A 213,384-nucleotide genomic window follows, 5' to 3' on the forward strand; every position below is an offset into this window, starting at 1 on the left:
GCGCGGCCGGGGCCCTTTTCTTTGGCTCCCTGCGGAACGGTTTCGGAGGCAGCAAATCAACACTTAGCGTGGCCCCCTTTGCGGCGCAGCCGCTTTTGGAGTGCGCGCGAGCATCCTTGGCTTCGAACCAGAGGACGTTGCGCTCGGTAGGGCGCGATGGCCTCAGCGCGCCGCGAGCGATGTGGGGATCACCTTCATGCATCGAACCCGGTTGCGGTCCACGTGGATCGCACGCGGCGGCCTGGGCCAGGCCGCACTACCGGGCAGGCCGGGGAGTTCCTGCACCTCAAGTTGTCGGTAAGACACAGGATGCTCACTCGCGCTCCCAAAGCGACTGCGCCGCAACGGTCAGCATCCGGGAGGTGGCACTGACGGAGCGCCTTTTCCTTTTGTGCGATCACCACCCGGGTACACGGTAGGGCATGTCGGACGAGCTGGATGAACTGGTGAGCGGCTACGCCGCGCTGCGGGGAATGTCGTTCGACGAGCGGGCCGGGGGACTGCTGCGCTTGGCCGAGCTCTTGGAAAAAGAGCAAGACTCCCTAGCCAAGCTAATGGCCCGGGAAATGGGCAAGCCGGTAACCCAAGGCAAGGCAGAGGCCGCCAAGTGCGCCACCGCCTGCCGCTATTATGCGCAGCACGCCGAGCGGATGCTGTCCCCCGTGGAGCGCGAGGGTGCCACGATGATCTACCAACCACTCGGCCCGGTCCTGGCGATCATGCCCTGGAACTTCCCCCTCTGGCAGGTCTTTCGCTTCGCCGCGCCAGCACTGATGGCTGGCAACACCATCCTCCTCAAGCATGCCTCGAACGTCTCCGGCTGCGCGCGCGAGATCGTGGCGCTGGTGGCGGAGGCCTTCAACCGGAAGGACCTGATGCAAGCGGTCTTCATCTCCGGCGAGCAGGCAACCGAATGGATCGGCGACCCGCGGGTGCGGGCGGTGACCTTCACCGGTAGCACCGAGGCCGGACGCAAGGTGGCCGCCGCGGCAGGAAAGCACCTCAAGAAGTCGGTCCTGGAGCTCGGCGGCAGCGATCCTTACCTGATCCTGAAGGACGCAGATCTGCCGGAGGCCGCGAAGATCTGCGCCGCCGCACGGATGGTGAACGCCGGCCAAAGCTGCATCGCGGCCAAGCGCTTCCTGGTGGAACATGATGTCTATGAAGAGTTCCTCCCGCTCTTGAAGGCGGAGCTCGAGAAGTTCGCGCCGGGAGATCCGCTGGATGAAAACACGCTGCTGGGCCCGATGGCGCGGGAGGACCTCAGGGATGAGATCCACCACCAAGTGGAGGACAGCATCACGGCGGGAGCGCGCCTATTGCTCGGTGGAAAGATCCCGGAGGAGCCAGAACTACGAGGCAAGCCGTACTACCCGGCGACCCTGCTGGCAGACGTGAGACCGGGAATGCGGGCCTTCGACGAGGAGACCTTCGGGCCGGTGGCGGCGGTCATGCGGGTGAAGGATGAGGCGGAGGCAATCCAATGGGCGAACCAGTCGCCCTTCGGCTTGGGGGGCGCGGTTTTCAGCCGGGACATGGCAAGAGCCCGGCGAGTGGCGGAAGCTCTGGAGACGGGCACTGTGGCGATCAACGGTCAGGTGGTATCCGATCCACGCTTTCCCTTCGGCGGGGTGAAAGACAGCGGCTGGGGCCGGGAGCTCGGCGAAGAAGGCATCCGGGAGTTTGTGAATCTAAAGACGCTGAGGTAGACGGAGAGTGAGGAAGGGGGCATCCTGCGCTAGTGGAGAAAGAGGTAGAACCAGCGACAGGAGAGCGGACTGGAAGGACCCGTTTCGCCTCGGCTTATCTCCGGCGTTCGCTGCTCTTTTGGTTGGGGCTCGTGGGGCTCATCTGCTTGTTCTGGGTCTGGGGATGGTATGCCAGCTTCCATCGTTCTTCAGTCCTGACCTACACTTCGTCCCAACAAATACTCATCTTTAACAACGGGGAAGATCGTTTCGGAATTACCCTGATGAGCTTTAAAGGTCCGATTCCAAGCTCTTCCTCGACGCCTGGTTGGAACCAAGTACGCAGCGAGCAGGGATGGACCGGGATCCCATCACTCTCCCGTTTGCTTCCCATGCCGGGCATCCAGATGGGTTCGACTTTCGATCCTTCCTATACGAGCAGAGGCATCTACCCGGCCCACTGGTTGGCCGTCCTGATCTATTCTCTGGTTTGGGTAAGCCTTCTCTTCTGGCGGCTTCGCCAACGCCGGAAGCGACTCAGCCAAACCCCGGAAACCGAGGTAATTACCTGAAAATCCTTCTTGCCAGACCAGAAAAAGGGGCCAGTGTCCGCGCCCCGCACGAAAAGCGGGTTGTTCGATCCAGGAGACGTGTACGTGTTTTGTCGTGGTTTCCAGGGTCATCCGTCCTTGAACCACAGACAATTATACCATGGAAACACCGCCATTCTCCGAACTTGGATTGCCGTCCGAATTGCTCGCCGCCGTTGAAGCCCTCGGCTTCGAGCGCCCCTCCCCGATCCAGGCAATGGCGATCCCGGTCGCTCTAACAGGACGCGACATCCTCGGCCTTTCCCACACTGGCTCCGGCAAGACCGCGGCCTTCACGCTGCCGCTGCTGGCCAAACTCGATTTCAAGAAGCGCCTGCCGCAGGCCCTGATCCTCTGCCCGACCCGCGAACTCGCGGTGCAGGTCTGCGAGGAAGTCCACCGTCTCGGTGCGAAGCTGGGACAGCTCCGCGCGATCCCCGTCTATGGCGGCGCGCCGATGGACCGCCAGCTCCGCGCGCTGCGCGACGGCGTGCAAGTCGTCGTCGGCACCCCGGGCCGGGTGATGGACCACCTGCGCCGCGGTTCCTTCGATGTCAGCCAGATCAACACCATCGTGCTCGATGAGGCGGACCGCATGCTCGACCTCGGTTTCCGCGAGGAGATGGAAGAGCTGCTGGCCGCACTGCCGCCAGAGCGCCAATCGATGTTCTTCTCCGCGACGATGAGCCGCGGGGTCTCGCACCTGATCGGCCGCTTCGGCAAGGACCCGCAGACGATCCAGATCGACCAGAAGGCCAAGACGGTTTCGACGATCGACCAGAGTTACTACGAAGTCCGCGAGCGCTCGAAGGTGGAAGTGCTCTCTCGCTTGCTGGACATCGAGCAAGCGCGTCTCGCGATCATTTTCTGCAATACCAAGCGCTCGGTGGATGAGTGCACCGAGTCCTTGCTGGCCCGCGGCTACACCGTGGACCGCCTGCACGGTGACATCACCCAGCAGATGCGCGAGCGGGTGCTGAAGCGCTTCCGCGATGGCACGATCGAACTGCTGGTGGCGACCGACGTGGCCGCACGCGGCCTCGACGTCGAGAACATCGACGTGGTCTTCAACTACGACTTGCCGCAGGATCCGGAGGACTACGTCCACCGCATCGGCCGCACCGGTCGTGCCGGACGCAGCGGTCGCGCGACGAGCTTCGTCTTCGGCCGCGAGATCCATCGCCTGGAGATGATCGAGCGCTACACCCGCCAAGTCATCCGCCGCGAGAAGGTGCCTTCTCAAGAGCAGGTCGAAGGCCGCTTGGCCGACATCGCCTTCGAGGAAGTGAAGGAGCGCCTGGAGAAGGGCGAATTCGAATCGCACGAGAGCCAGGCGGACCGCTTGCTGGAGCAAGGCTTCACGCCAACTGACATCGCCAGCGTGCTCTTCACGCTGCTGCGCGAATCCCGCGGCCGCGAGTTCGGCGAGATCGCCGAAGACCGCGAGCCAGTCCGCTCCTCCGCCTCAGGCCCGCGCAATCGTCGCGAGTTCAGCGAGCGCGGCAATGACCGTGGCGGCGATCGCGGCCCACAGCGGGAGTTCCGTGAGCGTGAGCCACGCCGTGAAGGCCCGCATGACAATGCCGAGATGGTGCCGCTCTTCTTCTCGCTGGGGAAATTCCACGGCGTGAAGGTCGGCGAGATCATCGGCATGCTCTACGGCGAAGCTGGCCTGCCCGACGGTGCCGTCGGCCACGTGAAGCTCTTCGCGAAGCACAGCTGCATCGACGTCCGCAAGGACTGCGCCGACCGCCTCATCCAGATTTCCAAGGGCGCGAATCTGCGCGGCCGGAACTTCATCTTGGATTACGACCGCGGCCCGAAGGACAAGTCCTGAGGTATTCAAAAAGGCAGCGAACGCTGCTCCACGCCCGCTTGGGCAAGGACAATCACCTCCCGGCTTATTGTCTGGAGAGGCGGACTTCAAGCTGCTCAAGGCTCAGCCATTCGGCATCGGCTGAATCTACGATCCGCGAGCGTTCCGTCAGCACGCCTTCGTGCCAAGAAGGCGAAGTAATCTCGATTCCGTCGCGGGAGAACGACCTCCACAGCAGATCCATCGCAGCCAAGCGTTCCTCCTTCGACATTCGCGAGATCTCTTCTGCTGCGAGCATGCTTGGACTCTAGCATTCTGGTGGCGCGATTCAAGATTCCGGCGGAGCCGGGTTGATCGACGGGATGAGCTCACGGTAAGGCGGCGACCGCTGCGATCCCTCCGGGATCGAATATTATCGGCCCGGATTTTCCGGGGGTGTCGCTTCGCTCGACCCCCGGCTACTGCCGCTTTGATCCCTTCGGGATCAGAAGAAGCTCGAAAGGCAGTGGGACCAGCGGGCGGAACCTCAGTGCGGAAAGCAGAGCCATCGCTGAGCATTCCGCAGCATGCCTCAAACATGTGTGGGATTTCGACAGGAGCGCCGAAACTTCATGGCGGATCGGGGTTTTCCACGGGCATTCTCCAACGATGAAGGCCCTCCTGATCTCCATGCTCCTGCTCGCCGGTTTACTGGCCGCAGCGGAAAGCCCCGACGCGTCGAAGCCGCGGACCTGGACCTCGAACGATGGACGCGCGATCACCGGCACTTACCTGCGCGGCAACTCACAGGGCGTCGTGGTGAAGCGCGAGGATGGCAAGGAGGTAACCCTGCCGGTCCGCTTCCTAAGCGTGGCGGACCAGGAATTCGTGGAGCAATTGCTGGCGACGGAGAGCAAGTCGAAGGCACCCGAGGAGAAGCCGAAGGGCTCGATGACCTACAAGCTTTCCGCAGGCTCCGAGAAGTGGCCGGAGGACCGGCGCAAGCGCATCACCGAAGCGATGGATGCGGCGGTGGAATTCTACAACAAAACCGGGAACTTCAAGAAGGCCCTGACGGCGAACAACAGCCCGGGCACGCCGACAGCGGATGCAAACTGGGACGGCTGGATCAACTTCGGCGGCAGCATCAACCGCCGTACCGCGCTGCATGAGATCGGCCACACGCTGGGGATCGGCACGCACTCAAACTGGCAGGCAAACATCAAGGACGGCCTCTGGACCGGGAAGCACGCGCTGGAACAGCTCCGCGAGTTCGACGGCAAGGAGGCAGTGCTACACGCCGACAAGATGCACTTCTGGCCCTACGGCCTGAACTTCGACAACGAATCGAGCAAGGAAAACGATGTGCGCCACGTGCTGATGGTGGCGGCAATGCGCAAGGACATGGGGATTGATTAGGCGACCGGCTGATTGAGCCACCGGGAGAATCAGTAGCGGGGCACTTGCCAGATGGCCGCAAGCGGCTTGATTGGCGGTATGCGCGAGACTGTTAGCCGGGCCCGGGGAATCCTTCATGGAGGGACTTCCCTGTTGGCACTGCTGCTCTGCGCGTCCTGCGGCTCGCTGCAATCGAATGCTGGCCGCTCCGCCGAGCGGAAGCCGCAGGCCAACGACTCGGTCACCGGGACGGGGCAGCTCGCGGCGAGCGCCCTCCGATCCACCGCGCTGGCGGGAGTGCGGCAGCCCTTCACGACCCTGCGCACGGGGCTCGCTATGCTGTGGCACCGGCCGCGCGAGATCGTTGCCGGTAACCTGCCGGTGGAGTTGGTGCCGGAAACGCAGTCGGCGGAGGTGCCGGGGACCCCGGAATTCGAAGCGCTGCTCGACCGCAAGGGGATCCCGAAGGGGATGCCGGGCAGCGTGCAGTGGCTGGTGGACGGCAAGAGCTTCTTCCCGGAGCTGGACCGGCAGTTGGCAAAGTCCAAGCAGTCGGTGGACCTGCAGTTTTTCATCTACGACAACGACCAGATCGCGGTGCACTACGCGGACGTCCTGAAGCAGAAGGCGGAGCAGGTGCCGGTGCGGGTGCTTTTCGACGATCTGGGCAGCACGACCGCCCAGAACGCCGCACCGGACACGCCGGGACCACGGGGCTTCACGCCGCCCGCGGACATCGCGAGCTACCTACGCGATGGATCCCGGGTGCGGGTGCGACGGACCCTGAATCCCTGGCTGATCTGCGATCACACCAAGCTGCTCGTGTTCGACCGCAACTCGGCGATCATGGGCGGGATGAACATGGGCCAGGAGTATTACTCCGAGTGGCACGACCTGATGGCGAAGGTGGAGGGCCCGGTGGTAGCCTCGCTGAGCAAGCAATTCAACCGGGCCTGGCGCAAAGCTGGGTTCCTCGGAGATTTCGCGCTGATCGGGAAGCCGGGCTGGCGCAAGGGTCCGGAGACGGTGCCGAACGCGTTCCCGCTGCGGGTGATGCGGACCGATGCAGCGCGCGGCCAAACCCAGATCATGGATGCCACCCTGCTGGCGATCCGCGCGGCGCGGAAGCGGATCTGGATCGAGAACCCCTACTTCGCCCACGACGAAACGGCCACAGCTCTGGCGGCTGCGGCCCGCCGCGGGGTGGACGTACGGGTGATCCTGCCCGCACGAGGTGACTCCACGATCATGGACACCGGCAATCTGGCGACAGCGCGGGACCTGATCCAAGCCGGTGCCAAGGTCTACCGCTACCCGCGGATGACCCACATGAAGGTGATGATCTGCGACGGCTGGGCGCAATTCGGCTCGGCGAACCTCGATGTCCTGAGTATGCGCATCAACCGCGAGCTGAATCTGGCGATGAACGATCCGGCGGCGCTCCGGGCGCTGGAGCAGAAGGTCTTCCAGCCGGATTTCCGGGCTTCCCGGCAGCTCCGGCAGTCGGAAACGGATTCCGCTGTCGCGCCGCTTGCCGAGGCGGTGGCGGATCAGCTTTAAAAGGCGGCGATGCGAGGAGTTCGCCATGATGCCCTGCGGGGCCTGCTGGAAGCACAGGGTCCCCTGCTGGGCCTGATCATCCTGATGTTCAGCCTTTTCATCCTCCAGGAGACGAGGGGGGTGGAGTGGTGGATGCCCTTCGCGACGGTGCCGTCGGCAGTGGTGGAGAGCTGGCAGCACCTCCGTTCCGGACAATTCGAAGCGGCGGACCTGAAGACCTTCAGCACCTTGGTGAGCTACGCCTTCCTGCATGGCGGGGCGGAGCACATCATCTATAACATGCTGGCGATGTGGATCTTCGCCGCCTTGATTGCTGAGCTGATCGGGCACCGCTGGATGTTCGCGATCTTCTTCGTCACCGCGGTGGCAGGGGGAATCTTCCACGTAGCGCTGAATCCCGAGGAGCTGAACCCGATGCTGGGAGCCTCCGGCGCAGTGATGGGTTTCGAGGGCTTTTACCTCGGCATGGCGGTGCGCTGGCAACTGCCGACGCCGCACATCTGGCCGATGTCGCGACCGGTGCCGCCAGCCCAACTCGCGGCGCTGGGGGTGCTGGGGATGTACCTCGATTTCACCTCGATCATGAGCAAATCGGGCTCAAATGTTGCCTACGGTGCCCACCTTGGCGGCTTTGTCGTCGGCCTGATGATGGCCGCCCTCCTGCCCCTCCGACCCCGGGGAGCCACCCTGCGGCGCTTCTAGGGTTCGTTTGAAATGAGTTTGGACCGCGGGGGGAATGTGTGTTAGAGGGGAGATGCAATGAAAATGTCCACCCTTGTCCCACTGGGCGTGATCTTGGCCATAGCAGGGCCCTCATGCAGTTATTACGGTGAGCCTTACCAAGCAGCCGGTTACAGTCCCCGCGATGCCTACTATCGCGGGCATACCGACGGCAGAGGCGACCGCTACAACGGCAAAGCCTACAAGCCACACATCAACGAAGACCGGACGCTGCCAAGCGCCCATCGCAACGATTACATCTGGGGCTACATCGATGGCTTCCGCCACCCTGATAGCTACGGCTACACCGGGAGCAAATAGGCAGACATTTGCCCCGGCAGCAGCTAAGCTGCCTGCATGACCCCCCCGCTCAAAGCTTCGGCTTTGTGGTGCATGAGTGTCGCCTCCGCGGCGGCAGGCCTGTATGCCCCCGGCGTTTCCCCCGGAAATGTCCCGTGGCCAGGGGGTGTCGTGCCTTATGTTTTCGATGCGGGAATTCCCGCGGCAAAACAGGCGATCTACCTGAACGGGCTGCGGGAGTATGAGCTGGCGGCGAATGTCCACTTTGTGCCGCGGGCGGCGGAGACGCAGTACATTGTTTTCAAGTTCGACCCGCAGGGTCCCAACCGGGTCTCGGGCAGCCAGCCGGTGACGGTGGAGGTCAATTCGCTGGCGCGCGGGCAGATCTGCCACGAGATGGGCCACGCCTTCGGGCTGGAACACGAGCACCAACGGCCGGACCGGGACGGCTACGTGGAGGTGCTGTCCGCAAACATTGTAGCGGGGAATGAGGCGCTATTCGCGATCGCCAGCGGGGCGACGATGCATGGCGCTTACGACTTCGAGTCGGTGATGCACTACGGGCGCGATACGCTTTCGACCCAGCCTGGAACCTTGGACACGCTGCGGGCGAAGGCGGGCTACGAAAAGTACCAGACGCGGATGGGCAATGTTGCGCTGAGCCCCGGTGACCGGGCCTTGATGGCCTTCCTTTACGGGCCGCCGGCGGTGGCACCATCGGCGGTAGTAACGACGACGGCCGACGGTGGGCCGGGGAGCCTACGGGCGGCGATGTACTACGCGACGGACCATCCGGGGACGCCGGTGAGTTTCAATATCCCCACAAGCGATCCGAACTACTCCGGGGGAACCTGGACGATCCGGCCGAAAGCATGGCTACCACCGCTGGCGAAGGATGGGATCAAGATCGATGGCAGCACCCAGCCGGGTGCCGCGGCGCTGCCACGGGTGCAGATCGCCGGGACGGATCTCGCGACGGAAGAGGGACAGGCTCCAGGCTTCCTGATTCTGGAGGGCGATTGCGAGATCCAGGCAATGGGGGTTTCCGGATATCCTTGGTGCGGGATCAATCTGTCGCGGCCGGATGCGACGGGGAACCGGATCCTGAACTGCACGAGCAAGCTGAACCTCTTCCAAGGGATCCAGATCTCGGAGGGGGCGCGGGACAATTTGGTCGAGGGGTGTGTGCTTTCCGGGAACAACCAGTACGGGCTGTGGATGTCAGAGGGCCAAGGGAATGAGGTGAGAAACTGCAAGGTGGGCACCACGGCGGACGGGACGGCCGCGCTGGCGAATCAATCCGGCGGGATCATTCTAACAGGCGGTACCCATCACGACACGGTGGAGGGCAACCTGCTGTCCGGAAACAAGGATGCGGGCCTGTGGGTGACGGGTGAAGGCGTGGACCAGCATGTGATCCGCAACAACCGGATCGGCACAAATGCAGCGGGAACGGCGGCGATCCCGAATACCTTTGCCGGGGTCTACGTTCTCGATGGTGCCGCGGACAATTTGTTAGAGTGGAATCTCTTCTCGGGGAATGCTCAGGAGGGATTGCGGCTCGCAGGGGTGGGAACGACGGGGAATACCGTGAGAGGAAATTTCGCGGGCACGACGGCGAGCGGTACAGCGGCACTGGGGAATGGCTTCGCCGGGATCACGCTGTTCCAAGGCGCGTCTAACAACCGGATCGAGGACAACGTGATGTCGGGCAATGGCTCGGTGGGCTTGGCGATCCGCGATGCCGGCACGACAGCGAATCGCGTTTACCGGAACTTCATCGGGACGAATGCCGCAGGGACCGCAACGGTACCGAATGCATTTGCGGGGGTCGATCTCTCTGGCGGGAGCAGCGGGAATTTTTTGGGCGAGGGGCCGGGCAGCGGGAATCTGATTTCCGGGAATGCCGTTTACGGGGCCTTCGTGGCCGATGCAGGACCGGGCGGGAATGCGATCCGTAACAACCGGATCGGGCCGGATGTGTATGGCGTGGCGGCGTTCACGAATCAATTCGATGCCATCGCGATCGGGGCTTCGGCGAATGGCACAACGGTGGGCGGCAGTGAACCGGGAGCGGCGAACCTGATCCGGGGAAATGCCGGGCGTGGGATCGTGCTCTTCGAGACGGGTGCGACCGGGAATAGCTTCCGGCGCAACTCGATCGGGGGAAATGGCTGGGATGGGATCGCGATGTACAACGGGGCGAATCACGGGATTGCCGCGCCGGTGATTTCAGCGGCAGTGCTGGGGATCGGGACCACGGTCACGGGGAGCTTCACGGGTGCTCCGAATGCGAGCTATCGGATCGAGTACTTCGCCTCCGCCGCGGCGGGCACGAATGGTGAGATGTTTCTCGGAGATAAGATGGTGAACACGAATGGCGGCGGAGCGACTGCGATCGACATCGTACTTCCCGCGAGCGTGCAGGCGGGGCGTTTCGTTACCGTGACAGCAACGGCGATATCGAGTGGTGATACATCGGTGTTCTCGAATGCGGCGTTGGTGACGACGAGTGATAGCGACGGCGACGGGATGCCGGATGCGTATGAGGATTCGGTGGTGGGCTTGAACAAGACGAACGCGGCGGATGCGGCGGGGGATTTGGATGGAGATGGGATGAGCAATCTCCAGGAGTTCCGCACCGGGACGGATCCGCGCAATGCGAATAGCAGGCTGCTGCTGATGGCGGAGAAGTCGGCGGGAGGAGCTAGCTTGAAATTTCCGAGCGTGGCCGGGGTGATCTACCGGATCGAGGCAGCGGATGATTTGCCGGGCGTGTGGCAAATGGCCGCGGTGAATCTGTTAGGTAGCGGTGTGATGATGGAGCTGGAGCTCCCTTCTACGAGTCGGGTGCGGTTCTATCGCTTGGTGGCCGGGGAGTGATGCGAATCCAAGAAATCCCACTAGCATTCGGAATGCGGAAGAAACCACGAATGAACACGAATGAACACGAATGAACACGGATCAACACGGATCAACACGGATCAACACGAATGAAGATCCAGTTAAGGTAGTCTCCCCTGTCTTTTATTCGTGCTCATTCTTGGCTCCTTCTGCCTTTGGCGCAAGGTCACTTTGGATTGGATCGGGCTCCAGCGACTGGAGTTCATGGCGAACCTATGGTGACTCGATAGCCGCTGCGATCCCGACGGGATCGAGTATTTCTTCTTTCGGTTGACCGAGGGTGTCGGCTTTGCCTCAACCCCCGGCTACTGATGCTGTGATCCCTTCGGAATCAGGAGAGAGCTGAGTCGCACGGCGGGAGTGCCTTAGTTGCCGGCCTTGGCCGGTGCATCCAGCCACTCCTCGTTGAAGCGGGCGAAGGCGATCATTTCGTAGGGCTTGGCTTGGCCTTTCTCGTAGACCATCGCGACTTTGCCCGGACCGGTGACGGCCATGTCCGAGTAAGCACTAGGACCCTCGTAGATCAGCTTGGGAGCAGCCCAGGTGGTTGCCTCATCCTTTGAAGACCAGATGGAGATCCCCGCGCGGGTATCGCCTTGGGGGCAGGTGAAGAGGATGCGATTCGCCGGGTCGCCTTGATCCGTGGCGCGGAGACGCTGGAGACAGCCCTGCACCACGGGGCAGGTGAAGTTCGGGGCATCGGTAAAGCCGCCATCGAGCCAAGTGCTGCCGCCGTCATTCGAGATCGCAGCGGCACGGGCATGGGGGCCGACATGGTCGCGGGCATTGAAGTAAACGCGGGAGCCTCCTCCGGGCGCGGGGCTCACGAGTTCGACGCAGGTGTTCTCATTCGGCGCGACGGTCTCACTCGTTTGCATTGTTGCGCCGAGCTGCCAAGTGGCACCGTGATCGTCCGAGTAAACAGCCTGCACGCCGAAGGGCCCCTTGTCCTTCCCGGGCGTGCCGATGCGATGGTCACAGGGAATGAGCAAGCGGCCGGCCTGGGCACCGCGCTTGAGCTGGATGCCGTGGACCGGGCCGGTGGCGATCCAGCCCCAGCCCTCACGCTTCACCACAGGGGTGATGTCCTTGCGTGGTGACCATGTCAGCCCGTCATCGGTAGAGACGCTGTGGAAGGCCTCGGTGTTGTTGCGGCAGAAGAGCAGGTGGATATGGCCATTCGATTCATCGAGGACGGGCACCGGGTTGCCGATGGTGACCGGGGCGGTATCGCCCTCTTCCTGGATCACGGCCAGCGGTCCCCAAGTCTGACCACCATCAGTGGAACGGCGGAGGACGATGTCGATATCGCCGTGGTCAGTACCCGAGGATTTGCGGCCCTCGCAGAAGGCCAACAGGGTGCCGGAGGCGCTGCGTAGCAAGGTGGGGATGCGGTAAGTGTGATAGCCGTCGGCTCCCGCGGTGAAGAGCGGTGTTTCCGTGAACTCAGGCGCGGCGCTCACTGGAGAGGCAAGAAGACAAACTCCCAAGGCAAGGCGTGACGACAATGACCGCATCATAAGGACAGGGTGAAGGAGCCGGGGCGGAAGGAAACGGCGATCCCACGGTCGGTTTATCAGACCGGTTTCTCTGGTGCCTTTTTTCTTTTTGCTGCCAATCGGAAGATAGGTGGCTTGAATGCCGGGACCATGAGCCTGACGACCAACCTGGTGACAATTCATCCCTACTTCAAGCTGCAGCCGGACAAGAAGTCCGAGGCGGAAGCCATCGTGAAGGACTTCATCGCGAGGACCGAGACCGAGTCGGCCTGCTTGTTCTACGAGTTCACGGTGAACGGCGACGTCGTCTTCTGCCGCGAGGGTTACGAGGGCGCGGCGGGCGTGCTGGCCCACCTTGAGAACGTCGGCGAACCGCTGGGCAAGATGCTGCAAATCAGCGAGCTGATCCGCCTTGAGTTCCACGGCCCGGCCGCGGAGATCGATTCCCTGCGCGGACCCTTGGGCCACCTCAATCCGGACTTCTACGTCCTGGAGGCCGCTGCGAAGCGTTAACTGCCGCGAAAGGTAGTTAGCAGAAGTTCAACTGAATGGGCTAGGCGGCGGGCTCGCTGCGTGCTTTGCTGAGGGGCTGGCTGTGCTCACTGGCACGCGGCACGAAGCGAATCCGGATCCCCCGCCGGCCCCATGAAGTTCCCCCGCTTTCTGTCCATCGGACTGCTGGTGCTCGCCGCCTCCTCCACGGCACTGGCGGAGCGCAGCAAAGTGCTGATCATCGAAGGTGCCAGCAATCACGACTGGCAGCACCGCAAGGAGATCCTGACGGCGATCATCTCGCGGGACGGCAGTTTTGATGTGACGGTGAATGTCACGCCGGGGGCAGCGAGCGATCCCGGCTGGGCGACATGGGCCCCGGATTTCGCGGCCTACGATGTGGTGCTGTCGGGATACAGCAATGGCGCGGGTGGCGAGCCGCGCTGGCCTGCGGCGGTGGAGAACGCCTTTCAGAATTACGTCAGCAGTGGCGGTGGTTTCGTCGCCTTCCACGAGGCCTGCGACTCCTTCGCCGGCTGGACCGCCTACGGCGAGATGCTGGGGCTGCGCTGGAATCCCGCCAACAGCGGCACTGCCGTCGCGGTGAATGCGAACGAAAGCCTGCAGATGCTGCCGCCGGGGCAGGGCTCCTATACCAGCCACGGCGACCGGGTGAACGTGCTGGTGAAGCGTCTGGGCAATCACCCAATCCACTCCGGGCTACCGCCTTCATGGATGGCTGCCGATCTGGAGGTGTGGCGCTACCCGCGCGGGCCCGCCCAAAACCTAACAGTGCTGTCCTACGCCAAGGATCCCACCACGCAGCTTCAGTTCCCGGTAGAGTGGACCGTCAACTACGGCAGTGGCCGGGTCTATGCCTCAAGCTACGGCCACATCTGGACCGGCGACGCGCAGCCGATCGGGATGCGCTGCGCGGCGTTCCAGGAGAATCTGGTCCGGGCTCTGAAGTGGTGCGCGGGAATCAATCCACCCGTCACTGTGCCCTCGGACTTTCCCAGCAGCACGGCAGTATCGGTCCGCTCACATGTCGAGGGCCTGAGCGGCTTCGGCGGGCCGAAGCCGGTGGCGGCATTTTCCAACGGCGCGCTGCCGACGCTTTCGATCGTGCCGACGGGAATCGCAGTCACCGAGGCCTTCCCGGCGCTGGACTGGGATGCGCCGATCGATGCCAAGCCGTGGCCACAGGCGAGCGGCCAGCTGATGATCGCCGAGATGGATGGCCGCATCTACAAGGTGGCCGACAACGACGCCGCGACGACCAAGCAGCTGGTCCTGGATATCCGCGACCGGGTCTGGCACTACAATTGGGATAACGCCGACAACGGCACCAAGCACGGCGGCGTGCTTTCCACGGTCTTCCACCCGCAGTTCGGTAAGGGGCTGAACAAGGACTTCCTCTACGTCTATTACACGTGCAACACGAACGACGCTCCGAGCGCGAACCCGCCCTTCTACGACCGGCTCGCACGCTTCACCTGGAATGGCACGGCCTTCACGCCGGCCAGCGAGCAGCTCCTGATCCACCAGTATGACACGACCAAGGGCCACGAGGGCGGAGGGATGTGTTTCGGTGCAGACGGCTTCCTCTATCTCGCTTTTGGCGACGAGGGCACCGAGAGCGGGGATTCCACGCCGCACACGCAGAAGATCAACGACCGGCCACGCTCCGGCGTGTGGAGGATGGATGTGGACATGCAGGGCGGCAGCGTGAGCCATGCGATCCGGCGGCAGCCGGCGGGGAGCGGATCCTTCACCCAGAACTACTACATTCCTAATAGCAATCCGTGGCAGGATGCGAGCGGCGGGACCTTGGAGGAGTTTTATGCGATCGGCCTGCGCGAACCCCACCGAATGAGCTTCGACCCGGCGACCGGGAGTTTCTGGATCGGCGACGTGGGCGCGAACAACCGCGAGGAAGTGGACCTCATGGACGGCCCGGGTTTAAACTTCGAGTGGAACTACAAGGAGGGCAGCGCCGATGGCTTCCGGACCCAGCCGAGCCCGCTGATTGGCAGTTCGCGGCCACCGGTGTACGACTACCCGCACTCGATTGGGTCCTGCATCATCGGCGGGCAGGTTTATCGCGGCAGCGCCATGCCACAACTGGCAGGCAAATACCTCTACGGCGACAACGGCACGCAGCTGCTCTATGCGCTGCAATTCGACCCGGTGACGAAACAAACGGTCGGGGTCCAGCAATTCGGCCAAGGCCGGGCGGGCTATCTCTTCAACGGCATAAGCTCCTTCGGCGTGGATTCGCAGGGCGAGCCGCTGCTGCTGCAACTGGCCGGTGCCAACACCGGAACGGCCCAAATCTCGCGGATCAAGCCGGCCGGTCCACCGAGCGGTGGGACTTGGGCTTACCCGCCCCTACTGTCGCAAACCGGCGTCTTCAGCAAGCTTCCCACACTCACCCCGGCGGCGGGCATGATCCCCTTCGACGTGAACATGCCGCTGTGGAGCGCGGGCATGCACAAGAAACGCTGGGTGATGATCCCGAACGACGGAGTGGCGAACACCCCGGCCGAGCAGATCAGTTACAGCGAGACCGGGGCCTGGCAACTGCCGGTGGGTAGCGTATTCGTGAAGCACTTCGCGCGGCCCGATACCGACGCGCCGCTCGAGACACGACTCCTGGTCCATGGCACGGACGGCTGGGGCGGGGTGACCTACAAGTGGCGGGTCGACGGCAGCGAGGCGGATCTGTTAGATCAAGGCGGAGAGGAATCGCTGACGGTGAATGGGCAGAGTTTCACCTACCTCTACCCCTCGCGGCAGCAGTGCAAGCTCTGCCACACCGGGCTGGCCGGGCCAGTGCTGGGCTTCCGCACGCGACAGCTCAACCGCGACTTCAGCTATCCGGGCGGCGGCACTGCGAACCAGATCGAATCGCTGAGCGTGACGGGCTTCCTCCCGCAATTGCTGACGAAGCAGATGCTGACCGGAGTGCTTTCTTCGGTGGAAGTGGACGATCCCGCGGCAAGCGATGAGGCATGGGCGCGATCTTACCTTGATAGCAACTGCTCGCACTGCCACCAGCCCGGCGGCAGCTCGCGGGCTTTCTTCGATGCGCGGCTGACCACTCCCCTCACCTCGCAATCGATCATCTGCGGTCCGGTAATCGACGGACTTGGCGCACCGGCACCGGCAGTGGTGAAGCCGGGGAGCTTTGAAAATTCGGTGATGCTGCTGCGGATGAACACGATCGACGCGTGCTGCTCCATGCCGCCGCTGGCCAAGGGCATCGTTGACAAAGTGGCAGTATCGCACCTCGCGGACTGGATTCTGGGGATGAGCGCGGACTCCTGCACCCGAACCCAGGGCTTCTACGGCGGCGGGGATCTCGGCATTCCCGGTCCCACCCCACCGGCCGCGCAGGGTCCCGACCTGTGGCACGCGAACATCGTGATCAACGAGGCTGCGACCTTCACGAACACGACTGGTGCGGAGCTGACATTGGCGATCGACCGCTTCCACTTCAACGCCGGGCGTACTGGCGATCCGCTGACGCCCTTCATCGTCAAGGTGAACGCCAACAACAATTTCACGGTCGTCGCGATCGGCAGTCCACGGACGAACTACCAGATCGGCAGCAACGACCTGCCTTTCATTGATGGAGCCTCGAAGCTGGTAGTGGCGCCGGGCCAGACGCTCGCGATCGGCTTCATGGACGCGAATCCGAACGGCTCGGGCGGCAGCGCGGCTGGAATCATCGATTGGGAGGACGGCGGTGCCGAGATCTGGCATGGTGGTGGAGCGGCAGATGCGGACGCGGGCTCGCTGACCCTCGGCCAAGCCCCCAACCCCGGCACCCAGCTCCAAACCACCCAGCACCGGAACTACCAATTTGCCATCAGCTATATCATTACGGGCTACGAAGTCGGGAATGGCCTGAAGATCCTAGCCGGGGCGGCACCCGATGGCGCGAACTCAAACCTGGTGATCAACGAGACCGACACCTTCACCAACACCACCGGCCAGGCGATGACGGTCACGGTCGACGAATTCCGCTTCCACGCCGGGCGGGTGACAGATCCCGTGACGCCCTTCCTGGTGAAGGTGAATGCCGACAACAACTTCACAGTGCTGGCAGTGGGCACACCCCGGACGGGCTATTCCCTGGGGAACAATACCTTTCCCTTCTCCAGCGTGCCGACACGGGTGAGCTTGGCAGCAGGGGACAAGATGGCGGCCGGCTTCATCGACTCTCTCCCGGACGGCACCGGTGGCACGGGAAAGGGCGTGGTGAATTTCACCGAGGGTGGGGACGAGATTTACTACAGCTACGACGTCACGAACGTGGGCAGCATCGTCACGGTCGGGAAGGCTCCGGTGCCAAAGGGCTACCAGCACACGGATTTCCACCGGAACTACTTCTTCTCCGTCTCGCTTGGCTTCGGCGGCAAGGAAGACGAGGACAGCGATGGCCTGCCGGACAGCTGGGAGCTGGCCTATGCGCCGACTGTCGGCGTCCTCTCCAGCGCGGCAGACAGCGATGGCGACGGCATGAGCAACGCGGAAGAGCGGGCCGCGGGAACAGACCCCACCGATCCCGGGAGCGTCTTGGTCGGGGTCGAGGTGGTGAAGGACACGGCCAGTGTGATCGCCTCCCTCAAGACGGTCCCCGGGCGCACTTATAAGATCGAGCTCTCGGCAGACCTCCAGACTTGGATCCCCAAGGGCAGCTTCAGGGCAGCGAGCTGGCCAGCGACGGTCACGCGGGTGACGGTGCCTTTGAGCGCCCTGCCGCCGGAGGCCGCAGCGAGCTGCTACGCACGTTTTTCACCAACCCATGACTAGGAGCAAAACGCGCTTTTCCTGAGGGTCGGCGGCTTCGGATTGGGGTTTGGGAAATCCAAAAACCGCGAAGCCAAGATCGCATCAAGGGGAGCGGCTGCGGCCGCTATTTTGCTTGCGAAGATCTGGCGGTTGCATGTGCTGGGAGCATGGCAACCGATCGTCGTGATTTCCTCCTCTCATTGTCTGCCGCTCTCGCCGCTGGCGTCAGTGGTAGTTTCGGCCAGTCCCAGGACCCGTCCACGGGCGCGGCCGTCGTCGGCCAAGGCAAGTATCAGTGGAAGGCCGTGCCGGGCTGGGGCGTGCTCGACAAGGATACCCCGGTGAAGGACTGCCACGCGATGATCCAGGTGAAGGACGGCCGGATCTTCCTGCTGACCAACGAGACGAAGAACAACGTCATCATCTACGACAAAGCCGGCAAACTGCTCGGCAAGTGGGGCACGGAATTCCCCGGCGCCCACGGCTTCACGCTGGCGGAAGAAGACGGCAAGGAGATCTTCTACATCACCGACCACGACCGTCACCAGTTCTTCAAGACCACGCTCGACGGCAAGATCCTGCGGACCTGGGACTACCCGGAGAAGAGCGGCAAGTACGCGAACGCCGGCGAATTCAAGCCGACCCACGTGGCGCTCGCGCCGGATGGCGGCTTCTTCGTGGTGGATGGCTACGGCAAGAGCTGGTGCCACCGCTACGATGCCAAGGGCGAATGGGTGAAGTGCTTCGGCGGCAATGACGGCGGTGGTGCCAACCTCAATTGCGCCCACGGTGCCTGGGTGGATACCCGCGACCCCAAGAAGCTGCTGTGGATCACCTCGCGCAGTGAATCGAAGCTCAAGCGCTACACTCTGGACGGCGAGCTGGTGGACATTCTGGAACTGACCGGCGCGCAGCCGAACTTCATCGTACCTTTCGGCGATCACACGGTGATCCCCTGCCTGCGCGGCAATGCTGCCAAGAACGGCAAGGTGGGCGACAACGGCTTCCTCTGCGTGCTCGATCCGGAGCGCAAGGTGATCTCGAACCTGGCCGCACCCGCCCCGAACTACGCCGGCGAGAAGCTCGACGCGCTGGCGGCGGACACCAAGCTCTTCACCTTCCCGCACGGGATCCTGATCGACGACGACCAGAGCATCTACGTGGCGCAGTGGAACTCCGGCCGGACCTATCCGATCAAGCTGGAGCGCGTGAAGGCCTGAGCCCGAGCCGACTACGGTACTCGGAAGACCAGCAGACCGGATCCGCATCGGCGTTTGACCTACGCTGATGATTCAGGTATGTGTGGTTTCCCATGGAGCCATCGGAAAAAGAGCTGCAGCAGATGCTGGAGGCGCGCGAGCGCGAGCAAGCTGCGTCGTGGCAAGGGCTCCGGAAGCAAGCGACCAAGGCGATTTTAATTGGGATTTTGGCGTTGGGGGCGATCGCGATGGCGATTCCCTCCTCGCGCGAACTCCTGATCGCCTTTGCCCAGGAGCTGCCGAAAGCGCTCTCCGAGGATCCCTTGCAGGCCCCGGTGGCAGCAGGTGGCGGGGGCGGCGGAACCGTGAAGGCAGAGGGTCCGGAATCGAGTGAAGATATGCTGAAACGGGCGACGGCCATCGGCGCGCATGCGACCGGCGGCCAGGCACCTGATGCCAGGGACATTGAGTTCGGGAAAGAGCTGCTGAATTTCATGACCGGCAGAGCGGATGTGCCCCAAGCTCCGCCGGCGCCAGCACCAGCGGCGCCACAACCCGCCGCGGCACCGCAGCAGGCAGCACCGAAAGTGGCGGGGACTCCGGGAGCCAAGCCTTGACGCAGGCGGCGCCGGGAAGTCCGCTGAGCAGGTGACCCGGCCCGAACTGCACGAGATCAACCGGCTGTCGTGGAATGCCGCGACGATTGCGCACAATTCGCACAAGCCGGATCAGGCAGGTTTCCTCAAGAATGGTGGCAGCACGCTTTTCCCCGAGGAGATCGAACTGTTAGGCGAGGTGCAGGGCAAGGAGGCGGTCCACCTGCTGTGCAACTCGGGGCAGGACACGCTCTCGCTGGCCAAGCTCGGCGCGAAGGTGACTGGCGTGGACATCAGCGATGAGGCGATCGCCTTCGCCAAGCAACTCGCAGCGGACTGCGGGATCGCGGCGGAATTCGAGCGCTCGGATGTTTATCCGTGGCTGGAGGCTGCGATTGCAAAAGGTCGGCAGTACGACCTTGTGTTCTGTTCCTACGGCGCGCTGTGCTGGCTCTCGGATCTGCCGCGCTGGATGAGCTTGGTCGCGGGGATTTTGAAACCGGGCGGGCGCTTCGTCTGTGTGGAGTTCCACCAGGTGGCAATGATCTTCGATGAGCACGGGGTGCCGACCTACGACTACTGGATGCCGGAGCCACTGCACTGGGCGGTGGGCATCTCGGACTACGTAGGCGATTCCTGCGGTGGCTTGGTGGCATCCGGCGAGGTAGTGAATCGGGAACCCTTCGTGAATCCGTATCCCTGCTACGAATTCCAGCGCGGCATGGGTGAGATCCTGGGCTCCGTGCTGAAGTCCGGACTGCGACTGCGCGATTATCGCGAGTACCTGCACTCGAATGGTTGGAAGCCCTTCAAGGAGATGCAGGCGCTCCCGGGGCGGCGTTGGACGATGCCGGAGGGCAAGGCGAAGATCCCGCTGATGTACGGGATGGTCGCGGTGAAGGAATAGCACGTCATGGAACTGCTGGTTTATTGTCTGCTCTTCGCGGCCGGCTTCGGTGGCGGTTTCATCGATGCCGTGGCGGGAGGCGGTGGGCTCATCACCGTGCCGGCGCTACTGGCTGCCGGACTACCGGTGCAGGTAGTGCTTGGCACCAACAAGTTGCAGTCGTCCTTCGGCACCAGCATGGCGGTGTGGCGCTATGCCAAGGCGGGACTGATGAAAACGCCGGGGCTTAAGATCGCGGTAGTGCTGGCCTTCCTAGCGAGCGCGGGCGGTGCCTACGTGGTGAGCGTGCTGAAGCAGGATCTGCTCAAGCAACTCATCCCGTGGTTGCTGGCAACAGTGGCGGTCTACACGGCGCTGAACCGGAAGTTCGGAATTCAGGCAGGCGAGCGGAAGATGTCGCCGGTGCTGTTTGCGGTGATTTTCGGAATCGCGCTGGGCTTCTACGATGGCTTCTTCGGGCCGGGGACGGGATCCTTCTGGACCCTGGCGATCGTGGCGCTGTTAGGCTTGGATTTGAAGGGGGCGACCGGCTACACGAAGGCGGCAAATCTGGCGAGCAACGTGGGGGCGCTGTGCATCTTCCTGCAGAAGGGCTCCGTGCACTACGGTGCCGCGGCGGTGATGATCGGCGGACAACTGATCGGCGCGCGGCTTGGCTCGGGAATGGTGATCCGCAAGGGCGCCGGGTTTATCCGGCCGGTGTTCCTGACGGTGGTGTTTGCGATGACGGTGAAGCTGCTGTGGGAGGCGTGGAAGTAGGCGGCCGACTTCAGCCGGACACCGCGCTCGGCTGGCGGACCAGCTCCATGCCTAACAGGCAGACGTCGTCATCGAAGTGATGGCCGTCGGAGTATTGGAGAACGCGGGACAGCACGAGATCGAGCATGCCTTCCAGGCTTTCCTTGCTGCACTCCGCGGCGGTCTCCATCAGGCGCTTTTCCAAGAAGGGTTCGCCCTCGTGATTCTCCGCTTCGAGAATCCCGTCCGTGAACATCAGGAGGCGGGTCACTTCCGTCAGCGATACGGTTCCAGAGGGATACTCCGCCTTCGCTATAAGGCCCAGCCCGGGGCCCTTTTCCTTGCGGGTGGCGGCGAGCTGGCGGACACCACCGGGACCGGTGGCCACGGCACCCGGGTGGCCGGCACAGGCATAGGTGAGCGTGCCTGCGGAGAGATCGACGACGGCGTAAAAGGCGGTGGCGAACATGGTGGCTCCCGCGCGTTCGAGGATCGCGGCGAGGCCGTTGTTCAGGCCAGTGAGGAAAGCCGTGGGATCGCCGGCGCTGCGGCGCTGCTTCTCTAACAAGCCGCGCAGCATCGCGACCACCAACGCGGAGCGGACCCCGTGGCCCATCACATCGCAGATCAGCATGCCCGCCTTGTCGTTCGAGATTCGCAGGACCTCGAAGAAGTCGCCGGCCATGCCGGAGATCGGCAGGTAACGCGCGCCGAAGCTCAGCGCCGATGCTCCATCGCAAACCTCCGGAAAGGTCGAGCCTGCGAGGGCCTGCTGGATTTCGCGGGCGAGCTGGAGCTCTTCCTCGTAGGCTTGGTTGCGGACCTGCAACTCGGCGGCCAAGTCGGTTGCCTCCTGCTTGGCGGTGACCAGTTCGGTGACATCGCTGGAGACGCCGAAGGTGCCGCGAACCTCGCCATTGCTATCGACCCAAGGGAACTTCGAAGTCAGCACCCAAGTATCGTCACCGCCGCGCCAGGTTTCCTTCTCGACCTTCTCATTGACCGCCTCGCGGCTTTCCATGATCTGCTGCTCATCTTCAGCTGCCTGTTGCCAGTGCTCTTGGGCGAAGAAGTCGCGGTCATGCTTGCCGGTGAGTTCCGAGGGGTCCTGCAGACCCATCCAGTCGGCCATCTGACGGTTCGCCAGTACAAAGCGGGACTGGCGGTCCTTGAAGTAAACCTGCAGCGGCACGTGATCGATGAGCATGCGCAGGAGGTGGCGCTCCTCCTCGATCTGCGCCTCCGCCTGCTTGCGCAGCGAGATATCGATCATCGAGCCGGCGATACGCTTGGCATGGCCCTCGCGGCTGCGGACCACGGTGCCGCGAACGCGAAGCCAGCGCCAGTGGTCGCTGCCGGTCTTGACCCGGCAATCGATTGCGAGCAGTTCCGGACCCGCGGGGTGCAGCACATTCTTCAGGGCCAGGGCAAAGCGCTCGCGGTCCTCCGGATGAATGTTCTCATGGGGCTCGAGGAAGAGATTCGGCGCATTCGAAATGCCGCACTCGAGAAACTCCAGAATCCGGCGGGAGTAATAGATATCCGGCTTGCCGATCCACCAGTCCCAGATGCCCTCGTTCGAGGCCCGCAATGCCAACACCAAGCGCTCCGCCTCGTCGGAACCTGATCCGCTCGCTCCGTCCGGGTGACTCATCAACTATCAGGAAAGCACCACCGTTCCACAGCGGCAATCTGTTTTCCGAGCATTCAGGAAGTCCCCTGCCCTACCCATCACGACAGCTTGATTTCCGGGATTCCTGGCTCACATTCCGCCTCGTTTTGAAAACCGCCGCTGCCCTTCTCGCGCTTTTGGCCGCGCCGCTCGCCTTTGCGGCGGGCGCGCCCCCCGCCGTCGCCATCCCGCCCTGCTGCAGCGGCAACAGCCGCTCGACGGCGCTGGAGCAGGACCTCTTCGCGGACCCCTCCCGCTGGACCTTCCCCGATGCGAAAGCCTGGAAGTGGAGCGGCGAGGGCAAGGACCGGGTGCTGCAATTGATCGCCCAGAGCGACCCGGGCACCAAGCCCAAGTACCGCAGCCCCTTCAACCTGGCTTGGTGCGAGGGCAAGGAGTGGAAGGACTTCACCCTCACCGCGGAGCTGCGCCTGACGAAATTCGACGCCGGCAACAACGACCTTTGCATCGCCTTCGGCCGTGCGGCGGAGAACCGCTTCTACTACGCCCACCTCGGCGAAAAGGCCGACGAACCGCACCACCAGATCCACATCGTGGACAACGCGGACCGCAAGCCGATCACGACCTTCCGCACCGGCGGCACGCCGTGGAAGGAAGGGACTTGGCACAAGGTGAAGATCGTCCGCAACACCACGAGCGGTGACATCGGCGTGTGGTTCGACGACATGGACAAGCCGGTGCTCACCGCCCAGGACAAGACCCTAGAGTGGGGAAAGATCGGCCTCGGTTCCTTCGACGACCTCGGCGAGTTCCGCAACGTGAAGATCAAGGGGACCAGCCGCTAGCGAGCCTCAGGGGCGCGGGCGTTCCCTCGCCTTCGGCAGGAGCGGGATGAGCTTCTGGAAGTAGGTCTTGTCCTCGATGTCGGTGTGGACCTTGCCACCGGGGCCGAAGTACTTCCACTCGTGACAGCCGTAGCAGATCTGCAGGACGCGCTGCTTCCCGTTCTTGCTCCACACCAGCGCGTAGTCCGGGTGGAAGCCGGCGCAGGTGGTCTTGATCGCCTGGGCCTCGTGGGAGGCGGAAAGCTTGTAGATATCGAGCACCTTCTCGGCGGTGCCCGGCTTCGCATCGTAGGGCTGAGCGAAGAACTTGAAGCCTTGGAACTCGACCCAGCCGCCGCGCTTCACTTGGCGCTCGTAGGCGCCCTTGTCCGCCACCGGATGGGCGAGGCCACGGTAGATTTTGACGTTGTTGGCGGACTGGTTGATGTCGATCTCGGCACCCCATTGCGAGCGCATCTCGGTCTGGCGCATCGGCTCCCCACCCTTCCAGCAGCTTTGGGTGGAACAGGAGGCGAAAACGAACAGGAGCGGCAGCGCTAGGAGCTTCATTGCGAAAGGAATGCTAGCATGCACACGGCGGGTGTCACGCGGAGGAATCGTCAACCCGAACCCGTTCCCGCGTTTGGATTTGAGCGAGTTCGGCAATCGTCCGGGGGTGAATCGAAGCGAGCCGGAACCAAGTCCCCTCGACCTCCGTCGCGTGCGGCAGCAGGAACATCCTTCCGGAGGTCTGCGCCATGATCATCGCCATCATCAGGGTGTTAGAGAGACCGATCTGCTGGAGCCGGCCGAGCTTCAGGACGTCCTCAAAGTGAACCATCATGGACAGCGCCATGACATAAGCTCCGAATGCAGCCAGCGAGAAGACCAAGGTCCGCAAAAACCGCCGCCGCCCGGCGACCCGGAAGATCCTCAAACGACGACGGTGCTTCTTCCACCCGAAGAGCAGGAAAAACAGAACGCCCATGATGATGCTGGTAGCGATCACGATTCGCCCAAACTCCAGAGCCCCGTAGACCCCGCGCATCGCAATCGCAAACAAAACGCCTAGCGCCACCAGTTCGCTGATGATTACCGCCCGCCAGGCCATTGGCGACATCCACGCCAGCGTGATCCAGCCTCTGACCGTCGGGCCCCCATCGCTGCTGCCAAAGAGGCATATCGGCGGCAACACCGCGCCGTCCTGCACCCAGAGCGAGCCATCCTCAATGCGCCACCTGAGGGAATCGTCCTGCGGAAACTCCGGGGCTTGGACCTGCGGCGCGCGGTAGGGATCGGCAGGATCGGAATCGCTCATCGTTTCCGGAAAGAGAGTGGAGGCTCCATGTCCGGCGGGGTCAGGCGCTGGATTTCCTCCAGCCTGGCAATCACAGCGGGTGCGATGCCCCTCATCTCGTACCAGCCATCAGAGAGTTTGCTCGCCATCCCAAAGCGACTGTCACGAATCGAGCGAAGGAGTATCAACGCTCCGAGCAACAGCACGGCGATGTTGATCGGCCCGCACGCACGGAAAATGACTCCCTTGTGGCTCTCGAGATAGATAACCACAACCATGCCAACGAAGATGCCCGCCATCCACAACCACGTGCGCATGGCTGAAGACCTCGATGCGGAGTGCGAGCGGAAGAACTCCACCCGGGGCTCCTTGCTCGTCGTCGCCAGGATATTCGCGATGGTGACAAGAGCGAAGGGCAAGGGACTGAGGGACAACCATCCCACAAACGCAAGAATTCCAAAAACGAGCCAAACCACGCCTATCCACCATGGTGGCACCCGACGCATGAGCATGGACTGATACGCTCCGGGTTCCGCCTCCAGCGATCCCGCCACACAGACATTGGGAAGGTTCGCGAGATGGCGCACTTCCAGCCGATCATCCATCACCCGCCAGAGGCGACCGCTATCCGGAGAACCCGAAACACGCGGCTCTTCATGACCCGCAGGCGGAGCATAGGGATTTAGCTCGTGGTTCATGAACATGAGCACGCTTCAACTCCTGGTCGCGATTGACTTGGAACTGCCCCGATAGCGCCGAGATGCTTCAATGCGGCAGGATTCACACCTTGCAACTCATGCCATCCATCGCGCGATGCGACAATTCGTAACGCCCTTCTCGCCTTCGAAGCTGAGAAAGCGACCCCCAGTATAAACAGGCCCAGGGAAGCCGAAATGCTTGCCACCGTGGCGGATTCATCACCGATCATCCACTCACTGCATGCGACCGCAGCCAGCGTGCCGACGATCGGCCCGACCACGAAGTTGACGATGTCTTTCCCAACGCCACGATAGGACCGGAACACGCTGATGTTGATCCTAGGTCCACGCCGGCGGCCGGGTAGGTGCAAACTCACCCGCCTTCCCCCGATGCCAGCCTTGCCGCTGACAATACACACATCCGGAAGCACCGCAGCGTCCCTCACCCACAAACTCTGCCCCTCTACCTTCCAACCGTGGCCCGCATCCACGACCACCGGTTTGATCCATCCGCTGGCAGCTGGAGGTGCGTAGGGATCAAGCTCCTCGCTCATCTCCGTCGCCCGCGGTAGCGATCCCGCGGATCCTCCTGGGGCGTTTCCTTGTCGCGGTAGCGCAGGATACCCTGCTCCTTCAGGTTGCGAATGAAGTCACGGGCGTTGTCGGAAACCTCCGCGTCGTTGTTCAGCGTGCCAATCAGGCCATCGCCGTGCTCCGCACGCTCAAAGGCATTTCCCGCTTTGTCGGCAGCTCGCGAGATCGAGGCCACCGCCTTCGGCACATCGCGGAAGGCAGGCTCAAGATCATCGATCCGCTCCCCGGCGCGGGCCAGGGTTGCATCGGCGCTATCGGCCGCCTTCTTGATTGCCTGGATCGCCTCACGGGCATCGCCGAGGGTCGGATTCAGATTCTCGCTGGTCTTGGCCCAGTCGGCAGAGGCCTTGTCGAGATTCGTCAGCAGTCCTTCGACATGCTGGAGATTCTGTTGGGAAAGGAGCGAGGTATTGATCTTGTCCAAGGAGTCAGCCAAGCGGTTGGTCACGCTCCGGATGTCATCCACCGCAGAGTCCACTTTTTTGAAGGTCACCTCCGCTTCCTCCATCAGTCGGCGGGCATCGCGGCTCACGGCCTCCGCATTGTTCTGGATCGCATCGAGGCCGGAAGGACCGCCACCCTGCAGTACGGAGCCCTCCTGGAGAAATCGCCCGGTGCCATTGCCCGGCTCCGGCGGAGTGATGACGATCATCTTGTCACCGAGCAGCGTGGCCGAAGCGATCTGGATCATAGAATTCTCCGGGATCTTGATCGCGTCGTCGATGTTCATGACGACCTGCACCTTCACGTCTGAATTGAGCTCGGGCGTCTCGCCGACCTTGCCGATGCGGGCGCCGCCCATGCGGATTTCCGAGCCTTTGATCAGGCCGGCGGCATCCGCGAAGACAACGGTGAGCTGATAGTTGCCGCGGAAGCGGTCACTGAAGCGCCCGAACTGGACGATCAGGCCGCCCAGCAGCGCGAGGCCGATGAACACGAAGACTCCGACCCAGAGTTCCGTTTTCGCTTTGGATTCGCCCATGCACCGAGCTTCCCCCCTCAACCTGCGGACTGCAAGGGCGATCCGACCCAGGGCTCGCCCGAATCCCCGTCGACAAAGGGCCGCAAAATGGGGTCTTGGGTGTCCTTCAGCTCCTCCGGCGATCCAGTCCAGTGGACTCGCCCCTCCTGCAGGAAAACCACCCGGTCGGCGATGTGGAAGACGCTGCGCATTTCATGGGTGATCACCACATTGGTCATGCCGTGGTGGTGCTGGAGGTCCTTGATGAGATGGTCGATGGAATCCGCGGTGATCGGATCCAAGCCGGCGTGCGGCTCATCGTAGAGCACGCAGGCGGGACGGCCGACGACGGCGCGGGCGAGCGCAACCCGCTTGCGCATGCCCCCGGAAAGCTCGGAGGGCATTTTCTTCTGCTGGCCCGGCAGGCGGACGATTTCCAAGGCCTCGGCGACGCGGTCTTTGATCTCCTTGGCATCCTTCACCCCAATTTCGCGGAGGGGGAAAGCGACGTTTTCCTCGACGCTCATCGAGTCGAAAAGGGCGCCGTTCTGGAACATGATGCCGACCTTGCGGCGGTAGGGCGCGAGCTGGCGCTCATCGAGCAGGGAGATGTCCTCGCCATCGACCTCCACGGTGCCTTTCCACGGGCGGAGGAGTCCGGGCAGATGCTTGAGGAGGACCGACTTTCCGCCGCCCGAGCCGCCGAGCAGGACGAGGGTCTCGCCGCGGATGATATCGAGATCCACGCCGCGCAAGACGTGCTGCGAACCGAACTTTTGCTCGAGACCACGCACACGGATGAAGGGCTCGCCCATGAGGGGAGGCTCTGAAAGGTAGCGAGTGAGATCAAGGGGAATGGAAACGATCCAAACTCCAAGCCTCGACCCCGCCCTCAGCCCCACCCGTCGCCATCCTCGCCACCATCTCTCCTAACAAAATCGTGAACTTGAAACCATGCCCGCTGCATCCGGAGCAGAGCACGATCCGCCGCGAGCCCGGAGCATGATCGAGGATGAAGCGCTCGTCCGGCGTGATGGTGTAGAGGCAGGACTGCGCGGTGATCACCTCGCCCGAGAGATCCGGAAAACGCCGGGCAAGGTGGTCCATCGCGCGCTCCAGGTGCTCCGGCATCAGCGGGCGCTCCGCTTGGTCGGGATCGAAGTCCATGCCCGCATCGTGCGAGGCGAACTTGATCCCTGCCACCCGGCCATCACTGGGGAAGCCGTAGTATTCGCTCGGCTCCTCGATCCACACCGGCAGGCGCTCCGGCTGGAAATTCTCGGGATGTCGAGCGATGCCAGCATAGATCACCTGGCGCAAGGCGGTGCGCAGGGGCAGCCCAAGCGGTGCCAGCAGCTTCCCCAGCCAAGGGCCCGCGGTCACGATCACGACATCGAAGGAATCCGTACCGCCATCGGTGGAGACGAGCACCTCTCCCTCAAGCTCTTGGACATGGCGCACTGCCGTGGCTTCACGCAGCCGCGCTCCCGCCTCACAGGCGAGCCGCGCTTGCGCCAAAACACAGTCGCCCGCCCGCAGGAAGCCTGACTCGCTTTGGAAGACCGCTTCGGCACCGGCACCGATATTCAACGCCGGGAAGCGCGCCGAAGATTCTTCCCGTGAGAGCAGCTCGTAGCCGAGGCCCGCTTCCTCCAAGGCAAGACGAGTCGCCTCCACCTTGGCATCACCCTTCGGCCCGAAGGTCAGCCCACCGCAGCGCACGAAAAGCTCCTGCCCGGCCTCCCGCTCCAGCTCGTTCCACAGCTCGTAGCTGCGGGCCATCATGCGCGTGTGGAAGGCATCCGGATAGCTGCGGCGGATGATCCGGCTGTGCCCGTGCGAGCTACCGCGCGCATGGCCCAGCTCGAATTGCTCATAGCCGACCACCTCATGCCCCTCGCGGGCCAGGAAACGCAGGGCAGCCGAACCGCTGCCCCCGATGCCGATCACCGCGATCCTCATCGCCCGGCATCGGCCAATGCACGGGCTTCGCCGCCCTGGGGCTCATTGGAGCTCCCCATCTTGAAGGGATTGGTCGTGTCCTTCCCACAGGAGGCAAAGAGAAGACAGGAAGCGAGACCGGCGGCGAGCAAGAGCAAGGACTTCATAGCGAGCTTGAAATACCCTCCCATGGGCCCCGGGTCAATGCCGCCACCGGGGCCATAGCCCTTTCATCTTCGCGATCACCTCCGCCACCCGCGACTGCCGCTCACCCCGCACCAGAAACCACGGCACTGGCTGTGCTGCCAGGGCATCCGCAAACCAGCGGTGCATCTCGTGGCGCAGGTGCTCGCCGTCGCGCAGGCCATCCTGCACGAAGGGAATCTCATCGCCTGTTAGAATATACAGATCCGCCCGGCCCCCCGCCGCGAACTCTTCCAGCTCGGGCAGGTGCGTATTCATGTAGCGCCGGTGCCACAGCACCGTGGCAAAGGCATTCGTGTCGCAGATCAGGATGCGGTTTGCCTCTCGCGCGGCTGCGTTCTCGCGACGCGTTTGTTCGCGGGCGATTTCCAAGAATTCCGCGGAGTGCCACGTGCTGTCGCCCCGCGCCTGCTTGAGCGCGCTGTACTCCCGGCCATACTCGGCGACCCATGCGGTGTCTAAGGCTTCCGCCAGGTCCGTCGCCAAGGTCGTCGTGCCGGTGGACTCCGCACCTAGGATCACGACGCGCTTCGCGAACCACTCCTTAAGCGGCGGATCGATGAAGTCCCACATCGCGAATGGGTCGCTGCGCACCGCGGTGCCACTGCACGGAACCGTAAGGCGCGCGTGGTCCACCATCACGTGCCTCGCACCCATCATTCCAGCATAGCGCTCGCCATATTCTTCCGAAGTGAAGACCACATCCGGCGCGCGGCCGAGCCAGAGCAGCGTGTTCTCCGCCCACACCCGCGTGTCGTTCTCATCGTAGCGGTCGTCGATCAGCATGATCTCCGCGGTTGGGACCATCTCCCTCAGCCAGCCCGCACGCAGCTCCGGCGGGATCGGATCGACCGGCTTGCCGCAGACAATCACCACCAAGCGCTCGCAACGCGACAAGGCGGTCTCGATCAGGAAGCGATGCCCGCGGTGCGGCGGCAGGAATTTGCCCACCACCACGCCGAGTCCGAAGCGCTCCGCACTCACGCTGCCCGTAGCTCCTTCCGCCATCGCTTGAGTCCGAGAATGCACAGCACGATGAAGCCTGCGTAGAGCGCCGAGGTCAGCGGTAGCTTCTTCGACAAATAGAGCGGCACGTAGATCAGATCGGCGGCGATCCACAGCCACCAGTTCTCAATCTTCTTCCGGCAGAGCAGATACTGCGCGGCCAGGCAAATCACCGTGCTCAGGGCGTCCCAGAAAGGGGCTGAGCCGTTCACCATGATCAGGATCTCACGCAGCCCCCATGTCCCTGCGACAAGAAAGACGGCGATCAAGATCCACTCCATTCGCGAAGTATCGGAGACCTTCAGCTTCGAGCGGCCCTTGCCACCATACAACCACTCCCACCAGCCCCACACGCCGAAGCCGAAGTACACCCACTGCAGCCCGAAGTCCGCATAGAGGCGCGCTTCCCAGAACAGAAACGCGAAAGCGATGTTGTTCGCCAGCCCGATCGGCCAATTCCAGATATTCTCCTTCGTGACCAGCCAGACGCAGATCGCACCGGTGGCGAAGCCCCAGGCCTCCGTCATATCGATCGGCAACCACTGCAGCCGAGCACAGAACAGCAGTAAGGCGGACAGCAGCGGAACCAGCACCGTATCCGGCGTGATCTTGGCAGGCGGCACCTCGTTGAGCTCCGCGGTGGTTATGTCTGAGTCATCCGCCATCAGCTACTCTTGGATCGTCACACCTTTGGATCGCATCTCTTCCACCGCCTTGTCCACATCGCCCGGTGTCAGATTCACGCCACGACTCGCAGGCAAATGCAGTGTGACCGCAAAACCCTCGGCCAAGGCATCCAGCGCGGTGAACTTCACGCAGTAGTCCGTGGCCAAACCACAGACCGTGACCCGGTTCACGCCCTGCTCGCGCAACCACTCGGCGAGCCCGGTCGACTTGCGATGACCGTTGTCATAGAGGCCGCTGTAGCTGTCGATCGCCGGATCGGTTCCCTTGCGGAAGACCTTCGTGATCCGCTCCGCTTGTAGGCCGGGAGCGAGGTCCGCACCACTTGTGCCTTGCACGCAATGCACCGGCCACAGCACCTGCGGCAGGCCATTGAGGTCGATTACCTCAAAGAGCTGCTTGCCGGGATGGTTCCCCGCAAAGCTGCCGTGATCGGCTGGGTGCCAGTCCTGGGTGGCAACGATGATCGGAAAATCATCCATCAAGCGGTTCGCTACTGGAATCACCAGATCGCCCTCCGGCACCGCCAGCGCACCGCCGGGCAGGAAGTCATTCTGGATATCGACGAGGATAAGAGCGTGGTCGTTCATGCTGCTGCTTCGTGAAGTCGTTTGGCAAAATCCAGGATCATCTCGCGGCCGTGGAGCTTCTCCAGCCAGCCGTCGGGGATGCCGCAGAGGCCGTAATACGCCCCCGCGATCTGACCGTAGATCGCACCGGTGGTATCCGCATCATCTCCCAAGTTCACGGCCATCAAGGCGCCCTCCTTAAAGTTATCGCTGCGGTGAAATGCCCACAAGGCGGCTTCAAGCGATCGCACCACGTAACCGGCGCCACGAATCTCAGGCGGCTCCTTCTCTTTGAAAGATCCACCGGCCACCAAGGCCATCGGGGAGTCCTTGAATTCAAGCCCAGCTTTCAGCGGATGATAAAGCGGCGCGAGCACTTCCTCCTTGCTCGTCCCATTGATCAGCCCCCAGAGGATTCCCCCGAAGTAGCGACAGGCATCGAGGCACGCTGCAGCCTGATGCGTACTGCGCGAACTCTCCACCGAGTAGTGCACCGCATTCTCGGCTGATTTGTAGTAGATCGGTACCGGAGCCAGCCGCATGATCGAGCCATTGCCCGCCGAATAAGTATCCTTGCTGCCACTGTCCGGCTTGCCGCTCTTCAAGAAGGAATACAGGGCTCCGCTAACCGTATTCCCGATATCGAAGCAATTCCCGGTCGCACTCATATGACCTTCCTGCCACCAGCGGACGTATTGATCCGCCTGATCCCGCAGATCGAAGCCGCGACATTCCAACAGACTCTCCGCCAGACAGAGCGCCATCGAAGTATCATCAGTCCACTGGCCGGCCTTCAAATGAAATGGCCCGCCGCCGACCATGTCATTGATCGGCTCGAAGCTTCCCGGACTTCTGAACTCCAACGTCGTGCCCAAGGCATCGCCCACCGCCAATCCGGCAAGACAGCCCAAGGCACGATCCAAAGCGCCTGTATCGCTCGATGTCTTCATGCTTCCTTGGCCAGTTCGCCCTGATAGATCTCCAGATCCTTCGCCGAAAAACAGCAGAAGGTCACTTCCAGCGGATGCTCCTTCACGAAGTCCGGCGCCGTCTTCACTGCAATCGCGGTCGCCTGCTCGATCGAATAGCCATAGATCCCGGTGCTGATCGCCGGAAAGGCGATCGACTTCAGCCCATGTTTTGCCGCCAGCTCCAGCGAGTTGCGGTAGCAGCTCGTCAGCAACTCCGCCTGCTTCCCCGTGCCGCCGTTCCAGACCGGACCCACGGCGTGGATCACATGCTTCGCCGGCAAGCGGTAGCCCTTGGTGATCTTCGCCTCACCGGTCTTGCAGCCGTTCAGCATGCGGCACTCGGCCACGAGCTCCGGACCCGCGGCACGATGTATCGCACCATCGACCCCACCCCCGCCCAACAGGCTGGTATTAGCCGCGTTGACAATGGCATCCACCTCCAGCTTGGTGATGTCTCCTTGGATTGCTTTCATTTGGATAGTCGATTGGTTTAGTTGGCCCGGCCCTTCTTGAGAAACTCCACAACAACGATTTCACCAGCGAAACCACCATCCGCCGCCGCTTCCAGCATCGCCGCCTTTGCCACTTGGGAGTTCAGCCCGCCCGTCCCCGCGCCTATCAGCGGAAAGGCGATCGAATTCATCTGATGTTCAGTAGCCAAATCCAAGGCACTCTTCATACAGCGTTCCACCGTCTTCGCTGAACTCCGCCACGCAAGGTTGATGCCAGCCACATGGATGATGCCCTTGAAGGGCAGCCGCCCCGCCGAAGTCCAGCGCGCCTCTCCCAAAGGGATCGGGCCGAACTTCCCGAGTTCGCGGAATGGCGCATAGCCACCACGCTTCTTGATCGCGCCGGAGACCCCACTGGGCAGCAAGAGCCACCATGGAATCACATTGCGATTCCAAGCGTTCACAATCACATCAACCTCTTGATTCAAGAGATCACCGCTGACCAGGGAGACAGGCATTCTGGAAGTTCGGAAAATGAGTAAGAATCTCGTGCTTCAATAGGGCGGCAGTGCGCGGCGGAACACATGCCCAACCACGATCAGCAAGAAGAAGAAATTCCTCGCGAGCGAGAGCGGCCAAACGGGATAACTCAGCTTGGCACCTCCTGCCGCTTCACGAAGCGAGCGCGCATGGATCGGCCAGTCCCGCAATCCTGCGAGCCAATCGGAAGGCATGCCCTCCTCACCCGAATCGATCCCCGCCAGCGACCCCGCGATGAACGCCACCGTGTCTGTATCGCCGCCAGCCGCAACCACAGATTCCACCGTGGCTCGGAAGTCCCCGCGGTGCCGCAGCCAGGCAAACAAGGCCACCGCTGCCGAGTCCGGAGCGAAGCCGCTCACAAAACCCGCCTTGCGGCCGATCTTATCAGCGAAAGTCTCCACGCTATCGCCAGCACGCAACGCCGCCCAAAGCAAAGGGAAACGAGACTTCATCTCGTCGCTCTCCACCAAGCTCTCCAAGGCAGTCAGGATCTCGTCGGCTCCCTGGACCTCGCGCGCGGCGTAGGCACTTGCCTCCGCAATCATCCGCGCCGCTTCCCACGCCCGCGGATCCGAGTGAGTGATCCGCGTCGAAGCATCCGTGAAGGCCTTCCGCTCTTCCCGATCACCGGCGAACTTCACCCCGATCACCGGCGCGCGCATCAGCGGACCATTGCCCGCCGACCAAACGCCGCTGCGCGATGGGCTCACTCCACACCAGAGCTTCAAGATCGAGCGGGCAGTCGCCAAGCCGATGCCAGCGGGCACCCCGGCGAGCCACCAGCGCAAGCGCTTAGCCAAGGCCCTGGCGAAGGCTGCGGCATCATCCTCGCATTCCGTTAGAGCAAGCATCGTCATCACCGCATGCTCCGTGTCGTCGCTCACCATCCCACAACGCCCACACAGCCGCTGCCTGAGCGGTGCCGGCCATAGCCGCGCAATCCGCTTTGCGGACAAACCCTCTGCGGGAAGTCCCAAGGAATCACCAAGGGCACCGCCGAGCAGGCAGGATGATAGCGCTTCGTTCTTCATAGCGCAGGCTCCGTCTCCCACGGGTCCAACATCACATTTTCCACAGCGTCTCTACGACGCGGCCGGTAGATGGTCTCCGCGGGCACCATCAGCTTGTCGGGGTCCTTGATCAACTCACGCTGCTCGGCCACGAATCCCGAGATATCCTCGATCTTGATGACTTCGCTCTCCGCATAACGCCGCAGCATCTCACTGCGCAGACCAAGCTGCACGGCGCGGCGCGGCAGCGGGCTGCCATCCGGTGCATGGTCCGGATCCCATTGCAATCTCACCTCCGAAGCCGCCAAGGCATCCTTCCATTGGTCCATGTCGCGATACCGGGTCGCATCGAAGGTGGACGGCACCGCCACTGCCAGGATCTCATCCAACAAGCTGCGCGGAATCGTCACAGCCAGGATAATCTCCTGACCTTCCTTCATTCCCCATCCAGAGCGGTACATCATCCACAAGAAGTTCGGCTTGATCCAGCTCATGCGGCTGAAACTGAATTCTCCGCCGAAGCATTGGTTCCGCGCGGCATAGCGGCCGATCGCCGGTCGATAGGCCTGATAGACCACCACCGAATTCTCGTCATGGCTCGCCAGAATATGGCGGCCTTGCGAAGGCCAAGCCGCCTTCATTTCATTGTAAGCTGCCAGCTTCATGGAAAATCAATAAACTCAGGCGGCACCGCATCCGTCAGCCAGACACCATTCTCCGAAACATAGAAAGGATGTCCCGCTGCGGACATCTCCGCCGCACGGATCGTGAGAATCACGGGATTGCCCCGCCGCTCGCCCACCTTCGTGGCTGTTACGAGATCCGGGCTCAGGTGCACGTGATGCCGATTGCCCTTGTGCAGGCCACTCTCGCGGATGGACTCGATGAACTTCGGCACCGTGCCGTGGTAGAGGCTCTCCGGCGGAGCCTGCGGCACAAGCGCCAGATCCACCTTCACCGAGTGTCCTTGGTTCGCGCGGATGCGCTTGCCGTCTTCGCTCAACGCGAAGCGCTGCTTGTCGCTGCTGCGGACGATCTCCACCAAGGTCTCATAACTGAACTTCTTTCCGCGGCGACCTGCCGCTTGGATCAATTGCTCGCAATCGGTCCACCCGTTTTCGTCCAGGGTGATCCCGATCTTTCCCGGCTCATGCCGCAGCACGAGACTTAGGAACTTGCTGATTTCTACTTCTCTTTTCACTTGTTTCTTTTCTAGCGGAACTCGGCCAAGAGCCGTTCCCGCGCTTCATACAATCCCTGCTCAAGACCCGCAGGGTAGGCGTGGGGATTCGCGAGACGCGTGCTCCCCGGGTGCAGCTTGGCCAGCGCTGCCTGGCAGCGGTCACGGATCACATCCAGCGACTCGGCACCGGCCAGCCTTGCACCATTTTTCATCACCGGCTGCAGCACGTCACGGAATGCCGTGCCCGCCGGAATCTCCTTGCGGCGGATCGGATCACCGGGGTCGATGACTGCCGTTCCATCCGCAATACTACGATCCACATCGTAGATCGCATCCGCCACGATCAAGCCGTCCTGTTCATAGCGCCGCACTTGCAGGCGACCCGGAATCGAGCTCTTGGCCGTCTGTTCGCTCAACTTGATCCGCGGCTGCCAGCTTCCATCCTCACGCCGCAGTGCCGCCAGCTTGTAGACACCACCCAGCGCCGGCTGGTCCGCCGCCGTCACCAGGTTCGTGCCCACACCCCAGGTATCGATCTTCGCACCCTGGTGTCGCAGGCTCTCGATGATGTTCTCATCGAGATCATTGCTCGCCACCACCTTTACGTCCGGGAAGCCCGCCGCATCCAGCTTCGCACGCGCCTGCTGGCTCAGCCAGGCGAGGTCGCCCGAGTCGAGACGGATGCCACTCAGCTCGTGTCCGCGCTCGCGCAGCTTGCGTGCCGTCGCGATCGCATGATCCACGCCGCGCAAGGTGTCATAGGTATCCACCAGCAGGGTCGAGTTGTCGGGCATCGCCTCCGCATAGCGGTCGAAGGCTTCTGCTTCATCATCGAAGGACATCACCCACGAGTGCGCATGCGTGCCCAGCACCGGCATCCCGTAGAGCTGTCCCGCCAACACATTCGAGGTGCCCTTGCACCCGCCGATGAAGGCCGCCCGGCTCGCCGAGAGCCCGCCATCCGGACCCTGTGCACGGCGATAGCCGAACTCGATCACCGGCCCGCCAGCCGCCGCGCGGCAGATCCGCGCCGCCTTGGTCGCCACCAGGGTCTGGAAGTTCAGGATATTGAGCAACGCAGTCTCCACCAGTTGCGCGTGCAAGATCGGCCCCTGCACCCGCAGCAGCGGCTCATGCGCGAAGACCAAGTCGCCTTCCGGAATCGCGTCGATATCCAGCTTCAGCCGCAGCTCGCCGAGGTAATCCAGGAAGTCCTTCTTGAAGAGAGGCGTGCCGACTTTGGTCCGCAGGCTCGCGAGATAGTCGAGCTCTCCCTTCCCGAAGCGGAATGCCTCCAGCCATTCCAGCGCTGGCTCCAGCCCCGCGGCGATCGCATAGCCGCCACGGAAGGGCAGCCGCCGGAAGAACAAGTGGAACACGCTCTCCTGCTCCGCCTTGCCGGCCTGCCAATAGGCGGCTGCCATCGTGAGCTGATAGAGATCGGTCTGGAGTGGACTGTGAGGGATCATATTTCGAAAAGGAAACCAGTGCTTGCCAGTGCTTCATACTTCGCGCGGTCGAAACGATGGAGCCGCGCCGGGCGATGCGAACCGCCCGCGTAGTCATCGAGCGGCACCAGAAAATCGAAGGCCAACAACTTCTTGCGAAAGTTCCGTTTATCCAGAGCCCGCCCGAGGATCGCCTCATAAAGCGCCTGCAACTGCGCCAACGTGAAGCGCTCAGGCAGCAGCTCGAAGCCGACCGGCTGGTAGCGGATCTTGCCGCGCAGGCGCTCGAGGCCCGCTGCCAGGATCTCCGCGTGATCGAAGGCCAGCGGCGGCAGCTTGGCGGCATCGAACCACGCCGCATCGCTCGCATCCGTGTCGCCCTTGGCCGGATGCTGGTCGGGCCTGACCAAGGCGAAAAAGGCCACGCTCACCACCCTGCCGCGCGGGTCCCGGCCCGGATCGCCGAAGGTCCGGAGCTGCTCGAGAAAGACCCCCTTCAGGCCGGTCTCTTCCTGCAACTCCCGCCGCGCCGCCGTTTCGAGGTCCTCGTCCATCAGTACGAAGCCCCCCGGCAGCGCCCATGCTCCCAAGAAGGGCTCCAAGCCGCGCTGGATCAGCAGGACCTGCAGGCCCTTCCCGTCGAAGCCGAAGACCACGCAGTCCACGGTCAGCGCCGGGCGGGGATACTCGTAGGTAAAAGCCATCGCTGTCGTCACGAGTAAGAAAGTGTAATTGATACACTAAGTCAAGCAACGTTTCGGACCCAGATCCTTGTCGCGCACCTGAAATCACTGAAAATTCAATTACTTAAGCCGAAATCGGAATTTTCACAAGCAGCCCTCCCGCCCCGATTCGCTTCTGCTCCAGCCTGATCCACCGTTGGACCTGATCCTCCCTTGCAGGATGCCTGCAGGCGGTCTTTGATCTGCGTGATTTCCCGATGACCCGACCGCTCCGCCCTCTCCTTCCCGCTCTGGCGCTGGCCTTGGCCACGCCGATGGCCTCGGGGCAGGGACAGAAGCCAGTCCCCGCGACGAGCGCGGAGACCCTGAATGCCGAGGCTCTCAAGGCGATGGAGGCCAATCAGTGGGAGGAGGCCCTCAAGCTCTTCGACCGCTGCATCGAACTCCACGGTCGCGACGCCCTGAAGAAGTTCGGCCCCTCCTTCGGCGTCACTTGGTATCGCAAGGGCGTCTGCGAACAGCAGCTCAAGCGCTTGGACGCCGCCGCCAAGTCCTTCGAGACCTGCTACCGCGACTTCCCGAACAAGGGCAAGAGCACGGGCAACACCTTCCACAAACGCGCGCTGGTCCGCTGGGCGGAAACCGCCCAAGCCGCCGACCAGCCCGCCGAGGCGATCCGCCTGTTCAAGAAGTACCTCGAGGAACGCGACCGCCAGAAAGACCCCTTCGAGCCGGGCTCCTACTATCTCCAGATCGCCCTCTGCCACCTCAAGCTGGGGGATGTCGCCCTGGGCGCCGAGAACCTGGAAACCGCGATCCGCAACAAGAACGGCTTCGGCTCGCCCGACCAAGGGATCGTGGCCGGCCTGCAAGCCTTGGTCGCCACCGCGATCGCGAAGAAGGACGAAAACACCCTGCTCGCTTTCCTGAAAGGGAACCGCGGCGCGCTGATGATGGAACCGTCCGCCATGGCGGGTTACTCCGCGGAGTTCGTGAAACTGGCGACCGATGCCATAAGCGCGGACATGACCAGCGCCGGGCTTTCGCTCTTCCAGTTGCTTCCCGCCAGCGAGCTGATGGAGGAGGACCTGCGGGCCAAGCTCGCAATGCTCGGCAACCCCGCCGAGCTGGAGACCCCGACCGGCAAACTGGTGAAGACCGAGCTCGAAGCCCGGCTCGCGGCTGTCGAGAAAGCCAGTCGCGAAGGCACTTGCCATGAGGTGCTGCAACTGGAGGCGACCGCCGCCATCCACGAGAAGAGCGGCAACCTCCGTGGTGCCAGCGCCGCCTTCGGCGAATTGGCCGCGCGCTTCCCGAAGGCGACGCGGCGTGCCGATTATCTTTTCCACCAGATCCGCACCGCTGCCGGCAGCGGCGAAGCCAGCGGACTGGCAGAACTGGCCAACAAGTTCTGCGACGAGTTTCCCGAGTCCGCGAAGGTCGGCTCGATCAAGCGGTTGATCCTCGTCTCCCTGTTCGAGAAGGGTGATTTCGACGCCTGCATCAAGGCCGCCTCCGATCTGCTGCCCAAGCTGCAAGAGGGCTCCCAAGAGCACGACGTCTGCCTGCGCCTGCTGGCGGCCAGCTACGAGCAGAAGGGCCAGTTCAATGAGGCCAAGCCGCTGCTGGAACGCCACGTCACGCTCTACCCCGGCAGCGCTTACGCCCAGTCTGCGCAGTACCTTCAGGCGGCCAACCTCGTAAAACTCGAGCAATGGGGCGAGGCTGCGAAACTGTTAGACACCTTCATTTCCAAATATCCGGACGCCGCGGCGAATCCACATCTGGCGGCCGCCCTGTTGGATCGGGCCGAGTGCCATGCAGCGAAGGGTGAGGAAAAAGAGGCATTGGAGCAGCTGGCACGCTTGGAAAAGGATTTCCCGGGCTCCGAAACCCTTGCCAACGCCCAAGGCTTGAAAGGCGACCTGCTGCTGCGCAAGGGTGACAGCGAAGGCGGACAGGCGCAGGCGGAGGACTCCTTGAAGAAGGCTCTGGCCCAAGCCGAGAAGCTCGATCAGCGGGAAGCCGCGGCGGAGATCCTGCTGCGCCTCGTCAATCTATTGGCCAAGGATCCCAAGCGTTCCAAGGAGGCCCAGAGCTACTGCGACCGCTTCTGGAAGGGCTACGAGGATCTCGCTCCCTTGAGCGGTCGGATGGCACTGGCACAGGCTGAGGTCTTCGCTGCCGCCGGCCGCAATGATGAGGCCGCCGAGCGTTTGGCCAAGGAGCTCGGCGGACGTCTGGCCAACCCCACCTCCAGCGAGGCAGAGGCCATCGCCCGTGCCTATGCCAAGCTCTACGCGCGAGCCCACGGCCTCGAAGAACTGAAGCGCCACCTCGCGGAATTCCCCGGGCTCAAGCCGGAGGACAAGCCGGCGCGGGCAATGCTCCGCATCGCCGTGATCGAGGCGGTCGAAGAGCAACTCGATTCCAGCGATGCCGCCGCCAAGACCAAAGCCGACACCTTGATCAAAGCACTCTATCAGGAGCTCAAGGCCGAGTTCGAAACCAAGGATCTCCCGCCCGCCATTCTAGTGCGCACCGGCGACTACCTGCGGACCCGCACCTCCGCGCCGCGCCAAGCGCTGCCCTACTACGAGGAAGCCCTAGCCCGGAAAGATGCCGTAGTCCATTTCCCGGCCCTGTTAGGCAAGGCCGCAGTGCAGGCCGAGGGCAGCAAGGAGGAACGCACCAGCGCAATCCAAGGGCTTCAGGAAGTCTTTGCGGGTAGCAAGGATGCAGGCGAACGCGAGCAAGCGCTCTTCTGGCTGGTGATGACCCGCATGAAGCATGGCGACTTCGCTGCCGCCGGTGAGAGCGCACTCAGCTACCTCGCCCCCGATTCAGGTTTCCAGCATTTCATCCCGGAGGTCCGGCTCGCGCTCGCCCGCTCCTACCAGGAGCGCAATATGGTCAATGAAGCCTTGGCCGCCCATGCCAAGGTCTGGACCGACTTCGGCGCCTTCCCTCGCGTTTCGGTCCCCGCGATGAGGGCATGGATGCAGCTCTCTTGGACGCGTCAGAGCCCGGCCAACGGAGCGGAGCGCCCGCGCAGCGATCGGCAGGCGGCCTATGAGGAGGGACTGGCCTTCCTGGAGCGGACCCGCCCGCTCTTCGACAAGATGGCATCCGTCGATCAGGAAGCCTGGCTGGAGATTGAGAAGATCACCACCGAGTTCGCTGCCACCACCGACGTCAAACCAGTCGCACGACCGCAGCCCCAGGGGAAATGAACCAATGAGCCTGCGCTTCCCCAGTGCCGTCGTTTGCCTTGTCGCCCTGCCCTTCGGCCTCGCGCATGCCGCGGAAGCGCCTACGGCCGCCTTCCTGACTCCCGCAAATGGAAACCCGCGGATGATCTGGATCACCAGCGCCGATGAGCAGGCGATCCACTACAAGGAGAGTCCCCAAGCCACCGCCAGCGCGCAGATCGCCAAGGGCGAGGTGAAGGCCCTCCAGGTTTTCGCCACCCAGGCGATGGCCGATGCCCGGGCGCTCTTCGAGTGCCGGAAGTACGATGCGGCTCGTACCAAATTCCAGACCGTCCGCGAGCAGTTCAAGGACTTGGCCGGAATCGACGGCAATCCCTCCGCCGAGGCCACCTTCATGGAGCTGGAATGCTTGCGCAAATCCGGCGATCTCGAGGGCTTGGCCGCGGCCTTCACGAGTCTCGACCGGCGCGGTATCAACCGTGAAAGCCAGCGCCGCCAACTCGACCTTTACGGGCTCTGGGATGCGGTTCGGCTGAAGGACTGGCCGCGCGTGGAAAGCACGGCCCGCGAGCATTGCAACAATCCCACCTTGCTAGGCTGCCAGCGTGCCCAGGCCGCCTACTGCCTAGGACTGGCGCTCGATGCCCAAGGCAAGACGGGAGCTGCGATTGATGCCTATCAGGCCGCGCTCACCACGGATGGCGGGACTTCCGTGGAGATCGCCCGCGACGCGGCCCTCAAGGCGCTGCGACTCTACCGCAAGGATCCCGAAGTGATCGCTGCAATGAAGGGCGGCAACGAAGGCGCGGGACGGCTTCGCCTGTTAGAGGCAGCCGGTCTGGCGAGCCTCTTCGGGACACTGCCCGGCCTGGAGGAGGCCTTGCCCGGGGATCTCGCGGAGTTCCTGAAGTTCCGCCCCGAAACAGCCGCCAAGGAAAAGCCTTAATCGCGCACGCGGAAGACCAAGGGTTCACCGGCCCTCAAGCTTCGGCGCTTGCACGCGCTCGGGCAGGAAGCAGGTAACCTCGGTCTCCAGGTCCTTGCTGCTCTCGATCCGCAGCACTTGGCTGCCATCGGCGTCACGTGACCAGTCCGTGCGGAAGGCGCGACCGGTCTCCGGCTTGAAGGTCGCCTCCCATTTCGGATCGCCCCACAGCGCCACCACGTCGCGATCGTGGACCAGCCCAAGGAGATCCTTCTCTACCTTCACACCGGACTTTTCGAGTGCTTGGAGCTGCGTCGTGAACTTGGGATCCCGCAGCCCGGCTTCGATGTCATCGCAATCGAACACGACATCCATGGCCTTCGGGAAGCGGCGCATGGTTTCATCCAGCACCTTGTTCTCGTTGAGGAACATCGCATCCGCCAGCGACATCGCTCCGCGGTTCGCCTGCCACATCTCCAGCACGCCCCAGCCGCCACGGCCGAACCAGGTCGGCACCACATAGCCGACGAACTGGCGCACGCCCCCTGCCGAGAGCGCGGAGACCACCATCGAGTTGCTGGTCTTGCGCGCATCACCGATCAGGCAATTCCCCGCTGCCACCCAGACCTTCGGAACCTCCGGCTGGGCCTCGAGCACCGGCGGCTTGGTTTCGCGCAGCCATTCACCGAGCTTGGAGGCATCACCCGTGAACATCGCCCCGCCCAAGAACTTCGCGAAGGGATTGAGCTGGGTCTTCGTGAGCACATGCAGCTTGCCATCATAGCTGGCGATCAGACCGAGCCCGAAGGGCATCTCCAGATTGTACTGCGTCGCGTGCGAGCTGCTGACCAGCAACTGCGGCTTGGTCTCGTTCCATGCCTTCGCGAACAAACCCACCGTACCCTCCGGGGCCGCCTGCTCGTCCCACTGGTGATTTTCCGGCTGGCCGCCCGGCTGCTTTTCAGTCCACTGGCCCTTGGCCCCGTCGCTGAGAGTCACGCCGCTCTTGAGCAGGGAAAGATCGACCCCGGTGGTGGTCAGCCCGCGCTCAATCACCAGCGCTTCCTTGGTGTCGATGATCCGCTTGGCATCGGCGGCGCTGGCCCCAGTGATCAGGCCCCAACGCACATCGCCCCATGGATCCTCATCCACCTGGCGGGCAATCCGGTTCAGGGCGCGGACAAAGGCCGGATCGAAGGTCTCAGGCTTGCCGACGATCGCCAGCCAGCGCGGTTTGTGCTCCTTCAGCAGCGGCAGCAGATCCTCCGGCTTGCCGTTCCAATCCGCCCGCAGGCCACCGTGTTTGATCGCGAGGGCGTCCGCGGCGGCGCTCCACTCCGCGTCGCTGGCGGTGGCGGCAGGCACCGTCACCAGATAATCCGCGGCTTGGGCACTAGCGCCAGCGATCCCGGCGCAAAGGGCGATTCGAAGGAAGGGCTTCATGACACCAGATGCAGCGGCACCCAGGATCATTTTAGTCCTTGAAAAGCATCTGAATCGCCACGCCGACTCAGTCGAGAAACTTGCCCGGATTCAGCAAGCCCTGCGGGTCGAGCGCCTCCTTGAGCGTCTTGTGCACCGCGAAGGAAACGTCGCCAAGCGCCTGACGGATCCACGGCTTCTTGGCCAAGCCGATGCCATGCTCGCCGGTGATCGCACCACCGTGGTCAAGGATCCAAGCGAAGAGCTGGTCGAGCGCGTTCTCCGCCTTCTCGCGGATTGCCGGGTCCTCGAAGTCGGCCACCATCAGGTTCACGTGGATGTTGCCATCCCCGGCATGCCCGAAGCAGGCCACCGGGATGCCAGTGTCCTCCTCCAAGCGGCGGGCGAACTCCACGAGGTCCACCAGCGCCGAGCGCGGCACCACGATGTCTTCGTTAAGCTTGGTCAGGCCCGTATCTCGCAGCGAGTAGGAGAACTCGCGGCGGAGTTGCCAGAGCGCCTCGCATTCCTTGGGCGTGGTGGCCTTTCTCACTTCGCCGGCACCGAGCTCCTGGAGCAGGGATTCCAGCTCCTTGATCTCGCTCTTCACGGCGGAAGGACGCCCATCCACCTCCACCATCAGGTGCGCTTGGCCTTCTGGCAGCGAATCAGGCCCCAAGCGCTTGCGTGCCGCAGCCAAGGTGAAGCTATCGGTGATCTCGAGGGCGGACGGCAGGTGGCCGCGATTGAGGATCTGCTGGACCGCAGTCGCCGCCGCCGGAAAATCCGCGAACACCGCCGCCAGCATCGCGCGGGCGGGAGGCTTCGGGATCAGGCGCAAGGTCACCTCCGTGACCACGCCGAGCATCCCTTCCGAGCCGGTGAAGAGCCCGCAAAGGTCGAAGCCGGTCTTGTTCTTGTGGACCCGGCCACCGCAGCGCAGCACCCGGCCATCCGCCAGCACCACCTCAAGACCAAGCACGTAGTTCTTCGTGACGCCATACTTCAGGCAGCGCGGGCCGCCGGCATTGGTCGCGACGTTTCCGCCGATCGAGCAGTCCTTCAGCGAGGCCGGGTCAGGCGGGTAGTCCCAGCCAACCGCATGGGCCGCCTGCTGCAGATCGCCGGTGATCACGCCCGGCTGCACCACTGCCACGCCATCGGCAGGGTTCAGCTCGATGATTTTCTTCATCCGCGCCACCGAGAGCGCGATCCCACCCCCCACCGGCACGCAACCGCCGACGTAGCCGAAACCGGCACCGCGGGTGGTGACCGGGATGCTCAGCTTGGAGGCAAAGCGCAGGGTCTTGGAAACATCCTGTGTGGACTCCGCGAAGACCACCATGTCCGGCAGGTTCCGGGCGTACCATTTATCCGCCGCGTGCAGTTCCAAGTCGTCGCTGCGGACCGAGACTTTGCCCGGTCCTAGCAGCGCGGTCAGTTCGCCAGCGATCTTCTCGATGGATAGATCGGCCGTCGCCCGCCTTTCGCCGGTAGGCGCATCCAGCTCCGACGCGGCCGAGGCCATAGCCGCAGCGGACACGGGGGTATCGAGGTCACTGAAAACGGCTGCCTCATCAGCGCCGCCGTGTCCCGCGCGCTCGCGGGGGGTGCTGCTGGTGCGGCTGATCCAAGAGGAGGAACGCTTGGGCGGTAAAGACACGCGGGAAATCTTCCACCCGGCCACCGGATGGTCAATTCGCGAGCACTGCCTCAATCACCCAACGAAAAGGGCCGCGCACTCGCGCGGCCCAATAAATTTCGTCATGAAATTCAATCGTCAGGGGTAACCAGCCGCCCGACGGGAATAGGAATGCCACGATCCGGTGATTTTGTCTTGTCCCTAAGTTTTGGGACACGCACTTAATCGATTGATTTTCAATAATTTGACTATCGGGCAGTCCTCAGAAAAAGATCAATAGGGCCGCCGAAGGCCTCGATCGTCGCTCGGAATCTTCTCTTCCGGCAGCCCAAAAGGGCGAACAGCCGCTTCGCCCGAAGCACCTGTTAGGACCTTAGGCCCGGAAAACGAAAAGGGCCGCGCACTCGCGCGGCCAATAAATTTCGTCATGAAATTCAATCGTCAGGGGTAACCAGCCGCCCGACGGGAATAGGAATGCCACGATCCGTCGATTTTGTCTTGTCCCTAAGTTTTGGGACAAGGCCTCAATTCCCTCACCATCAAACACTTGACCCTGAAAAAACCTCAAGAAAGATCCAAAAGCCCCCGTCGGATGGCCTCACTAACGGCTGAGGGGAGGTTCCGGACGTGGAGTTTGTCGAAGCAGCGCTTGATGTATTCCGTGACCGAATGCTGGCTGATCTCCAGCCGATCCGCCACTTCCTGGCGGGTCAGGCCCTTAGCGGAGAGCTGCAAAACCTCGCACTCGCGGGCGGACAGAGTTTCGGCTCCTTGGATCGGGCTCAGCTGCCGGAAGGTCTGTAGGATCATGCCAGCGATCTTCGGATCGAGCGGGGTGCCCCCGGCCAGCACCTCCTCTAGGGTAGCGATCAGCCGCGCCGCGCTTCCGGCTTTCACCAGATAGCCGTGGGCCCCAGCTTCCAGCGCGGCAAAAACCTTCGCTTTGTCGGTGAATGCGGTGAGCACCAGAACCTGAACCAAGGGCAGCAGCTCCCGCACCTTGCGGATCCCGTCCACCCCGCTCATCCCCGGCAGGCCGAGATCCGAGAGCACCAGGTCCGCCACCAAGCCGCCGCGGATTGCTTCGAGCGCATCCTCCATGGTCGAGAATTCGCCCACACAATCGTAGCCGCGCTCAGTCAGAACCATCGAAACGGATTCGCGGAAATCGGCGTGGTCCTCGATCAGGATCAGACGCACCGGTTTCTTGCCGGCGGCGGGAGTGGCTGCAAGTTGATCGGTCACCGCCACATGCTTATTACGCCGGGGAGCATGGCGCAACCGGGACCTTTGATGAGCGAGTTCACACCGGAGTATCCGCAGCCGGCTTCGCGATCTTGCCACGGCGCTTCTGCTGCATCGGAATGTCGAGCTCAAGGGAGGTCCCCCGCCCTGGCCCACTGTCCAAGGCGAACTTCGCGTTCAGGCTTTCCGCCCGCTTGCGCAGGGCCCGCAGGGTGGACGGCCGCTCCAAGCGCTCGGGAGCGATGCCACAGCCATCATCGGTGATCTTCAGGCGGAACTCCTTGGGATCGCATTCCACGTGAATCTCCACATGCTCAGCCCCGGCATGGCGCAGGATGTTGTGGAGGCTCTCGCGCAGGAAAAGAAAGAGATGGCGGTTCGATTCATCCGACATCTCGCACTGCCAAGCGGCCTCGTTCGCGGAGAACTTCCACTCCAGCGGCTCAAGCATGATCGAGCAAGTCTCCCGCAAGTGCTCCACGGTGGCGATGCGGTGGTTCCCTTCCGGCCGCAGCAGCCAGACGATATCGCGCACGGCGCTGACCGTCTCCGCCGCGATCCGCTGGATACGACTGAGTTCCGCAGAGCTACCCTGCCGTCGTTCGGCGAGGTCGGCGAACATCTGGATGCTGCCCAGATTGCTACCCACTTCATCGTGCAAGTCGCCAGCGATGCGATCGCGCGCCTTGGCCAGTTGGCGCTTCTCCCGCAAGCGATAGCGGATCGGGTAGGCCACCAGGATCACCGAGCCAAACGCTCCGAAAATGACGACGGTGGCGAGCCCCGCCTTCCGCCAAGCGGAAATGATCGCCTCCGCCTCCCGCCGCAGAGCGTACTGCCGCTCTTCCAACTCGAGACGGTGCCCTAGGGCGAGCAGCCAAGTCCGCTCTGAAACCAGCTTCCCTTCCGGCCCGAAACCATCTGTCAGGCTTGCCGCGTTCCAGTACTGCGAACCGGAGCCGATGATCGTTCCCATCCCGCCCTCCGCATGGGCCGTCGCACCCAGTGCTACATTCTCCTCGCCCCGCAACAGCTCGATTTCACTCAGCGCGGCAAAAGCCGGGAATTTCTCGTACGCTTTCCACAGTTCGGTAATCCCGATCCTCACCCTCCTGCCCTTCCAATTGCCGAGCGGAAACACCACGGGATTGTGCCCCGGATTGCTGCGGCTGAATTCCTTCACCAGCGGCGCCTCGCCGGGGGACTCCGCCGGCACCGCCACGGTGAAACGCCGTGGAAAACCGAAACCACTGGGCAGATCCGAAGTCGCCCGTTTGGCGGGGAAAAGCCGGATCGCGTCGAACTCGCGGACCTCGCCCATATCCAGCTCCAGCCACACGGCATCCGTGGCGCGGAGCTTGGGATCAGACATCCATCCCACATTCTGGTGCGGTCCGGCAGGCATCTCCGGCAGGCCCAGCGGCGTCTGTCCATCGACCAGATATTCGATGCTCCACTCCCACGGTGCCCCGGGGGTTTTGACCTCAGAGATCCGGACGCTCCCTCCGCGGGCCAGGTTGCGCTCACCTGCAAAAGCAAAAGCCTCTGCCCAAGCATGCAGGTACTGGGACGAGTCGGAATCCGGGCCCAAGCGGGTGGCAGATATCTTCATTCCAGCCGCACGCACCGGCGGATTCACCGGGAAGACGAAGGGGTGGCCTGCACGCACCGGATCGGCCCACAGCCCGCTTGGCTCGGCGATCCGGCCGACAATCGCGCCCTTCTCGTCATACAGATCCACCGTGAAGGAATCCGGCAAGCCGAATTGCGGATCCAGACCGCCGACCCCATAGCGCCGGGCCGGTACCATCACGACCAGATCCACCTCACCCGGCGCGGAAAAGCCCAGCGATATTGAGTAGTCGCCCTCCTTGGGAGGCACCGGCGTGTCATGCTTGCTCGCGAAGCCCCCGGTCCCACCTTCGTCCGCCACCGGCACGGCGGGCAGCTTCGGCAGCTCGGCCGCGATATCTGCCAAATCCTTTTCCACTTGGGACAGCCTGCCCGAGAACTGGTGTGCCAAACGATAGTCCCAGCCTTTCTCCTCCGCCGCCAAGGACGGCAAGGAAAGGAGCGGCAACAAGCCGGACAGCAGCGGCAACAGCGAAAGGCGGAACATCATCGGAGCCAGTGGCTGACAGCTCCCGGTCGCCAAGCCGGAAATTCCCGTACCCGGGTCTCAGCAACAGGCTTTGGCGGGAATCGCATGTGTCCAGCAAACTCCCGCCCGCCATTTCGGGTCAAGCCTTTGGAGGCCGGGATGCGTGGCTCAAGGGATTGCCTGGCAGAGCCCACCCTCCCCCTAGCAACGCCTACGGCGCAGCAGCCCGAAGGCTCCCAAGAGCCCCAACATGAAGCTGGAAGGTTCGGGAAAGGCGATGGCCGTAGCGGGGCGCACCGGGTCAACTCCTACGAACACATCAGCGTAGTCGACGAGATGTCCATCGGGCGGGATGATGTATTGGGTACTTGCAAGGCTGCCGCCCTTGTTGGTCACCGAATCAAACCAAACCAACCAGAAGGATTGGCCAGAGGCCACGCCGCCACTCAAGGCGAAGCTTAGCCCGCTGACGCCGCCGTTTCCGCCGGGGGTCACGAAATCGCCCTCCACCACGAGGCCGCCTTGGCTGCTGTCGCTCGTCAGGTCGTTGGCAAGAATCAGGAAGTCACCGGTCGCGGTCCCCAAATTGGTCAGTTGAACCGAGGTTCCTTGAGTCAGGGTAAGCGGATCATAGCTTCCACGGAGGCCGTTTCCGGTCGTGTCGACGATGATTCCATACTTCATGCCGTTGCTCACCACACCGGCCGTGTTGGCAAGATTCGACGACATGCCGCCAACGAAGGCGGCATTGAAGGTAATCGTCACCGATGCATGGACGGCAGAAAGCGTGGCAACAGCTGCCAAGAGCGAGACGACGATGGGATTTAGTTTCATATCACGAGGAGAATGGCCGCAGCGGACAAAATAACTTCAAAAGCTAACTACCCTTACCCGCAAGCGATGAAAGCTGGCAAGTCCGGCTAGTGAAAAGGAGAACCTTGCCCCAGTAACCGCAGGGCGGCACGAAGGATCAGGCTGCTGACGGAGCAAGCTAACCAGATGGCCAGGCAATTCAGCCCGCCTTCGTGGGACCTGCCAAGAGGCCGAGTCAACGGCGGCGGCGCAATAGGCCGAAGGCTCCCAAAAGCCCCAAGATGAAGCTGGAAGCTTCGGGGATACTGGAAGCTTCGTAAAAGGCGATTGAGGTAGCGGGGCGCACCGGGTCCACTCCTAGGAACACCTGATCGCACTCGACTGTCTGTCCATCCGCCGGGACCACAAACTCGGCGCTCGCAAGGCTGCCACCCTTGTTAGTGACCGAATCAAACCAGACCAACCAGAAAGTTTGGCCGGTGGTAACGCCGCCGCCCAAGGTGAAGTTAACTCCGCTGACTCCACCATTCCCTCCAGGAGTCGTGGAGTCGCCCTCAAAGAGGTTGCCACCTTGGCTGGTGTCGCTCGTCAGGTCGTTGGCAAGAATCAGGAAGTCACCGGTCCCGCTCCCCAAATTGGTCAGTTGAACCGAGGTGCCTTGCGTCAGGGCCAGCGGATCGTAGGTCCCACGGATACCGTTTCCGGTCGTATCGACGATGATTCCATACTTCATGCCGTTGCTTACCACCCCGGCTGTGTTGGCCAGATTCGACGACATGCCATAATCAAAAGGGTCGTTGAAGACGATCGTCACCGTGGCGCGGGCGGCAGAAAGCGTGGCAACTGCCACCAAGAGTGAGACGATGAGTGGATTCGGTTTCATATCACGAGGAGAACGACCGCAGCGAGCAAGGCAGCTTCAAAAACTAACTACCCTTACCCGCAACCGATGAAGGCTAGCAAGTCCGGCGAGTGAAAAGAGAACATCACCCAGTAAATGCAGGGCGGCACGAGGGAGGCGGACCCCGGAGGATCCGGCAGCTGGCGGAGCGAGCCAAGCAGATGGCCGGGACAATTCAGCCCGCCTTCGCGGACCTACCCTGAAGCCCGGTTAACGGCGGCGGCGGCGCAACAGGCCGAAGGCTCCCGGCAATCCAAGCAGGGCGGACGAAGGCTCGGGAACGTATCCATTGGAGGCTTTGCGGATCGGGTCAACACCTTCGAACACTTGGGCATAGGTAACGGTCTGCCCGTCGGCCGGAATCACGAACTGGGGGCTTCCAAGGGCTCCGAACCGACCGGAGGTTTCGTCAAACCAAACTAGGAAAAAAGTATTGCCGCGGGCCATACCATTCGTGAGGGCAAAGGAAATCCCCGATATACCGCCGTTACCGCCAGGAGTGAGGAAGTCCCCCTCTAGCGCTTGGCCGCCTTGGCTACTGTCGCTCGTGAGGTCAAGGGCCAGGACGAGGCGATCATCAGTAGCGAAACCATTGGCTTTCAATGCGACCGATGTGCCTTGGACCAAGGCTACACTGTCGTAACTATCCAAAAAGCTATTACCGGTGGTATCCACCACGATTCCCCACTTCATGCCGTTGCTTACCACTCCCTGCGAGTTGGCGAAATTCGACGACATGCCGCCCGAGAAGGGAGCATTGAAGGCAATCGTCACCGCGCCATGGGCGGCAGAAAGCGTGGCAACAGCTAACAAGAGCGAGACGATAAGTGGGTGTTGTTTCATATCACGAAGAGAATGACAGCAGTGGGATAAGCAACTTCAGAAGCTAACTAACCAGATAGCCGGGCACGCCTTCGCGGGACTATCCTGAGGCAAAGTCAACGGCGGCGGCGCCATAGACCGAAGGCTCCCAGCAATCCCAGCAGGGCTGACGACGGCTCGGGGAACGAGGCTGGACGGATTGGATCCAGACCTTCGAACACTTGGGCGTAAGTAACCGTCTGTCCGTCGGCCGGAATCACGAACTGGGGACTCCCAAGGAATCCGGATCGTTCGAAGGTTCCGTCAAACCAAACGAGGAAAAAGGATTGGCCAGCGGCTAGACCATTGGAGAGGGCAAAGGAGATCCCCGATACACCGCCGTTACCGCCAGGAGTGAGGAAGTCCCCCTCTAGCGCTTGGCCGCCTTGGCTACTGTCGCTCGTGAGGTCAAGGGCCAGGATGAGGCGATCGCCAGTAGCCTCACCACCATTGGTGGTCAGTGAAATGGAGGCGCCTTGAACCAGCGGCACAAAGTCGTATACGGACAAAAACCCATTGGCGTTGGTATCCACCATGATTCCCCACTTCATGCCATTGCTTACCACTCCCAACGAATTGGCGAGGTTCGACGACATACCGCCCGAGAAGGGAGCATTGAAGGCAATCGTCACCGCGCCACGGACGGGAGAAAGCATGGCGGCAGCTACCGAGAGTGAAGCGATAAGTGGGTGTGGTTTCATATCACGTGGGTGGACTCGGAGATAATGGAGGCTTGTATGACCGGAATGGCAACACGGCTCAAAAAGCTAACTAGCATTACCCGCCCCCACGCTCGATAGCAAGTACCCGCGTGTGAAAAAGAAGTTCAAGCCGCCTTCTTGGAGAATAGCACATAGCCTCCGACCGCGGCGATCAGGACTGCGGCACCGACGAGTAGCAGCGTGCTGTTGCTGCCGCCTCCCAGAGCATCAGCGTCATCGCCTGCGGCTGAACCAGGATCGTGGCCCGGAGTCCAGTCCTTGCGGGGTCGACTGGCGGCGGCTTTGCTTTCGGCGAGGCCGGCCTTTACCAATTCGTTCCTGAACTTCCGGATCAGACGCTCCCGGTCATCGTGGGTTCTTGCAGCTTTCATGAGCTCCTCGGGCGACCCGATGCCAACCTCTTCGCCAAGGCGCTCCCGCATGTAGTCGACATAGGGTTTGTAGGTCTCCGGATCTTCCTTGCCTTGCTCATTCGCCTTTTCCTCCCACTGCTGCGCGAGCAAGTCCATCGTGAGGCGGTCCTTGAACTCCGATGCGGGTTCCTCGACGTAGCATCCCATGACCATGACGCTGGCGAGAGGATAGTTCAAACAGGCTTGGATCAGGTCATAATCCTTCGAGGCCATTGCCTCGACTGCCAGCTTCTGGGCGTCTTGGGGAAGTTGTGCCTGCTTGAGCCGCTCTTCGAATTCAGCCACTGCGGCCGGATCGCGCCCCCAAGCGAGGCCACAGCATAGAACCTTGAGCAACAACAGGAATCGGACGAAGGTTTTCAAGCGGGTGGAAGGAGAGGATTGGGCTGCACCGAATCCAATGCCGCCCGGAGGGGCTCTCGTCAGTAATCCGTCGGCGCAGGCGGAAATTTCTCCTGCTCCGAGCCCCTGCGCAACGACTTCCTTGGCTTTACCCCCCAAAAACGGTGGGGACTCACCCGGCTCCCCTACCCGATTTTCCGGGAGCATCCGATGAACCCTCCTACCAACAAAGCATGGTGGGTACAGAAAGAGGCGGGTGAACCAATGGATCACCCGCCTCCTATGGAAAGACTAAACCAAATTCGTGATTAGCGACGGCGGCGGATCAGGCCGAACACGCCCAGTGCACCGAGGAGCAAGGACGAAGGCTCGGGAACGAAGCTGATGTTCGACGCTTGGCGAACCGGGTCCACACCCACGAAAGGCGCATCGTAGGTCACAGTCTGGCCATCGGCCGGAACCAAGAACTGGGCATTGGACAGAGAACCAGCCTTGTTGGTCGACGAGTCGAACCAAACAATCGAGAAGGCTTGACCCACGGCAATGCCGTTAGCAGCCAAAGCGAAGGAAAGACCATCCACGCCACCGTTTCCACCAGGGGTCGCGAAATCAGATTCAAGCGCTTGCCCACCTTGGCTACTATCGCTGGTCAAATTGGCAGCGAAGATAAGACGGTCACCGGTTGCGGTTCCGCCGTTCGTGGTCAGTGACACCGAAGTGCCCTGAACCAAAGCCACTTGGTCATAGGTGGACAGAAGGCCGTTGCCGGTGGTGTCAACGATGATGCCCCACTTGAGGCCGTTCGTACCAGCCACGCCGGCCGTGGTGGTGAAGCCCGACGACAAGCCGCCGGCGAATGGAGCGTTGAAGGCAACCGTCACCGCGGCATTGGCGGCGGTAAACGAGGCCGCAAGGGCCAGGAATGTTACAATGAGTTTATTTAATTTCATACAAGGGGGTGTCTGAGGCTGAGGATTTATTGAGGGAGACAGAGGGAGGGCCTAAGTCAGAGGACCGTGCAGGGGTTTTATCAAATGACAATCTACATTGCGCATCCAAGGGGATTGGCGAGACCCTACCTTGGAAGACGGGGCGGGTTTAACCCCGCCCCTTAAATTCCAATTGAAGTTATCAGTAACTCAGCGGCGGCGGCGAATGAAGCCTAGCGCACCGAGCAAGCCCAACAACATGGAAGAGGGCTCGGGTACGGCGAATTGGATATTCGTCGCACCGCGGACTGGATCAACACCCAAGAAAGGTGAATCGTGACTGACCGTCTGGCCATCTGCCGGGATCACAAATGCAGCGTTTCCAAGGGCGCCGGCTTTCTTGGTGGACTCGTCGATCCAAACAACGAAGTACTTCTGGCCAGCAGCCACACCGTTCGCCAAAGCGAAGATAAGGCCGTCGACGCCGCCGTTACCGCCTGGGGTGGTGAAATCACCTTCCAAGGCCTGACCGCCTTGGCCGCTGTCCGAAGTCAAGGAGGTCGCCAGAATCAGGCGGTCATCTGTAGCCACGTTGCCCACGGTCAAGGTAGTGTTGGTACCTTGGGTGAAGGCAACGGCGTCATACTGGCTGAGGAACGAGTTGCCCGTGGTATCAACGATGATGCCCCACTTGAGCCCGTTGGAGACAACGCCAGCGGTATTGGCAAGGTTGGAAGAAAGCCCCCCAGAGAACGCAGCGTTGAAGGTAATCGTTACCGCAGCATTCGCAGCGGTGAACGAGCCCAACGCCATCAGGGACGCGACAATCAGTTTATTCAGTTTCATGCAGGTAGAAGTCGATCAATCCGATAGTTAACTGGGAGGCGCCTAAGTCGAATAATCAGAGGTTGAGGATGTAGCCCTGTTCGTCGGTCCAGGTCACGTCGCCAGCAGGAGCGGACGGCACGCGGCGGTAAACATAGCCGCTACCACCACCGATCTGGTAACCGGACTGGTCACCGGTAAGGCCGAAGGTGCCGAGCCAACCGGTCGGGGTCTTGGTGATGATGGCGCTCGCGCCCTTGTTCTGACCTGCGGTCGAGTTGTCGAAAATCAGCAACTGGTCACCGGTGGTCGCCGGAACCGAGGCATTGCCGAGCGTCTCACCCACGGGGCTGAAGTAGCTGATGCGATTGTCTTGGCCCGTGCCAGGAGCGGTCAGCTTCGAGATGATCGTCTTGTGATTCCAGGTCGGAACTTCACCGGAAACCACCAGCGAGGCAACCGGGTTGCCAGCGGTACGCATGATGAAGGATTCACCGGGATAGAGGATGGTGCCGTTGGCATTGCCGCTGCCGCCGAAGGTCTGCAGCCAGTTGGCCGGTGCCATCGTGTAGATCTGGCTGGCTGGCACGTTGATGCCAACGCCGAGACCATCGAAAGCCAGCACCTGGGTGCCGGTAGGAGCAGTGCCGACCGGGAACAGGCTGCCGAGCGTCCAAGCCTTGGCGATCACCACTTGGTCGTTGGCGGCCACGTTGGCCAGGTTGCCAGCGATCACGGTCACCGTCGCGGTGTCCGTGGTGTTGGCGGTGATCAGGGCGAACAAACCTTCTTCCGTACCGCTGGTCACGGTCAGGAGATACGGAGTCGCCGGGGTGACCGCAGGAACCCACTGGTTGGTGGTCCAGCCTGGGTTGCCGCCGATGGTGATCGTGCCAGCGCCCTTCGAGGCCACAACACCCGCGAATTCAGTCGGGCGAGCCAGCGGGATGGAGAGCATTACGTCGGTGGTCGCCTTCACGGCTGGATTGCCGGAGGTGGTGTCACCAAGGCTGACATAGCCGACAGGATCAGTGGCTGCGGCATTGGCCGCACCGACAGCAAGCAACGCTGCAAAAAGCGTGGTTGGGATGATTGGTTTCATGACAAGACTGGGTTTAGGTTCGGTTTTCGTTTTCGTCGAGGAAAAAGCACGGCAGGAGGTGACGGCATTGTCACGGCACGCATTTTGCCGGTAAACTTTTTCCCATACATTGGGTATTCACCGCGATTTCCCGGGAGCTCGCAAGGAAATTGTAGCTTCCAACGCAATTTCACTAGGATCAGGCATTTATGCGGAACTAGAAGGCCTTCTCGGAGGTCGGTTTTCGAGAGCCTGCGGACCAACGGCGAGGCTTCCTGAGCCTCACATAAAAATTTCCACCGCAATTTTTAGAATTAGCGAAGTAAGTCACTTCATGGCCAAAAAAAAGAGCAATGCGGCGAAAATAACTAACAGTTGGAGCCGCGAGGTGAATGCCCTTTGATTACCAAGAAGTCACGCTCCGGAAATGATCCATCCGGCCGCTCAGGGTCGCGGCGTCAAGGGTCTCGAGTCGACGCGTCGAAAAAGCCTCACAGGTAAAAGAAGCGAGCACGGAGCCGTGGACCACCGCATCGCGCAGAGTCGCAAAATCGGGCATGGCGGAGCCCTTCGCCGCCAGGTAGCCCGCCAGCGCACCGAGGAAGCTGTCGCCGGCACCGGTCGGGTCGACCAGTTCCTCCAGCGGGTAAGCCAAGGAGCGGAAGAACTGCTCCGGCTGGCCGGCGGAGAAGAGCATCGCGCCATACTCGCCGAGCTTAATCACAACGTGCTTCGGGCCCTTTTCCAGCATGATGCGCCCGGCATGAAGAAGATTTGGTGTGCGCGTAAATTCGCGCGCCTCGCTGTCATTGATGACGAAAAGGTCGATCTGCTTGAGCACGTCGTGCAAACGCTCGTTGGCGATCTCGATCCAGAGGTCCATGGTGTCCGCGATCACGAACCGTTCCTTGGCCTGGCATTGCGCCAGCATCTCGAGCTGGTTGTCCGGCGACATGTTCGCCAGCACCACGTAGGCAGCCGAGCTACCCACGGCAGCCGGCACCTTCACTTGCCAGTTCTCCAGCACGTTCAGACCCACGCGATGGGTCACGCGCTTGTTCATGTTGTTCGAGTACTCGCCGGACCAGGTGAAGGACTCGCTTTCCGAGCGCTCTACGCCATCGAGGGACACGCCGCGCGACTCCAGCATCGCCAAGTGCTGCGGCGGGAAGTCCTGACCCACAATGCCGACGAGATGCACCGGAGCGTGGTAGAAGGACGCCGCCAAAGCCGCATACGCCGCGGAACCGCCGAGCAGATTCGTTTCGTCGGCAAAGGGAGTTTTGACGTTATCGATGGCAATGGTTCCTCCGACGACGATGGGCAGTGGTGCAGGCATGGCGGTAGTGACTTGGTTGGGAATTGGGAGACGAGGAGAACTGGAAATTCAGCGGGAAGCGAGTAAAGCAATCGCTTCGCGCGTCGCGGCTTCCATGTCCGGCGCGCATAGTAGATCGGAAACGATGACTGCGTTGCATGCACCAGCAGCGAGGACCTCGGACAAGTTCGCCCGCTTGATGCCACCGATGCAAAACACCGGAATGCGGGACCCGACTTCCAGCTGCACCGCCGCAATATCGGCCGTTCCGATGCCCGGCCTCCCTTGCTTCGTAGGCGTGGGGAAAAGCGGACCGAAGCCAATGTAGTCGAAGCCTTCTTCGAGCGCTGCGCGCGCTTGCGCCGGCGAGTGGGTGGAGCGTCCGACGAGCATCCCCTCGCCCACGATTTGCCGCACCTCCGCGAGGCTGCCGTCGTCCTGGCCGATGTGGATGCCATCCGCGCCCACCGCCGCGGCGATGTCAGGAAAATCGTTCACCACGAAGGGCACACCAGCCTCACGGCAGAGCGGCACTACTTGCCGCGCGAGGGCCTCGATGGTCTCCGGAGAGTGGCCCTTGGCGCGCAGTTGGAGCAGGCTGGCACCACCAGCCAGTAGCGCCTTGGCGGCGGAGAGCGCGTGCTCTTCCCGGACGTAGCCGAGATCGAGGATAGCGTAGAGTTGGCCGTGGAGATTCATCGCCGATGGGAGGAGGGTGGACTCAGCCCGCCGGAACGGCGCAGCCGTTCCACTACGGAAGCTGGTTCAACCCTTGCGCTCCTCAAGGTAGCGGGCAACCCAGCCGATGTCGTAGTTGCCAGCGGCGAAATCAGGATGCGCGATGATCTCCTGCTGGAAGGGAATCGTGGTCTTGATCCCGCGGATCATGAACTCGCCAAGCGCCCGCTTCATGCGCGCGATGGCGATCTCGCGGTTGGCGCCGGTGACGATCAGCTTGGCGATCATCGAGTCGTAGTTCGGCGGGACCGTGTAGCCGGAGTAGACGTGGGTATCCACGCGCACGCCCTTGCCACCGGGCGCATACCACATCTCGATCTTGCCCGGGCTCGGGCAGAAGTTGTTGAAGGGGTCTTCCGCATTGATGCGGCACTCGATCGAGTGGCCGCGCGGCACCGCATTCAGGACGTGGCCGGAGAGCGGCTCGCCCGCAGCGATGCGGATCTGCTCCTTGATCAGTTCGCAGCCCATCACTTCCTCGGTCACGGGATGCTCCACCTGGATCCGGGTGTTCATCTCCATGAAGTAGAAGTTCTCGCCCTTGTCATCGACGAGGTACTCGATGGTGCCCGCGTTCTCGTAGCCGATGTTCTTGATCAGCGCCACGGAGGCTTCCGCCATGCGGGAGCGCAGCTCGGGGCCGAGCAGCGGCGAGGGGCATTCCTCGACGATCTTCTGGTTGCGGCGCTGCATCGAACAGTCGCGCTCACCCAGCTGGATGAAATTGCCGTGAGTGTCGGCGATGACCTGGAATTCGACGTGGTGCGGGTTGAGAACCAGCTTCTCCAGATAGCAGTCGCCATTGCCGAAGGCGGCCTGAGCCTCGGTCGAGGCGGCGCGGTAAAGCGCGGTGAATTCCTCCGCGCTGAAACAGGGGCGCATGCCGCGGCCGCCACCGCCGGCGGTGGCCTTGATCATCACCGGAAAGCCGATGCGCTTGGCCTCGGCGAGACCTTCCTTCTCGTCCGCCAGTAGCCCGGAGCCCGGGGTGATCGGCACGCCATTGGCGATCGCGGTGGCGCGGGCCGTGGCCTTGTCGCCCATCAGCGAGATCACCTTGGCCGAGGGCCCGATGAACTTGATGTTGCAGCTCTCGCAGATCTCCGCAAAGCGGGCGTTCTCCGAAAGGAAGCCGTAACCGGGGTGGATCGCATCCGCCTCCGTGATCTCCGCCGCGGCGATGATCCGGTCAGGCTTCAGGTAGCTTTCCTTGCTCGCCGCCGGGCCGATACAGACGGCCTCGTCGGCGAGGTGGACGTGCATCGAATCGACGTCGGCCTCGGAATAGACCGCCACGGATTCGATATCGAGTTCCCGGCAGGCGCGGATGATGCGCAGGGCGATTTCACCGCGATTGGCGACAAGGACGCGTTTGAACATGGACGAGTGGTGGCGTTGGCGAGCCCGGTAGCCTTCCCTACAGGGAAAGGCTCACTTGATACGGAAAAGGGTGTCCCCGAACTGAACGGGATTGCCGTCCTCGGCGATGATGGCGGAGATGGTGCCGGATTTCTCGGCCTTGATCTCGTTCATCACCTTCATGGCCTCGATGATGCAGAGGACTTGGCCCTCGCTCACGACATCGCCGACGCTCACGAAGTTGGGAGCATCCGGCGAAGGCTTGCGGTAGAAGGTGCCGACCATCGGCGAGGTGATCGCCTCGCCATCGGCCACCGGGGTGGCGGCAGTTGCAGGAGCACCGGCGGCGGGTGCCGCAGCGGGCTGATAGGCGACTGGTGCCTGCGGCATGGCTGCCATCGCACCCCGCAAAGCGTCGAGATCCGGGCCCTTGCGCAGCTTGAGGTGAAAGCCCTCCTTCGACATGTCGAAGACAGTCAGGCCAGCCTCATTCATGAGTTCGACGATCTTGCGGATTTCCTTGAGGTCCACGGTGTAAGAAAAAGGGTTGTGGTGGCGAAGAGCGGGGAGTGCGCCGGTAGCAGCGCCACGGATGCGTTAGCTAGAGACCCCGGGCAAACGCCGTCAAGCGGGAAGGGCCCGCGAGGCGGGCGGAAGTTAGAAGTTTTGAGAGCCAAAGAAAATCCGAAAAATGCGCGTCCGCAGGGTTTCGCTTGCCATGCACCCTCCCCGGAGGCTTGGAAGCGGCGCGGATGGAAGATACGAGACCAGCACGGGTTCCCGAACAGCTAGAATTCGTACCGCCGGATTATTTCCGGCGCTTGGAGGGTCATGAGATCGTCCGGGAGGGCCGACCACTGGAAATCGATCTCGGCTGCGGCGACGGAAAATTCCTGCTAGAGATGGCCGAGCACTACCCGGAGCGCGACTTCCTGGGCGTCGAGCGCCTCTTGGGACGGGTTCGCAAGGTCTGCAAAAAGGCCGCCAAACGGAAGCTGGAGAACCTCCACGTGCTGCGTCTGGAGAGCCGCTACACCGCGGAATGGCTGCTGCCGCTGGAGTCCGTCTCGCGCCTGCACCTGCTCTGCCCGGACCCCTGGCCGAAATTCCGCCACCATCGGCGGCGTCTGATTCAGCAGGAGTTCCTGCAGGCCGTGTGGGAGGTCCTAGAGCCCGGCGGCGAGTTTCTCTTCAAGACCGACCACCCGGAATATTTCGAATGGGCAGTGGAGAAGGTTGCCACCTTCGGGAAGTTCGAGCGCCTCGATTGGCCGGAGGACGCCTTCTTCTACCCGAAGACCGACTTCCAGCTCCTGTGGGAAAGCCAAGGGAAAACCCTGCAGGGACTGCGACTGCTGAAAGCCAAGTAGGCCCGATGGGACCTATTTCGGGGCCAGCTTGAGCTCCTCCCCATTCAGGAAGCCCCGTAGCACCAGCGCGCCGTCCTTCCCCAGTGCCAGCGTGACCGCCCCGGTCTTGCCTTGGTGGAAGAGGCGGATGCCCTGTGCCTCGCAGTGCTCTGCCCAGCGTTTGGGGATCCGTTCCGCCACCGGAAAGTCCGTGTGGCTGGCGATGATTGCCCGGGGCTTCACCGCTGCCAGAAAATCCTCGCCCAGCGAAGAGTCGGTGCGGTTGCGGCCGGCGACGATGAGGTCCGCCGTGAGGTCGAGGCCGCTGTCCATCAGCTTGCGCTCGGTGCTCCAGCCAGCGTCGCTGGTGAAAAGAATCCTCCAGCCGCGCCAGTGCAAGCGCAGCACCATCACCCGCTCATCTGCCACCGTGTTCATGGCGTCCGGGGCCGGCTCGTGGAGGACCTCGAGCCACGAGTCCCCGGCAATCGGATAGCGCACCCCGACAGCCCCCCAAGGTCGTGGGAATGTGCTTGGCTTCGGTGGTCTTGAGGACTTCACGGAAGACGGAGCTGCGGGCCTTGTTGACCGGGATCAGCACTTGGCGGATCGGGTAGGGCCCGAGCGCCGCATCCACCGCGCCGCCGATGTGGCCGCCGTCCGGGTGGCTGAGCGCGATGCTGTCCGGCAGCACTGCGAGGCGGCGCATGGAGGGGCCCACGATCCTTTGGAAGGCGGCGCGGCTGCCGGTATCGATCAGCACGGTCTGCCCCTGCTCGTGAATCAGCGCAGCCCCGCCGCCGTAGCCGGGATCGTAGATGATCAGGAAGTCATTGCCCGGCCGGTCGAGCGGCAGGCTGAAATTCCCGCCTGGGATCCGGGCGAAGAAGCCAGCCAAGGCGGTGCAGCTATCGGCCACGTAGCCATTCGCCCGGTTGACGGCCTGCGAGGCGGCCGGGAAGGGCGAGCAGACCACCGCCAGGAGGGCCAAGGCCATCAGGACCAGGATCGGCATGCCGATCAACGGGCTGGCGAGAATCGAGATCGGGGCGAGGAAGCCGAAATGCCACAGGGTGAGCGGGACCGAGCCGACGCTGGCGGCGGTGGAGGCAGCCAAGGCAGCGGCGGTCTTCTCGCGGCTGCGCAGCCAAGCCTCGCGGCCCGGCCCATAAAGCTGGCGGGGAAGGTAGGGTTCGCGACGCTCGATCCACGCGAAAGCCGGCGCGGCCAGAGCAGCACCGATCCCGATCGCCCAAACCACCCCGAAGGAAAGCTGCACCCCGGCTTGGAAGATCAGGTGGCCATTGGTCAGCACCGCTGCCAGCAGGGCGAAGCCGAGGGCATTCAGTAGATCCGGCCTCCTCCGGACCAAAAATGCCCCCAAGAGGGCCCCCGCCATGACCACCGAGCGCACCGCCGGCGGCTTCATGCCGGTAACCCATGCGTAGGCCAGCATCCCGACCAGGATGACGACCACTGCCCCGCGGCGCGGCATTCCGAAGAGCTTGAGCACGAACCAGCCAATCAGGCCGACCATGGCGACATGCATGCCGCTGACGGAGAAGGCGTGAAGCGTGCCGCTGTTCCGGTAGGCGCCGATCAGCTCCTGGTCATTGTCCGGATTGTCGCCGAGAACCATCGCGCGGATCACGGCGGCTTGACGGCCCTCCGGGTCCAGCCCGTCGGTCACAGCATGGCGGAAGGCGTTGCGGGCGCGGTTTTCCAGCAGGTGAAAGCCGGAAGGAGCTGCGACCTGACGGGGTATCTCCAAGGCCTCGAAGCAAGCGCAGATCCCCTGCCGGTAGAGCCAGGGGAAGACATCGAAAGTGCCGGGATTCCGGCGCAGGGGCAGGGGCTCGTAGCGGCCCTTCATCTGGAGGACTTCCCCGCACGCCGGCACCCGGCCTTCGGCTTGGAGCCAAATCTGGCCGACATGCCCGCCTTCCATGACCTCCGCCACGGCCGACCAGCCGCGTAGGGAAGAGCGAGGCTCCGAAAGCAGACGGGCGGTGATCTCCGCAGAACGGATCCGTTCGAGCCGCGCGGCATCCGCATCCTGGCGGGATTTCCGCCAGCCGTGCAGGCCACCTGCCGCTACGGCCACCAGCAGTGCGGCCAGAGTGAAGCGGCGCAGGCCGGTATAGGCCAGCAGCGCCAACAAGGCGGCCCCGCAGAGGAGGCCGGGGGTGATTTTGCCATCGCCGGTCAGGACACCAGCCGCCGCGACGAGGGCCACCCACAGCAGGGGGTGGCGCTCCACCGTGCGGCGGAGCCGGTCCCGCATGGCCTCAGGCGAGGCCCCATTCGCGGAGCTTGTGGCGGGCGTTGGCGGAGTGGCGCGACTCCGGGAATTGCTCGATGACCTGATTCATGATGACAGCCGCCGAATTATGGTCGGACAGCTCCGTCTCGTAGATCTCCGCGACGCGGAACATCAGGTATGCTGCGTCGTTTTCCTCCCACTCCTGGCCTTCGATCGCGGTGCGCAGGGTTTGCACGGCGGCCGGGGCGTCTTCCAAGTGGTCGAGCTGGATCTTGGCGATTTCCACCCACGGCAAGCGGTTGAGCGGCTGGGCGATGGCGGCTTGGCGGAAGGCCTCAATGGCACCCTCCCAGTCGCCTTGGGCAACCTTGGCGCGACCATCGTGCATCGGGTCCTTCTCGACTTCCTCGCCGCTGTCGTAAACGGCGTGGGTGAAACGGTGGGCGATGGCGGGCAGGACGTGGATGACGAAGACTATGCCGACCAGACCAGCGGTCATGAAGGCCAACAGAATGCCGCTACCGGTCTTGGCTCCCTCACTGCTCTCCACCTTCGACTGCTGCTTGGCGATGTCTTCATCCATCTCGTCGCCGCTGTTGATCATCTGGGAGAGCTTGGCTTTCTCCGCCTGAATCTCCTTCTCAGCGCCCGCGAATTTCATCCACGCAAACGCGACCGCCAGGATCATCACAACATAAAAGCCCCACTTCATATAGGCGGAACATTCCGCCGGGTTCTGCTGCCGGAAAGCACAAAATCCGTATACTTCGCCGTTATTTTGCGGGGTTCAGGGTCGCGGGATCGCGATGAGAATGAATGGTATGGACAAGATAAAGGCAGCGGAACGGTGGATCTTCAGATCCTCTTCAACCTGCTCGCCTCAATCTCCTCCCGTTCCAGCCTTCCTCAAAGACGCCGCGCGGCGCGGCCTTCGTCGATCAGCTTCCAGAAGTGCTTGGACTTGGCCAGCTCCTCGTCCTCGCCCATCGGGATCTTCGAGCGGAAGGCGAAATCGGAGAAGGTGCCCTTGTGGAGCACCCGGTGGACGATCACGGTGCCGTCCTTGACCTCGAAGTAGAAGCGCCAGTCCTGCGCGCGGAAGCGGTAGAGGGTGCGTCCATCGCGCTCAATGCGACCGAAACGCTCACCGTCGAGGTTCTCGAGGTCCTTTTCGGTGACCTTGAACTCGTCGAGCAGCTCCAGTTGCTCCAAGGTATCGAGCCGGGAGATCTCGGCGGCGCTGATTTCGTTGAAGACGATCTGGAACATGGGACGAGAGCGGAAAGCTCCATTCATACGGTGCCAAGTGTCAAGTTTGGCGGCGGTCCGGCGGAAAAGGAAAAGCAAAGCCCGCATCCGGCGGAGACCGGAGGCGGGCTTGGAGAATCGGATCAGTCGCCGCTTACTTGGCCTTGAGAGCGCCATTCGGAGCGCCGTCCGGCGTGTTGCCGAAGATCTGGTTGTTCTTGAAGCTTTGGATCAGGCCCGTGCCCACGCGCTTCAGGCCGTCGGCCACGCTGAAGCAGACGACGCTGTTGCTGAGGATCGCCTTGCCCTTCGGGTTCACCACCACGCCTTGGTTGCAGGCTTGGATCGTGGTCTTGTCGATGAAGGCGACGCTGCTGGAAGTGGCGGCCGGAGTCAGGGAGATCCCGGCACCGAGGCACTCCTCAATCGCGCAATTGCGCAAGGTCACCTGCACGCCGGTAGCGGCGGCGTTGACCTCTTCGATCCCGGTGGTGAAGCCCTTGATCCGGCAGTTCTCCAAGTACACGGCGCCAGCTTGGAAGATTTTCACGCCAGCCAAGCCGGTCTCAAAGCCGTCGAGCTGGAGGTTGCGGAGGATCACCACATCGGTGGCCGCGGCATTGATGACGATCCCATTCACGGCGGCACCCAGGATGTTGCCCTCCATCCCGCCGCCATCAATGGTGATGGATTTCGTGATGGTCACCGCTCCGAAGCTGCCGGGATCGAGGATATTGATCACCCCCTTGGCGGCGGTCTTGGAGATCACTCCGGCAAAGGTCTTGCAAGGAGCAGTGCGGCTGCCGGGGTTGACATCGTCTCCCACGCCGGAGACCCAGGTGCGACTGGCCTGGGCAGAGGAGATGTGGGTCAGCGAGAACAGGATCAGGGCGGTGAGGGAGGCTAGAATCTTCATGTCCGCGAGAGGATGCTCAGGGACCTAACAAATAACAAGGACAGCTCATGTGGCAGTCCCGTAATCCGGCGATTGCCCACAGCTCCGTAGTGCGATCTCCCAGAGAGATCGCCATTCGACAAGATCGCGTCGCGGAACAGGCCTCCTCCCGACTGGCAGCCAAGGGACTGGAATTTTCAGAGTCACGGGCGAAGCTCGTCCTCCAAGGAAAGGTCGCGGGCTGCGGAGCCCACCCGGAAAATTCACTCCAAGCGAATCACAACATGAAGGCTCTCGTTACTATCTCCCTCGTAGCCACCTGGCTGGTCCTGCCGACCGTGATCCAAGCGCAGCGGGCGGAAGCACCGGACCAGGCACCCGGCAAGGCAGAGGCTCCGGCGTCCCCCGATCCAAATCTCGCCAAGATCCCTGCGGGATACCGGGATTGGCGGCTGATCTCGGTCGCGCGGGAGGAAGGTAAGCAGAATGACATCCGGGCCATCCTTGGCAACGACATCGCGGTCAAAGCCTATCAGGAAGGTACTCTGCCCTTTCCGGATGGTGCAATCATCGCGCGGATCGCCTGGAGCCTGGTCCCTTCGGAGGAGAACAACAAGGTCTTCGGCCAGGCCCAATCCTTCATCGCCGGGGCGCCCAAGAACGGGGTCCAGTTCATGTTCAAGGACTCGAAGAAGTACGCCGCCACCGGTGGCTGGGGCTTCGCCCAATTCAGCGAAGCCACGGGTGAGCCCGCCAGCGAGTCCATGCTCGCGACTTGCTTCCCCTGCCACCAGCCGGTCGCGGCCAGGGATCTTGTTTTCACCCGCTACTCCTTGAGCGGCCTCGCGGGTCAGAAGTGAGCCATCGGCCCTTCCCTACTCCGGCTGCGCCTCGATGCGGAAGAAGGTCTGCTTGCTATCTGGCGGCGGGCTGTAGGTGGCTGTGATGCGCTCGTAGTCCGTGCCGGGAAGGTCCTGGTGCTGGATATTGGTGAGCGCCGCATCGATGTTCGTCCAAGCGCTCAGGTCGCTGGTAGCGGTGACGTGATAGACGCCACCAGCCGGGGCCTTGCGGACCAGGTAGGTCAGGGTGACACTGCCATCCGCGGCGTGGGTGAAGGGCACCGAGAAGCGATCATAGGCCGTCGGGCTGCCGCCGAAGGCGAACTCGGCGAAGTTGCTGTTGCCGTCGTGCTCGGGATCGAGGTCGAGGCCGTGAAGGTGAGTCAAGCCGGGCAGCCAAGTGGCAAGCCATTGCTGGTAGGGCGGCAACTTGCCGGTTTCCTGCACGAGTTCCTGGATCTCGGTGGCGGAGAGAGCGCGGCCGTGAATGCGGAACTGGTCCAGGTCGCCCTGGTAGCTGGTGGCTGCGCCAGCGGGATTACCGCCAAAGCTGAGGACCGAGTTCGCGTTCAGCAGATCGGTACTGCCGGTGCCGGTCGCCTCGAGCACGCCGTTCACATAGAGCTTCATTACCCCGGTGGCACGCACGCGGGTGGCGGCGATGTGAACCCAATTGCCGGTGCTCACCGAGCTGGTGCCGTGGATCACGGCATTCGGCTGGGCGCCGCCAGCGAAGCCGGTCTGGAAGGAAATGCGGTCCACCAGGCCGCCCTGGTTGTTGCTGCCCCGAGTCCCCGCGATCATGAAATCGTTGCTAGGCCCGGGGGCATCCGCCGTGACGATGGCGCGCCCGGAGGGCGGTGCATTGGTGACCTGGAAGGCCTGCGTGGTCCGCATCCAGAAGGAGATCGTGAAGTCACCGGTGGCCACATTCGACATCGAGACCAGCTCGCCGGAGCCATCGAAGGAAAGCGCGCCGCCGAATTTGCCGGTGATCCAATCGGACGGCTCCATGCCGAGCAGGGTGCCGTGACGCTCTGCGGGCGAGCTGTCGATGGCGGTGCTGCCCGTGCCCTCATCGAGCTTCAGCCAGGCGAGCAAGCTGGCATCGGAGACGATCGTGTGGGTCTCACCGGAGGCGAAGTTGCCCAAGCCGCCAGCCGCTTGGGTTTTATTCGCGGGGAGGCTGACAATTACTTCGCCGAAGCGATGCGGGGTCAGCGTGATGGTGTAATCCGCACCACTTCCTGTTAGACCGCTGACGCTGCCATTGAGCACGGAGAAGTCCGCGGCGCTCAGCCCGACAACCGGCTCCGAGAAGTGGACCGTCACATCAAAGGGGCCTCCCGCCCCGGAAGGCGCCGCGAGGTGCACTGCCGGTGCGGATGGCAGGGAGAGAATCCAATCGCCGATCACCTGTGCGGCCTTTTCGTCCACCATGCTCTTCGCGATCGGCGGCATCTTGAGCGTGCCGGCGGTGCCGTGGCGGACCTTGAGGATGGAACGCGCAAGATCACCGGGGACAATCACACGGTCACCGGCATCGAAGTACGGCACCTCTAGTGCCCCGCGGATCAGGCCCTGCTCGGTCAAGGGCGTGGTCAGGCGGGCATCGAAGTAGGCACGCACGCCGCCAGGCCGGTGGCACTGCGAACAATTCGAATCAATGTACGAGCGCACGCGGTCTTCCAGGCTGGCGCTGGTATCGCTGATATTGTGGCTCTTCAGGAACCAAGGTAGCTGCTCCGGATTGTAGGCGGAGTCGAACCAGCCAAGCGCGCCCATGGTTTCGAGCTGATTGGCAGTGCGGCCGGTGCGGTCATAGGTCAGGTCGCCATTGAGCTGCCAGGTCTTCAGTCCGAGAATGTGCCCGGCATTGCCATTGTGGCAGATCCGGCAATCGGTGCGGCTGGGATAATCCCAGGTCTGATTATGCGTGCCGCCACCCGCTTCATGGATGGTGATCGGCTCGCTCAAGCCATCCGGCAAGAGCTCGGCATCGCTGCCATCCGGCCGCCAGCGGTAGGTCACACCGTAAGGCTCGCCGCTCGCGGGCACGACGATGAAGCGGGTCTCAAGCCGGCGGTGGGTGTTGGGATTGCTCTCATCCGTCGCGAGCTCGAAGTGCTTGATGAAGACGGTGCCAGCCGGGAAGGACCAGCTGCCTTCCGGATTAAAGCCGATCTTCTCCTCCGGCGTGTTGTGGGTGCCGTTGTTAGGCAGCGCGATCCAGCGCTTCTTGAGCGCGGAATCCGACCACAGCGGCGCATTCACGCCATAGGGGATGACGCCTTGCGCCGGGGTCAGGGTGGCGAGATTCGAGAAGGCGCCGGTCTGCGACAGCAAGGCCGGAGGCTGGCTCACCACGATGGTCGGCTGCCAAGCTTGGTTCGCGTAAAGGAATTGCGCGGGAGCCAACGCGGTGGGAGCGATGCGAACTTCGTCAAAGCGCGCATCCAGAGCGTAATCGGCCGGGCCGCCACCGTACATGCCGCGGCCGACCGTCCAATAGCTCGAGGGAAGGTTCCCATGGTAGCCAGTCTGCTGGCCGATCTGGGTGTAGCTGCCATTGGCATAAGAATAAACCGTGACCGTGCCAGCGGAGACATTGCCGACGATCGCCAGGTGATACCATTGGCTCACCGGGAAGTTGGCCTTGGTGAGCAGCTTGATCGGCACCGAGTTCCATTGGCCGTCGGCAGGATTGATCGTGCGGATGTCGAGGAAGAGGTCGCCTTCTGCCAAAGCTACGAGCGAATTGCCCGCGCCGTTGCGGCCCCAGCGCATCAGCCGGAAGGGCTGGATCGGCGGGCCGTTCTCGGTATCGATCGAGGTCGTGCCAGAAGTACCGTCGAGGCCGAAGAAGCACTGGTAAGAGCCGTTGGTCAACGAGCCTGAAGCGGGACGGAAGCTGAGCTCCACCGTGAAGTCATCGAGCTTCCCGAACTTGTCCGCCAAGGTCAGGCCGCCGACGGCATTGCCCGGGTAGCCGTCGGCATCACCTGCCCCCACACTGCGCACCGAGGCATTGTTGCCAGCGACTCCGGCAGGGATCAGGCCATTGGTGGTCGAGGAATAGGTGACATTCGCCCCCGAGGTCGACTCATCGTCCGTCACCATCAGGGAGAGACCGTTGTTGATCGAATCGCCGGCCTTGTTGCCTGGATTGTCCGAAACGTAGCCGGAGCTGTTCGATGCCGCTTGGTCCTCGAAGCGGTACCACACGGGATTCGCCGTGGCGGGCGGCTCGACCGCCAGCTTCATGAAGCGGCCGCGGGTACCGGTGCCGTTGATCTTGATGAAGACCGGCTCGCCGGCTTGGTCGCGCCCAATCGTCGAGGTGCCGCTATAGACGCTGCCGCTGGGCATGTCCGTGAGGATCGTGCCGGTGGCGCTGCCATTAGCGTAGTCAAAGGCACGGATGCGGCCGCTGACGTTGTCGACCGTGATGAACTTGCCGACCAGCGAAGGATGGGCGGCACCCCGATAGACGAAGCCGCCGACCACGCAACCGTCCGGCCCGGCGGCGTGCGCGACGCTCCACACCGGCTCCGTGAGCGTGCCGTGGATCACGGCGGGCTGGGCCTGCGGACCGGGCCCCGTGCCCTCGCGGAAAGGCCAGCCGTAGTTGGCACCGGGCGCGAGGATGGAAAGCTCTTCCTGGGTATCCTGACCACTCTCGCCAACCCAAGTGCGCTGGGTCACCGGGTCATAAGAGAAGCGATAGGGCTGGCGGAAACCAATCGCGTAGAACTCCTCCAGATTCGCGCCGCCGGCGTCCACGAAGGGATTGTCGTTAGGGATGGTGTAGTGCGCGGTGAAGCTATTCGGCCAGCCAGCGGGCATGGTGATCTGCGCGGGCTGGCGGCGGATCGCATGGCTGCCCGCCTTCTGGTCCACGTCGATGCGCATGACGCCGGAAAACAGGCGCTCATTGATGCGCTGGCCGACGTTGTATTGGTCGTTCGCGCCGCCCTCATCGCCGATCGCGTAGTAGAGGTAGCCGTCCGGCCCGAACATCATGCAGCCGCTGTCATGGAACTGCTGGCGGTCATACTGCTGCACGAGGATCTGCTCGCTGGCCGGATCCGCGGCCTGGCTGCCATCCGGCACGGTGAAGCGGGACAGGCGCCAGTAGGCATTATTGCCATCGCCGCCGGTGGCGGGTGCCCACTTGTAAGTGATGTAAACGTAGCCGCGGTTCGGCGATCCGGCTTGGCCAAATTCCGGATGGAAGACCAGCCAGTCCATCCCGCTATCGCTGGAGGTGAAGGTATTCGCCCGCCAGTCGAGGAAGGTCTCGGTGGTGTTCGCGCTGGGGCTGTCCTCGAAGAGGAAGATCCTGCCCTCCTTGGCGATGCAGAGCAGCTTGTTCGTGCCCGGATAGGGCGTCAGGTGCGTCGGCAGGTTGATATTGATCCCCTGGTAGGTCTCGTTGACCGTCCACTCGCCGCCGGCAGTGGGTTCCACGGCCGGGAATTTCCCGCCGAGATAGGGGCCGATGGCCTCCGGCGCATCCAAGCCCGGCTGGGCGTGGAGGGTGCTGAGCGAGGCGATTAGTAGGACCGGAGCGCAAGCGGCCCGGAGCAGGCACAGGCCTGCCCGGAGAAAGGGCGGGTTCGACATGGGTTTTGGGCTGAACCGAGGGCGGCGGGACCGATACACAAACTTGTTTGATCCGGCAAACGGGCAGTTTGTAGCGGCTTGTGACGAAATCGCCCGAATTGTCCCAAACGTGAAGGCGGAGTGAAGAATTGGCGAGTTTGCGGGCGGAGATTGAAGCCAGCCCGGTCCCGGCACATGTTAGCTCGCACCCCATGAGCGACGTTTTCAGGAACGAGCAGGATTGGCGGCCCATCACCTTCGAAGGCGTGGTCTTACCACCCAGCCTGATGGGCATCTCGATCCTCGAAGCGGTATTGGATATTGAGGAAGAAGAGTTGGCCGCCTGGCTCTGGCGCCTGCCGATCTGCAAGGGGCTAAGGAAGAGCGCCCCGGCCGAGCGCTGCGCCCGTTGCGCGGAGCAGACGCTCAACCTGATGCTGGAGCACCGGGAGCAAGTGACCGCCGGGATTACGGAGCGCCTTGCGCTGCAGGGCCTGGACCCGGAGGCGACCTATCGGGAATGGGCCGCTGCCTTGGTCCGCATCATGGAACTGAGCAAGAAAGTGAGAGGCCATCGCCACTGCCACTGGTCGGCTCCCGCCCATGCTTCGGATCACTATGCCGGGGCGGAAAGCGCCAAGCTGCTGCTAGGCAGGATCGATCTGCTCATTCGCAAGGTGGATGATTCGCGGGGCAAGAAAGGCCCCTGAGACGGGCCCGTCTCATGTCGGCCGAATGGATGCTGCCGGCTTGCGGCGCGGTGCCCGCTCCGCTTTGATCGGTCACTGCCATGAAGACCTCCCGCAAGCCTTGGCGAACGAAGCTCCGGCCGGAGATGCAGCCGGAACTTGTCACCGATCCGAAAGGCCGTGGCCTGATGCTGCTGCCCACGCCGATGCTAGTGGCGGAGGAGATGGGCAAGGTCTACGCGGGACAGCTCCTCACGGTCTCCGCGCTGCGGGAGCGCATGGCGCGACGCTTCAAGGCGGACCTGAGTTGCCCGCTGATGACCGGCATCTTCTACAACCTCGTCGCCGGTGCGACGGAAGAGTACCTGGCGGAGGGCAAGGCTCCGCTGGCACCCTACTGGCGGGTGATCCCGGACAATGGGATCTTGAGTCCGAAGACACCCTTCGGTCCTGAACGCCAGGCCGAGCATTTGCAGCAGGAAGGACACAAGGTGCAGCCGAAGAAGGAGAAGCTGGAGGTAGTGGGCTTCCGCGGGGCGCTGGTGCCTTGAGCGGGCTGTGCGCGATCTCCCCTGAGGCTCCTTGTCCCTCTAACCGATTCCTGATCTCATCCGCCAAGCAATGTCGCTCGACACCCCCGACCTCGAATCCCTGTGGCAGATGGTGTGCGGGCAGTTTAGCGGCCCGCGGCACTCCGTCCATGGCCCGGACCATTGGCGGAGGGTGGAGCGCAATGGCCTGCTGCTGGCCACACGCACCGGCGCGGACATCGTGGTGGTTTCACTCTTCGCGCTCTTCCACGACAGTCGGCGCGTGAACGAATGCAACGATCCGGGCCATGGCCGCCGCGGCGCGGACTATGCGGCGAGCCTGCGCGGTAAGACATTCGACCTAACAGACGAACGTTTCGATCTTCTCTACGAGGCCTGCGCCGGTCACACCGATATCGACCATCACGATGATCCCACCATCGGCACCTGCTGGGATGCCGACCGGCTTGATCTCGGCCGCGTAGGATTGGTTCCCGATCCTGACTTCATGAGCACCGCCTTCGGAAAGGAGATCGCCTTGCAGGGCTCAGTCGAGAGCTTCTTATCCGCCCAAACCTGAGCACATCCATGACCGAGGAGACCGACGCACCCGAGATCGGGCCAGCAGCCCAGCGCCAGACCTGGATCACGCCGCTATTCGTGATGATCTGCGTGGGCATCCACATCGGCCTGCTGATGCGCGAGGACCGCTATACATGGGAAACGCTGGCGAGATTCGGCCATCTCACCGCGGAGCGGATCTGGGGAGAAGGCGGCTACTGGGCCATTCTGACCACTACCTTCGTCCATCTGGAGATCTGGCACCTCGCCTTCAACATGTACTGGCTGTGGGTGCTCGGCAGCAAGCTCGAGCTCGCGATCGGCTGGTGGCGATTCATGCTCTTCTATCTCGCCGCCGCCTTTATCGCTTCGGCCTTCCAACTCGCTGTTTCGGATACCACCGGGATCGGCGCTTCCGGTGCGGTCTATGCCATCTTTGGCTTCATGTGGATCGCACGGGCCCGCTACCCGGGCTTCGCCGAACTCATGAATGACAAGACGGTGAAGCTCTTCCTCGTATGGCTTGTGGTCTGCATCGTGATGACCCGGCTCAATCTCCTGCCGGTCGCGAATACCGCGCATTTCGCCGGCCTGCTCTTCGGTGCCGCTATCGCAGAGGCCACCGGGAAGCGACACCGCACGCTGGCATCGGTTGGATCGGTCGTGCTGGTGATTCTCGCCATCGTCCCATTGTTCTGGTGCCCGTGGTCAGCCGCTTGGCTGAAAACGGAAGCTTACCGGGAGCACGCCGCACAGCACTACGAGAAGGCGATCGCGTTCTATGATCGCGTCCTCGAAAAGGAGCCGCAGAATTCCTGGGCTTATCAGAACCGTAGCTACGCCCACCAGAGCATTGGCGATATGAAGGGTGCGCGCGAGGACTTGGAAAAGGCGCGCGCGATCGATCCTTCCATCCCGTTGGAATAGCTCACTTCAGCTCCGCCGCGGTCCACGGTGCTTGGCGTGCCTTGCTCGCCTCGCGCAGCGGAGCCACGATCGACTCGTTCACCGGCGCCGCGTCATTCAACCAAGAATGGCGCACGAAGCTCAGAACGTCCGCAATCTCGGCATCGCTGAGACCAAGCACGGGCGGCATGAGCGAATTGACCTGCAGCTTGCCGGGCACCTCGACCGGACCTGTTAGGCCGCTCAGCACGATCTTCACCAGGGTCTCGGGATTGCCGGCGATGCGGGCATTGCCATCGAGCGGCGGGAAGGCGCCATCGACGCCGGTGCCAGCGCTCTGGTGGCACGCGGCACAGGTGCGCGCATAGACGGCTTCACCGCGGGTGAGTTGTTCAGCAGGGGGGGTGTGCTTCTTCTCGATCTTGTGCTCTTGCAATGCCTCCTTCATGGCCTTGCCCAGCGGTGAGTTGTTCTTCTCCAGCGCGGCCAGCACTTGCGGCGCGCGACCCTGCGCAAAAGCTTTGATGGCGGCCGGATAGATTCGCTCCTTCAGCACGGAGGGATCCGGCGGATTCTCCAGCGAAGCCAGCAGGAAGCCGACATAGTGGCGTGCGGCAGCCATGGCGTAGCAACGATCGAGCACCTCCCCTTGACGGAGCTTTTGCTGGTTGCGGTGCCAGTCGCGAAGCTTACGGCCCAGCGCTTCATCCGCGGGCATGCGGGCGGCGAGCAGGAGCCATTCGCGGATGACGAAGGGATCGGCTTCCCATTTCGGATCGAAGTCGCAGGGCGCCTCCGCTGGCCACAGCGCGTACGCGGCACGACGATCCTGAGTGGAGGCGTCGCGAACATCCTTGAGCACATCAAGGCACCCGGGTGCATCCTTCCTGAAGTAGCCGAGACCCGCCAAGGCGTAGAGGGAATGAACATTCCTGCCGTTGCGCGTGAGCTGGGGGATCAGTTCCTTGTGGCCGCCTTCCACAATCAGGCGCTGGGCATGCAAGCGGCGGACCAGCGACTGATCGAACAAGCCGTCGAGCAAGCTTTCAGGCTTCGCGGGATCGAGGGGCTTCAAGGTCGGTTCGACATCCGGTTTAGGCGGGCTCCAGGAGGTATCCAACTTCGGACGCACCCGGTAGATCCGCCCCATCGCCTTCTCGCGCAGCGGGGTGATGTAGGCCGCTCCCGCTCCACGCTCGACCTTGGTCTGCTCGAAGGGCGCGCCGGGACGATTGTGCTGCACGATGATGTTGTACCAATCCGCGATCCACACCGCGCCATCCGGCCCGGTCTCCGCCGCCACCGGGGCCGACCAAGCATCGGAGCTGGCGTAAAGGTTGTCGCCCTCGAAGGACGCGAAGTAGTCCGCATTCTCCGTGCTCAGACGAGCCGCCGAGACCAAGTGTCCCGTGGGCTCGCAGACGAATGCCACCTTGTTCTGCCAATCCGAGCCGAAGCGCTTGGCGGTATAGACGCCGTGCCCCGCCCCCGCCGTGTAGTGGCGGCCCTTCGCGCGGATCTTGCCGTCGCCAAGCAGCTCCACCGGCGGGTCCCAGCCGTCGGAGCCCTGCACGTCCAGTGTTGTCGGATAGATGCGCGTGCCGCGGTCCGCGCGATGCACGTTGCCACCATCTCCAATCACCTGCCAGCTCGGCTGCCGGTTGGCGGTCGAGCCGAGGACATCGAACTGCTCAGTAAAGCCAAGGCCCCAGGTGTTGTTGGTGGTCTTGCCTAGGAACTCGATCTGCGAGCCATCCGGCAGGAAGCGGAACACGCCGGTGTCGAACTTCACTTGCTTGCCACCCACCACACCATCGAAGCCTGCATAACCGACCGTGCCGTAGATCCAGCCATCGAAGCCGTAGCGCAAGTTCGAGACGCCGGCGTGGGTGTCGTGCATCTTGAAGCCTTCGAAGAGCACCTTGCGCTCGTCCGCCTTGTCGTCGCCATCGGTGTCCTTGAGGAAGAGCACCTTTCCGCCCGAGGTCACGATCACGCCGCCATTCGCATGCACCGCGGAAGTCGCCAGCGCGAGATGGTCCGCGAATACGGTGAACTTGTCCGCGCGGCCATCGCCATCAGTGTCCTCGCAGATCTTGAGCCGGTCATTGCCGCGCTCACCGGTGGTCATGCCATTCGGGTAGTCCAGCGTCTCTACCACCCACAGGCGGTCGCGATGGTCCCAGGTGATGGCAATGGGATGCTCGATGTCCGGCTCGGCGGCGAACAGCGAAAGCTCGAAACTCGCGGGCACTTGCGCCCGCTTCATCGACTCCTGCGGCGAAAGCGGCTCCTGGACCTTGGGTACCGGCACCTTCGCCTGATACTGCGGGGGCAGCATCGGCACGCGATACTCGAGCGGGGGCAAGTTCACGATCGAAACATTCTCTCCCGCGGCCCAGCGGATCCCGCGCTCTAACAGATCGTGGAAGCCCTCCTGCTGCCAGCAGCGCTCGTCGTGGCCGTGTGCGGTGTAAAAGACCCGGCCCTTGCCCTGCTTCCGGATCCAAGTCCACGGCTCCTCATCCCGGCGTTCCAGAATGGTGATGTCATTCGCGAGACGGTGATGGTGGTAGGTCTCGTCCCAAGTCTCAAAGGGCTGGTAGCCCTTCATGATCGGATTCTCCGGCTCCACCACCCGGGCGGTGAAGGTCCCCTCGCCATGATTCTCGATCTGTCCGCCGACAAGGTCGACATAGCCGTCGGTCGACTTGAAGCAGGCCGAGCCGCAATGCACCGGCACGAAGCCGCCGCCATTCTCGACAAAGCCTCGCACCGCCGCGAGCTGCTCCGGCGTGATCACCTGGTGATTCGCGAAGACCAGCAGCACATCGTACTTCGCCAGATTCTCCGGCGTCAGCTCGGACATGCGCTTCTCGTAGGTGAGGTTGATCCCCCGGTTGCCGCTGACCTCCTTGAAGATCCGGTACATGTCGAGGGGCCGGTGGTGCCCGTCATCGCCGAAGAACAGGACCTCCACCCGGCGCGGCTCGGGCTTGGCAGGCGGCTGCTGGGCCAGAAGGCCGAAGGCCCCTAGCAGGAGCAGCGGAAGGATCAGGCGGAGGATTCGCATGCGGTTGGCGCACTCATACGCGTTCCACTGGTCAAATCCGAAGGATTTTTGCGGCAGCCGCCCACCTCATACAATCCCGGGGATCTGCCGGAAAAAAGCGGAACAGGGCGTGGCGGACCTACTCGCCACACCCTGCGTGGCATCATGGCCACCCTCAGCTTGGAAAATGTGAAGTCCCGGTTAGTTCCGAAAGGAAACCCGCAACCGTACGAAGCCCTTGGGCTGAGCTTCCGGATCGATCGGCTGGCGCACGATCGCTCGCTCCCAGAGTTCGTTGATCGGGAATACCTCCGGTGTTACGGGTAGCTCTTGGAAGATGGCTCCCAGGCTGGACGAGTGCTCCACATGGTAAAACACCCCGCCGGACTTCCGCCGCAGATACTCCACCCGCAAAAAGTGCTGGCCACCGCTCTGCTCGAGCGAGATGTGCGGCAGACCCGAGTTGCCAGTGCCAGGGGCGAGGACCCGGTAGTCCGCTTGGGATGGATCGAGGTTGAAGGCGAACTTCACCAAGTTGGGCAGGCCATCGGCAAAGTTAACAGCCTCCGAGTCCTGCCGGATACCGATCAAGCCCCCGGCGGTCGCCCATGCCTGATAATCCCCCGGTATGATGACCTCCGCCCGGAACTCAATCCGGACATTCCCCTCGTTGAGATCGTTCGAAAGGATCTGGACAAGTGCGGATGAGGCCCCCGCCGACTGCGGGACAAAGTTGACCTTGAAGGAGGTGCTTTGAGTCGGGCCGAGGCTGCTCTGCATGCCCGTGGTATCAACGCTGTAGCCGGGGCCGCCGGACGCCACGCCCACCGAGTTGACTTCAAGCGTCCGGTAGAGGGTCGGGCGCACCGTGATGGTGCGGCTCACGACGGCATCAAGCGGCACCTGGCCGAGATCGATGACATAGGGCGGCGGAAGCATGGCTGCCGCCGAGCGGCCATTGCCTGCCGCCGCGACATTGGCGGCGGACACTTCCGCAGGAACCCCGCCGCCGGGGAGACCCGGATTGAGCACCGGGCCGCCCGGAGCAAAGCGCCCCCATGAGGCGAGCGGCCCCGCGGAGGTCCGCTGGCCGAGGTTATGATACCACCCGGCGGAGATGCTGCTGAAGGCTCCCGTGACAGTGGGGGCCGGACTCCCATCGCCCGTGCGACCCCAAGTCACCACGCTGCCGTCCGATTTCAGGGCAAGGCTGTGGTAGGGGCCGGCCGCGATGGCCACCACGCCACTGAGATTGGAGGGAACCGAGGTCTGGGATTCGGTGCTCCGGCCCCAGGCCACCACCGTGCCGTCGTTCTTGAGGGCCAGCGCGTGATAGGCGCCGCCGGCAATTGCCTTCACGTTGCTGAGGTTCGTCGGCGGGAAACTCACGAATTCTTCGCTTCCCGCCACTTGGACGGTGCCATTCGCCCTCAGGCCGAGACTGAAGTTCGCCCCGGCGACGACATCCACCATCCCGGTGAAGGAACTTACATTCAGGCCCGCGACATCCCGTCCCCACGCGACCACCTTGCCATCGGACTTGAGCGCCACCGTGTGATCCCAGCCACAGGCAATCTTGGTCACCGTCGCATCCCGCAGAGTCGTGGGGACCGTAAGCTGGCCGAGATCTGCCGCACCCCAACCTACCAGACTGCCATCATTCCGCAGCGCATAGCCATGATCCCGGCCGTAGGCGATCTGCTTGATTCCGGTCAGGTCCGTAGGAGCTTCATTCAGAAAGCCAGTCTCGTTCCACTCCATAAAGGTCGCGGGGCGGGTTGTTGCCATCCCCGGCGAAGACACTTGGATTCCCGGCACGGTGCGGTGGAGCACTTGAACCGTGAAGCTGCGCGTAACCGTCGCTCCACCGCTGTCGGTCCCTTTGACAGTAGCGGTGTAGCTTTCCGGGCCGAGGACAATGCCGCTGGTAAACGGCCTCCCGGCATAGGTCACCTCGGGCACGATCTCCCCATCCTCGAGGTCTCGAATCACCGGCGGGCGGAAATACACCGGAACCGGTGCTCCCCCGAGGGCGAAAACCGTAATGGTCTTTGGCAGGTAGGTGACGACCGGCGGGTCATTTACCGGGGTGACCTGCACCTTCACCGTCGCGGGCGAGCTGTCGCTGCCACCGTCAGTCACCCGATAGGTGAAGCTGGCCTCGCCGGAGAAATCCTTGGCAGGGGTGAAGACAGCCTGTCCTGTCGAGCCGTTGATCGTCACGCTACCCGCGCCTGCAGCAGGGGGCGACTCCAGTACGAAGAACAGCGGATCATTCTCTTCATCGCTTCCCGCCAGTTGGATATTGAGCGGCTTGTCCTCCGGCGTGGTGAGATCCAGGTGCGTGGCGCTCGGCTTGCCCGTGTAGCCATTGGCGGTCAGCACGATGTCCCACTCGGGGCGCTCCGGATCGCTGCTCCTGACCCGTACGGTCGCGCTCTTGCCTGCCGTGGACGTGGAGGCGAAGGACACGGTGAAAATGCCGATTCCCCCGGGGACCAGGCTTGCCGGGAGGGGCTGCGCGTGGAGTGAGAAACCGGAATCAGACCGCAGGAAAGAGATGCCCGTGACTTGGACGGTGGCCGTGCCGTTGTTCCGCAACACGAAAGTGTGGTGACTCTGGGAACCCGGTGCCACGTTTCCGAAATCGTCGAGGGCGGGAGTCTCCACGCTGGCAAAGGTCTCGCTGCCCGAAGCCGTCATCGCCACGACCTTCGGTGCCGGGAAAGACGGAATGTCGCCCCCCAGGACCTGCCGCTTCCCCCAGAAGATTGCGTGGCCCGCCGTAGTGACCGCGACCGAGTGGTAGTCGCCCGCATGGATCTCCCTCACGTCGCTGAGACCCACTGGAACGTTAGTCTGGCCCTGCGAGTTGTCCCCCCATGCCACCACCGTCCCGTCCTCCTTGAGCGCGAGCGAGTGGGCCAAGCCGCCGGCGATTGCCTTCACCCGGACTCCGGTCAGCGACGCCGGCACATTGCACTGGCTTCTGTCGTTGCGCCCCCAGGCCACCACGCTGCCGTCCTGCTTGATGGCCATGCTGTGGTTGCCGCCCGCTGCAACGGCAATCGCGGTCCCGTTCAAGCCCGCCGGCACGTTCTTCTCGCCATAGCGATTGGCACCGAGCCAAGCGACGACATCCCCAGGCCCCTGCAGGGTCAACAAATGATCATACCCACCCTCCAAACCGTGGATGAAGGAGGTGCCAGGATTATAATAGGTATAGGTCGGCGACTCCCAGAACCTCACCCATCCGTTCTCCTGGAGCGCGGCCGGGCCGTAGGAAGTGAAGGCGAGCTCCTTGGCATTGGTAACCGCCTCCGGACTCGGTTCGGCGGAACTGCCGCTAAAGGTGACCACGGTGCCATCCCGCTTCATCGCCACTACGGCGGTGCGGCTGGCGGCCAGTTTCACCACGCCGGTCAGATCTGCCGGGATTGGCCTGACGGCACCGGAAATTCCATCACTCCACCCAACCAAAGGGCTGGTTTTGTCGTAAGGTGCCTGTCCGTTGCGTTCGATCGAGAGATTGGGCCCCGACGTCACAGCTTCCAAGGTCCCGCCTGAGATAAGGAGAAAGCCCCCGAGCAGAAGGGCGAGTTGAAGAGAATAGCTTCGGAGGAGGGTGGGTCTCACGTGATAACCATGTAATTACATGGTAATTTTAGTAAACAACTTTTGTGTGAAAAACGCAGAATCAGTGCGGGAACCTTTGTGCCAGTGGTATTCCGAACACTCCTCTTGGAACCACAACACCTTGAGAATGAATGTCACTTCTGTTAGGAGATCGAGATAGGAAGAGAGGCATCTTGGTGTCATCTTCCCCGCGCTTTGATGTAGGAAGTGGAAGAATTCCGGACCAGCTTCGCAGCTGACGCGCCGTGTTTCCCCTCGACAGGCCGCGGGTGCCGCGCCAGCGTGGCCGCCGTGACGACGAATCTCCGCGGGCTTCTTGAGCTGCGGCCGCTCCTTCTAGGGCTGGCCACCCGCTGAGCATTTCTTTTTCCTACCGTCGTTTCACCGGCTGCCGCAATTTTCCTGCGGCGACCAACCCTTTTAAGGTTTTCCCATTTTTCTTTTGATCCCGTGAACTCTGCTTCGATTACGAAATACCGGCCCTTCCCGCCGGTGCAACTGCCGGACCGCACTTGGCCGGACCAGACCATCACCACCGCACCCATCTGGTGCTCGGTGGACCTCCGCGACGGCAATCAGGCGCTACCGCAGCCGATGTCCGTGGAGGAGAAGCTGGAGTTCTTCGATCTCCTCTGCCGGGTCGGCTTCAAGCAGATCGAGGTGGGTTTCCCTTCCGCCGCGGACACCGAGTTCATCTTCTGCCGCCGCCTGATCGAGGAAAACCGCATCCCCGATGACGTGACGATCCAGGTGCTGGTGCAGACCCGCGAGCACCTGATCCGCCGTAGCTTCGAGGCCATCGACGGCGCGAAGCGGGCGATCGTCCACATCTACAACTCCACCTCGCCGCTACAGCGCCGGGTGACCTTCGGCGATGCAACGCGCGAGCAGATCCGCGACCTCGCGATCGATGGCGCGAAGCTGGTGAAGGAATTGGTTCCGACCATCCCCAATACCGAGGTGATCCTGCAGTACTCGCCGGAGTCCTTCTCGGACACGGAGCTGGATTTCGCGCTGGAGTGCTGCAACGGCGTGATCGGGGTCTGGGAGCCGACGCCAGAGAAGAAGATGATCGTCAACCTGCCGGACACCGTCCAGTGGACCACGCCGAACATCCACGCCGACATGATCGAGTGGATGTGCCGCCACCTGGACCGCCGCGATTCGCTTATCGTCTCGCTGCATACCCACAACGACCGCGGCACCGGCACCGCTGCCACCGAGCTGGGCCTGATGGCCGGCGCGGACCGCGTGGAGGGCACGCTCTTCGGCAACGGCGAGCGCACCGGCAACCTGGACATCGTGAACGTGGCGCTGAACATGAACAGCCACGGCATTCCGACCGGTCTGGACTTCTCCGACCTGACCCGCCTGCGCGAGGTTTACGAACGTGTGACCCGCATGACCGTGGGCGAGCGCCATCCCTACGCCGGCGAGCTGGTCTTCACCGCCTTCTCCGGCTCGCACCAAGACGCGATCAAGAAGGGCCTCGACCGCCGCGACAAGGAGATCCAAGCCGACCCCAACACCCCTTGGGGTGTGCCCTACCTGACCATCGATCCCCAGGATATCGGCCGCTCCTACGAAGCGATCATCCGCATCAACTCGCAGTCCGGTAAGGGCGGCATTGCCTACATCCTCGACCGCGAGCACGGCTTGGACTTGCCCAAGACCATGCACCCGCAAGTCGGCAAGCGTATCTACGATCTGGCGGACGAACTCGGCAAGGAGCTCTCCGCCGACGAGATCCGCGATGCCTTCTACCGGCTCTTCGCCAACGTCGAGCTGCCGCTAGCGGTGAAGGACTACGAACTCATCCACCATACCGCCGAGCGCGGCCAGGTGGCTTGTACGGCGACCATCGTACTTTACGGCGAGGAGCGGAAGATCCACGGCCTCGGCAACGGCCCGATCAACTCCTTCGTCCACGCCATGGAAAGCGCCGGCATGAAGGACTTCAAAGTGACCGACTACCGCTCACACGCCGTGCGCGGCGGCTCTGACGCCAGCGCCGCCGCCTACGTCCAGGTGCAGCACGAAGACGGCCGCATTCTCTGGGGCTGCGGCATCGATCCCTCGATCGAGATGGCCGGCCTCAAGGCCCTGGTCACCGCGTGGAATTTGCTGCGCTGAGGAAGGCAAGAAATTCAGAAAAACCGGTTGCGCGGACCGAAATCCGCGCGACCGGTAATCCAGAGCCGGACGATTCCCCGTCAATTGATTCGCAAAGCCCGAAGCGAGGCAGAGCGAGGACAGGGAAACTCGCCCGGCTCAGTTTTTTTGTCCGGAAGAGGGGAAAGCGATTTTTCTGCATGCTCAGCCTGCGGATACGGCATTGGGCGGGGGTGCCGAGACCTGCCTAAGCTGCCGCCGATGAAAACGATCGAGCCACAGCAACTTCTGGAGCAACTCAACTGGCGCTACGCCACCAAGCAATTCGACGCCGGCCGCAAGATCCCGGCCGACCAATGGGCGGCCATTGAGGAGGCGCTAGTGCTTTCGCCATCCAGCCTTGGCCTGCAAGCCTGGGCCTTCGTGGTGGTGCAGGATCCCGCCGTGCGTGAAGAGCTGAAGGCTGCCTCCTACGGCCAATCCCAGATCACGGACGCCTCGCACTTGGTCGTCTTCACGGCCCGCACCGACGTCACTCCTTCTGACGTCGATCAATACATGGACCGCATCGCCAAGGTCCGCGGCGTCTCTCCGGATAGCCTCGCCGGTTTCCGCGGTATGATCGAAGGCAGCGTACTGCAAGCCCGCGACACCGCTGGCCGCGCCGCTTGGACCTCGCGGCAGGTCTACATCCCGCTCGGAGTACTGCTGACCAGCGCCGCGCTCATGGGTCTGGATGCCTGCCCGATGGAGGGCTTCGACCCCGCCGCCTACGACCGCATCCTCGGTCTAGCTGAGAAGGGCCTGACCGCCGTGGCGGTCGCAACAGTGGGGTATCGCTCCACCGAGGATGGTTATGCCGCCTTGCCGAAGGTGCGCTACGCGAAGCAAGACGTGGTGCTCCACGTCTGAGACAAGCTCGCGGAAAAATCTGAGAAGAAGCCCTTGCGTGCTTCGGGTTCAGTGCGACCAGTCTTATAGAGCCGGACGGTTCCAAGTCATAAAAACTCGCGACGCCTAAGTGAAGGCCTAGCGATGACTTGGATAATCGCCCGGCTCAGTTTTTGTACGCATTCCGACCCGGTAATTTGACCCGCCCTGACGGCAGGCTTACCTGTGAACACGGCGGCAAATGAACGGCTCCGCGGTCTTTTTCCGCTGCAACCACCGCCGGGACAAGCCTCCCGGTTCCGGCCCAAACGGAAAGCGAGGGTAACCCGATGCTTGCGAGAAAACTCAAAGACTACCTCGACCGGAAGCAGGTCAAATACGTCACCATCACCCACTCACGGGCCTACACGGCCGGCGAAGTGGCCCAAGCGGCCCACATCCCCGGCCGCATGCTCGCCAAGACCGTCATCGTCCTCATCGACGGCGAAATGGCCATGGCCGTGCTGCCATCCAATCATCGCGTCCTGATCGGCGACCTGCGCGAAATGGTCCAATCCGACGACGTGCGCTTGGCGTATGAGAACGAATTCGAGGTACTCTTCCCGGATTGCGAACCGGGCGCGGTGCCTCCCTTCGGCAACCTCTACAACATGCCCGTCTACGTGGCTCCGGACATGGCACGGGAAGGCGAGATCGCCTTCAACGCAGGCTCCCACACCGAGATCATCAAGATGACCTGGCACGACTTCGAAGAACTCGTGAAGCCCCGCATCGCGAGCTTCACCACCTGACAAGCAAGCCGCTCACTGCGAGGCCCGCACGTCCTGCAGGATGATCTGCAGGCTGGTCCGGCCGCGGAAGCAATTCCGGTCGATCGTGAAGGCGATGTCCCAAGGCGGATCCGGCAAAGCCAGCTCCCCGCCGCCGAAGAATACGGCGTCCTGCTCGTGATAGCCCTGGCGGAGGTTCAGCCGCAGGTGCTGGTTCTTCATGTGCACCGGCGGGCGGCTGAGATGGACGCTGCGCGCCATGAAGATCGGCTGCGGGTTGCCGTTGCCGAAGGGTTGCAGCAATTCATAGTCCGCGAGGAATTCCAGCGAGAGCTGGTCGAAGGTGATTTCGGCATCCACGCGCAGCTTCGGCTGGCGCTGCTCGGGGATGGTGTTTTGGAGCACAAAAGCAGCAAAATCACTGCGGAAGGCGTCCATGCGGTCCTCTTCGATCGAGAGACCCGCCGCCATGTCGTGGCCGCCGCCGGCGAGGAGATGGCCGCGGCAGGCATTGATCGCCTGCACCAGGGATACGCCCTCGATGCTCCGGCCGCTGCCCTTGCCGACGCCGCCATCATCAATGGCGACGACGAAGGTCGGTTTGTGGAACTGCCGCATGAGGCGAGAGGCGACGATTCCTACCACGCCGGGGTGCCAGGTCCGTGAGCCCAGCACGATCACCGGATCGCGGGCTGGGTCGAAGCTGCGGGCCAGCATCTCCATCGCTTCGCGGCGGATCTGGTTCTCGTGGCCTTGGCGGCGCTTGTTGTATTCGTCGAGCTTCTCGGCGAGACGTCTCGCAAGTCGCTTACAATCAGTCAGCAATGTCGCCAAGGCGTCTTCCGGAACGTCCATCCGGCCAGCGGCATTCAGGCGCGGGCCGATCCGGAAGCCAACGTCCATGGAGGTCGGCTTGCCGTTCATGCCAGAGACCTCTTGGAGGGCTTGGAGGCCCGGATTCAGGGTCAGGGGCAGGCGTTTCAGGCCATGGCGGACCATGATCCGGTTTTCGCCGACCATCGGCACGATGTCGGCGATCGTCGCGACCGCCACCAGTTCAAGCAACTCCTTGAGGTCGAAAGACTCAATCGGCCGCTCCTTGAGCATCGCATGGGCGAGCTTGAAGCAGACGCCAGCGGCGCAGAGGTAGGTGGGGCCGCCGCCGCACTTCGGGTTCACCAGCGCCACCACATCCGGTCGGCCGCGCGGGCTCGGCTCGTGGTGGTCGACCACGATGACATCCACCCCGTCCGCCCGCAGGGCGGCGATCTCATCGATCGAGACGGTGCCGCAATCGACTGCGATCAGCAGGTCAGGCTTGGGGCCCTCCACCATGCAGCGGGCGAGGGCGGCGCAGCTCAGGCCGTAGCCCTCACTGCTGCGGCGCGGGATGAAATGGCGCGGCTCCAGGCCGTAGGCATGCAGGATCCGCCGAACCACAGCAATCGAGGTCACCCCGTCCACGTCATAGTCGCCGTAGATGCAGACTTTCTCGCCGCGGTCGATCGCTCGGAAAACCCGCATCACCGCCTCGCGCATCTCCGGGATCTCGAACGGATCGCTCAGGTCGCGCAGCTTCGGGCGCAGGAAAGTTTCCAGATGCTCGCCGCTGGGCAGGCCGCGCTGGCGGATCAAATGCTCCAAAATCGCCGGAAAGGCGTGTCCGCGGCCATTTCCGTTGGAATGGAAAGGGTCGCCGCGAAGGATCCAATCGGCGGGAGGCGGACGCATCTCGGTGCGAAGAGAGTAGGCTGCGGCAAGCGTGCCACTCAAGCCTGCATCACTTTCAGTCGAACAATGTCGGTAAATCCCTGTTGCACCAATGCTCAAACGCAAGTTTCACATAATGAGGAGCATTCCGAAACGGGCATAATGCGGGGAGCGCGTCCGGCTCGAAGTAGTCCACGCCGTCGGTTTCGTGGGATTGGGCCAGCTCGCCGCCGGTCGGGCGGCAAAGGAAGACCAGCTTGTAGACATGCTCCGGTTGGCGGGGGTGGCCCTGCTTGTCCTTGTCCCAACAGGCGATCAGCTTGAGGACCTCGACCTCGATCCCCGCCTCCTCGTGGACTTCCTTGGCGGCATTCTCGGCCGGACTTTCGTTCAGATCCGCCCAGCCGCCGGGCAGGGACCAAGTGCCGGTCCCGGCCTCGCGGACCAGCAGGATCTTGCCCTCCGGATTGATCACCGCCGCGCGGATATCCACCTTCGGCGTGGCGTAGCCGATTTCCACCGGCCAGCGGAAGTCCTTCGCCTCCGCCGCCAGGATCTCGGTGGCGATCTCGTGGAGGCGGCGGTAGCGCTCGAGGTCGTAGGGGCCGGTGGAGTAGCGCAAGCCGGCCTCGGCCATGGATTTGAGTTCCCGGGAGACGGCGAGCAGGTCGGTCGGCATGGCGGGGGAATGAGGATGCGGGAGGCGGGAATGTCGAATTTGTTCTCGGGGAGGCGGGAATCTGCGGGGCTTGCCGCGGATAAGGAGCGGGGAGGAATGGCGCGCAGTTAAGACCGGTCTACGACTACCGCGAGCGGTATGTGGAGTGCGGTGGCACGACACCGCTTTGAACTCCCGGGTTGGTGATGTTACGGCAACCGGCTCCGGATTGTCCGGGAAAGAGCCTGGCGGTGGGCGCTTCGTTCACACTGCGGGAAAGGGCTACGAATTGAAGAATGCCAGCGCCCCCGCAGCCAAAGCGGTGTCGTGCCACCGCACTCCATAGGACGCTCCCTGGATTCGGCATCTGCTGGAGCGTCCGGCCACGAAAACGGCCTTAACCAAGCGGCATTCGGGCGGGGACCTTGCTGTCCCCGGAGCGGTCCCTGAGAGCTGGTTCGCCGGGACAGTGCCAGCGACAGTAAGGTCGCTGCTCCTCATGGGACCGCTGGGGCTCGACCGGCCTCCCCCGGGAGCCTTAAAAGCCTTGCGGCGCCATGACCTCCACCCTCCCCCGCAGCCGCCCGCTCTACGTCCTGTGGATCGCGCTGACCATCGGGGCCGGGCTGCTCCTGCGCTCGCGCTTCGTCTCCCTGCCGGAGCCGGTGGAGAAATATGGCGGTGATCTGCTCTGGGCGCTGATGGCCTTCTTCGGTTTCGGCCTGCTGTTTCACCGCAGCTCCACCCGGCGGTTCGGGCTGATCTCGCTGGGCTTTGCCTGGGGCATCGAATTCCTGCAGCTCTACCACGCGCCGTGGATTGATGGGATCCGGGCGACGCGGATTGGGCACTTGATCCTGGGTTCTACCTTCAATCCCCCGGACCTGCTGGCCTATGCGGCAGGGATTGCGCTCGGGGTGGCCTTGGAGGGTTTCCGGCGGCGGCCGCCCGTTTGAAGCTGAAATTCCGGGTCTTGGATTTCTCCATTTCCCATTTCCCGGCGGCTGGCCTAGGAGATGGCGCATGCATCCGTTTCTCGATGAGGGTTTTCACGTGCGCTGGTCCACTTTGGTCCCGGAGGCGGTGGAGCCGGATGTCCGCGTTGCCCTCGAAACCGCCAAGGCCAACCTTGAGGCGGTCTGCCAGGTCAAGCCGGAGGAAGCGACTTATGAGAACACCTTCGGTGCCTTCGAGAAGGCCAGCGACTCGCTGAACCTCGGCTGGGGCCGTCTCCAGCACCTCGACTCGGTCTGCGACGAGCGGGCCCAGCGCGCGGCGCTGAACGCGATGCTGCCGGAGGTCTCCGAGCACTACGCCTCGATCCCCCTGAACGAGCGCCTGTGGGCGGTGCTGAAGGATTTTGGCGAATCGCACGCGGTGAGCGGACTGCCGCCGGTGCAGCAGCGTTTCGTGAACGAGACGATGCTCGATTTCGAACAAGCAGGCGCTGACCTGCCGCCGGAACAGAAGCAGAAGGTCGCCGCGATCGAGGCGGAGCTCTCCAAGCTGACCAAGCTGTACTCCGAGCACGTGCTCGACTCGACCAACGCCTGGGACTTGGTCATCAGCGATGAGTCCAAGCTCGCCGGCCTGCCGGACTCCGCGAAGGCGGCGGCGCTGGCGAATGCCAAGGCCAAGGGCGTGGCGACCGATGAGGCACCCGCGTGGCGCTTCACGCTGCAGATGCCCTCGATGTTCCCGGTGATGCAGCACCTCGATGACGAGGGGATCCGCAAGCAAGTCTGGGAGGCCTCCGTGAAGGTCGCTTCCGAAGGCGAGCACGACAACACCGAGCTGGTCTGGCAGATCCTGGAGCTGCGCAAGGAGAAGGCCGCGATCCTCGGCCAAAAGCACTTCGCCGATCTGACGCTGCAGCGCCGCATGGCCCGCGATGGCGAGACCGCGCTGGCCTTCACCGAAGACCTGCACGAGCGCATCAAGAAGGCCTTCCACGCCGAATACCGCAGCCTCTGCGACTACAAGGCGAGCAAGACCGGCGAGGCAATCGATGGCTTGCAGCCGTGGGAGATCGCCTACTGGTCGGAGAAGCGCCGCAAGGAGCAATACGACCTCGATGATGAGCTGCTGCGCCCCTACTTCCCGGTGGACCGGGTGATGACGGGAATGTTCGACCTCTGCTCACAACTCTTCGGCATTTCGATCCAAGAGCGCCCAGCGACCTTCCACGAGCGCGGCGAGCGCCCGGCGGATGCCTCGGAGAACGAAATCGAAGTCTGGCACCCGGAGGTGAAATTCTACGACCTGCGCGACACCAAGAGCAACGAGCACCTCGGCTCCTTCTATGCTGACTGGCACCCGCGCGAGTCGAAGCGCGGCGGCGCCTGGATGAACTGCCTTTTCACCGGTCACCCGGGCGGCAATGGCGTGGAGCGTGAGGCGCACCTCGGCCTGATCACCGGCAACATGACCCCGCCGGTGGATGACAAGCCGGCGCTGCTGACCCACGGCGAGGTGGAGACGATCTTCCATGAATTCGGCCACTTGCTGCACGGTCTGCTGAGCGATGTGCCGGTGCGTTCGCTGGCGGGCACGAATGTCCCATGGGACTTCGTCGAGCTGCCCTCGCAGATCATGGAGAACTTCTGCTGGGACCGCCGCTCGCTGGACTTCTTCGCGCGGCACTACGAGACCGGTGTGCCGATTCCCGACGAGCTCTACGACCGCATGATCGCGGCCAAGAACTACATGAGCGCGACCGGCTTCATGCGCCAGCTGGCCTTCGGCAAGCTGGACCTCGAGCTGCACAGCCACCTCGACCGCTACACCGGCCGCGATCTCGATAGCGTGGACCGCGAGATCCTGGCCGAGTATCGGGTGCCGCTGAAGACCGACTCACCGAGCATGGCGCGCCGCTTCAACCACCTGTTCAGCTCCCCGACCGGCTACGCCGCGGGCTACTACTCCTACAAGTGGGCGGAGGTGTTGGATGCCGATGCTTTCACGCGCTTCCAGGAGAACGGCGTGATCGATCCGGAAACCGGCAATGCTTTCCGCGAGCACATCCTCTCAAAGGGCAACTCCGAGCCGGTGGACGAACTCTACCGCCGCTTCATGGGCCGCGATGCCTCGCTGGATGCGCTGCTGAAACGCTCGGGCCTGGATGGACCGGAGATCCTGATCGCTGGCGAGACCCCGGCTCAAGCCTTGGCCTAAGCGACGCAAACGCGAATCGGGATTGCCTTTTTACTCCGCATTCCCCACTCCGCGTTCCGCACTTCCCCATGTCGCGCACCGGCATTCTCTTCCTCGTCTCCGGCCCCTCGGGTTCGGGGAAGTCCACGCTCTGCCGTCGTCTCGCCTCAGAGAAGGAAGCGGAGTTCTCCGTGTCCTGCACCACCCGCCAACCGCGCTTCGGCGAGACCCATGGGCGGGAGTACTTTTTTCTAACAGAGGAGGAGTTCGCCGCGAAGGTTGCTGCCGGGGATTTCCTGGAGCATGCCTTGGTGCATGGCAATCACTACGGCACGCTGCGCAGCGAAGTACTCAGCCGTCTTGCTGATGGGATTGATGTGGTGATGGACATCGACGTGCAGGGCGCGGCGCAGGTCCGCTCCTGCGATGACGAATCGATCCGCCTCGCGCTGGTGGATCTGTTCGTGATGCCGCCGGATGAGGCGGAGCTTGCCCGGCGTCTGAATGGGCGCGGGACGGACAGTGCTGAGGTGATTGAATTGCGCCTGCGGAATGCGATCGATGAGATGCGGCATTGGCCGGAGTATACTTACCGTTTGCTCTCCGGGGCACCGGAGGATGACTACGCGAGGTTCAAGTCGCTGTTGATTGGGGAGAGGTTAAGGGTGGCGAGGCTGAGGCGCTAGGTTGCCAACGGTGTTTGACGCTCCAAGAACGGCAAAGCCGTTCCCTCTTATAGCCCAAGGTTGGGCCGATTCGTCCTTTGCAGCCTGAAGGGCGAAGAAGGACGAATCGGACCTACCTTGGGAAAGCGCCGCGGCATTCATCAACCTCAACGAGGTTGCCTCGGTGCGCCCTAGTCCCAGAGATACCTTTCGTCGTAGGCTATCCCGTATTTGGTGAGAAACGCTCGATACTCGTCTTGGAAACTCCGCTTGCGATGATGCTCCTCTTGCTTGGCGATGTACTCGCGGACCATTTCCACCTCGCCTTGGCCGACAGAGAATGCCCCATAGCCGCCCTGCCAGGAAAAGTCTTTCAATAACACGTCACGCTGTTTGATCCAAAGGCTGGAGGAACGCTTCAGCTCCCGTACCAGATCTGATACGGACATGATCTTTGGAAGCACCAAGAGCTGATGAACGTGATCAGCCACGCCTCCCACGATAATAGATCTCCCACCATGTTCATTCACCACGCCACCGAGATAGTGGTGCAGTTCCATTCGCAGTTCGGGATTGCTTAGAAACGGTTCGCGGTCCTTCGTCGAATAAATCAGGTGGACGAGAAGGTTCGTCAACGATTGGGGCATTGAGCGGAACTACACCAGAAGACCACACCGAGGCAACCTCTTCGAGGTTGATAGATGCGGTGTCCGGTTCCCAAGGTAGCCGCTCCTACGTCCTTCTTCGCCCCCCGGGCTTCGAAGGACTCGTCGCGGCAACCTTGGGCTATAGGAGGGAACGGCGTTGCCGTTCTTTGAGGCTTCGGTCGCGAGGCGTTCCCTAGCGCCTCAACCCCGCTTCCTTCCGCAACTCCCGTAATTTCGAGCCTGCAAAACCATCGAGTTGCCGTCAGTATCCACACCATGCGCATCCTGGCATCCGCCTTTCTCGCTTCATCCCTCTGCGCCTCCGCTGCCGAACCAATCTGGATCGAGGGCGAGGCCGCGACCGAATCCAAGGTCGCGAAGCACCCGTGGTATCACGGCGAGGTGAAGAAGGACGAGCTCTCCGGCGGGGACTTCATCTCGCACTTCTCCAAGGAGTATCCGGGCACCGCCAGCTATGACTTCGAGGCTGCGGAAGCCGGCGACTACGATTTCTGGGTCCGCGCGAATCCGGTCCAGAGCCAGCTCTCCTATCAGCTCGACGGCGGCGCTTCCCAGGCGATCGACATGTCGAAGCGCCAGACCGGCAACGTGAACATCGCCAGCAACGACAAGCCGGACCTGCGCTTCGTGGCCTGGGCGCAGGTGGGCACGCTGAAGCTGAGCAAGGGCAAGCACCGTGTCTCCTTCCGCTTCGACAGCCCGAACGAGAACCATGGCAGCCTCGATTGCTTCGTGCTCGCGTCGGCTGCCGCGGCCTTCGTGCCGATGGGCATCCTCAAGCCCGCGGAGATCGCGGCGCAGCGCGACAAGCTGGCGAAGGAGAACGAGGGCTGGGTACCGTGGATGCCGCCGAAGGATTCCTTCAAGGATGCGCTGTTAGATCTACGATCGCTGAATGAGAAGTTCGCGGGCGAGAAGGGTGGGATCGGCACCAAGGGCGCTGACTTCGTTTACAAGAGCACGGGCGAGAAGGTCCGCTTCTGGGCGGTCAATGGCCCGCCACCGGAGCTTCAGGGCGAGGACCTGGCCGAGTGCGCGCGGATGCTGGCGAAGCACGGCGTGAACCTGGTCCGCATTCATGGCGCGGTCTTCGATGGCAAGACCGGCACGCTCGACCCCAAGAAGATCGACCACATCCGCGAGGTAGTGGCCGCGATGAAGAAGGAGGGCATCTACTCGCACCTCTCGATCTACTTCCCGCTGTGGATGACACCCGAGGCTGGACCCGGCTGGCGCGAGGGCTACGACGGCAAGTCGCATCCCTTCGCCCTGCTCTACTTCGAGCCGGAGTTCCAAAAGCTCTACCGCTCGTGGATGGAAGCGCTGCTCACCAAGCCCGGCAGCGATGGCAAGAAGCTCGCCGATGAGCCCGCAGTGATGAACGTGGAACTCATCAACGAGGACTCCTTCTTTTTCTGGACCTTCGACGAGAAGAACATCCCCGCGCCGCAGCTCCGGAAGCTGGAGGCGCTCTTCGCGAAGTGGGCTGCCAAAAAATACGGCTCCACGGAGAAGGCGCTGGAAGCATGGAAGCTCCCCCACCCGCACGATGCTTCGGACCGCCTTGGCTTCCGCCCGCTCTACCAGATCTTCACCGACAAGAAGCTCCGCGATCAGGACACCGCGGCCTTCCTGCTAGAGACGCAGTCGCATTTCTACGGTGATACCGCGAAGTTCCTGCATGGGCTCGGCTACAAGGGCATGGTCACCGCCTCGAACTGGACGACGGCCAACAACGACATTCTCGGGCCGCTAGAGAAATACAGCTACATGCCCGGCGACTTCATCGACCGCCACGGCTATTTTTCCTGCCTGCACAAGGGCGAGGCCGCCGAGTGGTCGATCCGCGAGGGGCATACCTACCGCGACCGCAGTGCGCTGCGCTTCGAGCCGGAGGAGGCCAATCGCCGCCTCGATTTCTCGAACCCGGCGGCCGACCCGATGTTCAACAACCGGCCCTCGATGATCTCCGAGACGACCTGGAACCGGCCAAACCGCTATCGTGGCGAGGCCCCGCTCTTTTACGCGGCGTACGGGGCCCTGCAGGGCAGCGATGCGGTGGTTCACTTCGCGCTCGATTCGAAGGATTGGTCGGTGAAGCCCGGCTACTTCATGCAGCCCTGGACCCTGATGTCGCCCACCCAGATGGGGCAATTCCCCGCCGCCGCCGCGATCTTCCGCCTCGGCTTGGTGCGAGAGGGGGAGGTGTTGGCGGATGTCTCGCTGTCGATGGATGACGCTTTCGCCCTGAAAGGCAGCCCTCTTGCCCCGGCGGCGAATCTCGACGCCCTGCGCCAGGCCGATACGCCCGGCAGCAAACGCAGCAGCGGGGGTGGCTCAATCGATCCGCTGATCCACTATGCGGGCCGTACTTCGGTGCGGATCGGTGATGCCTCATCCCCACCGCTCAAGCTCGGGGATATCAACAGCTACATCGACCGCGCCAACAAACAGGTCCGCGCCACCAACGGCGACACCCTGCTCGACTACGGCGCGGGTCTGCTGACCCTGCGCGCGCCTGCTGCCCAGGGTGCCATCGGCAATCTCAGCGAGGCCGGCACCATCACCCTCCCCAATCTCGAAATCCAATCATTCATGGAACTCGGCGAGATCGTTGCCGTGGCCCTGGATGGCAAACCTCTCGCCACCTCCAACAAGATCCTCCTGCAGGTCATGAGCGAGGAGAAGGCCAGCGGCTTTGCCACCACCGAAGCGGCGGGCGGGATCCACAAGATCACCAACATCGGCAGCGATCCCTGGCTGGTGAAGAAGTTCGAAGGCGAAGTGCGACTGAAGCGTCCCGATGCCGCGAAGCTGAAGGTCACGGCCCTGGATGCAAACGGCCAGAGCGTCGCCGCCGCCGGCAATGCGAACCGCATCACCCTACGGCCGGATACTGCCTACTATCTGATCGGCCCTGCGTCCTGAGGGCTCACGATATTCCGCATTGGCCCCGCGCCATCCCGCGCTATTTATCCCCCATGAACATCGTCCTCGGCATCACCGGCTCGATCGCCGCCTACAAGGCGGCCGACATCGCCTCGCAGCTGGTCAAGGCCGGCCACGAGGTCCATGCCGTGATGACCAAGGCCGCCACCGAGTTCATCACCCCGCTCACCTTGCAGGTCCTCACCCGCCAGCCGGTGCTGGTCACGCTGGAGGACGAGAAGCAGAGCTGGAAGCCCGGCCACATCGAGCTGGCTGACAATGCGAATCTCTTCCTCGTCGCCCCGGCCAGCGCCGACGTGATCGGAAATTTCGCCAATGGCCTTGCGCCGGATCCGCTGTCCTCGATCTACCTCGCCCTGCCCCGCAGCACCCGCGTGCTGATCGCGCCGGCGATGAATGGCAAGATGTGGCTGCACCCGGCAGTGCAGCGGAATGTGGCGAAGCTGATAGAAGACGGCTGCCACTTCATCGACCCCGCGACGGGTGACCTCGCCTGCGGCTATCAAGGCGTGGGCCGCATGGCCGCAGTGGAGGATATCCTGACGGCAATCGCTTGATTCCCAATCGGCGGAGAGGAGCCCCCTTGCGCGGCGGGGATTCCGCGATATTTTGGGTGATTGGAGGGCAGCTTTCCCCTCCCCGATACAGGCGTTCCTTGGTCTGGCTGCCCGCCAGGGGACGCCTCATTTATCATACAGGTCCGGGATCTTGCGTAGAACCTTGAGGCTGACGTTTGAAGGACTAGCCAACTGTTCTAATTTTTGGCAGGTTGGCGATGTTTCAAAAACCCCAATCCTTCCCTAATGATCGAAAACGTAATCGTTCTCGGTGCCGGCAGTGCTGGCCTGATTGCAGCCCTTTCCCTGAAGCGCAAGATCCCGCAGTTGCGGGTCCGCGTCGTCCGCAGCCCCGATATTGGCGTCATCGGTGTGGGCGAAGGAACCACCCCGAATTTCCCGCGCCACATCTTCGACTACCTGGGCATTCCCCGGAAGCGCTTCTATGAGCTGGCCGAGCCGACCTGGAAGCTGGGCATCCGCTTCCTGTGGGGTGAGCGCGGGCGCTTCGACTACACCTTCGCGCCGCAGCTCGACTCCCACTGGTCCGACCTGCCGCGCCCGAATGGCTACTACTGCGACGACGACTTCGCGAATGTGGACATCACCTCCGCGCTGATGCGCGAGGGCAAGGTCTTCCAGCGCCAGGCGAATGGCGCGCCGGATGTGCAGCCCTGGCACGCCTTCCACGTGGAGAACAAGCTCTTCGTGGACATGCTCGAGACCATCGCGCGTGAGGCCGGGGTGCAGATCGTGGACGGACGCGTGATCGGTTCCGACCGCGGCGACAAGGGCATTACCGCGATCCATTTGGAAGACGGGCAGCGCCTGGAGGCGGACTTCTTCATCGATGCCAGCGGTTTCCGCAGCGAGCTGCTAGGCAAGGCTTTCAACGAGCCCTTCAACGACTTCGGGAATACCCTCTTCTGTGACCGCGCTGTAATCGGCGGCTGGGATCGCACCAATGAGCCGATCCTGCCCTACACCACCGCCGAGCAGATGGACGCGGGCTGGGCCTGGCAGATCGAGCACGAGCGCCACATCAACCGTGGCTATGTCTTCAGCTCGCAGTTCCTCACCGATGACCAGGCGGCGGAGGAGTTCAAGCGCAAGAACCCGAAGGCCCCGGAAGCGCCGCGGGTGGTGAAATTCCGCAGCGGCGCCTACAAGCGCATGTGGGTGGACAACGTGGTGGCCATCGGCAATGCCGGTGGCTTCGTCGAGCCGCTCGAGGCCACCGCGCTGATGATCGTCTGCTCGCACTGCCAGACTCTGGTGGACTTCTTGCTGCACTCGGAGCTCAGTCCCACCGATTCCTTCCGCGATCTCTACAACGAGCTCACCGACCGGACCTGGGGTGACATCCGGGACTTCCTGGGCCTGCACTACAAGGGCAACACCGCGATGGACACACCCTTCTGGCAGCACTGCCGCGCGGATACAGACCTCTCGGGGATCCAGGGGCTCATCGACTTCTACGAGGAGAACGGTCCCACCGGCTTCTGCCGCTACCGGATCCCAAGCACGCAAAACGACTTCGGCATCGAGGGCTACTTCGTCATGCTCGTCGGCAACCGCTGGCCGTACAAGAAGCGCCACAAGGCTGGCGCCGGTGAGAAGGCCACCTGGGAGAAGCACCGCTCCGGGAACATCGCGATGGCCAAGCGCGGCATCGATGTGCGCGAGGCGCTTTCCTACGTCCGCCACCCCGGCTGGCAGTGGAATGCCGACGTGCCGCAACGGCAGCTGGCGGGGGTCTAACAGCAGCGCCGTTCCGTCTTTCAAGCCCAGGGTTGGCCGCAAGGCCTACCCTGGGTTTTTTTGCATCAACTATGCCCTCCCGCTCAGCACCTCCACGGCCTTGAGGCAAGCCGCTGTCCGCGTCTCCACTTCCAGCTTGGAGAAGATCTCCAGCACGTGCTTCTTCACGGTCGCCTCGCTGATGCCGAGGATGATCGCGATCTCGCCATTGGTCTTGCCTTGCGACAGCCACAGCAGCGTCTCCGCCACTCGCGGAGTCAGGTGAAAATCTTCCTCCAGCTTCTTCGGCGTGCTGAAGTCCGGCTTGAACTCCGGCACCGCCGCTTGCCGCGCGCGCTCCAGCCGGGTCTTGATCGCAGACAGCAGGTCGGTCTTCGCCACCGGCTTGGTGAGATAGTCATCGGCACCCAGATTCATCCCCGAGCGGATGTCCGGCTTCTCGCCCTTCGCGGTCAGGAAGATGAAGGGCGTTGCCTCCGTCGCTGGCAGCGAGCGTACTTCCTTCAGCACGCCATAGCCATCCAGCTCCGGCATCATCACATCGCAGAGGATGATGTCCGGCGTCTGGCTCTTCAGCATCTCGATCCCGACCTGGCCGTTTTCCGCGGTCAGCGTGTTGTATTGCTCGAGGCGCAGGATCGTCGCCAGATTGCGGCGCATCTCGGGCTCGTCTTCAATGATCAGGATCGTCTTCATGTTGGCTTGATTGAAAGTGGGATGGCGACCTCCACCGCGGTGCCCGCGCCGACGTGGCTTTCGACATCGATGGTGCCGCCGTGGAGCTCGACGCTTTGCTTCACGATGACCAAGCCCAGGCCGGTACCCGGGCGCTGCCCGACATTCGAGCCGCGCTGGAAGGCGTCGAACAGCCGCTCCCGGTCCTCCGCCGGGATGCCGATGCCGCGGTCGCGGATGTGGAAGCGCAGTTCCTTCTCGGTGCCGATCGCCTGGAAGACGACGGCCTCGCCTTCCTCCGAGTACTTCACCGCATTGCTCAGCAAGTTGATCAGGATGTGCCGCAGCAGGTGCTCGTCCGCCTGGATCTCATCCGGCAGCCCGGCAGTGAAGAAGCGGATCCGGCAACGCGCGGAGCTGGTGGAATTCACCTCATCCACGATCCGCCGGCACAGCGCCGCCGCATCCAAGCGCCCGGCGCGGAAGACCATGCGCCCGGCATCCAGGCGGCCGAGCAGCAGGACGTCTTCCATCAGTCCCGCCATGCGGCGCGAGTTCTTGATGATGGATTGGAGCTGCTCCTGGCGCTCCGCGGCATCCAGCCGCTCCAGATAGTCCGCGAGGATTTCCGCGGACGACTGGATGATCCCCAGCGGCGTGCGGAACTCGTGGGAGACCATCGAGACGAAGTTGTTCTTGAGCTGGTTCAGCTCGCGTTCGCGCTCCAGCGCCCGCTTCAGCTCCATCTCCGCTCGCTTGCGTTCGGAGATGTCAGTCACCACTGCTTGGATCAGGCCGTTCCGGCCGCCTTCGATGCAGGTGAGGGTCACCTCCATCATCACCTCGTGGCCATCGCGATGGAGTTGCGCCCATTCGAAGCGGGTGGTGCCGTGCTCCATGCATTCTTCCAAGCGCCGCTGGGCCGCCAGTGCCGAGGGCTGGCCGTCCGGCTGGAACTCCGGCGCGAAGTCCTTCGGGTGCATGCCCACGAGTTGTTCCGGCTCCAGGCCAAAGATCCGCGCCGCCGCCGGGTTCACCGCGGAGAAGAGCTGGTTCTCGTGGAGCATCACCCCCTGCGCGGAGGTCTCGAACAAGGCGCGGAACTTGCGCTCTGATTCCTTCAAGGCCAGCTCGGCCCGCGTTCGCTCGGTGGTATCCACCGCGATACCCCACAACTGGTCCTCGCCGTCCGGCGAGCGGATCAGCATTCCGCTCAAGTTGATCGGCACCAGATGACCGTCGCGGTGAATGTATTCCTTCTCGAAGGGGCCAAAGGTCCCGTGCGCCCTCACGATTTCCAGGATCTTGGCCTCCTGCTCCTCGTACTTGCGCGGGGTCACATCCCAATAGGTCAGATCGTAGATTTCCTCGGCCGTGTAGCCGATCATGTCGGCGAAGGATTGGTTCACCTGGAGGAACTTCCCGTCCCAGCTCACGCGCGCCATGCCCAGCGGCGAGAACTCGAAGAGCGCCTTGAACTTCTCCTCGGAATCCCGCAATGCCCGCTCCGCCTTTTTCCGAGCACTGATGTCTTGGGCGATCCCCCAGATCTGCACCTCGCCGGTGGAGGAGATCACCCGCATGCCGTGCAGCAGTACCGGCACGGCGCTACCGTCCTTGCAGATGTATTCCTTGTCGAAGGGGCCGAAGCGCCCGGTGCCCTGCAGCTTGTCGAAGAAGGTCCGCTCGCCGGGGAAGTGCTTCACCCGGTTGATGTCCCAGTAGTTCATCTCCAGCAGCTCGTCGTGCGTGTAGCCGAGCATCTCGGCAAAGGCCGAGTTGGTTTCCTGGAAGTGCCCGTGCTCATCCACCAGCGCGATCCCCAGCGGCGAGAACTCGAAGAGCCGCTTGAACCGCTCCTCGGAAATCCGCAGCTCCGCGGTGCGTTCGGCGATGATCCGCTCCTGCGACTGGGTCATCTCCCGGACTTCCGCTTCCGCATCGATGCGTGCGGTGTCGTCGCGGTGGATGCAGACCACCTCGATCAGCTTGCCGCGTAAATCGAGCACCGGAAACATCGTCGAGCCGATCCAGCGCAGACCGCGGGCCCGTTGCTCCGGGCTGGCCCGCAGCTCGAAGGGCAGCGGCGGGATAGTCACCACCTCGCCTTGGAAAGCCCGCTCGATCAAGGGCAGCACGCCAGCCATGGCAAGCTGCTCATCCTTGCGGATGCTGTGTCCCTTCAGGTCCTCCAAGGTGAGCTGGAAGAGTTCTCCGTAGGCCTTGTTCACCTGTAGCGTGGAGCCGTCCGGCGCGAAGACCTGCATGCTCACCGGGCTCTGCTCGAAGGCCCGCAGCCAGCGGCTGCCGGAGAGCCGCAGCTCGTCCTCGGTGCGCTTGTGCTCCGCGATGTCCCGGGCCGTGGCGAGGATCAGGGTCCGGCCTTCCGCGGGGATGGCAGTCGCCACCACGTCGTGATAGGTCACCGAGCCGCCCGGCGCGAGCACTTGCCACTCGAAGCGCTGGCTACCGGTCTCCACCGTCCGCCGGAGGACCTCCCGCATCATCTCACCGGAGCGGCGGCCGTCCGGCTGGAACTCCGGGGCGTGATCTCCCGCAAAGGCTCCGATCATCGCTTCCGGGCTGGGGTAGCCGACGGAGCGGGCCGCAGCCTCGTTCGCCACCACCACCTCGCCGGTGCTCGCATCCACCAATGCCATCGCGTCGACGCTGCGCGCGAAGGCAGTCCGGAACCACCCCGTGGTGTCCGGCTCGGCCGTCGCAGCGCTGCCTTTCTCGCTTGGCATACCGGTTTATGCAGGATTCCCGCGATTCTGGAAAGAGAGCGTCATTACACCTTTCGTTCCATTTACCTTCCCGCCCCATCGGGCCAGCATTCGCCCAAGTCCCCCCGGACCTATCCCCCCTCGCAAGAAACAGAAACTAAGCGCAGGCCTCCCCTATCAGCCCGTGGTCGACTCCTCCGACTCATCACGGGCTGATCGCTTTTTTGGGGGGGCAGGCAAACTTCCTTTTGACTCGGTTCCCGGCCCGGCGAGCGTGTTAGTGCCATGGGAACCACTCAAAATCTTGTCGCCAACGAGGCCCTCGAAAAACTGCGCGAGCTGGTGGACGAATCTCCCACCTGCATGTTCGCCAGCAACATCGCCCAGGTCCCGCCCCACCTCTGTCCGATGCAGGTTCAGGACGTGGACGTCGAGGGCTGCCTTTGGTTCTTCAGCGGCGCGGACAGCATCCACAACGCCCAGATCCTCGTCGACTCTCGCGTGCAGCTCATCTTCTGCAACAACAGCAAGCACGAGTATCTGGCCGTCTACGGCCGGGCCGAAATCACTACTGACATCCACAAGGTGGACGAGCTCTGGACCAACATGGTCAAAACTTGGTTCCCACAAGGTAAGGATGACCCCAACCTTACCCTGATCTGCGTTTGCCCGGAGAAAGTCCACTACTGGGACGTGAAGGACGGCAAGCTCGTCGCCATGGCGAAGATCCTGCTCGGCGCCGTCACCGGACATCCGAAGGACATCGGGATCGAGGGGGACTTGAATCCCTGATTCCAATTGAAGAAGTTCAACCGCGAAAAGACGCGAAATTTAAAAGGCAGGAACAGCCGGCACTCCGGCTGTTAGATTTCGCGGAGTTTCGCGTTTTTCGCGGTTCAATCAAAACTTCCCCCGAGTGAACGACTCCTCCGGCGGAGCAGTGCCCTCTTCCGAGTGATCCACCTCTAAAACGGGAATCGGGCCTTCGCCTTCATCCGGGAAGCGCATGGTTCCGGAGAGCTTCATCCAAGCTCCTTCCTTCACCTCCGGCACGCCGTCCTTGAAGCGAACGATGATCGGAATCGCTTGGCTGTCCGCCGCGCAGCAGGTGATGAACAATCGGTAAATCCGCCGCTGCTTTGCACCACCCTCGGGGTCCTTCACCATCCGCCCCTCGGTCTCCACCGCCATGCCCTCCACCAAGCCCCGCATCTCCGGGTCGCCATTGCTGAAGAACAGCTCCATCAGGCTGAACTCATGGAAGCCGGCGCTATTCTTGGGATGCTGCTTCTCGATGATCTCGCGGGTCAGCGTCGGAAGCATCGCTTCCAGCGCCGGTGTGCGGCTTTCCGAAGGTGCATCGTAGAGACCCTTGGCGGCCAGGGCTCCGGTGGAGAAGGCATCCTTGGTATTCATCACGCTGAAGCCCAGAGGCAGCAGCAGGATTGCCAGCGCCGCGATGGGATTCAGGTCCAGGCTCTCGTGATCGTGTGAATCCTCCGGCCCATGGTCATGACCGCAGGAGGCCGCTTGGGTCGCAGTGAGAAGGTTGAACAGGCCCACCACAATCAGTCCCAAACCACCACCCAGGACCAGCGGATGGAAGTCCGCTGCGAGGTACTTCACGATCCGGCCGCTGGCATAGAAGTAGACCAGCACGCCGCCCCAGGTGGTGAGGGCGACCGACGAGAGCAGGCGCTGAAACTTGGGATTCATCGATTCGCGAGGTGGAAGATGATGGCCTGCCAGCCGATGGTCAGGGCGCCGATGCCGATGAAGAGGCCGATGGCCAGCCACAGGATGAAGCGGCGCTTGAGCACCGTTTGATAGAGGAAGAGTAGCTTGACGTCGAGCATCGGCCCGAAGACCAGGAAGGCCAGCTTCGCGCCGTAGGTGAACTTGGCCAGGGTCGCCGCGATGAAGGCGTCCGAGGTGCTGCAAAGGCTCAGCACAAAGGCGAGGACCATCAATGCTGCAGGGGCTGCCGTTTGATTGTCGGCCAGAGTGCCCAGCCACTTCGCACCCGGCGCGATGCCGGTGTTGAAGAGCGCGGTGATCGCCACGCCGATCGAGAAGTAAACGCCGACATCGACGAAATCCCGCATCGCCGAACGGAAGGCCGCCACCAGGCGATTGTCCCCGTGATCATGGTCGTGTCCGCAACCGTGGCCATGATCATGGCCGCAGCAGCCGTGTCCGTGCTTGTGATCATGATCATGCTCGCAGTGCTTGTGGGCGGCGGCAGGCTCCTCCTTCTCCAGGCTATCGAGCAGGCGCTGCCGCAGCACATGCCGGAGTGGGATCCGCAGCACGATCAGGCCGACCGCCACTGCAACCAGGAAGCCGAGGCCAAGCCGCGACCCGGCCATCACCCAACTGGTGGAGTAGGCTTGCCCGCCTAGGACCATCGTTCCGCTGAAGGCCTTCCAGGTGCTGAAAGCCGTGATCGGATTCACGATCGGCGCGGCCAGCATGTAGGTCAGCGCGCAGGAGACCGGCAGGCCCTTCTTCACCAGCCGCCGGATCACCGGCACCACCGCGCATTCGCAGACCGGCAGGATGATCCCCAGCAGACCGCAGACGAGGATTGCCGGGAACTTCTTCTTCGGCAGCAGCCGGTCCATGGTCCCGGCCGGCAGATAGATATCGATGAAGCCGCTGATCAGCGTGCCCAACAGGATGAAGGGCGCGCCCTCAAAGAGGATGCTCAGGAAAGCAAAGGCGAAGTCCTGCTTTTGATCGGGCGACACCCCGGGAGGAAAGGTTTCCCCGCCGGGCCTGTCAAACCCGCTCGCCATCCAGCAAGCGCTCGCGCAAGGCGGGGCTCGGCAACGAGCAAACATCGGCTTTGCCGAACCAGCGGTAGCGGTGGGCCGCGATGTAATCGTAAGCCCAATCGCGCAAGCCTCTCGGTATCAAGCGGCCGACCTCCGCGAGCAGAGCCCAGACTCCGCCCAAGGCACGCATGATCCGCAGCGCGCCCTCGGAGCGGTTGTAGGCACCCGTCCCATCCCGAATCACCACCGAGCTGAGTTTGGCGCTACCCGCTTGCTCCTCAATCTCGCGCCCCAGCGGCGTCTGCAAGGGCACGAAGCTCAGCCGCTTGTGCCGGTCGTGCTCGGCCAGGAAGCGGATGCTGCGGCTGCAGAACATGCACTCGCCGTCATAGGCTATCGTGATCGTTTCGCCCTCCGCCATGCGGCTACCCTAGCACACCCAAGTCCCGACGGGAAGCCCGTCACTCCCACCTAATAAATCCAAAGCCCGCCCCGTTCCCCCGATTATGAGGAAAAAATCCCCGCTCCGCCATCGCCGTGCTTCCAGCTCCGAAGTGAACCTCGGCTTCCAGATCGCCCCGATGATCGACGTGGTCTTCGTGATCCTGCTCTTCTTCATGGTCAAGGCCGCCTCCGTCCAAGAAGAGAAGGCCCACGTCACCAAGCTGCCCGGAATCGTCCCTTCCGTAGCTCCCATGCCCGACGAGATCGCGATCGCGGTCGGCGATGACGGTCAGGTTTATCTCAACGAAGATCCATCCGACGCCCCGGATTCCCGGAACCTGCCTCAACTTGCCGCCAATCTGGTCACGCTCAGGCAAGCGGCGGACGCGACCCAGAACAAGGTCCTGGTCACCATCTATGCGGATGAGATGGCCGAATACCAACGCGTGGTCGACGTCCTCGACGCCTTGACCCGGGCCAAGATCAGCGACGTCAGCTTCCAGATCGCTTCTGCCGACTGAAGTTAGGTTTTTGCGTGCCACTTCGCCGTGGCAGGCTTGAATGCGGCGTGTGACGCCCAACCTGCATCATCTCGAGCTCTTCTATCATGTCGCACGCCACGGCGGCATCACCGCGGCCGCGCGCAGCATGCCGTATGGCATCCAGCAGCCGGCAATCAGCGGCCAGATCGCAATCCTCGAGACCCAGCTCGGTGTCCGGCTTTTCCAGCGCCGCCCCTTCAAGCTAACTCCGGCTGGCCACGATCTTTACGATTTCCTCTCCCCCTTCTTCGCCGCGCTGCCGGAGGTCTCCGCCCGGATCGCCGGCAAAGCTTCCCGCCGCCTGCGCCTCGCCGCACCGGCGACCATCATCCGCCGCCACATGCCCGATGTGCTGGCCGCGATGCGCAAGGAGAAGCCCGACCTTGAACTCAGCCTCGTCGATACTGACCAACGCGGTGCCTTCGACCTGTTGGAGCGCGAGGAAGTCGATTTCGCCGTCTGTGAGCTGGAATCCCGGCCACCCGCGGGCATCCGCACGGAGATCCTGATCTCCATGCCGCTGGTCCTGCTGGTGCCCAGCGGCTACAAGGTCGCGCGCTCCGGGATCCATGGGATGGCGGTGGATTTCCCGCTGATCCGCCCCTCCTCCGACACAGCCCTCGCCCGGATCTTCGCCAAGGGCTTGGCCAAGGCGCGTCTCGATTGGGCACCCCGGATCGAGGTCAACTCGCTGGAACTCGTGCACGCCTACGTCGCCGGCGGCTTCGGCGCCGGGCTCAGCGTCAAGGCCCCCGGGATCACCTTCCCCAAAGGTACCCAAGCATGGGAGATTCCCGACTGCCCCGAGCTCATCATCGCCGCCGCCTGGCGCGGCAAGATCGCGCCGCTTGCGGAGAAGGTGCTCGATGGGCTGCGAAAGCGGGCGAAGATGGGGTGAGGGGCATCATGATCCAGGAGCCCCAAAGGGGCGGCAAGGAGACAGCAAGCGCAGCCTTGGGTTCGTGCCCAAGCGGATGGCCCCCTGAAGTGGCGGCGCGGAGATCGAGGATAACAACATCCAGTGGAGTCACCACGCTCCTGGCCCCCAATTCAGGGGGCGTGAATTGCCGACGGCTTGACCCAGGGCTGCGCTAGCGCTTGCCCTGGGCTGTCTCCTTGCCGCCCCTTGGGGGCTTTTGATCGCATGCCGCCTCGCCAGCAGTGGAGATCACTTCCTCACCACCACCCGCGTCGCGCCGAACTTAAGGCCCATGGCTTCAGCCTTGTCGGCGCCTACGACGCAGCCCGCAGTGTCCAAGGCATCGGCGATCGTGCCGCTCGGCGCGATCACACTGACCGCGACGTGCTCGGTCATGCCGAGGCCGGTCTTGGGATCGATGATGTGGGAGTAGCGCTTGCCCTCGATTTCGACGAACTGATGGAGATCGCCGGAGGTCGAAACCGCGCAGTTCGCCAGCTCCACCACTTCCTCCGGCTTCTCCAGATCAAAGGTTTGCAAGCCGACCCGCCATGCCGTCCTGCCCGGTGGCGGATCTCCCATCCGGAGGTCCCCGCCCGCGGCGACGCAGGTCTTCGGGAAGCCGCCCTTCTTCATCGCCTCGAACATCTTGTCGGCAGTGAAGCCCTTGGCGATGGCCCCGAGGTCGAGCTGCATGCCGGGCTTCTTGAGCAGGATCGTGCTGGTCTCGCGGTTCCACTCCGCATCCTGCCAGCCACAGGCGGCGCGCGCTTTTGCGAGCACTTCCGGATCCGGGAGCTTGCGGGTCTTGCGGGTCTCCCGCCAGAGCTTGGTGAGAGGGCCCAGGGTCGGATCAAAGGCACCCTCCGTCTCGCGGGCCTTGGTGAAGGAAGCGTCCAGCAGTTCCGCGAAGAGTGGTGAGACTTTTGTCGGATCGCCCGGCTTGAGCTTCATCAACTCGCTGTCCGCCAGATAGTCGGAGGCTATCTTGTTGATCTCCTCTCCCACTCCGAAAGCTTCCTCCGAAGCTTTCTTTGCGGCTTCCGGGTCCTCCCCGTAGCAGGTGATCTGGAAGAGCGTGCCCATGAGGGGGCGCTCGAAATGGAAGCGCTGTTCCTCGGCTTGAGCAGTAGCCGCGAAGAGGAGAAGCCCCAGAATCAATGTCCCGAATCCCTTCATCATTCAGTCGTAGAGCATTGCGGTGCGGTTGAGCTCACAGTGCATCCGCTGGGCCTCATTGAAGCTCCCCGGATAGCGATGCTCATCCAGCATCACCTCGCGGTAGGCTTTCGCCATCTGGGCTGCGGAAACTTCCGGCGCAAGGTGTCCAACGCCGGTGCCAAGCCCCGGAACTGCCACATGCTCAATGGCGATCTCTTCGCAGTGGGACTTCGCCGCAATCAGGATCGCCTTCATCGCGAGGTAGGCATTCACGCTGGTCGTGATCCGCATCGGCACCCGCATCGTGGGCGCACAGATCAACCACGGCACGCGGACATCCTCGGTCGGGATGACCATTGCTTCACCCACTAGGAGTTCGCGCAGGGGGCGGGCTTGGATCGCCTTTTGGACCCGGGTCTGCAGATCCCAGCCGAAGCGGTCGGACAGCATATGATCGAGACCGCCATCCATGAAGCCGAAGGAATTCGCCGGGCTGACGATCGCATCGCAGGGCAGATGACAGATATCGGAACTGGCGATCGCTACCCCGGGCAGGCCCTCGAAGGCATGCCGCCAAGCGTCGATCAGTCGGTCTTGCCGATCACAGAGCGTGATTTTCACCGGGCCATCCTCAGGGCCGTGCCCGGGCCTTCCAAGCCCGGTTTTGCGCAAAAACCACGCAGAGGCGGCGGGCAGGGATCGGGAATCACGCATTAGTGAGGAAAGCCGTCAGATTCCGGCTTCGCGTCCCGTTGTCCCCGATCTTGGGAATTGCAGAAATTTCCATTGTGAACATCTTGTCACGCTTCGCACCCGGCCCACCCCTGATGCAAAAACCCCTGCGCCTTCTCGGCCTGCCCTTACTGCTGCTCCTGCCTGCCGCCGCCAATCCGGTGATCACGGAGTTCATGGCCAGCAACCAAGCCACCATCGCCGATGAGGATGGTACCTTCGCGGACTGGATCGAGGTCCACAATCCGGACCCCACGCCGGTGTCGCTGGACCAGTGGTGCCTGACCGACAACGCGGCAGTTCCTAACAAGTGGGTCTTCCCGGCCGTCACTCTTGCCCCCGGCGAGTTCAAGATCGTGTGGGCTTCCAGCAAGAACCGGCGGGTGCCCTCCGCGCCCTTGCACACGAATTTCTCGCTCTCGGCCGATGGCGAGTACCTCGCGCTGGTGCGGCCGGATGGCACGGTGGAGCAGAGCTTCGGTCCCGCCTTCCCGGCGCAAAGAGGAGACGAGTCTTACGGCGCTCAATTCAATCGCACGACCTTGCTCGCGCCGGGGGTGCCCTTCCGCTACCAGGCACCGGCAAGCGCGGAGATTCCGGGGGCTGCCTGGAACCAGCCTGGTTTCGCGGACAGCGGCTGGTCACTTGGCAATTCCGGCTTCGGCCACGGGATCACTGTGCCGGGAATCACCGTCCGCCAGGTTTTCAGATCCAGCTTCTTCAACACTCTGGCGGACGCGGACGCGCTGCTCGCCCTGCCAGCCGGTAATCCCGCAATTCTCTCGGACACGACGGTGACCGCGGAGGTGGCGAACTATCTCGGTGAAGGGGGCGACGGCCACTTCGGCGAGAACAGCTCGCCGCCCGGCGGGTCGGGCGATGCCTATGCGATCAAGCTCACCGGCTTCGTCGAGATCCCCACCGCCGGCGTTTATACCTTCGGGACCAACACGGACGACGGGGTGCGCATCCGCATCGATGGCAGCAATCTCGTGGTCGACGACTCGAACCATGGTCCCCTGGACATGATGGGCAGCCGCAGCTTGAGCGCGGGGCCGCACAGCTTCGAGGTGGTGATGTTCCAAGGCAACGGCGGAAGCTGCCTCGAGTTCTTCGCCGCAGCGGGCAGCTACACCGCATTCAATGCCAACTTCCGCCTGGTGGGTGACACTGCGAATGGCGGCTTGGCCGCGACCACACTGCCGCAGGGCGCGGGCGGTCTGATCGGCACGAACACGCAATCGCTGTTCAGCGGCCGGGCGGACGCCTACTTCCGCGGTAGCTTCAACGCGACGGGACCGGGAAGCTTCAGCGCGCTATCGCTGGTCACGCACCACAACGACGGCTTTGTCGCTTGGCTGAACGGCACCCAGGTCGCCAGCCACAATGCGCCCGCCAATCCGGCCTTCGACTCCGTGGCGCTGTCGTCGCGGACGAATGAAGAGAGCCTGCGGCCGGTCGCCTTCAATCTAACATCACAACTGCCCGCACTGATCAATGGCGGCAACCTGCTGGCGATCCAGGGGATAAAGAGCAGCATCGCTGACAGCAGCTTCCTGCTGACACCGGAGCTCTATGCCGGCTCGCTGATCCCTGGCTCCGCTTTCGCCTTCTACCGCGAGGGCAAGCCGACGCCGGGCTGGATCAATGGCACGCCGAGTTCGCTCGGCAAGATCCAGAACCTCAGCTTCAGCGCGGGCCGCGGTTTCTACACCGCGCCGGTGGCGGTGACCCTCAGCAGCGCCACGCCAGGAGTCACGATCCGCTACACCACCGATGGTTCCACGCCTTCCGCCACGACCGGCTTCGTCTACGGCGCCCCGCTCAATATCTCGGCCACGACCACCCTGCGGGCGATCGCGGTGAAGACCGGCTGGGAGAGCACGGAAATCGGCACGCAGACGTACTTGTTCCTCAATGATGTGATCACCCAGCCGGCAGCCCCGGCGGGCTGGCCGACCACCAGCGGTACTTCGCAGGTGCTGAACTACGGCATGGATCCGGATATCGTGAACAACGGGAATCCGGACATCGGCGGCGCGGCTTCCACCAAGGCGGCGCTCGCGGCGCTGCCATCCGTATCGATCGTCACCGACCTGCCGAATCTTTTCAACATCAACGGCTCGCAGGGCATCTACTCGAACCCTAACAGCCGCGGCTTCGCCTGGGAACGTCCGGCCTCGCTGGAATGGATCAGCCCGCCGGATGCCCAGCATCCGAATGGCAAGAGCGAGTTCCAGATCAATGCGGGCCTGCGCCTGCGCGGCGGTTACTCGCGCTCGACCGACAATCCGAAGCATTCCTTCCGCTTCTTCTTCCGCAGCGATTATGGCGACGGGAAGCTGACCTACCCGCTCTTCGGCCACCACGGGGCGCAGGAGTTCGACAAAATCGATTTCCGCACCGCACAGAACTACTCGTGGTCCTTCGGCGGGGATGACCGCAATACCTTCCTGCGCGAGGAGTCGACCCGCCAGACCCAGCTCGACATGGGCCAGCCGGGTTCGCATGTCCGCTACTTCCACCTCTATCTGAACGGCCAGTACTGGGGTCTCTACGATCTCGACGAGCGGACAGAAGCGGCCTTCGCCGAGACCTACATGGGCGGCGACAAGGACAAGTGGGACGTGATGAAGGCCGAGCAGGAGGCCGACTACGTGCTGGGTGCCACCGACGGTACCTTCGACGCCTGGCAAGACCTCTGGAACAAGACCAAGGCCCATCGCGCCTCGCCGACGAATGCCAACTACTTCCGCCTGATGGGCAAGGCCGCCGACGGCGTGACGCCGAACGGCGAGCCGGTGCTGTTAGACACCGACAACCTGATCGACTACCTGATGCTGACCTTCTGGAGCGGCAATCTGGATGGCTGCACCTCCGAGTTCCTGGGCAACAACAAGGCGAACAACTGGTTCGCCAGCCGGCGCCGCGTGGGCAACCCGGGTGAAGGCTTCCGCTTCTTTGCGCACGACTTCGAGCACACGTTCCTGGATGTGAATACGGACCGCACCGGGCCGTACAATTTCCCGAGCGACGAGGCGAACTTCGCGCGCTCCAACCCGCTCTACTTCCATCAGGATCTCACCGCCAACGCCGAGTACCGGATGCGCTGGGCCGACCGGATCCAAAAGCACATGTTCAATGGCGGTGCCCTGGAGCCCGCCTCTTGGTCCAACCGGGTGAACAAGCTCGCGGCGGACGTCGATGCCTCGATCATCGCGGAAAGCGCCCGCTGGGGTGATGCCTCGTCCGCAGCTCCGAAGACCCGGCAGACCTGGATCAATGCTCAGAACTCGCTGCTGGCCTTCCACCAGCCGCGGGCGGCAGTGGTGCTCAACCAGCTCCGCAACGACGGCCTCTATCCCACGCTCGACGCGCCGACGATCGCACCCTTCGGCGGCTATCAGGCCAGCGGTGTGGAAGCAGTGATCGGTGCGCCCGGCGGTGGCACACTTTATTACATGCCGGACGGCAGCGACCCCCGCGCAGTGGGTGGCGCGGTGAGAGGTGGCGCGCAGATCTATACTCCGGCGGTGACGACCCAGAACTTGGTGCCCTGGTCCGCAAGCGGCTGGCGCTATCTGGCCAACGGGCAGGACCAAGGGGTATCATGGCGCACTCCGGCTTTCAACGATGCCGGGTGGGCCACGGGCATTGCGGAGCTGGGCTATGGCGATGGCGATGAGGCGACGGTCATTCCAATCGTCTTCGCCTCCGCGGGACAGAAGGTGGCAACCGGCTACTTCCGCAAGAGCTTCACGGTGGCAGACCTTGCGGGAATCACCTCGCTGTCGCTGAACGTCGAATATGACGATGCCTATGCGGTGTATCTGAATGGCTCCCGGATCGCCGGTGACCTGCCGGTAGATCCCGCTTACAACTACTACTCCGGCAACGCGATCGAGGACCAGACGACCGGGCCGATCACGATCCCCAAGTCCTTCCTGTTAGAAGGGAACAATGTCCTCGCGGTGGAGATTCACCAGGCCAGCGGCGGCAGCAGCGACATGAGCATGAACTGCTCGCTGACGGCGACGCGCTCGGCGACGGTCTCGCCGCTGTTCGTGAGCGGTGGCGGCGAGCGGCCGTTGCGGGTGCGCGCGCTGTCCGGTGCCACCTGGAGCGCGATGACGGAGGCGCAATTCCTGCTCGATACCGATCCGGCATCGCCCGCCAACCTGGCAATCTCCGAGATTCTCTACCATCCGCTGGAGCCGACGAACGCCGAGACTGCCGCGGGCTTCGCCGATGCGGATGACTTCGAGTTCATCGAGTTGGTGAACACCAGCAGCCGCTATGTCGACCTGCAGGGCGTCTACTTTTACGGGGCGGTGAACTTCGAGTTCAGCAATGCCACGACCGGCCGGACCCTTGCGCCCGGAGCGCGAGTGCTGGTGGTGGGCAACAAGGATGCCTTCGCGATGCGCTATGGCAGCGGCAAGCCGGTGGCGGGAGCCTTCACCGGCAAACTCGACAATGCCGGCGAGAACCTGGTGCTCTACACGCCGGGTGAAGCGGTGCTGCGAAGCGTGAACTACGACGACGCACCACCGTGGCCGGTCGAGGCCGATGGCGAGGGCTACTCGCTGGTGCGCCGCCACCCGAACGATCCGGCCAGCGACAGCAATGGAGACGAATGGGCAGCGAGCGGCAGCTTGGGCGGCAGTCCCGGTGAGGCCGACGTGCCCTCCGTCGGCAGCTTCAGTGCTTGGGCGGCGGCGAACTTCACTCCGGAAGAGCAGGCGAACGTGAGCATCTCCGCGGTGGCCGCCGATCCGGATGGCGATGGACGCCCCAACTTCGAGGAATTCGCCTTCGCGACGAATCCGATGGTGAAGGATAAGCCGGCCACGGAGTTCGTGTGGCTCAGCTTCGGGCAGCAGCACCTGCCCGGCTTGAAGCTGCGCTGCCCGCAGGTGGCGCAGGGGATCCACTACGAGCTGCTCGCTTCGGATGATCTCGGTGCCACGTGGACGACGGTTGCCGAGCTTCCGGAGCTGACGGAAGGAATCGGCGGCGGACTGCAGATGGCAACCTACGCGGATCCGGCGGCGAATGGCGCGACGAAGAGGTTCCTGCGGATGCGCGCGACTTGGGGAGAGTAGCCGGGGCGCTGGCAAGCGAGTTCGGGAATTTGACAGACAGATGTCATGCGCTGGTGCACTTGTCAGTGCATCCGCTATGATGAATCGTCCACGTGGAGTCTTAATCGCTTGTCTGAGCCACGGCATGGCGCTGGCGGCGGGGTGGTGGGCTTGGAGTCAGTGGCAGAGGCCGGCCAATACTCATCCCGTGCTGAGTCAGCCCGCATCGAAGGCCGGGTCACCGGGGAAAGGCACGGAGCTTTCGGTCGAGGAGATTCTGGAAAGCTTGAAGGCGCCCGCGGGCAAGACCTTGCTGCAAGCTCAGGAGGAGAGGGAGAGGGAATTCGAGCGGGTGCTGGCGACGATGGAAGTGCCAGCGGATCTGGCCGGGGCGCTCAACAAGGAGATCGCGGAATGGCTCAAAGACGACCAGGACCACCGCAAACCTTCGCCCGTGATCGCCGCGCTGCTCTACCACTGGACGACCCGTGACGTGGCCGCGATGTTGAAGTGGGCGGAGACCGATGCAGCGACCCGGGATGCGATGATCTGGCATTGCAGTCAGGTCTACGCCAAGGCGATCAAGGACAAGGGGCCCGGTGTGCTCGCTGCCGGGCTTGCCGTTCCCTCCGGGGCTTTCTTTGTGGCCCATGAGCTGGCGGTAGGTCTGGGCCTGGGCGAAGATCCCGCGGCGCAGGCGCTGGCGCTGAAGGCGACGCTGCCGGAAGACCAGTGGCTACAGGTCCGCCGGTGGTTTCAGGAGAGATGGGGCTTCCAGCAGAAGGACATGTTGGCCAAAGTCGCCATCGCAGAGCAGCAGCCGGAAATGCTGCTGAACTTCGCGAAGAAGCAAGGCGCGGAGGGCATGAAATGGCTGCGCGGCTTGCTGGCGGATGATTCGCTGGACTCGGGCTTCCGCGAGCAAGTGAGCAACAGCGCGGCATGGAAGGACTATGTGAAGAACGATGCGACAATGCCGCTGGCGGAGCGGATGAAGTTGCTGGGCGGTGACGACGAAGCGAAGGCGGGCGCGCTGTACGAACAGCTCGTCACGAAGGACCTGAGCGCAATCCTGAAGAACGGGCGCGACTGGCGGAATGCCTTCCGGAACGGCGCAGCGAATGCCGACGAGGTGCTGGCGGCGATGGAGAAGGAAATGCCGGAGCTCGCCAAGCAGGCGCCGGTTGCCTTAAGGGACCGGCTTTTCATGGAACTCGTCGAGGAGGATCCGGCGCGGGCGATGGAACTGTTAGACAAAGTGCCCGAAGCGGAGAAGGCGCAGATCGCGATGAAGGCCGCAGTGCAGGCCTTCGGGAACATCGATCCCAATTTGTTCCTGGCGACGCTGGAGAAGATCCCGGCGGATACGCCGGAGCTGTGGGACCAGCGGCTGGAGGCGTGGGCCGGGAAGTCGCAGTCGAATCATATGCGGCTCGAGGAGGATTACGTGACATGGGTTCGAGGATTGCCGCCTGGCTTGGACCGGGAGATGGCGCTGTATTCGCTGGCGAAGGCGGTGCAGGCGAAGGATGGCACGCTGGCGGCGGAGCTGCGCGGCGAACTCACGGATGCGAAGCTGAAACAGCGAATGGAGGAAGGCCGATGAAGACCAGCACACGCATCATCACGCACGCCGCTGCGGTCGCGGTGGGGATCGCCCTCGCGGCGGCCATCGCCACCAAGCCGGCGGAGGCTTCCGGGAGCGCGGAGGCCTCTCTAACAGAACGTGCCACTGCATCCCGCGAATCGCAACCCGGCAGGACCGTGGCGGCACGGAAGCCGAAGGCGGAAGACTACCGGCGGGCATGGCAGGCGGTGGCGGCGAAGGAGCACAACATCCTCGACCGCCGCTCCCTTCAGCTGAGTTTGCTAGCGCGATGGGCCGAGGTCGATCTGCAAGGGGCGCTGGAGGCCGCCATGGCCGAAGCTTGGGACAACGACTACAACCCCGGTTTCGCGGTTTACGGGACGGCCGGCCACGTTTTGATCGACGCTTTTGGCAAGGCCTTCCAAGAACGGCCGCTTGAGGCCTGGGCGCTCATCAGCAGCGGCCGCTTCGGCGCGGGCAGCGCGATCCTCCGCGAGCAGTGGATCACGAGCTTGGCGAAGAGAGATGGCGGCTTGGTGCTCTCGATGCTGGGGGAGATGCCGCCGGGCAAACGGGAATTTGCCATCAACGCGGTGATGAACGAAGCCGAGACGAATCCAGCGAAGATGAAGGAGCTCCTCGCGAAGCTGGTGGCGAACGGCTCCGGTGCGCAAACAGAGGACTGGCTGAAGATCGCTGCGGCGCATCTGCCCGACGGCGGGGATCCGGCGGCCTTGCGCGAAGAATGGGCGGCGCTGCCGGAGGGTGCGCCGCGGACCCTGGCGCTGATGACCTGGGCGGCCAGCCTGAAGCGTGCGGATGCGGCGACGCTGCGCAGCGAGTGGGAGAGGATTCCTGAGGAGCAACGCGGGGAGGCGGCGAAGGCGATCTATCTGCCGATGAACGCGGGTTCGCCGGAGCTGATGACGGCGATGAGTCTGGTCATGCAGGCGGGAGAGTGGGATTTCCTGAAGGACAAGGCGACGGATGACTTCCGCTTTTATGCGATGCGCGCGGATCCGGTGAAGATGGCCGAGTGGGCACTGGATCTACCGGAGAGGCCGGAAACGGTGGAGTTCTTCCATCGCGCGGTGGACCGCTACATCGGCGATGACATGCCGCGGGCCAAGGACTGGCTGGAAGCGATGGAGCCGGGCGACTGGCACCGCGAGCGCGGGCTGGCGGAGTATTCGCAGCAGGCGCTGCGGCGGCACGACGATCCAGAGGGATCGCGCTGGGCCCTGGATCAGATCACGGATCCGGCTTTGAAGAAGATGGCGGAAGGCTGGCGGGGGGATTGGGAGAAGGAGAAGGGGACGCGGTGAGGCGGACGGTTCTCGCAGCTCTTAAAGCCGCGCTCCCAAGAAGAGGAACGGCGTGGGACACGCTTTGCCCAGAAAATGGCGCTCACAGAGCGACACTTCACTCGCCAATGGAATGGCGTTGAGGGCAGGCGGAGTTCGCTGGTCTTCGAGATCAGTCGCCGGGCTTTGCGGGATCGACGGAGACACCTTGCTCGACGGCTTGTTTCTTGGCGCGCTGGGCTAGTGCGAAAAGGGTGACGATGTCTTTTCTCTCCTCCAGCCCGTAGCCTCCCGAGGAGTCGCTGAGTCGCTCGACTTTCACGAGCTTGTCGGGTTCGAAATACTCCACCAGAAGTGAAACCTGGGTGGTCGAGCTCACATCCTTTGCGCCACGGTAGAAGCCTAGCAAGCGATCAAGGCCAGCGATCTCAGTTGCCGAGAGTTTGGTTTCCCCAATGAGCTTCTTCTCCAGAATCTTGGACGGGCTGGCTTTGCTCCAAGTGATCGCAAATTCACGGAACAGATGGGAGCCGTTCGCCTTCGTGACCTCGTAGTAGGACGTCGAATCATGGAAGCAGCCCGTGGAGTGTTCTGAAATTTCGATCCTGTCGCCGTCGTCCATCTGAGAAAATCCAAGATTGCCGGCGAGAGCTGCGGCAGCGGAGAGCAGGTAGGAAAGAAGGAGTGCCATCTTCATCTGTTGCCGGAGGTTCGGGATGAGACGCGGTGGAGTTGGGCCGCTGGAGTGCTCGACGCTTTATCAGATCGGCAGGTCCATCAAATGGGAATCTGGCGGGTTTGGCCCGGATGAAACGAGCGGCAGCGATAAGAGCAGAACGGCTTTGACTGCTGAAGAACGTCGCGCCCGGTGTCCGTGGGTTGTTGGGCGGCGCGGGAGATGGTTGCGAGCCGTAGGGGTGGGCTCGGGGAGGATCTCCAGTGAATGGGAGTCTCCTAGTGCTTCACGGCAACGGGGTTGCACGCAGTCCAAGGCGGGACCGCGAAGGATGGACCCATTCTCCTGCAGACATGCGAAATTTCCGGATATCCTTGGTATAGAAAATAACTACCCGCCTAGGGGATAGACAGGCGGAGAAATTTGGCGTAAATGTCACATTGTTGCCGGTAAAATCATTTTATTACTGATTTCCAGCGCAACAAACCGCGAATTCGCCCTTTAAAACCCCATGACCTTTTGCAAAAGCGTCGCGTCGCTCGCGTACGCCCTCGTGCTGCTGTCGCCGGTACTCGCCGCGCCTGTCACGATCGGCGACTTTTCCTTTGAAGGGAATACCCTGACCGCTGGCCAATTCAGCTACAACAAGGGGCCGGAGTGGCAGGAGACCAACGGGCCGAACAATGGGGCGGGCTTTGAAGAGTACATCGTCGGCTTCGCGGCGGATGGCACGGACCATCTGGGGATGGAACTGAACCATAACGTGTGGCAGGACCTGGCGGTCACCTATCAAGCCAACACGCGCTACACCTTGACCATCGCGGCGGGCCGCCGCTCCGGGAACACCAATGCCGCGAACCAGACCCAGTACTTGCTCGCGGATAGTACGGGCACGGTTTACGCGACAGGGATTTACAATGCCAGTGCACTGCCGCTGCAGAGCTTCGGGGATGCCCCGGCGCTGGTATTCGACACGCCGAACAATCCCGCGGCGGTCGGTAAAACGGTGCGGATTCTTTTGCAGGCCCGCGGGGTCGGGCGCTCGCACTTCGACAACATCCGCCTGGATGCGACCAGCCTGACGCCGGCGGGCACGGCGACGCTGGCCAACCAAGCACCGAGCGCAGTGACGGCGACCACGGCGACGCTGAACGGGCAGGTCACGGTGATCGGCAATTCGGTGCCTTCCATCACGCTGTTCTGGGGGCCGAGCGATGGCGGGCCCTCGGCCGCGGGCTGGGCGAATTCGCTGGCGCTGCCGGGAACCTACAGCGGCAGCTATTCGGGCGGGATCACCGGGCTGACACCGGGCGCGACCTGCTTCTTCACCGCACGGGCCACGAACAGTGCGGGAGATTCCTGGGCCCCGCTGAGCTCCAGCTTCGAGGCCCAGCCGCTGGCTCCGACCGTGGCAAACATCTCGGCCTCGGGCATCGTGCCGAAGGCGGCCACCGTCGGCGCGCAGGTGAACTCCACCGGCGGCGAAGCGCCGACGATCACGATTTATTACGGGACCGCGGATGGCGGGACCAATGCGGGTGCCTGGACTTCCTCGGTCGCCTTGGGCGAGGTGGCGACTTCGGCGACCACCACGCTAGGCAGCCTGACGCCGGGCAGCACTTACTACTTCCGGGCACTGGCGACGAATGGCGGCGGCTCGGCATGGGCTCCATCCACGGCCAGCTTCGCGACACCGGCGGTGGCACTGCCGGGCGTGCAGAACCGGGCGGCGGACGGGATCACCAGCACTACCGGTACCTTGCGCGGCGAGGTGACGCAGACAGGCGGTGATGCACCGGCAGTGACGATCTACTACGGGACTGCGGATGGCGGGACCAATCCGGCGGCATGGGCGTCGTCGACCAGCATGGGCCCGCAGAGCGGGAACTTCAGCGTCTTCGCTGCCGGGCTCAGCCCGCAGACGACCTACTATTTCCGCAGTAAGGCGAGCAATGCGGCCGGCACGGTATGGGCGCCTGACACGGCCTCCTTCAGCACCACGGCCCCGACGGTGGATACGGTGGTGATCAACGAGATCCACTTCAAGCCCGCGGACAAGACGAGCCTGGAGGAATTCATCGAGCTCCACAATCCGGGCGGGGCGGCGGTGAACCTCTCGGGCTGGACGCTTTCCGACGCGGTGACCTTCACCATCCCCGGTGGCACCGTGCTGCCGGCCGGTGGCTATGCGATCGTGGCGGAGAATCCCGCGGTGATCCTTTCGAAGTATGGCAAGACGGCTCTGGGCCCGTGGACCGGCAAGCTCAACTCGACCGGCGAGCAGATCGACCTGCGCGATGGCGGCGGAGTGCTGCGCGACCGCGTGGGCTATGGTGTGGGCTTCCCCTGGCCGACCGGCGCGGATGGCAGCGGTGCCTCCGCGGAGTTGGTCAATCCGGCGCTGGACAACGACCTCGGCGGCTCGTGGCGCTCGTCCGGGACTGCGCTGGCAACGCCGGTGACCTACATCGCTTCGCAAGCGACGGGGTGGAAGTACAAGAAGGGTACCGCCGAGGCCTCCAACCCGGTGGAAGCCTGGCGGGCGACGGCCTACAACGATTCGGCCTGGCTAACGGGGCAAGCGGGGATCGGCTATGGAGACGCCGGGATCAACACCACGCTCTCCGATATGCGGAACGCCTACAACAGCGTGTACTTCCGCAAGAGCTTCACTGTCCCGGCCGATGCGATTCCCAAGCAGCTCAAGCTGCGTGTGCTGTTGGACGACGGCTGTGTGATCTGGATCAATGGCAGCCCGGTCCACAAGATCAATGTGGCGGAGGGCCAACTCGCCTACAACTACCTCGCGCCGCAGAACCACGAGGCGGTGTGGGAGGAAGTGACCCTCAACAACACGGATGCCTATCTCCTCGGCGGGACCAACGTGATCGCGGTGCATGCCTTCAACACGAGTGCCGGCAGCAGCGACTTCAGCATGGACCTGGAGCTGAAGTCCGGTGGCAGCAGCGGCTCCGCGCCGACGCCGGGGGCCGCGAACACGGTGCTCACTCCCTTGACCAGCATTCCGCCGCAGATCCGCCAAGTGGAGCATCTGCCGGTGACACCGGCGGCGGGGCAGGCAGTGACCATCACCGCGCGCATCACCGATCCAGACGGCATGGGTGCCGTTTCGCTGGCCTACCAGACAGTGGATCCGGGGGCCTACATCCGGCTCACGGATGCGGCCTACACGACAAGCTGGACCACGGTGCCGATGTACGACAACGGCAGCAACGGTGACGCGACCGCGAATGACTCGATCTATACCGCAGTGCTGCCCGCCGCGGTCCAGACCAACCGCCGCCTGGTGCGCTACCGGGTCAACTTCGCGGACGCCCAGGGCAACAGCGCGACTGTGCCCTACGCCGACGACGAGCAACCGAACTTCGCCTACTATGTGTACAACGGCCTGCCGGCATGGCAGGGTGCCTTCCGCCCGGGAACGACGCCGCTGCAGACTTTCGAACCCTCGATGCTGGATGACCTGCCGGTGTATACGCTGATCGCGAATGGCACGGACGTGATCAATTCGCAGTACAACGGCGGCTCGGACGCGGTGCGTTTCCGCGCGACCTTTGTCTATAACGGGGTGGTCTACGACCACATCGAATTCAAGAACCGCGGCGAGGCCTCGACCTACGTGTCGGGCAAGAACAAGTGGCGCTTCTTCTTCAACCGGGCGCGCGACTTGCCTGCCGCCAACAATCTGGGCGAGGACTACAAGGAAACCTGGGGTTCCTTCTCGGGCGATGCCTGTGCGAGTCCATGGGCAGCGCTGCACCGCGGCTGCGCGGGAATCGAAGAGGCCTCATCCTACAAGATCTTCCAGCTCGGTGGCCTGCCGTCTCCGAACACGCACTATTATCAATTCCGGGTGGTGCGGGGTGCGACGGAGACACCGCCACCGGCATCGATCATCAACGACCCGATCGGCAATACCTACGGCCAGTACACCGGCGACTTCTGGGGGCTCTATCTCGCGGTCGAGCAGCCTGACGGCTCCTTCCTGGATGAGCGCGGGCTGCCGGATGGAAGCATTTACAAGATCGAGAACAACGCGGGCGACAAGAAGAACCAAGGCATCACCCAACCGGTCGACTCCTCGGACTGGAACACCTTCCGCGATGCGCACGTGAACGCCGACCCGACGGAAGCGTGGTGGCGGGCGAACATGGACATGGAGAGCTACTACACTTTCCACGCGCTGAATCGTCTGACCGGCAACGTGGATGTGCGCGGCGGCTACAACCACTACTTCTACCACCGCTCCTCCGACAACCGCTGGGTGCCGATGCCTTGGGACCTGGACATGATGTTCATCGCCAAGAGTCACCACGTGACCAGCGTGGCGGGCGGCAGCTACCCGGGCGTGATCCACGCTTACAAGTCGATCCTGCAGAACCCGGCGCTGGCGCTGGAGTACCGCAACCGGGCGCGTGAGATCGTGGACCTGCTGGCTTCCGATTCGACGACGAGCGGCGGGCAATTCGGGCAGTTGATCAATGAGTTCGCACAGATCGTGAACCCGACCGGCCAAGCGCTGACTTGGGCGGATGCAGACGCGGCGATGTGGAATCTGCACCCACGGACGCAAGGGACGGATGGCAGCGCCGGCGGACAGACCGAGCACAAGGGGAACTTCTTCAAGACCAGCTTTGCGGACAGCCGGATCGGCGGCGGTTGGACCCGCTGGCTGCGCTCGCCGGCATCCTCCGGAACGATGGAGCACGAGGACCTAGTGGTGTATTTCCGTGATTATGTGGCGAACACCTGGCCGGGCGGGACTTGGGCGGTGAACAATGGCAACCAGCTCGGCTACGGCTACCAGTATGTGGCCAACGATGCCGCGGATCCCTTGATCCCCAGCAAGCCGGTCGCCACGGCCACGGGCGATCCTTCGTTCCCGGTGAACGATTTGGTCTTCACTTCCTCGGCCTTCGCCGATCCGCAGGGTGTGGGCACCTATGCCCGCACCAAGTGGCGGCTCGCGGAGATCTCGGCGCCGGGCGTGCCCGGCTACGTCGCGGGATCCCCGCTAAAGTACGAGATCGATAGTACGATCTGGACCTCGGAGTCGACCTCGTCCCCCGGCGCGGTTACGGTCCCCTTCGGGATCGCGCAGGTGGGCAAGACCTACCGGCTGCGGGTGCGGCACCAGGACAGTAGCGGCCGCTGGAGCAGCTGGTCGGCCCCGGTGCAATTCACCGCGACGGCACCGCCGCCCGGCAAGCTGATGCACTACTGGAACTTCAATGAAGCGAATTACCTGGTGCCGACACAAACGATCGGTGGCGGGCAGCTCAGCAGCACCGTGAGCAATGGCGCGGAGGTGATCCAGCATGGCGCGCAGGACCAAGGCTTCGCAGGCCTGAATGCCCGCAATGGCGACGAGGTGGGCATGCACCTGCGGGTGAACAATCCGCTGGGTGCGACGCTGAACCTCGCGGTGCCGACGACCGGCCACAACAACATCGTGATCCAGTACGAGACGCGGCGCTCCGGCCAAGGCGCGGGCACGCAGGTGATCAGCTACACGACGGACGGCAGCAGCTACCAGCCCTTCACCACGATCAACCCGGTCGACGGTGATCCGACGGTGCAGATCCTGGACTTCCGGTCGCTGACGGCGGTGAACGACAATCCGCTCTTCGCGGTGCGGATCGCATTCCAGCAGGGCAGCGGTGGCACCGGCGGGAACAACCGCTTCGACAACCTGACGGTGGAAGGCAATGAGCTGCCGACCGTGCCAGGCACCTATGCCAACTGGCGTGCGGAAGAATTCCCGAATCCCGCCGACCAAGCGAACGACGCGATCTCCGGACCCGAGGCGAATCCCTCCGGCGACGGTGTGCCGAACCTGCTGCGCTATGCCATGGGCGTGGGTCCGTATGAGCCAGTGCAGCATCTGCTGCCGGTGCTGACGGGTGCCGCGGGCGGGCGTGAGTTCCGCTTCCGCTTCGATCCTTCTCTAACGGATCTGCGCTGGCGCGTGCTGGCCTCGAACGATCTGGGAGACTGGACGCACGTGCTGTTCGACTCGAACAGCAGCACGATCCCGCCGCTGGAAGATGGCTGGCTGCCGGTGGAAGTGCCGGCTTATCTCGGCATCGGTCCGGAGGCGGATGTGAAGATCTTCACACGCTTGAACGTGGAGCTGGTGCCCTGAAGCGCGAGACTCAGGGGTGATTCACCGCGGCAGCAAGCGCCGCGGGAGGATCACCCCAGGCACGGACGAGGACCGACTTGCCGGTGCCGTCCGTGCGCTCGGTGGCGAGGAGCAGGCGCGAGCCGTCCTTCTCGAGGTCCCAGCGATCGTTGGCACCGGCGGCTTGCCAGCCTTGTTCGAGAAGCATGGCGAGGAAGTCATCGCGGGTGCGGCCTTCCTGCGACCAGATCGAGAACTCACGATCAGGAGGCGGAGCGGCGGCATCGGCAAAGGATGGCTGCCCGCGCCAAGCATGGCAGCGATACAAAGAGCGAAGTCGCGGCTGGAGCCAGGAGACGAGAGCGAGCTGCGAGCGCGAGAGCAGGCTGTGGTAGCGGACATCGAGCGGCCGCAGGGGTTGCATGCGGTCGACGACTCCTTGATAGCCTGCAAGACCCATGGGGCCGTGATAGATGATGGCACCCGCCACCACGCGGACGGGGCCGCCGGAATAGACGAAGCCCTCCCAACGGGCATCGCCATTGGCAGTAAAGCGTGCGGGATGCTTGGCAATGAGCAGGGCCTCCGCCTTGCCGTAGCCAATCTGCTGGCGGAGGTAAGTGCGCAGCGAAGGCCGGCGGTGGTGCCAAACGAAGGCTGTGGGTGCGAAGCCGAGGCGATAGCCTTTCTCACGCAGACGCCAGCAGAAGTCCACGTCATCGCCCGCGGTGCGGAAGATCGGATCGAAGCCACCGATCTCGAAGTACGCCGTGCGTCGTACCGCGATGTTGCAGCCGGGAAGGTGCTCGGCCTCCTCGTCATCCAGCATGACATGACTGGGAGCACCGGGCGCGGCGGCAACCACGGCTTGGATCGCATCGTGCGGCGGCGGTGGCAGATTGGGGCCACCGGCGGCATCCCAGCCGTGGGCGAAGCATTCGGCTAGGCCCGCGAGCCAATCGGGGTCGGGCTCGCAGTCGTCATCGGTGAAGGCAACGAACTCGCCGGTGGCGGCTTCCGCGCCGGCATTGCGGGCGGCGCTGAGGCCGCCGGGCTCAAGGCGGAGCAAGAGGATCAAGGGAAAGCCGCGCTCGACAAGGTCGGCGGTGCCATCGGTGGAGCCATCATCGACAACGATGACCTCACGGGCAGGCAGCGTTTGCTTTTCCAAGGCGCGCAGGCAGGCGGCGATGCGCGGGCTACCATTGCGGGTGCAAACAATCACCGAGATGCTGGCAGCGGGTGGAGACGGCGGCGCTTTGGCGAAAGCTGCGGTGACGGCCTCCAGCGCGGGCTTGGGATGGCCGCCGCGATCGATGAGGCCGAAGTCCCAGTCGAGCACCTCCATGCCGGCATTCCACCAGCGGTCGCTCCAGGCATAGACGGTCATGCCGGCGGCACCCTCCTCACGCGCGGCGCGGATCGCCCAAGCCAGGATCTCGGCTTGGCGGGCGGGGCTATTGCGACTCGAATCGAGCCCGAACTCCGAGATCAGCAGCGGGCGGTCGCCGGCGATATGATGGAGGCGGCGAAGGTATTTGCGAAAAGAGGCTTCGTCCTCAAGATAGACATTGAAGGCCGTGAAGTCGGCATTCGCGGGCTCGAGATACTCGGTGCTGGGGTAGTTGCCGTAGCACCAGAGGAGGTCCGGGCGGATCTCCTTGCCGGCGGCGATGAGATCCTCGAGGGCTTCGCGGACGGCCACCGGGCCCATCCAGCGCACAAGGTCGGCGGGGACTTCATTAGCGATGAAGATACCTGCCAAAGAAGGGTGGCGTTCCACAGCGCGCAGGCCCTCGGCCAGTGCCACGCGGGCGGAAGAGAGAATGCGGCCGTCCTTCAGGAAGTCCACGGCCTGGGGCCAGCGCAAGCCGCCAAAGACCCGCAGGCCCGCGGCAAGCGCAGCATCGAGCAGGGCGGGCGAGGGCATCTCATAGAGCCGCAAGGCATTGAAGCCGGCGACCCGGATGCGGGCGAAATCCGGGCTGAAATCCTCCGGGAAGCCACCCGGGAAGGGCCCGTAGGTGACGGCACGCACGGCGATGCGCGATTCTCCCGAACGGAAGAATTTCCCATCAACGCGCAGTGGCTCCATCGGGGCGAGACCCTAGGGGACGGGGCGGAAGTTCCAAGTCCCAAGCGTGGGCGCTGTTTGGTTGAAACGATTCGTTGGCATCAGGCCGATCCCGGTTAGAAAGGTCCCATGCGTGAAGATCTTCTCAGAAACCCGGTGTTCGCGATGGCGGCGACGCAATTCGACCTGGTGGCGGACTTTTTGGGGCTCAACGACGAGCTGCGGCAGCGGACGAAATGGCCGAAGCGGCTGATCACGGTGACGGTGCCGATCCGCCACGACGACGGCTCGACGAAGGTGTATTTCGGCCACCGGGTGCAGCACCACCTGACGCGCGGGCCGGTGAAGGGGGGGCTGCGCTACCACCCAGCCGTGGATCTGGGGGAAGTGGCGGCGCTGGCGATGTGGATGAACTGGAAGTGCGCGCTGATGGACCTGCCCTTCGGCGGAGGCAAAGGCGGGATCACCTGTGACCCACGGAGCATGAGCATGGGGGAACTGGAGCGTCTGACGCGACGCTACACGATGGAGATGATTCCCTTCATCGGTGAGGACATCGACATCATGGCCCCCGACATGGGGACCAATGAGCAGACGATGGCGTGGATGCTGGATACCTACTCGACGCATGCCGGGCGCCTGGTCCCGGGAATCGTGACGGGCAAGCCATTGGGCTTGCAGGGCTCCGCGGGGCGTAGCCAAGCGACCGGACATGGGGTGGCCTTCCTGGCCTGCCGGGCGCTAAACAAACTGGGGATCAAGCTGACGGATGCGACGGCAGTGGTGCAGGGATTCGGCAATGTGGGCTCGCACGCGGCCTACGGGCTGGCGAATTCCGGGGTGAAGATCACGGGCATCTCCGATGTGACCGGGGCGATCTGGAATGCGGGAGGGATTGATACGCGGAAGCTGCGCGATCACGTGGCGGCGCGCGGCAGCATCATGGGTTTCCCCGGAGCCGAGCCGATCGATCCGGCGGCGCTATTGTGCCAACCCTGTGACATTCTGGTGCCAGCGGCAACGGACATGGTGATCACGGGGGAGAATGCACCGAAGTTGAAGTGCCGGATTCTGGCGGAGGGTGCCAACGGCCCGACGACGCCGGATGCGGACAAGGTGATCGATGCCCGCGGTGACATCTTTTTGATCCCGGACATCCTCTGCAATGCGGGGGGCGTGACGGTCTCTTACTTCGAATGGGTGCAGAATTTGCAGCGCTTCCAGTGGAGCGAACGCGAGGTGCTGACAAAACTGGAGACGATGCTGGAGAGCGCCTTCTCGCGGGTGCTGGTCTTCGCCGACCGCAACAAGCTCTCGCACCGGATGGCGGCCCAGGCGCTGGCGGTGAAGATCGTGGCGGATGTGAAGGCGCAGCGGGGCTTGTTCCCGTGAACTTGCGGGGCTCGGGATTCCTTGCTAGGGTGGGATTGTGAGCTTGGCGATCCAACTGCCACCGCGGGACGACCAGATGGAGTTCAATCTCCGGATCTGGGAGGAGGTGCTTGCCGATCCGGATCTCGCGAAGGTTGAAGGCCGGATCGAAACGGACCGGCATGGATGTATTATTATGACTCCTCCCCCAGGATCTGCACACGGGAGCCGACAAGCTGAGATCGCTTTCCAGCTTCGGGTTTTGCTCGGCGGCAAGACTGTAACGGAGTGTCCAATCTCAACCTCGGATGGCGTCAGGGCAGCCGATGTCGGGTGGTTCTCGGATGTCCGGTACAGCCGGGCATTTGACCGACGCTGTTTCCTTGAAGCTCCCGAGATCTGCGTGGAGGTCATTTCGCCGAGAAACACCGATGCGGAGATGGATGAGAAAATGGCGCTCTACTTTGATGCAGGAGCCAGTGAGGTCTGGTTCTGCGACGAGGATGGGAGGATGCGCCACTTCGGAAGCGAGGGAAGGCTTGAGAAATCTTTGCTCTGCCCGGATTTCCCGGCGATGATCGCGCTGTGATGCAGGCACTGCGATTTCACGAGTTTGGGAAGCCCTTGGAGGTGCTGCGGTTGGAAGAGCTGGAGCTGCCGTCCTTGGATGACGGTGAGGTGCGGCTGAAGATGCTGGCGGCTCCGGTGAATCCGGCGGACCTCAATTTGATCGAGGGCACCTATGGTGTGAAGCCGCCGCTGCCAGCCGTCCCGGGAATCGAGGGCTGTGGCGAGGTGGTGGAGAGCCGCTCGCCGGACTTCGTGGCCGGGGATCGGGCGATTATTTTGAGGCGAGCGGGGAGTTGGGCGAGCCATGTGCAAATCTCGGCGGAGCATCTTTTCAAGCTGCCTGCGGGGATGGATGTCCAGCAGGCGGCAATGCTGAAGGTGAATCCGGCGACGGCTTGGCGTTTACTGACGGGATTCGAGAGACCGGCGGCTGGATCGTGGATCGTCCAGAACGCGGCGAACTCGGCGGTGGGACGCTGTGTGATCGCGGTGGCGAAGAGTCTGGGGATTCGTACGATGAATCTCGTACGTCGCGAAGAGCTGCGCGATGAATTGCTGGCGCTGGGTGCGGATGAGGTGCTGCTGGACGATGACGCGGCGGTGGAATCTGCCAAGCAGCGGGAGATCCGGCCGGTGCTGGGCTTCAACTGCGTGGGCGGAGAAAGCGCCCTGCGGGTGATGAACCTGCTCGCGCCGGGAGCCACACATGTGACCTATGGTGCGATGGCGCGACGGCCGTTGACCGTGCCCAACGGGCTGCTGATCTTCAAAGACCTGAAATTCCGGGGCTTGTGGATCACGAAGTGGATCGAGGGCGCGCCGAAGGAGGAAGTGCGTGAGGTTTACGGAGAGCTCGCCAAAATGATTGTGAGAGGTGAGCTGACCATGCCGGTCGACCGGATTTTCCCCTTGGCTGAGTTTGCGGGGGCGATCGAGGCCTTGGCCGCCCCGGAGCGGAACGGGAAGGTGCTGTTGGCGCCGTGAGCGCTTTCCCGATGGCGTCCACGCCTACGGAAAGACCGCGCTTAACGGCTGCGCTTGCCACCCCACTCCCAGAGTTCGCTGAGGAGCAGGCGCTCGCAGGAGCCGACGACGATGGCAGCGGTGGTGAAGCATTTGGCGGCCAGCAACTCGGTTCGCTTCTCTTCGAGTTCTTCGAGGACTTGCAGGTAGAGCTTGGCGCGGCGCTTGTATTCGAAGAGTGCGATCATCGCGAGGCACCACGCGGCAACGGCGGGCAAAATGCTGGGCAAGAAGGTAAGCCAGACGTTCTTCACCGATTCCGATACCTGCAGACTTCCCAAGCCCACGAGGATGGCAAGGGATCCCAAGGCAACTGCTCCAAGACTGGCGACGCGGAAGACAAGGTTCAGCGTCGAGAAGCGCTTGGCAGCGAGCTTGCCGTGCTTGTCGAAGTACTTGATCTGGCTGTCCAAGCGCTCCGTGACGTAGCGGGCCCGTGCCGCAGCCCAGTCTTCCCGCTGCGGGACCAAAAGCCAACCGGCCGTGCGCAGAAGCGGTGCTTGCCGGCCGAAAAGATCCGCAGCGAAGGCGCGGAAAGGCGGCGCGAATGAATGCGCGAAGAGGATGGAGCGGAGCAACTCGGCCCGCAAACGGTCCTCCATCCATACATTGCTGATGCGCAAACGCGAGCCGAGCCAAGGCAAGCAACCCGCGGCCACGGCCATCAAGAATTTCACTGCCGGGGCCAGGTCCTGCTTCAACTGCAGAACGATCAGCACCGCCGAAGTGACCGTAGCCATCTGGTTGAAAGTGACGGAGCCTGCGGCAAACCAACGGGCGCGCGGGGCGGCACCGGCGGCCTTCTTGTCGAGCGCTTCGAAGAGCCCGGCAACCGAGCGGGCGGACGGCAGGCCCGCAAAGGAATCCAATGTCTCCGCGGAAGGCTTTCCCTCAACGAGCGGACCCAAGGCCGCACTGGAGGCGTCGATCATGCGGTGCGGCAGGCGGCGCTCCTGGGCCTCCGATACGGTCTCTCCCGTACCACCGATGCCGCGCGGCGCTTGGCCATCCCAGACGAAGAGCATGGCATCGGCTGCAGCGAGAATTTCACGCGAGGCCAGATGGTAAGCGGCAGGAGCTTCCTCATCGCCCGGCACCAGCTCTACATGGGCGGCCGAGGCCATGAGCTCCTTGGCGCGAAGCCACGCATCGGGATCTTCCTCGAAGTCTTTCTGAAAGCGGTCCTCCGGGAAGGGGAGCACGATGCTGTAGTCGATTCCCAGCCCGCGGCAGGCTTCCAGGAAAAGCAGATCGGCACCAGCCGCAGCGCTGGCCCTGCCGATGCAGGGGCTCGTCGCGGCATCGCGGAATTCGCGCAGGGCGGTCACGATGGACGCCTTGATCGCCACCGGATCCGGAAGCTTGCGATGACCGGCGAAGCCGATCACCCGGACGCGTTGGAATCCTCCCTCAGACATCGTCGAAATGCTCCAGTTTCACATGCTGCTCCGCGTACTCCGTACCCATGTCGGAGAGGAAGCCCATGAGCTCAATGTTATCGAGGCTGAAGCCCCGCTTGCTCACCTTCAGCGCCGCCTGCATCTCCGCTTCGCCGATCGAGCGATCGTAGCGGGCATAGCGGAAGGCCGCGCGTGGATTGGGCCGGATCAGGTCACCAATCTCACCATCAAGCGGCTCGCCGTGGCGGCACTCGCCCTGCTGCCGGCAGATCAGATCCTGCAACCACTGGGCGGATCCGATCAGAGCAGTCGGCAGCGACTTGGCGTGGCCTAACAGGTTTTGCACAAGGTGTTGACCGCGCCCGGTCTTGACGCGCCCGGTGCCGACCGAGACCAGGCTCATGCGGTCCGCGCCATCCGGCCAGCCCAAGCGATACTCCGGCAAGGTGGCCATGGTGTAGAGCAGGTGGGCCGGATTATTGAAGGGAGTAACGCCACCATCCTCGAAGGCGAAGATGTGCTTCTTGGCTTCGCCGCTCTGCTGGTCGGCGATTTCGATGACCTCCGGCGGGAAGAAAGTCGGCGCGGCCGTACTGGCGCGGACGATCTGCCACAGGGGGAGGTCGAGGTTGCAGCCCGGCTTGCTGCGGTCGTTGTAGAGTGCGTGAGGATTGTTCGACATCGGCCATGGCGAACCGGTCGAGGCATTGCGGGTGACCACCAGCAGCAGCGTGCGAAGCCGATCCGTGCCCAGCGTGGCGGGCGAGCCATCGCTCTCGACGAAGAAATTGCGGAGGAAATCGGAGATCGGCTTGCCGGCGAAGCGGTTCTTGAAGAAGGCCCCCCAGCCGGCGCGGGTAAACATCACCTTCGAGTTCTCGCGGTAGAGGCGGATGACCTCCTCCACCGGCACTCCCCAAGATAGAAAGGTGGCGATAATCGCGCCGGTGCTGGTACCCCCGATGTAGTGGAAGTGATCCGCCAGTACCATGTCCGGCCGGCCGTGCTTTTCGCGCAGCAGCGTTTCGAGGCGCTTGGCGATCTCCAGCGAGAACAGGCCGCGGATGCCGCCGCCATCGAAGGCAAGCAGCCGCGTGCGGCCAGAGGGGGGAGCCGTGATGTCCATGCGTGCCGCCTTCTAACGATTCAACGGCGGCAAGGCCAGAAGGGAACGCGCGCGCACCCCATCATGTCCCTCATTTCTTGGCCTTGCGCTTGGGCGGCGGAGCGGGCTCCGGTTCCGGCTCAGGCTCCGGCCGGTTCCTTTTGGCCACGGCGAGAAGCGATTGCTTGAGCGCTTCCGGCCAATCGAGGCTCTTGAGGTATTCATCCGTCCCCCAGTCGGGGCTGAGGGCTAACAAATCGGCGAGCGCTTGATCGGCCCGCTCCTTGCGCTCGGTCTCCTCGGCGGCGCAGACCAGCATGGCGAGGGCGGTCTGCTGGAGCTCTGGCGCGAAAGGAATCGCGAAGCCATGCTCCAGGAAGACGCCCGAGTCTTCCGGTTGGGCGTTGCTGAGAAGCAGCCACGCCGCATCGAGGGCGAAGTCCGGATCGGCGGGGAAGCGCTTCTTGCCACGATTGAGCAGCTCGACAGCAGCGGCCACTTGCATGTCCTCAATGACGCAGCGGGCGGCGTCGGTATAGTCCGAGGCAAGGATCTCGCCCTCTTCCGATTCGATCACCTGGAGCCAGCGGGAGTATGCTGCAGTGAATTCACCGGCAGCCATGAAGACGCGGGCCTCGATCCGCAAGCACTCAACATGCGGAGCACCCGCAAGGCGGGCGTGCTCGATCATCTTGTTCACCAATTCGCCCGACTGCCTGTCGTCAGCGAGATTGGTGGCACAGGCGACCATCGCATCGCGGATCCTCTTTGCTCCGAAGGTTGTCGCGGTCTCCGGGTCAAGCAAACGGGTGGCCAAGGCGCGGTAATCCTCGACCGTGGCTTCCGGCCCAAGCTGGAGCTTGGCAAGCTCCTCCCCCATCGTCTTGAAGAGGTCTTCCTCTCCGGCAGCGGGCAGGGCGAGTTCCCAGCCGTGCCAATCGCGGAGCTCCGGTTCATTGGCGAAGTCTTCCGGGAAACCGCCGGGCCAGAGTGCGAAGGCACCGGCTTTCTTGCCTTCCGCCCAGAGTGCGGATCCGGCGACATAGGCCTTGAGCGCATCCGGTAGAGACTTCGCCGCTTGCAGGCAGGCGGCAATCGCAGTGGCATCCTTACGCTCCAAGGAGATCTTGAGGGCCTCGACCGCAGCCGGGCCGGTGCCACCGACAGCGTCCATCGCGCGCTGGACCAGCGGGGTGAGCTCGGCATCGCCGCTCGATCGAACACGCAGCCACTGCTGCCAGAGCCAAGGCGATTTGAGCTCCGGCAGGGCTCGTTCCAGGGCTTCACGCACCGGTACTTCCAGACCGGCGGAGAGCAGGAAGTGAGCTTGCTCCAGCGTGAGCACGCTATCCCCGGGAACCTTGCCCGCCAGGAATTCCCCGGCCGCCTGCGTTTCGCCACGGAGAGCAAGCGCGCGGGCGTGATCGAGGGCATGCTCAGCCGAGGGCGCGGCTTCCTGCTCCTTGAGCGTGGCGGCCACCTGCGCATCTAACAGGGCAAGCGCGGCTTCGCGGCGGGCGTATTCGTCCAGCCATTCCAGACGCTCGTTCTCCGGACTGTTCGAGACCAACTCCGCGCGCATTTGCGCGATGGAATCTGGTTCGAGAGCCTGGAGTTTCGTGGCATTTACCTCGGGGAGATTCTCGAGGAAATCGGGATCGGCGAGCATCTTTCCTAGGCGCTTCGGCAGGGTGCGGGCAGCCAGCCAAGATGCCTCCTTGAGTTTGCGGACGCTCTCATCGTCGCCCGCGAATTCGTGGAGCGCCGCGATCTCTCCGCCATCCGGCATCCATGACGAGCCATCGTCCTTCTTCGGCGGCACCTCGCCATGCCAGAAGTCGAAAAGCTGCTGGTCCGATGCCGCGATCCTACCCAGCAAAAACTGCCGCCGCCATGGGGTTTGGCCCAAGTCAGCACTCCATTGCGCAAGGCGAAAGGGATCCTCCAGCTTGCCGCTGGCCGCCAGCCGATCCCACAAGGGCTGCCACGCCTGGGGGCTGGATTCGACGAGGCCCAGAGCCAAGGCAAGGTCGCGGATCGAGGCTGGATCCGCGGCTGGGAACAGGGCCGGCAAGGACTGCTGGTCCTTCCCGAGCGCCTCGCGACGTTGCTCACGCGAAAGGCGGACGATCGAACTGCTGTCCGCATCGAACTTGGTTCCGGCGAGTCCCTGCGAGAAGCTCCGCAGGGCGTTCAGCTCATCGGCTGTCAGGCCACCGCTTTTCGCCAGCGGGATGAACCCGGTGTTCACGCCTTCCAACTTGAGGCCGCGGAATCCCGCTTGATCCGCGAAGCTCATGCGCTGCGGGCCAGCAGCCAAGGGGAGATTCGACAGCAGGGTGCGAGCGGCCGAAGTGGACCACACCGTGAGCGAGCCTTTCGGCGCAAAGGCCAACCAGCCGTTGCGCTCATCTTCCGCCCAAGGATTTTCAAGCGTCGGCCGGTCACCGACTTCCGCCGGCTGTTCCAGAGGAAGGGCGGCCACTTGGGAGAAGTCCGTGGTTGAGTGAAGGGTGACTTGGGTCGCGGTGGCGATGGCCAAGAGCTTCGCGTGGGAAAGCGGGAAGAAATCGACGGCATTTACTACGGGGATCGTAGCAAGCTTCTTGAGCGTGGTGGCCCCCACTTCGAAAATCGCGACCTCCGGTCCACCGATCACCGCGATGCGGTGACCATCCTGGAGGAACTCCACCCGCATCGCCCCTTCCACCGCTTCCAGCCCGGAAAGGATGCGGCCGCTCTTTGCATCGGAAAGCACAACGCCGGGCGAGCGGTTGCCGCCGGTGGAGAAACCGTAACCCGCCTGCACGGCCCGCATGCCATCGGGAGAAAGCGCCACATCCATGGCCGAGGTCCACGCCTTGGGTTTTTCGAGGATAACGGGAGCCTCACCCTCGTGGACCAGTCGCATCACGTTGCCCCGGTTCTCCAGGCTATAGCCGGACTGCAGCAGCTTCTTGAGGCCCCAGCCCTCTTGCTCTTCTTCCGCAGGAGCTTCCTTCGCAGCCAAGGCGTGATCCATGCGCGGCAGCATTTCATCAATCTCCAGTTCGCCGGAGGTGGTACCGGTGGCCACACGATTGCCGCTGAAGCTCGCAGCGGTCGCCTGCGCATCGAGGCGGAACGGTGCCACCGGGAAGGTGCGGCTTCCGATCACATCCGCGAGATGAACGGTAGAGCCTTCAACCATGAGAGGCACCGGTAGAGTGATATCCGCTCCCTTGAGTGGAAGGTTTTCACCCGCCCGCTTGGCGGCGAGTAACTTGCTCCACAAAGTCGCTGTCGTGGTATTCCAGCCGGCTTGGGATTTCAATGGAGCGGAGTCCAACCAGCGGCGGTGCTCCGGGGTATCGGCGGGCCCGAATTGGAGCTCCTTGGTCGCCTCGTCATCCTTGATGTAGTAGAAAGTCAGCTCCGCTCCATTCAGGCTGGTCGGTTCCTGGGCCAGCAGGAGCTTGCCATCCGGGCTGAAGATCGCTTGCGAGAATCGCGTGTTGGTCGCAGGTCGCGCCCGGCGCATCGGCAGGGCCGGAGACAGCGGCAGCTCGATCAAGGTGCCATCGCCGTGAATTGCGCGCAGCCGCTCGCGATCGATCTGCACGCTCCGCGGTTCGTCAAGATCCAGGCGCTCGGACTGGCGGATGATATCGCCGGTATTGGCATCCGCGATGACCCATGCGAGGCCGCCTTCAAAGGAGGTGGGATAAGCCAGCAGAGCGCCCTCCGCCGACCAGGCAAAGCAGCCGCCGGGGACCCCCACATACATCGGGATCGTATGCAGCGGCTCCATCGTCTCTGCATCGCAAAGGAAATTCGAATCCGGCCCACGATAACCGCGCTGGACGATCAGTCGCCGCCCTCCCGGCGCGACGGAGAGTTCCTCGGTGCTCTCCGTGGTGGAGGGCAGCAACAAGGATGGGATCGAGGGGCCCGCGAGATCCCAGCGCAAGGTGGTATTGAAGCTCTCAGTGGTGGTGCCGCCATCGATCGACGCAAAGAGCGTCTTGTCATCCGGGCCGAAGGCAATCTGCATCACCGGCAGGGGATGATGGAGCCGGGCCACCGGGAAATGCCATGCCGTGCGCCGCAGCGTGGTGAGCAGCAGCGCCTGGGCATCAAGCTGCTGGCGATCGCTTTCGAGCGCGGCGATCAGGTAAGGTAGGGCTTCATCCGGCGCGCCGGATTCGACGCGGGCGGCACCGGCATCGAAGTTCGCCTTCGCCAAGGAACGGCGGGTCTCCGCATCCGAAAGCTCGGCCTTGCCCTTGGCGGTATCGGCCTCCTGCTTCTTTTGTTGGGCGATCAGTCCAAGCACGCCAGCTCCGATCGCAAGACCGGCGAAGACCACGGTGGCACCTTGGAAGAGCCGCAGCTTGCGTTGGGCACGCTTCTTCGACAGTGCCACCAGCTCAGTTTCATCCGCGGAGAGATGGAAGACGCCGCTGGATGAAACTCGCTCCGCTTCGGACAGCCGGCCTTCTGTTAGAAGGAACTTTGCAGACTTGCCGCCAGTGGTCCACTGTCGGGTGGCATCCTCCAAACGCCGGCGCGCGAGCAGCAAATCCCGGTGATCCTCGATCCACTGTTTGAGCACCGGCCAGTGGGTGATCAGCGCTTCATGGGCAAGGCCGACAACGGCGCTACCGTTTTCCTCACCCGTCACCAGCAGCTTGGAATCGACAAAAGCATCAATGAAGCCGGGCGCGCCTGGATGGGCGGCTTGGAGGATTTCCTTGCGCGCACGACGGCGGGTGGCCGGGCCTTCATTGCTGGCATCCAGCGTGACCAGCTCGCCGAAGATGTGGCTCGCGGCCTCGCGCCGGGTCTCAGATGGCAGAGCATCGTAAGTCTCTTGGGCACGGCTGGCGATGGCACCGGCGAGACCGCCGAGCTCCTCGTAGGCGGCCCAAGTCAGCAGGTTCTCGCGGCGGCGCTGGTAGAGTTCCTCCAGGGTGAACTCTAACAGAGGCAAGGCATCGTGGGCATCCGCGGCATCCTGATAGATCTGCTCGGAGAGATCGCGGCCCGTTTCCGGATGACGCTCGAATTGCAGGCCGGCAGAAAGCGCGGGATAGCGGATGATCTGGTGCAACTCCGGCAGCTCGGGCGGGCTGAGGATGTAGCCGCCACCGTGGCGCACCAATTGGAAGAGATCGCGCTGCTCCGGGACGCGCGGGAAGAACTCACTGCGCATGGTGGCGACCACCCACACTCGACGCGACATCGCCAATGCGGCGAGCACGTGAAACCACTCGTCGCGCATCTCATCCGTGATGCCGCGGGCGGTGAAGATTTCCTCCAACTGATCCACCAGAATCAGAAGTTGGGCCGGCTTGCCCGCGCTCATGCGGTCCAGGGCGGCGATGATCGCGGCAATGGCGAGGCTGAGATCCTCGGTCTTACCCATCATGCGGGCGAGGCGGGCGCTGTCCCAGACCGGTGCCGCGGACTGGGCGGCGGGCTTGCGCGAGTGTTGCTGCTGGTGCTTCTTGCCGCGCTTGCCGCCCTTCGGCTGAGAGGGTGGCGGAGCTTGCGGTACGGGTGCCGAGGTGTCGCGGAGCTTCGCGAGATCCGGCAAGGCATCCACCAAGGCGCGAGCCAAAGTTTCCATGGGTGGCGAGTCGCCTTCCACGGGACGAAAGCCGGTGCCGCACCAAGCGCCAACGGTGGGCAGGTAACCCTCTGCCATCAGGCGCGGCGCGAGGCCTGCCTTCATCAGCGAAGACTTCCCGTAGCCGGAGCCGCCGTAGATCAGGAGGAAGGCATGCCCCGCCACTTGGTTCTCCTTGAGCTTGGCCAGTGCCTCGGCGATCGGCCGGTTGCGACCGAAGAAGAGCGGCGCATCCTCGAAGTCGAAGGCGCCGAGGCCCTTGAAAGGCGAGCCGACCAAGGGCAGCGGGCGGACGGCATCCTGCGCGAGCCCGCGCTGCAACTGGATGTGGCGCAGCAGGAGTTTTTCGAGGTGCTGCTCGAAGAGAGTGGTGAACTCGTCCACCGACTCGTAGGGCGAGAAGGCGCGGCGGATGGTCTTGTCCTTGTTGAAGAAGAAGCGCTCGCAGAAGGCATCCAGCTTCTTGCGCTGCTCGCGGCGTGGATTTTCCTGCGAAGGATCACCCGCGGGCGGCTCGCTCGTGCGGCGATAGACGAGGATGTCCGGCTTGGCCTTGGCGGGATCCTTCTTGGCGCGTTCCTCGAAGGCATCGGTGGCCTCTTCCAGCTCCCACTCGGTGCCGGAGTCGAAGCGGGTGCCGTCCTTGCGGTTGAACTGGGAGGGCAGCGGCGAGCCGAGGCGCGACCAGAGGATGCAGACGAAGAGATCGCAGTCCGAGGGGCGGATCAGCTCCTCATTGAAATGCGCGGTGGCGCGGAGCGGCTCCTTTTCCCAGAGCACGGGCTCCAGGCGGATGAAGTTCCAGTAGCGGGCCTGCAGCCGCTCCACGATCCTCCCGACGGCCTGCCGTTCATCGCGAACGTCGCCGGGGGAGCTGACAAAGAGGGTAAGGACCTGCATCCGTCCGCGGAGTAAAAGCCGCCGGGGGCCGGAATGCTAAGTGGGAATCGCGGAATTTTCATTCGCCCGCCTGAAAAGCCCCGCCATCATCCCCGGCGTATGGCTCCCACGGCTTCCCGGCTCCTGATCCCCTTCATGTTTCTGGCCGCCCTCGCCTCGTGCAAGGAGGAGCCGAAGGAGAACAACGCGGTCATCCCGGTCCCGAAGCTGGAAAATGATTGCTACGATTGGTGGCAGCGCCACGAGGCGGTCTTGGCGGCAAAAGGGAAAATCGATCCGGAGATCGTACTGATCGGGGACTCGATCACGCATTATTGGGGCGGCGAGCCCCAATCGCCGGGCGCGCCGCGTCGCGGACCGAAGTCATGGGAGGATGTCTTCGGAGGAAAAAAGGTGCTCAATCTCGGCTTCGGCTGGGATCGCACCCAGAACGTCCTATGGCGTCTGGGCAACGGCGAGATCGACGGCCTGGAGCCGAAGTGGATCGTCCTCAACATCGGGACCAACAACTCCACCGGCACCCAGAACGCCCGGGAAAATACTCCGGCCGAGACCGCTGCGGGCGTGGAGGCGATCCTGACCCTGCTGAAGGAGAAGACCCCTGATTCCAAAGTGATCCTGATGGGCGTCTTTCCCCGGGGCACGAAAGCAAACGACCCGGCGCGCGCCTTCATTTCCGAACTCAACAGCCTGCTCGCGAAGATCGCGCAAGCCCACCAGCTTACCTTCATCGATCTCCGGGAAAAATTTCTCGATGGTGACGGGAAGCTCCGTTCCGAGTTGATGGCAGACGTCGTCCACCCCGCCGAGAGCGGTTATGCGGTTTGGGCGGAGGCCCTGAAGGCCGAAATCAAGTGAGGCGGGGCTGGGGATTCCCGATTTGACACCCTTCCGGGATAGGGCAGCTTCCCGGGCGTCTCCATGAAGCCGTTCCGCACTCCCGCAGCACTCGTCGACATTGTCGGCGCACGCGGGGGCATGGCGTAACGAATCGGAATTGCGATCGATTGCCGCTTGTCCCCGCCCGCCTGGTAGCCCCGGCGGGCTTTTTGTCGCCCCGAATGTCCACCGTCTCGCTTTCCGATTTCCCATGTCTCTTTCCGTTTCCTCAATTCTGGATCAAAGCCGGACCACCATCCGGCTGGCGATCCCGCTGATCATCGGCCAGCTCGGCCAAATGCTGATCAGCCTATCCGACACCCTGATGCTCGGCCGGCTGGGGGTCACGCCGCTCGCGGCCTGTTCCTTCGCCAATACCCTGATCTACCTGCCGATGATGTTCGGGATCGGGATGTCGATGGCGGTCTCGATCCGGGTCTCCCAAGCGCGTGGGGCGAATGACCCGGCAGCCGCCCGGGCGGCCCTGCGCCACGGTCTGTATGTCACGCTCACACTCGGGGTGCTGACCGTGCTGGCGGCGCTGGCGATCCGGCCCTTCATGGGGATTTTCCAGCAGGATCCGCAAGTGATTGCGATTGTGCCGAACTTCCTGCTGATCCTGGCCGCTTCGATGATCCCGGCGATGGGCTCGATGGCAGTGAAGAATCACTCCGACGCCATGAACCGCCCTTGGCCGGTCTTCTGGATCTCCATCGGGGCGGTGGCCCTGAACCTCCTGCTGAACTGGATGCTGATCTTCGGCAAGCTGGGTGCGCCGCGGATGGGCTTCGAGGGCTCGGCGGTGGCGACCCTGATCGCCCGCACGGCCTCACTGGTGGGCATGATCTGGTGGTGCCGTCAGGATGCGGCTCTGAAGGAATGGGTGCCGATCCGCTGGCTGCGCGCGCCGGATTGGGCCGCGATGCGGGATCTGCTGCGGACCGGCTTTCCGGCCAGCATGCAGCTTCTCGCGGAGGTTAGCGCCTTTGTGGCGGCCACTTTCATCATCGGCCACATGGGCAAGGAGCAACTGGCCTCCCACCAGGTAGCGATTCAGTGCGCGGCGACGATCTTCATGATCCCGCTGGGCATCTCGATGGCGCTGACCGTGCGCATCGGCGAGGCCTTCGGGGCAAAGAACCACGCCGTGATGCGGCCGATCCTGGCCAGCGGCTGGGCGATGGGCGTGTCCTTCACTTTGATAAGCGCTACAGCTTTCATCTGCTTCAACCACCAGCTCGCACGGCTTTTCATCGATGATCCACAGGTCTTGGAAATGGCCGCCTCGCTGCTGATCGTGGCCGCGGCCTTCCAGTTCTGCGATGCGCTGCAGATCATCTCCGCGGGGGGATTGCGCGGGCTGGATGATGTCCACACCCCGGCATGGATCGCCTTCTGGGCCTACTGGGTACTCTCGATCCCGCTCGGCTGGGTGCTGGCGGTGAAACTGCACTGGGGTGTGACCGGCATGTGGTGGGGCATCACCGCGGGACTGACGATGACGGCGATCTTGTTAGGGCGGCGGATTTGGAAGAAGACCGCGCTGGAGAATATTGCAGAGATTCCCGAGAGAGCAGGTATTCTTGAAGAGTCATGAATCCCGAAGAGAGGGAGCCCTTGCCTGAGAAGGCCTCGACGATTCGAGCGATTCGATTGAGGCCTTGCTCAACCGACTACCCCACCGCCGTCAAGACGACGGCGGATGCGATGGGCCTGACCGGGCCGGCCGCATCAAAGTCGAAGCCAATCGAGCGTGTGCTCTGGCTGACAAATTCGGATCAGGCCGGATTCCTAACCAAAAAACTGCCGGATTGACCGCAAACCCGCGCCCCCTATGGTCGCGGGCCATGAAACCCTGCCGCATCGCGACTTACGCTGCCTTTGCCTTGGTGGCTTCGCTCCTGTCATCCTGCAGCGCGCTGAATGGCGCGAATGGCTATGCCTCGCGGATGATGGAGACGGTGCAGCGGACGATCGGGACCCGCTGAGACTAATAATTAGTCGGTGCGGACACGCCGACCGCCCTCCGGCAGCACCTCGAAGTGCAGCCAGCGGGTGCCGGGCGGCAGGAGATCCGGGAAGAGGTCGGCCCATTCAGCGACCACCACGCCGGGCTCATCGAAAAATTCATCCCAGCCGATCCCAAGCAATTCCTGATCATCTTTCAGGCGATATAGGTCGAAGTGGAAGAGCGGGAGGCGCCCACCCCGGTACTCATGGACCAGGGAAAAAGTCGGGCTGGTGACCTCCCCCGGGAAGCCCAAGGCACGAGCCAAGCCTTTGACAAAGCGGGTCTTGCCAGCCCCGAGGCCACCGACCAAGGCGAGCACAGCACCAGGAGCCAGCCCGGCCGCGATTTCCGCGCCGAAGGCTTCCATTTCCGACTCATCCCGGACGACCCGCTCCATGGCCTCGCAAAAACCCAATCCACCGGAGAAGGTCGATTTCAAAAAATTCCCTTGCCCGATTGCCGGACCCGTGGTGATCTCCCCGCCCGCCCGACTCCCGGACGGAACCGAACCTTTTTACGGCCATGGCCTACGCAGTGATCAAAACCGGCGGCAAGCAGTACCGCGTGCAACAGGGCGACAAGATCGACGTTGAGAAGCTCGACGTCGAAGTGAATGCCGAGCTTACCTTTGACGTCCTGATGGTCGGCGAAGGCGACAGCATCAAGCTCGGTGCCCCGCTCGTGAGCGGCGCCAGCGTGACCGCCAAGGTCGTCCAACAGCATCGCGGACCCAAGGGCGTGGCCTTCAAGTTCAAGCGCCGCAAGGGTTTCCACAAGACCAAGGGCTTCCGCCGCCACCTCACCCAGCTGGAGATCACCTCCATCGCGGGTTAATCACTCTTTTACCACTCTCCAGTCATGGCTCACAAGAAAGGTCAAGGTTCGGTCAAAAACGGTCGCGATTCCCGCTCCAAGCGCCTCGGCGTGAAGAAGTTCGGTGGTCAGGCAGTGATCCCGGGCAACATCATCATCCGCCAGCGTGGCACCAAGTGGCACCCCGGCCGCGGCGTCGATATCGGCCGTGACCACACCATCTTCGCCATCATCGAAGGCCGCGTGTTCTTCGACAAGGAAGGCCGCCGCGTGAACGTGGGTGCAGAAGCTTCCGCGAACTAAGTTCGGATTCAGATTTTCCAAAGCCGCCGCCCGTGAGGGTTGGCGGCTTTTTTGTAGCCCGATCACTGGCCGGAGAAGCGCCTGCGCTGCCATATCGCCCAGAGCCAGCGGGCAAACCGGGTGGCCAGGGGAATCGCAAAAATGATGATCGCGAAGCCTCCGATTCCTTGCAGCGCGAAACCAAGCAGTCCAATGCCCGGTGATCGGGGTGAGGGAAGGTGACTTCCAATATCGGTGCCTGCCACCCAAACGCCGAGCAGGTTCAGAAGGACGCCCGTGACCACGACGATCAGGGCCTTGCTGAACAAGCGCCAGGCATCCGACTCCGCGATCACCAATTGCTGGAGGCGAATCTGGACCATCCGCTGCCTCAGATCAGCGCTGGGGCCTTCATTTGCTGGTCTCTCGTCCGGCTTCCTTTGATCTGCTCGCATTTCCTCTAGCGGTTTTGAGCGGAAACCCGTTTTCCAGCGCCTCACGGCGACCGCTCACGCTCCGAATCCCTTCCGGGATGATCCCGACAATCACGGCGGGCACCGCGAGCAGGCAAGTGCCACCGCCGCGGAAATGGAGGCGATCTTGAACTGCCGCCGGAGCGCTCACACCTTCCTGCCGGTGCGAAGGCGGGTCTTCGTCGTGCGGAACCAGAGCCCCGTACAGATGAGGAAGCCAGCGCAGCAGATCGTCAGCAGGGCCCAGCCGATCTGGTTACCGAGCTCGACTTGGCGCATGAAGGCGGTGGCAGAGTCACTGAGTTGCGGGTTCGCCTTGGCAGCGACCACGCGCTTCCCGAGTTCCTCCATGCCCCAGCCCATGAACGCCATCCGGCCGTAGAAGACCAAAAAGGCGGCTACGGAGAAGGCGAGCACGCCAGTGAACCAACGTTTCTCGATCGGTCCGGCGGCGGAATGGTCCGGTAGCTTGAATCCCATGTGCGCCGCGAGCTTGGCCCGGCGGACGGGCGGGGTCGAATCCAAATCCCGGCCTACTTGGTCTGGACTCTTGGCTCCGGCCTTTGGACTCTCGCGCCCATGTCCGACCCCGCCGCCGCGCTGAAAGCCATCCTTTTGGAAAAGTCCGTCCGCACCGGAACCTTCACCTTGGCCTCCGGGGCACAGAGTGACCTCTACATCGACTGCCGGGTGACGGCGCTGGACCCCTTCGGTGCCAACCTGATCGGGAAGCAGGGCTGGGAAGCGGTGCGCGCGAAGATTCAGGCCGAGGGCCTGAAAATCGACTCGATCGGCGGGATGACCCTCGGCGCGGACCCGATTTCACTGGCGGTGGGCATGACCAGCGCCGTGCAGCACCCGGGCGAGGCCCTGCAGGTCTTCACAGTCCGCAAGGAGCCGAAGGGCCACGGCCGGGGCAAGCAGATCGAGGGCAATTTCGCCGCGGGCCAGACGGTGATCGTGGTGGACGACGTGATCACCACCGGCGGCTCGACCCTCAAGGCGATCGACGTGATCGAGCGCGAGGGCGGCAAGGTCGCCTTCGCCTTGGTGCTGGTGGACCGCGAGGAAGGCGGCCGCCAGGCGATCGAGGCGCGGGGCATCCCGGTGCTGGCGCTCTACTCGCGCAGCACGCTCCTAGGATAACGAGGGGGATGACAAGGCGGGGTGAAACCCGCTAGGAAAGATTCGCGTATCGATTCCTAACGCGACCTACCGTCAACCCAAGTCATGAAACTCCAGCTTCTCGCCATCTCCGCCCTCTGCGCCTCCGCCAGCTTGCACGCGGAGGAAAAGAAAATCTTCAACGGCAAGGACCTCACCGGCTGGGAGGGCAACACCAAGCTCTGGTCGGTGCAGGACGGCGCGATCACCGGCAAGACCAGTGACAGCGGCGAAACCAAGATCGACCACAATACCTTCCTGGTCTGGAAGGCCGGCAAGGTCAGCGATTTCGAGCTGAGCTTCAAATACCGGATCGAGAAGGGCAACAGCGGCGTTCAGTACCGTTCGAAGCTGCTGGACCCGGGCAAGTTCGGCCCGATCGTGGCCGGCTACCAGGCGGACTTCGAGGCGGGCAAGACCTACAGCGGCATCCTCTATGAGGAGCGCGAGCGCGGCATCCTGGCCCAGCGCGGCCAAAAGACCGAGATCGGCGATGAGGGCAAGCCGAAGGTCACCGGCAGCGTGGGCGACAGCGCAGAGATCCAAGCCACCATCAAGGAAGAGGACTGGAACGACTACAAGATCATCGCCAAGGGCAACCACGTGCAGCACTTCATCAACGGCAAGCAGACCGTGGACGTGACCGACAACGACGCGGCCCACGCGCCGAAGGAAGGCATCCTGGCGCTGCAGATCCACGCCGGCCCCGCGATGGTGGTGCAGTTCAAGGACCTGGTCCTCAAGACGGACAAATGATGCGGTGACATTTCATCGCGCGAGGCGGGGCGCTCGTGCATGCTCGCGGCGTGATCTCCCGTCGCAAGATCAAGTACGACGTCTCGCCGCTGCTGCGGCAGTATCTCTATCACTTCGACCGGCTGCGGGACATTCCGCTCGTCTATGAGGACCTGACCCGCTTCGCGGGCTCGATGCCATACGAGGATCCGCGCGGCAAGGAGACGCTGTGGCTGACGGTCTACTACCCGCAGGAGCTGATGCTCGAGCTGCGGCCGAAGCTGACCAAGATCTACGCGGAGCTGAAGATCGGCGGGGAGACCGACCTGCACGAGCACTTGACGGTGGACCGCATCGACTTCGGCGAATTCGGCAACTCGCGGCCCTTCCGGATCCGGATCACGAACCTCTACAACGACAACTCCGATTACTTCTACGTGAAGCAGGCGGATGCCTCGCGGATCTACGGGCTGGAGCTGGAGCACATCCTCTCGCCGAACCGGATCAACTACCTGGTCAACGGCAACACGCTGATCGAGGAACACATCGCCGGCGTGCCGGGGGATGTCTTCCTCAAGGACCACCTGCCGCGGCCGGAGCTGAACAAGGTCCGCATCGCGAAGGAGTTCACCAAGTTCAACGAGCGCTGCTTCATCCGCCTGCTGGGCGACATGCGCAGCGTGAACTACGTGGTGGATATCACCCCGGACTTCGAGGAGATCCAGTACCGCGTGCGGCCGATCGACTTCGACCAGCAGAGCTACGAGCGCCGCGGGCGGATCTACCTCTCCTACCGCTTCGACTCTAACAAGAGCATCACCAAGCTCGCCTTCGACGTCCTGAACCGGAAGACGATCGACCAGTACGTGGCGGAAGAACATGCCCAGATGACCCGCCGCGCGAAGGTGGAGGGCGGGCGCCTCAAGGCGCTGCTAGGAATCATGCGCCGGGAGGAACTGGCCCCGCGCGAGCACGTGGCCTCGCTCGCCGCGGATCTGGCGAAATACCACCACACGGACATCTTCCGCGACTGCAAGACGATGGGCGAGCTGACGGCGACGCACATTGCGCACCAGCTAGAGCTGTAGCCCACCTTACCATGCCCGCGCTCTATCAACGACCGCCGCTCAATGCGAACCAGAAGGCGCTGCTCGCCATCGCGGTGCTGTTTTGGCTGCTCGCTGCGACGGTTTTCACGCTCGTCATCACCTCACCCGACGGCCACCTCTCCAACGCCTTGGCTGGTGCCGTGTGCCCGGGCATCTTTGCAGCGATATTCTCCATCATCGTCCAGCGCCAGCTGCGGCCTCGCGGGCACAAGACGATGCCAAACCTAGTACGCTCCACCGGCCGGGCGAGCGGCAAAAATTACGGCGACGTCGAGATCCGCGCGGGGCAGGCACTTCCCAAAATCTGCATTCGCTGCGGCGAACCAACCCGCCGGACTTCACCGTTTCGCTTCAAGGGCGCGCACACGGATGCCAATCCCTACGATTGGAGCAGGGTCAATCCAGTGATGTTCTTTTTTCTCGCCTGGCGCTTCGCCTTCCAACTCCTGGTCGTGAAGCTGTACCAGTCCATCGAGCGCCGGATCAAACGCCGCCAGGCAGAGGCCGATGGAGTGGAATTCAAGATTCCACACTGCCGTAGTTGCGCCAAAAATTCCCCGGTGGTGCAACGCCACTTCGACTTCCATGGGCGCAAGATGGTCCTCGAAGCCCATTCCCAGTTCCGGGAAGCTCTGAAGGGGGTCACTTGAATCGCTTCCGGCAGCTTCTGGCTGCAGGAGCGGGGCACCGGTCCTACTCATACATGGCAAAGTCGCCGATACGCGTTCCCACATCGGTGCACGAAGCACCTAGGAATTTGCCATCCCTGTCGTACCTGAATTCGTTCTTCCGGACGATGCCTGCGATCTCCTGATAGGTATAGAACACGATCGAACCCCCCGGCGTTTTCAACTGAGGACGGATCTCTGCGGCGATCGCCTCGGGCAAGGGCTTATTCGCGTGGCCCGGAATATCTGCGGCGGAGTCCAAGCGTTCCTGCCGCTCATGGAAGCGGACCAGCAGAAAGTGATCGATGAAGTCCTTGTGCTCCGGGTCGGCTCCAAAAGGAAAGCGGTCGGCGCTCATCACCGCGCTTAGCGATTCGTCGCTCATCGGTGACACCTTCCCCTTGGGGTCGACCAGATAGACGTCGTACGCCGAAGGTTGGATGTTTTTCCACCACGCAGTGACAAGCCAGGAGGCTTCACCGAAGCGCTTTGCGTCAAAGGCACGTTCCTCCGGATCGCCACGATAGTCTGCCAGCACCAGGCGCCGGACTTTCCATTCCGCTCCCCATTTCGAAGCCGCTACAAAGGGAAGGGCGACCGCAATCAGCCCGGCAAGAAGGATCAGAGTCGTGAGAATTGCCCAACGGATCTTGCGCTTCATGGCCATGCTAACCCCTCAGATGGCAGATTGATGCGCTCGGCAGAAGGCCGGAATACCCGCTCCTTGCTGTCCATGGGTCTTTCGGTGAAGCGGGAATTCTTGAGTTCTTGATCGATTCAAGGTTTTGATAGGGCGCATTCACCCGTCACCCTTATGCAAAAGGACCTCCTCTTCCGTCCGATTGCCGCCGCCCTGCTTGGGCTGGCCGCAGCAGGATTGCTCCTCTCCGATTCCCGCAAGCGAACGGAATGCGAAAGCAGCGCCGCGATTATTCCCGGTTCCACGACGGCAAGGGCAGACGCCGAAGCTGCTAGGCCGGCGGACAACATCGGCCAAGGCAACCTTGAATCGGTCATCTCGGAAGCACGCCGTTCGGTTCGTGGCCTCAGCGCCTTGGAAAGCATGCTCAGCGGAAACAACGGGTCCCTGTTCTTCGCCGCGCAACCAGGCCAAGGCTTCTCCACCCGCTTCCAACAAGACGGGATCGTAATCCGTTCCGAAGGCAAGACCGAGGACCTGCAAATCGCGCGCGGGGATACTGGAACGGCCAAGATCACCGCCAGTGGCACCCGCGTGCAATACGAGCGGGCGGACGGATCGGTGGAATGGTTCAACAATGCCGAAGCTGGACTGGAGCATGGCATGACCTTGCCCGCCCGGCCTGCATCGGAAACCGGCTGGCTTCACGTGGGCTTCAAGGTGAAGGGCTACGAAGCTCAGCCCGACCCGGCTTCCGAAGAGGATCTGCTGTTGATCGACTCCAGTGGCAAGCCCGCCTATGGCTACAAGGATCTCAAGGCATGGGACGCCACGGGTCGCGAACTCGAGACCAAGCTCTCGGCCAACGCGGAGGGCATCGAGTGGCAGGTGAAGGACGACGGTGCGCTCTATCCGATCTCGGTCGATCCCCTGATCGTGGGTCTGGAGAATCTCCCGGTACCGGCGGATCGAAAGAACTTCGGCTCCTATGTCGCCATCGATGGCGATACCGCACTGGTGAGCGACGCCATGGAGACCACGGCGCTCGGCACGAGTGTCGGTGCGGCCTATGTCTTTCGCCGCGTCGCAGGATCGTGGACCTTGGAAAAGCGCCTGGAGTCATTCGATCCGGCGCAGAACGAGCAGTTCGGCCGCGGGGTCTCCCTGGATGGGGATACCGCCGCCATCGCCACTTGGAACGACAACAGTCCGCAAGTCGGCGGCAGCATCCAGATCTTCCAGCGCTTCGGCAGCACCTGGACCTTCATGGGCCGGATCCTGCCAGCCACGCCAACCTTCGGCTTCGGCGACATCATGGCGATGAATTCCGGCACCTTGCTCGTCGGCCGCCCGGGCGAGACGGGCCTCAATGGCCTGGGCGGCGAAGGCGCGGTGCTGGCGTATAATGTGAGCTTCGGATCGATCTCGGGTCCACAGACGCTCTATGCCGGATTCGGCAGCGCTGCGCAGGATCAATTCGGCTCGTCGGTCTCGGTGAGGGACGGGCGCATCGCCATCGGAGCGCCCGGTGTCGATGTCAGCGGCAAGGAAGCAGTGGGAGCGGTCTATGTGTTTGGTGGCAGCCCGAACTTCTGGAATCAACAAGCGAAGCTGATGGCTCCCAACCCCTACGCAGGGGAGTTCATGGGCAAGTGCGTGTCGATCGATGGCGACCGGATCGTGACTGGTGCGCCCTACCAGAGTCGGGCGGGCATGCAGGATGGTGCCGCTTATGTCTTCGCCTTCTCCGCCGGTACCTGGGGACTGGAAGGCAGCTTCGCCTTGCCCACGCAGACGAACTTCCACTACGGCTTCGGCAATGCGGTCGCGCTCAACGGCAACCGCATGGCGATCTCCACCACCTACTTCACGGCCAACGGCGGCCGGGTGCAGGTCTATGAGCGGGTGGGCAAGACTTGGCTCCGGCGCACGGCGGTTGGCGGGAATCTAGCGGGCGACACCCGCTTCCCGACACTCGCGATGGATCAGAACGACCTGCTGGCGGGTTATCCGATCTTCAACGACAGCGGCACCGCGCAAGTCTATCCCTTCTCGAACCCCGCGCTTGCGCAGGAGATCTCTGTCTTCACCGGACCAGACAACGCGCTGACTGAAACCCTCACCGGAGTGACGGTAAGCCTCGGCAACGTGCCCGCAGAAACGAACGGGTCTTGGGATGTGACGATCTACAATGACGGCGCTTCGCCCCTGCAGGTGAGCTCCGCCACTCTTCTCGCCGGTTCAGACATCAATCTCAGCGTGGATCCCCTGCCCGGGCTCAATGGCTTTCTCGTGATCGATCCGGGCGCAACCGCAAAGGTCACGCTGCGCGGCCAGTTCACCCAGACCGGCACGAAGACTGGCACGCTCCGCATCGCCAGCAACGATGCCAACGAAGCGAACTTCGACGTCCCCTTCACGATCACCGTGGTCCGCAAGGTTGCGCCGCCCGGCCTGACGATCAGCCGCGAGAATGGCCAAGTGGTATTGCGCTATCCGCAAAATCAGTTCGGCAGCTACCGTGTCGAACGCTCCACCGATATGCAGCAATGGTTCACACTCGGATTCATGCAGCAGGAATTCGACCTGAGTTCAGGGACCACGGTGCAGACCTACCGCGATTTCAATCCACCGCTCGGCAAGGCGTTCTACCGGGTAGTGGTGCCGTGAGACAAATGAAGCTGTGCACGCATCACGAGCCCGGGGTGATACATGCGGTTCCCGTGAAAATGGCGCGCACGCCGGATGAATAATCGCGCGTGATCCGTCTATCGCGTTTTGTCTCCTAGCTTTGCCGTCTGTTATCTGCGAACACCACCCCGTCTCCATGAGCGAGGCTGCGGAAGTGATCATCGTAGGTGCAGGGATCGCCGGATTGGCGATGGCCATCGCATTGCGGCAGCGCGGCTTGAATCCTGTGGTGCTGGAGCAGGCACCAGAGCTGCGGGAGATCGGTGCGGGCCTGTTGTTAGCACCGAATGCCTGTGCGGTCCTGGAGCGCTTGGGAGCCTTGGATTTCCTGAAGCAAGGTCACTCGGTCGAGGTGCCGCGCTGGGAATTGCGCAACTGGCGCGGCAAGCTCCTGTCCACCCTGTCCATCCCACGCGCCGGACAGGACGCCCTGAGCACGCGCCGCAGCGATCTCCAAAAGGCGCTGTTAGGCTGCCTCCCGGCAGACTGTGTGCAACTCGCCTCGCAAGTGAGCAGCGCGAGATTGTCGGCAGGCGGTGTCTCCCTCTCGCTCGCGGATGGCCGCGAACTCCGTGGCAAGCGGGTGATCGTGGCGGATGGCTCGCATTCGCAAGCGCGTGCCTCGCTATGGCCTGAAAGCGAGCCGCTCTACTGTGGCTACGTGGGATGGCGAGGGATCGTGGATCATGTCCCCGCGGGGTGGGAGCGCGGACGGGTCAGCGAAAGCTGGGGCCAAGGGCGGCGCTTCGGCATAGCCCCGGTGGGTGGTGGGAAGACCTATTGGTATGCCACCGCCACGGTGCCTGAAGCGCGCAGCAGGGAACGGGTGGGCATCGCGGAATTGCGTCGCGATTTTGCAGGCTGGCATGCGCCGATCGACGAAGTGTTAGAAACGACTCCGAACGACAAGCTGTTGCAGCATCCCATCAGTGACCGGAGGCCCGAGAGGGATTGGCAACGCGATGAGAAACTGGTCCTGATCGGCGATGCGGCCCATCCGCTGACGCCGAATCTGGGTCAAGGTGCCTCAATGGCTCTGGAAGACGCGTGGGAACTCGCGAACCTGTGGGGAAGAACAGACGCGATGCTGAGCTACGTGAAGCGCCGTAGGTGGCGCGTGATGCGGTTGTGGGCAATGTCCCGCTCCCTGGGCAAACTGATCCAGTGGCACAATCCCTTGGCTTGCGGCATCCGTGATCTTCAAATGCAGATGACACCAGACGGCCTCTCCACCGCAATGATGCGAAGCGTTCTCCGCTACGATCCCGCCACGGCGGGCCTGCCATGAAAAAGCCGTCGCTGGAATCGCTGGGCCTCGATCTGCTGGAAACCACGCCCGGCGAACGATGGCGTTGCCTGCTGCTGCCTTTTGCGACCTGCGCGGGTTTCTTCGCCGCGGCTCGGGAGGGCTGGTGGTGGCTGGCGCTCATCTGTGCCGCATTGCAGAGCTTCTTCACCTACGCCTCGGTTTCGCACGATCTGGTGCACCGCACCCTGAAGCTACCAGCCTGGCTGAATGAGTCCCTGCTCTCCCTGATCGAAGGCTTGTCCTTCCGCTCTGGCCATGCGTTCCGGGCAAGCCACCTGAATCACCACCAGAAATTCCCGCACGATGACGACCTGGAGGGTGCGGCGGCGAAGATGAGCTGGTGGCGCGCCTTGTTAGACGGGGTGACCGCCCAAGCCCGGATGTGGTGCTGGGCGCTGCGGCGCGCGAAAGGCGCAGGCCGGTGGTGGCTGCTCGGTGAAGCAGCCGGGATCGCCCTATGGGCCGGCTGGTGCTGCACTTCGCCCGTCGGAATCGCTTACCTCGCGATCACGGTAGCAGGCAGTTGGGTTTACCCGTTCATGACCAGCTTCATGCCGCATATCGCGGGTGGCGAGGATCCACTGCACCAGACGCGGCTTTTTCGCGGCAAGGTGGTGGCCTGGCTGAGCCTGGAGCATCTCTATCACCTCGAGCACCATCTCTATCCGCAGGTACCACACCAGCGCTGGCCGGAGCTGGCGCGGAGGCTCGATCCCTTCTTCGCGGAGCAAAGAATCCAACCCGTGATCTTGTGGCGATGAATTCGCAGCAATCTCCATCCTTTGTCGGCGCACTGATCGGCGATGGCCGTCCGCTCATCATCTTCACCGCGCTGGCGCTCGTGTTCTCCGGCATTGGCGCGATCTTCCTCTCGGTGACGGGCCACTTCCTCCCGCACGACGTTGAATTTCTGGGCATGCAGCCGGCGGCGCTGTGCGAGCTGAACCAGTGCCGGATCGTCCATTTCATGATCCACGACCGCATGTCCTTCGGTGGGGTCTTGCTCGCGATCGCGGCACTCTACCTGTGGTTGGCGATGTTCCCATTGAAGGAAGGCGAGAGCTGGGCCTGGTGGACACTGGCACTGACCAACGCGAGCGGCTTCGGCAGCTTCCTTGCCTACATTGGCTACGGCTATCTCGACCACTGGCATGCCTGTGCGACAGGAGGCCTCTTGCCGGTCGCCCTGTGGGGCCTGTGGAAAACGCGCAAGCTCTGCACCCGCCCGCTTGACCTTCGTCCCGCATGGGCGGCCGCCGTTTGGCGCGAGCCTGCGGCATGGTGCCGCCTGCCATGGTTCGGCTGGGCCTTCGGCATGATCGCTGCCGGTGCGACGATTCTGATCGTCGGCATGACCCATGTCTTCGTGCCCAGCGATCTGAGCTTTATCGGCTACACGCGCGATCAACTGAATGCAATCAACCCGCGGCTGATTCCCTTGATCGCACACGATCGGGCAGGCTTCGGCGGTGGCGTCCTAACAACCGGCTTGCTGGTCTTGGCCATCGTGTGGAAGGCACCGCTATCAAAGCATCTCTGGCAAGCCCTCGTCATCGCCGGGCTCGCCGGCTTCGGCTGCGCCATAGGCGTGCACTACCCGATTCAATACTTGGACCCGTGGCACTTGGCTCCGGCTTGGGCCGGAGCGGCGGTGTTTGCGGTAGGGGCTTGGTGGACCTGGGGGCGATGGAAAGCGTCCCCATGATAGTCTCATTTGACACGATCACGCGTACGTTCTTGGAGCGTTCCGACCCAAGGACCCCCAGCTCCTGAGACCCATTTGAGGAGCCCTCCGAAATGAAACGAAGCCCGCTGCACCCCTCCTCGGGGTCGAATGCCTCCTAACAAATAACCCAGGGGAGGCCTTCAGCCAACCCTGGGCTTTAGGAGGGAACGGCGTTGCCGTTCACAGATTGTTAGAAGTCGAACTGGTCGATGTTCTCCTTGGTGAAGGCGAAGGGCGTGCCGAGGAGAATGTTGTCACCTTCAACCTTCAGCTTGCCGAGCTTGCCGGCGTCGAACTCGGTGGCACCGGGCTTGAGCGAACCGTCGGCGAGGGCCGCACCCGCCTTGATGGCGAGGTAGCCGAGGTCTTCGACCTTCCAGAGGATCACGGACTGGGTCACGCCTTCCTTCACGTAGGCCTTGTTCTCGCTGGGCAGGCCGAGGCCGACGACCTTAACGGCGCCGGTCTTGCCCGCCTGCTTCACGGCTTCCGCAGCACCGGGAACGCCGGGCGAGCAGACGGAGATGACGGCCTTCAGGTTCGGGTGCGCGCCGAGCAGGTTGGTGGTCTCCTGCTGGGCCTTGTCCTTGAGGTCATCGCAGGGCTTGATGTCCACCAGCTTCAGCTTGGGATACTTTTCAGCCTGCCGCGTTTCGATCGCCTTGATCCAGGCGTTCTGGTTCGCAGCGGTGAGGTTGGCGGTAATGATCGCGAACTCGCCTTCCTCGCCGATCAGCTTCGCGGCGTTGTCGAGCAGCGCGTCGCCGATGCCTTTCTCGGTGGCTTGGTTGACAAAGAAGCTACGGGCGTCCGGCAGGGCATCCGCATCGTAGGTCACCACCTTGATGCCGGCCTTCTGGGCATTGCGCAGTGCGGTGGAGAGGCCTTCCTTGTTTTCACAAGCGGCAGCGATCACGTCGACACCGCTGGAGATCCAGCCTTCGACGATCTCGTTCTGCTTTGCCGGATCCGAGTTGGTCGGGCCGTCGAAGAGCAGCTCGGCGCCGAGCTCCTTGGCGGCGGCGCGGGCACCCCGCTCGCAGGTCACGAAGTACTGGTTGCCCTTGCTCTTGGGCAGGAAGGCGATGGTCAGCTTGCCATCCTTGGCACCACCGGTTTCGGTTTTCTTGCAGGCACCGATGAAGGGGACGGCGCAAAGGACGGCCAGGGAGCAGAGGAAGCTGGAGCGTTTCACGGGATTCTTGGGTTGAAGGCTTGGGTCAATGCTGGCTGCGGGAGCGCCGCGTGGCGAGAATTCTCAGCAAGGGCGTGATGGCCAGCGCGACGATCAGCAGCAGGCCGGTGAGCAGTCCGGAGAGTTCGCTCGCCATGTCGGAAATCTTTCGGTCGAGAAGCTCGTAATCCATGATCCGCTTCAGGCCGTTGTTCAGCACCGCCACGGCGAGGTAACCAAGCAGGGTTCCGCAGACGGTGCCGGAGCCGCCGAAGATGCTGGTGCCGCCCAACACCACCGCAGTGATCGCCAGCAGCTCGTAGCCGATGCCGGCATTGGCACGGGCCTCGCCAATGCGGGCGACGAAGATCACGGCAGCCAAACCAGCCACCGCACCAGCGAGGATATAGGCGAGGCTGATATTCCGCCCGACCGCGAGGCCGGCATAGCGCGAGCCTTCCGGCGAATAGCCGATCGCGCGGAAGGAGCGGCCGAAGGTGGTGTGATGGACCAGCAGGTAAACCCCAAGCGCCACGGCGATGAAGATCCAGAGCTGGGCAGGCAGGCCCGCGACCTCCGAGTTGCCGAGCGCGAGGAAAGAATCAGAGAAGCCGGAGTAGGACTTCGAACCCTTGGTGAGCGCTTCCGCCAGACCGCGGAACAAGGAGAAGGTGCCTAGCGTGACGATCAGTGGAGGGAGCTTTAGGCGTGCGATCAGGAAGGCATTCAGGCCGCCGCCGGTGGCACCGATGGCCACGGAGCAGAGGGCCGCCAGCAGCGGTGAGAACTGCGCTTCCTTCACCAGGATGCCGAAGCAGACGGCGCACAGGCCCATCATTGAGCCGACCGAGAGATCGATGCCGCCGGTGAGAATGACAGGCGTCATGACCAAGGCCAGCATCCCGATCTCGACCGAGTGGCGGAAGATGTTCGAGACATTCGCTTCACCGAGGAAATTCCGGCCGAGCAGGGAGAAGATCAGCACCTCCAGCGCTACGACCAAGAGCAGCACGACCTCATGCCGGGCAAAGATGCCTTTCAGGGATTTGGATGGCGCGCTGCTCATCTCATGCATGCTTCACTTTTTTACCGCGCTGCAGGCCATCCGCGACCACGGCGAGGAGGATCACGAGGCCTTGGATCGCGCGCTCCCAGTAGGGCGGCTGGTGGAAGTAGGTCAGCGCGGGGTTCACATTCACCAGCAGGAGCAAGCCTAAGAGGACACCCCAGAGATTGCCACGACCCCCGGTAATGGCCACGCCACCGACGACTGCGGCGGCGATGACTTTCAACTCAAGGCCGTCACCGGCATTCGGCTGGACCTGCGGGGACTGGACCATGTTCAGCACGGCAGCGAGGCCTGCAAGCGCACCGGTAAGGACGAAAACGCCGAAGGTCATCCAGCGTGGATTGATGCCGGCGAGACGTGCGGCTTCCGCATCGGTGCCGGTCGCATAGACGTAACGGCCAAGAGCAAGATTTCGCATACCCCAAGCAAAAGCGATGAGCAGCACGACCGAGAGACCGATCACGATCCCCTGCCCCGCCGATTGGCTGAGCCCGAACCATTGGATCCCAGCGGGCAAATTCATGAGGCGACCCTGCTGCCACAGCCGCAGCGCTTCATTCCATGTGACCATGGTCGCAAGGGTGACCACGATACTCGGCAGGCCAAGCCATGCCACGAGCAGACCATTGAAGGCACCCATGACGGCTCCAGTGAGCACGGCGGCAAGGACGGCGACCGGCAAGGGCATGCCCGCTGCTGCTGCAACCCCCGCCACGACTGCGCACATGCTGAACTGCGCACCAATAGAAATATCAATCTGCCGGATGATGATCACCAGGGTGATGCCGATGGCAGCCACGAGTGCCGGTGCCTGCGAGGTGAAGCGCGAGAGCAGCGGCTGCGGATCGAAGTAGGCGGGTGCATAGGCCGCGAGGGCCAGCATCAATAGGATCAGCGCGATCGCCACGATGATCTCCCGGGAGTATTTCCGCATCATGCGACCTCCCTTCCACTTTGGCCGAGCGCGGCGGCCATCACATCGTGGGCATCGGCACCGCCCGGAAGTACGGCGGTGATCGTACCACCGCGCATGACCGCGATGCGGTCGCTCATGCCCAGCACTTCGGGCAGGTCACTGGAGATCATGAGCACCGCGAGACCTTCCTTGGCGAGGCCGCGGATGATGCGGTGGATCTCGCTCTTCGCGCCGACGTCCACGCCTTGGGTGGGTTCATCGAGGATCAGCAGCTTCGGCTTGGTGGCCAGCCAGCGCGAGACGCTGACCTTCTGCTGGTTGCCGCCGCTCAGGCTCCCACCGGGCGCTTCCGGGCCGTAGGTCTTGATGCCGAGGTCACGGATGAAATCCTCCGCCAGCGAAGTCTCGCTCTTCTTGCGCAACCAAGTGCCAGGAAAGAGCCGCGGATGCACCGCCATGGTGATGTTGTGCGCGATCGGCATTTCGAGGATCACGCCATGGCGGCGGCGGTCCTCCGGGACGTAGGCGATTCCCTGCGCGATCGCTTCGCGCGGCGAGTGCATCTTCACCGCCTTGCCACCGAGAAGGATCTCACCCGAATCCGCCGGCGTGATGCCGAAGAGGATCCGCGCCAGCTCAGTGCGGCCAGCACCCACCAAGCCCGCCATGCCGACAATCTCACCGGCGCGGACTTCGAGGTTGATGCCTTGCACGCCGCCCTCCGCGCAGGAGAGGCCCTTCAGCGAAAGCACGGTTTCGCCCGGCTCACCCTCCGCGGGCGGATAGAGCGTGGCGACCTCGCGGCCGACCATCAGCTTGATCATCGCTGACTCTGTTAGGTCCTTCACCGCGTGGGTGCCAACGCTTTCGCCGTCGCGCAAGACGGTCACACGGTCGGCCAAGGCAAAGATCTCCTCCAAGCGGTGCGAGATGTAAACCACCCCCACCCCGCTGGCGCGCAGGTCCTTCACCACGCCAAAGAGCAAGTGCTGCTCCTTCTGCGTGAGCGAGGCCGTGGGCTCGTCCATGATCACAATCTTCGCGCCGGAACCGAGGGCGCAGGCGATCTCGACGAGCTGCTGCTCGGGCATCGAAAGCTCGCGCACTTCCGCATCCGGCGAAATCTCCGCTCCCACGCGCTTCAAGAGATCGATCGCCATCTGACGCTGCGAACCGCGCTTCACCACACTGAAGGGCTTCGGCTTCTTCAGCCGCAGGCCAATGTTCTCCGCCACCGTGAGATCCGGAAAGAGCGCGGGCTGCTGATAGATGCAGGCAATGCCCAAGGCCCGGGCATGGGCGGGAGTGAGCGAACGCAGGGTTTCATCGCCGACCTTCAGCGTGCCCTCGTCCGGCGAGTGGGCACCGGTGATCACCTTGATCAGCGTGGACTTGCCCGCCCCATTCTCGCCTAACAGCGCGTGGACCTCCCCCGCCGCCAGATCAAACGACACCCCCTTCAAGGCGCGCACGGCACCGAAGGATTTCCGGACCTCGGAAAGCTGTAGAAGGGTTTTCAAGGCGCTGGGCTAACAGCCGTTCTCTAGTTGATGCCATCAGGCATAACTATGCTCGGTCGCGATGCCAAGCTCCTGACGCCGCTTCGAGCGCTCCGCGGCGGCCTTCTCGGCGTAGGCGGAGGCGCGATGGGCGGCCAGCGGGTCGCCGTCGAGCCCCTTGCTCTTGCGCCACTCCGCGAGAGCGGCGCTCACATCGGTGTTGAATGCCTTCTTCAGGCACATCTCGGCATCCACAATGTTGCCCTTCTTCTGGGCCTGCAGCAAGGCGGCGTGATCCACCAGTGCGGCCTTGGCGTAGAGTTCCTGGGCGGTGCAGACCGTCTGGATCATCGCCTCGATCTTCGGCTTCAGGTTGTGCGACTGGTCGATCATGTACTCGATCGCCGGGTACTTGCCGCCGCGCTCTTGGGCGAAGAGGTGGATCTCGTGGAAGATGCGGAAGATCTGGTAGGGATCGATCGAGCCGAGCGTCAGGTCGTCATCGGCGTAGCGGCGGTCGTTGAAGTGGAAGCCGCCGAGCATGTCCTCGTCCAAGAGCCAGGCGACGATCTGCTCGATGTTCTGCGAGAGGTAGTGGTGGCCGGTATCCACGAGGACCTTGGCCTGCGGCCCGGCCTTTTTCGCCATCAGGAGGGCCATGCCCCAGTCGGCGAGGTCGGTCTGATAGAAGGCCGGCTCGAAGGGCTTGTATTCGACCAGCAGGATCTGCTCCTTCGAAAGGTGGCCGTGGGCCTCCTTCAGCGCGGCCTCGAAACGGTGCTTGCGGGCCCGGATGTTGTCCTGCCCGGGGTAGTTCGTGCCATCGGCAAACCACAGGGAGACTGCCTTGCTGCCAGTGACCTGCCCGAGCTTGATGCAGTCGATAATGTGGGCCAGCGCTTGGTCGCGAGCCGTTTCGAAGGGGCTGCCGACCGAGCCGAGCTTGTAGATCTGGTCTTGGAAGAGGTTCGGATTGATCGAGCCGATCGCAATTCCCAGCACACCCGCCTTCGACGCCACGGTCGCGGCATCCGTGCCCGGCGCGAAGTCCCACAGGACGTGTGTGGCCACCGTCGGGCAGCATGCGGTCAGGCGATGAACATGCGCCGCGTCCGCCAATTTGTCATCGAGATCGATCGCGGCGGCGGGCTGGTGGAACTTCCCGAAGCGGGTTCCCGTATCCGCATAGCCCCACGAGGGGGTCTCGATACGGAAGGAATCGAGCGCTTCGAAAACGGCATTCGAGGACGTGGGCATAGCGGGCTTCGACCGCTGGGTCAGGCGGCTGATTTAAAGAAAAGCATCGTTTCTTATGAAAGCGCAAGCATTTTCCCAGACCCTAACCCGGACGGATTATTTGAGCTTTGCTGGCAAACCATAGCCAAGGAAGACGCCCCTCGATCCGGCGCGGGGAAGTTGGAAATCGAAGACCCCATAGCCAGAGCGTTTCGTGCCTCGATAGGTCCGCCCGTCGCTGGACCCCGCCATCACAGGCTTGCCGGTCGATTTCTCGTGGCCGAGGTAGATCTGGACGTGGGATACCGCGACCTCACGGCCGTCCTTCGGCTCATAGGTGCCTGACCAGAAAAGCAGGTCACCGGGCTGGAGTTTGTCGAAGACGTCGGCGTCCAAGGAGGAGGTGCCTGAAGGGACCTCGGTAAAAGAGCCTGCATCTTTGACCCACATATACTGGGTCGCAGAGCTGCGAGTCGGCTCGATGCCAGCTTGTTGGAAAACGTAATACACCGAGCCCGAGCAATCGAGCCCGCCCGTGTCCGGATCGGCACTCCCGAACTGGTACTTCAGCCAAGTGTCCTTGGCCGCGAGATCGAGGGCTTCATCAATGATGCGCTTCCGTGCACCACTGAGGGTCGCGTATTCCTTCAGGTCCTCTTTCGCGATCACCCCAGGACGCACCTCTTCCGCAGCTACTGCCAGAGGCAGCAGCAAAAGGGCGAGGAGACGGGTAGTCATCCTTCACCCTAACACGATCCGGAAGGATCGCCAGAAATGTCTAGCCCGCGGGTTTTCGCTCCAGAGCCGGAATTTTGCGCAAGGCAAAGAGCAAGAATGGGATGCAGATCACCCCGAATGAGCAATCGATCAGCCGCCAGTAAAACGGAATACCCCGGATCGGCCCGCAGATGAAGGCCAACGGAATCACCAGCAATGATGCAGCAATGCCAATCTTCAGCACGCCCTCATAGCGCTGCGGATCGCGGTAGGGCAGGATGAAGAACAGCGCGATCATCAGATGCCCGAAGGCCAGCCAATCCGTGCCGTAGGCGATGAAGGGATAGTCACGATAGGTGTGCTCCAGCCCCTCTCGCACCTTGAGAACCCAGTGAACCAAGCCACCGTACGCCGCAGGATCGCGCGAGTCACCGGCGAGGATCTGTGAGAGCAGGTTCAGCTCATGCAGCAGCGGGAAAGCGGTCAGCCCGCTGAGCACGAGACCGAAGATAACGATGAGGATGGCGAGGCGGATCTGCTTCAGCGCTGGCATCACATGAATTCACAGCCGCCGCCGGAGAAGCCGCGATGCCGCCGCGGTGAAAACCCGGCGAAGAAGCAGTGGCCATGCGGTTCTCGCAACTCCCCTCCCTTACTTCCTCCGCCGACGGCCCAACAGCGGCAGCGCGGCCAGTGCCAGCAAAGCAGAGCCCGGTTCCGGCAGTGGGGTCGAGGGAGAGATCTCGAGGGTCCCTTGGAAGATCGAGACACGGTGGGCGTTGTCGCGATCCGAGAAGGCGTAGATGCTGAAGGACGAGATCGGCGTGTTGCCGAAGTCGATGTAGGTCCGGTAGGCCGGAGCGTTGTTCGGGTTCCCCGCAGGACCCGAGATCGCATAGGGGATCGATTGGCCGTTACCGGTGCCAATCACCCCGCCGCTCAGGGCAGTGCCGGGCGTGAAGACGAAGATCGCGTCGAGGCCGCTGCCGATAAGGCCTGGCAGTTGCGATGCGAAGGCTTCCGCCGCCATCGCATCGCGGAAACCGTGGGTGCCGGAGATGTCGGCTTGGTCGGAGTCCACGTCATCCAGACCCAGCGTCGTCAGCGTCACCGGCGAGGAGAAGGAGAAGTCCCAGCGCTGGTAGTTCAGCAGGGTGCCGTTCAGGTCATTGGCGTCATCCTGGGTACCGAGGATGAAACCGCGCGGGTTGCCGGTGGTATCCAAGGTCAGGTTACGCGTGGACGGGTCCGCCGTGCCCACGATGGAACTCTGGAAGCTCAGGGTAATCCCGTCCTTGGTCAGGGTTCCGGAAGTGGCGCCGTTCTTGAAGCCGACTTGGGTGGTCGCACCGTTCGTCCAAGTGTCGGTGATGAACGAGAAGGTCGTGGTGGCACGCGCCGACGACAGGCCGGCGCAGGTGGCCAAGGCCACCAGCAGGGTTGTGATTTTCATAGGGCTGGGGAGAGAACGAGAGAGAGGCGCGGAGCCTGATTATTAAACAAAGCTAATCAAGCGCATGTTCCCAAAATCGGCCATTCCGTGATCGTGTAGGATCGCCGTAAACCCCCGACCATTATTTCTCCCGGCCCTGAAAGCCGCTTCTCCAGCTCAATTTGCCAGCTCCCAAGCGGTCATCCACTCGGTGCCGCCCAAGGTCCAGCCTTGCTCGGTGAGGCGCTTCACCATGTCCGGGAAATGCGCGGCACCGTAGAAAATGCCGAGCTTGGTCTTCCCTGCCTTCACCTCGCGGTCCAGCACCTCCAGGCACTTCGCATTGCGGTCGCTGATGATCACGCTTTCACCCGCCAAGGCGGCGACCTGGTCATCGCCCGCGCCCAAGGTATGGACCAGCTGACGCTTGATCCCGGTCTTGTCGCCACGGATCAGCGAGGCCAGCAGCTTGAAGGAGTTCGGCTCCTTGCCGGCATTGGTCTTCTCCGCCTGCAAACCGGCCTTGAGCATGAAGCTGAAGAGCGATTCCCCGCGCTGATCCTGCAAGCTGCCGAATTCCTCCATGGAGAGGTCGGCGTGGACGAAATTCGCCTTCGAGTAGTCGATCTCCTTCATCTGGTAGGCCAGATCCAAGTACTTCGCGGCCGTCTCGTAGGCTTGGTGGAGGCCGTTCAGCCTGCCCTCCTTTTTCTTTGCCTCCCCGGCGTCGGCGACGCCTTCCTCCTCGCCGGTCTTGGCCGCAGCCTCCTTCGCCGCGGCTGCTTGTTTTGCAGCGGCATCGCTGCCTCCGATGCCCTCCCAGAGCAGGGCCTGGTAGCCTTCGAAGCGTTTGCCGAGCGCTTGATAGTACTTCTTGTCGGCGATGTGGATCGCGCCGACCAACTCGACCGTGGCCTTGCCCTTGGTCAGGCGGACCACTGCGGTCTGCAGTGCCGTGGCCTTGCCATCGGTTTCCTGCACCCGGATGTACTCCTCCTTTTTCTCCTCTTCCTTTGCGGCAGGCTTCTCGACTGCCGGGGCGGGAGCAGGTGCCACCGGCTCCGCACGCAGGGCGAGCGGCAGGAACAAGGCACTGAGCAGGAAAAGGCGATGTTTCATCGGTGGGACGAGCTTACGCGAAATAGCGCCGCACGGAAGGGGGATCGTGCAGGGAAAATCCAAGCAATCGCCGCCCCGGGTGTCTGAAGCTTCATGAAGACGACACTCCGCAAGGCGCTTCTGATGACCACCCTCCTGCTGGGCGCGGTGAGTTCCCCCTGCTTCGGGCTGATTTCGATCCACGAGGTCACAGCCGAAGAGGCCAAGGAGTGGAAGGTGGAAGTCCGCGCCCTCCCGGCCGGCCCCGAGGACGTCCGGGTGGAGATTGAATTCAGCAGCGAGGGGCAATTCCACGACTTCCGCCGCGTGGATTTCCGGATGCATGGCGACGATGGCAAGATGCTGGCCGTGCTACAGCTGAAGGAAGAGCGGACCAAGGAGGGGCGGGTCCTAGTCAGCTTCGCCACCAGCCGCGAGAATCTCGGCAAGATCGCCGTCTGGGTGGTAAGCGGCGGCGGAGCGCGAGTAGGCGGAGCCTACGAAATCCGGCCGAAAGACTTCGTGGACCTCAGCAAGCTGAAGTAGCCCCTCTCAGGGCACCGCCCGCCAGAACCTGCGGAATTCACCCTCATACCACGGCACTGGCACGGTGGTTGTGGTGCCGGTGGTGGTGACCCGGCCGTAGGGCTGCCAGTTCTGAAGATCCGTGCTGGTCTCGATCCGGTAGGGTGTGCCGCTGGTGGAGTCCCAAGAGAAGGGCGCGTAGCCCAGACCTGCCTCGCCCGCCACGGCCAGGCCGACCATCACGGTGGCCCCGGCACCGATGTTGCCGGCCGCGGTGGCCTCCCCGGTGCGCAGGTTGATCCGGTAGAGCTTGGTCAAACCACCGACCGTGAGCACGGCCCAGCCATCCCCCGGGGATGCCACGGCGGACACCAAGTTCGTTGCGCCTTCTTGGGTGATATCAAAGCCGGAGGCGGCGGTGAAATCCAAGGTCGCCCCATTCAAGCTCACCGGCTTAGGCGAAGTCAGGGTGCCGGCGTTCGGCGGGTTCACGATGCAGAGCGAGTCCGTGGCCGGATCCAGGGCGTAGAGGGTAGTGGTACCACCGCTGAGAGACTGGCCAAAGGAATTCGTGTAGGCGCAGGCGGTCGCGCCAGTGCCGGCGCCGTTGATTGCGACATCGGGATTGGCGGTCGCCCCCAAACCGGTGTTCGGATTCACCCGGAAATTGATCCCTGCTCCGCCGGCATTGCCACAGGTGACACGCAGCCGGTCCACCGTTGGATTGAAATCCATCCCGTAGCCATCGGTGGCGGGCGGCATGAGGACATCCGCTCCGGTCCCATCGACGAACTTGATCATGCCTTGGGTGCCTGCGACCGCCAAACTAACGGCGCCCGATCCCGGTTCGATCAGGTAGAGGCTGGCACTGTTGTTCGTCGAGTTGACCGCCAAGCCGTAGAGCTGGCCCGTGGCAGGCCGGTAATCGATGCCGACCAAGGTCTCGTTCGCTGCCAAGGCGGCAAGGTTGAGCGCCTGGGTGGTGGTCGTGGTGGGGCTGTTCCGGCGGAAGCGGACGAGATTCGCGGTGGCAGTCAAGCCGATCGCCGTCGGCACCTGCGTGGCCACCGCCATGCTGCGGATGGTGATTCCCGCGGGAATCGAAAGCTGCGTCGCCTCCCCAGTACCGAGATTGATCCGGTAGAGGCGGCGGGTTCCGCTCTCCAGCACGGCGTAGCCGGAGCCGGTCGCGGGAAGGTTGGGACTTGCTGCATTCACCCCCACCGGAATGTCGAAACCGCAGGCGGCGGTGAAATTCAAGGGGATACCGCCCACCTTGATGCCCACTGCCGAGGTCTGGAATCCGTTGTTCGGCGGGTTCTGGATGTAGAGCGAGTCCGTGGAGGGATCGATCGTGTAAAGGGTCGTGATATTGCCGTTCTCCGGGACGTTGTTGGTATAGGCTGCCTCGCCCACCGAGGTGGTCAGGCCAGCGATCGGACCGTCCGGATTGATGCCATTGGTACCCGCATCGGAATCCACACAGGCTCCGGTATTCGGGTTGACCCGGAAATTCACGCCGGAGCTGTTAACCACCCGCAGGCGGTCGGAGGCCGGGTTGAAGTCGATGCCATAGCGGGTGGCATCGAGCTGGATCTTGACCGCAGCGCCGTCGACCATGCCATTCGCCGCACCCACCGGGGTGGCAAAGCCGTTGAGGGCGGAGATGCAGTAGAGCTGGATGGTGTCGTTGGTGGTATTCACCCCCAGGCCGTAGAGCTGCTGGTTGATGGGCCGGACGTCGATCGCGACCAAGGTGTCGTTCGCATTGATGCCGCTAATCGCCACCGGCGGGGAGCTCAGAGTGGGGGCGCTGTCGGTCAAGCTGACCAGTTGATTGGCCTCCGTCAGCAGGATGAGGCCGGTGCCCGGGGAGCCCAGGCTCAGGTTGGCAAGGGCGGTGGCGGGGAGGGCGGCAAGGCCGAGCAGCAGGGAGGAAGCTCTCACGGCGCCGTTTGATATCGTGTTTTTCCTTATAATCAAGTCGGCTGACAACCTGTGCTGCACCGCCGTTGCCGATTTGCGGAACATCGTGTATCTCCCGGCGAATGAGCGACCACGCGCTGCTGCGATACTGCCCCGACCTGCTGGCCTACCAACGCCGCCTGACCCGTGAGGTGATGGTGGGGAACGTCGGCATCGGCGGCGGCCACCCGATCCGCGTGCAGTCCATGATCACCTCGGACACCCGCGACACCCCGGCCTGCGTGGCGGAGGTGCTACAACTGGCCGAGGCCGGCTGCGAGATCGTCCGGATCACCGCCCAGACCAAGGTCTACGCCGCGAATCTGGAGAACATCGCCCGCGAAGTCCGCGCCGCCGGCTGCCAGGTGCCGCTGGTGGCGGACATCCATTTCAAGCCGGACGCCGCGCTGGAAGCCGCCAAATGGGTCGAGAAGGTCCGCGTGAACCCCGGCAACTACGCCGACAAGAAGAAGTTCGAGGTCCGCGAGTACAGCGATGACCAGTACTCCGAGGAGCTGGAGCGGATCCGCGAGGAATTCGCCCCGCTCGTCGATCTCTGCAAGTCGCTCGGCCGGGCCATGCGGATCGGCACCAACCACGGCTCACTCTCCGACCGGATCATGAACCGCTACGGCGACTCGCCGCTGGGCATGGTGGAGAGCGCGCTGGAGTTCGCCCGCATCGCGCGGGAAATGGACTACCACAATTTCGTCTTCTCGATGAAGGCCTCCAACCCGAAGGTGATGATCGAGGCTTACCGCCTGCTGGTCGCCCGCCTGGAGAAGGAAGGCTCCGACTGGAATTACCCGATCCACCTCGGCGTGACCGAGGCCGGCGATGGCGAGGACGGCCGGATCAAGAGCGCAATCGGCATCGGCTCGCTGCTGGCAGATGGCATCGGTGATACGATCCGTGTCTCGCTCACGGAAGATCCCGTCTTCGAAGTGCCGGTCGCCCAAGCGCTCGCCGCACCTTTCCAGAACAAACCCACGTGGATCGAGCCCCACAACCTGGTGCCGTCCTACGACCCCTTCTCCTACGAGCGCCGCAAGACCAACGTGATGGAGATCATGGGCCACGAGCTCGGCGGCGATAAGACCGTACGGGTCTTCACCAGCCAAGAGAAGTGGAACGCGGTGGCTCACAAGATCGCCAAGATGGGCGACTTCAAGCCGGAGATCATCGTGGAGAAGTCCGGCGTGGTGGCGATCGACCCTCGTGATGAGGCCTCACTTTCCGCGCTGAATCACGGCAGCGAGATCAAGCTGGTCACCGTGGCGGATGGCATCGATCTCGAAGTCATCCCGGCATTCCGCATGCTGGCCTTCCGCCTCGATGCACGGCACCCGATCCTGCTCAAGGACACGCTTCAGCCTGCCACGGGTGAGAGCGGCGATTTCGTGGAGACCCTGCTGGTCGGCGCGCGCCACATCGGCTCGCTGCTCTGCGATGGCATCGGCGATGCGGTGCTGGTGCAGGGTGAGCCCGCCCCCGGTCAATCGCTGCGGCTTTCCTACAACATCCTACAGGCTGCCGGTACGCGGATCTTCAAGACCGATTACGTGGCCTGCCCGAGCTGCGGGCGCACGCTCTTCAACCTCCAGAGCACGACCCAGAAGATCCGCGCCTCGACCGGTCACCTCAAAGGCGTGCGCATCGCCGTAATGGGGTGTATTGTAAACGGACCCGGCGAGATGGCGGATGCCGATTTCGGCTACGTCGGTGGTGCACCGGGCAAGATCAACCTTTACGTGGGCAAGCAAGCCGTGAAGTTCAATATCCCCGAAGGCGAAGCCGTCGAGCGCTTGATCGACCTGATCCGCGAGCACGGCAAGTGGATCGACGCGCCCGCTGGCGAACCCGTGGAAGTCTAATCCCCCATCATGTCCGACACGCTCACCGTCACCCGCGAAGACGTCTCCCTGGACGTGCCGTGGAATGTCATCGTCCACGATGACCCGGTGAACTTGATGAGCTACGTGACGCTCGTGCTGATGCGGATCTTCGGCTACCCGGAGAACCGTGCGACGGTGATGATGCTGGAGGTCCACAAGCGCGGCCGTTCCGTGGTGTGGACCGGCGAGCGGGAGAAGGCGGAGTTCTACACCCAGCAGCTCCAGGCGCACCAGTTGAAGACTTCAATGGAGAAGACCGAATGAAAGTCGGCCCTACGTTGCAAGGCGGCCTGCGCATCGACGTGGAGACACCGCTCGACTGGATGGTGCTGCGCTGCATTTCCTATGATTCCCGCGGCGGCGGCATTGACCTGGCCGATCGCGTGTCCGCTCCCATGGGCAGCGACGAGGGCATGGAAGACTGGCGGGAGTATGTGCTGCCGGAGTTGCGGGATAGCTTCAACGGTCAGCTCGATACCATCGAGGGTGCCCTGGCCCTGGCCGGGGATGGCGAGAGCCCGGCGGAGATCCACATTTCACGCGAGGATGCCGATCTCTGGTACGGCGGGCTCAACCAAGCGCGGCTGGCGCTGGAGGAACGGTATGGATTTTCCGCTGAAAACCCGGAGGAGATGACACCGGGCAGGCGCTCGGCGTGGTTCCGCTCGCAGTTCTATCTGCAGGTGCAGAGCGTACTGCTGGATCATGTGATGCGGTGAGGTGAGTGTTTGGAAAGGTGGTCCGCACAGCCCCTGTGCGGTTGAGGGAGTTCTCGTGGCTGTCGGAGATCAAGTGTCCTCGGGAGCGCTCCGATTCATCCTTCTTCAGGCCTTTTCCAATAAAGGTACTCCCCGGACCTCAATTTCGCCTTCAGCGGATTCTCAGCGATATACCGTCGATACCGTTCAAAAGCCGCACGATCCCTTACCAGGTGATCGAAGCTCTCGTCCTGCCAAAGCCGCCCTTTGCGATCCAGCACGCGGTTGATCTGAAGCGCCGACCATTTCTTCCAACAGGTGACTTGGTGCAGCATCTTGTCCCGCGGCATCGCGCCGACGAGGAGATGGACGTGGTTCGGCATGACCACGAAGTCACCCAACAAGTAGCTCACGCCGTCCGGCTGCTGGAGGGTATCCGCGACGATCTTCGCGCAAGCGGGATTGCGGAGCGGACAAGTGCCATGGCAGGAGTCGATCTCGCTTTCGAGATCTTTGGCGAAGCGTCGGAAGTCCCTGCGCTGAGCTTCGGGTAGTTCTTCGAGGTGCTTTCGCCAATTGGGGACAGAGGGATCGATCCCGTGGATTTGGAGCCATTGAAGGCGGAGTTGCCGCCAGCGGTTCCATGTGGCCAAGGGGATAGAATCGGCGGTGCGCCAGGTGATGAAGTAGGTGGCGCCTTCTTGATCCCAATGGGGCAGGTGACCGTGTGTGACGGTGGTGGAGCCATCGGGGTTGTAGAAGCGGAAGGGCATGGGGACGCCGAGGCTGTGTCGGTGCTTCTAGCGGATTGGAGTTGTGGAGGCGATGATTTCTGGAGGAGGGATGAGGATGATGAGGACATTTTCCCGGGGGCACCCGGTGTGGTCAGCCGCCATAACTGCTTCGGCCGCACAGAGGGCTGTGCGGACCACCTTTTGTTGGCCTCCGGCTACCGCCAGAACGGCTTCGTCCGCACACGGCGTGTGCGGACCACCTCAAGCCTCGCCCGCTTCCAGCACGCGCAAGACTTCTTCCACCTCCAGCTCCTTCTGGCAGCGCAGATCCATCACGCACTTCGGCGCGTGGCAGGGGGAGCACTCGACCTTGCGGCGGGCGATGAGATGCTGGCGGCCCAGAGGGCGCATCCACTCGGGCTCACCGGGGCCGAATAGTACGAGACATCTCGTACCGACGTGCGCCGCGAGGTGCGGCACGCTGCCATCCGCGGCGATGCAGAGGCCGTGTGCTGCCAGCTCTTCCAGAGCGGGAGGTTCGAGTGAAACCGTGTCTGCCTCGGGAACCGCCTTCGACAAAGCAGCGCCCATCGCTCCGGAGGCCGCAATCCGCAGACTGCGGCCCCGCTCCAACAAAAGCTTGGCCAGTTCTTCCCAGCGCTCCCGCGGCCACTGGTAGTGCGTGCCGAAATCCGAATCCGGCACCAGCAGGATGCGGCCCGGATCCCGCGGGACATCCAGCAGCAGCGGCGCGAAGTTCTCCGCCACCATCGCCTGCGCGCCGAGCTTCTCCACGATCTTCAGATAGAATTGCACCCGGTGCCGAACCGGCCCGGGCTCCTCGATCACGGTGATCTTCTCGGTGAGGCGCTTCTCCAAGCCCTTGGCCGGTGGACCCAGGCGGCGCGGGATGCCGGCCTTGGCAAAGGCATCTGCCGCCTCGCCGGCTTCCCACGCGAGGGAGATGCCAGGCTTCTCTAACAAAGCAGCGATCTGCCGTGCGGAAGCCTTGTCCGGATAGCCCTTAACCTCCGCGAAACCACTGGTCTGCCAAAGAGTCACCTGGCTCTGTGGACAGAGCACGCGCGGCAGGACGCCCATCCTCAGCAAGGCCCGCATCGCGGGCATCGACAGGCACGCTTCCCGCAAGCCCAGGGGCGCGGCAATCCACAGGGAATCACCGGCTTGGAGCAGAGGGGCATCGGGCATGCGCGGAGCGTAGGAGCAGCCGCTTGCTGCGGGCAAGCATTGCCGGGAGCCATGCCGTCCCAAGTCACTTCTCTTCCGACGGCGGCTTGGTCCCCGGCAACGAGTCTGGATCGCACAAGAGAAACAGCTTGAATTGAGCCGGGTGCAGCTTGGTCAGGACTTCGTTCGGTTTCTCCCCCAGAGAGATAATATCCCCATCATGCGGAAAGTCCTGCTGTGCCGTGAAAGGAAGAATACCTGCAATCAGCTGCAAAGAATATGGAAGCTGGAGCCTGTCGCCCTCCGCGCTTTCGATTTCCGGAGCAATCCGCCATCCGCCCTCCGCATTCTCACCATGTTGGGCGCTGAAGTAGTCATGGTTCGTCAGCGCAAGCTGATCGGGCGATAGCTGACAGAGGTTCCACGGCGCATAGGCCTCGGAATCCAGCCACATCTGGGGAAGCGCAGCAGAAAAATACAACGTATGGAGGACAAAAGGCTCTCCCCCTAGGAGTCCTGGGAACAGCTCTCCTAGTTCCGCGAGCTCCTGTTCGGGGGGCCCATCGTTGGGCTGCCGCTGCTCCATCCGAAGAAAAATGCCATCCGCTCGCTCGAGCTTTTCCGCATCCGCGGCCAGGGCGGCGGCGAGTTTCTGCTTCAACTCTGCCTTTTGCTCACCATTCAGCATCAGGCCATCCGCGAGGGCGGCGGCATACCACTCGCGTTCGCGCGAAGCGGTTTTCAAGATGGCTTTTTTGAGGAGTTCGCGCTCAGCCGGGGTGGCCGGTTCAGGGCTGCTGCTGAGCACCTTGGAAATGAGATCCTTCTGCAATTCAAGCTCCGCAAAGAGACCGAGTTTCTCGAAGTCCTCCAAGACCCACCGAATCTCATCCTCGCTCATCCCTTTGGCGCAGCGCTCGCGGAAGACCGCTTGAACGTCCACGTCCACCGCCGGCCGGGGCGCCCGCTCACTGACCTTCGCCGACTTGGGTGCGCCCTGATGACGAGTGATCAGCTCCCCGAAGGCCTGCACCCCGACCACCGCCAGCCAGCAGCCGCCCACGACCACGATCAGGCCAAGGACCAGCCACATCGGGTTGAAGCCCGGCCGCAGCGGCTCCTCGTCATCGCGGAATAGCTCGAGCATCTCGTCCAGCTCGAGCGGCTGTTTCTCGATCTGCCCTTCGAGCTCCTCTTGGATCTCTTCGTCGTCTTCCTCCTCCGGCACCATCCCAGCTTAAACGCCGCCGGGGGGCCGCCAAGCTTGTCCCGGCAAAAGAAAAACCCGCTAGCGGCGTTGGGGGGAACGAAGGCAGCGGGTTTTCCCTTGGGGGGAAGGGTTCTTCCGTCCGGGGGGAGACGGGTCTGTGATTTGGGGGGATTGGTTTCGCAAGTTCGGCCGGCGGGGGGGAGCGGCGTCGCTTACGGGGACCATCATGTCCGATTTTGCTCCCGCCACTATCACGCAATCGCGTGGCGGGCATCTACGCAGGCATCATTCCCCGCTGGCCTCCAGCTCCGCCGCCAAGCGGTCCGCGAGCTCCGGCTTCAACAGCAGGAGAGTCTTCAGCTGGGCGGGATGACAGGCCAGCGCCTCATTCTCCAAAACGCTGGCATTCGGCTCGGTGCGGCGGGAGAAATCCTGGCCGGGGACAAAGGGAAACAAGGCCCCTGCGCCCTCGATCTCCCGTGGCGACGCGCCATTCGGAAAGTCAGTCGAGTCCGGATGGAGGGGGTTCGCCAAGTTCACCACCGTCATGGTCGCGGGGTCGAACCACGAGATTCCGTGATCCTCTCCGCCCGCTTCCTTGGCCACTGCCTCAGCGCGATCCTGCCAAGTGATCCGCGACTGCTCCGGGGTGAGTTCCACCAGCTTCCACGGCGCCATCTCATCATCCTCCAGCCAGTAGCTGGCATTCACCAAAGCCTCGTAGGGCGGTATCTCAGCCACCGGATGAAGTCCGGCCTCATCCTGCGCGTCCTCGCGCTGCTTCATGAAATCGACCTCAGTCTCCAAGAGACGCACCGCGCAGCGCTCCTTGGCCTGGCGCCGTTGCCACACGTCCAGCGACAGGCCGTCAGCCAAGGCGTCGAGATACCAAGCCCGCTGATGCCAGCCGATCTCCAGCGCCTGATCCTTGGCCATCGCAGGCACGTCCGGATTCATCCAGCCCGGCCCCCTCTCCGAGTTCGCGGTCTCCTTGAAATCGCTGACCAGCTGCCAGACCGTATCGACCTTCACCTCATCGAGGTCGGCCTTCTGGAAATCCTCCACGATCCAGCGCACCTGCTGCGGGGTCATCCCCTTGCGGCAGCGCTCGACATAGGTCTCCACCGAAAACTTCGGGCTGTTGCGTGCCAGCGCGCGGTCCGCGACCTTGGCGGGCTTCTTCAGCTTCGCCTGGCTGTCACTGAGGATCGCGATGGTCCCAGTGGTCGCCTTCATGGCCAGCCAACAGCCGGCCACCGAGGCGATGAGTGCAGCGACCAGCCAGAGCGGGTTGCTTTTCTTGCGCGGTTGCTCGGGCTCGCGGAATTGCTCGAGTAGGGCCTCGAGCTTCGCAGCCTTGTCCTCCTCATCGTCAACTTCTTCCACCCTTACACCATAAACCGAAGCCTAGCGGCACTGCAAGAGGCAAGTGGCTGCTCTGGAATGGGGCGGATTCCGAAGAGGAAGGCGAGCGGGGAATTCTCTCCGGGGACTCCATGGCCTTCAAGGGAGGATCCGCCCTGCCGGAACGGCGCAGCCGTCCCGCTACGGGGAGGAGTACAAGAAAAACCCGCTGGCGCCGTTGGGGGGAACGAAGGCAGCGGGTTTTCCCATGGGGGGTGTCATCCGTCCTCGGGGGGAAGGCCGGGTCTGTGATCTGGGGGGATCTGCTTTCGTAAGTTCGGCCGGCGGGGGGATCGGCGTTGCTTACGGGGACCATCATGTCCGATTTTGCTCCCGTCGCTATAACGTCATCGCGTGACGGGGATGTCACGTGGATGGCGATGGAGTTGAATCTAGCAGATGAATTTTTGAAAATTTGTTAGGCCGGTGGAAATCCGGTTCGCCGCCACCGAGATCGACGGCTGTCAGGAAGCGCTGTTCCGGCGACCCGAGGATGAAGGTCACATTCAGGGTGGTCTCCGGCCCTAGATCCAAGCGGGCTTCCAACAGATCGCGGGGGATCGACATGGCCGCAACCCAGCCGCCGTCGGGTGACAGCTCGGCGAAGGTGGCGACCTCTGGAAAGGCGATCTCGCCCTCCTCCGCGCGGACCCGAGGGGCGATAAACTCACAACTCCACCATGCTCCATTTGGAGCAAGATTGAACTCGAAGTAGCGTCCGCTTGTCGGATGATGGAGAAACAGTTCAGCCACGTCGTGCTTCCACAGCTCCGGCGTGAACCGCCCCGGCCGCGCTGCCGGATGAAGCTTGGCGGGCTGGGCATGGGACGCGATGAGCCAGACGCTGCGGGTATCTACGGCAACGCAAAACGCGGCTTGCGGACTCACCGGAGTTCCATACCAATCCTTACCAAGCCCAAAGAGAGGGACGTCCATTTCGCCCCAGACCAAGGGCTTCGCGCTGCGGATCACCGTCATCGCGGAACACCCTGAAACCCAAGCCCTATTCGGTCGAGAGTAGGATTCTTAGAAAAAATTGCTGCGGGCCGGCGAAAAATGTCGCATTCCCATCGCGGTTTTGATTTACTTTTCTTAACTAGAACCATGGCTAAGCGTCCCAACAGCCATCACCTTGGCACCATCGAATACATCGGCCCCCGTCCGCAGGCAAAGAAGCCGCAACGAAGACCGAATTTCCTCGGTGGATGGGTCGTTTTGTTGATCGCGGCCGGTGCCGCGTGGTTCTTCGGGAAGCCTTTGTTGCCCCTGTTGCGGGCCCAGCAGACCGTAGCCTCCGAGCAGACCGCGAATCAGTTGATTCTCGAGCTTTCGCCGTCTTCGGACTTCGGTGAGCGCCTTGCTGCCCAAGCCCTTCAGCGCACCAATACTGCCAGCATTTACGACACGGCCTATTACCAGATCACGTACCCCGGCGGTGACATCCCCAAGGGCGGGCCGAATGGCGATACCTGGAAGGGCAAGGCGGAGGATGTGCTGGTCCGCAGCTACCGCAGCATGGGCATTGATCTTCAAGTCCTGGTGCATGAGGACATGACCCGGAACTTCGCCTCCTATCCCCAACTCTGGGGCTCCGGCGCGCCGGATTCGAACATCGACCACCGCCGGGTGGAGAACCTGCAGCGCTACTTCAAGCACGCGGGTGCCGAACTGCCGGTGACCCGCGACAAGAAGGACTACAAGCCGGGTGACGTGGTGGTCTGGATGCTGGCCCAAGGCGAGATCCATTGCGGCATCGTGGTCCCCGGCCCCGGCAACCGCAGCGATGAAGCCTGGGTGGTGCACGACAATGGCAGCGGCCCGAAGTGGGAGAACGTGCTGATGGAAAACCAGATCCACGGTCACTACCGCTTCACCGGCCAAGCGCTGGAAGTCGCGAAGCGCTAAGCTCTGCCGCTCAAGATCCTGATGAAATAAGGCTGCCCTTGTGGCGGCCTTTTTCTTTGCCCCCGCCCCATGTTCGGAGCCCGCTTCGCCTTCCACGCCCTCAAGGGTCCTTGGGCGCTCCCGCCCGATCCGGCGCGGCTGCGGGTCTTCCTGCTGATGGGCCAGTCGAACATGGCGGGCTTCGGCTGTGTGCGGGCGGATGATCCATGGCAGCCGGGCGACCGCGAGCCGGTGCCGGGGGTGCTGGCGCTCGGGGGGCAGTGCACGCTCAAGTCCGGCATTCCCCGTGGCTGGAGCCGCTGGCGGCCGGCGGCGCACCCGCTGCACCTGAATCAGCGGAGCGCTGGCTTCGGGCTGGCGCTGCCTTTCGCGATGCGACTGCTGGAGAGTGAGCCGGACGCGATGATCGGGCTGATTCCGTGTGCCTGGGGGGGCGCGGGGATTGACCGCCTAGGGCCCGGGTCGCCGCTGTTTGCGAATGCGGTCCGCCGGGCGCGGATCGCGGCGAGATCGGGAACCCTTGCCGGTGTGCTCTGGCACCAGGGCGAGACGGATGCCGAAAGCCCCGAGCTCGCGCGCTCCCATGCCAACAAGCTGCTCACGCTGATCACCAGCCTCCAGAACCAGCATCTCAATGCCTACGGGCTGCCTTTCCTGATCGGGGATCTCGGCGACTTCGGGGATGAAAAGCGCAAGCCGGAGTTCGTCGCCCGCCGCAACACTGTCCGCGCGGGGCTGCGCCGGATCGCTGAAAATTATCCCGGGGCCGCCTTCGTGGAAAGCAAGGGCCTGGCTGGCGTGGACGCGGTGCACTTCGGGCGGGAGGCCTTGGTCGAGTTCGGGCGGCGTTATGCGGAGGCCTTCATGGCCCTCAAGGCCGACAGCGTCTAACAGGCAAGTTGGAAGCCGTAGAGGCCGGTGAAGGGCGGCCACACGAATTCGTCCGCGCGGATGGCGACCAGCAGCCGAACGCCTGAGTCGAGGCGCAGGGCGATCGTGTTGCTGTCAGGCAGGGCTGGGGTCTCCTCTTGGAAACGGAGGCCAGCTTGGGTGAGCTCTTCCTTCACCGCTTCCATGGTTGGATGGCCTGCGAAGAACCATCGGTCCAAGGAAGCGGATTCACCGAGGGTGAGGCTCTGATAGCCGTCGCAGAAGATCTGATGGATCGTGTGGAAGTCCTCGTTGAGGTGGAATTCCACGTCGCCGTATTTCCAGATGCTATAGCAGCCGCGCTTCCTGCGACCGCCCTCATCGGAAGGCTCGCCCCAGAGTTCGCGGAGCCTCTCCACCGGGTCGCCGGGCCGCACCGGGCCGAGGGCGCCACTTTCCAGGAAGGCGCGCATTGAAACCTTCAGGACGGAATTCATTTCAAGTACGCCGTGCATCGTAGTTTGAGCAACTCGACGAGATCCGGGTTCATGTAGTCGTAATCATCCGGGATCCCGAGCAGGATCACCTTCTTGTCCGCAAGCAGCTTGCCGAAGGTCCTTTGCAGGCGCTGGCGATGTACCGCTTCCATCACGAAGATCAGGTCCGCCCATTCCACTTGCTCCGCAGAGAGCCTGAGCTCCGCATCGGGACTCAGGCCGGCGGAGTCCGTTTCCACGCCAGGGTAATCGCGGAAGACTGCCTCTGCGGTGGGGCTGCGCAGGCGGTTGCGGGAGCAGAGAAAGAGCAAACGCTTAGCAGCCATGGGGATGAAGCAGCGACGCGATCCTAGGCCGGTAGGCCGCTCGCGAAAGGGAATTGATTGGCATGGCTGCTAACGCAGACGTTATGTGGAGGGCTTCATGAAGCGGGGGCATCTTCCTGCTCCGGATCCTCCCACAAGCTGATATCACCGGGCCCGTGGCAGTGGAAGGAGAGATCGGTGGCACAAGCAGGGCAACGGAAGACGAGACCTTCTGCACCGGGGAAGTCGACGAAGGCCCCCTCGCCTGCTCTCGAGACGAATTGGCGGCACTCGCGGGCGTGCTCGGCGAATGCCTGCGCCGCGGCTTCCCGACCGATCACGACAGAGCAGGCGGGACAAGGAGAGGCGGCGAGCTTCTTCCGCCATCTCCGGTAGAGGAAGTAGCCGCTGCCAGTCACGATGAAGGCCAAGGAGGCAATCAGGACTCCGATAAGGAAGAAGGGATGCGCGAGCCAAGAGGCCAAGATGGCTCCTCCAACAAAGAGTCCCCAGAACAGAGTGGAACAGCCCGGACGCTGCCCACCCCTCACCCGCGACGATGCGGCAATGTGGATGAACTCCTTGATGAAGTGGGGACGGTCGTCGGCCATCAGGTTTCGCGGAGAACTCGCACAGTAGGGCGGCTTTGCAAACTGCCTCAACGAAACAAAATCCCGGCGATGAACTCGCGGACATGCTCCGGGGTGGTACCGCGCTGTGGCGCGATGATCGCCAGTTCGCGCTTCAGCGGGCGTGCCAGCTTGATGCGCCGGATCTGGCGCTTGCGGGGGAAGGAACTCAACGTCCGGCGCGGGACGAAGGCGACGCCCATGCCGAGCGCGACCAGTTGGACCGTCATGTCGAAGCTATCCAGCTCCATCGCGACCGGCGGGGCGGGCTTCGCCTTCTGCCACCATTGGTCGATGCAGGCGCGCGAGCGGGTGCCGGCAGGCGGCATGATCCACGATTGCGCGGCGGCCCAAGCACGCAATGGCTCCTCATCCTCGATCGCGGGAACCACCATGTCGGCAGGAACGATCAGGACAAAGACGTCTTCGATGCGATGAGTGATCGCTACGCTACCGGGCAGCTTCGGTGGAGGACAGAGCACCGCAAGGTCCAGCTTGCAGGCCGCCACCGCTTCCACCAAGGCGCTGCCCGTGAGATGGGAGACGCTGACCCGCACTTCCGGATGGTGCCGCAGATGCCCGTGAAAAAGTCCCGGGAGGTGCGCAAGCGACACGCTGCGTGAGATGCCGATCGCGATCTCGCGCTGCTCGCTGAGAAAGTCCTCGCGCAGACGCCGCAGCGCGCCATCGAGCAGGCCCGGGAGCACTTCGGTTTCCCGCAGGAGCACTGCACCGGCCGGCGTGAGGCTGAGCTTGCGCGTGGTGCGCTCGAACAGGCGCAGGCCGAGCCGACCCTCGATCCCCTGCAACTGCCGGGTCAGCGCGCTCTGCGACAGGCCAGCCGCCTTCGCCGCCGCCGTGATCCCACGGTGGGCCGCGACCTGCCGCACCAGGTGCAGTTCCTGAAGGTCGATCGCGGGCTTCTCATTCATGCGCTTTTCGCATGAATCCATACCATCTATCGATTTCACGCAATGTCAGGTTTACCCCATTCTGGCCGGCATGGCTGACCGCACCGACAAACATCCGCTCAACGCACCCGGCACCTACTACAACGACAACAGCTGCATCGACTGCGATGTCTGCCGCGAGATGGCACCCGCAATCTTCCGCCGGGACGACGAGTCCGGTGCCAGCTACGTGTGGCGCCAGCCGCAGAGCCTCGCCGAGCTCGCCCTCGCCCGAGAGGCGATGGAGAACTGCCCGACGGAAACGATCGGCTGCGATGGCTGAGCCCCCGTCTACTTCCCGATCTTCTTGAAGCGGTAGGCGGGCTTCCCGGAGGGCTTGAGCATTTTGGTCTCCCCGGAGTTCACGAAGGGATTCCAAGTCATCTCTCCCTCCTTCAACTCGATCATCAGGGTCATGAAGCTGGGGCCACCATCTTGGAGCAGGAGCAAGGCTTTGCCGTCTTCCATCTTCGCGAAGACCCAAGAGCCCGGCTCCTTCTGGCCCGACAGAGTCGCGGTGCCATCCGCCCGAAGCTCGAGCTGGATCTCGCCCAAGTCTTTGCCCTCCATTCCAGAAACGAAAGTGGCCTGCCACTTCCCCACCAAGTCGGCTTTCTTGAGCTCCTCCGCGGACCACGCGGTGTCCACCATCACCGGCAAGGCCGCGACTGCCCATCCGATCGCTGCGGTCATTCTCATGGCTTCATGATTCCCGCTCCTCCACTGCTGGCGAGCCCTGAGTTTTGAAGATGGCAATCCGGCGCGATCCCTCTAGGGTCCGCCGCTGATTCCTCCATCCGCTCCCTCATGAGACTGCCGTTCCGTCCCGCCGGGCTGCTCGCCCTCGCCCTACTCGTGCCCGCCTGCGGGAAGAAGTCCGCGCCGCCTCTCTCCGCCGCGACTCCGGAGGAAGCGCCTGCGGCACCCGCTCCGGCCGCTGCAAATACGCCGCCGGCATCCGCCGGCTACGTGCTGGTGAAGAAGGGACTGCTGCCCGCTCCCGGCACGGTGCGAACGGACAAGCTCAACTACGAGCAGCCGGAATCGGCCCTCGCGGTGAAGCGCGACTTCAAGACCATGAAGGGCAGCTCCACCCGCAAGACCGCGTCTACGGAAGTGATCGAAGGTCTCGCCCCCGGCAAGGCCCGCCGCACGCTCACCAGCATGACCAATGAGGAGCGCACTACCTACAACGGCCAGGAGGACATCAAGCCGGACAAAGGCGATCCGCTGCAGGGCGTGCCCGTGATCCTGGAATACAAGGACGGCACTTGGACTGCCGAACTCGAAAGCGGCACTCCCGACTCCGGCCAGCAGGTCGCGCTGAAGGAACTTCTCGATGGCTACAAGTCGGAGACCGATCTCGTGATCTTCGGCGAGACGCCGCGCAAGCCGGGCGAGAAGTGGGTCGTGGATGCCTCCAAGGTCGAACGCTTCTGCGGTGCCACCGGACTGGAAGGTCCCTTCTCCGTCGAGTTCCTGAAGGTGGCCGATGTCAACGGCGTGCCCTGCGCGGTCCTCAAGACCACCTTCAACATCAGCGGCAAGCCGGTCGGCACGGGCGATGAGGCGAAGTCGTGGAAGCTGTCCTTCAAGGGCAACTCGCTGATCCATCGCTCACTGACGGACCTCACCGATTTCGAGAGCAAGATCGATTGCAACTACACCATGGACGGCTCGCCGGGAGGACGGGGAGTGACCATGAGCATCGACGGTCCGCTGACCATTCAGACCCTCTCCACACTAAGCCAAAAGTAGCGGCCGGCCCTTGTCTCCATCGTCGCACTCACTCACCTGTCCATCCCATGAAGCTCCGCCTGCCCGCCCGCTTTTCTCTAACAGCCGCACTGCTGCTGGCGCCCGCCATCGCCTCCGCCGAGGAAGGCTATGTCCTCGCCAAGAAAGGCAATGTCCCTGAAGCAGGCATCGTCCGCACCGAGAAGATAATTTCCGATCTCTCCGATTCCACCATTGAGCTCAAGAGGGACGACCAACACGCCAAGGGCATCTATACCTACAAGGTTAGTGCCAGCGTCGTAATAGAAGGCTTGGCCGCGGGGAAAGCCCGCCGGACCCTGACCAGCAAGACCACCGAAGAGCGGGCGATGCTTGGCGGCCGCGAACAACTCACACCGGATAAGGGCGATTCGCTGCAAGGCGTGCCGGTCCTCGTGGAATATAAGGACGGCTCCTGGGTAGCGAAGCTGGAAGCAGGCGAAGCGGACGCGGATCAAAAAACCTCGCTGGAGATGGTGGTCACCGAACTGGAGGCCGACAGCGACCCAGCGATCTACGGCGAGGCCCCGCACAGGCCGGGCGATCACTGGGACGTGGACCTGAAAGCCCTGGATTTCTATGCGGGTATCAAATCGCCAAGCGGCAGCTTCAAAGTCGAGTTCGTGGAGGTAAAGGAGATCGACGGCATCAAGTGTGCGGTAATCAAGACCAGCTTCGACCTGCAGGGCGAATACGTCGTGGACCCGGGCATCAAGAGGAAGATCAAGGGCGAGGCAGAGATCGAACGCTCCTTGGCCGACCTCGCAGACATGAAAATGAACTTCACCAGCAAGGTCACCCACGAAGGCGAGCCAAGCCACATGAAAGGCACGACGATGAAGATGGAGGGCCCGTTCAAAGGGGGACTCAGCGCCACGCGCGAGAAGAAGCCCTGAGAATCAATCCGCGCCGGGCTTGCAAGTCGCCGCGGATCTCACCCACAAGACCTCGTGTCCGATCCCGCCCTTACCGCCACATCCTGGCTCCTCCGCATTCCGGAAGTCTTCGCCCCGCAGGCGGATGAGATCCTCGCCGGGCTTGGCGCGGTGCCGCAGAAGAAGCTCGGCGCGGACTACCACCTGGTCCGCCTCGAGGAGCCGGAGCGGTTGAAGGATTCGGAGTGGGCGAAGTTCATCTCCTGGCGCTTGCCGGTCCATCACGCCTGGCCCTGCAATCCGCAGAAGATGGAGGGCTTCGTCGAGAAAGCCGCGCAGGGGATCTTCAAGAAGTTCGGCCAGCACGCGCCGCAGACCCTGCTGGCGGGGCCCTTGCAGACCGCTGCGGGTGCCCATCCCTTTTACAAGCATCTGGCGACAAACCTACGCGGGCGGACGCTCCAGCTCTTCCCGCCGCTGCCCGCCGCGGCGGAGGTCGAGTCGCAGGATCCGGAGCTGCCGACGCTGTTCTGCCTGGTCGGCAAGGAAGGTTTGTTCTGCGGCCTGGTGAGCCCGCGTGAAGCGAATGGCTTCTACCCCGGCGGCACGAAGTTCATCAGCCAGAGCAGCGGCATCAGCCGCGCCGGCGCAAAGATCGCCGAGGCCCTGCACTACCTGAAACTCCACCGCGAGATCCCCGCCGAGGGTGCCCGCTGGCTGGAGCTGGGGGCCAGCCCCGGCGGCATGAGCTCTGAGCTGCTCGCGCGCGGCTACCGCGTGACTGCCGTGGACAAGGCGGATCTCGATCCGAAGCTCAAGGGCGCGGCTGGCCTGGAGTTCATCCGCATGGATGTGGATGCGTTCCGGCTAGCGGAGAACACGCGTTTTGAAGCGCTGCTGAGCGACATGAACGGCGACCCGCGCGGTGCCCTGCGACAGGTGGTGCGGCTCTCCAACAATCTCGTATCGGGAGGCCTGATCGTTTTCACCATCAAGTCCGCGGGCGCGGAGACGCCGCGGGAGATGATCGAGCTTTCCCGCGCAGCACTGGCCTACGCGCGGGCTTCCGGACTTGAGCCGATCGCGGAGACGCACCTGACCTACAACCGGCAGGAGTTCACGATGTTCTTTGAGAGGCCGCGTGACTAATGCTCCTCTCAGGGCGAGAGGTGGGACGGGAAGTTGGCGGGCGGTGGTGCAAGGCGGGAACCCCGGACCGCGTCGCAAGAAGCCAACCCGATTCTCTTGGTCCCGGCAAAATCGGCGGACTCTCCGGCAGGAAATCGGATAGCTGAGTGTGGGCAAGGCCGCTTCCCGATGCCCCGTATTCCGTTTGACAGGCGGAACCCGTTTCACGGCATACTCAGCTGCCGCGGGAGCCGTCTTTCCCGGCGACACCAAGCTCCTTGCGGTGCAAGGTGCCCGACGCTCTCAAATCGCAACCCATTTGAATCCCAAGATGAAACTCTATCCCGCTCTGGCCGCGCTGACGCTCGGCACGACCTTGGCCCACGGCCAAGCCCGCACCTCGCCCCCCGGCGATGGCCTGATCCCGGCGTCCACCCCGCTGGTGGCCTGCGATCCCTACTTCAGCATCTGGTCACCCGGCGACAAGCTGACCGACGTGGAGACCGCCCACTGGACCGGCAAGCGCCAGCCGATGACCGGCCTGGTGAAGATCGATGGCAAGGCCTTCCGCGTGATGGGTGCGAGCCCTTCCGCCACCCCGGCGATGGAGCAGAAGGAGCTGAGCGTCCTGCCGACCCGCACGATCTACAAGTTCGAGGCTGGCGGCGTCGCGCTGCAGCTCACCTTCATGACGCCCGCGCTGCCAGAGGACATCGACATGCTCTCCCGCCCGGTGACCTACCTCACCTACGATTGCTCCGCGACCGATGGGAAGTATCATGAGGTGTCCGTCTTCTTCGGCGCTTCCGGTGAGCTCACCGTGAACACGCCGGATCAGGACGTGACTTGGAACGACGCCAGCGAAGGCTCGCTCGCCGTGGTCCGGATGGGCTCGAAGGACCAGCAGATCCTGGCGAAGAAGGGCGACGACCAGCGCATCGACTGGGGCTACGTCTATCTCGCCGCTCCGGCGGACGCGACTTCCAGCTACGGCTTCGGCAAGACCCAGGATCTCGCCACCGCCTTCGCCGAGAAGGGCCTGAGCAGCGGCAAGGGAGCCACGGGTGAAGCCGATCGTGCGGACAATGCCGGTGCCGGTCTCGAGCTGAAGTCCTTCCAGGTCGGCGCGCAGCCGGTCTCGAAGTGGGTGATGATCGCCTATGACGACATCTACGCGATCCAGTACAATCACAAGAACCTGCGCGCCTTCTGGCGTCGCAACGGTTGGGAAGCAAAGGATCTGTTAGAAGCTTCCGCCAAGCAGTACGCCGCCATCAAGGAGCACTGCGAGAAGTTCGACGACGAGCTGATGGGCGACCTCCGCAAGATCGGCGGTGAGAAGTACGCCAAGTTCTCCGCACTGGCCTACCGTCATTGCTTTGCGGCCGGCAAGTTCGTGGCGGACGAAAAGGGGCAGCCGCTGCAGTTCTCCAAGGAGAACCACTCGAACGGCTGTATCGCCACCTCGGACGTCTTCTATCCGATGGCGCCGCAGTTCCTGCTCTTCGGGCCGAGCGTCGGCAAGTCCTTCCTCGCACCCTTCATGGAGTATGCGAAGAGCGACCGCTGGAAGTTCCCCTTCGCGCCGCATGACTTGGGCACCTATCCGCAAGCCAATGGCCAAGTCTACGGCGGTGGCGAGCGCACCGAAGACGACCAGATGCCGGTCGAGGAGAGCGGCAACATCCTTTGCCTGATGGGCGCGATCGCCCAGATGGAAGGCAATGCCGACTACGCCGGGCTCTACTGGGATCGGCTCGAGCAGTGGGCGCAGTACCTGAAGAAGGAAGGCTTCGACCCCGCCAACCAGCTCTGCACCGATGACTTCGCCGGCCACATGGCGCACAACGTGAACCTCAGCGCGAAGGCGATCTGCGGTCTGGGTGCCTTCGGCAAGCTCTGCGACATGCGCGGGGACAAGGCCAAGGGCGCGGAATACTCCAAGCTGGCGAAGGAATTCGCCGAGCGCTGGGTGAAGGAAGCCAAGGACGGCGACCACTACCGCCTCGCCTTCGACAAGCCGGGTACCTGGAGCCAGAAGTACAACTTGGTGTGGGACAAGATCCTCGGCCTTGGCCTCTTCCCGGACGAAGTCCTGCGCACCGAGATGGACTACTACAAGACGATGCAGAAGGCCTACGGTCTGCCGCTCGATAACCGCCGGACCTATACCAAGCTCGACTGGATCGTCTGGACCGCCTCGCTCACGCAGAACCGCGATGACTTCGAAGCTCTGACCGCGCCGATCTTCAAGTACATCAACGAGACTCCGAACCGCGCGCCGATGGGCGACTGGTACGAAACCACCAACGCCCGGAAGGAAGGCTTCACCGCCCGCCCGGTGGTGGGTGGCGTATTCCTCCCCGCGCTTTACCACAAGGACCTTTGGGCGAAGTACGCCGGTCGCGACAAGACCAAGGCCAAGGGCTGGGCCCCGATGCCTGACTACGTGGCACCGGTGCTCACCAGCATCGTCGAGAACGGTGGCGAGAGCGACAAGGTGGAGTGGCACTACACCACCGAGAAGCCTTCGGACAACTGGTTTGCCGCGAGCTTCGACGACTCCGCCTGGAAGACCGGCAAGGCTGGCTTCGGTGCTGGCAATCCGCCGAACTCCAAGACCCGCACCGACTGGCGCACCTCCGACATCTGGCTGCGCCGCGAAGTCACCCTGCCTGCGAGCATTCCTGCCACCGTGGCAATCAGCGCCTATCACGATGAAGACCTGCAGGTCTACATCAACGGCGTCTCCGCCGCGAGCGCCGGTGGCTTCGTGACCGAGCAGACGATGATCCCGCTCTCGCCGCAGGGCAAAGCCGCGCTGAAACCCGGCAAGAACATCATCGCCGTGCACTGCCACCAGACCGGTGGCGGGCAGTATGTCGATGTGGGCATCGTGGATGTGAAGCCGGGGACGAAGAAGAGCAAGTGAGCTTCTAACAAGGCATAGATACTTCAAAGGGGCGCGGTGAAAACCGCGCCCCTTTTTGTTTGCCCGGTTCCCCGGGGTTTATTCCGCCAGCTCCACGTGAAGGCGCGTGAAGATCTCCGGATCTGCATCGGGACCTTCACCGAGGTGAAGCGGCACCGCAATGGATAGCCAGCCATTCACCACGGGCGGCACCGGGCTCGAGGTGGAATTGAAAAGTTCCCGCGGCCAGTCCCTCAAATTGTTAGACGCCAGCACTCGCCACCTCAGATCGCTCAGCGCGGGATCGTAGCGGAAGCGGAAACGCCGCGTGCCATCCCCGGAGACCAAGGCCGGCATCAGGTGGGCTACCGGATCCCGCGGGCCGACCCCGAAGGCATAGCGCAGGATGTTTTGGACGCTATCGCCAGAGGGATTCGCCGCCGGGCCGGAGATGGCATTGTTCACACGCTCGCTGGGATTCGGGAAGGCCTGCGCGCGCCAGTGAGCGAATGTGCCTGGCGGCGAAATCGCGGTCCCTTCCATGGTCATGTTATCGAAGCGGTGGGTGGCGTTGAGAGCACTGCTGTTTACCTGCTGGTTGGAGATCCGGATGCCGAAGAGCGGGTTGTCGTTCGCTCCCTCGCAAGCCCGGAAATCGAGATGGAGGAGGATCGGGGCGGCATCCGGGATCGGCAGGGTCGCGAAAGTGATGTAGTTGATACGGTCCGTGGTGTAGCTCACGACTTGGTTTGTCGGTCCCTGGGTGGTACGGCGGCTCTCGTACTTGACCACAATGTCCCGGTAGCCGGTGGTGGGCATCGCAAAGGTCATAACGCCACCCTCCGGGTTGATCAGCCGAAGGTGGGATCCGGTGCCGTCGCCAGCGCGCGCGTTCGAGGCCGTGAATCCCTGGTCCTGCGCGTTGTTCTGGGTCATGCCGGTCCCTCCGCTCGTTCTTGTCAGGCTGATGCTCGCACCGCCAATGCTTTGATTCGGGACCAGATATGCCGCTTCATTGAAATTCCAGTAATGAACCAACTGGCTTGGCTCAGGGCTGCCAGCGATGAATTGCAAAGGGGCCGACCAATGGCTCCAACGGCCGGTGGTATTCTGGTGGCGGACGCGCACGCGATAAGTTCTCCCGGCCTCCACGACTTCCTTGGGGATGGCCACGGTTCCCGGACTATCGATGGACTCCAAGTCCCAAATACCAGTGATCTCGTACTTCCTCGGCATCCCACCCACGTAGCCCGGTGCTCCGGGACCGGAAATTTCCGCCAAGCGCCACTGGGTCCGGGCGTAAGTTCCACCGCTCGCCGGCGAGGAGAACGCGGAGGAACTGAAGCGCAAATCGCCCACTGGATAGTTGGGATCTCCTGCCCGCGTCACCAAAGGTCTTGCGGGTATAGCGCTGTCGGAACATTCCCGAAGAAGATACTGGTAGCCATAGCCGAGTTGATCGCCATTGCCCACCGACCAACTGCTTCCGGTCCAGGCGTTGGTGGCATAGTTGCGGAGGAAAGCCACAAAGTCCTCGTGCTCCATCGTGCCGAAAGAGGCAGGACTGCGTAGCCAGCGGGTCCAGTTGCCGCCGATCCGGGAGTCATCGTAGCGGGTACAGTAGAAGTTTCCCTTGTGGTTGCTCTGGCCGCTGGCATAGCCATCGATGCCCTTGGTTCGGGGATGCAGATTCCACATCGCCGCGTCCGCATCCGCCCAGGTCACCGACTGACCCGCGGGATTCACGATCTGGGTGAACTCGTCAACCAACTGTCCAAACTGCCCGCCTCCCGGTGAACCATCCGAAGCCAGTAGGTCCAGAATCTCACGGGCACGATTGCGGTACTCCAAGCCCAACTGACTGTAGAAAGTTGCCCGGTGAGCAAGGATGACACCGGGCACCTCGCTAGAACCAAAAGTGCTGTATTGATGAGTTTGGGCAATGAACATCATGTCGAGGTCCCATGGCATGGGCACCCAACGGTTGTCCGAGGACCGATGGTAGAAGCAATGGTTGTAGCCGGCGCGGAGATCCACGTTGCCGATCAGACGGTTGATCGCGTGGAAATTATTGTAGGCATCCAGATCCATGTTCTCGCGCCACCAGGCCTCCGTCGGGCTGGCACTGAAATGGGCATCGCGGAAGCTGTTCCAGTCGGATGAATCGGTGGGCTGCCCCCGGCCCTGGTGCTTCTTGTCGCCGGCATAACCCTCCATCTTGTAAACATTGCCGTCAGGCAGGCCGCGTTCGTCGAGGAAGGAACCATCGGGCGACTCGACCGCGAGATACAGGCCCCAGAAATCGCCGCAGTACTGGCCGAAGGTATTACCGATCGGATCGTTGATGGTAGCAGCCGGTGCCGGCGTCTCCGTGGCCCCCCGTACCACCCGGAAGTGATAGTAGTGGGTGTTCGGGGAGGGCAGGCCGGCCAACTGGAAAGCCTTGTAGGATAGCGCTTCCTCGATGCCCGCCATCCCGCGGTTCACCGCCGCCCAAGGACTAGCACAAGCATTACCTGAAAGCGAGCCCCAGCGCTCCTTGTATTCCTCACCCCGGTTGTTCAGGGCAACCAAGTCGCGCGCGCGGTTGAAGAAGAAGCGCCACTTGTTCTTGCCGGAAACATAGGTGGAGACCTCGCCGCGGTTCTTGAATTCGATGTGATCATAAACCTCGCCGCCATAGACGAAGGTTCCGCGGAAGCGCACATTGTCCGATCCAGCCGCATACTGCGAGTTGATCACATCCGTGCCGTTCGCGATCAGCGTGTAAACCGGCAAGTCGTCCTGCACGGAGGCCGGGAAGGTCTGGAGCGGCGTGCTTCCCGGACGGAAGGCGCCCTCCCAATCCGGTAAGCCACTATACACGTAGTATGCAAAATTCGGCTGCTCGTCGTCGGCGTACGGCACGGTCGCGCTGTTGCCCATTGCGTCGGCGAAGCTGATCCTGTAGCGGACCAGCCGGCGGTTGGTTTGCAGCGCGGCGGGTAGTACTGCAGTGAAATAGGCGTCGTCCGCCACAGTATCGCCGTGGGTTCCGTCGTCGTACATCGGCACTGTATTCCAGTTCGCGAGGTATGCCGCATCCGTGAGCCGAATGTAGGACCCCGGATCCACGGTCTGATAAGCCAAGGTCACGGGGCCCATGTCATCCGGATCAGTGAGGCGGGCAGTGATGGTGACCACTTCGCCGGGTACAGGCGTAAGCGGATCGTGGGTGACCTGACGGATCTGGGGCGGAATCGTTTCCGCCGCGGAATAAACCGAATTGGTCGCGCCGGGAGTGGGGGCCTCCGAGGACCTCCATGAGCCGCCCAGGGAATTGTCCAGGTCCGGGTGGATCAACTCCACGGACGAGCCTCCACCATCCGCCCGGGTGGGCCAAGGAAACCCGACACCGTAGTTCACCCGGTCCTGCCGTACCCCGCCGGCATTCCACAGCTCGATATCGTCGCCGCCGGAACTCAGCTTGCCAGTCCAAGGACCCAAGGCACTCTTGCCATATTTGGCGAGGATCACCGCGGGATTCTCCGCTACCACCAGATAGCCGCCCGGTGCCACGGTCGTGTCATTCGGAAAGGTGTACTCTACCGCATCCGCAAGCTTCCAGCCCGAGAGGTTGAGCGCGTTATCGGTGGAGGGGTTATGGATCTCGATGAACTCTTCGAGGCTGGTTCCATCCTCCGGCTTGAAATGAAACTCATTGATCACCGCCTTCGCAGGCGCGGAGAATGCCTGGGGCACCGCGGTCAAAGCGCAGGCCCAAGGCAGGAGGAATTTGGAGGAAATCATTGCCAAGACGGAAGAAAGCCGGCGTCGGCAATCCACTTTGGGGGCGTTTGCCGCGCGCCGAAGTTATCGTCTATCTTGGCCTGCTCCTGCTGTCGATTGCTCGAACAGAGACTTTTTGAAGAGGGCCAGCTACTTCGGTCCACCGAGGTGCTGCTTGAAGAAGTCCACTCTTCTCCGCTGGCCGTAACGTTCTTCTCCGCTGCCGTGGTTCTTTCCGGTCATCGGCAGGAACTCGAAGTCCTTGTCCGCGGCGATCAGAGCATTGATCACCTGGTAGGTGGAGGAAGGGTCGACGTTGGTGTCCACCTCGCCGACTGTTAGGAGAAGCGCTCCTTGCAGGTTCTTCGCGTGGGTGACATTCGAGTTGTCCGCGTACTCCGGTCCGACCGGCCAGTCCATCCACTGCTCGTTCCACCACATCTTGTCCATGCGGTTGTCGTGGCAGCCGCAGTCGGCCACGGCAGCCTTGTAGAAGTCGCCGTGGAAAAGCATCGCGCCGAGCGCGTTCTGACCGCCCGCCGAGCCGCCGAAAATACCGACGCGCTCCAAGTCCATCTGCGGATATTTCGCGGCCGCCGCCTTCATCCACGCGATCCGATCCGGGAAGCCGGCGTCCTTGAGGTTCTTGTAGCAGTAGTCGTGGAAGGCCTTCGAGCGGTTGGACGTGCCGCGGCCATCGATCTGCACCACGATGAAGCCATTCACGGCCACCTCGTGCTTGGGCACCATCCACGGGTTCCAGGCCTTCGGCACAAAGGAATCCTGCGGGCCGGCGTAGATGTGCTCGATCACCGCGTACTTCTTCGCCGGATCGAAGTCCGGCGGGCGGCAGATGATTCCATAGATGTCGTACTTCCCTTCGCGGTCCTTTGAGACAAATGGCTCGGGCAGGGGCCAACCGGTCGCGCGCAGCTTCGAGTCATCCGCGGCCGCGAGTTGGGCCACCAGCCCGCCATCCCCCCAACGCCGCAACTCGGTGACCGGTGCATGGTCGACCCGCGACCAACGGCAGGTGTAGTACTTGCCATCCGGCGAACGCTCGAAGCGGTCGTGGGTACCATCCGATTGCGTGAGCAGCACCATCGCGCCGGTATCGATCGAGACCCGCGCGTAGTGGAAGTAATAGGGGTCCTGGCCCTGGTAATAGCCGGAGATCCGCAGCAAGACCTCGCGCTTCTTCTCATCCACATCGACGACATCGCGGACAATCCACTCACCCTTGGTGAGCTGGCGCCGGGTCGAGCCGTCCTTGCCATCGAGCAGATAGAGGTGCTTCCAGCCATCGCGCTCGGACATCCACAAGATCTCATCGCCATCGTTCAGGTCGCGGCGGTAGCAATTCCCGCTGACGAAGACGAAGGTCTCGCTCTCTTCCCGCACCAGCACCCGCTGCTGGCGCGTGGCGCTATCGATCTCGATCACGTTGTGCTTCCCGAAACCGCGCTCGGTGTACTCGAAGGTCAGCCGCTTGGAGTCGCCACGCCATTCAAGGCGGTCGGTCTCGTACGGATTCGCAATCAGCCCGGCATCCGCCGCGATCGGATCACCGCTCTCCGTGAAAAATACCCAGGGTGCCCGCGTGTCCATCTCATCGCCGGGCTTCGGATAGGGCCGGGTGAAGTGCTTCGGCTGGAGCTGGTCCTTCGGCGAAGACTCGATGTAATGGACGACGCGTTCCTCGACGTCCTTCTCCTTCCACATCGCGAAGCGCGAGGAGTCCGGTGCCCACACCGGCTGGCCGCGGAATTCGCCCGCAGCGTCGCCACGTGCCAGTTCGCGTTCCCGGCCTTCCTTGCTGTCCTTGAGGATTACCTTGCCCTCGCTGATGGCCACCTCCCAGCGCCCGTCCGGCGATTGCCAGGAGACATGCTGGCGGCTGCCCCCCTCCGGCGGCCGCTCGCGCCGCTGGCCGTTGCCATCGCGTCGGCGCGGTTCATCCGGCGGCTCGGCCGGAACCAAGGTGCTACCCTCCACCTTCCGCCAGCCCTCCTGATTGCGCAGGAAGATGTTCCCTCCCTGGCCGACCCGGAAGTCGCGGAAGGATGGATTGCCCTCAAGGGCCGGCTCCACTGCCCCGCTTGCAGGGTTCACCCGCAGCAGCTTCCGGCTGTCGCCTTGATCGAGGGCGAAGAGCAGCGCCGAGCTGTCCGGGGCCCAAGACAGATCGACCGTTTCATTCGGCACTGGGGTCTTCGCCACCCCGAACCAGCGGCCGGTGAGTTGATTGAAGGACTCCAGGTTGCCGTGGTCGGCCCGGGCGACCGGGACCATGAGCGGAACCAAGAGAGCAAGGAGGAATGGACAGCCTTTCATCGTCATTCTAGGTCTAGGGAACGATGACACTGTGGCTTCCCCTTCAGCCCGGCGAGCGATTGAGCGGTCAGCGGCGGAATCTCCAGCGCCAGCTCGCGAAATGGCCGATCCCACTGGCTCTCGCGCTCGCCTTCTCCGCCTGCGTCCAAACCGCGCCAGCCCCTCCCGGCGGCGGCCGCCCGGCACCGGGCCACCAGGACTGGGATGGCCGCGAGTCCAAGGCCTACCGCAGCGGCCACGCGGATGGCAGCGGGGACAAGCGCAAGCAGCTCAGCTATCAGCCTCGCGGCTCGCACTTCCCGCCGGATCTGCGCGACGACTACCTGCGCGGCTACAAGGACGGCTACCGGAATGCCAACGACAACCCCTGGAGCCAACGTCGCGCTTACGAGCTTGGCCAGAGCTACGGCCGCCGCGACCGGATCGCCGGCCAAGCGATGGATCCTCGCCGCCACGCCGCCGAGGTCCCGCGGGCGGTCCGAGGTGACTTTGCGGACGGCTATCGCGAGGGCTGGAACTCCGCGCGACCCGGCACCGGGGTGCGGCCACCGCTCCACCCCGTTCCTTATTGAGTATTATACGCGATTTTACGTCCCATTTAAGCGCCTGCATGCCAACTTATAAGTTGCCGAGCCAAGAGCCTACCGCTAGGAAGCGCCAGTAAATGAAATCCACCGTCCTTGCCGGCGCGCTTGCCGCCACCTCCCTTGTATCCACCCTGCACGCGGAAGTCTTCATTCTCGGCGCTAGCTGGCGCGAGCGCTCCCTGATCGCTCCTGAAGGCACGATCCAGCGCAACACGCGCAGCAATGTAGCCACCCGCGGCTACTTCGTCATGGAGCGCGGCGCCCCGCCGGCCCTGAAAGGTGCCTTCATCCAGTACAGCAACAACAAGCAGGACGGCAAGACCTACACGATCACCACCGGTTTCACCAATTTCACCGCCGATGTCGTTTCGGACGAGCCGGGCACCTCGTCCCGCATCTTCGGCCACGCTTTCACCCCGGTCGCCAACGTCCCGGTGACGAACCCGACGATGAGCTTCTCGGGCAGCACCTTCGGCGGCACCAAGCCGAACCGCGTGAGCTTCGACCGCCAGGTCTTCCAAGCTGGCACCAGCACCACGACCGCCGGCCCGAATATTGTGACCCCCGGGACCATGTTCCGCTCGATCCTTGCTGGCTCGGGCACGAATGTCGCCACGGACACGCAGACTCTGGCCCAAGCCATCAGCGAACTTACCCTGCGCTTGGATAACCAAGGCTACAAGCGCGCCGCGACGGCACCGATCATCGTCACCGATCCAGTGGCGACGTTGGCCCGCGATGGCTTCGACGCCACTAAGACCCTGAGCGTCACCCTGAACCCCGACGTTTACCCCACCCCCACCTACCAGTGGCTGAAGGGTGCGGCGGCACCGTTCACGGTGGTTGGCACTGGCGCGACCTACCTCCTGCCCGGCGGGACGGCCGGTGACGGCACTTATCACGTGGTAGTGACCACTGCCGCTGGCAGTGACACCAGCACCAACTCGGTGGTGACCACGACTCCGGCTGCCATGGTCTTCTCCCCCGCCCTTCCGGCAAGCGTTTCCGTGAAGGCCAATGCCTTCGCCCCGCTAACCGCTACGGTAAATGCCAACGCCTTCCCACAGGTGACCGGCTACCAGTGGACCAAATCCGCCACCGCTAACGGCATCTACGCGAACGTGCCAACCGCGAACGGCGGCAACCTGCAGACCCTGCAGGTGACCGGTGACATCAACAACCCCGCGGGTGCCGGCTTCTACAAGGTGATCGTTTCGAATGGCACCCTGCCCAACCTCACCAACGCTACCCCGGTGCAGGTGATCGCGATTCCCTGATCGGAGCCTTTAGTTCCTAAACTTCGAAGTTCCCGCCCGGCGCAAGCTTGGCGGGAACTTTTTTCCCACCATGAAGACCCCTTGGATTGCCGCCGCTGGTGCCCTGCTGGCCATCGCTTTGGCGGCATTTTTCCTTACCCGCCCGGACGCTCCGGCGCAGGCCAGCAAGCCCGGCACCAGCAGCAGCGGCAAGGGCAAGCCTGGGGCCGCCAGCGCCCAGTCCCCGGATGGCCGCCGGCTCCGCAAGCAGGCGAAGGAAACCAGCGAGGCGGACAAGAAGGCCGCCGCCGATCTGGAGCTGCTCTGGGCCCACGGCGACCAAAAGGAGACCTTGGATGCCCTCGACAAGATCGGTGACTACAAGGATCCCGATCCTTGGCGGGCGGTCGCCGGGGTGCTGATCGAGAAGGCCCGGACTGAGAGCCGCCAGGAGATCGTGGACTATCTGCTGGCCACCGGGGATGCCGCACCGATGGACATCCGTATGGAGATGTATGCCGCCGCCCTCGACAACAAGACCAAGGGCGTGGACGACTCGGCCCGGCTGGAGCTTCAGAATCTGACCGGCGAGGTATTCAAGACCAGCGACGAGGCGCGGTCCTGGATCAAGAGCCATCCTCCGGAGCCGGAGGAAGAGCCTGCCGAATAGAATAAGCCGGGCGAAGTCCCGGTCAGTAGGTCGGCAGGTTGTCCTGCTCGCCACCGTTTGCCGGACGGCCGTGGGCCTTGTTCTCCATCATGATCCCGAGCTGCCGGAAATCGCGCCCCATGCCGATGGCTGTATTGCAGGAAGTAAGAGCGGTAACGGAGACCACCGCCAGCAGCGCGAGCAGCATTTTCATGTCGGAATTTGGTAATTCAGATTCCTAGCGATGCAAATGCTTAATTATTCTTAAGTTCCTTTCGGAGGTTCACGATTTCCTCTCGAATTTCAAAAATCGAATCGCGCAGCGCTTCCAAGGCCCGGAAGTGATCCGGATCGCCAGCGGCGGCATTCACCAGCTCGGAGCAAGCCGCCAGGGCATCGTTTTGCCAGCCGAGGCAGCGCTTGAGCATGGCCAGCACGTAGCCAGTCTCGCGCTCGTAGTCGCCGTTCAGGGCACCCGCCAGCTTGCCGGCGACCTGCATCAGCGCGCTGTTCAGAACCGCGGCAGCGGGGTGTTCATCGCCCGCGCGGGTCAGATCGATCCCACGGATCACGACATCCTGGGCCTTGGCTTGGAGCGGGTGCTGGCGCATCTCGGCATCATCATCCCAGTCCTCCTCGTCGCCACTTGCCTCGGGGGTCCATGCAGCCGGTTCCGGGGATGGGGCCTCACTCTCCTCGGCCAAGGCCTCAAGGAGGCCGTCCCAGCCCATGGCGAAAGCTTCCTTCCGCTCGGCGTCCGGATCGTCCAGGTACTTCTCGAGCACCTCCTGGTAGGCATCGGCCAGCCGGTCGGACTCCTTGAGGCGCTCTTCCCATTGGAACTCGTCCTCCTCGCCGTCGTCGTCCACCTTGCGGTCGGCAGGCTCGATCCGGCGCACCAGATCGTTCATGAAGTCCCTCATCGCCTGCATGTTAGCCAGCTTCTGGGCCTCCTCGGCATCGTCATCCATCTCCCAGGTGTGGTCGGAGAGCTTGAGCTCGAAATCGCAGGTTTCGATCACCACCCGGCCGTTGCGCTCGCTGAACCACTCCAGATAGAGGGTGTTCTTCCAGCAAAAGGGGATCTGCTGGCGGGCCGCATACATCGCCGCGAACTCCTCATCGGAGACCAGCGGGACCTTGTTTTTGCGGGATGCGGTCATGTCCCCCACCACCCCCTGCTGGACCGCAGCGAGGTCCATGCTGGCCTGTGGCTTGGGTGCCGGATTGCGGAAGGTCAAGCGGCTGCCCGCCAGATCGCGCCAGCAATCGCCGGCCAGATCCAGCAACACGGGCTCCTCACGGCCAAGGATCCACAAGCGGCCGACGGTTTTCCCCTCGACCGTATTGTCGATCTCGCCGCGCTCGAGGGCCTCGTCGATTCGCCACGCCACGGTCGGCAGCTTCTGAAGTCCGGGCGGGGGGCGTCAATAGTTGTTGGAGGACGCCTGGGTTTAACTTCTTGAAGCATTTAAAGTCGCGGCTACGCTATGCCTGCGTATCCCGGATGGAAATACTTCTCAAATTCGCCCAAACCGCGCTGCTGATCCTGGTCGTCATCGCCGTTTTCAACCTGATCATCTTCGTCCACGAGCTCGGCCACTACTGGGCGGCCAAGTGGCGCGGCCTGAAGATCGACCGCTTCCAGATCTGGTTCGGCAAGCCGATCTGGAGCAAGACCATCAACGGCGTGCAATATGGCCTCGGCTGGATTCCAGCGGGTGGTTTCGTGGCGCTGCCGCAGATGGCGCCGATGGAAGCGATCGAAGGCGGCAACCTCGACCAAGCACCGCTGCCGCCGATCAAGCCGCTCGACAAGATCATCGTCGCCTTCGCGGGGCCGCTGTTCTCCTTCCTGCTCGCCATCACGGCCGCGCTCTGTGTGTGGCAATTCGGGAAGCCGGCGGACATGATCGAGACCACCACCGTCGGCTACGTCGAGAAGGGTAGCGCCGGCGAGGCCGCCGGTCTCAAGCCGGGCGACAAGATTCTCGCGATCAACGGCAGCCCGGTCAGCACCTGGGTGGGGAGCGTCGATTCTGTGGTGGTCCAAGTGGCGACCAGCCGCGGCAGCCAAATCCAATTCACCGTGGATCGCGGCGGTGAGGTCGAGAACATCTACTCCGGCTTCAAGATTCCGGAGACCAAGCCCTGGCAGCGCAAGGGCGTGCGCCAGGTGGGTCTCGACCCGGTAGGCAAGGGCTTGGTTTCGATCGCGGACTTCTCCGCCGCCAAGACCCCGGCCGAAAAGGCGGGCCTCAAGAAGGGCGACGCGATCGTCTCCTTGGACAACGTGCCGGTCACGACGATCCGCCAAGCCATGGATCTGATCGAAGCCGCCGGGACCAAGCCGATCCAGATCGCCTACCAGCGCGACGGCCAGCCCGGTAGCGCGACGGTTACGCCGACGGTACCCATCTCCGGCCTGGAGAAGGATGAGCTGCGGCCAATGATCGGTGTGGCCTTCACCCAGGAATCCTTCAGCCGCGACGGACTGGTGAATCCCACGGTCCCCGAGCAGCTCACCGAGACCGTGAAGACGATGTGGCTGACCATCGTCAGCGTGGTCTCGAAGGACTCCAGCATCGGCCTGCAGCACCTCAGCGGCCCGATCGGGATCGGCAAGGTGCAGTACAATTTCCTGCTGATGGATCACCCGGTGCTGCGGATCATCGCCTTCTTGGTGCTGATCAACATCAACCTGGCGATCCTCAACCTACTCCCCTTCCCCGTGCTGGACGGCGGGCACATCGTGCTCGCCGGCATGGAGTGGATCGCGAAGCGGCCGGTGCGGGTGAAGCTGCTGGAATACATCCAGCTCTGCTTCGTCTGCCTGCTTTTCGGCGTGATGATCTACGTGAGCTCCAAGGATGTGTTCGATGACTTCGGGCGCGGCGGTGGCGGTGATGGGAAGCGCAAGGAACTGGTGTTCCCGGATTGAGCTGACAGAAGCTTCAAGGATTTATCAAAGCGCCGCTGCTGGCCCGGGAACGGGTGGTAGCGGCGCTTTTGTTTTGGGTATCCTTCTTACCTCACGATGGCCCCTTTCGCGACGCAGTCGCTTTTAGGTGGGCCGCGAGGATCGCCGCTTTTTGGGCGGGTGGTCGAGGCAGGACGCCGTTGGAGTTCTAGATGGGTTTGCCCTTAGGGTGTGGGCGTGTTCTTTCCTTGGGGATCACCCCTACTGTCTGGAGTGGGGGAAACGGGCCTAGAACTTGTGTGGCCTTGAATGGAGCGAGCGAGCACAGAAAGCGGCGATCCTCGCGCGCACTCCTAAAGCGGCCGCGCCGCAAAGCTTCAACGCGCAAGCTAACAAGCCACCCTGCCCTCACTGCCCCTTCCAGAACATCATCGCGCAAACGAGCACGGCGATGCCGTAGGCCAGACCGGCCACGCTCAGCGCCTGCCAGCGCTTGCTGTTAGCGGTGGCCCAGTTCACCGCATCGCGGAAGAGGTAGGGCATGCCGACCCAGTAGAGCGAGGCGATGATCATCGCGTAGGCAAAGATCGGCACCAGCAGGCGGCTCTGCGGATCCCTTTGGAAGGCGGCGTAAAGCAAGGGCGCGGCGGCCATCAGGCCGAGCAGGCCCAAGGCGCGCACGGCGAGGAATTCCTTCACCGCATACCCGACCGCCGGAATCGCGAAAAGGATCACATAGCGGAGATAGCCCTTGAGCGGGTTGAATTCACCCAGATCCATGGCCAAGGAATGCAGGATGCCCTTCCCGGGCGGCTGCACCAGAAGCCAGAACCAGATCATCCCGATGAAGAGGAAGACTTGGCCGATCGCCTTGTCGCGCGGCAGCTTCTTGAGGAAGTGCTGCACTGGCTCCGGCTTGGCGAGCATCAGCGCGTGGGTGGCTACCAGCCACACCCCCAGAACCAGCCCGGTGCCGTAGAGCGGCAGCGGTTCGTACAGGTGCATCGCGTTCTCCATGTGCGCACGGGGATTAGGGGAGCCTGCTGCCCGGGACAAGGCGGAAGTCGCCGCCCGGGATTCCAGTTCCGGGCCGGATTTCCACTCCGGACCCGGCCGGATCGCTCAAAATCGCGAATTTCACGTCTATCAAGCGCCAGGGAGGCCGATCTTCATTCATTCAAATTCGACGACGAGGGACCGCGGGCCGGAACTATTTTCAAAGCGCACGTAGAGTAGCCCCTCCCCGCCCAGATAGTCGTAGGACTCCACGTCCACGCCATCCAGCTTGACCGCAGCCGGGCGCTTGCCGCAGGCGATGAGGACCAGTGCCGGTGTCCCCGCCACGCCCTCCACGGTCCATTCCAGGCCCTTCTTGCGCTCTTTCGCCAGGGCCTTGCAGGCAGAGGCCAGCAGGCGGTCCCCCTTCCCTGCCTGGAGATCAAGCAGGAAGCAGCGGGCACCCGGCTTGAGTTCGACCTCGCGCTGCACCTTCAACCCGGGATCGAAGAGATTCACGAAGCGGCCCTTCAGGATCTTGGCCGGGCCTCCCACCGATTCATCGAGGCCCGCCGCCGCGAAGTACGGCCCGCGTCGTAGCACGAGGTGATTCGTCTCCTGCCAGGTGCCGCCGGTCTTTTCCAAGGATGCCTTCAGCGTTGCCACGTAGTCCGCTTCCTCCTCGGCCAAGTGCGTGAAGGTCACCGGACTAAGGCGTATCCAAACCACCTCGCCCTTGCCTACGGCCTTGCGTTGGCTGCCGCCTTCCGGGAAGTCCGTATCCTGGAGGCCCAGGGTGCGGAAGAGATCCTGGCGGGGATTGGCATGGGTCTTGCCGCCTTCATTCCACCACTCCTTCACGCCATTGTAGAGGTCACCATCCTCATCCGCCACGACGAGCACGCCGCCTTGCTTCACCCATTCCGCCAGTGGTGGATGGACCTCGGGGCTCTGTGGCTTCTGGCCCTCGTAGCTCAAAACCAGCACCTTCAGGTCCTTCAGGAAGCCGGGCAGCACCACGTTCTCAAGCTGCACCGGAGTCACGGGGATGCCGCGCTTCAGCAGTGGCAGTGCCTGCCCGTAGAAGTGACTCATGTCACCATCGCTGGGCGCCGGGCCTTCCCGCTGGAACATCAGCGAATCGCTGACCAGCACACCGATCCCGCGCGAGCCGCAGTCCCAGGCGTAGTCCGGCTGCTTCATGTCGTTGAGCGCGTTCATCACGACCTGCAGCTCGGTTGCATACTCCGGCGGGATGGTCTGCTGCTGCTCCGCCGGCACGTTGCGAGGGTACTTGCCGCCGAAGATCCGCTCCGGCCAGGGCGCGACCTCGAATTGCGAGACATCCGGCTGCAGCAGCGAGGCGACCATGGTGGATTCCCAATTAGTCCGGTAGTCCGTCCAGTCGTGGCGCGGGTTGTCCTCAATTGGATCGTTCAGATACCAAACCGTGCGGCCGGTGGCCTTCACCAGGTTCTGCATGGCGCCGTATTCCAAGAAAGCAGTCTCGAAGGTCCGTTCCTTGCGCACGCCGCGATAGACGTTCGGAGTGCGGGAAGTACCGGTCCAGACCTGCGCGATGTAGCCGTTGCAACCGTCCAGCTTGGCAAGGCTCGATTGCGGGCTCACGATCTTCCAGTGGGCGTAGTTGAGCAGACTGTGGGTCGGCACGTAGCAGCGGACCTGCTTGCCGGTGCGCTGGTTGAATTCCTTCACGTGGTCGAAGACCTGCTGCAAGGCCCTACGATAAAGATAGTACTTCAGCTTGGAGGCCTTCCACTGGCTGTCCACGCTCTCATGCGGGGCTTGCCAATCCTCCTTGTAGTAGTCCTTCCACTCGCGCTTGAAGCCTTCCGAGTAGCCGGCGCGGGCCCAGAATTCCGGCTCTTCCAAGTGGATCGCCTCGGCACCGGCATCCAGCGCGCGCTGTACGCCCACGCAGAGGAACTTCCCGTAGTTCTCCGCCGGGCACATGTAGTACACGTCGCCGCCGTGGCTGATGACCTTGCCATTGCGGTCGGTCTGGGCGTTGTCGACGTGGTTCACGCCGTCAAAGCGGCCGTAGAGGTAGTCCTGGTACTGGCCCCAGGAGACGCCGGTCATGACGTGCAGGCGGTAGCCACGGTCGCGCCAAGTCTGCATGCGGGCGGGGAGGTCCTTGTCGATGCCGTAGACCAAGGCCACGTCGGAGCGGAGGTTGCCCTGGGGCGACCATGCCTTGCCGGTCTGGAAGCAGGTGCGTTCCATGGCTTGGTCCGGGTCGGCGGGGAAGGGTGGGGGAAGCTCAAGTTCCGCCCGGGCCGCGGCGGCGGTGAAGAGGGTGCAGGCGAGGATCGCGGGAGCGGGGCGCATGCCGGAGGATACGTGGCCGCGGGCAGGGGTCTGCCGCTAAGTTCAGTCATCATCCCATTTGCGCGGGAGCGCTTTCGGAGTGCGTGCACAAAAACAAAAGCCCGCCACCGGAACTGATCCAGCGGCGGGCCTTCTGCATTCAGGCGATATTCACCGCCCGGCTTGTTTACTTCTCATCCAGCTTGGCGAAGCCATCCAGCGACTTGGGAACGATCACTTCGTCGACCGAGTGCATGATGCCATTCTTCACCGCCAAGTCGGCCTTGGCCACCTTGGCATGTTCGACTTGGACAGTGTGGGCCTTGATGTCGATCTCCACCTTCTCACCATTCGAGGTGGTGATCTTGCCATTCTTCAGCTCGGAAGAACTGAACTGCCCAGGGAGCACGTGATACAGCAGCAGCGAGCGCAGCTTCTCCTTGTTCTCCGGCAAGAGGAGCCGGTCAAGGGTGCCCTTCTTCAACTTCATGAAGGCATCGTCCGTGGGAGCGAAGACCGTGAAGGAGCCCTTGGGATCGCCCAGCATTCCTTCGAGGTCGGCCGCCTTCAGTGCCTTCGCGAGGATCGAGAAGGTGGCGCTGTCGTTGATGGTTGCGGCCAGTGTGCCGGGTTCCGGAGCCACCTTCACTTCGGTGACGATGGTCTTCTTGGTGGTCTCTTCCTTGGTGGTCTGTGCGATGGCAACCGGAGTGAGCGGTGCCAAGGCGAGTAGAAGAGCGATTCGGGTCAGGTTCGTTTTCATGATTGTGGTGTCTAATTGTGATACTTCCCCGCGGCGTTTGGCCGGTACGTGAGTCCGCTATCGCCGCGAGGTGATTCACCATCCCTCTCGCAAACGACGTGCCATCAGCCCGTCTGGCGAGGCAAGGGCTGCTGCTATGAGCTCACTTTCAGACGCTTGCCGAGAGGGCAGGGGCTATGGCGCCGGAGGGCCAAGGCTCCATTCCGCATGCAAAAGCACCGGGAAAACGCGGAAAGGGTGGGCAGGATGCACCCGCTGGCGGTTCCCCGGCTTTACGCGCCATCCTTGCCCTTGAGGGCCCACTTCATCGCATCCCAGAGACCCGCATAGGGGCGCTCGCGACCGGCGTAGGCCTGGAGCACGTGGAAGAGGAAGTAGTAGAAGCGGCAGAAGGCCCAGATGCAGATCGCGAGCAGCACCAGCCGCCGGATGCTGAAGTCTTCTAACAGAATCAACGCGGCGGAGACGACGCCAAGCAGGAGGAAGAGCCAACCCTTCGAGCGCAAGGCGAGAGGGTTTTTCAGATCGCGGCCGAGATTCACCACACTCTTATGCGCGAAGGCGGGATGAGCCGGAAACAAAAACGGCCGGGATTGCTCCCGGCCGTTTTTGGAAATGAGGTGAATCTGGATCTGCTGGCGCTTAGTTGCGCGAAGAGAGGAAGATCCGCAGCACGTACCAGAACAGCAATGCCACGCTCGCGAAGAGGGACAGCGAAGCCGCCACATGCTGGCCCGGGGCGTAGTGATACATGATCTGGCTGGTGTTGTAGAGGATCGAGCAGGAGGCAATGGCCACCATCGCGATCGAGAACCAGATGCCCATCCCGGCCATCAGGCTTGGCATGAACACACCCGCAACGATCAGGCCGAGGGCGATCAAGCAGGCGATCTTCAGGAAGCCGCCGAGGAAGCTGAAGTCCTTCTTGGTGGTGAAGGCGATCGCCGTGAGGCCGAGTACCATGAAGCCGGTGACCACGCCCGCCTTGCCGATCGCGGACGGGTCAACCCGCGTCGCAAGCATGATCAGGGGCAGGAAGATCACGGCCTCCGCACAGGTGTAGAGGATCAGGCCGGCATACTGCATGCCCTTCGAGGCACCATTGTAGGCCCAGCTATTTGCCAAGTAGGAGACACCCATGAAGGCACCGAGGACCATCAGCCAAGAGTAGCGGCTGCCACCCAGAAGATTCACGAACATGGCGCCCAGGCCCATCTGGATCAGGAGCGTTTCCAGCAGCGCGAAAAGGCCGATGGCACCGGCGAGGTGGAGGTAGGTCTTCCGCACGAAATCGGTGCGGGTCTCGATGGAAGCCTCCGCCACCGAGGATACAGCGTAAGGATTGTAGGAAGAGTTCATAGATTCGATGCAGTTATGGTATGATCGGCACCGGCCAACAAGGACATTCGGGCCAGCGATCGGCAGGCAAGCCGCTGTAAATCAAGAGCGCCGCCGGGCGCTTACAAAACCTTTCTAATTTTCCAATCACCCCAAGTGGCCGCTTCACACCGCGTAGGCGTCCCGGTGTCTCAGCACGGGATCCCCGGGAGCTGAGGGGTGGCAGAGGCGGGTGATGAGGTCCTCCCAAGCGTCGTGGCCCTTGAGGATCTCCACCTCGATGCGGAGGAAATAGATCGGCACGGTGACACCCTTCGGTCGCGGGAAGCGGACGGCGTCCTTCTCGGTGGTGATGATCAGCTCCATGTCGCGCTGGATGCAGCGGTCCAGGAAGGCATCGATCTCCTTGCGCGAGAAGCGGTGGTGATCGGGGAAGTGGCGCTTGATCTCCAGGCGCGCGCCCAATTTTTCCACGCTGCGCTCGAAGCCCTCCGGCACGGCGATGCCGCTGATTGCGGCGGTCCACTTGTCCTTCAGGAACTCAAGCGGTTGGCGCTCGCCGGTGAAGACCTCCTCCAGGTAGCGCGGGCCGTGGCGGCACTCGATGATCGGGGCCACGCGGTTGTATTTGCGCAGCCTTTCGATCAGGGCGTCATTCGGTGTGCCATCGCACTTCGTCAGCAGGATGTAGCTGGCGCGGCAGAGATTCCGCGGCGGCTCGCGAAGGGTGCCGCGCGGCAGCAGGGCACCGGTGCCGAAGGGCGCGCTGCGGTCCACCAGCACGATGTCCACGCCGTGGGAAAGGCTGAGGTATTGCAGGCCGTCATCCAGCACCAGGGTATCGGCGCCGAGCTGGCCTACGGCGAAGCGGCCGCCCTTCACGCGGTCCTTGTCGACCACCACGGCCACGCCATCGAGGTTCTTGGCGAGCATGAAGGGCTCGTCGCCGGCATACTTGGAGTCGAGCAGGAGGGCCCGGCCGGTGGAGACCAGCTTGGGCATCTTCTCGGCGGGGAATTTCGAGCCATCCTGGTTTTTCCAGTTCTGGGGCTCCTTCAGGCGGCGGCTCTTGTAGCCGCGGCTGAGGATTGCCACGCGGCGGCCGCGGTCGCGCAGGGTCTTGGCCAGCAACTCGACCACCGGGGTCTTGCCGGTGCCGCCGACGGTCAGGTTCCCGACGGAGACGACCAAGGTGCCGAGATGGTGCTGCTGGCGCCAGCGCTTGCGGTAGATCCGCAGGCGGTTTTGGACGACGCCGCGGTAGACCCCCGAGAGGAGGCTCATGGCCAGGCGCATCATGCTGGCGCGGAAGCCCTTCGCGCGGCCGAAAATCACGTCGGCGCCCCAGCTTTCCAGTTCCGCCAGCGTTTCCTTCATCCGCGAGGGCAGGGGAACCCGGAAGGGCGGGCAATCCAAGCAGGAAAAGGAGCCGGGAATCAGGGACTAGGGCCCAGGGTCGAAGGGCGGGGGATCTTCCCGTGAATCGGCGTGGGATTCTTGGGGCCGATTCGCCCAGCCATTCCGCTCCGTGGGCGGTAGATGGCGCTACGCCTTGCCTTTGGCCGGGGTCTTCCTTTGACTGGTCCTCCGATGTCCGCCGCCCGCCACGATAGCCGCCAGCCCGACCAGCTCCGCCCGATTTCCTTCATCCCGCACGTGGCGCCGTACGCGGCGGGATCCGTGCTGGTGTCCTTCGGCGAGACGCGGGTGATCTGCGCGGCCACGATCGAGGAGGATGTGCCGCGCTGGATGAAGATGCAGCGGGTGGAGGGCGGCTGGCTGACGGCGGAATACAGCATGCTGCCGTACTCGACCCTGGAGCGGAAGCAGCGCGATGTGACCCGCGGCAAGCTCGATGGCCGCTCGTCCGAGATCCAGCGCTTGATCGGCCGCGCGCTGCGGGCGGTGACGGATCTAACAAAACTCGGGCAGCGCACGATCTGGATCGATTGCGATGTGCTGCAAGCCGATGGCGGGACGCGCACGGCCTCCATCACCGGCGGCTGCGTGGCGCTGGCGATCGCGCTGAACAAGTTGATGGCGGCTGGCAAGCTGAAGGCCTTTCCGCTGACCAAGCTGGTCTCCGCGGTCTCCGCCGGAGTGGTCAATGGCGCACCGGTGCTGGATCTGGACTACGTGGAGGACAAGGACGCCGCGGTGGACTTCAACGTGGTGATGACCGAGAGCGGCGAATACGTCGAAGTGCAGGGCAGCGGGGAAGAGGCGGTCTTCACCGGTGCGGAGATGACCGGGATGTTAGATTTGGCCAAGAAGGGAGCGGCGGAGCTGACCGCGCTGCAGAAGAAGGCGATCCTGGAAGCGGACCGACCAAGCGGGGATTCGCTGGCGGCGCTGGCCGCGGCCTTCTCGCGGTGATATTGTCCGGTTTATGGGTCGGGTGTATCGCAGCTTGGGAGGCTCGCAGGAGCCTGAGAATCGTGATAAGCCCGCGCTGAGCCGGGGTGAGAAGGTGTTCATCCTCGTGGTGGTCGTCGGAATCATCGGATCGCTGTACCCATTGGGCGGCCCTGTGCTCAAAAAGCAGCGCAAGGCTGCGGACCGCACGGAAGCGCTGAGCAACATCAAGCAGATCAGCGCGATGCTGGCCGAGTTTGAGGCTGACTATGGGAGGTTCCCGGATGATGAAACCGCACTGGAGGTGAAGCGCCAGACCAGTACGGACTTCACTCTAACCGGGGAGTATTCGAACGATTACTTCCGGCAAATACTCACTTGTTCTTGGGGCAAGTCGGAAAAGCCCTTCTGGAGCAAGACGGCGCAATCGCCGAGGAAGCCCGATGATGATTTTTCCACTCGTGAGAAGGCGCTGGCTGACGGGGAGGTGGGCTACAGTTACATCATGGCCAGTGCTACCCGCGGGCAGAACTCCAACGATGAGCCCAGCCGTCCGGTCGTGGTGACTCCCTCGTATAAGTTCCGGGCCGACTGGACCTTTGACCCCGAGCCCTATGCCGGGAAGGCCGTGGTCCTGCGCTTGGACAATAGCGCGACGCCGATGCAGATCCGCGAGAGCGACAAGAAGGTTTCTGCCGGCAGCGCTGGCAAGACCCTCGGTGATGTCGGAGATGGCACGGTCTGGGGCAGCGACATGAACCCCATCCTCCGCGCTCCACAACCGCGGGCAGCGGCAAGTAAATGAGTGGGACCCCGCGGCTCTCGCCACGGGCTTTTCACATTGATTTCACGGGATCTATTGGCCGTGGCGGGCTAAGTTGGGTAAACCCATGGAACCCGAAAAACCTCAAGCGCCCGTCACGACTTCAGCCGACAAGGGGTTGATGATCGCGGTCATCGTCGTGATGTTTCTGGGGATCGCATTTCTTTGCGCGCCGCTGCTGTTGAGGTCCCGAAAGGCCACGGACCGCACGGAAGCCCTCAACAACATCAAGCAGACCAGCACGCTGCTGTTAGATTTTGAAAAAGATTACGGGAGATTCCCCGACGACGAAACGGCGGTGGAGGTGAAACGCAAGACCGGCACGGACCTCGCCCCTCTGAGCGGCCAGTATTCGAACGACTATTTCCGCCAGCTCTTGGCCGGCGGCGGTGGCAAGTCCGAGAAGCCCTTCTGGTGCAAGACGGCCCAGTCCCCGAAGAAGAACAGCGCCGACGACTTCAGCACGCCCACCAAGGCTCTTGAGGCCGGCGAGGTGGGCTTCAGCTACATCATGGCCAGCCAGACCAAGGGCCAGAGCTCCAGCGATGAGCCGAACCGCCCGGTGGTGGTGAGCCCCTCCTACCTGTTCCGGGCGGACTGGACCTTCGATCCGGAGCTCTATGCCGGTAAGGCCATAATCCTGCGCCTGGACAACAGCGCCACGCCGATGCAGATCCGCGAAAGCGACAAGAAGGTCTCCACCGGCCAAGGCGGCAAGACCCTCGGCGACACGGGTGACAACACCGTGTGGGGTACGGATGTGAAACCGGTCCTACGCGCTCCACAACCGCGAAGCAGCAAGTAGACGCACGGGTTCCAGTTAGCCTTCGCCGCGGCCTTTTCACGGTGATTTCACGAGATCTCTTTCTCGTCGTGCTTAGCTTGGACTGATCCCTCAGCTCTTGAGGATGAGGGATTCATACCTAAGCGGGGCCTTAGTGCCCCATTCATAAAAACGACGATAACGAGAACCAAAAACATGAAAACGAATCCCCGGGGTCACCCCGGCTTCACCAAGATGGAACTGGCCGTCTTGATCCTCCTGATCCTGGCCGTAGCGGTCATCGCCGCGCCCGTGTTGTTCAGGCCTGGCCACCGCGCTCCGGACCGCACGGAAGCCCTCAACAACATCAAGCAGATCAGCGTAATGCTGTTCGAGTTCGATGCCGACTACGGGAGCTTGCCAGATGACAAGACGGCGCTGGAGGTGAAGCAAAGAAACAAGACCGACTTCACCCTCACCGGGCAGTATTCGAACGACTACTTCCGCCAGCTTCTGGTCGGCGGGGGTGGCAAGTCCGAGAAGCCCTTCTGGTGCAAGACCGCACAGTCGCCGAAGAAGAACCGCGAGGACGACTTCAGTAGCCAAGCGAAGACGCTTGAGGCCGGTGAAGTGGGTTTCAGCTATATCATGGCCAGCCCCAGCAAGGGACAGAGTGCCAACGATGAGCCGCTGCGCCCGGTGGTGGTGGCTGCGTCTGATCAGTTCCGGGCGGACTGGACTTTTGATCCTGACGCCTTCGCGGGTAAGGCGGTGGTCCTGCGCTTGGACAACAGCGCCACACCGATGCAGATCCGCCAGAACGACAAGAAGGTCTCCACCGGGGTCGCCGGGAAGACCCTCGGCGACAGCGGTGATAATACGGTCTGGGGCAGCGGTGTGAATCCCGTGCTAAAGGCCCCGCAACCAATCGGAAAGAGCAAATGAACGAGGCAGACCAGAGCGTACGAAGCGGGCGCCTCCGGGCAGCCTTGCTCGTTGATCCAACTGGACTTCTTTCTCCTTGCACCGCGGCCCTCGGGCCGTAGCTTGAACCAATCCTCTTCCGCCCTCGGGTGGCGGGGGATTTATACCAAAACGGGGCACTTAGTGGCCCCATTCATAAGAACAGTAAAAGAAAACCAAAACATGAAAGCCAAATATCGTCGCCCCGACGGTTTCACCTTGGTGGAGCTGCTCGTGGTGATCGTGATCATCGCGGCCCTCGCGGGCCTCTCCGCTCCCGTGATCCTGAAGCAGCGCAAGGCTGCGGACCGCACGGAGGCACTCAATAACATCAAGCAGATCAGCACGATGTTGTTCGAATTCGACAGCGAGTACGGCAACTTCCCTGACAACGAAACCGCGGATTCCGTGAAGGAAGCCACCGGCACTGAGCTCCAGTTCGGCGGCACCTTCTCGAACGACTACTTCCGCCAGCTTCTGGCCGGTGGTGGTGGCAAGTCCGAGAAGCCCTTCTGGTGCAAGACCGCCCAGTCGCCGAAGAAGAACGCGACGGACGACTTCTCCACCCAAGCCAAGGCGCTTGAGGCCGGTGAAGTGGGTTTCAGCTACATCATGGCCAGCCAGACCAAGGGCCAGAGCTCGAGCGGTGAGCCGAACCGTCCGGTGATCGTGACTCCGTCCTACAAGTTCCAGCCTGACTGGACCTTCGACCCGGAGCCCTATGCCGGTAAGGCCGTGATCCTGCGCCTCGACAACAGCGCGACCCCGATGCAGATCCGCGAAAACGACAAGAAGGTCTCCACCGGCCAAGGTGGCAAGACCCTCGGCGACGTGGGTGACAGCACCGTCTGGGGCACCGACATGAACCCCGTCCTGCGCGCTCCGCAGCCGCGTGGTGGTGGCGTGTGATCGAGCAACACGATCGCTAGATTGATTCCCACCGGGGGGCCTTCAGGGGCTCCCCGGTTTTTTTGTGCCCGAGCCTATGCGGTGCGGCTGCGGGGCGCGGCTTTGAAGTGGTTCACGGCGCCATCACGGCAATTCGTGGCCGTTGACCGCAGTGTCATCGAGGCGAAGCCAAAGCGGCGCCTTGCCGCCGCACTCCAAATTCGCCTTGAGGCCGCCTGCCGGATCGGCTGGAAAGGTCACGGCCCATGGAACTGACCTTCACGCTGCGACGCAGCGCCATCCTGCTTGTCCTGCTCGCGGCCTTCGTGTGGATGGGCGGCCTGGACGTGAGCTACCTCCACCACAACCGCTACATGAGCCGGGCTTGGCTGATCTCGGTCATCATCTTTGTGGCCGGATCGGCGATGATCACCGTGGTGGACCACTGGATCGGCAATCTGGACCGGATGAACCTGCGCTGGCTCTATGTGGTGATGGGCGTGCTAATGATCAGCGGCAGCCTGATGTACCAGCACGTGCTCCGCGAACGGGTGAAGATCGAGATGGGCGAGCCGAAGACTGACGAGTCCTGAGCGGTCAGGAGGGAAACAAAAAGCCCGCCGCGGCATGACCGGGCGGGCTTTCTCAAAATAAACCGGGAGCTGACGGGGTCAGTTCCGATGACGCCGCTTGAGATGCAACTGGGCCATCGACTTGGCGATGACCGCTTGGAGGTGCGCCACCTCTTCGGCGTCGTGGTCGTGGCTCATGCCCGCGAGCTGTTGTTCAGCGCGCTGCATGGCCTCTTCGACCTTGGATTCGTCGATCTGTTCGGCTTCCGCGGCGAGGTCGGTCAGGACGTTCACGCGGTGCTCGGTCACTTCGGCGAAGCCGGTGCCAATCGCCATGAGGACGGTCTGGCCGTTCTTCTCGTAGCGGAGTTCACCGGGCTTCAGCGCGGTCACCAGAGCAGCGTGGCCATCGAGGATGCCAAGCTCGCCATCGGCCCCGGGCAGGTAGACGTTGCCGACGGTGTCGGAGAAGATCTTCTTCTCCGGGGTGACGATTTCGAGGTGGAGAGCCATGGTAGTGATCAGTGATCAGTGATCGGTGATCAGTGGAAAGGCACTGATCACCTCGGGGTCACTTATTCGCGGGAAACGCTGTCGATGCCGGCCTTCATGTAGAAGTTGCCTTCCGGCACATCGTCCCACTTGCCGTCGAGGATCTCGGCGAAGCCACGGACGGTGTCTTCGATCGAGCAGAGGGCACCCGGGACGTTGGTGAAGATTTCAGCAACGTGGAAGGGCTGGGTCAGGAAGCGCTGGATCTTGCGGGCGCGGAACACGGTCATCTTGTCCTCGTCGGACAGTTCGTCCATGCCGAGAATCGCGATGATGTCCTGCAGGTCCTTGTAGCGCTGGAGCACCTGCTGCACGCCACGGGCGACGCGGTAGTGTTCCTCGCCGACGACTTCCGGCGCGAGCGCCTTGGAGGTCGAGGCCAGCGGGTCCACGGCCGGGAAGAGCGCTTGCTCGGCAAGGCCACGCTCAAGCACCACGGTTGCGTCAAGGTGAGCGAAGGTGTTTGCGGGAGCAGGGTCGGTAAGGTCGTCCGCCGGCACGTACACCGCTTGGATCGAGGTGATCGAGCCCTTGTTGGTGGAGGTGATGCGCTCTTGGAGACCGGCCATTTCCTCGGAGAGGGTCGGCTGGTAACCCACGGCGGACGGGGTGCGGCCCAGAAGGGCGGACACCTCGGAACCGGCCTGGGAGAAACGGAAGATGTTGTCGACGAAGAGCAGCACGTCCTGGTTGGCCTCGTCGCGGAAGTGCTCGGCCATGGTCAGCGCGGACAGCGCGACGCGGAGACGGGCACCTGGAGGCTCGTTCATCTGGCCGTAGCAAAGGGCGACCTTGGAACCTTCCTTGAGGATCGGGTTGCCCTTGTCGTCGAGCTTCACGTGATCCTTCTCGTCCCGCTCGGTGGCGATAACGCCGGACTCGATCATTTCCCAGTAGAGGTCATTGCCCTCACGGGTGCGCTCACCCACGCCGGCGAACACGGAGAAACCACCGTGCGCCTTCGCGATGTTGTTGATGAGCTCCATGATGACGACGGTCTTGCCGACGCCGGCACCACCGAACATCCCGCCCTTGCCGCCCTTGAGCAGCGGGCAGATCAGGTCGATCACCTTGATACCGGTGGGAAGGATTTCCGTGGTCGCGGATTGCTCGGTCAGGGAAGGAGCAGCGCGGTGAATCGGGGAACGCTGTTCCGGATTCGCGAGCGGCACGTTTTCGTCCACCAGGTCACCGGTCACGTTGAAGATACGGCCGAGCACCTGCTTGCCGACTGGCACTGCGATGGCCTTGCCGGTATCGGTCAGGGCCATGCCGCGCTTGAGGCCGTCCGAAGCGGACATGGCAACCGCGCGCACCCAGCCGTCGCCAAGGTGCTGCTGCACTTCGAGCACCAGCTTGGTGTCGACGCCGTTCAGGTTATAGGAAACTTCGAGCGCGTTGTAGATGCCCGGAAGCGCGGTGGCTTTCGAGAAATCGGCGTCAACGACGGCGCCGATGACCTGGACGATGGTACCTTGGTTGGACATGGCAGGAGCGGTGGGATTGCTGTAACCAAAAGGCAGTGTGCCGAGTGATCAGTGAGCAGTGATCGGTGTTCTTGAGATGGGACGGAAAAGGCTGGCTGCGGCTTCTAGGTCATTCCATGGCGCGCATGGCCGTGGTGATTTCGAGCAGTTCCGCGGTGATCGCGGCCTGGCGGAGCTTGTTGTATTCGAGCGTCAGTTCCTTGATGAACTTCTTCGCGTTGTCGGTGGCGCCCTTCATGGCGACCATCCGCGCGGAGTGCTCGGAGGCGCGGCTCTCGACCAGCATCTGGTAGATCTGGAAGTTGATGTAGAGCGGCAGCAGGGTTTCGAGCACGTCTCCGCTGCTGGGCTCGAAGATGTAGTCCTTGGAGAGCGCAGCGGCGTGATCGGTCTCCTTGACCGCCACTTCCTTGCCCATGCCCTCGTAGGATTGCTTCTCGCCGAGCGCGGCGGTCGAGATCGGCAGGAGCTGGACGATCGTCGGCTCCTGGCGCATCACGTTCACGAAGTTCGAGAAGGCGACGCTGACCTTCGAGTAGCCGCCTTCGAGGAAGGCCTTGGTCAGGAACTTGGCGATCGGGCGGGCCTCCGAGAAGGGCACCGGATCGCGCACCTCGAAGTCCGCCACCAGCTCACGGCCGGCCTTGGCGAACTGATTGCGCAGCTTGCGGCCGACGGTGACCATGGCGGTCTCCTTCGAGACCTCGGCGCGGATCTTCTTGCCGAGGTTGGTATTGAGACCACCGCAGAGACCCTTGTCGGTCGAGATCACCAGCAGCAACTCCTTGCCGCCTTCCTTCTGCTCGAGCAGCGGGTGGGCTTCCTCGCCGACGTTTTCCTTGAGGTTGACGAGGACCTGGTTGAGCAGGTCCGCGTAGTCGCGGCCGGCCAGCGCCTGGTCCTGCGCCTTCTTCATCTTGGCGGCAGCGACAAGCTGCATCGCCCGGGTAATCTGGGCGGTGTTCTTGACCGACTTGATGCGCCGGCGGATGTCGCGAAGGTTGGCCATATCAGAAGAGAGCTAGGAGCAGGGAGCGGAAAGCAGGCAGGACAGAGGAAACGAAGCGATCGATTACTTCCAGGAAGCCTTGAAATCGTTCAGGGCGCCCTTGACGGCCTCGACGGAAGCGGCGTCCTTCTTGAGGTCCGGCTTCTCGTTGCGGATCTTGTCGAGCAGCTCGGTCTTGCGGGTCTCGAAGTATTCGCCCATCGCGGTCTGGCAGCGCTTCACGTCGGTGACCTTCACGTCATCGAAGTAGCCGTTCTGCATCGCGAACAGGAACACCGACTCCATCTCCATCGAGAGCGGGGAGTACTGGTTCTGCTTGAAGAGCTCCACGATGCGGGCACCGCGCTCGAGCTTCTTCTTGGTGGAGGCATCCAGGTCCGAACCGAACTGGGCGAAGGCCTGCAGCTCGCGGAACTGTGCGAGGTCAAGCTTGGTGGTGCCGGCCACGGACTTGATGGTCTTGGTCTGGGCGGCGGAACCCACGCGCGACACCGAGAGACCCACCGAGATGGCGGGGCGGATGCCTTGGTAGAAGAGGTCGGTTTCCAGGTAGATCTGGCCGTCCGTGATCGAGATCACGTTGGTCGGGATGTAAGCGGACACGTCACCGGCCTGGGTCTCGATGATCGGCAGCGCGGTCAGCGAGCCGCCACCGGCGGCATCGGTCAGACGAGCGGAGCGCTCAAGCAAGCGGGAGTGGAGGTAGAACACGTCACCCGGATACGCTTCGCGACCGGAGGGGCGCTTCAGGATCAGGGCCACCTGGCGGTAAGCCACGGCGTGCTTGGAAAGGTCATCGAACACGATCAGGCAGTCCTGACCCTGGTCCATCATGTATTCGGCGATGGCGCAGCCGGCGTAAGGAGCGAGGTACTGCATCGCGGCGGCATCCGAAGCGGTGGCCGAAACGATGGTGGTGTATTCCATCGCGCCCGCATCTTCGAGCGTCTTCTGGATACGAGCCACGTTCGAGAGCTTCTGGCCGATCGCGACGTAGATGCAGTAAAGCGGCTTGTGGTTCTGCAGCTTGCCCTGCTCGGCAGCCTTGTTCTGCTTGGCCTGCGAGATGATGGTGTCCACCGCGATGGTGGTCTTGCCGGTCGCGCGGTCACCGATGATCAGCTCGCGCTGGCCACGGCCCACGGGGATCATCGCGTCGATCGACATGATGCCGGTCTGCACTGGCACAGACACCGACTTGCGCTTGATGATGCCCGGCGCGATTTTCTCCATCGGATACTGCGCGGCGGCTTCGATCTCGCCCTTGCCGTCGATGGCTTGGCCGAGAGCGTTCACCACGCGGCCGAAGACCTTGCGGCCGACGGGCACGGAAAGCAGCTTGCCGGTGGTCTCGCATTCCATGCCGGCGACGACCTTGTCGTAGCTGCCGAGCAGCACGACGCCGACTTCACCTTCTTCAAGGTTCATCGCCAGACCGGTCACGCCGCCGGGGAATGAAATCATCTCGTTCAGCGCGACGTCCGAAAGGCCTTCGACCTTGGCGACGCCGTCACCGACTTCGCGGACCACGCCGACGTTGGTCTTCGCGACGGAGGCCGTGACATTGGCGATCTCCTTTTCGAGTTCCTGCAGGATGCTGCTCATGGGAAGAGTTGGCTGGTATTCAGTGTTAAGTGTTCAGCAAATGGCGGAGATGCCGTAGTCAGAAAGCATTGGCGAGGCGGTCCAAGCGGCCCTTCACGGAACCGTCGAAGACGTCATTGCCGACACGGATCTTCAAGCCGCCCAGCAGCTCGGGATTCGTGAGGAATTCAAAGGAAAGGCCGGTGCCGTATTTCACGGCGATGCCACCGACGATGCGGTCGCGGGAGACTTGGTCGAGCTCGGAGGCGCTCTCCACAGTCACGCGGCGGCGCTCCATTTCGAGGCGGACGAGGCGCTTGATGCCAAAGAGCACGCCGCGGAAGTCGCGCGGCTTCTTCTCGGCAAGCTGGCGCACAGCGTTGCCCAGCTTGGCCTCGTCAAGACGACCGTCAGTCTGGCAAAGCCGGAAAATGCGGCGGGCGGTGACGTTCGCGGTTTTCGAGATTTTCATGACGAGGCGAAGGACTGAAGCGGGAGAGTGAAGATCGATCAGTTGCGCTCAACCGAGGCGAGGGCCTCTTGATTGATGCGGGTTTGGTCGTCGGAGGTGAGGACCTTGCCAGTGACCTGAGCGGTGGTGGCGGCGACGAGGCGGCCGAATTCCTGCTTGAGCTCGGCCTTGATCGCGGCGCGCTCGGCTTGAGCGGCGGCTTCGGCCTTGGCGAGGATCTGCTGGGCGCTGGAGATGGCCTCTTGGGCCTTCTGCTCGGAAAGCGCGGCGGCGCTGGTCTTGGCCTCGCCGATCAGGCGGGCAGCGTCTTCGTTTGCCTTGGCGATCGCCGCGGCGGTGGCGACTTCGGAGTCAGCAAGCTGCTTCTCGATCTTGGCCAGCTTGGCTTCGCCCTCGGCGATGCGGTTGCGGCGTTGCTCGAGGATCTGCTGGACCGGGCCGAAGGCGAACTTCTTCAGGATGAAGACAACCAGGAAGAAGTTGATAACCTGCGCGATGAAGAACGGCCACTGGAGGCCGAAGGTCTCCTTGATGGTCGTCATAATGCCCGGTTTTTCACCCACATGGGCTGCAGCTTCGGCAGCGTGTGCGGCGGTGTCGGCGAGAAGGGTCATCATCATGGCAGGAAAGGGAAAGCGGAGAAAAGCAAAGGGTGCCGCACGCGCCGCGGACGACGCGTGCGGCAAGGATCTTTAGAACGGCACAGCGAAGGCCGACAGAATGAAGATACCTTCGATAAGCGCGGCCAAGATGATCGAGATCACGAGGATCGGGGTGGCTGCGCCTGGGTTACGGCCGGTGGCTTCCGCGGCCTTGGAGCCGAGGATACCGATGCCGAAACCACCGCCGAGAGCGGCCAGGCCTACTGCGAATGCTTTAGTGAACATGGTTCAGTTTACGTTTGGTTGTGTTTCCCGGCGGCTCCCACGGTCAAGCCATGGTCAAACCGCTGAAAGTGTTTTTGACTCTTAGTGGTGCCCTTCTTCGCCGTGGCCGTGTTCGTCGCCATGGTCGCAGATGAGCTTGAGGAAAATCGCGCAGAGAAGGGTGAAGACGAGCGCCTGCACGAAGCCGACCAGCAGCTCCATGAAGTAGAAGGGCAGCGCCGGCAGGAAGGCCAGCGACTTGGGCACCAAGCCCATCAGCGCTTCCATGGTCTGCTCGCCACCGTAGATGTTGCCGAAGAGACGGAAGGTGAGAGCCACCGGGCGGATCATGATCGAGATCACTTCCAGCACGCCCACAAAGAGGAAAATCGGAATCATCGCGACTGCCATGAAGCCGGCGAACTTGCCCTTCGGCGCGAAGATGTGCGCGAGGAAGGCCTTCAAGCTATTCTCGGTCAGCGCCCAGTAGAACCAGAACAGGCCGAAGGTGGCGGCCATCGCGGCGGTCATGTTGATGTCCGCATTGGCACCGCGCATCAGCGGCAGGAAGCCCTCGTGGCTGTGGCCGTCCTGGATCACCGTGGTGTGCCAACCGATGGTGCCGACGCCCGGGATCAGGCCGAGGTAGTTGTTGATCAGGATGAAGAAGAAGACCGTGCCAAAGAACCAGAAGGTGCGCTGGGTCAGGTGCTTGCCCATCAGGCCGGCGAGGAAGTCGTAGAGCGACTCGATTGCCCACTCGGCGAAGTTCTGGAAGCCCTGCGGGATCAGCGCCATCTTCTTGGTGGCGGCTTGGCAGAAGAACACGATGATCGCCACGGCAATCCAGACCATCACCATCGAGTTGGTAAGGATCGTGCTCTCACTCAGCTTCTGCGCATTCAGCGGCAGGGCATGGTGCCCGCCTTCCGCAGCCATAGCGGGAATCATGCAGCAAAGCCACGCGAAGAGAGTGGTAGAGATGGAACGACGGTTCATGCCAGAAGGCGCCTTGGGCCGAAAGCGCGCGGGGGCTGTATCAAAGGGTTTTGTAACGGCGCAAGACCTATTTGTGAAAAATTTCACAAGCGTCACAAAGTCCTAGAAACCAATACCTTGAACTTTTTCTCAGAGAGCACTCCGACTGGCGTGCAAAGCGAGTTCCGCCTGGGTTCCCGTAACGATTGTGTCATTTCCTATCCCGCACGCCGCGACGACTTGAAAATCCTGCGCCAGCGCCTGCGAGATAAGTTCTTCCGCTGGCAGGCAGGGGCGGGCCGAAACTTCGACCAAGGAGAAGGTGAGGGGACCGCAGGCATGATAGGTCCGGTAGACCAGCGCGGTGCAGGCGAGACGGTCCGCCTTCCGGAAATCGAAGGCGAAGTCGAAGGACTTGCCCTCATGGTCGAGGGCGCGGGTCAGGGCGGTGGCCAGTAGCGCGGACTCCAGCGGCGGCCGCAGGACCACGAAGGAGTCCACCGCCAGGGTATCGTCCGCCGGGCGCAGCAGGACGCCATCCTTCTTCGCTTCCAGGAAGCGGATCGGATCCGCGAGCCGGCGCTCGAGCGGCGGCGGCAAGGTCGCCCCGGCGGCCGCGCGCTGCTCCGCGCTGCCGAGGTAAAGCGCCGCGTGCGGCCAGTGGCCGGGCAGGAACAGGTTGGTCACCGCATCATCGTGACGGGTCACGAAAATATCCCCCGGCCGGACGATGCCGAGAATCTGCTCGCGCAGGGCGGCGCTGACGCGCTTCGGCGCGCCGGCCGCTTTCACCCCGGGCAGGCACAGTTCGGAGATCGAGCGGCCCGACCATTCGAAGAAGCCGAAGATGGACTGTTTCCAGGCCGAGTGATTGCGGCGTTTGAAGGAAAACCAGCGGTAGTTCAGGCGCCGCCGCAGCATCCCCGCCTGGAAGTCCGCAAGCCACGGCTCTTGCTCCGCCAGCAGGGCCGGCAGGCCGTCCAGCGCGGGATCCTGCGCCAGAGCGGCGATTCTACTACGGTTCTCGTAGTAAAATTCCACCGAGGCGACGAAGCGGCCAAGCCGGAAAGTATCGGTGGATGCCCGGTAAATCCCGGTAAAAGTCTTGCGCGGGATGCCCCGCAACTGGTCCGGCTCATCCAGCTTCTTGCGCAGGGGACGGCAGGTTTCCCCTTGCGCCACAAGGGCCAGCGAGCCGCGGGCCAGCAGGCAGGCGGCGCCGAAGGCCGCCGCGAAGCGGGCCAGATGCTCCTGCCACGCGCGGGCATCGCGGCCGCTCGCCGGCTCCATCGCCCCCATCACCTGCAGCAGTGCGGCACGCACGCTCAAGTACTGCGCGTATCGTACCTTGATCTCCTCGTCCTCGTCCGCCGCGAGATAGCCGCGTGCCTCGGCCGCTTCTAACAGGGCGGCGGGGAAGCCGGGTTCCGCGACAGGGGCGGCGCCCGCAAGCACGCGGATGGCATGCTTGAGCCCGGGATCGGCGGCGGTGGAATCGTTCATCGGGGCGCTGTTGGGGGACATTTACGATGACCCTCGTATCGCCTTGTCAGACCCCCTGCAAGTGCCCGCCAACGGGCCTGTCTCTAGGGCCCGGGCCGGATTGCGCACTTCTATTTTAGCTTGCCAAATATGGACCTGCGCCGCAATTACGTCGTCGCCATGAACAAAGCTGAACTCGTTGATGCCATTCAGAAAGCACTCGGCAAGGACGCCACCAAGCGTGCTGCCGAGGACGCCCTTGCTGCCGTCCTCACCTCCATCGAAAAGGGCGTGAAGAAGGACAAGAAGGTCCAGATCATCGGCTTCGGCACTTTCGAAGTGAAGAAGCGCGCCGCCCGTCAGGGTCGCAACCCGAAGACTGGCGAAGCGATGAAGATCGCGGCCTCCAAGTCCGTCGGCTTCAAGGCATCGTCCACGCTGAAGGCAGGTCTTTGATTCACGGGGGTGCCGATTTCCCCCGGGAAACAAGGCATCCGAGGATCGAAAAACCCAAAACTGACGACCCCGGCACTCCGCCGGGGTCGTTGTTTTTCAACTGACAAGCAGCGCGGCGCGGCGCTATCACCGCACTCCAACACAAGCTCCACCAAGCCATGAAGCCCCGACTCACCCTGGCGGAAACCACTCTAGCGGACGGCTCCGTGCTCGGCCTGCACGAGCACGACGGCCGCAAATACCTGCAGCTCGACAGCGTGCAACTGGCCGGGCCGCAGACGCGCGCGAGCGAGCGCGAGCTCGGCCGCATCGCCGCCGCGCCCTTCAAGCCGGTCCGCCAGCCGATGATCTGGATCACCGGCATGGGCCTCGGTGAGGTTCTCGCGGGAGTGATGGAAACGCTGCCCCAGAAGCGCGCGACCTTCCTGATCGGCGAAGCTTGGCCCATTATCCGCGAGTGGCATCGCAGCTTCCTGCCAGACAGCCCGGCCAATTCGGACCAGCGCGTGATCGTCGTACCCACTTCAGACGCCACCGCCTTCCATGAGTACGATCAAGCCCTGCACGCGGTCTTGATCCATACGGACACCGCACCGCTGGCGTCTGGCAAACCGATGTTCGAAGACCGCCGCTGGCTCGCCTCAGTTCATGGCGCACTGCAGCCGGGCGGTCTGCTAGGAATCGCTTCATCGCGGCCCGTTCCCCTGATCGAGCGCAAGCTCGCCCGCGCCGGCTTCGAGGTCGTGCGCCATGAGATCGACGCCAGCCCGAATGCCCGCCGTCCGCGCCGGCATTTCCTTTGGCTTGCCCGGAAAGGCAAATCCGGAGAGTGATAACGCTAGTATCCCATCCATCATGAAGCATCTCATCCTCCTCGCGGCCGGCATCGCGGCTGCACCCGCCGCTGAAATCACGGTGGAATCCAAGCCCTTCACGATCGATCGTGGCTTCCAGGCCATGATCCTGCCGGCCAAGCCCGGCTTGATCGCGATCGACCCGCAAAGCTGGGGCGACTTCACCATCGAGCAAATCATCCCGCACGGCAGTCCCGTGAAGAAGGGTGACCTGCTGGTGAAATTCGACCGCGAGAGCTACGACCGCAAGCTGGAGGACCTCAAGCGCGCGGTGGAAAGCCGCGCGCTCACGCTGGCCAGCCAAGAGCTTGCTTTCTTGAAATTCAGCGAGGAGACCACGCTGCGGCTTGAGGCTGCGCGTCGCGCCCAACGGGTGGCTTCTGAAGAACTCGAGTACTTCACCAAGACCAGCCGCAAGTCGCAGGAGGAGGAAGCGGCCGATGATCTCGAGAGCTCGAAGCACCGCCTCGAAGCCGCGCAGGAAGAGCTCAAGCAGCTCAAGATGATGTACGAGGCGGACGACCTCACTGAACAAACCGAGGAGATCATTCTCAAGCGCCAGGAGTACGCGGTGAAGTCTGCCGAGCTCTCTTTCAAGACGGCCGGCCTCACGACCAAGCGGATCCTGGAAGTGCAGTTGCCGCGCCAGTTGGAGACGCTCACCTCGAACGCCAAGTCCACCGCGATTGATCTGGAGAAATCGGAGAAGAATCTGCCACGCGGTCTGGAAACCGCCCGCCTCGATCTCGAAGCCGCCCGCATCGCGGCGGCGCGCGAGAAGAAGGATCTGGCCGATCTTGAGAAGGACTCCGCCTTGTTCGAGCTCAAGGCCGATGCCGACGGTGTCTTCTACTACGGATCCCTGGACGAAGGCCGCTGGAGCCTGGGCGAGATCGCCAAGATGCTGATCAAAGGCGGCAAGGTGCCCTTCATCCGGCCTTTCGCCTCGCTGGTGCCAAAGGAATCCAATCTCGGCTTGGTGGCGCATGTGGATGAAGCCATGGCGCGCAGCCTCCGCTCCTCGATGAAGGGCAGCGTGACCGCCAGTGGTCGCGAAGACGTGGCCCTCACCGCGGTGATCCAGAAGGTCGCCAGCGTTCCCGCTCCGGACGGCCGCTATCGCATCGATCTGCTTCCGGAGTGGCCAGTGGCTGGCAAGCTCGAGTTCCCCGCCGATCTCGATGTGGCGACCGGCATGAA

The 213,384-nt window shown here is 63.0% G+C and carries 183 protein-coding genes; 79 read left to right on the forward strand and 104 right to left on the reverse strand.

Features of this window, described 5'->3' with window-relative positions:
- The first annotated feature begins 422 nt into the window (after nucleotides 1–422).
- On the forward strand, nucleotides 423–1,709 hold the full coding sequence (locus BV071_RS16830; RefSeq protein WP_265594531.1) for an NAD-dependent succinate-semialdehyde dehydrogenase: 1,287 nt from the start codon (nucleotides 423–425) through the stop codon (nucleotides 1,707–1,709).
- Nucleotides 1,710–2,399: 690 nt separating this feature from the next.
- Nucleotides 2,400–4,115, forward strand: a complete 1,716-nt coding sequence (locus tag BV071_RS16840; protein ID WP_035609556.1) for a DEAD/DEAH box helicase — start codon at nucleotides 2,400–2,402, stop codon at nucleotides 4,113–4,115.
- Between the two features lie 64 nt (nucleotides 4,116–4,179).
- Here the strand turns inward: BV071_RS16840 and BV071_RS16845 are convergent, their stop codons facing one another.
- Complete coding sequence (locus BV071_RS16845) at nucleotides 4,180–4,392, reverse strand: addiction module protein (protein WP_035609559.1); 213 nt, start codon at nucleotides 4,390–4,392, stop codon at nucleotides 4,180–4,182.
- Between the two features lie 350 nt (nucleotides 4,393–4,742).
- Between BV071_RS16845 and BV071_RS33150 the strand changes: the two genes are divergently transcribed.
- The 5 genes from BV071_RS33150 (at nucleotide 4,743) to BV071_RS16870 (ending at nucleotide 10,934) form a co-directional block, all read left to right on the forward strand.
- On the forward strand, nucleotides 4,743–5,492 hold the full coding sequence (locus BV071_RS33150) for a hypothetical protein (protein WP_052573467.1): 750 nt from the start codon (nucleotides 4,743–4,745) through the stop codon (nucleotides 5,490–5,492).
- Between the two features lie 78 nt (nucleotides 5,493–5,570).
- The gene (locus BV071_RS16855; RefSeq protein ID WP_265594532.1) at nucleotides 5,571–7,031 is read left to right on the forward strand and encodes a phosphatidylserine/phosphatidylglycerophosphate/cardiolipin synthase family protein; all 1,461 of its coding nucleotides are present in this window, start codon (nucleotides 5,571–5,573) and stop codon (nucleotides 7,029–7,031) included.
- Nucleotides 7,032–7,040: 9 nt separating this feature from the next.
- The gene (locus BV071_RS16860) at nucleotides 7,041–7,733 is read left to right on the forward strand and encodes a rhomboid family intramembrane serine protease (protein WP_035609564.1); all 693 of its coding nucleotides are present in this window, start codon (nucleotides 7,041–7,043) and stop codon (nucleotides 7,731–7,733) included.
- A gap of 63 nt (nucleotides 7,734–7,796) precedes the next feature.
- Complete coding sequence (locus tag BV071_RS16865) at nucleotides 7,797–8,072, forward strand: hypothetical protein (protein ID WP_035609565.1); 276 nt, start codon at nucleotides 7,797–7,799, stop codon at nucleotides 8,070–8,072.
- A 72-nt stretch (nucleotides 8,073–8,144) separates the two neighbouring features.
- A complete protein-coding gene (locus BV071_RS16870) occupies nucleotides 8,145–10,934 on the forward strand; it encodes a M12 family metallopeptidase (protein WP_265594533.1) in 2,790 nt (929 codons plus the stop codon).
- Nucleotides 10,935–11,320: 386 nt separating this feature from the next.
- Here BV071_RS16870 and BV071_RS16875 read toward each other — a convergent pair whose 3' ends face one another.
- On the reverse strand, nucleotides 11,321–12,418 hold the full coding sequence (locus tag BV071_RS16875; RefSeq protein ID WP_052573468.1) for a sialidase family protein: 1,098 nt from the start codon (nucleotides 12,416–12,418) through the stop codon (nucleotides 11,321–11,323).
- 186 nt (nucleotides 12,419–12,604) lie between these two features.
- Between BV071_RS16875 and BV071_RS35475 the strand changes: the two genes are divergently transcribed.
- The 6 genes from BV071_RS35475 (at nucleotide 12,605) to BV071_RS16905 (ending at nucleotide 21,207) form a co-directional block, all read left to right on the forward strand.
- A complete protein-coding gene (locus BV071_RS35475) occupies nucleotides 12,605–12,967 on the forward strand; it encodes a hypothetical protein (RefSeq protein ID WP_035610000.1) in 363 nt (120 codons plus the stop codon).
- A gap of 132 nt (nucleotides 12,968–13,099) precedes the next feature.
- Entirely contained in the window at nucleotides 13,100–17,767 is a 4,668-nt protein-coding gene (locus BV071_RS16885; RefSeq protein WP_035609573.1) for a ThuA domain-containing protein, read from the forward strand.
- Nucleotides 17,768–17,913: 146 nt separating this feature from the next.
- Complete coding sequence (locus tag BV071_RS16890) at nucleotides 17,914–18,966, forward strand: hypothetical protein (protein WP_035609576.1); 1,053 nt, start codon at nucleotides 17,914–17,916, stop codon at nucleotides 18,964–18,966.
- Nucleotides 18,967–19,058: 92 nt separating this feature from the next.
- Nucleotides 19,059–19,562, forward strand: coding sequence for a hypothetical protein (locus BV071_RS16895; RefSeq protein ID WP_035609579.1), 504 nt, complete (start codon nucleotides 19,059–19,061; stop codon nucleotides 19,560–19,562).
- A gap of 31 nt (nucleotides 19,563–19,593) precedes the next feature.
- The gene (locus tag BV071_RS16900; protein ID WP_035609582.1) at nucleotides 19,594–20,448 is read left to right on the forward strand and encodes a class I SAM-dependent methyltransferase; all 855 of its coding nucleotides are present in this window, start codon (nucleotides 19,594–19,596) and stop codon (nucleotides 20,446–20,448) included.
- Nucleotides 20,449–20,454: 6 nt separating this feature from the next.
- Nucleotides 20,455–21,207: a TSUP family transporter gene (locus BV071_RS16905; protein ID WP_035609585.1), complete on the forward strand. Its 753-nt coding sequence runs from the start codon at nucleotides 20,455–20,457 to the stop codon at nucleotides 21,205–21,207.
- 10 nt (nucleotides 21,208–21,217) lie between these two features.
- Here the strand turns inward: BV071_RS16905 and BV071_RS16910 are convergent, their stop codons facing one another.
- Nucleotides 21,218–22,840 carry a SpoIIE family protein phosphatase gene (locus tag BV071_RS16910; RefSeq protein WP_035609588.1) on the reverse strand — a complete coding sequence of 541 codons (1,623 nt, stop codon included), beginning with the start codon at nucleotides 22,838–22,840 and terminating at the stop codon, nucleotides 21,218–21,220.
- A gap of 125 nt (nucleotides 22,841–22,965) precedes the next feature.
- Here BV071_RS16910 and BV071_RS16915 point away from each other — a divergent pair, with 125 nt between their 5' ends.
- Complete coding sequence (locus BV071_RS16915; RefSeq protein WP_052573470.1) at nucleotides 22,966–23,664, forward strand: family 16 glycoside hydrolase; 699 nt, start codon at nucleotides 22,966–22,968, stop codon at nucleotides 23,662–23,664.
- Nucleotides 23,665–23,670: 6 nt separating this feature from the next.
- Here BV071_RS16915 and BV071_RS16920 read toward each other — a convergent pair whose 3' ends face one another.
- Genes BV071_RS16920 through BV071_RS17005 form a run of 19 tightly spaced genes read right to left on the reverse strand, consistent with a single transcriptional unit; the run spans nucleotide 23,671 to nucleotide 37,907 of the window.
- Nucleotides 23,671–24,213, reverse strand: a complete 543-nt coding sequence (locus BV071_RS16920; RefSeq protein WP_035609591.1) for a hypothetical protein — start codon at nucleotides 24,211–24,213, stop codon at nucleotides 23,671–23,673.
- Nucleotides 24,214–24,247: 34 nt separating this feature from the next.
- Nucleotides 24,248–24,961, reverse strand: coding sequence for a hypothetical protein (locus tag BV071_RS16925; RefSeq protein ID WP_035609596.1), 714 nt, complete (start codon nucleotides 24,959–24,961; stop codon nucleotides 24,248–24,250).
- Nucleotides 24,958–25,638, reverse strand: coding sequence for a hypothetical protein (locus BV071_RS16930; RefSeq protein WP_265594534.1), 681 nt, complete (start codon nucleotides 25,636–25,638; stop codon nucleotides 24,958–24,960). The genes BV071_RS16925 and BV071_RS16930 overlap by 4 nt, the downstream gene beginning before the upstream one ends.
- The gene (locus BV071_RS16935; protein ID WP_035609601.1) at nucleotides 25,635–26,192 is read right to left on the reverse strand and encodes a hypothetical protein; all 558 of its coding nucleotides are present in this window, start codon (nucleotides 26,190–26,192) and stop codon (nucleotides 25,635–25,637) included. The genes BV071_RS16930 and BV071_RS16935 overlap by 4 nt, the downstream gene beginning before the upstream one ends.
- Nucleotides 26,189–27,214, reverse strand: coding sequence for an MlaD family protein (locus BV071_RS16940; protein ID WP_035609602.1), 1,026 nt, complete (start codon nucleotides 27,212–27,214; stop codon nucleotides 26,189–26,191). Before BV071_RS16940 ends, BV071_RS16935 begins: the two co-directional genes overlap by 4 nt.
- 17 nt (nucleotides 27,215–27,231) lie before the next feature.
- The gene (locus BV071_RS16945; RefSeq protein ID WP_035609605.1) at nucleotides 27,232–28,008 is read right to left on the reverse strand and encodes an ATP-binding cassette domain-containing protein; all 777 of its coding nucleotides are present in this window, start codon (nucleotides 28,006–28,008) and stop codon (nucleotides 27,232–27,234) included.
- Between the two features lie 31 nt (nucleotides 28,009–28,039).
- The gene (solA, locus tag BV071_RS16950) at nucleotides 28,040–29,155 is read right to left on the reverse strand and encodes an N-methyl-L-tryptophan oxidase (RefSeq protein WP_052573471.1); all 1,116 of its coding nucleotides are present in this window, start codon (nucleotides 29,153–29,155) and stop codon (nucleotides 28,040–28,042) included.
- Complete coding sequence (locus tag BV071_RS35480) at nucleotides 29,152–29,301, reverse strand: hypothetical protein (RefSeq protein WP_265594535.1); 150 nt, start codon at nucleotides 29,299–29,301, stop codon at nucleotides 29,152–29,154. Before BV071_RS35480 ends, solA begins: the two co-directional genes overlap by 4 nt.
- Nucleotides 29,302–29,335: 34 nt before the next feature.
- A complete protein-coding gene (locus tag BV071_RS16955; RefSeq protein ID WP_052573472.1) occupies nucleotides 29,336–30,346 on the reverse strand; it encodes an AAA family ATPase in 1,011 nt (336 codons plus the stop codon).
- Nucleotides 30,319–31,008, reverse strand: a complete 690-nt coding sequence (gene pnuC / locus BV071_RS16960; RefSeq protein WP_081886056.1) for a nicotinamide riboside transporter PnuC — start codon at nucleotides 31,006–31,008, stop codon at nucleotides 30,319–30,321. Before pnuC ends, BV071_RS16955 begins: the two co-directional genes overlap by 28 nt.
- A 3-nt stretch (nucleotides 31,009–31,011) precedes the next feature.
- Nucleotides 31,012–31,617 carry a bifunctional nicotinamidase/pyrazinamidase gene (gene pncA, locus BV071_RS16965; RefSeq protein ID WP_035609608.1) on the reverse strand — a complete coding sequence of 202 codons (606 nt, stop codon included), beginning with the start codon at nucleotides 31,615–31,617 and terminating at the stop codon, nucleotides 31,012–31,014.
- A complete protein-coding gene (locus BV071_RS16970) occupies nucleotides 31,614–32,546 on the reverse strand; it encodes an ADP-ribosylglycohydrolase family protein (protein WP_035609611.1) in 933 nt (310 codons plus the stop codon). The genes pncA and BV071_RS16970 overlap by 4 nt, the downstream gene beginning before the upstream one ends.
- A complete protein-coding gene (locus tag BV071_RS16975) occupies nucleotides 32,543–33,040 on the reverse strand; it encodes an O-acetyl-ADP-ribose deacetylase (RefSeq protein ID WP_035609614.1) in 498 nt (165 codons plus the stop codon). The genes BV071_RS16970 and BV071_RS16975 overlap by 4 nt, the downstream gene beginning before the upstream one ends.
- 17 nt (nucleotides 33,041–33,057) lie before the next feature.
- A complete protein-coding gene (locus BV071_RS16980; RefSeq protein WP_035609615.1) occupies nucleotides 33,058–33,537 on the reverse strand; it encodes a macro domain-containing protein in 480 nt (159 codons plus the stop codon).
- Nucleotides 33,538–33,573: 36 nt separating this feature from the next.
- Nucleotides 33,574–34,593 carry an ADP-ribosylglycohydrolase family protein gene (locus BV071_RS16985; RefSeq protein WP_035609618.1) on the reverse strand — a complete coding sequence of 340 codons (1,020 nt, stop codon included), beginning with the start codon at nucleotides 34,591–34,593 and terminating at the stop codon, nucleotides 33,574–33,576.
- Nucleotides 34,590–35,237 (reverse strand): DUF4291 domain-containing protein, encoded by a 648-nt coding sequence (locus tag BV071_RS16990; RefSeq protein ID WP_035609621.1) that lies wholly within the window; start codon nucleotides 35,235–35,237, stop codon nucleotides 34,590–34,592. The genes BV071_RS16985 and BV071_RS16990 overlap by 4 nt, the downstream gene beginning before the upstream one ends.
- Nucleotides 35,234–35,773, reverse strand: coding sequence for an RNA 2'-phosphotransferase (locus tag BV071_RS16995; protein WP_035609624.1), 540 nt, complete (start codon nucleotides 35,771–35,773; stop codon nucleotides 35,234–35,236). The genes BV071_RS16990 and BV071_RS16995 overlap by 4 nt, the downstream gene beginning before the upstream one ends.
- An 11-nt stretch (nucleotides 35,774–35,784) precedes the next feature.
- Complete coding sequence (locus BV071_RS17000; protein WP_035609627.1) at nucleotides 35,785–37,224, reverse strand: nicotinate phosphoribosyltransferase; 1,440 nt, start codon at nucleotides 37,222–37,224, stop codon at nucleotides 35,785–35,787.
- Nucleotides 37,221–37,907, reverse strand: coding sequence for an NUDIX domain-containing protein (locus BV071_RS17005; RefSeq protein WP_035609631.1), 687 nt, complete (start codon nucleotides 37,905–37,907; stop codon nucleotides 37,221–37,223). Before BV071_RS17005 ends, BV071_RS17000 begins: the two co-directional genes overlap by 4 nt.
- A 236-nt stretch (nucleotides 37,908–38,143) precedes the next feature.
- Here BV071_RS17005 and BV071_RS17010 point away from each other — a divergent pair, with 236 nt between their 5' ends.
- A complete protein-coding gene (locus BV071_RS17010) occupies nucleotides 38,144–41,119 on the forward strand; it encodes a tetratricopeptide repeat protein (RefSeq protein ID WP_035609634.1) in 2,976 nt (991 codons plus the stop codon).
- Between the two features lie 4 nt (nucleotides 41,120–41,123).
- Nucleotides 41,124–42,044 (forward strand): hypothetical protein, encoded by a 921-nt coding sequence (locus tag BV071_RS17015; RefSeq protein WP_035609636.1) that lies wholly within the window; start codon nucleotides 41,124–41,126, stop codon nucleotides 42,042–42,044.
- A gap of 24 nt (nucleotides 42,045–42,068) precedes the next feature.
- Here the strand turns inward: BV071_RS17015 and BV071_RS17020 are convergent, their stop codons facing one another.
- From BV071_RS17020 to accB, 16 genes are all read right to left on the reverse strand, one after another.
- The gene (locus BV071_RS17020) at nucleotides 42,069–43,466 is read right to left on the reverse strand and encodes a hypothetical protein (protein WP_265594536.1); all 1,398 of its coding nucleotides are present in this window, start codon (nucleotides 43,464–43,466) and stop codon (nucleotides 42,069–42,071) included.
- A 67-nt stretch (nucleotides 43,467–43,533) separates the two neighbouring features.
- A complete protein-coding gene (locus BV071_RS17025) occupies nucleotides 43,534–45,108 on the reverse strand; it encodes an FAD-linked oxidase C-terminal domain-containing protein (RefSeq protein WP_265594537.1) in 1,575 nt (524 codons plus the stop codon).
- Between the two features lie 543 nt (nucleotides 45,109–45,651).
- The gene (locus BV071_RS17030; protein WP_075090940.1) at nucleotides 45,652–46,332 is read right to left on the reverse strand and encodes a response regulator transcription factor; all 681 of its coding nucleotides are present in this window, start codon (nucleotides 46,330–46,332) and stop codon (nucleotides 45,652–45,654) included.
- A gap of 58 nt (nucleotides 46,333–46,390) precedes the next feature.
- Entirely contained in the window at nucleotides 46,391–48,454 is a 2,064-nt protein-coding gene (locus tag BV071_RS17035; RefSeq protein WP_265594538.1) for a histidine kinase, read from the reverse strand.
- Nucleotides 48,455–48,634: 180 nt separating this feature from the next.
- Nucleotides 48,635–49,267, reverse strand: coding sequence for a hypothetical protein (locus tag BV071_RS17040; RefSeq protein WP_035609647.1), 633 nt, complete (start codon nucleotides 49,265–49,267; stop codon nucleotides 48,635–48,637).
- Between the two features lie 214 nt (nucleotides 49,268–49,481).
- On the reverse strand, nucleotides 49,482–50,129 hold the full coding sequence (locus BV071_RS17045) for a hypothetical protein (protein WP_035609648.1): 648 nt from the start codon (nucleotides 50,127–50,129) through the stop codon (nucleotides 49,482–49,484).
- Between the two features lie 228 nt (nucleotides 50,130–50,357).
- Entirely contained in the window at nucleotides 50,358–50,990 is a 633-nt protein-coding gene (locus tag BV071_RS17050; protein ID WP_035609651.1) for a hypothetical protein, read from the reverse strand.
- Between the two features lie 95 nt (nucleotides 50,991–51,085).
- Entirely contained in the window at nucleotides 51,086–51,664 is a 579-nt protein-coding gene (locus BV071_RS17055; RefSeq protein ID WP_265594539.1) for a hypothetical protein, read from the reverse strand.
- Between the two features lie 170 nt (nucleotides 51,665–51,834).
- Nucleotides 51,835–52,506 (reverse strand): hypothetical protein, encoded by a 672-nt coding sequence (locus BV071_RS17060; protein ID WP_265594540.1) that lies wholly within the window; start codon nucleotides 52,504–52,506, stop codon nucleotides 51,835–51,837.
- Between the two features lie 287 nt (nucleotides 52,507–52,793).
- The gene (locus tag BV071_RS17065) at nucleotides 52,794–53,435 is read right to left on the reverse strand and encodes a PEP-CTERM sorting domain-containing protein (protein WP_035609659.1); all 642 of its coding nucleotides are present in this window, start codon (nucleotides 53,433–53,435) and stop codon (nucleotides 52,794–52,796) included.
- A 189-nt stretch (nucleotides 53,436–53,624) separates the two neighbouring features.
- On the reverse strand, nucleotides 53,625–54,260 hold the full coding sequence (locus tag BV071_RS17070) for a PEP-CTERM sorting domain-containing protein (protein WP_035609661.1): 636 nt from the start codon (nucleotides 54,258–54,260) through the stop codon (nucleotides 53,625–53,627).
- Between the two features lie 55 nt (nucleotides 54,261–54,315).
- The gene (locus BV071_RS17075) at nucleotides 54,316–55,341 is read right to left on the reverse strand and encodes a TIGR02597 family protein (RefSeq protein WP_081886057.1); all 1,026 of its coding nucleotides are present in this window, start codon (nucleotides 55,339–55,341) and stop codon (nucleotides 54,316–54,318) included.
- A 382-nt stretch (nucleotides 55,342–55,723) separates the two neighbouring features.
- Nucleotides 55,724–56,659 carry a PfkB family carbohydrate kinase gene (locus tag BV071_RS17080; protein ID WP_265594541.1) on the reverse strand — a complete coding sequence of 312 codons (936 nt, stop codon included), beginning with the start codon at nucleotides 56,657–56,659 and terminating at the stop codon, nucleotides 55,724–55,726.
- A 48-nt stretch (nucleotides 56,660–56,707) separates the two neighbouring features.
- Nucleotides 56,708–57,337 carry a thiamine phosphate synthase gene (gene thiE, locus BV071_RS17085; RefSeq protein ID WP_035609666.1) on the reverse strand — a complete coding sequence of 210 codons (630 nt, stop codon included), beginning with the start codon at nucleotides 57,335–57,337 and terminating at the stop codon, nucleotides 56,708–56,710.
- A 66-nt stretch (nucleotides 57,338–57,403) separates the two neighbouring features.
- Entirely contained in the window at nucleotides 57,404–58,756 is a 1,353-nt protein-coding gene (accC, locus tag BV071_RS17090) for an acetyl-CoA carboxylase biotin carboxylase subunit (protein ID WP_035609668.1), read from the reverse strand.
- 51 nt (nucleotides 58,757–58,807) lie between these two features.
- Nucleotides 58,808–59,266: an acetyl-CoA carboxylase biotin carboxyl carrier protein gene (gene accB / locus BV071_RS17095; protein ID WP_035609671.1), complete on the reverse strand. Its 459-nt coding sequence runs from the start codon at nucleotides 59,264–59,266 to the stop codon at nucleotides 58,808–58,810.
- Nucleotides 59,267–59,487: 221 nt separating this feature from the next.
- Between accB and trmB the strand changes: the two genes are divergently transcribed.
- Complete coding sequence (trmB, locus tag BV071_RS17100) at nucleotides 59,488–60,105, forward strand: tRNA (guanosine(46)-N7)-methyltransferase TrmB (RefSeq protein ID WP_052573506.1); 618 nt, start codon at nucleotides 59,488–59,490, stop codon at nucleotides 60,103–60,105.
- A gap of 12 nt (nucleotides 60,106–60,117) precedes the next feature.
- Here trmB and BV071_RS17105 read toward each other — a convergent pair whose 3' ends face one another.
- From BV071_RS17105 to BV071_RS17125, 5 genes are all read right to left on the reverse strand, one after another.
- Nucleotides 60,118–60,522 carry a hypothetical protein gene (locus BV071_RS17105; protein WP_265594542.1) on the reverse strand — a complete coding sequence of 135 codons (405 nt, stop codon included), beginning with the start codon at nucleotides 60,520–60,522 and terminating at the stop codon, nucleotides 60,118–60,120.
- On the reverse strand, nucleotides 60,503–62,368 hold the full coding sequence (locus BV071_RS17110) for a ComEC/Rec2 family competence protein (RefSeq protein WP_035609676.1): 1,866 nt from the start codon (nucleotides 62,366–62,368) through the stop codon (nucleotides 60,503–60,505). The genes BV071_RS17105 and BV071_RS17110 overlap by 20 nt, the downstream gene beginning before the upstream one ends.
- A 4-nt stretch (nucleotides 62,369–62,372) precedes the next feature.
- Nucleotides 62,373–63,059 (reverse strand): tetratricopeptide repeat protein, encoded by a 687-nt coding sequence (locus BV071_RS17115; RefSeq protein ID WP_035609678.1) that lies wholly within the window; start codon nucleotides 63,057–63,059, stop codon nucleotides 62,373–62,375.
- A 194-nt stretch (nucleotides 63,060–63,253) separates the two neighbouring features.
- Nucleotides 63,254–63,616 carry a hypothetical protein gene (locus BV071_RS17120; RefSeq protein WP_035609680.1) on the reverse strand — a complete coding sequence of 121 codons (363 nt, stop codon included), beginning with the start codon at nucleotides 63,614–63,616 and terminating at the stop codon, nucleotides 63,254–63,256.
- 133 nt (nucleotides 63,617–63,749) lie between these two features.
- Nucleotides 63,750–64,511, reverse strand: coding sequence for a right-handed parallel beta-helix repeat-containing protein (locus BV071_RS17125; protein ID WP_035609683.1), 762 nt, complete (start codon nucleotides 64,509–64,511; stop codon nucleotides 63,750–63,752).
- A gap of 263 nt (nucleotides 64,512–64,774) precedes the next feature.
- On the opposite strand from BV071_RS17125, the gene BV071_RS17130 reads away from it, so the two are divergent.
- Nucleotides 64,775–65,350 carry a cytochrome P460 family protein gene (locus BV071_RS17130; RefSeq protein ID WP_035609686.1) on the forward strand — a complete coding sequence of 192 codons (576 nt, stop codon included), beginning with the start codon at nucleotides 64,775–64,777 and terminating at the stop codon, nucleotides 65,348–65,350.
- A gap of 15 nt (nucleotides 65,351–65,365) precedes the next feature.
- Here the strand turns inward: BV071_RS17130 and BV071_RS17135 are convergent, their stop codons facing one another.
- A complete protein-coding gene (locus BV071_RS17135; protein ID WP_035609689.1) occupies nucleotides 65,366–69,958 on the reverse strand; it encodes a LamG-like jellyroll fold domain-containing protein in 4,593 nt (1,530 codons plus the stop codon).
- Between the two features lie 191 nt (nucleotides 69,959–70,149).
- Between BV071_RS17135 and BV071_RS17140 the strand changes: the two genes are divergently transcribed.
- The 4 genes from BV071_RS17140 (at nucleotide 70,150) to BV071_RS17155 (ending at nucleotide 72,644) form a co-directional block, all read left to right on the forward strand.
- Nucleotides 70,150–70,647 carry a hypothetical protein gene (locus BV071_RS17140; RefSeq protein ID WP_035609691.1) on the forward strand — a complete coding sequence of 166 codons (498 nt, stop codon included), beginning with the start codon at nucleotides 70,150–70,152 and terminating at the stop codon, nucleotides 70,645–70,647.
- An 80-nt stretch (nucleotides 70,648–70,727) separates the two neighbouring features.
- Entirely contained in the window at nucleotides 70,728–71,177 is a 450-nt protein-coding gene (locus BV071_RS17145; RefSeq protein ID WP_052573475.1) for a hypothetical protein, read from the forward strand.
- A gap of 70 nt (nucleotides 71,178–71,247) precedes the next feature.
- The gene (locus tag BV071_RS17150; protein WP_265594543.1) at nucleotides 71,248–71,736 is read left to right on the forward strand and encodes a hypothetical protein; all 489 of its coding nucleotides are present in this window, start codon (nucleotides 71,248–71,250) and stop codon (nucleotides 71,734–71,736) included.
- 8 nt (nucleotides 71,737–71,744) lie between these two features.
- The gene (locus tag BV071_RS17155; protein ID WP_035609694.1) at nucleotides 71,745–72,644 is read left to right on the forward strand and encodes a rhomboid family intramembrane serine protease; all 900 of its coding nucleotides are present in this window, start codon (nucleotides 71,745–71,747) and stop codon (nucleotides 72,642–72,644) included.
- Nucleotide 72,645: 1 nt separating this feature from the next.
- Here BV071_RS17155 and BV071_RS17160 read toward each other — a convergent pair whose 3' ends face one another.
- Nucleotides 72,646–75,696 (reverse strand): PVC-type heme-binding CxxCH protein, encoded by a 3,051-nt coding sequence (locus tag BV071_RS17160; protein WP_052573476.1) that lies wholly within the window; start codon nucleotides 75,694–75,696, stop codon nucleotides 72,646–72,648.
- 180 nt (nucleotides 75,697–75,876) lie between these two features.
- Complete coding sequence (locus tag BV071_RS33155) at nucleotides 75,877–79,311, reverse strand: choice-of-anchor D domain-containing protein (protein ID WP_265594544.1); 3,435 nt, start codon at nucleotides 79,309–79,311, stop codon at nucleotides 75,877–75,879.
- A 450-nt stretch (nucleotides 79,312–79,761) separates the two neighbouring features.
- Here BV071_RS33155 and leuA point away from each other — a divergent pair, with 450 nt between their 5' ends.
- From leuA to BV071_RS17185, 3 genes are all read left to right on the forward strand, one after another.
- A complete protein-coding gene (gene leuA / locus BV071_RS17175) occupies nucleotides 79,762–81,444 on the forward strand; it encodes a 2-isopropylmalate synthase (protein WP_035609696.1) in 1,683 nt (560 codons plus the stop codon).
- Between the two features lie 240 nt (nucleotides 81,445–81,684).
- Nucleotides 81,685–82,335: an NAD(P)H-dependent oxidoreductase gene (locus tag BV071_RS17180; RefSeq protein WP_035609699.1), complete on the forward strand. Its 651-nt coding sequence runs from the start codon at nucleotides 81,685–81,687 to the stop codon at nucleotides 82,333–82,335.
- Between the two features lie 308 nt (nucleotides 82,336–82,643).
- Complete coding sequence (locus tag BV071_RS17185) at nucleotides 82,644–83,105, forward strand: YbaK/EbsC family protein (RefSeq protein ID WP_035609701.1); 462 nt, start codon at nucleotides 82,644–82,646, stop codon at nucleotides 83,103–83,105.
- A gap of 12 nt (nucleotides 83,106–83,117) precedes the next feature.
- On the opposite strand, the gene recJ is transcribed toward BV071_RS17185, so the two are convergent.
- Together recJ and BV071_RS17195 are read right to left on the reverse strand one after the other, a co-directional pair.
- Nucleotides 83,118–84,815, reverse strand: a complete 1,698-nt coding sequence (gene recJ / locus BV071_RS17190; RefSeq protein WP_035610035.1) for a single-stranded-DNA-specific exonuclease RecJ — start codon at nucleotides 84,813–84,815, stop codon at nucleotides 83,118–83,120.
- Nucleotides 84,816–84,870: 55 nt separating this feature from the next.
- On the reverse strand, nucleotides 84,871–85,473 hold the full coding sequence (locus BV071_RS17195; RefSeq protein WP_035609704.1) for an NUDIX hydrolase: 603 nt from the start codon (nucleotides 85,471–85,473) through the stop codon (nucleotides 84,871–84,873).
- A 536-nt stretch (nucleotides 85,474–86,009) separates the two neighbouring features.
- On the opposite strand from BV071_RS17195, the gene BV071_RS17200 reads away from it, so the two are divergent.
- The 3 genes from BV071_RS17200 (at nucleotide 86,010) to gmk (ending at nucleotide 89,291) form a co-directional block, all read left to right on the forward strand.
- Nucleotides 86,010–86,408, forward strand: coding sequence for a DUF2809 domain-containing protein (locus BV071_RS17200; RefSeq protein WP_035609707.1), 399 nt, complete (start codon nucleotides 86,010–86,012; stop codon nucleotides 86,406–86,408).
- 67 nt (nucleotides 86,409–86,475) lie between these two features.
- The gene (locus BV071_RS17205; RefSeq protein ID WP_052573478.1) at nucleotides 86,476–88,626 is read left to right on the forward strand and encodes a M3 family metallopeptidase; all 2,151 of its coding nucleotides are present in this window, start codon (nucleotides 86,476–86,478) and stop codon (nucleotides 88,624–88,626) included.
- A gap of 68 nt (nucleotides 88,627–88,694) precedes the next feature.
- Nucleotides 88,695–89,291 carry a guanylate kinase gene (gene gmk, locus BV071_RS17210; RefSeq protein ID WP_035609709.1) on the forward strand — a complete coding sequence of 199 codons (597 nt, stop codon included), beginning with the start codon at nucleotides 88,695–88,697 and terminating at the stop codon, nucleotides 89,289–89,291.
- Between the two features lie 170 nt (nucleotides 89,292–89,461).
- Here the strand turns inward: gmk and tnpA are convergent, their stop codons facing one another.
- Nucleotides 89,462–89,905: an IS200/IS605 family transposase gene (gene tnpA, locus BV071_RS17215; protein ID WP_265594545.1), complete on the reverse strand. Its 444-nt coding sequence runs from the start codon at nucleotides 89,903–89,905 to the stop codon at nucleotides 89,462–89,464.
- A 288-nt stretch (nucleotides 89,906–90,193) separates the two neighbouring features.
- Between tnpA and BV071_RS17220 the strand changes: the two genes are divergently transcribed.
- From BV071_RS17220 to BV071_RS17230, 3 genes are all read left to right on the forward strand, one after another.
- Nucleotides 90,194–92,866, forward strand: a complete 2,673-nt coding sequence (locus BV071_RS17220) for a hypothetical protein (RefSeq protein ID WP_035609714.1) — start codon at nucleotides 90,194–90,196, stop codon at nucleotides 92,864–92,866.
- A 53-nt stretch (nucleotides 92,867–92,919) separates the two neighbouring features.
- On the forward strand, nucleotides 92,920–93,444 hold the full coding sequence (locus BV071_RS17225) for a flavoprotein (RefSeq protein WP_035609716.1): 525 nt from the start codon (nucleotides 92,920–92,922) through the stop codon (nucleotides 93,442–93,444).
- Nucleotides 93,445–93,690: 246 nt separating this feature from the next.
- On the forward strand, nucleotides 93,691–95,205 hold the full coding sequence (locus BV071_RS17230) for an FAD-dependent oxidoreductase (protein ID WP_035609719.1): 1,515 nt from the start codon (nucleotides 93,691–93,693) through the stop codon (nucleotides 95,203–95,205).
- A gap of 69 nt (nucleotides 95,206–95,274) precedes the next feature.
- On the opposite strand, the gene BV071_RS17235 is transcribed toward BV071_RS17230, so the two are convergent.
- Nucleotides 95,275–95,901, reverse strand: a complete 627-nt coding sequence (locus tag BV071_RS17235; RefSeq protein ID WP_035609722.1) for a response regulator transcription factor — start codon at nucleotides 95,899–95,901, stop codon at nucleotides 95,275–95,277.
- Nucleotides 95,898–98,627 (reverse strand): PAS domain S-box protein, encoded by a 2,730-nt coding sequence (locus tag BV071_RS17240; protein WP_035609725.1) that lies wholly within the window; start codon nucleotides 98,625–98,627, stop codon nucleotides 95,898–95,900. The genes BV071_RS17235 and BV071_RS17240 overlap by 4 nt, the downstream gene beginning before the upstream one ends.
- Before the next feature lie 264 nt (nucleotides 98,628–98,891).
- Between BV071_RS17240 and BV071_RS17245 the strand changes: the two genes are divergently transcribed.
- Nucleotides 98,892–99,398 (forward strand): pyridoxamine 5'-phosphate oxidase family protein, encoded by a 507-nt coding sequence (locus tag BV071_RS17245; RefSeq protein WP_035609728.1) that lies wholly within the window; start codon nucleotides 98,892–98,894, stop codon nucleotides 99,396–99,398.
- A gap of 108 nt (nucleotides 99,399–99,506) precedes the next feature.
- Here the strand turns inward: BV071_RS17245 and BV071_RS17250 are convergent, their stop codons facing one another.
- Genes BV071_RS17250 through BV071_RS17260 form a run of 3 tightly spaced genes read right to left on the reverse strand, consistent with a single transcriptional unit; the run spans nucleotide 99,507 to nucleotide 101,804 of the window.
- Nucleotides 99,507–100,322, reverse strand: coding sequence for a TIGR03943 family protein (locus BV071_RS17250; RefSeq protein WP_035609731.1), 816 nt, complete (start codon nucleotides 100,320–100,322; stop codon nucleotides 99,507–99,509).
- On the reverse strand, nucleotides 100,319–101,356 hold the full coding sequence (locus tag BV071_RS17255) for a permease (RefSeq protein ID WP_035609734.1): 1,038 nt from the start codon (nucleotides 101,354–101,356) through the stop codon (nucleotides 100,319–100,321). Before BV071_RS17255 ends, BV071_RS17250 begins: the two co-directional genes overlap by 4 nt.
- A 31-nt stretch (nucleotides 101,357–101,387) precedes the next feature.
- Nucleotides 101,388–101,804, reverse strand: coding sequence for a DCC1-like thiol-disulfide oxidoreductase family protein (locus tag BV071_RS17260; RefSeq protein ID WP_035609737.1), 417 nt, complete (start codon nucleotides 101,802–101,804; stop codon nucleotides 101,388–101,390).
- A gap of 85 nt (nucleotides 101,805–101,889) precedes the next feature.
- On the opposite strand from BV071_RS17260, the gene BV071_RS17265 reads away from it, so the two are divergent.
- Nucleotides 101,890–102,348, forward strand: a complete 459-nt coding sequence (locus BV071_RS17265) for a biopolymer transporter ExbD (RefSeq protein ID WP_035609740.1) — start codon at nucleotides 101,890–101,892, stop codon at nucleotides 102,346–102,348.
- Nucleotides 102,349–102,397: 49 nt separating this feature from the next.
- Nucleotides 102,398–103,267: a LysR family transcriptional regulator gene (locus BV071_RS17270; protein ID WP_052573479.1), complete on the forward strand. Its 870-nt coding sequence runs from the start codon at nucleotides 102,398–102,400 to the stop codon at nucleotides 103,265–103,267.
- 270 nt (nucleotides 103,268–103,537) lie between these two features.
- Here the strand turns inward: BV071_RS17270 and BV071_RS17275 are convergent, their stop codons facing one another.
- Both BV071_RS17275 and BV071_RS17280 read right to left on the reverse strand, forming a co-directional pair.
- Nucleotides 103,538–104,470 (reverse strand): FAD:protein FMN transferase, encoded by a 933-nt coding sequence (locus BV071_RS17275; protein WP_052573480.1) that lies wholly within the window; start codon nucleotides 104,468–104,470, stop codon nucleotides 103,538–103,540.
- Entirely contained in the window at nucleotides 104,471–105,070 is a 600-nt protein-coding gene (locus BV071_RS17280; protein WP_035610042.1) for a macro domain-containing protein, read from the reverse strand.
- A gap of 206 nt (nucleotides 105,071–105,276) precedes the next feature.
- Between BV071_RS17280 and BV071_RS33160 the strand changes: the two genes are divergently transcribed.
- The 3 genes from BV071_RS33160 (at nucleotide 105,277) to BV071_RS17300 (ending at nucleotide 113,178) form a co-directional block, all read left to right on the forward strand.
- Complete coding sequence (locus BV071_RS33160) at nucleotides 105,277–110,286, forward strand: lamin tail domain-containing protein (RefSeq protein WP_265594546.1); 5,010 nt, start codon at nucleotides 105,277–105,279, stop codon at nucleotides 110,284–110,286.
- A 187-nt stretch (nucleotides 110,287–110,473) separates the two neighbouring features.
- Nucleotides 110,474–111,871 (forward strand): hypothetical protein, encoded by a 1,398-nt coding sequence (locus BV071_RS17295; protein WP_265594547.1) that lies wholly within the window; start codon nucleotides 110,474–110,476, stop codon nucleotides 111,869–111,871.
- Nucleotides 111,868–113,178, forward strand: coding sequence for a hypothetical protein (locus BV071_RS17300; protein ID WP_035609749.1), 1,311 nt, complete (start codon nucleotides 111,868–111,870; stop codon nucleotides 113,176–113,178). The genes BV071_RS17295 and BV071_RS17300 overlap by 4 nt, the downstream gene beginning before the upstream one ends.
- Before the next feature lie 151 nt (nucleotides 113,179–113,329).
- Here the strand turns inward: BV071_RS17300 and BV071_RS17305 are convergent, their stop codons facing one another.
- Complete coding sequence (locus BV071_RS17305; RefSeq protein WP_035609752.1) at nucleotides 113,330–113,854, reverse strand: hypothetical protein; 525 nt, start codon at nucleotides 113,852–113,854, stop codon at nucleotides 113,330–113,332.
- Nucleotides 113,855–114,344: 490 nt separating this feature from the next.
- Between BV071_RS17305 and BV071_RS17310 the strand changes: the two genes are divergently transcribed.
- On the forward strand, nucleotides 114,345–119,999 hold the full coding sequence (locus BV071_RS17310; protein WP_035609755.1) for a CotH kinase family protein: 5,655 nt from the start codon (nucleotides 114,345–114,347) through the stop codon (nucleotides 119,997–119,999).
- Between the two features lie 10 nt (nucleotides 120,000–120,009).
- On the opposite strand, the gene BV071_RS36080 is transcribed toward BV071_RS17310, so the two are convergent.
- Nucleotides 120,010–122,073: a glycosyltransferase gene (locus BV071_RS36080; protein WP_052573482.1), complete on the reverse strand. Its 2,064-nt coding sequence runs from the start codon at nucleotides 122,071–122,073 to the stop codon at nucleotides 120,010–120,012.
- Between the two features lie 108 nt (nucleotides 122,074–122,181).
- Here BV071_RS36080 and BV071_RS17320 point away from each other — a divergent pair, with 108 nt between their 5' ends.
- The 3 genes from BV071_RS17320 to BV071_RS17330 all read left to right on the forward strand — a co-directional run bounded on the left by BV071_RS17320 (nucleotide 122,182) and on the right by BV071_RS17330 (nucleotide 124,977).
- On the forward strand, nucleotides 122,182–123,444 hold the full coding sequence (locus tag BV071_RS17320; RefSeq protein WP_035609758.1) for a Glu/Leu/Phe/Val dehydrogenase: 1,263 nt from the start codon (nucleotides 122,182–122,184) through the stop codon (nucleotides 123,442–123,444).
- Between the two features lie 76 nt (nucleotides 123,445–123,520).
- Nucleotides 123,521–124,012 carry a Uma2 family endonuclease gene (locus BV071_RS17325; protein ID WP_035610050.1) on the forward strand — a complete coding sequence of 164 codons (492 nt, stop codon included), beginning with the start codon at nucleotides 123,521–123,523 and terminating at the stop codon, nucleotides 124,010–124,012.
- Nucleotides 124,012–124,977, forward strand: coding sequence for a 2-enoyl thioester reductase domain-containing protein (locus BV071_RS17330; RefSeq protein WP_035609760.1), 966 nt, complete (start codon nucleotides 124,012–124,014; stop codon nucleotides 124,975–124,977). The genes BV071_RS17325 and BV071_RS17330 overlap by 1 nt, the downstream gene beginning before the upstream one ends.
- 41 nt (nucleotides 124,978–125,018) lie before the next feature.
- Here the strand turns inward: BV071_RS17330 and BV071_RS17335 are convergent, their stop codons facing one another.
- The 3 genes from BV071_RS17335 to BV071_RS17345 form a co-directional block, all read right to left on the reverse strand.
- Nucleotides 125,019–126,434, reverse strand: coding sequence for a hypothetical protein (locus BV071_RS17335; protein ID WP_265594548.1), 1,416 nt, complete (start codon nucleotides 126,432–126,434; stop codon nucleotides 125,019–125,021).
- The gene (locus BV071_RS17340; RefSeq protein WP_035609764.1) at nucleotides 126,427–127,542 is read right to left on the reverse strand and encodes a patatin-like phospholipase family protein; all 1,116 of its coding nucleotides are present in this window, start codon (nucleotides 127,540–127,542) and stop codon (nucleotides 126,427–126,429) included. The genes BV071_RS17335 and BV071_RS17340 overlap by 8 nt, the downstream gene beginning before the upstream one ends.
- Nucleotides 127,543–127,612: 70 nt before the next feature.
- Nucleotides 127,613–134,032, reverse strand: coding sequence for a hypothetical protein (locus BV071_RS17345; protein ID WP_035609767.1), 6,420 nt, complete (start codon nucleotides 134,030–134,032; stop codon nucleotides 127,613–127,615).
- A 99-nt stretch (nucleotides 134,033–134,131) separates the two neighbouring features.
- On the opposite strand from BV071_RS17345, the gene BV071_RS17350 reads away from it, so the two are divergent.
- From BV071_RS17350 to BV071_RS35490, 4 genes are all read left to right on the forward strand, one after another.
- Nucleotides 134,132–134,890, forward strand: a complete 759-nt coding sequence (locus tag BV071_RS17350; RefSeq protein WP_081886060.1) for a GDSL-type esterase/lipase family protein — start codon at nucleotides 134,132–134,134, stop codon at nucleotides 134,888–134,890.
- Between the two features lie 232 nt (nucleotides 134,891–135,122).
- Complete coding sequence (locus BV071_RS17355) at nucleotides 135,123–136,508, forward strand: MATE family efflux transporter (protein ID WP_052573484.1); 1,386 nt, start codon at nucleotides 135,123–135,125, stop codon at nucleotides 136,506–136,508.
- Complete coding sequence (locus BV071_RS17360) at nucleotides 136,505–136,726, forward strand: hypothetical protein (RefSeq protein ID WP_035609769.1); 222 nt, start codon at nucleotides 136,505–136,507, stop codon at nucleotides 136,724–136,726. Before BV071_RS17355 ends, BV071_RS17360 begins: the two co-directional genes overlap by 4 nt.
- Before the next feature lie 32 nt (nucleotides 136,727–136,758).
- Complete coding sequence (locus BV071_RS35490) at nucleotides 136,759–136,899, forward strand: hypothetical protein (RefSeq protein ID WP_265594549.1); 141 nt, start codon at nucleotides 136,759–136,761, stop codon at nucleotides 136,897–136,899.
- Between the two features lie 9 nt (nucleotides 136,900–136,908).
- Here BV071_RS35490 and tsaE read toward each other — a convergent pair whose 3' ends face one another.
- The gene (tsaE, locus tag BV071_RS17365; RefSeq protein WP_035609772.1) at nucleotides 136,909–137,319 is read right to left on the reverse strand and encodes a tRNA (adenosine(37)-N6)-threonylcarbamoyltransferase complex ATPase subunit type 1 TsaE; all 411 of its coding nucleotides are present in this window, start codon (nucleotides 137,317–137,319) and stop codon (nucleotides 136,909–136,911) included.
- A gap of 125 nt (nucleotides 137,320–137,444) precedes the next feature.
- On the opposite strand from tsaE, the gene rplU reads away from it, so the two are divergent.
- Together rplU and rpmA are read left to right on the forward strand one after the other, a co-directional pair.
- Entirely contained in the window at nucleotides 137,445–137,756 is a 312-nt protein-coding gene (rplU, locus tag BV071_RS17370; protein WP_035609774.1) for a 50S ribosomal protein L21, read from the forward strand.
- Between the two features lie 24 nt (nucleotides 137,757–137,780).
- The gene (gene rpmA, locus BV071_RS17375; RefSeq protein WP_035609777.1) at nucleotides 137,781–138,038 is read left to right on the forward strand and encodes a 50S ribosomal protein L27; all 258 of its coding nucleotides are present in this window, start codon (nucleotides 137,781–137,783) and stop codon (nucleotides 138,036–138,038) included.
- 62 nt (nucleotides 138,039–138,100) lie between these two features.
- Here the strand turns inward: rpmA and BV071_RS17380 are convergent, their stop codons facing one another.
- Complete coding sequence (locus tag BV071_RS17380; RefSeq protein ID WP_035609781.1) at nucleotides 138,101–138,400, reverse strand: hypothetical protein; 300 nt, start codon at nucleotides 138,398–138,400, stop codon at nucleotides 138,101–138,103.
- Nucleotides 138,401–138,637: 237 nt separating this feature from the next.
- Complete coding sequence (locus BV071_RS17385; RefSeq protein ID WP_035609783.1) at nucleotides 138,638–138,970, reverse strand: hypothetical protein; 333 nt, start codon at nucleotides 138,968–138,970, stop codon at nucleotides 138,638–138,640.
- Between the two features lie 99 nt (nucleotides 138,971–139,069).
- Between BV071_RS17385 and pyrE the strand changes: the two genes are divergently transcribed.
- The 4 genes from pyrE to BV071_RS17405 all read left to right on the forward strand — a co-directional run bounded on the left by pyrE (nucleotide 139,070) and on the right by BV071_RS17405 (nucleotide 142,148).
- Nucleotides 139,070–139,636 carry an orotate phosphoribosyltransferase gene (gene pyrE, locus BV071_RS17390; RefSeq protein ID WP_035610054.1) on the forward strand — a complete coding sequence of 189 codons (567 nt, stop codon included), beginning with the start codon at nucleotides 139,070–139,072 and terminating at the stop codon, nucleotides 139,634–139,636.
- Nucleotides 139,637–139,720: 84 nt separating this feature from the next.
- Entirely contained in the window at nucleotides 139,721–140,410 is a 690-nt protein-coding gene (locus BV071_RS17395) for a DUF1080 domain-containing protein (protein ID WP_035609786.1), read from the forward strand.
- Nucleotides 140,411–140,460: 50 nt separating this feature from the next.
- Complete coding sequence (locus BV071_RS17400; RefSeq protein WP_035609789.1) at nucleotides 140,461–141,477, forward strand: hypothetical protein; 1,017 nt, start codon at nucleotides 140,461–140,463, stop codon at nucleotides 141,475–141,477.
- Nucleotides 141,478–141,488: 11 nt separating this feature from the next.
- Nucleotides 141,489–142,148 carry a hypothetical protein gene (locus tag BV071_RS17405; protein WP_035609792.1) on the forward strand — a complete coding sequence of 220 codons (660 nt, stop codon included), beginning with the start codon at nucleotides 141,489–141,491 and terminating at the stop codon, nucleotides 142,146–142,148.
- A gap of 43 nt (nucleotides 142,149–142,191) precedes the next feature.
- Here BV071_RS17405 and BV071_RS17410 read toward each other — a convergent pair whose 3' ends face one another.
- Nucleotides 142,192–142,827, reverse strand: a complete 636-nt coding sequence (locus BV071_RS17410; protein ID WP_265594550.1) for a hypothetical protein — start codon at nucleotides 142,825–142,827, stop codon at nucleotides 142,192–142,194.
- A 153-nt stretch (nucleotides 142,828–142,980) separates the two neighbouring features.
- Here BV071_RS17410 and BV071_RS17415 point away from each other — a divergent pair, with 153 nt between their 5' ends.
- From BV071_RS17415 to BV071_RS17430, 4 genes are all read left to right on the forward strand, one after another.
- Entirely contained in the window at nucleotides 142,981–145,476 is a 2,496-nt protein-coding gene (locus BV071_RS17415; protein ID WP_035609797.1) for a hypothetical protein, read from the forward strand.
- A 157-nt stretch (nucleotides 145,477–145,633) separates the two neighbouring features.
- A complete protein-coding gene (locus tag BV071_RS17420) occupies nucleotides 145,634–146,785 on the forward strand; it encodes an FAD-dependent monooxygenase (RefSeq protein WP_035609800.1) in 1,152 nt (383 codons plus the stop codon).
- Complete coding sequence (locus tag BV071_RS33165) at nucleotides 146,782–147,567, forward strand: fatty acid desaturase (RefSeq protein ID WP_052573485.1); 786 nt, start codon at nucleotides 146,782–146,784, stop codon at nucleotides 147,565–147,567. Before BV071_RS17420 ends, BV071_RS33165 begins: the two co-directional genes overlap by 4 nt.
- Nucleotides 147,564–148,511: a hypothetical protein gene (locus tag BV071_RS17430; protein WP_052573486.1), complete on the forward strand. Its 948-nt coding sequence runs from the start codon at nucleotides 147,564–147,566 to the stop codon at nucleotides 148,509–148,511. The genes BV071_RS33165 and BV071_RS17430 overlap by 4 nt, the downstream gene beginning before the upstream one ends.
- 211 nt (nucleotides 148,512–148,722) lie before the next feature.
- Here the strand turns inward: BV071_RS17430 and BV071_RS17435 are convergent, their stop codons facing one another.
- From BV071_RS17435 to BV071_RS17475, 9 genes are all read right to left on the reverse strand, one after another.
- Nucleotides 148,723–149,727 (reverse strand): substrate-binding domain-containing protein, encoded by a 1,005-nt coding sequence (locus tag BV071_RS17435; RefSeq protein ID WP_035609803.1) that lies wholly within the window; start codon nucleotides 149,725–149,727, stop codon nucleotides 148,723–148,725.
- 25 nt (nucleotides 149,728–149,752) lie between these two features.
- Nucleotides 149,753–150,772 carry an ABC transporter permease gene (locus BV071_RS17440; protein WP_035609806.1) on the reverse strand — a complete coding sequence of 340 codons (1,020 nt, stop codon included), beginning with the start codon at nucleotides 150,770–150,772 and terminating at the stop codon, nucleotides 149,753–149,755.
- 1 nt (nucleotide 150,773) lies between these two features.
- Complete coding sequence (locus BV071_RS17445; protein WP_035609808.1) at nucleotides 150,774–151,712, reverse strand: ABC transporter permease; 939 nt, start codon at nucleotides 151,710–151,712, stop codon at nucleotides 150,774–150,776.
- Nucleotides 151,709–153,211 carry a sugar ABC transporter ATP-binding protein gene (locus tag BV071_RS17450; protein WP_035609810.1) on the reverse strand — a complete coding sequence of 501 codons (1,503 nt, stop codon included), beginning with the start codon at nucleotides 153,209–153,211 and terminating at the stop codon, nucleotides 151,709–151,711. Before BV071_RS17450 ends, BV071_RS17445 begins: the two co-directional genes overlap by 4 nt.
- A gap of 36 nt (nucleotides 153,212–153,247) precedes the next feature.
- Nucleotides 153,248–154,447 (reverse strand): TIM barrel protein, encoded by a 1,200-nt coding sequence (locus tag BV071_RS17455; protein WP_035609812.1) that lies wholly within the window; start codon nucleotides 154,445–154,447, stop codon nucleotides 153,248–153,250.
- Nucleotides 154,448–154,543: 96 nt separating this feature from the next.
- A complete protein-coding gene (locus BV071_RS33170) occupies nucleotides 154,544–155,164 on the reverse strand; it encodes an NlpC/P60 family protein (RefSeq protein ID WP_052573487.1) in 621 nt (206 codons plus the stop codon).
- 40 nt (nucleotides 155,165–155,204) lie between these two features.
- On the reverse strand, nucleotides 155,205–155,696 hold the full coding sequence (locus tag BV071_RS17465; protein WP_035609815.1) for a hypothetical protein: 492 nt from the start codon (nucleotides 155,694–155,696) through the stop codon (nucleotides 155,205–155,207).
- A 99-nt stretch (nucleotides 155,697–155,795) separates the two neighbouring features.
- On the reverse strand, nucleotides 155,796–156,596 hold the full coding sequence (locus BV071_RS17470) for a hypothetical protein (protein ID WP_035609818.1): 801 nt from the start codon (nucleotides 156,594–156,596) through the stop codon (nucleotides 155,796–155,798).
- A 156-nt stretch (nucleotides 156,597–156,752) separates the two neighbouring features.
- Nucleotides 156,753–157,694: a hypothetical protein gene (locus BV071_RS17475; RefSeq protein WP_035609821.1), complete on the reverse strand. Its 942-nt coding sequence runs from the start codon at nucleotides 157,692–157,694 to the stop codon at nucleotides 156,753–156,755.
- 93 nt (nucleotides 157,695–157,787) lie between these two features.
- On the opposite strand from BV071_RS17475, the gene BV071_RS17480 reads away from it, so the two are divergent.
- On the forward strand, nucleotides 157,788–158,219 hold the full coding sequence (locus BV071_RS17480) for a hypothetical protein (RefSeq protein ID WP_035609824.1): 432 nt from the start codon (nucleotides 157,788–157,790) through the stop codon (nucleotides 158,217–158,219).
- A gap of 6 nt (nucleotides 158,220–158,225) precedes the next feature.
- On the opposite strand, the gene BV071_RS17485 is transcribed toward BV071_RS17480, so the two are convergent.
- A complete protein-coding gene (locus BV071_RS17485; protein ID WP_035609826.1) occupies nucleotides 158,226–160,145 on the reverse strand; it encodes a DUF4394 domain-containing protein in 1,920 nt (639 codons plus the stop codon).
- A 101-nt stretch (nucleotides 160,146–160,246) separates the two neighbouring features.
- On the opposite strand from BV071_RS17485, the gene ispG reads away from it, so the two are divergent.
- From ispG to BV071_RS17500, 3 genes are read left to right on the forward strand one after another with little or no spacing between them, the layout of a single operon-like run.
- The gene (gene ispG, locus BV071_RS17490) at nucleotides 160,247–162,037 is read left to right on the forward strand and encodes a (E)-4-hydroxy-3-methylbut-2-enyl-diphosphate synthase (RefSeq protein ID WP_052573488.1); all 1,791 of its coding nucleotides are present in this window, start codon (nucleotides 160,247–160,249) and stop codon (nucleotides 162,035–162,037) included.
- A gap of 9 nt (nucleotides 162,038–162,046) precedes the next feature.
- Nucleotides 162,047–162,322 carry an ATP-dependent Clp protease adapter ClpS gene (clpS, locus tag BV071_RS17495; RefSeq protein WP_035609829.1) on the forward strand — a complete coding sequence of 92 codons (276 nt, stop codon included), beginning with the start codon at nucleotides 162,047–162,049 and terminating at the stop codon, nucleotides 162,320–162,322.
- Complete coding sequence (locus tag BV071_RS17500; RefSeq protein ID WP_265594551.1) at nucleotides 162,319–162,777, forward strand: hypothetical protein; 459 nt, start codon at nucleotides 162,319–162,321, stop codon at nucleotides 162,775–162,777. Before clpS ends, BV071_RS17500 begins: the two co-directional genes overlap by 4 nt.
- A 95-nt stretch (nucleotides 162,778–162,872) precedes the next feature.
- Here the strand turns inward: BV071_RS17500 and BV071_RS17505 are convergent, their stop codons facing one another.
- The 5 genes from BV071_RS17505 to BV071_RS33175 form a co-directional block, all read right to left on the reverse strand.
- Nucleotides 162,873–163,529, reverse strand: a complete 657-nt coding sequence (locus BV071_RS17505; RefSeq protein WP_035609833.1) for a transposase — start codon at nucleotides 163,527–163,529, stop codon at nucleotides 162,873–162,875.
- 222 nt (nucleotides 163,530–163,751) lie between these two features.
- Nucleotides 163,752–164,699, reverse strand: coding sequence for a glycosyltransferase family 9 protein (locus BV071_RS17510; RefSeq protein WP_035609836.1), 948 nt, complete (start codon nucleotides 164,697–164,699; stop codon nucleotides 163,752–163,754).
- Nucleotides 164,700–164,763: 64 nt separating this feature from the next.
- Entirely contained in the window at nucleotides 164,764–165,909 is a 1,146-nt protein-coding gene (locus BV071_RS17515; RefSeq protein ID WP_035609839.1) for a hypothetical protein, read from the reverse strand.
- Between the two features lie 264 nt (nucleotides 165,910–166,173).
- Entirely contained in the window at nucleotides 166,174–167,274 is a 1,101-nt protein-coding gene (locus BV071_RS17520; protein WP_035609841.1) for a hypothetical protein, read from the reverse strand.
- A 384-nt stretch (nucleotides 167,275–167,658) separates the two neighbouring features.
- The gene (locus tag BV071_RS33175) at nucleotides 167,659–168,270 is read right to left on the reverse strand and encodes a hypothetical protein (RefSeq protein ID WP_052573489.1); all 612 of its coding nucleotides are present in this window, start codon (nucleotides 168,268–168,270) and stop codon (nucleotides 167,659–167,661) included.
- 126 nt (nucleotides 168,271–168,396) lie between these two features.
- On the opposite strand from BV071_RS33175, the gene BV071_RS17530 reads away from it, so the two are divergent.
- Complete coding sequence (locus tag BV071_RS17530; RefSeq protein ID WP_052573490.1) at nucleotides 168,397–169,197, forward strand: DUF1287 domain-containing protein; 801 nt, start codon at nucleotides 168,397–168,399, stop codon at nucleotides 169,195–169,197.
- A gap of 69 nt (nucleotides 169,198–169,266) precedes the next feature.
- Nucleotides 169,267–170,088, forward strand: coding sequence for a sialate O-acetylesterase (locus BV071_RS17535; protein WP_052573491.1), 822 nt, complete (start codon nucleotides 169,267–169,269; stop codon nucleotides 170,086–170,088).
- Here the strand turns inward: BV071_RS17535 and BV071_RS17540 are convergent.
- The 4 genes from BV071_RS17540 to BV071_RS17555 all read right to left on the reverse strand — a co-directional run bounded on the left by BV071_RS17540 (nucleotide 170,085) and on the right by BV071_RS17555 (nucleotide 172,430).
- Nucleotides 170,085–170,564 carry a hypothetical protein gene (locus BV071_RS17540; RefSeq protein ID WP_265594552.1) on the reverse strand — a complete coding sequence of 160 codons (480 nt, stop codon included), beginning with the start codon at nucleotides 170,562–170,564 and terminating at the stop codon, nucleotides 170,085–170,087. The two genes, BV071_RS17535 and BV071_RS17540, sit on opposite strands and share 4 nt — an antisense overlap.
- A complete protein-coding gene (locus BV071_RS17545) occupies nucleotides 170,561–170,890 on the reverse strand; it encodes a low molecular weight protein tyrosine phosphatase family protein (RefSeq protein WP_035609846.1) in 330 nt (109 codons plus the stop codon). The genes BV071_RS17540 and BV071_RS17545 overlap by 4 nt, the downstream gene beginning before the upstream one ends.
- A gap of 95 nt (nucleotides 170,891–170,985) precedes the next feature.
- Nucleotides 170,986–171,480, reverse strand: coding sequence for a hypothetical protein (locus tag BV071_RS17550; protein ID WP_035609849.1), 495 nt, complete (start codon nucleotides 171,478–171,480; stop codon nucleotides 170,986–170,988).
- Between the two features lie 47 nt (nucleotides 171,481–171,527).
- A complete protein-coding gene (locus BV071_RS17555) occupies nucleotides 171,528–172,430 on the reverse strand; it encodes a LysR family transcriptional regulator (protein ID WP_035610076.1) in 903 nt (300 codons plus the stop codon).
- Nucleotides 172,431–172,500: 70 nt separating this feature from the next.
- Between BV071_RS17555 and BV071_RS17560 the strand changes: the two genes are divergently transcribed.
- Nucleotides 172,501–172,731, forward strand: a complete 231-nt coding sequence (locus BV071_RS17560) for a ferredoxin (protein WP_035609852.1) — start codon at nucleotides 172,501–172,503, stop codon at nucleotides 172,729–172,731.
- Nucleotides 172,732–172,739: 8 nt separating this feature from the next.
- Here BV071_RS17560 and BV071_RS17565 read toward each other — a convergent pair whose 3' ends face one another.
- On the reverse strand, nucleotides 172,740–173,147 hold the full coding sequence (locus tag BV071_RS17565) for a hypothetical protein (RefSeq protein WP_265594553.1): 408 nt from the start codon (nucleotides 173,145–173,147) through the stop codon (nucleotides 172,740–172,742).
- A 108-nt stretch (nucleotides 173,148–173,255) separates the two neighbouring features.
- Between BV071_RS17565 and BV071_RS17570 the strand changes: the two genes are divergently transcribed.
- From BV071_RS17570 to BV071_RS17595, 4 genes are all read left to right on the forward strand, one after another.
- Complete coding sequence (locus tag BV071_RS17570) at nucleotides 173,256–174,206, forward strand: hypothetical protein (protein WP_035609859.1); 951 nt, start codon at nucleotides 173,256–173,258, stop codon at nucleotides 174,204–174,206.
- A 47-nt stretch (nucleotides 174,207–174,253) separates the two neighbouring features.
- On the forward strand, nucleotides 174,254–175,120 hold the full coding sequence (locus BV071_RS17575) for a hypothetical protein (RefSeq protein ID WP_035609862.1): 867 nt from the start codon (nucleotides 174,254–174,256) through the stop codon (nucleotides 175,118–175,120).
- A gap of 54 nt (nucleotides 175,121–175,174) precedes the next feature.
- A complete protein-coding gene (locus BV071_RS33180; protein ID WP_052573493.1) occupies nucleotides 175,175–176,248 on the forward strand; it encodes an SAM-dependent methyltransferase in 1,074 nt (357 codons plus the stop codon).
- 310 nt (nucleotides 176,249–176,558) lie between these two features.
- A complete protein-coding gene (locus BV071_RS17595; protein WP_035610079.1) occupies nucleotides 176,559–179,159 on the forward strand; it encodes a glutaminase family protein in 2,601 nt (866 codons plus the stop codon).
- A 78-nt stretch (nucleotides 179,160–179,237) separates the two neighbouring features.
- Here BV071_RS17595 and BV071_RS17600 read toward each other — a convergent pair whose 3' ends face one another.
- Together BV071_RS17600 and BV071_RS17605 are read right to left on the reverse strand one after the other, a co-directional pair.
- A complete protein-coding gene (locus tag BV071_RS17600; protein ID WP_035609871.1) occupies nucleotides 179,238–182,927 on the reverse strand; it encodes a lamin tail domain-containing protein in 3,690 nt (1,229 codons plus the stop codon).
- Between the two features lie 129 nt (nucleotides 182,928–183,056).
- Nucleotides 183,057–185,198: a S9 family peptidase gene (locus BV071_RS17605; RefSeq protein WP_265594554.1), complete on the reverse strand. Its 2,142-nt coding sequence runs from the start codon at nucleotides 185,196–185,198 to the stop codon at nucleotides 183,057–183,059.
- A gap of 65 nt (nucleotides 185,199–185,263) precedes the next feature.
- Between BV071_RS17605 and BV071_RS17610 the strand changes: the two genes are divergently transcribed.
- The 3 genes from BV071_RS17610 (at nucleotide 185,264) to BV071_RS17620 (ending at nucleotide 187,753) form a co-directional block, all read left to right on the forward strand.
- Nucleotides 185,264–185,812 carry a hypothetical protein gene (locus BV071_RS17610; protein ID WP_265594555.1) on the forward strand — a complete coding sequence of 183 codons (549 nt, stop codon included), beginning with the start codon at nucleotides 185,264–185,266 and terminating at the stop codon, nucleotides 185,810–185,812.
- 92 nt (nucleotides 185,813–185,904) lie between these two features.
- Nucleotides 185,905–187,104: a hypothetical protein gene (locus tag BV071_RS17615; RefSeq protein WP_035609876.1), complete on the forward strand. Its 1,200-nt coding sequence runs from the start codon at nucleotides 185,905–185,907 to the stop codon at nucleotides 187,102–187,104.
- Between the two features lie 70 nt (nucleotides 187,105–187,174).
- Nucleotides 187,175–187,753 (forward strand): hypothetical protein, encoded by a 579-nt coding sequence (locus tag BV071_RS17620; RefSeq protein WP_035609879.1) that lies wholly within the window; start codon nucleotides 187,175–187,177, stop codon nucleotides 187,751–187,753.
- 22 nt (nucleotides 187,754–187,775) lie between these two features.
- On the opposite strand, the gene BV071_RS35495 is transcribed toward BV071_RS17620, so the two are convergent.
- Together BV071_RS35495 and BV071_RS17625 are read right to left on the reverse strand one after the other, a co-directional pair.
- The gene (locus BV071_RS35495) at nucleotides 187,776–187,946 is read right to left on the reverse strand and encodes a hypothetical protein (RefSeq protein ID WP_265594556.1); all 171 of its coding nucleotides are present in this window, start codon (nucleotides 187,944–187,946) and stop codon (nucleotides 187,776–187,778) included.
- A 40-nt stretch (nucleotides 187,947–187,986) separates the two neighbouring features.
- Nucleotides 187,987–189,126 carry a hypothetical protein gene (locus BV071_RS17625; protein ID WP_035609882.1) on the reverse strand — a complete coding sequence of 380 codons (1,140 nt, stop codon included), beginning with the start codon at nucleotides 189,124–189,126 and terminating at the stop codon, nucleotides 187,987–187,989.
- A 113-nt stretch (nucleotides 189,127–189,239) separates the two neighbouring features.
- Here BV071_RS17625 and rseP point away from each other — a divergent pair, with 113 nt between their 5' ends.
- Nucleotides 189,240–190,673 (forward strand): RIP metalloprotease RseP, encoded by a 1,434-nt coding sequence (rseP, locus tag BV071_RS17630; RefSeq protein ID WP_052573497.1) that lies wholly within the window; start codon nucleotides 189,240–189,242, stop codon nucleotides 190,671–190,673.
- A gap of 387 nt (nucleotides 190,674–191,060) precedes the next feature.
- Here the strand turns inward: rseP and BV071_RS17635 are convergent, their stop codons facing one another.
- The 6 genes from BV071_RS17635 to lpxK form a co-directional block, all read right to left on the reverse strand.
- A complete protein-coding gene (locus BV071_RS17635; RefSeq protein ID WP_265594557.1) occupies nucleotides 191,061–191,657 on the reverse strand; it encodes a hypothetical protein in 597 nt (198 codons plus the stop codon).
- Nucleotides 191,658–191,825: 168 nt separating this feature from the next.
- Nucleotides 191,826–194,000, reverse strand: a complete 2,175-nt coding sequence (locus BV071_RS17640; RefSeq protein WP_052573498.1) for a hypothetical protein — start codon at nucleotides 193,998–194,000, stop codon at nucleotides 191,826–191,828.
- A 166-nt stretch (nucleotides 194,001–194,166) separates the two neighbouring features.
- Nucleotides 194,167–194,742, reverse strand: coding sequence for a fasciclin domain-containing protein (locus BV071_RS17645; protein WP_052573499.1), 576 nt, complete (start codon nucleotides 194,740–194,742; stop codon nucleotides 194,167–194,169).
- 272 nt (nucleotides 194,743–195,014) lie between these two features.
- Nucleotides 195,015–195,323 (reverse strand): hypothetical protein, encoded by a 309-nt coding sequence (locus BV071_RS17650; RefSeq protein WP_265594558.1) that lies wholly within the window; start codon nucleotides 195,321–195,323, stop codon nucleotides 195,015–195,017.
- A gap of 61 nt (nucleotides 195,324–195,384) precedes the next feature.
- Nucleotides 195,385–196,101: a Bax inhibitor-1 family protein gene (locus BV071_RS17655; RefSeq protein WP_035609887.1), complete on the reverse strand. Its 717-nt coding sequence runs from the start codon at nucleotides 196,099–196,101 to the stop codon at nucleotides 195,385–195,387.
- A 144-nt stretch (nucleotides 196,102–196,245) separates the two neighbouring features.
- Nucleotides 196,246–197,457 carry a tetraacyldisaccharide 4'-kinase gene (lpxK, locus tag BV071_RS17660; RefSeq protein WP_035609890.1) on the reverse strand — a complete coding sequence of 404 codons (1,212 nt, stop codon included), beginning with the start codon at nucleotides 197,455–197,457 and terminating at the stop codon, nucleotides 196,246–196,248.
- Nucleotides 197,458–197,670: 213 nt separating this feature from the next.
- On the opposite strand from lpxK, the gene rph reads away from it, so the two are divergent.
- The 6 genes from rph (at nucleotide 197,671) to BV071_RS17690 (ending at nucleotide 202,465) form a co-directional block, all read left to right on the forward strand.
- Nucleotides 197,671–198,456 (forward strand): ribonuclease PH, encoded by a 786-nt coding sequence (gene rph / locus BV071_RS17665; protein ID WP_035609892.1) that lies wholly within the window; start codon nucleotides 197,671–197,673, stop codon nucleotides 198,454–198,456.
- A gap of 22 nt (nucleotides 198,457–198,478) precedes the next feature.
- Nucleotides 198,479–199,240, forward strand: a complete 762-nt coding sequence (locus BV071_RS17670; protein WP_035609895.1) for a type II secretion system protein GspG — start codon at nucleotides 198,479–198,481, stop codon at nucleotides 199,238–199,240.
- Between the two features lie 85 nt (nucleotides 199,241–199,325).
- The gene (locus BV071_RS17675; protein WP_265594559.1) at nucleotides 199,326–200,063 is read left to right on the forward strand and encodes a hypothetical protein; all 738 of its coding nucleotides are present in this window, start codon (nucleotides 199,326–199,328) and stop codon (nucleotides 200,061–200,063) included.
- 174 nt (nucleotides 200,064–200,237) lie between these two features.
- Complete coding sequence (locus BV071_RS17680; protein ID WP_035609899.1) at nucleotides 200,238–200,966, forward strand: hypothetical protein; 729 nt, start codon at nucleotides 200,238–200,240, stop codon at nucleotides 200,964–200,966.
- A gap of 201 nt (nucleotides 200,967–201,167) precedes the next feature.
- Entirely contained in the window at nucleotides 201,168–201,893 is a 726-nt protein-coding gene (locus BV071_RS33185) for a prepilin-type N-terminal cleavage/methylation domain-containing protein (protein WP_052573500.1), read from the forward strand.
- Between the two features lie 245 nt (nucleotides 201,894–202,138).
- Complete coding sequence (locus BV071_RS17690; RefSeq protein WP_035609902.1) at nucleotides 202,139–202,465, forward strand: hypothetical protein; 327 nt, start codon at nucleotides 202,139–202,141, stop codon at nucleotides 202,463–202,465.
- A gap of 78 nt (nucleotides 202,466–202,543) precedes the next feature.
- Here BV071_RS17690 and BV071_RS17695 read toward each other — a convergent pair whose 3' ends face one another.
- From BV071_RS17695 to BV071_RS17735, 9 genes are all read right to left on the reverse strand, one after another.
- Nucleotides 202,544–202,957: a F0F1 ATP synthase subunit epsilon gene (locus BV071_RS17695; RefSeq protein ID WP_035609905.1), complete on the reverse strand. Its 414-nt coding sequence runs from the start codon at nucleotides 202,955–202,957 to the stop codon at nucleotides 202,544–202,546.
- Between the two features lie 62 nt (nucleotides 202,958–203,019).
- Entirely contained in the window at nucleotides 203,020–204,483 is a 1,464-nt protein-coding gene (atpD, locus tag BV071_RS17700) for a F0F1 ATP synthase subunit beta (protein WP_035609908.1), read from the reverse strand.
- Between the two features lie 109 nt (nucleotides 204,484–204,592).
- Complete coding sequence (gene atpG, locus BV071_RS17705; protein WP_035609911.1) at nucleotides 204,593–205,492, reverse strand: ATP synthase F1 subunit gamma; 900 nt, start codon at nucleotides 205,490–205,492, stop codon at nucleotides 204,593–204,595.
- Between the two features lie 63 nt (nucleotides 205,493–205,555).
- On the reverse strand, nucleotides 205,556–207,097 hold the full coding sequence (gene atpA / locus BV071_RS17710; RefSeq protein ID WP_035609914.1) for a F0F1 ATP synthase subunit alpha: 1,542 nt from the start codon (nucleotides 207,095–207,097) through the stop codon (nucleotides 205,556–205,558).
- 58 nt (nucleotides 207,098–207,155) lie between these two features.
- The gene (locus tag BV071_RS17715; RefSeq protein ID WP_035609917.1) at nucleotides 207,156–207,548 is read right to left on the reverse strand and encodes a F0F1 ATP synthase subunit delta; all 393 of its coding nucleotides are present in this window, start codon (nucleotides 207,546–207,548) and stop codon (nucleotides 207,156–207,158) included.
- 38 nt (nucleotides 207,549–207,586) lie between these two features.
- Complete coding sequence (locus BV071_RS17720) at nucleotides 207,587–208,168, reverse strand: ATP synthase F0 subunit B (protein WP_265594560.1); 582 nt, start codon at nucleotides 208,166–208,168, stop codon at nucleotides 207,587–207,589.
- Between the two features lie 72 nt (nucleotides 208,169–208,240).
- Complete coding sequence (locus BV071_RS17725; protein ID WP_035609919.1) at nucleotides 208,241–208,435, reverse strand: ATPase; 195 nt, start codon at nucleotides 208,433–208,435, stop codon at nucleotides 208,241–208,243.
- Between the two features lie 81 nt (nucleotides 208,436–208,516).
- Entirely contained in the window at nucleotides 208,517–209,413 is an 897-nt protein-coding gene (gene atpB, locus BV071_RS17730) for a F0F1 ATP synthase subunit A (RefSeq protein ID WP_081886067.1), read from the reverse strand.
- Between the two features lie 129 nt (nucleotides 209,414–209,542).
- A complete protein-coding gene (locus BV071_RS17735) occupies nucleotides 209,543–210,895 on the reverse strand; it encodes a YiiX/YebB-like N1pC/P60 family cysteine hydrolase (protein WP_265594561.1) in 1,353 nt (450 codons plus the stop codon).
- Between the two features lie 159 nt (nucleotides 210,896–211,054).
- Between BV071_RS17735 and BV071_RS17740 the strand changes: the two genes are divergently transcribed.
- The 3 genes from BV071_RS17740 to BV071_RS17750 form a co-directional block, all read left to right on the forward strand.
- Nucleotides 211,055–211,330: an HU family DNA-binding protein gene (locus BV071_RS17740; RefSeq protein WP_035610103.1), complete on the forward strand. Its 276-nt coding sequence runs from the start codon at nucleotides 211,055–211,057 to the stop codon at nucleotides 211,328–211,330.
- Between the two features lie 158 nt (nucleotides 211,331–211,488).
- Nucleotides 211,489–212,163 carry a hypothetical protein gene (locus BV071_RS17745; RefSeq protein WP_035609926.1) on the forward strand — a complete coding sequence of 225 codons (675 nt, stop codon included), beginning with the start codon at nucleotides 211,489–211,491 and terminating at the stop codon, nucleotides 212,161–212,163.
- Nucleotides 212,164–212,185: 22 nt separating this feature from the next.
- On the forward strand, nucleotides 212,186–213,384 hold a 1,199-nt coding region (locus BV071_RS17750), incomplete at its 3' end, for a hypothetical protein (protein WP_035609928.1).

It is taken from the genome of Haloferula sp. BvORR071 (assembly GCF_000739615.1).
Lineage (GTDB): Bacteria > Verrucomicrobiota > Verrucomicrobiia > Verrucomicrobiales > Akkermansiaceae > Haloferula.

Bases quoted from the DNA above. Each gene is read 5' to 3' on its own strand.
- BV071_RS17675 (WP_265594559.1), top strand. From the start codon at position 199,326: ATGGAACCCGAAAAACCTCAAGCGCCCGTCACGACTTCAGCCGACAAG.
- BV071_RS16970 (WP_035609611.1), bottom strand. From the start codon at position 32,546: ATGAAGACATCGAGCGATACAGGCGCTTTGGATCGTGCCTTGGGCTGT.
- BV071_RS17455 (WP_035609812.1), bottom strand. From the start codon at position 154,447: ATGCCCACGTCCTCGAATGCCGTTTTCGAAGCGCTCGATTCCTTCCGT.
- BV071_RS17620 (WP_035609879.1), top strand. From the start codon at position 187,175: ATGAAGACCCCTTGGATTGCCGCCGCTGGTGCCCTGCTGGCCATCGCT.
- BV071_RS16890 (WP_035609576.1), top strand. From the start codon at position 17,914: ATGGCAACCGATCGTCGTGATTTCCTCCTCTCATTGTCTGCCGCTCTC.
- BV071_RS17260 (WP_035609737.1), bottom strand. From the start codon at position 101,804: ATGGCGGAGGGCGAAACGATCACGATAGCCTATGACGGCGAGTGCATG.
- BV071_RS17330 (WP_035609760.1), top strand. From the start codon at position 124,012: ATGCAGGCACTGCGATTTCACGAGTTTGGGAAGCCCTTGGAGGTGCTG.
- BV071_RS17235 (WP_035609722.1), bottom strand. From the start codon at position 95,901: ATGAAGACGATCCTGATCATTGAAGACGAGCCCGAGATGCGCCGCAAT.
- BV071_RS17240 (WP_035609725.1), bottom strand. From the start codon at position 98,627: ATGCCAAGCGAGAAAGGCAGCGCTGCGACGGCCGAGCCGGACACCACG.
- atpG (WP_035609911.1), bottom strand. From the start codon at position 205,492: ATGGCCAACCTTCGCGACATCCGCCGGCGCATCAAGTCGGTCAAGAAC.
- BV071_RS17015 (WP_035609636.1), top strand. From the start codon at position 41,124: ATGAGCCTGCGCTTCCCCAGTGCCGTCGTTTGCCTTGTCGCCCTGCCC.
- BV071_RS17545 (WP_035609846.1), bottom strand. From the start codon at position 170,890: ATGGCTGCTAAGCGTTTGCTCTTTCTCTGCTCCCGCAACCGCCTGCGC.
- BV071_RS17040 (WP_035609647.1), bottom strand. From the start codon at position 49,267: ATGAAACTAAATCCCATCGTCGTCTCGCTCTTGGCAGCTGTTGCCACG.
- BV071_RS16980 (WP_035609615.1), bottom strand. From the start codon at position 33,537: ATGCCTGTCTCCCTGGTCAGCGGTGATCTCTTGAATCAAGAGGTTGAT.
- atpB (WP_081886067.1), bottom strand. From the start codon at position 209,413: ATGAACCGTCGTTCCATCTCTACCACTCTCTTCGCGTGGCTTTGCTGC.
- BV071_RS17560 (WP_035609852.1), top strand. From the start codon at position 172,501: ATGGCTGACCGCACCGACAAACATCCGCTCAACGCACCCGGCACCTAC.
- BV071_RS17035 (WP_265594538.1), bottom strand. From the start codon at position 48,454: ATGATGTTCCGCCTTTCGCTGTTGCCGCTGCTGTCCGGCTTGTTGCCG.
- BV071_RS16990 (WP_035609621.1), bottom strand. From the start codon at position 35,237: ATGAAGCTGGCAGCTTACAATGAAATGAAGGCGGCTTGGCCTTCGCAA.
- BV071_RS17325 (WP_035610050.1), top strand. From the start codon at position 123,521: ATGGAGTTCAATCTCCGGATCTGGGAGGAGGTGCTTGCCGATCCGGAT.
- BV071_RS17510 (WP_035609836.1), bottom strand. From the start codon at position 164,699: ATGCCCGATGCCCCTCTGCTCCAAGCCGGTGATTCCCTGTGGATTGCC.
- BV071_RS36080 (WP_052573482.1), bottom strand. From the start codon at position 122,073: ATGGAGCCACTGCGCGTTGATGGGAAATTCTTCCGTTCGGGAGAATCG.
- BV071_RS17415 (WP_035609797.1), top strand. From the start codon at position 142,981: ATGCAAAAGGACCTCCTCTTCCGTCCGATTGCCGCCGCCCTGCTTGGG.
- BV071_RS16920 (WP_035609591.1), bottom strand. From the start codon at position 24,213: ATGAAGCTCCTAGCGCTGCCGCTCCTGTTCGTTTTCGCCTCCTGTTCC.
- BV071_RS17480 (WP_035609824.1), top strand. From the start codon at position 157,788: ATGAAGACGACACTCCGCAAGGCGCTTCTGATGACCACCCTCCTGCTG.
- BV071_RS17005 (WP_035609631.1), bottom strand. From the start codon at position 37,907: ATGGCTTTTACCTACGAGTATCCCCGCCCGGCGCTGACCGTGGACTGC.
- BV071_RS17345 (WP_035609767.1), bottom strand. From the start codon at position 134,032: ATGCAGGTCCTTACCCTCTTTGTCAGCTCCCCCGGCGACGTTCGCGAT.
- BV071_RS17340 (WP_035609764.1), bottom strand. From the start codon at position 127,542: ATGGACATCACGGCTCCCCCCTCTGGCCGCACGCGGCTGCTTGCCTTC.
- BV071_RS17120 (WP_035609680.1), bottom strand. From the start codon at position 63,616: ATGTTCCAGATCGTCTTCAACGAAATCAGCGCCGCCGAGATCTCCCGG.
- ispG (WP_052573488.1), top strand. From the start codon at position 160,247: ATGAGCGACCACGCGCTGCTGCGATACTGCCCCGACCTGCTGGCCTAC.
- BV071_RS17505 (WP_035609833.1), bottom strand. From the start codon at position 163,529: ATGCCCTTCCGCTTCTACAACCCCGATGGCTCCACCACCGTCACACAC.
- BV071_RS17540 (WP_265594552.1), bottom strand. From the start codon at position 170,564: ATGAATTCCGTCCTGAAGGTTTCAATGCGCGCCTTCCTGGAAAGTGGC.
- BV071_RS17410 (WP_265594550.1), bottom strand. From the start codon at position 142,827: ATGAAGCGCAAGATCCGTTGGGCAATTCTCACGACTCTGATCCTTCTT.
- BV071_RS17075 (WP_081886057.1), bottom strand. From the start codon at position 55,341: ATGAAACCAATCATCCCAACCACGCTTTTTGCAGCGTTGCTTGCTGTC.
- BV071_RS17500 (WP_265594551.1), top strand. From the start codon at position 162,319: ATGAAAGTCGGCCCTACGTTGCAAGGCGGCCTGCGCATCGACGTGGAG.
- BV071_RS17445 (WP_035609808.1), bottom strand. From the start codon at position 151,712: ATGATGCGGAAATACTCCCGGGAGATCATCGTGGCGATCGCGCTGATC.
- BV071_RS17615 (WP_035609876.1), top strand. From the start codon at position 185,905: ATGAAATCCACCGTCCTTGCCGGCGCGCTTGCCGCCACCTCCCTTGTA.
- BV071_RS16910 (WP_035609588.1), bottom strand. From the start codon at position 22,840: ATGAGTCACCCGGACGGAGCGAGCGGATCAGGTTCCGACGAGGCGGAG.
- BV071_RS16955 (WP_052573472.1), bottom strand. From the start codon at position 30,346: ATGGCGGAAGGAGCTACGGGCAGCGTGAGTGCGGAGCGCTTCGGACTC.
- BV071_RS17570 (WP_035609859.1), top strand. From the start codon at position 173,256: ATGAGACTGCCGTTCCGTCCCGCCGGGCTGCTCGCCCTCGCCCTACTC.
- BV071_RS33165 (WP_052573485.1), top strand. From the start codon at position 146,782: ATGAAAAAGCCGTCGCTGGAATCGCTGGGCCTCGATCTGCTGGAAACC.
- pncA (WP_035609608.1), bottom strand. From the start codon at position 31,617: ATGAACGACCACGCTCTTATCCTCGTCGATATCCAGAATGACTTCCTG.
- BV071_RS17070 (WP_035609661.1), bottom strand. From the start codon at position 54,260: ATGAAACTGAATAAACTGATTGTCGCGTCCCTGATGGCGTTGGGCTCG.
- BV071_RS17465 (WP_035609815.1), bottom strand. From the start codon at position 155,696: ATGCCAGCGCTGAAGCAGATCCGCCTCGCCATCCTCATCGTTATCTTC.
- BV071_RS17470 (WP_035609818.1), bottom strand. From the start codon at position 156,596: ATGAAAATCACAACCCTGCTGGTGGCCTTGGCCACCTGCGCCGGCCTG.
- BV071_RS17610 (WP_265594555.1), top strand. From the start codon at position 185,264: ATGACACTGTGGCTTCCCCTTCAGCCCGGCGAGCGATTGAGCGGTCAG.
- BV071_RS17225 (WP_035609716.1), top strand. From the start codon at position 92,920: ATGAACATCGTCCTCGGCATCACCGGCTCGATCGCCGCCTACAAGGCG.
- BV071_RS17395 (WP_035609786.1), top strand. From the start codon at position 139,721: ATGAAACTCCAGCTTCTCGCCATCTCCGCCCTCTGCGCCTCCGCCAGC.
- accC (WP_035609668.1), bottom strand. From the start codon at position 58,756: ATGTTCAAACGCGTCCTTGTCGCCAATCGCGGTGAAATCGCCCTGCGC.
- BV071_RS17430 (WP_052573486.1), top strand. From the start codon at position 147,564: ATGAATTCGCAGCAATCTCCATCCTTTGTCGGCGCACTGATCGGCGAT.
- BV071_RS16860 (WP_035609564.1), top strand. From the start codon at position 7,041: ATGCGAGGAGTTCGCCATGATGCCCTGCGGGGCCTGCTGGAAGCACAG.
- BV071_RS17305 (WP_035609752.1), bottom strand. From the start codon at position 113,854: ATGAAGATGGCACTCCTTCTTTCCTACCTGCTCTCCGCTGCCGCAGCT.
- trmB (WP_052573506.1), top strand. From the start codon at position 59,488: ATGGAAGATACGAGACCAGCACGGGTTCCCGAACAGCTAGAATTCGTA.
- BV071_RS33150 (WP_052573467.1), top strand. From the start codon at position 4,743: ATGAAGGCCCTCCTGATCTCCATGCTCCTGCTCGCCGGTTTACTGGCC.
- BV071_RS17135 (WP_035609689.1), bottom strand. From the start codon at position 69,958: ATGTCGAACCCGCCCTTTCTCCGGGCAGGCCTGTGCCTGCTCCGGGCC.
- rplU (WP_035609774.1), top strand. From the start codon at position 137,445: ATGGCCTACGCAGTGATCAAAACCGGCGGCAAGCAGTACCGCGTGCAA.
- BV071_RS17245 (WP_035609728.1), top strand. From the start codon at position 98,892: ATGGGAACCACTCAAAATCTTGTCGCCAACGAGGCCCTCGAAAAACTG.
- BV071_RS16940 (WP_035609602.1), bottom strand. From the start codon at position 27,214: ATGGGCGAATCCAAAGCGAAAACGGAACTCTGGGTCGGAGTCTTCGTG.
- BV071_RS17745 (WP_035609926.1), top strand. From the start codon at position 211,489: ATGAAGCCCCGACTCACCCTGGCGGAAACCACTCTAGCGGACGGCTCC.
- BV071_RS16840 (WP_035609556.1), top strand. From the start codon at position 2,400: ATGGAAACACCGCCATTCTCCGAACTTGGATTGCCGTCCGAATTGCTC.
- BV071_RS16845 (WP_035609559.1), bottom strand. From the start codon at position 4,392: ATGCTCGCAGCAGAAGAGATCTCGCGAATGTCGAAGGAGGAACGCTTG.
- BV071_RS17575 (WP_035609862.1), top strand. From the start codon at position 174,254: ATGAAGCTCCGCCTGCCCGCCCGCTTTTCTCTAACAGCCGCACTGCTG.
- BV071_RS17635 (WP_265594557.1), bottom strand. From the start codon at position 191,657: ATGCACCTGTACGAACCGCTGCCGCTCTACGGCACCGGGCTGGTTCTG.
- BV071_RS17320 (WP_035609758.1), top strand. From the start codon at position 122,182: ATGCGTGAAGATCTTCTCAGAAACCCGGTGTTCGCGATGGCGGCGACG.
- BV071_RS17475 (WP_035609821.1), bottom strand. From the start codon at position 157,694: ATGAAACATCGCCTTTTCCTGCTCAGTGCCTTGTTCCTGCCGCTCGCC.
- BV071_RS17565 (WP_265594553.1), bottom strand. From the start codon at position 173,147: ATGAGAATGACCGCAGCGATCGGATGGGCAGTCGCGGCCTTGCCGGTG.
- BV071_RS17010 (WP_035609634.1), top strand. From the start codon at position 38,144: ATGACCCGACCGCTCCGCCCTCTCCTTCCCGCTCTGGCGCTGGCCTTG.
- BV071_RS16935 (WP_035609601.1), bottom strand. From the start codon at position 26,192: ATGAGCGAGGAGCTTGATCCCTACGCACCTCCAGCTGCCAGCGGATGG.
- BV071_RS17065 (WP_035609659.1), bottom strand. From the start codon at position 53,435: ATGAAATTAAATAAACTCATTGTAACATTCCTGGCCCTTGCGGCCTCG.
- tsaE (WP_035609772.1), bottom strand. From the start codon at position 137,319: ATGGAGCGGGTCGTCCGGGATGAGTCGGAAATGGAAGCCTTCGGCGCG.
- BV071_RS16930 (WP_265594534.1), bottom strand. From the start codon at position 25,638: ATGAACCACGAGCTAAATCCCTATGCTCCGCCTGCGGGTCATGAAGAG.
- rseP (WP_052573497.1), top strand. From the start codon at position 189,240: ATGGAAATACTTCTCAAATTCGCCCAAACCGCGCTGCTGATCCTGGTC.
- BV071_RS17405 (WP_035609792.1), top strand. From the start codon at position 141,489: ATGCCCGCGCTCTATCAACGACCGCCGCTCAATGCGAACCAGAAGGCG.
- thiE (WP_035609666.1), bottom strand. From the start codon at position 57,337: ATGAATCTCCACGGCCAACTCTACGCTATCCTCGATCTCGGCTACGTC.
- BV071_RS17690 (WP_035609902.1), top strand. From the start codon at position 202,139: ATGGAACTGACCTTCACGCTGCGACGCAGCGCCATCCTGCTTGTCCTG.
- BV071_RS16865 (WP_035609565.1), top strand. From the start codon at position 7,797: ATGTCCACCCTTGTCCCACTGGGCGTGATCTTGGCCATAGCAGGGCCC.
- gmk (WP_035609709.1), top strand. From the start codon at position 88,695: ATGTCGCGCACCGGCATTCTCTTCCTCGTCTCCGGCCCCTCGGGTTCG.
- BV071_RS17050 (WP_035609651.1), bottom strand. From the start codon at position 50,990: ATGAAACAACACCCACTTATCGTCTCGCTCTTGTTAGCTGTTGCCACG.
- BV071_RS16945 (WP_035609605.1), bottom strand. From the start codon at position 28,008: ATGGGCGAGCCCTTCATCCGTGTGCGTGGTCTCGAGCAAAAGTTCGGT.
- BV071_RS17195 (WP_035609704.1), bottom strand. From the start codon at position 85,473: ATGCCGACCGACCTGCTCGCCGTCTCCCGGGAACTCAAATCCATGGCC.
- BV071_RS17385 (WP_035609783.1), bottom strand. From the start codon at position 138,970: ATGGGATTCAAGCTACCGGACCATTCCGCCGCCGGACCGATCGAGAAA.
- BV071_RS33170 (WP_052573487.1), bottom strand. From the start codon at position 155,164: ATGACTACCCGTCTCCTCGCCCTTTTGCTGCTGCCTCTGGCAGTAGCT.
- BV071_RS17725 (WP_035609919.1), bottom strand. From the start codon at position 208,435: ATGTTCACTAAAGCATTCGCAGTAGGCCTGGCCGCTCTCGGCGGTGGT.
- BV071_RS33160 (WP_265594546.1), top strand. From the start codon at position 105,277: ATGCAAAAACCCCTGCGCCTTCTCGGCCTGCCCTTACTGCTGCTCCTG.
- BV071_RS17420 (WP_035609800.1), top strand. From the start codon at position 145,634: ATGAGCGAGGCTGCGGAAGTGATCATCGTAGGTGCAGGGATCGCCGGA.
- BV071_RS17205 (WP_052573478.1), top strand. From the start codon at position 86,476: ATGCATCCGTTTCTCGATGAGGGTTTTCACGTGCGCTGGTCCACTTTG.
- atpD (WP_035609908.1), bottom strand. From the start codon at position 204,483: ATGTCCAACCAAGGTACCATCGTCCAGGTCATCGGCGCCGTCGTTGAC.
- BV071_RS16905 (WP_035609585.1), top strand. From the start codon at position 20,455: ATGGAACTGCTGGTTTATTGTCTGCTCTTCGCGGCCGGCTTCGGTGGC.
- BV071_RS17130 (WP_035609686.1), top strand. From the start codon at position 64,775: ATGAAGGCTCTCGTTACTATCTCCCTCGTAGCCACCTGGCTGGTCCTG.
- BV071_RS17530 (WP_052573490.1), top strand. From the start codon at position 168,397: ATGGCTAAGCGTCCCAACAGCCATCACCTTGGCACCATCGAATACATC.
- BV071_RS17055 (WP_265594539.1), bottom strand. From the start codon at position 51,664: ATGCTTTCTCCCGTCCGTGGCGCGGTGACGATTGCCTTCAATGCTCCC.
- BV071_RS17335 (WP_265594548.1), bottom strand. From the start codon at position 126,434: ATGTCTGAGGGAGGATTCCAACGCGTCCGGGTGATCGGCTTCGCCGGT.
- BV071_RS17105 (WP_265594542.1), bottom strand. From the start codon at position 60,522: ATGAACACGGTGGCAGATGAGCGGGTGATGGTGCTGCGCTTGCACTGG.
- BV071_RS17250 (WP_035609731.1), bottom strand. From the start codon at position 100,322: ATGAATCCCAAGTTTCAGCGCCTGCTCTCGTCGGTCGCCCTCACCACC.
- BV071_RS17140 (WP_035609691.1), top strand. From the start codon at position 70,150: ATGAGCGACGTTTTCAGGAACGAGCAGGATTGGCGGCCCATCACCTTC.
- BV071_RS17360 (WP_035609769.1), top strand. From the start codon at position 136,505: ATGAATCCCGAAGAGAGGGAGCCCTTGCCTGAGAAGGCCTCGACGATT.
- rpmA (WP_035609777.1), top strand. From the start codon at position 137,781: ATGGCTCACAAGAAAGGTCAAGGTTCGGTCAAAAACGGTCGCGATTCC.
- lpxK (WP_035609890.1), bottom strand. From the start codon at position 197,457: ATGAAGGAAACGCTGGCGGAACTGGAAAGCTGGGGCGCCGACGTGATT.
- BV071_RS16855 (WP_265594532.1), top strand. From the start codon at position 5,571: ATGCGCGAGACTGTTAGCCGGGCCCGGGGAATCCTTCATGGAGGGACT.
- BV071_RS17115 (WP_035609678.1), bottom strand. From the start codon at position 63,059: ATGAAGTGGGGCTTTTATGTTGTGATGATCCTGGCGGTCGCGTTTGCG.
- BV071_RS17275 (WP_052573480.1), bottom strand. From the start codon at position 104,470: ATGATGAAGGGATTCGGGACATTGATTCTGGGGCTTCTCCTCTTCGCG.
- BV071_RS17645 (WP_052573499.1), bottom strand. From the start codon at position 194,742: ATGAAAACGAACCTGACCCGAATCGCTCTTCTACTCGCCTTGGCACCG.
- BV071_RS16925 (WP_035609596.1), bottom strand. From the start codon at position 24,961: ATGAGCGATTCCGATCCTGCCGATCCCTACCGCGCGCCGCAGGTCCAA.
- BV071_RS17265 (WP_035609740.1), top strand. From the start codon at position 101,890: ATGAGGAAAAAATCCCCGCTCCGCCATCGCCGTGCTTCCAGCTCCGAA.
- BV071_RS17000 (WP_035609627.1), bottom strand. From the start codon at position 37,224: ATGATCCCTCACAGTCCACTCCAGACCGATCTCTATCAGCTCACGATG.
- BV071_RS17355 (WP_052573484.1), top strand. From the start codon at position 135,123: ATGTCTCTTTCCGTTTCCTCAATTCTGGATCAAAGCCGGACCACCATC.
- BV071_RS17110 (WP_035609676.1), bottom strand. From the start codon at position 62,368: ATGCGGGACCGGCTCCGCCGCACGGTGGAGCGCCACCCCCTGCTGTGG.
- BV071_RS35490 (WP_265594549.1), top strand. From the start codon at position 136,759: ATGAAACCCTGCCGCATCGCGACTTACGCTGCCTTTGCCTTGGTGGCT.
- BV071_RS17550 (WP_035609849.1), bottom strand. From the start codon at position 171,480: ATGGCCGACGACCGTCCCCACTTCATCAAGGAGTTCATCCACATTGCC.
- BV071_RS17695 (WP_035609905.1), bottom strand. From the start codon at position 202,957: ATGGCTCTCCACCTCGAAATCGTCACCCCGGAGAAGAAGATCTTCTCC.
- BV071_RS17350 (WP_081886060.1), top strand. From the start codon at position 134,132: ATGGCTCCCACGGCTTCCCGGCTCCTGATCCCCTTCATGTTTCTGGCC.
- BV071_RS16870 (WP_265594533.1), top strand. From the start codon at position 8,145: ATGAGTGTCGCCTCCGCGGCGGCAGGCCTGTATGCCCCCGGCGTTTCC.
- BV071_RS33185 (WP_052573500.1), top strand. From the start codon at position 201,168: ATGAAAGCCAAATATCGTCGCCCCGACGGTTTCACCTTGGTGGAGCTG.
- BV071_RS16985 (WP_035609618.1), bottom strand. From the start codon at position 34,593: ATGAAGAACGAAGCGCTATCATCCTGCCTGCTCGGCGGTGCCCTTGGT.
- BV071_RS17155 (WP_035609694.1), top strand. From the start codon at position 71,745: ATGACCGAGGAGACCGACGCACCCGAGATCGGGCCAGCAGCCCAGCGC.
- BV071_RS16895 (WP_035609579.1), top strand. From the start codon at position 19,059: ATGGAGCCATCGGAAAAAGAGCTGCAGCAGATGCTGGAGGCGCGCGAG.
- BV071_RS17655 (WP_035609887.1), bottom strand. From the start codon at position 196,101: ATGAACTCTTCCTACAATCCTTACGCTGTATCCTCGGTGGCGGAGGCT.
- BV071_RS17735 (WP_265594561.1), bottom strand. From the start codon at position 210,895: ATGAACGATTCCACCGCCGCCGATCCCGGGCTCAAGCATGCCATCCGC.
- BV071_RS17605 (WP_265594554.1), bottom strand. From the start codon at position 185,198: ATGGTCCCGGTCGCCCGGGCCGACCACGGCAACCTGGAGTCCTTCAAT.
- BV071_RS17185 (WP_035609701.1), top strand. From the start codon at position 82,644: ATGCTTGCGAGAAAACTCAAAGACTACCTCGACCGGAAGCAGGTCAAA.
- pnuC (WP_081886056.1), bottom strand. From the start codon at position 31,008: ATGGCGGATGACTCAGACATAACCACCGCGGAGCTCAACGAGGTGCCG.
- BV071_RS17380 (WP_035609781.1), bottom strand. From the start codon at position 138,400: ATGGTCCAGATTCGCCTCCAGCAATTGGTGATCGCGGAGTCGGATGCC.
- BV071_RS16885 (WP_035609573.1), top strand. From the start codon at position 13,100: ATGAAGTTCCCCCGCTTTCTGTCCATCGGACTGCTGGTGCTCGCCGCC.
- BV071_RS17595 (WP_035610079.1), top strand. From the start codon at position 176,559: ATGAAACTCTATCCCGCTCTGGCCGCGCTGACGCTCGGCACGACCTTG.
- BV071_RS17680 (WP_035609899.1), top strand. From the start codon at position 200,238: ATGAAAACGAATCCCCGGGGTCACCCCGGCTTCACCAAGATGGAACTG.
- atpA (WP_035609914.1), bottom strand. From the start codon at position 207,097: ATGAGCAGCATCCTGCAGGAACTCGAAAAGGAGATCGCCAATGTCACG.
- BV071_RS17020 (WP_265594536.1), bottom strand. From the start codon at position 43,466: ATGAAGCCCTTCCTTCGAATCGCCCTTTGCGCCGGGATCGCTGGCGCT.
- BV071_RS17125 (WP_035609683.1), bottom strand. From the start codon at position 64,511: ATGAAGATTCTAGCCTCCCTCACCGCCCTGATCCTGTTCTCGCTGACC.
- clpS (WP_035609829.1), top strand. From the start codon at position 162,047: ATGTCCGACACGCTCACCGTCACCCGCGAAGACGTCTCCCTGGACGTG.
- BV071_RS17200 (WP_035609707.1), top strand. From the start codon at position 86,010: ATGACCTCCACCCTCCCCCGCAGCCGCCCGCTCTACGTCCTGTGGATC.
- BV071_RS17715 (WP_035609917.1), bottom strand. From the start codon at position 207,548: ATGAAAATCTCGAAAACCGCGAACGTCACCGCCCGCCGCATTTTCCGG.
- BV071_RS16830 (WP_265594531.1), top strand. From the start codon at position 423: ATGTCGGACGAGCTGGATGAACTGGTGAGCGGCTACGCCGCGCTGCGG.
- BV071_RS17080 (WP_265594541.1), bottom strand. From the start codon at position 56,659: ATGCCTGCACCACTGCCCATCGTCGTCGGAGGAACCATTGCCATCGAT.
- rph (WP_035609892.1), top strand. From the start codon at position 197,671: ATGTCCGCCGCCCGCCACGATAGCCGCCAGCCCGACCAGCTCCGCCCG.
- BV071_RS17600 (WP_035609871.1), bottom strand. From the start codon at position 182,927: ATGATTTCCTCCAAATTCCTCCTGCCTTGGGCCTGCGCTTTGACCGCG.
- BV071_RS35480 (WP_265594535.1), bottom strand. From the start codon at position 29,301: ATGAAGTCCTTGCTCTTGCTCGCCGCCGGTCTCGCTTCCTGTCTTCTC.
- BV071_RS33175 (WP_052573489.1), bottom strand. From the start codon at position 168,270: ATGACGGTGATCCGCAGCGCGAAGCCCTTGGTCTGGGGCGAAATGGAC.
- BV071_RS17440 (WP_035609806.1), bottom strand. From the start codon at position 150,772: ATGAGCAGCGCGCCATCCAAATCCCTGAAAGGCATCTTTGCCCGGCAT.
- BV071_RS17180 (WP_035609699.1), top strand. From the start codon at position 81,685: ATGAAAACGATCGAGCCACAGCAACTTCTGGAGCAACTCAACTGGCGC.
- BV071_RS17640 (WP_052573498.1), bottom strand. From the start codon at position 194,000: ATGCGCCCCGCTCCCGCGATCCTCGCCTGCACCCTCTTCACCGCCGCC.
- BV071_RS17740 (WP_035610103.1), top strand. From the start codon at position 211,055: ATGAACAAAGCTGAACTCGTTGATGCCATTCAGAAAGCACTCGGCAAG.
- BV071_RS17310 (WP_035609755.1), top strand. From the start codon at position 114,345: ATGACCTTTTGCAAAAGCGTCGCGTCGCTCGCGTACGCCCTCGTGCTG.
- recJ (WP_035610035.1), bottom strand. From the start codon at position 84,815: ATGCGTCCGCCTCCCGCCGATTGGATCCTTCGCGGCGACCCTTTCCAT.
- BV071_RS17220 (WP_035609714.1), top strand. From the start codon at position 90,194: ATGCGCATCCTGGCATCCGCCTTTCTCGCTTCATCCCTCTGCGCCTCC.
- BV071_RS16975 (WP_035609614.1), bottom strand. From the start codon at position 33,040: ATGAAAGCAATCCAAGGAGACATCACCAAGCTGGAGGTGGATGCCATT.
- BV071_RS17555 (WP_035610076.1), bottom strand. From the start codon at position 172,430: ATGAATGAGAAGCCCGCGATCGACCTTCAGGAACTGCACCTGGTGCGG.
- BV071_RS17300 (WP_035609749.1), top strand. From the start codon at position 111,868: ATGAAGACCAGCACACGCATCATCACGCACGCCGCTGCGGTCGCGGTG.
- BV071_RS17160 (WP_052573476.1), bottom strand. From the start codon at position 75,696: ATGCGAATCCTCCGCCTGATCCTTCCGCTGCTCCTGCTAGGGGCCTTC.
- BV071_RS17515 (WP_035609839.1), bottom strand. From the start codon at position 165,909: ATGGTGCCGGAGGAGGAAGACGACGAAGAGATCCAAGAGGAGCTCGAA.
- solA (WP_052573471.1), bottom strand. From the start codon at position 29,155: ATGAGGATCGCGGTGATCGGCATCGGGGGCAGCGGTTCGGCTGCCCTG.
- BV071_RS17720 (WP_265594560.1), bottom strand. From the start codon at position 208,168: ATGATGATGACCCTTCTCGCCGACACCGCCGCACACGCTGCCGAAGCT.
- pyrE (WP_035610054.1), top strand. From the start codon at position 139,070: ATGTCCGACCCCGCCGCCGCGCTGAAAGCCATCCTTTTGGAAAAGTCC.
- BV071_RS17535 (WP_052573491.1), top strand. From the start codon at position 169,267: ATGTTCGGAGCCCGCTTCGCCTTCCACGCCCTCAAGGGTCCTTGGGCG.
- BV071_RS17145 (WP_052573475.1), top strand. From the start codon at position 70,728: ATGAAGACCTCCCGCAAGCCTTGGCGAACGAAGCTCCGGCCGGAGATG.
- BV071_RS17230 (WP_035609719.1), top strand. From the start codon at position 93,691: ATGATCGAAAACGTAATCGTTCTCGGTGCCGGCAGTGCTGGCCTGATT.
- BV071_RS17045 (WP_035609648.1), bottom strand. From the start codon at position 50,129: ATGAAACCGAATCCACTCATCGTCTCACTCTTGGTGGCAGTTGCCACG.
- BV071_RS35495 (WP_265594556.1), bottom strand. From the start codon at position 187,946: ATGAAAATGCTGCTCGCGCTGCTGGCGGTGGTCTCCGTTACCGCTCTT.
- BV071_RS35475 (WP_035610000.1), top strand. From the start codon at position 12,605: ATGAGCCTGACGACCAACCTGGTGACAATTCATCCCTACTTCAAGCTG.
- BV071_RS17150 (WP_265594543.1), top strand. From the start codon at position 71,248: ATGTCGCTCGACACCCCCGACCTCGAATCCCTGTGGCAGATGGTGTGC.